At 63.5% G+C, this 186,100-nt stretch carries 161 protein-coding genes and 3 tRNA genes (1 of these 164 cut by a window edge); 102 read left to right on the top strand and 62 right to left on the bottom strand.

Annotation, left to right across the window (positions count from 1 at the left end; all coding sequences use genetic code 11):
- From BMZ70_RS25630 to BMZ70_RS29020, 3 genes are all read right to left on the bottom strand, one after another.
- A protein-coding gene (locus tag BMZ70_RS25630) for a DUF4331 domain-containing protein (RefSeq protein WP_092280866.1) crosses the window boundary here: on the bottom strand, nt 1-643 show its 5' portion. 887 nt of this gene lie to the left of the window's left edge; 643 of the gene's 1,530 nt are visible here — the first part of the coding sequence; its start codon is at nt 641-643; the stop codon falls past the left edge of the window.
- Nucleotides 644-745: 102 nt separating this feature from the next.
- A complete protein-coding gene (locus BMZ70_RS29015) occupies nt 746-1,180 on the bottom strand; it encodes a TonB-dependent receptor domain-containing protein (protein WP_165403573.1) in 435 nt (144 codons plus the stop codon).
- Between the two features lie 83 nt (nt 1,181-1,263).
- Nucleotides 1,264-1,662, bottom strand: coding sequence for a TonB-dependent receptor plug domain-containing protein (locus BMZ70_RS29020; RefSeq protein WP_130301006.1), 399 nt, complete (start codon nt 1,660-1,662; stop codon nt 1,264-1,266).
- A gap of 122 nt (nt 1,663-1,784) precedes the next feature.
- Here BMZ70_RS29020 and BMZ70_RS25640 point away from each other — a divergent pair, with 122 nt between their 5' ends.
- Genes BMZ70_RS25640 through BMZ70_RS25660 form a run of 5 tightly spaced genes read left to right on the top strand, consistent with a single transcriptional unit; the run spans nt 1,785 to nt 4,909 of the window.
- Entirely contained in the window at nt 1,785-2,372 is a 588-nt protein-coding gene (locus tag BMZ70_RS25640; protein WP_092280868.1) for a sigma-70 family RNA polymerase sigma factor, read from the top strand.
- Complete coding sequence (locus tag BMZ70_RS25645) at nt 2,369-3,061, top strand: anti-sigma factor (protein ID WP_092280870.1); 693 nt, start codon at nt 2,369-2,371, stop codon at nt 3,059-3,061. The genes BMZ70_RS25640 and BMZ70_RS25645 overlap by 4 nt, the downstream gene beginning before the upstream one ends.
- Before the next feature lie 12 nt (nt 3,062-3,073).
- Nucleotides 3,074-3,496, top strand: a complete 423-nt coding sequence (locus tag BMZ70_RS25650; protein ID WP_092280872.1) for a PaaI family thioesterase — start codon at nt 3,074-3,076, stop codon at nt 3,494-3,496.
- Nucleotides 3,497-3,539: 43 nt separating this feature from the next.
- Nucleotides 3,540-4,013, top strand: a complete 474-nt coding sequence (locus BMZ70_RS25655; RefSeq protein WP_092280874.1) for a group I truncated hemoglobin — start codon at nt 3,540-3,542, stop codon at nt 4,011-4,013.
- A 17-nt stretch (nt 4,014-4,030) separates the two neighbouring features.
- Nucleotides 4,031-4,909, top strand: a complete 879-nt coding sequence (locus tag BMZ70_RS25660; protein ID WP_092280876.1) for a DUF3034 family protein — start codon at nt 4,031-4,033, stop codon at nt 4,907-4,909.
- On the opposite strand, the gene cynS is transcribed toward BMZ70_RS25660, so the two are convergent.
- Genes cynS through BMZ70_RS25690 form a run of 6 tightly spaced genes read right to left on the bottom strand, consistent with a single transcriptional unit; the run spans nt 4,906 to nt 8,986 of the window.
- Nucleotides 4,906-5,349, bottom strand: coding sequence for a cyanase (cynS, locus tag BMZ70_RS25665; RefSeq protein WP_092280878.1), 444 nt, complete (start codon nt 5,347-5,349; stop codon nt 4,906-4,908). The two genes, BMZ70_RS25660 and cynS, sit on opposite strands and share 4 nt — an antisense overlap.
- Before the next feature lie 54 nt (nt 5,350-5,403).
- Nucleotides 5,404-5,916: a peroxiredoxin family protein gene (locus tag BMZ70_RS25670; protein WP_092280880.1), complete on the bottom strand. Its 513-nt coding sequence runs from the start codon at nt 5,914-5,916 to the stop codon at nt 5,404-5,406.
- Nucleotides 5,913-6,575 (bottom strand): BON domain-containing protein, encoded by a 663-nt coding sequence (locus BMZ70_RS25675; RefSeq protein ID WP_092280882.1) that lies wholly within the window; start codon nt 6,573-6,575, stop codon nt 5,913-5,915. The genes BMZ70_RS25670 and BMZ70_RS25675 overlap by 4 nt, the downstream gene beginning before the upstream one ends.
- Nucleotides 6,568-7,164: a phosphoheptose isomerase gene (locus tag BMZ70_RS25680; protein ID WP_092280884.1), complete on the bottom strand. Its 597-nt coding sequence runs from the start codon at nt 7,162-7,164 to the stop codon at nt 6,568-6,570. Before BMZ70_RS25680 ends, BMZ70_RS25675 begins: the two co-directional genes overlap by 8 nt.
- A gap of 57 nt (nt 7,165-7,221) precedes the next feature.
- A complete protein-coding gene (locus BMZ70_RS25685; RefSeq protein WP_092280886.1) occupies nt 7,222-7,572 on the bottom strand; it encodes a YraN family protein in 351 nt (116 codons plus the stop codon).
- A 7-nt stretch (nt 7,573-7,579) separates the two neighbouring features.
- Nucleotides 7,580-8,986: a penicillin-binding protein activator gene (locus BMZ70_RS25690; protein ID WP_092280888.1), complete on the bottom strand. Its 1,407-nt coding sequence runs from the start codon at nt 8,984-8,986 to the stop codon at nt 7,580-7,582.
- 10 nt (nt 8,987-8,996) lie between these two features.
- Here BMZ70_RS25690 and rsmI point away from each other — a divergent pair, with 10 nt between their 5' ends.
- Entirely contained in the window at nt 8,997-9,905 is a 909-nt protein-coding gene (gene rsmI / locus BMZ70_RS25695) for a 16S rRNA (cytidine(1402)-2'-O)-methyltransferase (RefSeq protein ID WP_092280890.1), read from the top strand.
- On the opposite strand, the gene BMZ70_RS25700 is transcribed toward rsmI, so the two are convergent.
- Entirely contained in the window at nt 9,902-10,513 is a 612-nt protein-coding gene (locus tag BMZ70_RS25700) for a hypothetical protein (RefSeq protein WP_092280892.1), read from the bottom strand. The two genes, rsmI and BMZ70_RS25700, sit on opposite strands and share 4 nt — an antisense overlap.
- A 75-nt stretch (nt 10,514-10,588) precedes the next feature.
- Between BMZ70_RS25700 and BMZ70_RS25705 the strand changes: the two genes are divergently transcribed.
- The 3 genes from BMZ70_RS25705 to BMZ70_RS25715 all read left to right on the top strand — a co-directional run bounded on the left by BMZ70_RS25705 (nt 10,589) and on the right by BMZ70_RS25715 (nt 12,807).
- Nucleotides 10,589-10,665: transfer RNA gene (locus BMZ70_RS25705), tRNA-Pro, on the top strand.
- A 118-nt stretch (nt 10,666-10,783) separates the two neighbouring features.
- Nucleotides 10,784-12,076 (top strand): sensor histidine kinase, encoded by a 1,293-nt coding sequence (locus BMZ70_RS25710; RefSeq protein ID WP_092280894.1) that lies wholly within the window; start codon nt 10,784-10,786, stop codon nt 12,074-12,076.
- A gap of 2 nt (nt 12,077-12,078) precedes the next feature.
- Nucleotides 12,079-12,807 (top strand): LytR/AlgR family response regulator transcription factor, encoded by a 729-nt coding sequence (locus tag BMZ70_RS25715; RefSeq protein WP_092280896.1) that lies wholly within the window; start codon nt 12,079-12,081, stop codon nt 12,805-12,807.
- Here BMZ70_RS25715 and BMZ70_RS25720 read toward each other — a convergent pair whose 3' ends face one another.
- From BMZ70_RS25720 to BMZ70_RS25765, 10 genes are all read right to left on the bottom strand, one after another.
- A complete protein-coding gene (locus tag BMZ70_RS25720) occupies nt 12,808-13,719 on the bottom strand; it encodes a hydroxymethylglutaryl-CoA lyase (protein WP_092280898.1) in 912 nt (303 codons plus the stop codon). It lies immediately after the preceding gene.
- 1 nt (nt 13,720) lies between these two features.
- Nucleotides 13,721-14,653, bottom strand: coding sequence for a 2-hydroxyacid dehydrogenase (locus BMZ70_RS25725; RefSeq protein WP_092280900.1), 933 nt, complete (start codon nt 14,651-14,653; stop codon nt 13,721-13,723).
- A gap of 12 nt (nt 14,654-14,665) precedes the next feature.
- Complete coding sequence (locus BMZ70_RS25730) at nt 14,666-16,693, bottom strand: acetyl-CoA carboxylase biotin carboxylase subunit (protein WP_092280902.1); 2,028 nt, start codon at nt 16,691-16,693, stop codon at nt 14,666-14,668.
- A 65-nt stretch (nt 16,694-16,758) separates the two neighbouring features.
- Nucleotides 16,759-17,808 (bottom strand): biotin synthase BioB, encoded by a 1,050-nt coding sequence (gene bioB / locus BMZ70_RS25735; protein WP_092281175.1) that lies wholly within the window; start codon nt 17,806-17,808, stop codon nt 16,759-16,761.
- A 17-nt stretch (nt 17,809-17,825) separates the two neighbouring features.
- Entirely contained in the window at nt 17,826-18,602 is a 777-nt protein-coding gene (gene bioD, locus BMZ70_RS25740) for a dethiobiotin synthase (protein ID WP_092280904.1), read from the bottom strand.
- The gene (bioF, locus tag BMZ70_RS25745; protein WP_092280906.1) at nt 18,599-19,789 is read right to left on the bottom strand and encodes an 8-amino-7-oxononanoate synthase; all 1,191 of its coding nucleotides are present in this window, start codon (nt 19,787-19,789) and stop codon (nt 18,599-18,601) included. The genes bioD and bioF overlap by 4 nt, the downstream gene beginning before the upstream one ends.
- Nucleotides 19,790-19,791: 2 nt before the next feature.
- On the bottom strand, nt 19,792-21,120 hold the full coding sequence (gene bioA, locus BMZ70_RS25750) for an adenosylmethionine--8-amino-7-oxononanoate transaminase (RefSeq protein ID WP_092280908.1): 1,329 nt from the start codon (nt 21,118-21,120) through the stop codon (nt 19,792-19,794).
- An 8-nt stretch (nt 21,121-21,128) separates the two neighbouring features.
- Nucleotides 21,129-21,914 carry an enoyl-CoA hydratase/isomerase family protein gene (locus BMZ70_RS25755; RefSeq protein ID WP_092280910.1) on the bottom strand — a complete coding sequence of 262 codons (786 nt, stop codon included), beginning with the start codon at nt 21,912-21,914 and terminating at the stop codon, nt 21,129-21,131.
- A gap of 11 nt (nt 21,915-21,925) precedes the next feature.
- Nucleotides 21,926-23,533: a carboxyl transferase domain-containing protein gene (locus BMZ70_RS25760; protein ID WP_092280912.1), complete on the bottom strand. Its 1,608-nt coding sequence runs from the start codon at nt 23,531-23,533 to the stop codon at nt 21,926-21,928.
- A gap of 109 nt (nt 23,534-23,642) precedes the next feature.
- A complete protein-coding gene (locus BMZ70_RS25765) occupies nt 23,643-24,086 on the bottom strand; it encodes a YchJ family protein (RefSeq protein WP_092280914.1) in 444 nt (147 codons plus the stop codon).
- Nucleotides 24,087-24,187: 101 nt separating this feature from the next.
- On the opposite strand from BMZ70_RS25765, the gene BMZ70_RS25770 reads away from it, so the two are divergent.
- The 7 genes from BMZ70_RS25770 to BMZ70_RS25800 are packed head-to-tail and all read left to right on the top strand — an operon-like array spanning nt 24,188 to nt 31,138.
- Nucleotides 24,188-24,928, top strand: coding sequence for a GntR family transcriptional regulator (locus tag BMZ70_RS25770; protein WP_092280916.1), 741 nt, complete (start codon nt 24,188-24,190; stop codon nt 24,926-24,928).
- 7 nt (nt 24,929-24,935) lie between these two features.
- Nucleotides 24,936-25,817 carry an N-acetylmuramic acid 6-phosphate etherase gene (murQ, locus tag BMZ70_RS25775; RefSeq protein WP_092280918.1) on the top strand — a complete coding sequence of 294 codons (882 nt, stop codon included), beginning with the start codon at nt 24,936-24,938 and terminating at the stop codon, nt 25,815-25,817.
- Nucleotides 25,814-27,073 carry an MFS transporter gene (locus BMZ70_RS25780; protein WP_092280920.1) on the top strand — a complete coding sequence of 420 codons (1,260 nt, stop codon included), beginning with the start codon at nt 25,814-25,816 and terminating at the stop codon, nt 27,071-27,073. The genes murQ and BMZ70_RS25780 overlap by 4 nt, the downstream gene beginning before the upstream one ends.
- Before the next feature lie 32 nt (nt 27,074-27,105).
- Nucleotides 27,106-28,776 carry a glycoside hydrolase family 10-like protein gene (locus BMZ70_RS25785; protein ID WP_092280922.1) on the top strand — a complete coding sequence of 557 codons (1,671 nt, stop codon included), beginning with the start codon at nt 27,106-27,108 and terminating at the stop codon, nt 28,774-28,776.
- A 2-nt stretch (nt 28,777-28,778) separates the two neighbouring features.
- The gene (locus BMZ70_RS25790; RefSeq protein ID WP_092280924.1) at nt 28,779-29,678 is read left to right on the top strand and encodes an N-acetylglucosamine kinase; all 900 of its coding nucleotides are present in this window, start codon (nt 28,779-28,781) and stop codon (nt 29,676-29,678) included.
- A gap of 21 nt (nt 29,679-29,699) precedes the next feature.
- Nucleotides 29,700-30,527: a peptidoglycan recognition protein family protein gene (locus BMZ70_RS25795; protein WP_092280926.1), complete on the top strand. Its 828-nt coding sequence runs from the start codon at nt 29,700-29,702 to the stop codon at nt 30,525-30,527.
- Nucleotides 30,524-31,138 carry a M15 family metallopeptidase gene (locus BMZ70_RS25800; RefSeq protein WP_092280928.1) on the top strand — a complete coding sequence of 205 codons (615 nt, stop codon included), beginning with the start codon at nt 30,524-30,526 and terminating at the stop codon, nt 31,136-31,138. Before BMZ70_RS25795 ends, BMZ70_RS25800 begins: the two co-directional genes overlap by 4 nt.
- Here the strand turns inward: BMZ70_RS25800 and ampC are convergent.
- Genes ampC through BMZ70_RS25820 form a run of 4 tightly spaced genes read right to left on the bottom strand, consistent with a single transcriptional unit; the run spans nt 31,135 to nt 35,939 of the window.
- Nucleotides 31,135-32,250, bottom strand: a complete 1,116-nt coding sequence (gene ampC / locus BMZ70_RS25805; protein WP_130301075.1) for a class C beta-lactamase — start codon at nt 32,248-32,250, stop codon at nt 31,135-31,137. The genes BMZ70_RS25800 and ampC overlap by 4 nt on opposite strands.
- Nucleotides 32,247-33,224, bottom strand: a complete 978-nt coding sequence (locus tag BMZ70_RS25810; protein WP_092280930.1) for an aldo/keto reductase — start codon at nt 33,222-33,224, stop codon at nt 32,247-32,249. The genes ampC and BMZ70_RS25810 overlap by 4 nt, the downstream gene beginning before the upstream one ends.
- Nucleotides 33,225-33,235: 11 nt before the next feature.
- Nucleotides 33,236-34,717 (bottom strand): D-alanyl-D-alanine carboxypeptidase/D-alanyl-D-alanine endopeptidase, encoded by a 1,482-nt coding sequence (dacB, locus tag BMZ70_RS25815; RefSeq protein WP_092280932.1) that lies wholly within the window; start codon nt 34,715-34,717, stop codon nt 33,236-33,238.
- Nucleotides 34,701-35,939, bottom strand: a complete 1,239-nt coding sequence (locus tag BMZ70_RS25820; RefSeq protein ID WP_092280934.1) for a nucleoside recognition domain-containing protein — start codon at nt 35,937-35,939, stop codon at nt 34,701-34,703. Before BMZ70_RS25820 ends, dacB begins: the two co-directional genes overlap by 17 nt.
- Nucleotides 35,940-36,037: 98 nt before the next feature.
- Here BMZ70_RS25820 and BMZ70_RS25825 point away from each other — a divergent pair, with 98 nt between their 5' ends.
- The 5 genes from BMZ70_RS25825 to BMZ70_RS25845 all read left to right on the top strand — a co-directional run bounded on the left by BMZ70_RS25825 (nt 36,038) and on the right by BMZ70_RS25845 (nt 41,242).
- Complete coding sequence (locus BMZ70_RS25825; protein ID WP_092280936.1) at nt 36,038-37,699, top strand: ABC transporter substrate-binding protein; 1,662 nt, start codon at nt 36,038-36,040, stop codon at nt 37,697-37,699.
- A gap of 4 nt (nt 37,700-37,703) precedes the next feature.
- Entirely contained in the window at nt 37,704-38,603 is a 900-nt protein-coding gene (locus BMZ70_RS25830) for a YihY/virulence factor BrkB family protein (RefSeq protein WP_092280938.1), read from the top strand.
- 359 nt (nt 38,604-38,962) lie between these two features.
- Entirely contained in the window at nt 38,963-40,240 is a 1,278-nt protein-coding gene (locus BMZ70_RS25835) for an arsenic transporter (RefSeq protein WP_092280940.1), read from the top strand.
- Between the two features lies 1 nt (nt 40,241).
- Complete coding sequence (locus BMZ70_RS25840) at nt 40,242-40,838, top strand: flavin reductase family protein (protein ID WP_092280942.1); 597 nt, start codon at nt 40,242-40,244, stop codon at nt 40,836-40,838.
- 110 nt (nt 40,839-40,948) lie between these two features.
- Nucleotides 40,949-41,242 (top strand): GIY-YIG nuclease family protein, encoded by a 294-nt coding sequence (locus tag BMZ70_RS25845; protein ID WP_092280944.1) that lies wholly within the window; start codon nt 40,949-40,951, stop codon nt 41,240-41,242.
- Nucleotides 41,243-41,281: 39 nt separating this feature from the next.
- Here the strand turns inward: BMZ70_RS25845 and BMZ70_RS25850 are convergent, their stop codons facing one another.
- The 6 genes from BMZ70_RS25850 to BMZ70_RS25875 all read right to left on the bottom strand — a co-directional run bounded on the left by BMZ70_RS25850 (nt 41,282) and on the right by BMZ70_RS25875 (nt 47,849).
- On the bottom strand, nt 41,282-42,409 hold the full coding sequence (locus BMZ70_RS25850) for an acyl-CoA dehydrogenase family protein (protein WP_092280946.1): 1,128 nt from the start codon (nt 42,407-42,409) through the stop codon (nt 41,282-41,284).
- A 14-nt stretch (nt 42,410-42,423) separates the two neighbouring features.
- On the bottom strand, nt 42,424-43,098 hold the full coding sequence (locus tag BMZ70_RS25855) for an SDR family oxidoreductase (RefSeq protein WP_092280948.1): 675 nt from the start codon (nt 43,096-43,098) through the stop codon (nt 42,424-42,426).
- On the bottom strand, nt 43,098-44,297 hold the full coding sequence (locus BMZ70_RS25860; protein ID WP_092280950.1) for an acetyl-CoA C-acyltransferase: 1,200 nt from the start codon (nt 44,295-44,297) through the stop codon (nt 43,098-43,100). Before BMZ70_RS25860 ends, BMZ70_RS25855 begins: the two co-directional genes overlap by 1 nt.
- Nucleotides 44,290-46,110: a bifunctional isocitrate dehydrogenase kinase/phosphatase gene (aceK, locus tag BMZ70_RS25865; RefSeq protein ID WP_092280952.1), complete on the bottom strand. Its 1,821-nt coding sequence runs from the start codon at nt 46,108-46,110 to the stop codon at nt 44,290-44,292. Before aceK ends, BMZ70_RS25860 begins: the two co-directional genes overlap by 8 nt.
- 99 nt (nt 46,111-46,209) lie before the next feature.
- Entirely contained in the window at nt 46,210-47,394 is a 1,185-nt protein-coding gene (locus BMZ70_RS25870) for an isovaleryl-CoA dehydrogenase (RefSeq protein WP_092280954.1), read from the bottom strand.
- Between the two features lie 65 nt (nt 47,395-47,459).
- The gene (locus BMZ70_RS25875; protein ID WP_092280956.1) at nt 47,460-47,849 is read right to left on the bottom strand and encodes a MerR family transcriptional regulator; all 390 of its coding nucleotides are present in this window, start codon (nt 47,847-47,849) and stop codon (nt 47,460-47,462) included.
- Between the two features lie 258 nt (nt 47,850-48,107).
- Here BMZ70_RS25875 and BMZ70_RS25880 point away from each other — a divergent pair, with 258 nt between their 5' ends.
- Complete coding sequence (locus BMZ70_RS25880) at nt 48,108-48,515, top strand: hypothetical protein (RefSeq protein ID WP_092280958.1); 408 nt, start codon at nt 48,108-48,110, stop codon at nt 48,513-48,515.
- 228 nt (nt 48,516-48,743) lie between these two features.
- Nucleotides 48,744-48,914 (top strand): hypothetical protein, encoded by a 171-nt coding sequence (locus BMZ70_RS28495; protein ID WP_165403572.1) that lies wholly within the window; start codon nt 48,744-48,746, stop codon nt 48,912-48,914.
- On the opposite strand, the gene BMZ70_RS25885 is transcribed toward BMZ70_RS28495, so the two are convergent.
- From BMZ70_RS25885 to BMZ70_RS25895, 3 genes are all read right to left on the bottom strand, one after another.
- The gene (locus tag BMZ70_RS25885; protein ID WP_092280960.1) at nt 48,911-49,507 is read right to left on the bottom strand and encodes a UbiX family flavin prenyltransferase; all 597 of its coding nucleotides are present in this window, start codon (nt 49,505-49,507) and stop codon (nt 48,911-48,913) included. The genes BMZ70_RS28495 and BMZ70_RS25885 overlap by 4 nt on opposite strands.
- Nucleotides 49,500-49,811, bottom strand: a complete 312-nt coding sequence (grxD, locus tag BMZ70_RS25890) for a Grx4 family monothiol glutaredoxin (RefSeq protein ID WP_092280961.1) — start codon at nt 49,809-49,811, stop codon at nt 49,500-49,502. Before grxD ends, BMZ70_RS25885 begins: the two co-directional genes overlap by 8 nt.
- Before the next feature lie 67 nt (nt 49,812-49,878).
- Nucleotides 49,879-52,227, bottom strand: coding sequence for a Tex family protein (locus BMZ70_RS25895; RefSeq protein WP_092280962.1), 2,349 nt, complete (start codon nt 52,225-52,227; stop codon nt 49,879-49,881).
- 185 nt (nt 52,228-52,412) lie between these two features.
- On the opposite strand from BMZ70_RS25895, the gene BMZ70_RS25900 reads away from it, so the two are divergent.
- From BMZ70_RS25900 to tatC, 30 genes are all read left to right on the top strand, one after another.
- Nucleotides 52,413-55,541, top strand: coding sequence for a DEAD/DEAH box helicase (locus BMZ70_RS25900; RefSeq protein WP_092280964.1), 3,129 nt, complete (start codon nt 52,413-52,415; stop codon nt 55,539-55,541).
- Between the two features lie 3 nt (nt 55,542-55,544).
- The gene (locus BMZ70_RS25905; RefSeq protein ID WP_229205595.1) at nt 55,545-56,660 is read left to right on the top strand and encodes a PAS domain-containing sensor histidine kinase; all 1,116 of its coding nucleotides are present in this window, start codon (nt 55,545-55,547) and stop codon (nt 56,658-56,660) included.
- A 75-nt stretch (nt 56,661-56,735) separates the two neighbouring features.
- A complete protein-coding gene (locus BMZ70_RS25910) occupies nt 56,736-57,416 on the top strand; it encodes a response regulator transcription factor (protein ID WP_008443102.1) in 681 nt (226 codons plus the stop codon).
- Nucleotides 57,417-57,523: 107 nt separating this feature from the next.
- Complete coding sequence (locus tag BMZ70_RS25915) at nt 57,524-58,225, top strand: transposase (RefSeq protein ID WP_092280966.1); 702 nt, start codon at nt 57,524-57,526, stop codon at nt 58,223-58,225.
- Between the two features lie 138 nt (nt 58,226-58,363).
- The gene (locus BMZ70_RS25920) at nt 58,364-63,088 is read left to right on the top strand and encodes a glutamate synthase-related protein (RefSeq protein WP_092280968.1); all 4,725 of its coding nucleotides are present in this window, start codon (nt 58,364-58,366) and stop codon (nt 63,086-63,088) included.
- Between the two features lie 102 nt (nt 63,089-63,190).
- Nucleotides 63,191-64,654, top strand: coding sequence for a glutamate synthase subunit beta (locus BMZ70_RS25925; protein ID WP_092280970.1), 1,464 nt, complete (start codon nt 63,191-63,193; stop codon nt 64,652-64,654).
- 246 nt (nt 64,655-64,900) lie between these two features.
- Complete coding sequence (locus BMZ70_RS25930; RefSeq protein ID WP_092281178.1) at nt 64,901-65,716, top strand: ABC transporter ATP-binding protein; 816 nt, start codon at nt 64,901-64,903, stop codon at nt 65,714-65,716.
- Nucleotides 65,713-66,498: a lipid asymmetry maintenance ABC transporter permease subunit MlaE gene (gene mlaE / locus BMZ70_RS25935; protein WP_092280972.1), complete on the top strand. Its 786-nt coding sequence runs from the start codon at nt 65,713-65,715 to the stop codon at nt 66,496-66,498. Before BMZ70_RS25930 ends, mlaE begins: the two co-directional genes overlap by 4 nt.
- Nucleotides 66,499-66,549: 51 nt before the next feature.
- Nucleotides 66,550-67,020, top strand: coding sequence for an outer membrane lipid asymmetry maintenance protein MlaD (mlaD, locus tag BMZ70_RS25940; RefSeq protein WP_092280974.1), 471 nt, complete (start codon nt 66,550-66,552; stop codon nt 67,018-67,020).
- Entirely contained in the window at nt 67,017-67,820 is an 804-nt protein-coding gene (locus tag BMZ70_RS25945; RefSeq protein WP_092280976.1) for an MlaA family lipoprotein, read from the top strand. The genes mlaD and BMZ70_RS25945 overlap by 4 nt, the downstream gene beginning before the upstream one ends.
- 31 nt (nt 67,821-67,851) lie before the next feature.
- Nucleotides 67,852-68,496, top strand: coding sequence for an MlaC/ttg2D family ABC transporter substrate-binding protein (locus tag BMZ70_RS25950; protein WP_092280978.1), 645 nt, complete (start codon nt 67,852-67,854; stop codon nt 68,494-68,496).
- Nucleotides 68,497-68,503: 7 nt separating this feature from the next.
- Nucleotides 68,504-68,926 carry an STAS domain-containing protein gene (locus BMZ70_RS25955; protein WP_175500822.1) on the top strand — a complete coding sequence of 141 codons (423 nt, stop codon included), beginning with the start codon at nt 68,504-68,506 and terminating at the stop codon, nt 68,924-68,926.
- A gap of 172 nt (nt 68,927-69,098) precedes the next feature.
- A complete protein-coding gene (locus BMZ70_RS25960) occupies nt 69,099-70,013 on the top strand; it encodes an ABC transporter ATP-binding protein (RefSeq protein WP_092280981.1) in 915 nt (304 codons plus the stop codon).
- Nucleotides 70,010-70,777: an ABC transporter permease gene (locus BMZ70_RS25965; RefSeq protein WP_092280983.1), complete on the top strand. Its 768-nt coding sequence runs from the start codon at nt 70,010-70,012 to the stop codon at nt 70,775-70,777. Before BMZ70_RS25960 ends, BMZ70_RS25965 begins: the two co-directional genes overlap by 4 nt.
- Before the next feature lie 15 nt (nt 70,778-70,792).
- Nucleotides 70,793-71,029: a BolA family protein gene (locus tag BMZ70_RS25970; RefSeq protein ID WP_092280985.1), complete on the top strand. Its 237-nt coding sequence runs from the start codon at nt 70,793-70,795 to the stop codon at nt 71,027-71,029.
- A 2-nt stretch (nt 71,030-71,031) separates the two neighbouring features.
- A complete protein-coding gene (gene murA, locus BMZ70_RS25975) occupies nt 71,032-72,282 on the top strand; it encodes a UDP-N-acetylglucosamine 1-carboxyvinyltransferase (RefSeq protein WP_092280987.1) in 1,251 nt (416 codons plus the stop codon).
- A gap of 3 nt (nt 72,283-72,285) precedes the next feature.
- Nucleotides 72,286-72,951, top strand: coding sequence for an ATP phosphoribosyltransferase (gene hisG / locus BMZ70_RS25980; RefSeq protein WP_092280989.1), 666 nt, complete (start codon nt 72,286-72,288; stop codon nt 72,949-72,951).
- Nucleotides 72,948-74,255: a histidinol dehydrogenase gene (hisD, locus tag BMZ70_RS25985; RefSeq protein ID WP_373922563.1), complete on the top strand. Its 1,308-nt coding sequence runs from the start codon at nt 72,948-72,950 to the stop codon at nt 74,253-74,255. Before hisG ends, hisD begins: the two co-directional genes overlap by 4 nt.
- Nucleotides 74,252-75,061: a DNA-methyltransferase gene (locus tag BMZ70_RS25990; RefSeq protein WP_092280993.1), complete on the top strand. Its 810-nt coding sequence runs from the start codon at nt 74,252-74,254 to the stop codon at nt 75,059-75,061. Before hisD ends, BMZ70_RS25990 begins: the two co-directional genes overlap by 4 nt.
- 13 nt (nt 75,062-75,074) lie before the next feature.
- A complete protein-coding gene (hisC, locus tag BMZ70_RS25995; protein WP_092280995.1) occupies nt 75,075-76,169 on the top strand; it encodes a histidinol-phosphate transaminase in 1,095 nt (364 codons plus the stop codon).
- A gap of 18 nt (nt 76,170-76,187) precedes the next feature.
- Nucleotides 76,188-76,778, top strand: coding sequence for an imidazoleglycerol-phosphate dehydratase HisB (gene hisB, locus BMZ70_RS26000; RefSeq protein WP_092280997.1), 591 nt, complete (start codon nt 76,188-76,190; stop codon nt 76,776-76,778).
- Nucleotides 76,779-76,787: 9 nt separating this feature from the next.
- Nucleotides 76,788-77,426 carry an imidazole glycerol phosphate synthase subunit HisH gene (gene hisH / locus BMZ70_RS26005; RefSeq protein WP_092280999.1) on the top strand — a complete coding sequence of 213 codons (639 nt, stop codon included), beginning with the start codon at nt 76,788-76,790 and terminating at the stop codon, nt 77,424-77,426.
- Between the two features lie 31 nt (nt 77,427-77,457).
- Entirely contained in the window at nt 77,458-78,249 is a 792-nt protein-coding gene (gene hisA / locus BMZ70_RS26010; RefSeq protein ID WP_092281001.1) for a 1-(5-phosphoribosyl)-5-[(5-phosphoribosylamino)methylideneamino]imidazole-4-carboxamide isomerase, read from the top strand.
- Nucleotides 78,249-79,010, top strand: coding sequence for an imidazole glycerol phosphate synthase subunit HisF (gene hisF / locus BMZ70_RS26015; RefSeq protein WP_092281003.1), 762 nt, complete (start codon nt 78,249-78,251; stop codon nt 79,008-79,010). Before hisA ends, hisF begins: the two co-directional genes overlap by 1 nt.
- Nucleotides 79,011-79,020: 10 nt before the next feature.
- Nucleotides 79,021-79,449: a phosphoribosyl-AMP cyclohydrolase gene (gene hisI, locus BMZ70_RS26020; RefSeq protein ID WP_092281005.1), complete on the top strand. Its 429-nt coding sequence runs from the start codon at nt 79,021-79,023 to the stop codon at nt 79,447-79,449.
- On the top strand, nt 79,446-79,784 hold the full coding sequence (locus tag BMZ70_RS26025; protein WP_092281007.1) for a phosphoribosyl-ATP diphosphatase: 339 nt from the start codon (nt 79,446-79,448) through the stop codon (nt 79,782-79,784). Before hisI ends, BMZ70_RS26025 begins: the two co-directional genes overlap by 4 nt.
- Nucleotides 79,785-79,797: 13 nt before the next feature.
- The gene (locus tag BMZ70_RS26030; protein ID WP_092281009.1) at nt 79,798-80,166 is read left to right on the top strand and encodes a histidine triad nucleotide-binding protein; all 369 of its coding nucleotides are present in this window, start codon (nt 79,798-79,800) and stop codon (nt 80,164-80,166) included.
- An 88-nt stretch (nt 80,167-80,254) separates the two neighbouring features.
- Nucleotides 80,255-80,458: a Sec-independent protein translocase subunit TatA gene (tatA, locus tag BMZ70_RS26035; protein WP_072783665.1), complete on the top strand. Its 204-nt coding sequence runs from the start codon at nt 80,255-80,257 to the stop codon at nt 80,456-80,458.
- 13 nt (nt 80,459-80,471) lie between these two features.
- Complete coding sequence (gene tatB, locus BMZ70_RS26040) at nt 80,472-80,969, top strand: Sec-independent protein translocase protein TatB (protein ID WP_092281011.1); 498 nt, start codon at nt 80,472-80,474, stop codon at nt 80,967-80,969.
- Nucleotides 80,970-81,725, top strand: coding sequence for a twin-arginine translocase subunit TatC (tatC, locus tag BMZ70_RS26045; protein WP_092281013.1), 756 nt, complete (start codon nt 80,970-80,972; stop codon nt 81,723-81,725).
- Nucleotide 81,726: 1 nt separating this feature from the next.
- Here tatC and BMZ70_RS26050 read toward each other — a convergent pair whose 3' ends face one another.
- The 4 genes from BMZ70_RS26050 to BMZ70_RS26065 form a co-directional block, all read right to left on the bottom strand.
- On the bottom strand, nt 81,727-82,209 hold the full coding sequence (locus BMZ70_RS26050) for a hypothetical protein (RefSeq protein ID WP_092281015.1): 483 nt from the start codon (nt 82,207-82,209) through the stop codon (nt 81,727-81,729).
- Between the two features lie 97 nt (nt 82,210-82,306).
- Entirely contained in the window at nt 82,307-84,220 is a 1,914-nt protein-coding gene (locus BMZ70_RS26055) for a DUF885 domain-containing protein (RefSeq protein ID WP_092281180.1), read from the bottom strand.
- Between the two features lie 87 nt (nt 84,221-84,307).
- The gene (locus BMZ70_RS26060; RefSeq protein ID WP_092281017.1) at nt 84,308-88,465 is read right to left on the bottom strand and encodes a DEAD/DEAH box helicase; all 4,158 of its coding nucleotides are present in this window, start codon (nt 88,463-88,465) and stop codon (nt 84,308-84,310) included.
- On the bottom strand, nt 88,462-90,369 hold the full coding sequence (locus BMZ70_RS26065; protein ID WP_092281019.1) for a S9 family peptidase: 1,908 nt from the start codon (nt 90,367-90,369) through the stop codon (nt 88,462-88,464). Before BMZ70_RS26065 ends, BMZ70_RS26060 begins: the two co-directional genes overlap by 4 nt.
- Before the next feature lie 197 nt (nt 90,370-90,566).
- On the opposite strand from BMZ70_RS26065, the gene hemE reads away from it, so the two are divergent.
- Both hemE and BMZ70_RS26075 read left to right on the top strand, forming a co-directional pair.
- The gene (hemE, locus tag BMZ70_RS26070; protein WP_092281021.1) at nt 90,567-91,640 is read left to right on the top strand and encodes a uroporphyrinogen decarboxylase; all 1,074 of its coding nucleotides are present in this window, start codon (nt 90,567-90,569) and stop codon (nt 91,638-91,640) included.
- A 736-nt stretch (nt 91,641-92,376) separates the two neighbouring features.
- Complete coding sequence (locus tag BMZ70_RS26075; RefSeq protein ID WP_092281023.1) at nt 92,377-94,392, top strand: primosomal protein N'; 2,016 nt, start codon at nt 92,377-92,379, stop codon at nt 94,390-94,392.
- On the opposite strand, the gene BMZ70_RS26080 is transcribed toward BMZ70_RS26075, so the two are convergent.
- Nucleotides 94,389-95,279: an ArgP/LysG family DNA-binding transcriptional regulator gene (locus BMZ70_RS26080; protein WP_092281025.1), complete on the bottom strand. Its 891-nt coding sequence runs from the start codon at nt 95,277-95,279 to the stop codon at nt 94,389-94,391. The two genes, BMZ70_RS26075 and BMZ70_RS26080, sit on opposite strands and share 4 nt — an antisense overlap.
- Nucleotides 95,280-95,376: 97 nt before the next feature.
- Here BMZ70_RS26080 and BMZ70_RS26085 point away from each other — a divergent pair, with 97 nt between their 5' ends.
- Both BMZ70_RS26085 and BMZ70_RS26090 read left to right on the top strand, forming a co-directional pair.
- Nucleotides 95,377-96,834 (top strand): dihydrolipoyl dehydrogenase, encoded by a 1,458-nt coding sequence (locus BMZ70_RS26085; RefSeq protein WP_092281027.1) that lies wholly within the window; start codon nt 95,377-95,379, stop codon nt 96,832-96,834.
- Between the two features lie 69 nt (nt 96,835-96,903).
- Nucleotides 96,904-98,040: an HD-GYP domain-containing protein gene (locus BMZ70_RS26090; RefSeq protein ID WP_229205597.1), complete on the top strand. Its 1,137-nt coding sequence runs from the start codon at nt 96,904-96,906 to the stop codon at nt 98,038-98,040.
- On the opposite strand, the gene BMZ70_RS26095 is transcribed toward BMZ70_RS26090, so the two are convergent.
- Nucleotides 98,037-98,519 carry an SRPBCC family protein gene (locus BMZ70_RS26095; RefSeq protein ID WP_092281029.1) on the bottom strand — a complete coding sequence of 161 codons (483 nt, stop codon included), beginning with the start codon at nt 98,517-98,519 and terminating at the stop codon, nt 98,037-98,039. The genes BMZ70_RS26090 and BMZ70_RS26095 overlap by 4 nt on opposite strands.
- A gap of 119 nt (nt 98,520-98,638) precedes the next feature.
- Between BMZ70_RS26095 and BMZ70_RS26100 the strand changes: the two genes are divergently transcribed.
- The 3 genes from BMZ70_RS26100 to BMZ70_RS26110 are packed head-to-tail and all read left to right on the top strand — an operon-like array spanning nt 98,639 to nt 101,472.
- Complete coding sequence (locus BMZ70_RS26100) at nt 98,639-100,702, top strand: UvrD-helicase domain-containing protein (RefSeq protein ID WP_092281031.1); 2,064 nt, start codon at nt 98,639-98,641, stop codon at nt 100,700-100,702.
- 60 nt (nt 100,703-100,762) lie between these two features.
- Nucleotides 100,763-101,221: a cache domain-containing protein gene (locus BMZ70_RS26105; protein ID WP_229205598.1), complete on the top strand. Its 459-nt coding sequence runs from the start codon at nt 100,763-100,765 to the stop codon at nt 101,219-101,221.
- 38 nt (nt 101,222-101,259) lie between these two features.
- Nucleotides 101,260-101,472, top strand: coding sequence for a SlyX family protein (locus tag BMZ70_RS26110; protein WP_092281033.1), 213 nt, complete (start codon nt 101,260-101,262; stop codon nt 101,470-101,472).
- 6 nt (nt 101,473-101,478) lie between these two features.
- Here BMZ70_RS26110 and BMZ70_RS26115 read toward each other — a convergent pair whose 3' ends face one another.
- Nucleotides 101,479-101,946: a heme-degrading domain-containing protein gene (locus tag BMZ70_RS26115; RefSeq protein WP_092281035.1), complete on the bottom strand. Its 468-nt coding sequence runs from the start codon at nt 101,944-101,946 to the stop codon at nt 101,479-101,481.
- Nucleotides 101,947-101,984: 38 nt separating this feature from the next.
- Nucleotides 101,985-103,184, bottom strand: a complete 1,200-nt coding sequence (locus BMZ70_RS26120) for a TonB family protein (RefSeq protein ID WP_165403571.1) — start codon at nt 103,182-103,184, stop codon at nt 101,985-101,987.
- A 139-nt stretch (nt 103,185-103,323) separates the two neighbouring features.
- Between BMZ70_RS26120 and BMZ70_RS26125 the strand changes: the two genes are divergently transcribed.
- The 14 genes from BMZ70_RS26125 (at nt 103,324) to BMZ70_RS26190 (ending at nt 121,937) form a co-directional block, all read left to right on the top strand.
- Nucleotides 103,324-103,770, top strand: coding sequence for an SRPBCC family protein (locus BMZ70_RS26125; protein ID WP_092281039.1), 447 nt, complete (start codon nt 103,324-103,326; stop codon nt 103,768-103,770).
- Between the two features lie 90 nt (nt 103,771-103,860).
- On the top strand, nt 103,861-104,427 hold the full coding sequence (locus BMZ70_RS26130; RefSeq protein WP_092281041.1) for a TMEM175 family protein: 567 nt from the start codon (nt 103,861-103,863) through the stop codon (nt 104,425-104,427).
- Nucleotides 104,428-104,540: 113 nt separating this feature from the next.
- Nucleotides 104,541-105,605 carry an NF038122 family metalloprotease gene (locus tag BMZ70_RS29025; protein ID WP_130301004.1) on the top strand — a complete coding sequence of 355 codons (1,065 nt, stop codon included), beginning with the start codon at nt 104,541-104,543 and terminating at the stop codon, nt 105,603-105,605.
- Nucleotides 105,606-105,819: 214 nt separating this feature from the next.
- Complete coding sequence (locus BMZ70_RS26140; RefSeq protein ID WP_229205599.1) at nt 105,820-107,943, top strand: M3 family metallopeptidase; 2,124 nt, start codon at nt 105,820-105,822, stop codon at nt 107,941-107,943.
- Nucleotides 107,944-107,978: 35 nt separating this feature from the next.
- The gene (locus tag BMZ70_RS26145; RefSeq protein WP_092281043.1) at nt 107,979-110,105 is read left to right on the top strand and encodes a M3 family metallopeptidase; all 2,127 of its coding nucleotides are present in this window, start codon (nt 107,979-107,981) and stop codon (nt 110,103-110,105) included.
- A 61-nt stretch (nt 110,106-110,166) separates the two neighbouring features.
- Entirely contained in the window at nt 110,167-110,370 is a 204-nt protein-coding gene (locus BMZ70_RS26150) for a VF530 family protein (RefSeq protein ID WP_092281045.1), read from the top strand.
- Between the two features lie 13 nt (nt 110,371-110,383).
- A complete protein-coding gene (locus tag BMZ70_RS26155) occupies nt 110,384-110,659 on the top strand; it encodes a DUF4404 family protein (protein ID WP_092281190.1) in 276 nt (91 codons plus the stop codon).
- A gap of 294 nt (nt 110,660-110,953) precedes the next feature.
- Nucleotides 110,954-113,314 carry a YgiQ family radical SAM protein gene (locus tag BMZ70_RS26160; protein ID WP_217648275.1) on the top strand — a complete coding sequence of 787 codons (2,361 nt, stop codon included), beginning with the start codon at nt 110,954-110,956 and terminating at the stop codon, nt 113,312-113,314.
- Nucleotides 113,315-113,466: 152 nt separating this feature from the next.
- Nucleotides 113,467-114,918, top strand: a complete 1,452-nt coding sequence (locus BMZ70_RS26165; RefSeq protein ID WP_092281049.1) for an RCC1 domain-containing protein — start codon at nt 113,467-113,469, stop codon at nt 114,916-114,918.
- A gap of 61 nt (nt 114,919-114,979) precedes the next feature.
- Entirely contained in the window at nt 114,980-117,784 is a 2,805-nt protein-coding gene (locus BMZ70_RS26170; protein WP_092281051.1) for an EAL domain-containing protein, read from the top strand.
- 86 nt (nt 117,785-117,870) lie between these two features.
- Nucleotides 117,871-118,434 (top strand): alkyl hydroperoxide reductase subunit C, encoded by a 564-nt coding sequence (gene ahpC, locus BMZ70_RS26175; RefSeq protein ID WP_092281053.1) that lies wholly within the window; start codon nt 117,871-117,873, stop codon nt 118,432-118,434.
- A gap of 105 nt (nt 118,435-118,539) precedes the next feature.
- Nucleotides 118,540-120,138, top strand: coding sequence for an alkyl hydroperoxide reductase subunit F (ahpF, locus tag BMZ70_RS26180; RefSeq protein WP_092281055.1), 1,599 nt, complete (start codon nt 118,540-118,542; stop codon nt 120,136-120,138).
- Between the two features lie 207 nt (nt 120,139-120,345).
- Complete coding sequence (locus BMZ70_RS26185; RefSeq protein ID WP_373922567.1) at nt 120,346-120,591, top strand: helix-turn-helix domain-containing protein; 246 nt, start codon at nt 120,346-120,348, stop codon at nt 120,589-120,591.
- A complete protein-coding gene (locus BMZ70_RS26190; protein ID WP_092281057.1) occupies nt 120,588-121,937 on the top strand; it encodes a HipA domain-containing protein in 1,350 nt (449 codons plus the stop codon). Before BMZ70_RS26185 ends, BMZ70_RS26190 begins: the two co-directional genes overlap by 4 nt.
- 3 nt (nt 121,938-121,940) lie before the next feature.
- Here BMZ70_RS26190 and BMZ70_RS26195 read toward each other — a convergent pair whose 3' ends face one another.
- The 4 genes from BMZ70_RS26195 to BMZ70_RS26210 form a co-directional block, all read right to left on the bottom strand.
- Entirely contained in the window at nt 121,941-123,068 is a 1,128-nt protein-coding gene (locus BMZ70_RS26195; protein WP_092281059.1) for an AI-2E family transporter, read from the bottom strand.
- Entirely contained in the window at nt 123,065-123,547 is a 483-nt protein-coding gene (locus tag BMZ70_RS26200) for a cyclic nucleotide-binding domain-containing protein (RefSeq protein WP_092281061.1), read from the bottom strand. The genes BMZ70_RS26195 and BMZ70_RS26200 overlap by 4 nt, the downstream gene beginning before the upstream one ends.
- Before the next feature lie 135 nt (nt 123,548-123,682).
- A tRNA-Asp gene (locus BMZ70_RS26205) sits at nt 123,683-123,759 on the bottom strand.
- A gap of 22 nt (nt 123,760-123,781) precedes the next feature.
- Nucleotides 123,782-123,857 (bottom strand) — tRNA-Val (locus BMZ70_RS26210).
- A 113-nt stretch (nt 123,858-123,970) separates the two neighbouring features.
- Between BMZ70_RS26210 and BMZ70_RS26215 the strand changes: the two genes are divergently transcribed.
- The 5 genes from BMZ70_RS26215 to BMZ70_RS26235 all read left to right on the top strand — a co-directional run bounded on the left by BMZ70_RS26215 (nt 123,971) and on the right by BMZ70_RS26235 (nt 135,900).
- On the top strand, nt 123,971-125,233 hold the full coding sequence (locus BMZ70_RS26215; RefSeq protein ID WP_092281063.1) for an MFS transporter: 1,263 nt from the start codon (nt 123,971-123,973) through the stop codon (nt 125,231-125,233).
- 93 nt (nt 125,234-125,326) lie between these two features.
- Nucleotides 125,327-126,475, top strand: a complete 1,149-nt coding sequence (dinB, locus tag BMZ70_RS26220; protein ID WP_092281065.1) for a DNA polymerase IV — start codon at nt 125,327-125,329, stop codon at nt 126,473-126,475.
- 46 nt (nt 126,476-126,521) lie between these two features.
- Nucleotides 126,522-128,054 (top strand): sensor histidine kinase, encoded by a 1,533-nt coding sequence (locus BMZ70_RS26225; protein WP_092281067.1) that lies wholly within the window; start codon nt 126,522-126,524, stop codon nt 128,052-128,054.
- 55 nt (nt 128,055-128,109) lie between these two features.
- Nucleotides 128,110-129,006, top strand: coding sequence for a recombination-associated protein RdgC (locus BMZ70_RS26230; RefSeq protein WP_092281069.1), 897 nt, complete (start codon nt 128,110-128,112; stop codon nt 129,004-129,006).
- A 153-nt stretch (nt 129,007-129,159) separates the two neighbouring features.
- A complete protein-coding gene (locus BMZ70_RS26235; protein WP_229205600.1) occupies nt 129,160-135,900 on the top strand; it encodes a hypothetical protein in 6,741 nt (2,246 codons plus the stop codon).
- 5 nt (nt 135,901-135,905) lie between these two features.
- On the opposite strand, the gene BMZ70_RS26240 is transcribed toward BMZ70_RS26235, so the two are convergent.
- The gene (locus BMZ70_RS26240; protein ID WP_092281071.1) at nt 135,906-136,391 is read right to left on the bottom strand and encodes an asparaginase domain-containing protein; all 486 of its coding nucleotides are present in this window, start codon (nt 136,389-136,391) and stop codon (nt 135,906-135,908) included.
- Nucleotides 136,392-136,498: 107 nt separating this feature from the next.
- Between BMZ70_RS26240 and BMZ70_RS26245 the strand changes: the two genes are divergently transcribed.
- Nucleotides 136,499-137,257, top strand: a complete 759-nt coding sequence (locus BMZ70_RS26245; protein WP_092281196.1) for an L-asparaginase — start codon at nt 136,499-136,501, stop codon at nt 137,255-137,257.
- Here the strand turns inward: BMZ70_RS26245 and BMZ70_RS26250 are convergent.
- Entirely contained in the window at nt 137,229-138,221 is a 993-nt protein-coding gene (locus tag BMZ70_RS26250) for a D-2-hydroxyacid dehydrogenase family protein (RefSeq protein WP_092281073.1), read from the bottom strand. The genes BMZ70_RS26245 and BMZ70_RS26250 overlap by 29 nt on opposite strands.
- Before the next feature lie 282 nt (nt 138,222-138,503).
- On the opposite strand from BMZ70_RS26250, the gene BMZ70_RS26255 reads away from it, so the two are divergent.
- On the top strand, nt 138,504-140,378 hold the full coding sequence (locus BMZ70_RS26255; RefSeq protein ID WP_092281075.1) for a phosphoenolpyruvate carboxykinase (GTP): 1,875 nt from the start codon (nt 138,504-138,506) through the stop codon (nt 140,376-140,378).
- 85 nt (nt 140,379-140,463) lie between these two features.
- A complete protein-coding gene (locus tag BMZ70_RS26260; protein ID WP_092281077.1) occupies nt 140,464-141,066 on the top strand; it encodes a TetR/AcrR family transcriptional regulator in 603 nt (200 codons plus the stop codon).
- A gap of 208 nt (nt 141,067-141,274) precedes the next feature.
- Here BMZ70_RS26260 and BMZ70_RS26265 read toward each other — a convergent pair whose 3' ends face one another.
- Nucleotides 141,275-142,711, bottom strand: a complete 1,437-nt coding sequence (locus BMZ70_RS26265; protein ID WP_092281079.1) for an aldehyde dehydrogenase family protein — start codon at nt 142,709-142,711, stop codon at nt 141,275-141,277.
- Between the two features lie 193 nt (nt 142,712-142,904).
- On the opposite strand from BMZ70_RS26265, the gene BMZ70_RS26270 reads away from it, so the two are divergent.
- Complete coding sequence (locus tag BMZ70_RS26270; protein ID WP_092281081.1) at nt 142,905-144,707, top strand: DUF885 domain-containing protein; 1,803 nt, start codon at nt 142,905-142,907, stop codon at nt 144,705-144,707.
- Here BMZ70_RS26270 and BMZ70_RS26275 read toward each other — a convergent pair.
- From BMZ70_RS26275 to uvrA, 3 genes are read right to left on the bottom strand one after another with little or no spacing between them, the layout of a single operon-like run.
- The gene (locus BMZ70_RS26275; protein ID WP_092281083.1) at nt 144,655-145,542 is read right to left on the bottom strand and encodes a hypothetical protein; all 888 of its coding nucleotides are present in this window, start codon (nt 145,540-145,542) and stop codon (nt 144,655-144,657) included. The genes BMZ70_RS26270 and BMZ70_RS26275 overlap by 53 nt on opposite strands.
- A complete protein-coding gene (locus tag BMZ70_RS26280; protein WP_092281085.1) occupies nt 145,539-146,441 on the bottom strand; it encodes an AraC family transcriptional regulator in 903 nt (300 codons plus the stop codon). Before BMZ70_RS26280 ends, BMZ70_RS26275 begins: the two co-directional genes overlap by 4 nt.
- Nucleotide 146,442: 1 nt before the next feature.
- On the bottom strand, nt 146,443-149,289 hold the full coding sequence (gene uvrA / locus BMZ70_RS26285; RefSeq protein ID WP_092281087.1) for an excinuclease ABC subunit UvrA: 2,847 nt from the start codon (nt 149,287-149,289) through the stop codon (nt 146,443-146,445).
- 213 nt (nt 149,290-149,502) lie between these two features.
- On the opposite strand from uvrA, the gene ssb reads away from it, so the two are divergent.
- Entirely contained in the window at nt 149,503-150,021 is a 519-nt protein-coding gene (gene ssb / locus BMZ70_RS26290; protein ID WP_092281089.1) for a single-stranded DNA-binding protein, read from the top strand.
- Nucleotides 150,022-150,153: 132 nt separating this feature from the next.
- On the opposite strand, the gene BMZ70_RS26295 is transcribed toward ssb, so the two are convergent.
- The 4 genes from BMZ70_RS26295 to BMZ70_RS26310 all read right to left on the bottom strand — a co-directional run bounded on the left by BMZ70_RS26295 (nt 150,154) and on the right by BMZ70_RS26310 (nt 152,621).
- Nucleotides 150,154-150,807 carry a hydrolase gene (locus BMZ70_RS26295; RefSeq protein WP_092281091.1) on the bottom strand — a complete coding sequence of 218 codons (654 nt, stop codon included), beginning with the start codon at nt 150,805-150,807 and terminating at the stop codon, nt 150,154-150,156.
- A 290-nt stretch (nt 150,808-151,097) separates the two neighbouring features.
- On the bottom strand, nt 151,098-151,583 hold the full coding sequence (locus BMZ70_RS26300; protein WP_092281093.1) for a DUF3016 domain-containing protein: 486 nt from the start codon (nt 151,581-151,583) through the stop codon (nt 151,098-151,100).
- A gap of 55 nt (nt 151,584-151,638) precedes the next feature.
- Nucleotides 151,639-151,944 carry a putative quinol monooxygenase gene (locus BMZ70_RS26305; RefSeq protein ID WP_092281095.1) on the bottom strand — a complete coding sequence of 102 codons (306 nt, stop codon included), beginning with the start codon at nt 151,942-151,944 and terminating at the stop codon, nt 151,639-151,641.
- The gene (locus tag BMZ70_RS26310) at nt 151,941-152,621 is read right to left on the bottom strand and encodes a type 1 glutamine amidotransferase domain-containing protein (protein WP_092281097.1); all 681 of its coding nucleotides are present in this window, start codon (nt 152,619-152,621) and stop codon (nt 151,941-151,943) included. Before BMZ70_RS26310 ends, BMZ70_RS26305 begins: the two co-directional genes overlap by 4 nt.
- 123 nt (nt 152,622-152,744) lie before the next feature.
- Here BMZ70_RS26310 and BMZ70_RS26315 point away from each other — a divergent pair, with 123 nt between their 5' ends.
- From BMZ70_RS26315 to BMZ70_RS26345, 7 genes are all read left to right on the top strand, one after another.
- A complete protein-coding gene (locus BMZ70_RS26315) occupies nt 152,745-153,650 on the top strand; it encodes a LysR family transcriptional regulator (protein ID WP_092281099.1) in 906 nt (301 codons plus the stop codon).
- Between the two features lie 133 nt (nt 153,651-153,783).
- Nucleotides 153,784-155,943 (top strand): S53 family peptidase, encoded by a 2,160-nt coding sequence (locus BMZ70_RS26320; RefSeq protein WP_130301002.1) that lies wholly within the window; start codon nt 153,784-153,786, stop codon nt 155,941-155,943.
- A gap of 113 nt (nt 155,944-156,056) precedes the next feature.
- Nucleotides 156,057-156,494, top strand: a complete 438-nt coding sequence (locus BMZ70_RS26325) for a rhodanese-like domain-containing protein (protein ID WP_092281101.1) — start codon at nt 156,057-156,059, stop codon at nt 156,492-156,494.
- A gap of 4 nt (nt 156,495-156,498) precedes the next feature.
- Entirely contained in the window at nt 156,499-157,422 is a 924-nt protein-coding gene (epsC, locus tag BMZ70_RS26330; protein ID WP_092281103.1) for a serine O-acetyltransferase EpsC, read from the top strand.
- Entirely contained in the window at nt 157,419-157,664 is a 246-nt protein-coding gene (locus BMZ70_RS26335; RefSeq protein WP_092281105.1) for a helix-turn-helix domain-containing protein, read from the top strand. The genes epsC and BMZ70_RS26335 overlap by 4 nt, the downstream gene beginning before the upstream one ends.
- Nucleotides 157,665-157,751: 87 nt before the next feature.
- A complete protein-coding gene (locus BMZ70_RS26340; RefSeq protein WP_092281107.1) occupies nt 157,752-158,684 on the top strand; it encodes a family 2A encapsulin nanocompartment shell protein in 933 nt (310 codons plus the stop codon).
- A gap of 9 nt (nt 158,685-158,693) precedes the next feature.
- Nucleotides 158,694-160,664 carry a family 2A encapsulin nanocompartment cargo protein cysteine desulfurase gene (locus BMZ70_RS26345; RefSeq protein WP_175500823.1) on the top strand — a complete coding sequence of 657 codons (1,971 nt, stop codon included), beginning with the start codon at nt 158,694-158,696 and terminating at the stop codon, nt 160,662-160,664.
- A gap of 4 nt (nt 160,665-160,668) precedes the next feature.
- On the opposite strand, the gene BMZ70_RS26350 is transcribed toward BMZ70_RS26345, so the two are convergent.
- Both BMZ70_RS26350 and BMZ70_RS26355 read right to left on the bottom strand, forming a co-directional pair.
- Entirely contained in the window at nt 160,669-161,244 is a 576-nt protein-coding gene (locus BMZ70_RS26350) for a hypothetical protein (RefSeq protein ID WP_092281111.1), read from the bottom strand.
- A 65-nt stretch (nt 161,245-161,309) separates the two neighbouring features.
- Complete coding sequence (locus BMZ70_RS26355) at nt 161,310-163,259, bottom strand: phosphatase PAP2 family protein (protein WP_092281113.1); 1,950 nt, start codon at nt 163,257-163,259, stop codon at nt 161,310-161,312.
- A 156-nt stretch (nt 163,260-163,415) separates the two neighbouring features.
- Here BMZ70_RS26355 and BMZ70_RS26360 point away from each other — a divergent pair, with 156 nt between their 5' ends.
- From BMZ70_RS26360 to BMZ70_RS29035, 6 genes are all read left to right on the top strand, one after another.
- Entirely contained in the window at nt 163,416-163,766 is a 351-nt protein-coding gene (locus BMZ70_RS26360) for a DUF2946 family protein (protein ID WP_092281200.1), read from the top strand.
- A 139-nt stretch (nt 163,767-163,905) separates the two neighbouring features.
- The gene (locus BMZ70_RS26365) at nt 163,906-165,075 is read left to right on the top strand and encodes a TolC family protein (protein WP_307184435.1); all 1,170 of its coding nucleotides are present in this window, start codon (nt 163,906-163,908) and stop codon (nt 165,073-165,075) included.
- Entirely contained in the window at nt 165,068-166,267 is a 1,200-nt protein-coding gene (locus BMZ70_RS26370) for an efflux RND transporter periplasmic adaptor subunit (RefSeq protein ID WP_092281117.1), read from the top strand. Before BMZ70_RS26365 ends, BMZ70_RS26370 begins: the two co-directional genes overlap by 8 nt.
- A gap of 15 nt (nt 166,268-166,282) precedes the next feature.
- Nucleotides 166,283-169,390, top strand: coding sequence for an efflux RND transporter permease subunit (locus BMZ70_RS26375; protein ID WP_092281119.1), 3,108 nt, complete (start codon nt 166,283-166,285; stop codon nt 169,388-169,390).
- Nucleotides 169,391-169,554: 164 nt separating this feature from the next.
- The gene (locus BMZ70_RS29030) at nt 169,555-169,908 is read left to right on the top strand and encodes a hypothetical protein (protein ID WP_229205601.1); all 354 of its coding nucleotides are present in this window, start codon (nt 169,555-169,557) and stop codon (nt 169,906-169,908) included.
- Nucleotides 169,909-169,983: 75 nt separating this feature from the next.
- Nucleotides 169,984-170,142 carry a hypothetical protein gene (locus BMZ70_RS29035; protein WP_229205602.1) on the top strand — a complete coding sequence of 53 codons (159 nt, stop codon included), beginning with the start codon at nt 169,984-169,986 and terminating at the stop codon, nt 170,140-170,142.
- Here BMZ70_RS29035 and BMZ70_RS26385 read toward each other — a convergent pair whose 3' ends face one another.
- Genes BMZ70_RS26385 through BMZ70_RS26400 form a run of 4 tightly spaced genes read right to left on the bottom strand, consistent with a single transcriptional unit; the run spans nt 170,143 to nt 177,902 of the window.
- Nucleotides 170,143-172,194, bottom strand: coding sequence for a glycoside hydrolase family 97 protein (locus BMZ70_RS26385; protein WP_229205603.1), 2,052 nt, complete (start codon nt 172,192-172,194; stop codon nt 170,143-170,145).
- Between the two features lie 12 nt (nt 172,195-172,206).
- The gene (locus tag BMZ70_RS26390) at nt 172,207-173,706 is read right to left on the bottom strand and encodes a tryptophan halogenase family protein (RefSeq protein ID WP_092281123.1); all 1,500 of its coding nucleotides are present in this window, start codon (nt 173,704-173,706) and stop codon (nt 172,207-172,209) included.
- The gene (locus BMZ70_RS26395; RefSeq protein ID WP_092281125.1) at nt 173,707-175,068 is read right to left on the bottom strand and encodes an alpha-amylase family glycosyl hydrolase; all 1,362 of its coding nucleotides are present in this window, start codon (nt 175,066-175,068) and stop codon (nt 173,707-173,709) included. It lies immediately after the preceding gene.
- The gene (locus tag BMZ70_RS26400) at nt 175,068-177,902 is read right to left on the bottom strand and encodes a TonB-dependent receptor (protein WP_092281127.1); all 2,835 of its coding nucleotides are present in this window, start codon (nt 177,900-177,902) and stop codon (nt 175,068-175,070) included. The genes BMZ70_RS26395 and BMZ70_RS26400 overlap by 1 nt, the downstream gene beginning before the upstream one ends.
- Before the next feature lie 200 nt (nt 177,903-178,102).
- Between BMZ70_RS26400 and BMZ70_RS26405 the strand changes: the two genes are divergently transcribed.
- Both BMZ70_RS26405 and BMZ70_RS26410 read left to right on the top strand, forming a co-directional pair.
- Complete coding sequence (locus BMZ70_RS26405) at nt 178,103-178,756, top strand: response regulator transcription factor (protein ID WP_092281129.1); 654 nt, start codon at nt 178,103-178,105, stop codon at nt 178,754-178,756.
- Nucleotides 178,749-180,128, top strand: a complete 1,380-nt coding sequence (locus BMZ70_RS26410) for a sensor histidine kinase (RefSeq protein ID WP_092281131.1) — start codon at nt 178,749-178,751, stop codon at nt 180,126-180,128. The genes BMZ70_RS26405 and BMZ70_RS26410 overlap by 8 nt, the downstream gene beginning before the upstream one ends.
- Here the strand turns inward: BMZ70_RS26410 and BMZ70_RS26415 are convergent.
- Nucleotides 180,110-180,703, bottom strand: coding sequence for a DJ-1/PfpI family protein (locus BMZ70_RS26415; protein ID WP_092281133.1), 594 nt, complete (start codon nt 180,701-180,703; stop codon nt 180,110-180,112). The two genes, BMZ70_RS26410 and BMZ70_RS26415, sit on opposite strands and share 19 nt — an antisense overlap.
- A gap of 77 nt (nt 180,704-180,780) precedes the next feature.
- Here BMZ70_RS26415 and BMZ70_RS26420 point away from each other — a divergent pair, with 77 nt between their 5' ends.
- From BMZ70_RS26420 to BMZ70_RS26430, 3 genes are all read left to right on the top strand, one after another.
- Nucleotides 180,781-181,809: a GlxA family transcriptional regulator gene (locus BMZ70_RS26420; RefSeq protein WP_092281135.1), complete on the top strand. Its 1,029-nt coding sequence runs from the start codon at nt 180,781-180,783 to the stop codon at nt 181,807-181,809.
- The gene (locus BMZ70_RS26425) at nt 181,763-182,158 is read left to right on the top strand and encodes a hypothetical protein (protein WP_092281202.1); all 396 of its coding nucleotides are present in this window, start codon (nt 181,763-181,765) and stop codon (nt 182,156-182,158) included. Before BMZ70_RS26420 ends, BMZ70_RS26425 begins: the two co-directional genes overlap by 47 nt.
- A 439-nt stretch (nt 182,159-182,597) precedes the next feature.
- Nucleotides 182,598-186,100 (top strand): beta strand repeat-containing protein (locus BMZ70_RS26430; protein WP_373922565.1); only part of this gene is annotated, 3,503 nt, incomplete at its 3' end.

Raw genomic sequence — 186,100 nt, forward strand, 5'->3', positions numbered from 1 at the left:
CGAACACCCGCGCCGGCGTGCTGCAGCCGGGGATGTTGACGTTGTAGACGTGCGCCGCCGCATACGCCGCGTAGTTCGGAATCGACTTGTTGCCGATGTTGTCGAGCGGCTTGTCGAAGGTGGTGCTGCCGTCGGAGGCGTTGCTCACGCTGGCGCGGGTGCCGGTGCGGCGGTCGCCGCGCACCACGCTGATGGTGTAGATTTCGCGCACATTGGCGCCGGCCGCGTTGGGCGCGGCGATGGCGCCGCCGTTGATCACCAGCGGGATCGAGACCTGCTTGCCGCCCACGGTCAGCTTGGTGTCCTTGTTGGTGTTATTGAAGCGGAACTGGAAGGTCAGGTCTTCCTTGGCGTCGCCATTGTTGTCGATATGGATTTCGTACAGCGCGTTGGGGTCCATTGCAAAGTAGTTGGGACCGCCGCCCGGATCCTGCAGCGGCACATAGTCGGCAATCAGGGTGATGAAGTTGGCGCGCCCCGCTTCGTAGCTGCGGAACATATAGAAGTCGGTGCCGTCGACCTTGGGACTCTGCGTAATGAACGGTGCTTCGCGGTGGCTGGACGCCAGCGCCGCCGGCAGACAGGCGCCGGCCAACGCGCCGGCGACCGCCAGGCGCACCGCCTTGGTGATGATAGTTTGCATCTCGCTTTCTCCTTATGAACGAACCTCCTGTGGGTACTGCAGGCTGATATACGCAAGCCGCCGCGCGCCAGATTCAACTTTTTTAAAAATTGTGCGTCAGGGTCAGGCGCAGCGTGCGCGGCTCGACCGGGTGGAAATGCACATCGCTGACGCCCTCGGCCGGCTCGCCCGCCAGACGCGACGGGTAGGAATAGTCGATGTCGCTGGCGCGGGCCGAAGTAGCGCCGCTCGAAGCCGCCGGACCAGTTCGGCGCCGCGCGTGCCCACCAGTGGCGGCGCCGCCTCGGTTCCGGTAACGCCGCGCGCGTCGTTGTTGTGGAAGCCGGCGCCGTAGTTGATGAAGTATTCGGTCTGCGCCCACGGCCCGAAGATTAGCGAGAGCTTGGGCGAGAACTTGTGGCCGTTGGCGCGCGCGTTGTTGACCTTGAAGCGGTAGGCGTCGTAGCGCAGGCCGGCGATGCTGCGCAGGGTTGGCGTCCAGTAGCTGGTGTTTTCGGCGTACAGGCCGACGCTGGCGTCGATGCGGTCCTCGCGCACGGTGGCCTGGCGCTGGCGCGCCGCCGTGGCTATAGCGCAGCGTGGCGCTGACTTTGCGCACCTGTTCCGGCGCCTGCCACGGGTCATGGTTGCGGCTCGCTTCGAGGCCGTACAGCAGCGTGCCGCCGGCCACAGCCAGCGCATCGGCCAGCGGACGAGAAGTCGCCCTCGTCGGCGAAGTAGCTGCCCTTCTTGCAGTCGATGCGTTGCACCAGTTCCGGAATCAAAAAATTGAGGTCGGAATAGCCCTGGCCGTGGGCGTGGCTGCGCCTATTGACCGGTACGCCGTCGACCCAGGTAGCGAAGTCGGTGCCGTGGTCGAGGTTGAAGCCGCGCAGGAAGTACTGGCTGGCGGCGTCGGCGGTGCCGACCGCATTGTCGTAATGGCCCAGTACGGTCACGCTGACCATGTCCTCGCTCGCCTGCGCTGCGCCATGCCACAGCGCCGTGCAAACCGCTATCGTTCCGCCCCTGATTGCCATTCCGCCTCCCGGTCCGTTTGTCGGGCTTGTACGTTGGCGGACGCGAATTGGATTCAAAATATTTCGTTTTGTGCAGCGTTGAAGATATGGTAATTTCCGTCATCCTCATCTCAAGGCAAGCCGTGTCCGACGTCCCCAACCTCGACCCGCAACAACTGCGCAGCTGGCTGAATCGCGCCGCCCAGCACGATGCCGTTGCGTTCCGTTCCCTGTATGACGCCACATCCGCGAAACTGTTTGGCTTCGCGCTGCGTATATTAGGCAAGCGCGAGCTTGCGGAAGAAGTTCTGCAGGAGAGTTTCGTCGCGATCTGGCACAACGCCGGCACCTATCAAAGCCATCTGGCCGCACCGATGACGTGGATGACCACCATCGTGCGCAACAAGGCTTTTGATCTGCTGCGCCGTAGCGATGTCGCTGCCGAAATCGATGGAGACCCGTTTGACGCCGCAATCATGGATGCACTACACGACCCCGCCGCCACACCGATCGAGGCTCTCGAGCTGAGCCGCGACGCCACCGCGCTGGCCTATTGCATGTCGGTACTGGAAGGTGCGCACCGTCAGGTGCTGGGACTGGCCTTCTTCCACGACTTGTCGCACAGCGAAGTGGCGCAGCAGATGGCGCTGCCAATCGGCACCGTCAAGACCTGGATCCGCCGCAGCCTGGACAAACTGAAGACCTGCCTGGCCAAGGGAGGGCGCACATGAATATCCGCGACAATGCGCCGCTGCGCGAAAAGCTGGCGGCAGAATACGTGCTGGGCACACTCAAGGGCGGCGCCCGCCGCCGCTTCGAAGGCTATCTGCACCATGACGCCGCGTTGCGCCTGCTGACGGCGGAATGGCAAGAGCGGCTGGCCCCGATGGCCGAGTTTGCGCCTGCGGTACAGCCGCCCAAACAGGTGTGGGCCGGCATCGAACGGCGCCTGAATCTGCGGCCGGCGCGCGCCGGCTGGCTGGCATCGCTGAACTTCTGGCGCGGGCTGGGCATCGCTTCGACTGCAGTGGCGGCCTTGCTGGTGGTTGTGATCAGCACCCGTGTGCTCGATAGGCCGCAGCTCGACTACGTCGCCACGCTGACCGACGACAAGGCGCAAACGGCGCTGGTGCTGACCGGCGATACCCAGCACAAGGCGCTGACCGTGCGCCTGGTCGGCAACGCGCCGGTGGCCAGTGACAAGACGCTGCAGCTGTGGGCGGTACCGAAACAGGGTAATCCGCGTTCGCTGGGCCTGCTGGCTGATAAAGGCGAGGTCCGGCTGGCGCTGGGCAGCAACGCCATCGGCGACGATGTCGCGCTGCTGGCGGTGTCGCTCGAGCCGAAGGGCGGCTCGCCCGACCCGAACGGTCCGACTGGTCCTATACTCTACAAAGGCGCGTGGGTACGCGTCATGTAGACAAGGACCGTTATGGATGCTGATAAATTCACTACCGCGTATTTCAACCAGTTCGGCAAAGGGACTTTGCCGGACCATCTGGGCATCGTCATCACCTCGGTGAAGGAAAACCAGATCGTGGCCGAATTCACGGTCACGCAAAACCACCTCGCGCCGAACGGCTTCCTGCACGCGGGCAGCGTGGTCACGCTGGCCGACACCGCCTGCGGCTACGCCTGCTTCTCGCATCTGCCGGATGGCGCGCAGAACTTCACCACCGTCGAACTGAAATCGAACCACCTCGGCACCGCACGCGAAGGCACGGTGGTGGCCACTGCCACGGCGGTGCATCTGGGCCGCACCACGCAGGTGTGGGATGCCACCGTCACCAACAAATCTACTGGCAAAACGATAGCGTTGTTCCGTTGCACGCAAATGGTTTTGTACCCCAAATAGCTGTTAAATTTGCGGCTAGGCAGACTACGCATGAGGACGACCGATGATTAAACGCACCCGAATGGCCGCCATCGGCTTGTTGCTGGCTTCGTCGCTGGCTATGGCGCAAACACCGTACACCGAGGACTCCACCTACCAGGGCCTCGGCGGCAAGGAAGGTATCAAGAAGATCGTCGATACCTTCGTCAAGCTGATCACCACCGATCCGCGCATCAAGGACAGCTTCACCGACTTCGATATCCCGCAGTTGAACGTGCGCCTGCAAGAGCAGTTCTGCGAGTTCGCCGGCGGGCCGTGCAAGTACACCGGCAAGTATCACGACAAGGCGATGGAAGGCGTGGGGCCGGTGCGCGACATGAAGACCGTGCACCAGGACCTGCAGATCACCAACGCCATGTTCAACGCGCTGACTGAAGACTTGCAGATCGCGATGGAACAGCACAACGTGCCAAGCAGCATATCGAACAAGCTGGTCGCCAAGCTGGCGCCCATGCAGCGCGATATCGTGACCAAATAATCCGCCGGGAGCACACCATGAAAAAACTGATTCCAGCCTTGCTGGCTGTATGCGTATGCGCGTGCGCCAGCGTGAATGCGCAAGATATGGGCAAGCTGCTGGCCACCGGCGGCGTGTCGCAGGTGGAAGGTGCGGGCGGCGGCGGCATCACGCCGTGGGCGCTGATTACCAGCTACGGCTCGCGCGACAGCTGGGGCGCCAACGCGCACTACACCAACGTCAGCACGCAGGACTACCAGCTGAAAACCTACGGCGTGGCGGTCGGCATCCAGGACCGGCTGGAGCTGTCGTTTGCCAACCAGGAATTCACCGGCAGCCTGGCGCCGCTCGACAATCTGAACATCAAGCAGGATATCGTCGGCCTCAAGTACAAGGTGCTGGGCGACGCAGTGTACGAGCAGGATAGCTGGGTGCCGCAGGTGGCGGTCGGCGTGATGTACAAGAAGAACAAAGGCATCCACGGGCTGGAAGGGCTGGGCGTCACCAACGTCAAGCAGCTCGGCGCCAAGGACGATAGCGGCTACGATTACTACGTCTCGGCCACCAAAATTTATCTCGAATACAGCCTGCTGCTGAACGCCACGCTGCGCGCCACGCGCGCCAACCAGATGGGGATTTTGGGATTCGGCGGCGACCGCAACGACGACACGCGCCTGAAGCCGGAATTCTCTGCGGCCTATCTGATCAACCGCAAGCTGGCCGTCGGCGCGGAGTACCGCTTCAAGCCGCACAACCTCGGCGTCGATGACGAGAAGGCGTACTACGACGCCTTCATCGCCTGGTTCCCGACCCGGAACCTCTCGGTCACGGCGGCATACGCCAATCTCGGCGACATCACCATCTTCAATCCGAAGAAGCAGAAAGGCTTCTACCTGTCGTTGCAGGCTGGTTTCTAGTAGCTTTTGTAGGGCAGGAATTTGCCGCTCAGGACTACCTGCACGCGGTCGCCTTTGGGGTCGGCTTCGCGCTGGATATCCATCGAGAAGTCGATCGCGCTCATGATGCCGTCGCCGAATTCCTCGTGAATCAGTTCCTTGATGGTGGTGCCGTACACGCTGACGATTTCGTACCAGCGATAGATCAGCGGGTCGGTCGGCACTGCGCTCGGCAGTGAACCTTTGTAGGGCACGATTTGCAGCCAGGCGGCTTCTTCATCGGTGAGGCCGAACAGTTCTTGCGCTTTGTCGGCCTGTTCGCGGTTGAAGGTCATCTGGCCGAGCAGCGCGGCGGTCGTCCATTCCTTGCTCTGGCCGAAGTGCTGGGCGAGGTCGGCCCAGCGCATCTTTTTGGCGACCTTGGTGGCGATGATTTTTTGCGTGACTTGGTTGCGGTCCATGATGGCTTCCCTTGGTGGTTGGAGAAGCCAGACATCATGCAAGTGCCGTGCCAATCAGCCTTTGAGCGATTCGTCCAGCAGCTTGTGCAGGGCCGGGAAATCCGGCTCGCCCAGGTAGCGCTTGAGGATTTTGCCGTCCTTGCCGATCACGAAGGTGGTCGGCGTCATCGAGACATTGCCGTAGGCCTTGGCGGCCGAGCCGTCCGCATCCAGCGCGACCTTGAACGGCAGCTGGCGCGTTTCGGCATAGTTGATGACGTAGTTGGCCGGGTCGTAGTTCATCGCCACGGCGACAAACTCAAAGCCCTGGCCTTTGAACTTGTTGTAGGTGTCGACCATCTTGGGCATCTCGGCCACGCAGGTGGTGCACGAGGTAGCCCAGAAATTCACCATCACCACCTTGCCCTTCAGGCTCTCGGGCGTGATTTTCTCGCCCTTGATGCTGAGGAAGGTCAGTTCAGGCGCAACCTCGCGCTTGGAAACGGTGGCGTAAGCGCCAAAGCCGATGGCGGCAATCGCCACAGCGGCGATCACCGGTTTCACCCAGGCGCGCGAGGCATCGCTCATTGGCTGCTTTGCGAGTTGGTGTTGGCTGGCTTAGGCTGATACGACTTCCACTCTTCCTCGGAAATGTATTCGAACACCTTCACCACCTTGGTCACGCCGCTGACGCCGCGCGCGATGTCGGCGCCGATCTGGCCCTCGCGCTGGGTCACACGGCCCTGCAGGTAGACCACGCCGCGCTCGGTCACCACCTGATACGAGTTGGCCGAGATATCCTTCGCATCCACCAGGCTGGCTTTCACTTTGGTGGTGATGATGGTGTCGCTGGAACGCGAGGTGTAGCTCGCCGGACCGGCGATTTCCAGCTCGTTGATCACATCGACCACGCCTTCGATGCTGCGGATTTCGCGTTCGATCTGCGCCTTCATGGCCTCATCGCGCACTTCGCCGGTCAGCAGGGCGCGGCGGTTGAAACTGTTGATATTGACGTGCGCAGCATCGCCGCCCACGTTGTTGACCTTGACTGCGCCCTTGACTTCAATCGCGCGGTCTTCCGTCTGCGCGCCGAAGGTGCGGCGGTCGGAGGCCGCCAGCGTACCGGAAATCGCACCGCCCGCGACCAGCGCGACGCAGCCCGACAGGGATGCCAGCATGGCGCCGCACAGCACGCTCATGGCCAGCGGACGTTGTACCTTTTTCCAGATAGCGCTGGAATTACTCATTCACATCTCCTCCGAACAGGGCGACGTCGATGCCGTCGCAAATGCAATGGATGGTGACCAGGTGGACTTCCTGGATACGGGCAGTACGGTCGTGCGGCACGCAGATATGGACATCGGCGTCGGTCAGCATCTTGCCGATGGCGCCGCCGCCTTTGCCGGTCAGCGCCACCACGCGCATCTCGCGCTCCAGCGCGGCTTCGATCGCGGCCATCACGTTGCCCGAGTTGCCCGAGGTCGAGAACGCCAGCAGGATGTCGCCGGCCTGGCCGAACGCTTGCACCTGCTTGGAGAAAATCTCGCGGTAGCTGTAGTCGTTGGCCACGGCGGTCAGGATCGAGGTATCGGTGGTCAGGGCAATCGCCGGCAGCGGGAAGCGCTCGCGCTCGAAGCGGCCCACCAGCTCGGCCGCGAAGTGCTGGGCGTCGGCGGCCGAACCGCCATTGCCGCACACCAGAATCTTGTTGCCGTTGGACAGCGCCGAGAACATCATCTCGATCGCCTGCGCGATATGCGGGGCGAGGACGGTGGCGGATTGGATTTTGAGTTCGGCACTTTCGTGGAAGTGCGAGAGAATGCGTTGATTAGTCATAGTGTGCTGATTATAGTGCAGTCGTCCTGCAGACCGGACAAGCGCTGTTAAAAATGCTTACATCTCCAGCACGTTTTGTATCCATGATAACTTTTCGTCATCGATGGCAATGAGGTCGAAGCGGCATGGGGGCGGGATTTTGTGGCGTAACAGATAATATTGTGCAGCCCGCAACAGGCGCTGCTGCTTGGCCGGCGTGACGCTGTAGACCGCGCCGCCGAAGCGGGCGCTGCCGCGCCGGCGCACTTCTACAAACACCAGCGTCGGCCCCTCAATCATGATCAGGTCGATTTCACCGGCCTTGCACAGGAAATTGCGCTCCAGCAGCGTCAGGCCCTGGGCGTGGAGGTGGGCCAGCGCCCGGTCCTCGCCCAGCTTGCCCAGCCGCTGCTGTGGGGTGCGCGGCATGGTTGCCTCATGGGTGCAGCGGCTGGGGCGCGCCGTTCAGGTAGATCGCGGATTGCTCGACGCGCTCGAATTGCGCCGGGCCCCGGCCAAAGTCGATCGTCAGCTTGCCGGTCACGCCGTCCAGCTGGAAGCGGCCGACCGGATGGCGGCCGATCTCGCGCGCCACGCGGAAGGCGTCGATGCCGAGCGCGTACAGCCGCGCCATGTCGGCGCTGCCGACTCCGGTTTGCAGCGGACGTGGATACACCATCACAGCCGGATGGTCGCGCTGCACCTGCCACGGCAAGTCCAGCAGGCGCACGCCTTCCAGGTCCTGGGTCGGGAAATTGTTGACGCGGCCCGGATTGAGCGCCGAGGTGCCGTAGATCGGCAGGTTGCTGAACTGGTCGGTCGGCGTCGGCGGGGCCGGCGGCAGCGCGTCGGCGGTGCTGAAGGTCGGATTGGACGGTTCGCTGGTCAGCACGCTGGCCAATGCCAGGCGCAACTGGCGGGTCTGGTCGGCGCCCATCGCCGAGAACAGCAGCGATGGCAGGTTTTGGCGCAGGCTGGCGCGCAGTTGCACCAGTTCCGGATCGCTCAGGTAGCCGTCCGGCGCGCTGAGTTCGACGGTGCGCACCGGGCGGCCCAGCTTTTGCCACTGGGCGGCGAAGGCGCTGGCAACCCGGCGCTGCCAGGCGGTGCTGGTGGTCAGGACCACGGCGGCGCCGCTCGGTTGCTCGGCAGCTGCCCACTGCGCGGCCTGGCGCGCTTCTTCCTCGATCGACAGGCCCATCGCCAGCATGTGCGGCGGCAGCGGCATGGCGTCCGGCTGGCCATAGCCTTCCGGGAAATTCAGGGCGATGGTGGGTTTGCTGACCAGCGGGCTGGACGCCACGGTGGCCACGGCCGGGCGCGACAGCGGGCCAACCACGATATCCTGGTCTTGCAGCGCGCGGGCATAGGCGGCCAGGATGTCCTGCGGCACATCGCCGGTTTCCAGCACGGTGACGGTGATCTGGTCGCGGTCGCGCTCCCAGGCCGCCATGAAGCCGGCGCGCACCGAGGCCGAGGCGGCGCCCAGCGTTTCCGAGCGCAGCGGCAGCAGCAGGCCGATGCGGATCGGCGTACTGGACGGCACGGCGTTGTCATCGCCGGCGCGGACGACGGCCGGCGGCGCGGCGCGCGGCGCCATCTGGCTGCGGTCCTCGGGCGCGGCGCCGGACAGGTCGACGGCGAACACTTCGGCCGCAGGTGCAGGCGGTTCCGGCGGCGGTTTGGGCAGTGGCAGCGGCTTCGGCGCGACCGGCGGTGGCGGCAGGCTTGTTTTTGCGGGCTGGGGCGAGCACAATCCTCCCGGCGCGTCGCAAAACGGCGTGCTGCATGCACTCAGCACTGCGGCAGCCATGCACAGCAGCGTCAACCTCACACTTTTCATCCTACCCCCAATGAGCGACCACGTATCCAGTTCCATCGCCAGCCTGCCCGTCCTGGGCGAAACGGCGCACCAGACCTATCCTAGCGCAACCTTGTACGTCGTGGCGACTCCCATTGGCAATGTGACCGATATTAGCCTGCGCGCGCTGCACGTTTTGAGCTTGGTCAATGCTGTTGCATGCGAAGACACGCGAAATACCGCCACTTTGATGAATCGCTTCGGCCTGCACAAGCCATTAATTGCGGCGCACCAACACAATGAGCGGGAAGCGGCCCAGACCCTGATCGCCCGTTTGCAGGCCGGCGAGCGGATTGCGCTGGTGTCGGATGCCGGCACGCCGGCGGTGTCCGATCCGGGGGCGCGGATTGTCGATGCGGTGCGGGCGGCCGGCTTGCGCGTACTGCCGCTGCCGGGCGCGTCGGCGGCGGTGACGGCCTTGTCGGCCAGCGGATTGGTGAACGACCAGTTCTACTTTGTCGGTTTCCTGCCGGCCAAGTCCAGGCAGCGCGAGAATTTCCTCGGCACCCTGCGTTCGGTGACCGCCACGATGGTGTTCTACGAAGCGCCGCACCGGATTCTCGACTGCGCCAGCGCGCTGGCCTCGGTATTTGAGCCGACCCGCCAGGTGGTGTTTGCACGGGAGCTGACCAAGATGTTCGAGGAAATCCACCGCTGCCCGCTGTCCGAGGCGGAAGCCTGGATCAAGGCCGACGCGCACCGGGAAAAAGGCGAATTCGTGGTGCTGCTGGAAGGCGCGGCCCCGGTAGATGATGAAAACGACGCGGAAGTGGACCGCTTGCTGACGATTCTGGCGGCAGAGCTGCCCGTTAAACAGGCAGCCGGGCTGGCCGCGCAAATTACCGGCCGCAAGAAAAACGCCCTGTACGACCGCGCCTTGCAGCTCAAGGAGCAAGCTTAAAACTTGCAGTGCTTGTCGAACGCCCAGGCCAGCGGCGCGAGCAGGCCCATCCCCGCGCCGGCTTGCAGGCAATCATATTTCTTGGCGCTGGCCACGCCTTTTTGCAGCTGAGTCTGATTGTCCTCAGGGTATAGCGGATGGGATTCCAGCTGCGCCGTCAGGGTGCCAGGCTTGGCCCTCTCTTTCGCCACGCCGCGCGCGGTTTTCAGCGCATCATCCATATTGAACTTTTTCTGCTGCTGGTCCGCGTACAGCGGATCTTGCTCGCGCGGCAGCACGGTGACGGCCTGCGGTTCGGCAGATGGCTGAGGCGGCGTCTGCTGCGCCACTGCGGCTGGCGTGCGTTCGCGCGGTGTGGTCTGGGCCGGCTCGCGCTTGCGCTGCGGTTCCCGCCTGGCGGGCGGCGGCTCGACCTTGGCCACGATTTTCGGCGGGGGCGGCGGCTGCAGCCATACCGTCATCGTCCGCGCCGGCTGCTGCTGCGCAGGCGGGCTGGACAAACGATAGCTGAACAGCAGCACAGCGTGCAGCACCAGCGAGATGGCAATGCCGGCGATGATGCCCGGACGCCGTAGCGGCGGCTGATCGAATGAAATTGTGGCACTCATGATTTTTAAATAATAGCATCGAAATGTGCGGGGCACTTGACGGCCTTCCCGCCAGACTGTATTATCTTGCTTCTTCGGAGTGTAGCGCAGCCCGGTAGCGCATCTGGTTTGGGACCAGAGGGTCCAAGGTTCGAATCCTTGTACTCCGACCAAAATCTAAAAACCCTGTTTGATGGCAACGTCAAACAGGGTTTTTTCCATTTCGCGCCCGATTTCGGCCCCTTCGTCGCAAGCGCCGTCGCCGCGCCCGGCCAGCGCTAGAATGGCCGTATGAATACGACACCTTTCTACCTCAAGCCCGTCGAAGTCGAACACGACCCCAAGCTCGCGTGGCGTTATCGCTGGCAATCGCTATTGCGCATGTGGGCTGCCACCGCCACAGCCGGCGTGATCATTGCGGTGGTGCTGTTCTCGGTGCTGTATTCCCTGCCGCATCGCCCCACCCTGCAGTCCGGCGGTTGGACGTGGATGAATATGTTCTTCGGCTTTGTGTGGCCGGTGCTGGTGCCGCTGATCATCGGGAATAATCTTGCGCTGGCGCGCCTCAAGGAACTGTCCGAGGCCGGCACGCCGCTGACGGAAGACATGATCAGTGCGCGGCCCAGCCGGGTGCTGGTCTCGCCGCTGGATCCGCTGACCACCTACAACATCTGCACCGAGACCTTGTCCGGCCTGGCGGTGGGCATGGCGCTGGGCTATGGCGGGCCGGCGGTGTTCCGTTATTCGCCGTTCGAGGGGAAAATCCTGATTGGCCCGCGCCGGCCGGTATGGCTGACGCAATGCACCGAGGTGCTGGTGGTCGGCGAGCGCGGCCAGCCGGTGGAAGTGCGCATCCGCCGCCGCTTCGGTTATGACTTCTTCACCGTGCAGCGCGGTGGCGCTTTGCAGGCGGTGGAAACCGTGGTCGCGCATCTGCGAGCGCAGTTCGAACAAAAAGACCGCGTCCTGCGCGCCATCAAGCGTGAAGAGGAGCTGGAACGCGCGGCCCTGAACGCCAGGCTGTCGGCCTTGCAGGCGCAGGTCGAGCCGCACTTTTTATTCAATACGCTGGCCAACCTCAAATACCTGATCCGAACCGACGCCGATACGGCGCAGCAAATGCTCGATCATCTGGTGGGCTATCTGCAAAACTCCCTGCCCGACATGCGCTCGGTATCGTCCACGCTGGAACGCGAGCTGGCGCTGGTGCGCGATTACCTGTCCATCATGCAGATCCGCATGGGGCATCGTCTGCGCTTTCACATTCAGGCCGATGACTTCGTGCTGCCCTTGCCCTTCCCGCCAGCGATGCTGATTTCGTTGGTGGAGAACGCGGTCAAGCATGGGCTGGAGCGCGCCAGCCGTGACGGTGAAATCGTCATCACCGCAGTGCTGCACAGCGACGCTCTGCGGGTGCAGGTATGCGATGATGGCGTCGGCCTGACCGAGCAGATGGGCCAGGGCTTCGGCCTGGCCAACATCCACGAGCGCTTGCAGCTGCTGTATGGCGACCGCGCCTCGCTGTCGGTGACGGCCGGAGAACACGGCGGCGTGGTTGCCACGCTGGCCATCAACAAGGAGTGAGGATGCCGATCGCTTTGATCGTAGAAGACGAGCCGCTGCTGGCGGCGGAATTGCGCGACCAGCTGGACGCGCTGTGGCCCGAGCTGGAAATCGCCGGCCACGCAGAGAACGGCGTAGAGGCGGTATCGATGCTGGAAGCGCTGCGGCCGGACGTGGTCTTCCTCGATATCCAGATTCCGGGACTGAGCGGCATGGAAGTGGCGCAGCACGTGGGCGAGGCCACGCAGATCGTGTTCGTCACCGCGTATGCCGAGCATGCGGTGCAAGCGTTCGAGGCGGGCGCGGTGGACTACATCGTCAAGCCGGTAACGGCGGCGCGGCTGCTGCAAACCGTGAAGCGTCTGAAGACGCGCAGCGCGGCGCCGGTGCCGCCGGGCGTGTGGCAGCAGATCGCGCCGGCGCCGGTGCAGTACCTGAAATGGATCAAGGCATCGGCCGGCAATACCGTGCGGCTGGTGATGGTGCGCGACGTGCTGTACTTCCGGGCGGAGGACAAATACACGCGCGTGGTGGCACACGATGGCGACGCGCTGATACGCCTGCCGCTAAAAAACCTGATCGGGCAGCTGGACCCTACGCAGTTCGCGCAAATCCACCGTGGCGCCATCGTCAACCTGGAAGCGGTGGAACGCATAGACCGCAATGGCACGGCGATGGAAATCCGCTTGAAAGGCCGCGCTGAAAAACTCGCCGTCAGCGACGGCTATACGCGGCAATTCAAGCAGATGTAATCAACCGGCGCGCTTGGCGGCGATGGCGTTGCCGGCGCGGCTGGCGCCTTTGCGGTTGAGGAATTGCGAGATGAACTGGCCGGCATCGACCACGATATCGAGGTCGATGCCGGTCTCGATGCCCAGGCCCTGCATCATGTACAGCACATCCTCGGTGGCGACGTTGCCGGTCGCGCCTTTCGCATACGGGCAGCCGCCCAGGCCCGATACCGACGAGTGGTAGATCGCAATGCCCACTTCCAGGCTGGCGTAAATGTTGGCCAGCGCCTGGCCATAGGTATCGTGGAAGTGGCCGGACAAACCGTCCACGCGGAATTCGCGGATGGCGCGTTCCATCACCGCTTGCGTCTTGCGCGGCGTGGCCACGCCGATGGTGTCGGCGATGTCGATTTCATCGCAGCCCAGGTCGCGCATGCGGCCCACCACGTCGGCCACCGCATCCAGCGGCACCTCGCCCTGGTACGGGCAGCCGAAGGCGCAGCTGATGCTGCCGCGCAGGCGGATGCCCCGCTCTTTCGCCGCCTTCGCTACGCCCTCAAAGCGCGCGATCGATTCGGCGATCGAGCAGTTGATGTTCTTTTGCGAGAAGGCTTCCGAGGCCGAGCCGAAGATCACCACCTCGTCGGCTTTCGCGGCCAGCGCGGCTTCAAAGCCTACCATGTTCGGCGTCAGCGCGGAGTAGATCATGCCCGGCTTGCGGTTGATGGCCGCCATGACGTCGGCGCTGGTGGCCATCTGCGGCACCCATTTCGGCGACACGAAAGCGGCCGCTTCGATGTTCTGGAAGCCAGCCGTTGTCAGGCGGTTCACCAGCTCGATCTTGATCTCGGCCGGGACGTTTTCCTTTTCATTCTGCAGGCCGTCGCGCGGGCCGACTTCAACGATTTTGACTTGTTTCGGTAAGCTGCTCATTTCAGTATCCCAGTGTGCGATTGACCACGCCGGCGACTTGTTCGCCCGCTTCGGTCTTGCGAATGTTGGCGGCAATCTGCTGCACGCTCTCGCGGCGCAAGGTCAGCGCGGAGATGTGCGGCGTGATGGTGATGCGCGGCTCTTGCCAGAACGGATGCTGCGCCGGCAAAGGCTCGTTGCGGAACACGTCCAGCGTGGCGGCGGCGATGTGGCCGGATTTGATCAGCGTGAGCAGATCCGGTTCGGCGATGTGCGCACCGCGCGCCACGTTGATGATGTAAGCGCCGGCCGGCAGCTTGCTCATGTTGGTGCGGTCCATGATGTTGCTGGTGTCCGGCGTCAGCGGCAGCATGCAGACCAGCACGCGCGAGCCGCGCAGGAAGGTGTCCAGGCCATCGGCGCCGGTGAAGGTTTGCACGCCCGGCATGCTCTTTTCGGTGCGGCTCCAGGAGCGCAGCGGGAAGCCGAACGGCGCCAGCGCTGCCAGCACGCGGGTGCCCAGCACACCCATGCCCAACACGCCGACGGCGAAATCTTCCTTGTGATGCTGCGGCAGCGGCGCCCACGTGCCGGCGCGCGCCTGCGCCTCGTATTCGTCGAAACGGCGGAAGTAGCGCAGCACGGAGTGCGTCACGTATTCCGCCATTTGCACTGCCATGCCCGCGTCTTCAAGGCGGATGATGGGGATATGCGGCGGCAGCGCGTCGCTGAACTTCAGCAGCGCGTCGACGCCAGCGCCGGTGACGAAGATGGCTTTGACGGTGCTGAGCTCCGGCAGCATGGCTTCGGGCGGCGCCCACACCACGGCGTAGTCGCAGGCCTGGTTTTTTTCACCGGCGTGCCAGATTTCGATCTCGGCTTCCGGCAGGTATTTGGCGAAGTCCTTGATCCACGGTTCGGTCTTGCCGTCGGCGCGGTGTAGCAGTATGCGCATGGTGTGCTTCCTTTATGCCGTCTTGAAGGCCAGCAGTGGTGCGCCGTCCGCCACCTGGTCGCCAACACCGTAGAGGATGTCGTCAATCACGCCGTCGTGCGGGGCGGCGATGGTGTGTTCCATCTTCATGGCTTCCATGATGACCAGCGGTTCGCCTTTTTTCACTTCCTGGCCTTTGCTGGCGAGGACGGAGACGACCTTGCCCGGCATCGGCGCGGTGAGGCGGCCGCCTTCGGATTCGGTTTCGCCGGCGTGGGCCATCGGGTCGTTCCAGGCCAGTTGGTAGTGCGCGCCGTTGGCGAACACGTGGAATACGTCGCCGTCGCGCAGCACGGTGCCGTGGGTGGCCTGGTCGCCGAGTTTGATGCTGTAGTCGTTGCCGTTGTGCGTGGCCAGTGACAGCGCTTGCGGTGCGGCGCTGCTGGCGCTGAACAGCCAGTCTTCAGCGCGGTAGGTTACGAAGGTGTCGTAAGCCGTGTGCTCGTCGGCAAAGGCGAGTTTGCGCGCGTAGGATTGGTTCATGCGCCAGCCGGTGGTGTGGCTCCACGGATCGGCGGCATGGGCGGCTGCCGGCGCGGCGACGGTGCGCGATTCGCCGGCCAGCAGGGCGGCGGCGGCCAGGGCTAGCGCGGTGGCTGGTGCAGGCTGCGCGGCCGGGAACAGGCTGTCGTGATTGCGTTCGATCAGGCCCGTGTCCAGATCGGCGGCGGAGAAGGCCTGGCCTTCAACCAGGCGTTTCAGGAAGGCGATGTTGGTGGCCAGTCCGACAATCTGGTACTGCGCCAGCGCTTGCGCCATGCGGGCCAGCGCCTGCTTGCGGTCCGCGCCCCAGACGATCAGCTTGGCGATCATCGGATCGTAGAACGGTGAAATGGCGTCGCCTTCACGCACGCCGGAGTCGATGCGCACGGCGGCTGGTGCAACGACGTCGCCGCCCAGCTCAAACGACACGGCGCCGGGCGTGCCGAGATGGCGCAGGGTACCGATCGACGGCAGGAAGCCTTTCTCCGGATTCTCGGCGTAGATGCGCGCCTCGATGGCGTGACCCTTGATAGCCAGTTCGTGCTGCTGCTTCGGCAGCGGCTCGCCAGCGGCAACGCGCAGCTGCCACTCAACGAGGTCGGTCCCGGTAATCATCTCTGTCACCGGATGTTCAACCTGCAGGCGGGTGTTCATCTCCATGAAGTAGAAGCTGCCGTCCTGATTGGCGATGAACTCCACCGTGCCGGCGCCGACATAGCCGACGGCGCGCGCGGCGGCAACGGCGGCTTCGCCCATCGCTGCGCGGCGTTCGGCCGGCATGTCCGGCGCTGGCGCTTCTTCCAGCACCTTCTGGTGGCGGCGCTGCACCGAGCAGTCGCGCTCGAACAGATAGATGCAATTGCCGAGCGTATCGGCAAACACCTGGATTTCAATGTGACGGGGGCGCTGGAGGTATTTCTCCGCCAGCACCTTGTCGTCACCAAAAGAACTGATCGCCTCGCGCTTGCAGGACGCCAGCGCATCCTTGAACTGCGCCGAGTTTTCAATCACGCGCATGCCCTTGCCGCCGCCGCCGGCCGAAGCCTTGAGCAGCACCGGGTAGCCAATTTTGTCGGCTTGCGCGTGCAGGAAATCCGCATCCTGCTGCTCGCCGTGGTAGCCCGGCACCAGCGGTACGTTGGCCTTTTCCATCAGCTGCTTGGCGGCCGACTTGGAGCCCATCGCGCGCATCGCCGATGCCGGCGGGCCAATGAACACCAGGCCCGCTGCCGCGCAGGCATCCGCAAACTCCGCGTTCTCCGACAGGAAGCCGTAACCGGGATGGATGGCTTGCGCACCGGTGGCCTTGGCCACGGCGATGATCTTGTCGCCGCACAGGTAGCTTTCCTTGGCGGCGGCAGGGCCGATCAGCACGGCCTCGTCGCAGACGGCGACGTGTTTGGCGTTGGCGTCCGCTTCGGAATACACGGCCACGGTCTTGATGCCCATGCGGCGCGCGGTAGCGGCCACACGGCAGGCGATTTCACCACGGTTGGCGATCAGAATTTTTGTAAACATCGTCTCTCTCTTTGCGGCTTATGGCCGGAAGTTTTTTTATGGTGATGCTTGAGTGAGGCTTGCGATCAGCAGCCGCAGCTCTCTTTTTGTACCGATTCCAGTACCGCGCCGCGCGTGCGCAAGCCCAGTTTCTCCAGCAGCGCGCGGTCGTCGTTGGCTTCTGGATTATCCGTAGTCAGGAGTTTGTCACCGTAGAAGATCGAGTTGGCGCCGGCCATGAAGCACATGGCTTGCACCGCTTCGCCCAATTCTCGACGACCGGCCGACAGGCGCACACGCGCTTTCGGCATGGTGATGCGCGCCACAGCGATGGTGCGCACGAATTCAAACGGATCCAGCGGCGGCAGGCCGTGCAGCGGCGTGCCTTCCACCTGCACCAGATGGTTGATCGGCACCGATTCAGGGTACGGATTCAGGTTCGCCAGCTGCGCAATCAGGCCGGCACGCTGCTCGCGCGATTCGCCCATGCCGACGATGCCGCCGCAGCAAACCTTCAGGCCTGCTTCGCGCACATGGCCCAGCGTGTCCAGACGGTCCTGGTATTCGCGGGTCGAGATCACGTTGTCGTAGAACTCAGGCGCGGTGTCCAGATTGTGGTTGTAGTAATCGAGGCCGGCATCCTTCAGGCGCTGCGCCTGATGCTCTTCCAGCATGCCCAGCGTGGCGCAGGTTTCGAGGCCAAGCGCTTTTACCGAGCGCACCATCTCTTCAACCTTGTCCATGTCGCGGTCTTTTGGGCTACGCCATGCGGCGCCCATGCAGAAGCGGGTGGCGCCGTTGTCCTTGGCCTGTTGGGCCGCATCCAGTACGGTGTCGATATCGAGGATCTTCTTGGCTTCCACGCCGGTGTCGTAGCGCGCCGCTTGCGGGCAGTAGCCGCAATCTTCTTCGCAGCCGCCGGTTTTGATCGACAGCAGCGTGGCCAGTTCCACGTCGCCGTCCGGGAAGTTGGCGCGGTGGGTTTCCTGAGCTTTGAACATCAGTTCATTGAACGGCAGGTCAAACAATGCCAGCACTTCTTCGCGCGGCCAGGTGGCCGCTGGCGGCAGCGTGATCGCAGCCGTCGGGCGGTGCAGGGAAACGACCTTTGGTTCTTGCAGGGTGTTCTCGGACATCTTGATTCCTTCTTCGTTCAAATTACGTTTGGCAGCGGCCAGTTGGGCAGCTGCGTAAAGTCGATATATTCAGCGGCCGCTTCGGCGGACGGGTCGTCCAGGCGCGGCACGCGGCCCAGGAACGGCGCGGGTATGCGCTGCTCCAGGGCGATCACGTTTTCATCGGCAAAGGCCATGTCGGCCTGCGTTTCATTCGCCACCCAGCCGGCCAGTTTCAGGCCGCGCGACAGGATGGCTTCCACCGTCAGCAGCGCATGGCTGATGCAGCCCAGGCGCAGGCCGACCACCAGCACCACCGGCAGTGCCAGTTGTTCTGCCAGGTCGGCGGTATCGAATTCGTCGTTCAGCGGCACGATGAAGCCGCCCACGCCTTCCACCACCACCGCATCCGATGCGGCGTTGATTTCCACGTAGGCAGCGAGAATCGGCACCGGCGAAATGGTGATGCCTTCCAGCGCGGCGGCAATGTGCGGCGCGGCCGGTTCCTTCAGCAGGAACGGCGTGGTAATCGACTGCAGCAGGTGCACATTGCCGGCGGCGGCCAGGCGATCGCAATCGTCGTTATGCCATTTGCCGTCCGCGCCCAGTTCAGTACCGGCAGCTACGGGCTTCATGCCGCAAGCACGCACGCCGCTTTGTACCAGCGCGTGCAGCATGGCGGAAGACACCAGCGTCTTGCCGATTTCAGTATCGGTTCCGGTAACGAAGCAGTTGAAGCGCGGCGGTATGCCGCTGCCTGCTGCCGTAGCTTGTGTTTGTGGAGCGACTGCTAACACGGGATCGTCCAGACTCATTTCATATCCCTTTCCAAGGCATTGAGCGCGCCTATCAATTTTGCGACATCGATGCTGTTGTGCGCTGCCGACAGCGTGACGCGCAAGCGCGCGGTTCCTGCCGCCACGGTAGGCGGGCGGATGGCGCCGACCCACAGGCCCTGCTCGTACAGGGCCGCGCCGGCGCGCATGGTTTCAGCATTATCGCCGATCAGGACAGGCTGGATCGCAGTCTTCGAGGGCAGGCGCTGCCAGCGCTCAAGGCGCAGGCCATCGTCCAATTGTGCCACCAATGCCTGCAATTGTGCGCGCCGCGTGGCGCCTTCCTCGCCTTCCAGCAGATCGAGGCTGGTCAGCAGGGCGTGCGCCAGCGCCGGCGGCGTGGCGGTGGTGAAGATGTACGGACGGGCTTTCTGGATCAGCGTTTCGATCACGGTTTCGTGCGCGGCGATGAAAGCACCGCCCACGCCAGCCGCCTTGCCGAGGGTGCCCATGTAGACCAGATACGGCGAGCGCAGGTTAAAGTGCTCCAGCGCGCCGTGGCCTTTGTCTCCCAGCGTACCGAAGCCGTGGGCGTCGTCCACCACCAGCCATGCGCTGTGCTGTTCGCACAGGGCCAGCAGTTCGGGCAGCGGCGCGAGGTTGCCGTCCATGCTGAACACGCTGTCGGTCACTACGACCTTGGTAGCGGCCTTGCTGGCTTTGAGCAGGACTTCCAGCGCATGCAGGTCGGCGTGCGGGTAGACGTGGGCCTTCACACGCGACAGGCGCACGCCGTCGATCAGCGAGGCGTGATTCAGCTCTTCCGAGAAGATTTCCGCTTCCTTGTCGCCGGCGGTGAGGCCGGTGATGACGGCGAGGTTGGCCATGTAGCCGGTGCAGAAGCTGATCGCGCGCGGGGATTCCAGATGGGCGCCGACAAATTGCGCCAGGCGCTCTTCCAGCATCGCATGCGCACGCACATGGCCGCTGATGAGGTGCGATGCGCCGCTGCCGACGCCGTAGATCGCCGCGCCTTCTTGCAGCGCGAGCTTGATCTTGCGGTGGTTGGCGAGGCCGAGGTAGTCGTTGCTGCAGAAGGCCAGCAGTTCTCGGCCGTCGACATGCACGCGCGGGCCGCACGGCGAATCGACGGTGCGGCGCTTGCGGATCAGCTGTTTGTCGTCCAGCGCTTGCAGTTGCTGGTTCAGGCGGTTGAGCAGTTCCATCGTCAGCCCGCCATCACTTTATTGAACACGGCCAGCGTGTTGGCGGCCAGGCCGTCGATTTCCTCGTCGCTGAGGATGTAAGGCGGCATCATGTAGACGGTGGAGCCGATGGGACGCATCAGCAGTTCGTGTTCGGTCGCGGTGGCGAAGAAGCGGCGCGAGAAGTCTTGCGGCGCGTCGATGGCATCGAAGGCCCAGATCATGCCGCGCTGGCGGAAGTTGCGCACTTGTTCGTGTTGGGCCAGCGGTTGCAGGGCATGCGTCAGGCGCGCGGCTTTGATCTTGTTGGCGTTGAGGACGTCGTCTTCTTCGAAGATTTGCAGCGTCGCCAAAGCGGCGCGGCAGGCCAGCGGATTGCCGGTGTATGAGTGAGAGTGCAGGAAGCCGCGTGTGACGTCGTTGCTGTAGAAGGCTTGGTAGATTTCGTCGCGTGTCATCACCAGTGACAACGGCAGGTAGCCGCCGCTGATGCCTTTCGACAGGCACAGGAAGTCTGGCCATACGTTCGCCTGTTCGCAGGCGAAGAAGGTGCCGGTGCGGCCGCAGCCGACGGCGATTTCGTCGAGGATCAGGTGGACGTTATGCTGGTCGCACAGGGCGCGCACCAGTTGCAGGTAGAGCGGGTCGTGCATCGCCATGCCGGTGGCGCATTGCACCAGCGGTTCGATGATGATGGCGGCGATTTTGTCGCCACGTTCGATGAACAGGCGCTCCACATCGGCGGCGGTGCGGCGGGCGACGTCTTGCGGCGTTTCGCCATCCACAGCGGCGCGCGCATCGGGCGACATCACGGTTTGTGAGGCGCGCAGCAGCGGGCCGTAAGCGTCCTTGAACAGCGCGACATCGGTCACGGCCAGCGCGCCGATGGTCTCGCCGTGGTAGCTGCCTTTGAGGCAGACGAATTCTTGTTTATCCGCGTGGCCGTTGTTGCGCCATGAGTGGAAGCTCATCTTGAGCGCGATTTCAACGGCGGACGCGCCGTCGCTGGCGTAGAAGCTGTGGCCCAGTACATGGCCGGTCAGCGCCGACAGCTTCTCGGACAATTCAATCACCGGCTCGTGCGTGAAGCCGGCCAGCATGGCGTGTTCCAGCGTATCCAGCTGGTCTTTCAGTGCCGCGTTGATGCGTGGGTTGGCATGGCCGAACAGGTTCACCCACCACGAGCTGATCGCGTCGAGGTAGCGGCGGCCTTCATGGTCGTACAGCCATGCGCCCTTGCCCCGGCTGACCGGGATCAACGGGACGGTTTCGTGATGCTGCATCTGGGTGCACGGATGCCATACGCTACGCAGGCTACGCGCGACCCAGTCGCTTTGTTTGTTCAATTCCAAAACTGCTCCTAACTTAGCCAGGCGGGCTTTCTCTTCTCAAGGAAGGAAGCCACGCCTTCGCGCCCTTGGTCCGAGGCGCGGATATGCGCGATGCGCTCGGCCGTATCGGCCAGCAGCGCATCGTTGACTTCTTGCCCGACCACTTCGCGCACCAGCACTTTGGCGTGCTGCACGGCGTTCGGGCTGTTGTTGACCAGCGCTTTGACGATTTCCGCGACCTTGGCATCCAAAGCCTCGGCGGAAACCACTTCGTGTACAAAGCCGATGCGCAGCGCCTCCTGCGCGCCGAAACGTTCGGCCGTCAGGAAGTAGCGGCGTGCGGCGTTTTCGCCCATCGCTTTGATCACGTATGGCGAAATGGTGGCCGGTATTAAACCCAGCTTCACTTCGCTCAGGCAGAAATTGGCCTCTTCCACCGCGACGATGATGTCGCACGCGGCCGCGAGGCCCATGCCGCCGGCGTAGCAATCGCCCTGCACCTTGGCCACCACGGGCTTGGGACACAGGTAGATGGTACGCAGCATCTCCGCCAGTTGCAGAGCGTCGGCATGGTTTTCGGCGTGCGTGTAGCCCGCCATTTTTTTCATCCAGTTCAAATCGGCGCCGGCGCAGAAGGCCGGGCCGTTCGCCGCCAGCACGATGGCGCGCAGCGCGGCATCATCGCCCAATTCGCTGAAGGCTTGCTTAATTTCGGCGATGGTCGTTTCGTTGAAGGCGTTGCGCACGTCCGGGCGGTTCAGCGTGACGGTGGCGATGTGGCCTGCGCGTTCGATGGTGAGCGTGGTGTAGGTCATGTCATCGCTCCTTACATGCGGAAGACACCGAACTTGGTGTCTTCGATTTCCGCATTCAGCGCGGCGGACAGGCCGAGGCCCAGCACCATGCGTGTATCGGCAGGATCGATCACGCCGTCGTCCCACAGGCGCGCGGTGGCGTAGTACGGGTGGCCCTGCTGCTCGTACTGCTCCTTGATTGGCTGCTTGAACGCCGCTTCTTCTTCGGCCGACCATGCGCCGCCCTTGGCTTCGATGCCATCGCGCTTGACGGTGGCCAGCACGGATGCCGCCTGGTCGCCGCCCATCACCGAGATGCGGGCGTTAGGCCACATCCACATGAAGCGTGGCGAGAAGGCGCGGCCGCACATGCCGTAGTTGCCCGCGCCGAAGCTGCCGCCGATGATGACGGTGAACTTGGGCACTGCGGCGGTGGCGACAGCCGTCACCATCTTGGCGCCGTTACGGGCGATGCCTTCGTTTTCGTATTTGCGGCCGACCATGAAGCCGGTGATATTTTGCAGGAACACCAGCGGGATCTTGCGCTGTGCGCACAGTTCGATGAAGTGCGCGCCTTTCAGTGCAGACTCGGAGAACAGGATGCCGTTGTTGGCGATGATGCCGACCTTCATGCCGAAGATGTGGGCGAAGCCGCACACCAGCGTGGTGCCGTAGCGGGCCTTGAATTCATCGAACTCGCTGCCGTCGACGATGCGGGCGATCACTTCGCGCACATCGAAAGGCTTGCGGGTATCGACCGGGATCACGCCGTACAACTCCTTGGCCGCATAGGAAGGCTCCACGGCCTCGCGCAAAGCGCCCTGCTGCGGCTTGGTGCGGTTCAGATTCGAGACGATGGTGCGCGCCAGCGACAGCGCGTGCAAATCGTTCTGCGCCAGATGGTCGGCCACGCCGGACAGGCGCGTGTGCACATCGCCGCCACCCAGATCTTCCGCCGTCACCACCTCGCCGGTGGCTGCCTTCACCAGCGGCGGACCGCCGAGGAAGATGGTGCCTTGCTCCTTCACGATGATGGATTCGTCGCTCATCGCCGGCACATAAGCGCCGCCGGCGGTGCAAGAACCCATCACCACCGCGATCTGCGGAATGCCCTTGGCCGACAGGTTGGCCTGGTTGTAGAAGATGCGGCCGAAGTGATCGCGGTCCGGGAACACGTCATCCTGATTCGGCAGATTGGCGCCGCCCGAGTCGACGAGGTAAATGCACGGCAAATTGTTTTGATCCGCGATTTCCTGCGCGCGCAGGTGCTTCTTGACCGTCATTGGGTAGTAAGTGCCGCCCTTGACGGTGGCATCGTTACAGACGATCACGCACTCTTGGCCGGCCACGCGGCCAATGCCGGTGATGATGCCGGCGGCCGGCGCCGCATCGTCGTACATGCCGTAGGCGGCCATCTGCGACAGTTCAAGGAAAGGCGTGCCGGAATCGAGCAGCATCTGCACGCGGTCGCGCGGCAGCAACTTGCCGCGGGCGACGTGCTTGGCCGAGGCCGCCTCGCCGCCGCCGAGGGCGATCTTGGCGACCTTGGCGTGCAAATCATCGACGACAGCCTGCATGGCGGCCGCGTTGGCCTTGAAATCCTCGCTACGAGGGTTAAGTTTGCTTTCGATCTGCGGCATTGCTTTTCCTTTTCTAATTCGGGGTCAGAGCCGACATTCGGACACGAGCTCAGCTACGGCGTAGCTGAGCTCGTGTCCGAATGTCGGCTCTGACCCCGAAGTGTCATCATTATTCTGGAAAACTACCGTCAACGTAAAACCAGCGCAGGTCTCCTCCTTCTGCCGGTTCGCGTACAAAGTTGCTGATCTCGTGCAGGCGCTGGGCCCGGCCATTGATCTTGAACCGGGCCACAAACTCCACCGTATCCTTTGTCAGATCGGCATCATCTGCTTTACGTTGACGTAAACGTAAACGTAAAGCAGATTTTACCTCAAGTCCCAGCCATTGCACCTTTTCCTCTTCGCTCATGATGGGCTCGGCCGGCCGGGTGCTGGCGTGCCAGGTGGCCAGCAGGTAGGGTTCGTTGCGCTGGCCGTAGGCGGTATAGCGCGAACGCATCAGCGCTTCGGCGGTCGGTGCGATGGCGGAACCATCGATGTACGGGCCGCAGCAGGTGGCGAGCGAGGGGCCGCCGCAGGGACAGCCGGCAGGCGCGGTGGGCTTCTTGGACATGGTTGGAAACAATCTGAACAGATGATGCAAACCTCGCATTATCCGCCAAATACAGGCATTTCGCCGCCCTTGGATTACACTAGAGGCGTGAGGAGAAATGAATGAGCGATACCAGTTTTGAATTCAAGGCGGATGCCAACGACAGTTCGCCGTTGTACATGCAAATTGCCCGCAAATTAAGCGACGATGTGCTGAATGGCCGTTACCAGGTCGATCAGGCGCTGCCCTCCGAGCGGACCTTGTCGGAGTTGCTGAACGTGTCGCGGGTTACCGCACGCAAGGCGATCGACCAGTTGGTGGACCAGGGATTGGTGGTCCGCCGTCGCGGATCGGGCAACTATATTGCGCCGCGCATCGAGCAGCCGCTGTCCAACCTCACCAGTTTTTCGGAACAATTGCAGCAGCGCGGCCACATCCCCGGCTCGCGCTGGCTCAAGCGCGCGGTGGTGACGCCGACGCCGGAAGAGCAACTGAGCCTCGGCCTGTCGCCGTACTCCAAGGTGGCGCGCCTGGAACGTTTGCGCCTCGCCGACGATGTGGTGATGGCCTATGAAGTATCGGTGCTGCCGCAGACCGTGCTGAACGACCCGAACGCGGTCGGCAATTCGCTGTACCAGTACCTGGAAAGCATCAACAAAGCGCCGGCGCGGGCCTTGCAGCACATCCGCGCCATGAATGCTTCGCCCGAGCTGGCCAAGCAACTGGGCGTGCCCGAGGGGCAGGCGGTGCTGTACATCACCCGTATCGCCTACCTCGAATCGGGCGAGGCGATGGAACTGACCCACTCCTACTGCCACAGCGACCACTACGATTTCGTGGCGGAGATGCGCCGCGCAACTTAAAAAAACTATGCTGAAAACCGAGACGCCGAGTACGCAGCACACCGAACTGGACTTGTACCCGGTGCAGGATCTGGTCGACGCCCTGCTCGACGACCAGGCGCTGGCGGCGCAGGCCGTGAAGGCGGCCTCGGCCAGCGTCAGCGCGGCGGTGGAGGCGATGGCGCCGCGCATCGCCGCAGGAGGGCGCCTGATTTACGTCGGCGCCGGCACCTCGGGGCGGCTGGGCATACTCGATAGCGTGGAGTTGTTCCCCACCTTCTCGTGGCCGCACGAGCGGGCGGTTCCGCTGCTGGCCGGCGGCCTCGGCGCGATGTTCGAGGCGGTCGAAGGCGCGGAGGATGACCGCAACAAGGGCGCGGCCGACCTGCGGCTGCTCTATCCGACTTACAACGATGTGGTCTTGCTGGTGGCCGCGTCCGGCACCACGCCGTATGTGCTGGGCGCGATGCAGTCGGCGCGCACGGTGGGGGCGCTGGCGGTAGGCATCGCCAACAATGCCGGCACGCCCTTGCTGGCCGGGGCCGACATCGGCATCCTGCTGGACACCGGGCCGGAACTGATCTCCGGCAGCACGCGCCTGAAGGCGGGCACGGCGCAGAAAATCGTCCTCAACACCCTGTCGACCGCGTTGATGGTGCGGCTGCACAAAGTCTACGGCAACCTGATGGTGGACCTGCAAGCGACCAACGCCAAGCTGACCGAACGCACCATCCGCCTGACCATGCACGCCACCGGCGTGGACGCCGAAACAGCGCGCACCGCGCTGGAGCAATGCCAGCACCAGGTCAAAACCGCCATCGTCATGCTGCTCAAAAAACAAACCGCCGACCAGGCCCAGTCGCTGCTAGACCAGAACCACGGCAACCTCCGCGCCGCCCTCAACGCATGAAGCAGCGTAGTCCTTGGGCTTGGGTGCCGAGTGTGTCGTTTGGGCAGGGGGTGCCGTATGTGGCCGTGATGATGCTGTCGACGGTGATGTACAAGAATCTCGGCATCTCCAACGCTGATCTGGCGTTTTATACAGCCTGGCTGTATCTGCCGTGGGTGGTAAAGCCGTTGTGGTCGCCCATCGTAGAGATGTTCGGCACCAAGCGGCGCTGGACGGTGTTGATGCAGCTGGTTGGCGGCGCCGGCCTGGCGGCGGTCGCGCTCACTTTGCATGCGCCCGAGTTCTTCCGCTGGACGCTGGTGATTTTCTGGCTGATGGCGTTCAGCTCGGCCACGCACGATATCGCTTCCGATGGGTTTTACATGCTCGGCCTGCCGACCCAGCATCAGCAGGCCGCCTTCGTCGGCGTGCGCAGCGCGTTCTACAAGCTGGCGATGATCGGCGGCCAAGGCGGCTTGGTCTACATCGCCGGGGAGCTGATCAAGGCCTCCGGCGATCCGGCGCGTGCGTGGTCGGTGGTGTTCGCACTGATGGCGGGACTGTATCTGGCGCTGTGCGCGTATCATCAATTTGTGCTGCCGCGCCCGGATGTGGACCGCAGCCACGCCAGCGGCGGCGCGCTGTGGCGGGATTTTGTCCACACTTTCCGCAGCTTTTTCCAGAAGCCGGGCATTATCCCAACCTTGGGATTCTTGCTGCTATACCGCCTCGGCGAGGCGCAGTTGCTGAAGATGGCCGCACCCTTCCTGCTCGATCCGCGCGACAAGGGTGGGCTGGGCCTGAGCACCTCGGATTTCGGGCTGGTCTACGGCACCATCGGCGTATGCGCGCTGGTGATTGGCGGGCTGGCCGGCGGCGTGACGGTGTCGCGTTTCGGCCTCAAGCGCGCGCTGCTGCCGATGGTGTTCATCATGCACGTGCCCGATCTGGTGTTCGTCTACCTCGCCACCGCGCTGCCGGATCACCTGGTGCTGATTTCGGCGTGCCTGGCGGTCGAGCAGTTCGGCTACGGCTTCGGCTTTGCCGCTTTCCTGCTGTATATGGTGCTGGTGGCCGATGGTGAACATAAAACCGCCCACTACGCCATCTGCACTGGCTTCATGGCCCTCGGCATGATGTTGCCGGGCATGGTCAGTGGCTGGATCCAGCAAGCGCTTGGTTATCAACAGTTCTTCATCTGGGCCTGCATCTCGACCTTGCCCGCGTTTGTGATGACGCTGTTGGTGCGTATTCCAGCTGAGTTTGGCCGAAAATAGCCATTACAATACGGTCTCAACTGATTCGGAGAGTGGTTTTGGTTTTTAATGCGAAGAAGCGGCTGACGTTGTCGGCCGGTGTAGCGGCGGGTCTGGCGGCGTTGCTCGAGGGATGTTCCAGTACGCCGACCGCGCCGATGCCGGAGACCGGGACCGTGCCGGGCGGCTCCGCTGCGCCCGCAGGCTCGCCGGTGCCGCCGTCCACGCCAGCGGTCGCCAACGCTAACATGCCGCCGCCGGCGCCGCGCGAATTCCGCGCCGCATGGGTGTCGACCGTCGCTAACATCGACTGGCCGAGCCGCAGCAACCTGACCACGGCCAGGCAGCAAACCGAAGCCCTCGCCATTCTCGACCGCGCCAGGGCGCTGAACCTGAACGCCATCGTGCTGCAGGTGCGCCCGAGTGCCGATGCGATTTATCCGTCCGCGCTGGAGCCGTGGTCGGAATTCCTCACCGGCCAGCAGGGCCGCGCGCCGGCGCAGCCGTGGGATCCGCTGCAGTTCTGGATCGAGCAGGCGCACGCGCGCGGGATGGAGCTGCATGCGTGGTTCAATCCCTACCGCGCGCGCCATGCGACGGCCAAGTCGCCGCTGGCGGCCAGTCACATCGGCCGCACGCAGCCGGATGTGGTCAAGCCGTATGGCCGCTACCTGTGGATGGATCCGGGCGAAGCGGCCGCCTCGCAGCACACGCTGGACGTGGTGCTGGACGTGGTGCGCCGCTACGATATCGACGGCGTGCATATCGACGATTACTTCTACCCGTACCCGATTGATACGCCAAATGCCGCCGGGCCGGAAGGCGTGGCGCTCGATGGCGGCGTTGGCGCCAAGCAGGAGCTGGAGTTCCCGGACCAGGCCTCGTGGCAACGCTACCTGCTCGGCGGCGGCACGCTGGACCGCGCGCACTGGCGCCGCCAGAACGTGAATTCGCTGATCGAAGCCATGTACCTCGGCATTCGCAAGGAAAAGAGCTGGGTGCGATTCGGCATCAGCCCATTCGGCATCGGCCGTCCAGACAGACGCCCGGCCGGCATCATCGGTTTCAGCCAGTACGACAAGCTGTATGCGGATGCGGAACTGTGGCTGGCCAACGGCTGGCTCGATTACCTCGCGCCGCAGCTTTACTGGCCGGTGTCGCAGGCGCCGCAGGCGTTCGATGTGCTGCTCGATTACTGGCTGGCGCAGAACACGCGCGCACGCCATGTCTGGCCCGGCTTGTACACCAGCCGCATCGACAACAGCGCCAAGGCTTTCGCACCGGAGGAAATCGTCAAGCAGATCAGCGTTACGCGCAGCCGCAACGGCGTGCGCGGCCACCTGCACTTCTCGATCGCGGCGCTGATGGAAAACCGCAAGGGCATCGCCGATCAGTTGAAAGCGCAGGCCTATCAAAGCGCGGCGCTGACGCCGGCCACGCCGTGGTTGGGCGCCGACGCGCCGACCGCACCGCAAGCGGCCGCGCGGCGCGAGAGCAACGGCGTGGCCTTGAAGCTGGCCGCTGGCTCGGGCAAGCCGGTGGCGCAGTATGCGATCTGGTCGCGCTACGGCAACGAGTGGCGCTTCGCGGTGGCCCCGGCTTCGCGTCCGGTACTGCTGCTGGCCGACGATGCGGCGGGCGGCGCGGCGCAAGCGGTGGTGGTCAGCGCGGTCGACCGCCTCGGTAATGAAAGTGAACGTATCAACGTCAATCTACGGAGCTGATGATGAGTGAACTCGGTCTGGGCATCGACGCCGGCGGTACGCAAACCCGATGGGCGCTGGCGGATGCAACCGGCGCCATTGTGGCCGAGGGCAGCGTGGCTGGCATGTCGGCCACGCAGATGGGCAGCACGGCCGGCCGCGACGCGGTGCGCGGCATCTTCGCCATGCTGGCGACGCAGGTGCTGGCCGCCGGCCAGCCGGTGCGCGCGTGCGCAGGCCTGACCGGCTTCGATGGCGTCAGCACGCAGGCCGCGCAGATGCTGGCGGAAGCACTGAAGATCGCGCCGTCGGCCATCGGCATGCGCAACGATGTGGAGATCGCGTATCTGGACAGCTTTGCGCCGGGCGAGGGATATCTGGTGTACGCGGGCACCGGCTCCATCGCCGCCTTCATCGACACCAACGGCCAGTTCCACCGCGCCGGTGGACGCGGCGTGACGCTCGATGACGGCGGCGGCGGTTTCTGGATCGCGCGCGAAGCCATGCGCCACATCTGGCGGCTGGAAGACGAGCAGCCCGGCGTGTGGCAGCAATCGGCGATGGCACGCGCGGTGTTTGCGCAGATCGGCGGCAGCGACTGGTCCTTGTCGCGCCAGTTCATCTACGGCCAGGATCGTGGCGCCATCGGGCAGCTGGCGCTGGCCGTCGCCGCCAGCGCCGATGCCGATCCGGTGGCGCGCAATATCCTCGAGCGGGCCGGCAGCGAGTTGGCGCGGATTGCGCTGGCCCTGGTGGGCCGCTATGGTGCGCGGCCGATTGCGCTGGGCGGCCGGGCGGCGCATCTGCATCCGTTGATCGCGCAGAGCATGCGGGCGGCGCTGCCTTCGGAGCTGTCGCTGGCGCAGCGGCATACGCTGGCGCATCACGCGGCGGCGCGGATTGCTCTACACTCCCATCATTGAATCGCTTTTCGAGATCGTCCCATGAAGATTGTTCCCCTCCTTGCTATTGCTGCCGTGCTGGCAGGTTGCGCCACGGTGCCGTCGCCGGAGGGGCCGCGCCTGGACCGTTCGCTGTCGGCGCGCGGGCAGAGCGACCGTATCAAGTATGTGATCCTGCATTACACGGTGAGCGATACGCCGCGCTCGATCAAGACACTGACCACCACGGACGTCAGCGCGCACTATCTGCTGACGGACACGGAGCAGCCGTTCTTCTACACGCTGGTGGATGAATCGCGCCAGTCGAACCATGCGGGCATCAGCAGCTGGAAGATTTACAACCAGCTCAATTCGGCGTCGATCGGGATTGAGATTGTGAATCCGGGCTTCAGGGAGACGCCGGAAGGGCGCGTGTATGCACCGTTTCCGCAGGCGCAGATCGATCAGCTGATTGTGCTGCTGAAGGATATCGTCAAGCGCCACAATATCGCGCCGGGGAATATCCTCGGGCATAACGACATCGCGCCGCAGCGCAAGCAGGATCCGGGGCCGCTGTTCCCGTGGAAGCAGTTGGCTGATGCAGGGCTGATTACGTGGCCGGAGCCGAGCCGCGTGGCGGCGCGTATCGAAGGCTTCCAGCAGCAGCTGCCGGAAGTGGCGTGGTTCCAGCGCAAGCTGGCGGAGGTGGGCTACGCGGTACCGCAGAGCGGCGAACTGGATCAGGCCACGCGCAATGTGGTGTCGGTGTTCCAGACCAAGTACCGGCCATCGCAGTACGATGGCACGCCGGACCCGGAAACCGCAGCGCTGCTGGAAGTGCTGACCAGTCCATTGCCGACACCACCGGCCGCCGCACCCGAAGGACGATGAGCGCCTCGACCGTCCCCTGCGAAGCGATTGCCGGCCATCCTGACTTCCGCCGGCTGGACAGCATTGCAGGCATCGCGGTCGATCTGCGCTATGCCACGGCCGATAACTTCGTCGGCCGCGATCTCTACTCGCCGCTGGACTGCCGCTGGCTGCACAAGGACGCTGCCGCCGCGCTGGAAGGCGCAGTCGCATGGCTGGCCGCCCGCAAGCCCGAATACAAGCTGCTGGTGCTGGATGCCCTGCGCCCCCAGCGCGTGCAGGAACAACTATGGGCCGCCCTGCAAGGCACCAAGCTGCTGACCTACATCGCCGATCCAGCGCGCGGCTCGATCCACTCCTTCGGCATGGCGCTCGACCTCACCCTGCTGGACGCGCAAGGCCGTGAGCTCGACATGGGCACCGGCTTCGATGACCTGAGCGAACGCTCGCATCCCGCGCTGGAAGAGGGTTTGCTGGCGGCTGGCCAGCTCAGCGAACAACACATCGAAAACCGCCTCTGGCTGCGCAACGCCATGCTGCACAACGGCTGGCAAGGCATCAACACCGAATGGTGGCACTTCGATTGCGGCGACCGCCAGCACGTACGCCAGCACTACACCCGCGTGCTTTAATTTTCCAGTTGCGTCAGGATTGCGTGAGCAGCCTTTACACGAGCTGGAATCGGGTAGCTTTTATTCGCCAGAATCACGATGCCGATTTTCTTCTCCGGCACAAACAGCACATACGCACCGAAGCCGCGCGTCGAGCCGGTCTTGTCGTACAAACCGGATTCCGGCTGCGGCGCGATGCGCTTGGTGGCGTTAGCCTTGGAGAGCATATCGACCGAATTCCCCGCCAGCAGATTGTCCAACGAGGCAGGATACGCAAACTGCTCCCAGCCAAGACCCTGCGTCATCACGCCGGTACGGAAGTAGCCGATGTGCGTACTGGCGATGGCCGGCAGTTTGGTCGGCGCGATGTTGGCCTGCACGTAGCGAATCATGTCGGCGCTGGTGGAGCGCACGCCGTAGGTCTCCTCCGAGAACAGGTCGGGACGCATGCGCACCGGCTTGTCCTTGTCGTAGCCCCAGGCGTAGTTCGGCATCGCGCTATCGGGCACCTTGATGTAGGTGTTGGTGAGGCCCAGCGGCGCGAACACGCGCTGCTGCATGGCGTCGGCAAAATCCTCTTTCAACGCCAGCGCGGTGAGATGGCCGAACAGCCCGAGACTAGGATTTGAATACTCACGTATCTTCCCCGGTTTGGCTTTCGGCTTCCAGTTACGGAAGTAGGCCAGCATGCTGGCTTCATCGTTGGTGACAGCATCCGGAAATTGCTGCGGGAAGCCACCGGCGCTGTAAGTAGCGAAGTTGAGCACCGTGGCCTTGTCGACGGCACGGCCCTTCAGCTGCGGCATATAGCGGCTGGGATGATCGTCCAGCGACAGCTTGCCTTCCGCCACCGCAATCGCCGCCAGTGTGGCGGTGAAGGTCTTGCTGATCGAACCCAGTTCGAACAGCGTATTCTCGCTGACCGGCGTGTTGCTCTCCTTCGACGCGAGGCCGTAGTTGTAGAAACTGGTCTTGCCGTTCACCGTGACGGCGACAGCAACACCGGGAACATCGTATTCCGCCATCACCGGCTGGATGGCTTGGTCGACAGCGCCGCGCAAATCGGCGGCGTGTGCGGAAAGGCAGAAGCTAACTGCAAGTGCAAGGGTAAGACGTTTCAATGTAATCCTTATCGGTCGACGGTGGCCATGCGTTCGGCGCTGTAGCGCGGGCCGGCCACCTGTTGTAATGCGGCTTCCAGCGCGGCCATGTCGGCGGCGCTGAGTTGAATGTCGGCGGCCGCCGCATTCTGTTCGAGATTGCTGCGGCGGCGCGTGCCGGGAATCGGCACGATATCGTCGCCCTGCTGCATCACCCACGCCAGCGCGATCTGGCCGGGCGCCACGCCGCGTGCGGCGGCGAGATCGCGCACCGCTTGCGCCGCCTGCATATTGGCGTCGAAGTTCGCGCCCTGCATGCGTGGGTCGAGATGGCGGAAATCGGTCGGCGGATATTCTTCCGCGCGTTTCGCGGTGCCGGCCAAAAAGCCGCGTCCCAATGGGCTGAATGGCACCAGGCCGATGCCCAGCTCACGCAGCACAGGAATGATGTCATCTTCCAGATTGCGCTCCCACAGCGAGTACTCGCTCTGCAAAGCACTGATCGGATGCACCGCATGCGCACGGCGGATATTGGCGACACCGGCCTCGGACAAGCCGAGATAGCGTACCTTCCCCTCGCGCACCAGATCGGCCATCACGCCCACCACGTCCTCGATCGGCACTTGCGGATCGATGCGGTGTTGATACAGCAGATCGATGTAATCGGTATCGAGACGGCGCAGCGAGCCTTCCACCTTGGCGCGGATCTGTGCCGGGTCGCTGGTGACGCCGACATTGGCCCCATCGCGGATATCGAAGCCGAACTTGGTGGCGATGATCGCCTCACTGCGCCGCCCCTTGAACGCGCGGCCCAGCAATTCCTCATTCGTGTACGGCCCGTACACTTCGGCCGTATCGAAGAAATTCACACCCAGCGCCAGCGCCCGATGCAGCGTGGCGATGGACTCCGCTTCATCCGCCTCGCCATACGCGAAGCTCATGCCCATGCAACCCAGGCCTTGAGCGGAGACGGTTAATCCTTGCTTACCTAATGCACGTTGTTTCATGTTGGCTCCTGTTAGTTGCGGGCCACCCAATCGACCAATGCGTCCAGCACGGCGCGGCCAGCGCCGTTGGCGACGTGGGGATCGTTGAGGATGGCGACCACGATGCAGGGCTGGTTGCTGGCGTCCGGGACGTAGCCGGCGATGGCAATCACGCCTGTCAGGCTACCAGTTTTCAGGCGAGCGCGCTGCGCGGCTGGGCTGTCCTTGAGGCGGCGGCGCATGGTGCCGTCGGTGGCGGCGATGGGGAGGCTTGCCAGGAATTCGGGCGCCCACAGGCTTTTCAGGCCGGCTTGCAGCACGCCGGCCAATTGTGCGGGCGTGGCGCGTTCGGTGCGCGAGAGGCCGGAGCCGTTGTCCAGTATCAGGCCGTTGCCGTCGATGTTGTGCTGCTGGAGCCAGGCGCGGATCGCGGTTTCGGCACGCATGGCGGTGCTGGCGGCAGTGGCATCGCCATTGGCAGCGCTGACAGTGTTTGCGGCCAGGGGACGGCTGCCCAGCGCGGCGTCGGCTTCCAGACTTCCAAGGCTCAGGAAGACGGTGCGGGCCAGCGTGTTGTCGGATTGCTTGTTGGTGTCGCGCAGGACTTCGGGCAGCGTGCGCGAGACGTGTTCGGCCAACAGGCGCGTGACTGCGGCGGGTGCGGTGGCTTCGCGCACCTCGCCGGTCAGCGAGCCGCCTTGCTTGCGCCATTCGGCCAGCAGCAGGCGGGCCAGGTAGTCCTGGCTATCCAGCACGTTAATGCTGGTGGACTTGGCGCAATCCTTGGGGAAACTGCCATGCAGGACGACTTCGATGCGGTCGCCTTTGCGCGCGTAGTCCGGCGAACGCCAGCCATTTTCCCATGCGGCGCAGGCGGCGTCGCTCAGCTTCATCTCCGAGCGGATGGTGACCTTGTCCAGCTCCGGCGTCATCACCAGCGACAGTTTGTCGGCGGTGGAGCGCATTTCCACTTTCAGCAGGTTGGTGTTGACCAGCGCCGCATTTGGAATCACGTTGTAGTAGGCCCACGGATATTCATCAAACGGCGGCTGCCCCGCATCCGGCCGCGTGGGCTGGAACAGCAGGCGGTCGACCACGATATCGCCCTTGATCTTGCGGATGCCCTGGTTGCGCAAGGCTTGCAGCATGTGCGACAGCGCGTCCTCGTTGAGGTCCGTGTCGGCGCCGCCGCGCAGGATCAAGTCGCCCTGCAGCACGCCGTTGACCACATCGGCGCTGGTGCGGAATTCGGTGCGGCCGCGGAACACCGGGCCCAGCTGCTCCAGCGCCGTCATGGCGGTGAACAGCTTCATGGTCGATGCCGGCTGCATGACTTGTGTCGCGTTGTGCGATACCAGTGTGGCGTCGCCGCGCATGACGACGATGCCGGCGGCCTCCAGCGGAATGCCGGACGACTGCATCAGCCGCGTCACCGGTTCCGGCAAATCGCCGGCATGGACCAGGCCCGCCGCGCACAGCGCAGCGGCGAGCAAACTTTTAATGGAAGAAGACATAGGCAACCGCAATCGCAGCAAGCACGCCGGCAAAGTCGGCGATGAGGCCGCAGGAGATCGCGTAGCGCGTCTTGCGGATGCCCACCGAGCCGAAATACAGCGCGACGATGTAGAAGGTGGTATCGGCCGAGCCATTGAACACGCAGGCAAGGCGGCCGACAAAGGAATCAACGCCATAGGTTTGCATGGTGTCGATCATCATGGCTTTGGCGGCGCTGCCGCTCAGTGGCTTCATCAAGGCGGTTGGCAAGGCGTTGACGAAATCGGTGTTCACGCCGATGGTGCTGAACAGCCAGTGGAAGCCTTCCAGCACAAAGCCCAGCAAGCCCGCGTTGCGCACCACGCTGATCGCCACCAGCATACCGACCAGATAAGGAATTACCGTGATCGAGGTCTGGATGCCGCCCTTGGCGCCTTCGATAAAGGCCTCGTACACGTTGACCTTCTTGCGCAGCGCGCCGATGATGAAGCCTCCGATCACCGCCATCAGCACGAAGTTGCTGAAGACTTTGGACACCACTTCGATTTCGGATTTGGTCAGGTAGTGGGTGAAGTACCAGACCGTCGCCACGATGAAGGCGGTGATCCCACCGAGCCAGCCCACCACCACACGGTTGAACAGGTTGATGCGCTGGCGGATCGCCACCGCGATGATGCCGGTCATGGTCGCCACATAGGTCGCCACCATGCACGGAATGAAGATATCGGATGGATCGGCTGCGCCGAGGATGGAGCGCTGGGCCATGATGGCCAGCGGGATCAGCGTCAGGCCGGAGGTGTGCAGCACCAGGAACATGATCTGCGCGTCGGTCGGCTCGTCCTTGTTGGGATTCAGCGTTTGCAGGCTTTCCATCGCCTTCAGGCCGAACGGCGTGGCGGCGTTGTCGAGGCCCAGCAGGTTGGCCGAGAAGTTCATCACCATATGGCCGGTGGCCGGGTGGTTCGACGGTACGCCGGGGAAGATGCGCGAGAAGAATGGCGCTATCAGTTTGGCCAGCAGGTCGATGGCGCCGGCTTTTTCGCCGACGTTCATGATGCCGAGCCACAGCGTCATGACACCGGCCAGCGGCAGGGCGATATCCATCACGCCGGTGCGTGCGGAGTCGAAGGTACCGTCGATGATGCGCTTGAAAATTTCGGTGTCGCCCAGGAAGAGGAACTGCGCCAGCGCGGCCAGGAAGCCCACCAGAAAAAAGCCAGACCAGATGTAATTGAGCGACATTTTTAGCGAGTTCAGTAGGTGATCCGTAAAGTATAGCGGGTATGGCGGCCCAAAAAGTTATAAGCTGCCGCTTTAACGTGCGAGGCGCCATGAGAAGGATGCTGAAAATTTGTGCAGAGGTGCTGGCCGCAGCCGTCGTCGCGTGCACCGTCGCTCCCGCGCACGCGGGAGCCCATGCTGAGCAAAAGGTCCTTCACGCCTACCTGAGCACCGGCGAAACCGCCCTCGATCCCGCTGTCGCCTCGGACATCGCCTCTCTCAGTCTGCTGGAAAACCTGTTCGATCCCCTGCTGCGCTACGACTACACCGCGCGCCCGGTCAAGCTGATTCCCAACACGCTGGCCGCCATGCCCGAGATTACGGACAACGGCAAGACCTACACCTTCCGCCTGCGCCAGGACGTCTACTTCACGCCCGACGCCGCATTCAAGGAGGCGAAACGGCAGGTCACCGCCGCCGACTACGTCTACAGCTTCAAGCGCCTGTACGACCCCACGCTGAAATCCCCCTGGCTCTACCTGTTTGACGGCGTGGCCGGAATAGAGGCCGTAGAGCCGTTCACCCTGCGCATCCGCCTGAAAGCGCCCGATCCCAACTTCCTGTTCTACCTCGCCATTCCTGCCACCGGCGTGGTGGCGCGCGAAGTGGTGGAGGCTTACGGTGCGCAAGTCGGCAACCACCCGGTCGGCACCGGCCCGTTCAAGATCGGCACGTGGAAGCACAGCGACCAGATCATCCTGCTGGCTAACCGCGACTTCCGCCCGACGGAATTCAACGGCAAGCGCTTGCCACTGCTGGACCGCATCGACATCAAAATCGTCGAGGAATACCAGTCCCGTGTGCTGGGTTTCCTGAACGGCGAATTCGATTTCCTCGAACAGCTGCCCGAGTCGATGAAGGAAATGGTGCTCACCGACGACGCTAAACTTAAGCCCGAACTGGCCCGCAAAGGCATCGTCCTCGCGCCCTTTCCGGTGCTGCAGACCTACTACATGTGGATGAACATGGACGATCCGGTCATCGGCGGCTACGGCAAGGAGAAGGTGGCGCTGCGCCGCGCCATCGCGCTGGGATACAACCGCGACGAGGATATCCGCACCATGAAGAAGGGCCTCGCGCTGCCCGCCATCACGCCGCTGCCACCGAATGTGCTGGGCTACGACGCCAACTACCGCAGCCCGGTGGCCTACGATCCGGCGCTGGCTAATGCGCTGCTGGACCGCTACAACTATCGCAAAGGCGAAGACGGCTTCCGCACGCAGCCCGACGGCAAGCCGCTCACGCTGGTGATGCACAGCGAATCGTCCACCGTCGGCCGCCTGCGCGATGAGCTGTGGCGCAAGAACCTGAGCGCCATCGGCCTCAAAGTGGTCTTCAAGAGCGACAAGAAAACCGAAATCATCAAAGCCTCGCGCCTCGGCTCAGTGATGATGTTCGAAACGAACTGGGTGGCCGATTTCCCCGATGGCGACAACTTCTACCAGCTGCTGTACGGTCCCAACGCCGGCCGCGCCAACTACGCGCGTTTCAATCTCCCGGCATACAACCAGCGCTACGAGCAAGCCCGCTTGATGGGAGAATCACCAAAACGCACTCTCCTGTATGATGAACTGGCGAACATCATCCACGCCTACACGCCGTGGGTATTGCTGACGCATCCCATCTCCGCCGACCTGCAGCAACCGTGGCTCAAGAATTACCGTCGCCACCCGGTGGAGTTCACCAACTGGCGCTATCTGGATATAGACGCACGACGATAACTGCATGAACCTGTTCAACCGAAGGGCGCTGGCCTACGTGGCGCACCATCCGATGGATTTCACGGTGCAGTGCCTGAAAGGCTTCCGCGCCAATCAAGGCCTGCTGCTGGCGGGCGCGGTGGCGTATTACTCGCTGCTGTCCATCCTGCCGCTGTTGATGCTGGTGGTGGTGGCGCTGTCGCACGTGATCGACCAGCAGGAATTGCTGACCACCGTGGGGCGCTACCTGAAATGGCTGGTGCCGGGACAGTCGCAGCCCATCGTGGCCGAGGTGGCGCAGTTTCTTGAACATCGCGATCTGGTGGGCGGTGTGCTGCTGGTCAGTATGCTGTTCTTCAGCTCACTGGCGTTCACCGTTTTGGAAAACGCCATGTGCGTGATCTTCAAGCATCGCGTGGCGATCCGGCGGCGGCACTTCATGATCTCGGCCATCATGCCCTACTGTTACATCTTGTCGCTGGGCGCGGGCATGCTGCTGGTGACGCTGGTGGCGGGCAGCTTGCAGGTGCTGGGCGAGGAGAGCGTGCAGTTGCTGGGACATAGCTGGTCGTTGCATGGCGTGTCGGGCGTGCTGCTGTATTTACTGGGCCTGGCGGGCGAGGTACTGGTGCTGTCGTCGATTTATCTGGTGATGCCGGTGGGGCGCTTGTCGCTGTCGCATGCGCTGATCGGCGGTGTGACGGCGGCGCTGTTGTGGGAGGTGGCGCGGCGGATATTGGTGTGGTACTTCTCCACCCTGTCGCAAGTGAGCGTGGTGTATGGCTCGATGACCACCGCCATCATCGTCATGTTCAGCCTGGAGATCGGCGCCACCCTGCTGCTGTTCGGCGCGCAGGTGATTTCGGAGTTCGAGCGCGTCGGGCGCGGGCGTCAGCAGCGCGCGCCACAGCCTATGACTACATAAATAAAATAATTTGTGCGTCGCACAAAAATCTGTGATACACTACGTTCAGTGGTTGAGGTTTGCAAGCAAACAGTCCCACGTCCGGCAGATGCGCCGCGCCCAGAGTTGTGTAAGTTCGATGGCGCAGGTGACGCAGAAGCTGGAGTTGTAATTCCGAATACGTTGGTCGATTTACACGTCAAGGGCACCATGCAGATAGCATGGGCGTTTGAGACGCCGCCTCACCTGGCAGATAGCCAGGGAGACCGGTACGATTAAAGCATAGGTAATACATTGGAACGAAGCCCGCTGAGATGCGGGCTTTTTTTTCGTCTGCGATATCATGCCGGACGAATACACTCCACAAGGGACTACGCAGGATGCTGAACGCTCTACTCATTTTCATCGCCACGCTGGTGCTGGTGATCTGGCAGCCGCGCGGCTTGGGTATCGGCTGGAGCGCGTCGCTCGGTGCGGTGGTGGCGCTGCTGGCGGGCGTGATTCAGGTGAGCGATATTCCGGTGGTGTGGCACATCATCTGGAACGCGACGGCGACGCTGGTGTGCATCATCATCACCAGCCTGTTGCTCGACAAGGCCGGCTTCTTCGAATGGGCGGCGCTGCATGTGGCGCGTTGGGGCGGCGGTAGCGGCAGGCGTTTGTTTGTGCTGCTGGTGCTGCTGGGGGCCGTGGTGTCCGGCTTGTTCGCCAACGACAGCGCGGCGCTGATCCTGACGCCGATTGTGATCGCGATGCTGCAGCCGCTCCGCTTTTCGGCCCGCGCGACACTGGCGTTTGTGATGGCGGCGGGCTTTGTCTCCGATACGGCCAGCTTGCCGCTGATCGTCTCCAATCTGGTGAACATTGTGTCGGCCGACTATTTCGGCGTCAGCTTCGCGCGCTATGCTGCGGTGATGGTGCCGGTGAACTTTGTCGCGGTGGCGGCCACGCTGGCGGTGCTGATGTGGTTCTTCCGCCGTGATATCCCCGGTGACTACGATGTGGCGCAACTCAAGGATCCGAAGCTGGCGATTCATGACCGTCCGACCTTCATTGCCGGATGGTGGGTGCTGGCGCTGCTGCTGGTCGGCTTCTTTGTGATCGAGCCTTTGGGCGTGCCGATTTGCGCGGTGGCGGCGTTTGGATCTGCGGTGCTGCTGGCGGTGGCTGCGCGCGGCCATCGCATCTCGACGCGCGAAGTGCTGCTGCATGCGCCGTGGCAGATCGTGATCTTCTCGCTGGGGATGTATCTTGTGGTGTACGGCCTGCGCAACGCCGGCCTGACGGCTTACCTGACCGATGCGCTCACATGGTGCGCGCAGCACGGCGTGTGGGCGGCGGCGATGGGTACGGGCTTCCTCACGGCGATCCTGTCGTCGGTGATGAACAACCTGCCGACGGTGCTGATTGGCGCGCTGTCGATCGACGCTACGCCGACGCAAGGCGTGGTGCGCGAGGTGATGGTGTACGCGAACGTGATCGGCAGCGACCTCGGTCCGAAGATCACGCCGATCGGCAGCCTGGCGACGCTGCTTTGGCTGCACGTGCTGGCCAACAAAGGCACGCGCATCTCGTGGGGCTACTACTTCCGCGTCGGTATTGTGTTGACCTTGCCGGTGCTGTTTATAACGTTGGCGGCGCTCGCCGTGAGGATTTAAAGTGGATCAGCATATCAAGCCAGTGGAGCTGGAGAAGTCGTATCGCTTGTTGAATCATGGGCCGACGGTGCTGGTGTCGGCTGCGCATGGCGGCGTTGAGAATGTGATGTCGGCGGCGTGGTCGTGCGCTTTGGATTTCGCGCCGCCCAAGGTGACGGTGGTGCTGGACAAGGCCACTGCCACGCGGCCGCTGGTAGAACAGAGCGGCTACTTCGCGCTGCAGGTGCCGAATGTGTCGCAAGTTCAGCTGACGTATGACGTTGGCCACACCAGCGCAATCGACACGCCGGGCAAGCTGACCAAAGCCGGCGTGCAGTTGTTCCGTGTGGATGGCTACGATCTGCCGCTGGTGGCCGGCTCCTCTGCGTGGCTGATCTGCAAAGTGATTCCCGAGCCGCGCAATGAACAGGTGTATGACCTGTTCATCGGCGAAGTGGTAGCGGCGTATGCGGACGAGCGCGTGTTCAGCAACGGCCACTGGCACTTCGAAACCGCCGACCCATCCCTGCGCAGCCTGCACTACATCGCCGGCGGCACCTTCTACGCCATCGGCGACATGGTCGTGGCAGACTCCACAAGCACCCCAAAGACCAACTAACCACCGTCATTCCGGCGTAGGCCGGAATCTAAGTAAGGAACAATTGAGTAATATCAGCTCAAGAATTTGAGATAGCGCGAACATTTTTCATATCAAAGGAGATACGAAAAATGGAAAAGCGGAGTTATGTGTATATTCTGGCGAGCGGCATTTACGGTACCCTATACATCGGAGTTACTTCCAATCTGGTCCGGCGTGTGTGGGAACATCGCGAGGGTTTGGTTGATGGATTCACCAAAGAATACGGCGTGAAAAACCTTGTCTGGTATGAACAGCATCTTGATATTTATGCTGCAATCACTAGGGAAAAACAGATCAAGGAGTGGCGGCGGGATTGGAAGGTTAATTTGATACAAAAAACAAATCCCTCTTGGAGGGATTTGTTTTTGGATATCTGTGCTTGATGCGTAAAATTGGGTTCCGGCCTTCGCCGGAACGACGGGTCAGAGGGCGCGGGCGATCAGGATTTTCTGGATGTCGCTGGTGCCTTCGTAGATTTGGCATACGCGCGCGTCGCGGTAGATGCGTTCTACCGGGAAGTCGCTCACGTAGCCGTAGCCGCCGTGGATCTGGATGGCGTCTGAACAAACCTTCTCCGCCATCTCGGAAGCGAACAGCTTGGCCATCGCGGCTTCTTTCAGGCAGGGCAGCCCAGCGTCTTTCATCGATGCGGCGTGCAGGATCAACTGGCGCGCGGCTTCGATTTGCATCGCCATCTCCGCCAGCTTGAATTGCACCGACTGGTGTTCGAAAATCGGCTTGCCGAAGCTTTCGCGTTCGCGCGCGTAGTTCAGGGCTGCTTCGTATGCCGAACGCGCCATGCCTACCGATTGCGAGGCGATGCCGATACGGCCGCCCTCCAGCCCGGACAAGGCGATCTTGTAGCCCTGGCCTTCTTCGCCGATCAAATTCTCGGCCGGGATGCGGCAGTTCTCGAACAGGATTTGCGCGGTGTCGGATGAGTGCTGCCCCATCTTCTGCTCAATGCCGGCCACGATGTAGCCTGGCGTCGACGTCGGCACCCAGAACGCGCTGATGCCTTTCTTGCCGGCCGCCTTGTCGGTCACCGCCATAACGATCGCCACGTCGGCGTGCTTGCCGCTGGTGATGAACTGCTTCACGCCGTTCAGCACATAGTGGTCGCCGTCGCGCGTGGCGGTGGTGCGCAGCGCGGCGGCGTCGCTGCCGGTGTGCGGTTCGGTGAGGCAGAAGGCGCCCAGCATCTCGCCTTGCGCCAGTGGCCGCAGCCATTGTTCTTTCTGCTGCGCGTTCGCATACATCATGCCGATGCTGCATACCGGGCAGTTGTTGACGGAGATGATGGTGGACGTGCCGCCATCACCTGCCGCGATTTCCTCCAGTACCAAGGCCAGGGACACGTAATCCATGCCCGCCCCGCCCAGCTCCTCGGGCACGGCGACGCCGAAGGCGCCCAGCGCCGCCAGCTCCTTCAGCTCTTCCTTCGGGAAGTGGTGTTCCTTGTCCCAGCGGGCTGCGTTGGGGGCCAGACGCTCCTGTGCGAAAGTGCGCAAGGCGTCGCGGATCATTTCGTGTTCCTGACTCAGTATCATGTTGTCTCTTCTATTTACCAGCCAATGGTTGTGCCATCGTAGTTGAGGTAAGCCGCTTTATCCGACGCGGGTAGCGTCGCCAGCGTGTTGCGGATGCCTGCCGCGCTCTCTTCTACCGAGAGATCCGCGCTTTCGCCACCCATGTCGGTGCGCACCCAGCCTGGATGGAAGGCCACGCACGTCACACCTTGCTTGCCATGCACCAGCGCCGTATCGATCAGCACCGAATTCAGCGCCGCCTTGCTGGCGCGGTACAGCGATCCCACCGGCGAGTTACGCTCGCTCAGTGAGCCCATGCGCGACGACAGCACCGCCAGCTTGCCGTTGCCGCGCGAGGCGGCCACCAGCGGCGCCAGGATCGGCAGCAGGCGCATGGCCGCCAGCACGTTGGTGTGCATGACCGAGTTGAAGTCGGTCTCCATCGGGAAACCGTCGTGGCGCGGGCCATACACGCCCGCGTTGAGGATGGCGACGTCCAGCTCTTCGCCATCGAGCTTCCAGCCGATGCCGGCTACCGCCTCGACGTTGTTCACATCCAGCTTGTGCGGCTCGGCGCCCAGCGCCGCCAGCGCGTCGCAGTCTTCCTGCTTGCGCGCGGTGGCGATCACGCGCCAGCCATCGGCCCGGTACTGCTTGACCAGTTCCAGGCCGATGCCGCGCGAAGCGCCGATGACCAGGGCAGTCGCCATTACACCAGCTCCACTGCCATCGCGGTCGCTTCGCCGCCGCCGATGCACAGCGCCGCCACGCCTTTCTTGCCGCCGGTGCGTTTCAGTGCGCCCAGCAGGGTGACGATGATGCGCGCGCCGGATGCGCCGATCGGGTGGCCCAGCGCGCAGGCGCCGCCGTGGATGTTGACTTTGTCGTGCGGGATGTCGAGGTCGCGCATGGCGGCCATCGGCACGGCAGCGAAGGCTTCGTTGATCTCGAACAAGTCAACGTCCTTGGTGCTCCAGCCGATTTTCTTGTACAGCTTTTCGACCGCACCGATAGGCGCGGTGGTGAACAGGTTAGGCTCTTGTGCGAAGGTGGCGTGGCCGTGGATGCGGGCGATCGGCGTCAGGCCCAGTTCCCTGGCTTTCGATTCGCGCATCATCACCAGTGCGGCTGCGCCGTCGTTGATCGAGGACGACGAGGCGGCGGTGATGGTGCCGTCTTTCTTGAACGCGGCGCGCAGCGTAGGGATCTTCTCTACCTTGGCTTTCAGCGGGCCTTCGTCCTTGTCGATGACGGTGTCGCCGGCGCGCGAGGTTACGGTCACTGGCGCGATTTCCCACTTGAAGTAGCCTTCGCTGGTGGCCACTTGCGCACGCTTCACCGATTCGATGGCGAAGTTGTCCTGCGCTTCGCGGGTGAATTCATACTTGGCCGAGCACTCTTCGGCGAAGGTGCCCATCGAACGGCCTTCGCCGGTTTTCTCGTTGCGCGAGTAGGCGTCTTCCAGACCGTCGTACATCATGTGGTCGAACATCATGCCGTGGCCGATGCGGTAGCCGCCGCGCGCTTTTGGAATCAGGTACGGTGCGTTGGTCATGGACTCCATGCCGCCGGCGATCACCACGTCGGCGCTGCCGGCGACCAGCTGGTCGTGCGCGAAGATCGCGGCTTGCATCGCCGAGCCGCACATTTTCGACAGCGTGACGGCGCCGGTGGAGGTTGGCAGGCCGGCTTTCAACAGTGCCTGGCGTGCAGGCGCCTGGCCCTGGCCCGCCATCAGGCAGTTGCCGAAGTAGACGTGTTCGACCAGCTTGCCGTCGATGCCGGAGCGCTCGACGGCGGCTTGAATCGCTACTGCGCCCAGGTCGTGCGCTGCCTTGGCCGAGAAGTCGCCCTGGAAGGCGCCCATAGGGGTGCGGGCTGCGCCCACGATAACGATAGGATCATTCATTTTCAAAGGTCTCCATGAAGGGTGGCGGAGTCACCGCCGGAATGTTGGACAGCTCCTTGTGGAAGAAGCGGATTTGTTGCGGATACGGATAAACATCTTCCACCAGCCCCTGCTCGATGCGCTGCTTGCGCGCTTGCCAGTACTCGGGCGTGAGCAGGTCGGCGTGGTGCTTGAGGAAGTACTTGCGGATCTTCGGGTTCCCCAGCAGGAAGCTGCCAAACTGCTCGGGGAAGACATCGTGTTTGCCGATCGGGTACCACGGCTCCGACGCCATTTCTTCTTCCTCGTTGCGCGGCTCGGGGATGGGGCGGAAGTGGCAGTCGGTGATGTATTCGATTTCGTCGTAGTCGTAGAACACCACGCGCTGGTGGCGCGTGACGCCAAAATTTTTGTACAGCATATCGCCGGGGAAGATGTTGGCGGCGACCAGCTCCTTGATGGCGTTGCCGTATTCGAGCACGCCGTGTTCGAGCTGCGCTTCGTCGTGTTCTTTTTCGGTCAGCCACATATTCAACGGCACCATGCGGCGCTCGATGTACAGGTGCTTGATGATGATCTGGTCGCCCTCTTCCTCCACCAGCGACGGCGCGAACTGCTTGAGTTCCGCCAGCAGTTCTTCCTTGAAGCGGTTGCGCGGGAAGGCGACGTTGGAGTATTCCAGCGTGTCGGCCATGCGGCCCACGCGGTCGTGGTGCTTCACCAGCAGGTACTTCTGCTTGACCAGCGCGCGCGTGGTTTCCTTCGGCGGCGGGTAGAAGTCCTTGATCACCTTGAACACGTAGGGGAAGGACGGCAGCGCGAACACCAGCATCACCAGCCCCTTGATGCCGGGCGCGATGTCGAACAGGTCCGACGAGTGGCGCAGGTGCTGCAGGTAGTCGCGGTAGAACAGCGCCTTGCCCTGCTTCTGCAAGCCGAGGATGGTGTAGATCTCGCTGCGCGGCTTGCGCGGCATCAGCGCGCGCAGGAATTGCACGTAGGCCGATGGCACTTCCATGTCGACCATGAAGTAGGCGCGCGTGAAGGAGAACAGCACGGCGATCTGCTCCGGGTCGCACAGTACGGTGTCGAGTATCAGCTCGCCGTGGCGGTTGTGCAGGATCGGCACCACGAATGGATACACGCGGTTGCCGTTGATGCTCTGGCCGACGATGTAGGCGCCCTTGTTGCGGAAGAACAGGCTGGAGAGCACATGGATCTGGTGATTCGGCTCGATGCGGGCGTCGCCATATAAGGCGTTGAGGCGCGCTTCCACTTGTTCGACGTCGCGCGTCAGGTTGGCGAATTTGGCGTCGAGCTGGAAGTTGGTGACGATGCGCTTGAGCGTGTAATGCATGCCGTCCGCCGCCGGGTAGTAGACGCGGTAGGTCGGGCGCGGTTCGGCGGTTTCGATGTACTCGGTGGAGACCACCGGGCGCACGAAGATGAATTCATTGTGGAAGTAGCGCCGGTGCAGGATCTTGCAGCAGACCGAGTTGAAGAAGGTTTCGGCCAGTTCCGGCTGCTTGTGATCGGACAGCATGCCGATGTAGTGCAGCTTGAGTTCGCGCCACACTTCATCGCTCAGGTCGGCGGGATCGTACTCGTCTTCCAGCAGCTGCACGCATTCTGCGACGCGCTTGTCGTAGAAATCGATGCGCGCGCGCGCGGCGGTTTGCGCCGCCGCCCAGCTGCCGCGTTCGAAATGCTGCTGCGCCTGCTGGCTGGTCGCGCGGAACAGCCGGTAGTGCTTGTCGAAGCCCTCGCGGATGGTGCGCGCGATGTCGAACGCAATTTGCGAGCGCAGCAGTTTGGGGAAGGCGGCGTGAGTCATGTCGGTTCCTGACGTCGTACCGGCGAAGGCCGGTACCCAAGCTGAGCTGGCTTGCCAGCGTTCCATTGGGCACCGGCCTTCGCCGGTGCGACGGTCATTTTACTTGGTCTCGGCAAACAGCTCGCGGCCGATCAGCATGCGGCGGATTTCGCTGGTGCCGGCGCCGATTTCATACAGCTTGGCGTCGCGCCACAGGCGGCCGACCGGGTACTCGTTGATGTAGCCGTTGCCGCCCAGCGTCTGGATCGCCTCGCCAGCCATCCAGGTGGCTTTTTCAGCCGAGTACAGAATGGCGCCAGCCGCGTCCTTGCGCAGGTTGCGCACTTGCTCTGGCGTGGTGGCGCGATCACAGGCCTGGCCGACGGCATACACGTAAGCCTTGCACGCCATCATGGTCGAGTACATGTCGGCGATTTTGCCCTGCATCAGCTGGAACTCGCCGATCGGCTGGCCGAACTGCTTGCGGTCGTGGATGTAAGGCACCACCGCATCCATGCACGCCTGCATGATGCCCAGCGGACCGCCCGACAGCACGGTGCGCTCGAAGTCCAGGCCCGACATCAGCACGTTGACGCCCTTGCCCAGACCGCCCAGCACGTTCTCGGCCGGCACTTCGCAATCTTCAAACACCAGCTCGCCGGTGTGCGAGCCGCGCATGCCCAGCTTGTCCAGCTTTTGCGCGACCGAGAAGCCCTTGAAGCCTTTTTCGATCAGGAAGGCGGTCATGCCTTTCGGGCCGGCTTCCAGGTCATTCTTGGCGTACACCACCAGCACATCGGCGTCCGGGCCGTTGGTGATCCACATCTTGGTGCCGTTCAGCACCCAGCGGTCGCCCTTGAAGTCGGCGCGCAGCTTCATGCTGACCACGTCGGAACCGGCGTTCGGCTCGGACATGGCCAGTGCGCCCACGTGCTCGCCCGAGATCAGCTTCGGCAGGTATTTCTTCTTTTGCTCTTCGGTGCCGTTGCGCTTGATCTGGTTGACGCACAGATTCGAGTGGGCGCCATACGACAGGCCGACCGAGGCCGAGGCGCGCGAGATTTCCTCCATCGCCACGATGTGGGCCAGGTAGCCCATGTTGGCGCCGCCGTACTCTTCCGGCACGGTGATGCCGAGCACGCCCAGCTCGCCCATCTTGCGCCACAGGTCCATTGGGAACTGGTCGCTGCGGTCGATTTCGGCCGCGCGCGGGGCGATTTCGGCGGCGGCGAACTGCTGCACGGCTTCGCGCAGCGCGGCGATGTCCTCGCCGTGGTCAAAAGTCAGGCCTGGGAGATGGAGCATGTCTTCCTCTATTCGTTATTGGTTTGAAGCGGCCATGATACGCCGATGTGACGTTAACGTAAACGTCAAGTCGCGGCGTGGACTTCCAGCATGCGCTTGCACTCGTCTTCGTGGGCCTGGATCTCGGCCAGCGACATTTCAATGTCTTCGCGCTGTTGTTCCAGCGTTTCGCGGTGCTGCGCCAGCACGGCCAGGAAGCGGTGCATCTGGGCGGCCGAATCCTTGGGCGTTTCGTACATGTCGACCAGGCTCTTGATCTCGGCCAGCGACAGGCCGAGGCGCTTGCCGCGCAGGGTCAGCTTGAGGCGGGTGCGGTCGCGCCCGGTGTAGACGCGGTTGCGGCCGCCGGCGCCTTCGCGCGACGGGCTGAGCAAACCCTGGTCTTCGTAAAAGCGGATGGCACGCGCCGTAATATCGAATTCGCGCGCCAGTTCAGTGATAGTGTAGGTGGACATGATGTGATGTGGATTTCCGTTTACGTCAACGTCAATGCATTGTAGCGCGAAATGCTGGGCGGTATCGTGCGACGTCAAACCCGCTGCGCCAGCATGATAGCCGTCCTCTATGTGCCACCGAATAAAATTTGCCGCATAATTTCACTGACGTTTGCAGCGCGAGAGGATAGAATGTTAATTAAAATATCTTATAACGTCACAATTTCGGCCTCCGATGCAGAGACTGACTTTCATGACGCAACGTGAAATAGTTCAATTATGAATTCTTCTAATGAACGCGAAAGCTTTAGCCAGCGCCTGCAACAGGCACTCAAGAATGCCCACTACTCGCCTGACAGCCCGACCCGGCTGGCGCGCGAATTCAATATCCGGTTCGACGGACGGCCGATTACCGTCCATGCGGCCCGGAAATGGCTGGTAGGCGAGGCGATTCCGACCCAGGAGAAGCTGCGCATGATCGCCCAATGGCTCGGCGTACCGGCCGAATGGCTGCGCTTTGGCGGTCCGGAAGAAGGGGCGCCGGCCGGCGAGAACGGCAACGGCGTATCGCGCTTCGAATCGGCCGACGTCAAGCTGATCGCCGATCTGCAGCGCCTGGACGAGCACCATCGTCAGATTGCGCGTGAATTTATCCGCATGCTGGTGCGGGTAAACTACCAAAAGTAGATATTTTTACGTAGTACTACGGAGAGATATTGACCGCTTGAAGCATGATGTGAACATGCTTTCATGAAACTGCGTTCATGCTTTGCCAAGTTTTGTTCGGACCGGGGCGCGCCATAGGCAGCGCCCTTTTTATTTTCGCTATCTTTGCGAAATGTCATAGTTTCGAAGCGGATTTCAGGCACAATAGGGAGAGCTTATTTTTCGGGGAGTGACGCTTTGAGCCGTCTGATGAAAAGCAATTACAGCAATGCCGCGCAGCTGAAAGACCTGATGACCGCCCCTCCCATGAGCGCCGCCCAGCATGCTGAAGTAATGCGCAAACGCATTGCCCAGCGCCGCATGGTGGAAGAAGCCCGTGAGTTGAAGCGCGCCAGCAGTTCCTACGACGACAAGCGTTAAGCTTCGCCGCTAGCACCCTTCAGGCCCGCCCAGCGCGGCGCCAGAGCATGTTCGATCCCAAATAAATCGATGACGCGCGCCACCGTGTGGTCGACCATTTCCGCAATGGTTTGCGGGTTGTGATAAAAGCTCGGCAGCGGCGGGAAGATGATGCCGCCCATTTCCGTGACCGCCGTCATGTTGCGCAGGTGCGCGAGGTTGAACGGCGTTTCCCGCACCATCAGCACCAGCCGGCGGCGCTCCTTGAGCACCACGTCGGCCGCGCGCGCGATCAGGTTATCCGACAAGCCGTGCGCCACCGAAGCCAGGGTTTTCATCGAACAGGGGGCGATAATCATGCCGTCGCTCTGGAACGAGCCGCTGGCGATCGAGGCGCCGATGTCGCGCACCTTGTGCACCACATGGGCGTAGGATTCCACTTCGCGCCGCTGCAAGCCAGTTTCCTGGTGCAGGGTGAGGACGGCGGCGTCGGAGATCATCAAATGTGTCTCGACGCCACCAATATGTTGCAAATGCTGCAGCAGACGCACACCGTACACCGCGCCGGTGGCGCCGGTGATGGCAATGATAATGCGCTGTGGCCGATCAGGCATCCAGCAGGGCTTTCAGTTCGCCCGACTCAAACATCTCGTTCATGATGTCCGAACCGCCGATGAATTCACCCTTGATGTACAGCTGGGGAATGGTAGGCCAGTTCGAGTAGTCCTTGATGCCCTGACGCACTTCCGGATCTTCCAGTACGTTCACGGTGGCAATGTTTTCAACGCCGCACGCTTTCAGGATCTGGATAGCACGGCCGGAGAAGCCGCATTGTGGGAACTGGGCGGTGCCCTTCATGAACAGCACCACTGGGGTGGAGGTCACGGTTTCTTTGATCCAAGTTTGTACGTCGCTCATAGCTGCCTCTAGGGTGTAAAGATGTGGAATACCGGCATTTTATAAGAAAATGCCGGCTGCCGTTATTTTACCCCCGCAGCTTGGCGAAGGCGGCCGCCATGCTGCCACCGATAGCCGGCTCGCGGGTCTGCTGCTTCTGCTGCTGGCCCATCGCGCGGCGGTCGTTGCGGTCGCCGCGCTGCTGCGGCTGCGAACCGGCTTGCGGCGCGCTGTCGGTCAGGCGCATGGTCAGGGCGATGCGCTTGCGCTTTTCGTCCACTTCCAGCACTTTCACCTTCACCACCTGGCCGGCTTTCACCACCGAGTGCGGATCCTTGACGAAGGTGTTGGACAGGGCCGAGATGTGCACCAGGCCGTCCTGATGCACGCCGATGTCGACGAAGGCGCCGAAGGCGGCCACGTTGGTCACCACGCCCTCCAGGATCATGTCCGGACGCAGGTCCTTGATTTCCTCCACCCCTTCCTTGAAGGTGGCGGTGGTGAATTCAGGACGCGGGTCGCGGCCCGGCTTTTCCAGTTCCTTCAGGATGTCGGTGACGGTCGGCACGCCGAACTTGTCGTCGGCGTACTTGGCCGGCTGCAGGCGCTTGATCAGCGCGCTGTCGCCGATCACGCCCTTGATGTCCTTCTGGATATCGCTGAGGATTTTTTCCACCAGCGGGTAGGATTCCGGGTGCACCGCCGACGCATCCAGCGGATTCTCGCCGCCGATCACGCGCAGGAAGCCGGCCGCCTGTTCAAAGGTCTTGTCGCCCAAACGCGGCACGGATTTCAGCGCGGCGCGCGAGGTGAAGGCGCCCTTGGCGTCGCGGTAGCTGACAATCGCCTGCGCCACCGAGGACGACAGGCCGGACACGCGCGCCAGCAGCGGCGCCGAGGCGGTATTCACGTCTACGCCGACGGCGTTCACGCAATCCTCGACCACGGCGTCCAGCGTGCGCGCCAGCTGGGTTTGCGAGACGTCGTGCTGATACTGGCCGACGCCGATCGATTTCGGATCGATCTTCACCAGCTCGGCCAGCGGATCCTGCAGGCGGCGGGCGATGGACACCGCACCGCGCAGCGACACGTCCATGTCCGGCAACTCTTTCGAGGCGAACTCGGATGCCGAGTACACCGAGGCGCCCGCCTCCGACACCACGATCTTGCTCATTTTTTGCTCAGGGAAGCGCTTGAGCAGGTCTTGCGCCAGCTTGTCGGTTTCGCGCGAGGCCGTGCCGTTGCCGATCGAAATCAGCGACACGTTGTGCTTCATGGCCAGCTTGCCCAAGGTGTGCAGCGAGCCTTCCCAGTCGTTTTTCGGCTGGTGTGGATAAATCACGGCGGTATCCACCACCTTGCCGGTGGCGTCCACCACCGCCACCTTGACGCCGGTGCGCAGGCCCGGGTCCAGGCCCATCGTGGCGCGCTGGCCGGCCGGGGCCGCCAGCAGCAAGGCTTTCAGATTGGTAGCGAAGACGTTGATGGCCTCCAGCTCGGATTTCTCGCGCAGGGCGCCCATCAATTCGGTGTCCAGATGCATGAAGCTCTTCACGCGCCAGGTCCAGCGCGCCGTGTCGGACAGCCATTTGTCGGCCGGGCGACCGGCGTTCTTGATGCCGAAACGGGCGGCGATGCGGCTTTCGCACGGATTGTGCGGCGCATCCCACTTTGGTTTTTCCGGCTCGGTATCGAGGCGCAGGGCGACGTCGAGGATGCCTTCGCGGCGGCCGCGCATCAGCGCCAGGGCGCGGTGCGAAGGCACGCTGGCCAGCGGCTCGGAATAATCGAAGTAATCGGCGAACTTTTCGCCTTCTTCTTGCTTACCTTCAATAACCTTCGACTCAACAATGCCATGCTCTTGCACATATTCACGCAGCGATTGCAGCAGGGTCGCGTCTTCGGCAAAGCGTTCCATCAGGATCTGGCGCGCACCGTCGAGGGCGGCTTTGGTGTCGGCCACGCCCGGATTGTTGCCGTCGGCGGTGGTGAAGGCGTCGCGCAGGTACTTGGCGGCCTCGGCTTCCGGGTTCAGGTCCGGGTTGGCCAGCAGGCCGTCGGCCAGCGGCGCCAGGCCGGCTTCGATGGCGATCTGGGCCTTGGTGCGGCGTTTTTGCTTGTAGGGAAGATATAAGTCTTCCAGCCGGGTCTTGTCTTCTGCGTGCATGACAGCATCTAACAACTCTGGTGTCATCTTGTTTTGCTCGGTAATCGATGCCACGATACTGGCGCGGCGATCTTCCAGCTCGCGCAGGTAGCGCAGGCGCTCTTCAAGCAGACGCAGCTGGGTGTCGTCCAGCCCCCCGGTCGCCTCTTTACGATAGCGGGCGATGAAGGGCACGGTGGCGCCTTCGTCCAACAGGGCGATGGCGGCGGCAACCTGGGCCGGTTTGGCGGCCAGTTCGAGGGCAAGACGTTGTTCGATGGAAGGCAGCATGTTGATGATTCCTAGACAGACAAGCCCGGAATAATACGACATTGGCCGCCCAAAAGTACGGCGAACGTGGCGAAGCCCACGCTATCGGACAGGTTTTACAAGAATTACGTGAACACGAACGCTTCAATGGCGGATAATATTGCCTGTTGCTGTTTTTGAACTATCTTTGACCAACAATGCGACCTATGGATCTTACCCGCGACGACGCCCCTGCCGCCCCTGCTGCTCCAGCACCGGCTACCACACGCCCAGCGCCGCCTGCGAATCAATTGTCGTACGCTGTCGCCACGTGGCTGCAGCGTGTGGATGCGGCTGCGCATCCCAAGGCCAAGCTCACTCCGCCGCCGGTCGAGAATGACCCCAAGCAAACCAATTACAAACTGATTTATGTGATGGCGCCGACCAGCGGCGGCCGTCACGTCGCCCTGTGCCTGTACAAAGCCCGCCTGCGCCCGAACGGCGACGTGGCGGCGGCCAGTCCGGTCAGCGAGGTGTTTTCGCTGCTGTCGACGCCACCGACTTTCATGACGCAAGCCGATGAAGACCTGATCCGTTTCTTCGTCGCCATGCGCAGCGGCCAGAATTCCCAGACCGGCTCGGCCACCGAACCGCGCGGCAAAATCGGCGCGGCGCTGCTGAACATGCTGGCCGAGCAGGACAAATTGTTGTGGGCTAACTCGTGGGCCGACGTCGGCAACGGCCTGGTCTATCCGCTCAAGGGCGGCGTACTGCGCGAAGCCAACCTGGCCTGGCGCGAAGAGGGTAAGGGCCTGCGCCTCGGCTGGCAGGTCCAGCCGCCGCCGGGCGCCAAGCACGTCGGCGCCGATCAGGTCGACTACATGCTGCCGACCGATCCGCCGTGGTACATCGATAACCTGTCGTGTGGCGTGCTGCAATTGAACCAGGGCGGCACGCAAATCCCGCTGGCCGACCTGCAAGCGCTGGTGGCGCAGGCGCCGCTGCTGACCAATAACGACAAGATGCGCGTGTCGCAGCTGCTGCTGGCGCACGGCCTGCAGGGCTTGATGCCGCTGCCGCAGCCGCTGCCGCAGCGCATCCGCGACGACGTCAAGCCGCGTCCGGTGCTGACGCTGGACGCCGCCATGCTGGCCGACGGCTCGATGCAGCGCTGGAACGATTTCGCCGTGCTGTCCTTCGACTACGACGGCGAGCGCGTCTCGTTCGACCCGTCGCAGCGGGTGGTGCGCCAGAAGGGCGAAGTCACCGAGATCATCCAGCGCGACAGCGGCGCCGAAGACGACGCGCTGGCCGTGCTGACCGAGCGCCATTTCGTCGCCCCGACCACGCTGCCGCTGAGCAGCGTCAAGGGCGGCTTGTTGCTGCCGACCCAGGCCGAGTGGATCCGTTTCGCGCGCGACGGCATCACCGCGCTGAAGGACGCCGGCTGGAAAATCGAAAAAACCGTCAAGTACCGCTACGACACGCAGGAAGTCGGCGACTGGTATGCGCAAGTGGAAGAAGACGAGGCCGACGGCGGCCGTGCCTGGTTCGAACTGGAGCTGGGCATCATGGTCGAGCAGGAGCGTGTGCCGCTGCTGCCGGTGCTGGTGCAGTTGATCCGCAACGCACCCAATGATTTCAATCCGAAAGTCATCGCCAACCACGGCGACGAAGACCAGATGCTGGCCACCCTGCCGGACGGCAGCCGGGTGGCCCTGCCGTGGGGCCGTGTGCGCCCTATCCTGAACACGCTGGGCGAGTTGTATTTCAGCGACAAGATCAAGAGCTCGCTGCGCATGGCAACGCTGGACGCGGCCCGTCTCGACGAGCTGGCCCGCAATGTGGACATGACATGGACCGGCGGCGAAGAGTTGCGCGACATGGGCGCGCGCCTGAACCAGTTCGGCGCGGTCAAACGGGTTGCCACCCCGGCCGGCCTGCAAGCCACGCTGCGCGACTATCAAACCGATGGCCTGTCGTGGATGCAATTCCTGCGTGAATACGGCTTCGCCGGCATCCTGGCCGACGATATGGGCTTGGGCAAAACCGTGCAGACCTTGGCGCACATCCTGGTCGAGAAGGAAGCCGGCCGCCTGACCGCGCCGGCGCTGGTCATCGCGCCAACCAGCCTGATGGGCAACTGGCAGGAAGAAGCCGCGCGTTTCGCGCCCGGCCTGAAAGTGCTGCTGCTGCAAGGCAAGGACCGCATGGGCCAGTTCGACCAGATCGACGAAGCCGACCTGGTGCTGACCACCTACGCCCTGCTGCCGCGCGACGAGGAAAAACTGCGCGAGCACGATTTCCACCTGGTGATCCTGGACGAATCGCACTACATCAAGAACACCCGCTCCAAGGCGGCCCAGAGCGCCGGCCTGCTGCGCGCGCGCCATCGCCTGTGCCTGTCGGGCACGCCGCTGGAAAACCACCTGGGCGAGCTGTGGTCGCAATTCCACTTCCTGCTGCCGGGCCTGCTCGGCGACGAGAAGGGCTTCAACACCGTGTTCCGCCATCCGATCGAGCGCCAGGACGACCCGCTGCGGCGTGCGCTGCTGAATCGCCGCATCAAGCCGTTCCTGCTGCGCCGGACCAAGGACAGCGTGGCGAAAGAGCTGCCGCCGAAGACCGAGATGGTGCGCAAGGTCGAACTGACCGGTGCCCAGCGCGACCTGTACGAGACCGTGCGTCTCGCAATGGACCAGAAAGTGCGCGAGGAAATCGACCGCAAGGGCGTGGCGCGCAGCCAGATCGTGATCCTGGAAGCGCTGCTCAAGCTGCGCCAGGTGTGCTGCGATCCGCGCCTGGTCAAGTCGACCACCAAGAAGCAGCAAGCCGCCGGCTCTGCCAAGCTTGCCGACCTGATGCAGATGGTCGAGGATTTGCTGGAAGAGAAGCGCAAGATCCTGGTGTTCTCGCAGTTCACCAGCATGCTGGAACTGATCGAGGAAGAACTGGAAGCGCGCGACATTCCGTATGCCCTGCTGACCGGCGACACCAAGGACCGCAGCGCCCAGGTGGCGGCCTTCCAGCAAGGCGCGGTGCCGATCTTCCTGATTTCGCTGAAAGCCGGCGGCGTCGGCCTCAACCTGACGGCGGCCGATACCGTGATCCACTACGACCCGTGGTGGAATCCGGCGGCGGAAAACCAGGCCACCGACCGCGCCTGGCGTATCGGGCAGGACAAGCCGGTGTTCGTCTACAAGCTGATCGCCAAGGGTACGCTGGAAGAAAAGATCCAGGTCTTGCAGCAGAAGAAGTCCGATCTGGCGCAGTCCATCCTGGCGGAAGGCGAGTCGCAGAAAATGGCGCTCACCCAAGAGGACCTGCAGCAAATCTTCGCACCGTTGGTGGAGTAAGCAATGAGCCAGACGATAGCGGAACTCCAGGCAGCATTACAGCAATCCCAAGCCAACGAAGCCCGCTACCAGCTGCTGCTCGAACACAGCACCGAGATCAGCTGGATGGCCGACTGCGCCAGCCTTACACTGACGTGGCTCAGTCCGGCTGCCGAACGCCAGTTCGGCTACACGCTGGAAACCGCGCAAACATTGGCCGCCGGCCTGCTCAAGGACTTGCAGGCGCGGCTGGCGCGCTACGCCGAGGGCGACCTCAGCCGCCGTCGCTTGCTGCGTGAAACCGAGTTGGCCCATAGCGACGGGCGCATGGTGCCGGTGGAAATCGAATCAACCCTGATCCTTGATGACCACGGCGTACCGACCACGGTGGTCGGCGTGGTGCGCGACCTCAGCGCGCAGCGTGAGCTGGCGGCGCAGCAGAAAAAGTTCGCCTCCATGCTGTCGCACGAATTCCGCACGCCGTTGTCGACCATCGACGGCGCCGTGCAGCGGCTGGAAATGACCGGCGCCCACCACGACGAAGGCACGCGCAAGCGCTACCGCAAGATCCAGACCGCCGTCGACCGCATGCTGGTCATGCTGGACGAGTACCTGTCGCCGGAGCGCATGGCCAGCATTGGCCGCGAGCGCCAACCGGACGAAGTCGATCCCGCCGCGCTGTTGCAGGCCGCCGCCGAGCAGGCCCGGCAACGGCGCCAGCAAGTCACGGTGCAGACCTCGGGTTTGCCGCAATGGATGCGCTGCGACCCGGCCGGCATGCGTTTGTGTCTCGACATCTTGCTGGATAATGCAATAAAGTACACAAGCGAGAATATTCCGATAGAATTGGTGGGAAGAATTGCAACAGAAGGTGGCGTCGAATTCCTGGTGCGTGATCATGGCGCCGGCATTCCGGAAGCGGAGTTGCCGCACGTATTCGACAAAGCCTACCGTGGCAGCAACGCCGTCGGCGTGGCGGGATCAGGGCTGGGCCTGTACATGGCGCGGTCGATCGCGGACGTGCACGGCGGCACCGTCAGCGCACGGAATGTTTCTGAAAGCGGCACGGAATTTCGGATTTGGTTGCCGGTGGCAGCCAATGCCGGGAAAAGCCTTGCGCGAGAGGAAGGCAGCAGGTGATAATTCCTTGGACGCAAGCTCATAGCAGGGCGGGCCTGAGCACGCTTGCGTACTAACTGATCGAATGGCGCATCAATGACGCAAATACTTATCGTGGAAGACAATCTGGACTACGCCGAGGAAATGGCGGAGTTCCTGACTGAACTTGAACACGAAGTACACATCACCAACAACGCCAGCGATATGTGGTCTGCCCTCAGCCAGGGCAATGTCGGCGTGGTCGTGCTGGACCTCGGCCTGCCGGACGAAGATGGCTTCAACGTCATCCCGCGCATGCGCCAGCTGTATCCGCAAATCGGCCTGCTGGTGCTGACTGGCCGCGTCGCCTTCGACAACCGCATTCTTGGTCTGCGCCTCGGCGCCGACCACTATTTGACCAAGCCTATCAAATTTCCGGAATTGGCGGCGCACATTGAAGCGCTCGATCGTCGCGTCGGTCCGCAGGAAACGATTCCGGCGCCGAGCAAGTGGACCCTCAAGGTCAGTGCGCGCCAGTTGGAGTTGCAGGGCATGGCGATTACCCTCACTGAGAAAGAGTGCAATTTCCTGCACTTGCTGACGATTAACACCCGTCCCGTGCCGCGCCAGGTGATTGTGGCTGGCATCGGCGGTGACGATCCGGATGCGGGGCGTCGCGTGGATATGCTGGTCTACCGCCTGCGCAAGAAGGCGCGCACCGGCCTGGGTCAGGATCTGCCACTGCGCAGCGCCTACGGCGAGGGCTACAGCCTGTCCGCCAGCTTCAATTTGTCATAAACGGGGACAGAGCAAATCAGATTTTCTGCCCCGTGAAATTAATTGGGGACGGAGTGATGCAGCAAGGGTAGAATCGGGCTTCCGATCTACCCTTTTTTGTTATCCACATGGCACGCCTGCCCCGTTTAATCGTCCCCAATCAGCCACACCACGTCATCCAGACCGGCGCCAACAACCAGGATGTGTTCCTCGGTGCCGAGGACTACCAAACCTTCCTCGGCTGGCTGCGCACCGCCGCCAAAACCTACAAAGTGGCGGTCCATTGCTACGTTTTGATGCCGAATCACCTGCATTTGCTGGTCACGCCGTCCGATGAAACCGGCCTCGGCCAGATGATGCAGTGGATCGGCCGCTATTACGTCCCCTATTTCAACCAAAAGTATTCCCGCAGTGGAACTTTGTGGAACGGACGCTACAAAACCTCGCTGATCGATGCCGACGCCTATTTCATGCTGTGCAGCCGTTATATCGAATTCAACCCGGTACGCAACGGCATGGCGGCGCGGGCCGAGGATTATCCGTGGTCCAGCTACTGCCACCACGCCGGCATCCGCCCGGACGGGCTGGTGACCGACCACGCCAAGGTCTGGGAGCTCGGCAATACGCCATTCCAGCGTGAGGCGGCCTATATCGCCATCTCCGAGCCGCCGTTGACGGCCGAGGAAATCACTTTAATTGGCAAATCCCTGCTTAAAGGCTGGCCTCTGGGCTCGCAGCAGTTCCAGACTGCCCTGCAAGCCAGGGTGAAACGCCAGGTATTGCCGGCAAAACGCGGCCGGCCATTCAAAATAAAGCCTGCCGCCGAATAGGTCGCCACTCTGTCCCCAATTAAAAAAATAAGCTTCTGAGGAAAATTTAATTCGACTCCGACCCTAATTGTTCTTGTTGAGGTTTACGCTGCATTGCACTAATCTTGGTCTTCGAGCCAATTAGTCCGGAGTTTAGCCATGAAAGCCCAAGGTCTTTACGATCCTTCCAATGAACACGATGCCTGCGGCGTCGGTTTCGTCGCCCACATCAAGGGCAACAAGAGTCACTCGATTGTGGAACAGGGTCTGCTGATCTTGAAGAACCTCGATCACCGGGGCGCCGTCGGCGCCGATCCGCTGATGGGCGATGGCGCCGGTATCCTGATCCAGATCCCGGACCAGTACTACCGCGACGAGATGGCCAAGCAAGGCGTGGAACTGCCGCCGCCAGGCGAATACGGCGTGGGCATGGTGTTCCTGCCGAAGGAAAACGCCTCGCGCATCGCCTGCGAACAGGAAATCGAGCGCGCCGTGCGCGCCGAAGGCCAGATCGTGCTGGGCTGGCGCAATGTGCCGGTCGACCTCGACATGCCGATGTCGCCGACCGTGCGCGCCAAAGAACCGGTGATCCGCCAGATCTTCATCGGCCGCGGCGCCGACATCATGGTGACCGACGCGCTGGAACGTAAGCTGTACGTGATCCGCAAATCGTCGGGCCACGCCATCCAGGCGCTGAAACTGATCCACGGCAAAGAATTCTTCGTGGCCTCGCTGTCGGCCCGTACCATCGTCTACAAGGGCCTGTTGCTGGCTGACCAGGTGGGCGTGTACTATAAAGACCTGCAAGATGCGCGTTGCGTGTCGGCGCTGGCGCTGGTGCACCAACGCTTCTCGACCAATACCTTCCCTGAATGGCCGCTGGCCCACCCGTACCGCCTGCTGGCGCACAACGGCGAGATCAACACCGTGCGCGGCAACTTCAACTGGATGCGCGCCCGCGAAGGCGTGATGAAATCGGCCGTGCTGGGTGAAGACCTGCAAAAGCTGTTCCCGCTGATCTACGAAGGCCAGTCGGACACCGCCTGCTTCGACAACGCGCTGGAACTGCTGCTGATGGCAGGCTACCCGATCGCCCAGGCGATGATGATGATGGTGCCGGAAGCGTGGGAAAACCACGGCACGATGGACGACAACCGCCGCGCCTTCTACGAATACCACGCTGCCATGATGGAACCGTGGGACGGCCCGGCCGCCCTGGCCTTCACCGACGGCCGCTACATCGGCGGTACGCTGGACCGTAACGGCCTGCGTCCTGCGCGTTATATCGTCACCGACGACGACCTGGTGGTGATGGCGTCGGAATCGGGCGTGCTGCCGATTCCTGAATCGAAAATCATCCAGAAATGGCGCCTGCAGCCGGGCAAGATGTTCCTGATCGACCTGGAAGCCGGCCGCATCATCGACGACAAAGAGCTGAAAGACACCTACGCCAATGCCAAGCCATACAAGGCATGGATTAACGCGGTGCGCATCAAGCTGAACGAAATCAAGCTGAGCGAAAGCCAGCTGGCGCACAACCGCGCCAAGGACAAGACCGCGCAGGGCGAAAAAGCCGTGCCGTCGCTGCTGGACCGTCAGCAGGTGTTCGGCTACACCCAGGAAGACCTGAAATTCCTGATGGCGCCGATGGCCGCCGCAGGCGAAGAAGCCACCGGCTCGATGGGCAATGACTCGCCGCTGGCCGTCATGTCCAACAAGCTGAAGCCGCTGTATTCCTACTTCAAGCAGCTGTTCGCACAGGTGACCAACCCACCGATCGACCCGATCCGCGAAGCGATGGTGATGTCGCTGGTGTCGTTCATCGGTCCTAAGCCTAACCTGCTGGACACCAACAACGTCAACCCGCCGATGCGTCTCGAAGTGTCGCAGCCTATCCTCGGCTTCGACGACATGGAGCGCCTGCGCAACATCAGCCAGCACACCGGCGGCAAGTTCAAGTCGTACGAACTGGGCATCTGCTACCCGCTGGCATGGGGCAAGGAAGGCGTCGAAGCCTGCCTGGCCTCGCTGTGCGCGGAAGCCGTCGATGCGGTGAAATCCGGCCACAACATCCTGATCGTGTCGGACCGCTCGGTCGGCCCTGACCGCGTGGCGATCCCGGCCCTGCTGGCGACCTCGACCATCCACCAGCACCTGGTCAGCAAAGGCCTGCGCGCCTCGACCGGCCTGGTGGTCGAAACCGGCTCGGCTCGCGAGACCCACCACTTCGCCCTGCTGGCCGGCTACGGCGCGGAAGCGATCCACCCGTACCTGGCGATGGAAACCCTGGCCGAAATGGCGCAAGGCATGCCGGGCGATATGTCGGCAGAAAAAGCCATCTACAACTTCACCAAGGCGATCGGCAAGGGCCTGATGAAGGTCATGTCGAAGATGGGTATCTCGACCTATATGTCCTACTGCGGCGCGCAGATCTTCGAAGCCGTCGGCCTGAACAAGTCGCTGGTCGACAAATACTTCAAGGGCACCGCGTCCAACGTGGAAGGTATCGGCGTGTTTGAAGTGGCGGAAGAAGCGCTGCGCCTGCACAACCTGGCCTTCGGCAACGACCCAGTGCTGGCCAACCACCTGGACGCCGGCGGCGAGTACGCCTTCCGCGTGCGTGGTGAAGATCACCTGTGGACTCCGGACGCGATCGCCAAGCTGCAACACTCGACCCGTGCCAACAACTTCTCCAGCTATAAAGAGTACGCACAGATCATCAACGACCAGAGCAAGCGTCACCTGACCCTGCGCGGCCTGTTCGAGTTCAAGATCGATCCGACCAAGGCGATTCCGCTGGACGAAGTCGAACCAGCCAAGGAAATCGTCAAGCGTTTCGCTACCGGCGCCATGTCGATGGGTTCGATCTCGACCGAAGCCCACGCCACGCTGGCAGTGGCGATGAACCGCATCGGCGGCAAGTCGAACACCGGCGAAGGCGGCGAAGATCCATCGCGCTACACGATGGAACTGAAGGGCATCAAGATCAAGCAGGGCGAGACGATGGCTTCGGTCATGGGCAAAGAGCAGATGGTGGTCGACATTCCGCTGCAGGAAGGCGACTCGCTGCGCTCGCGCATCAAGCAGGTGGCGTCGGGCCGTTTCGGCGTGACCGCTGCTTACCTGAACTCGGCCGACCAGATCCAGATCAAGATGGCGCAAGGTGCAAAACCGGGCGAAGGCGGCCAGCTGCCGGGTCACAAGGTGTCGGAATACATCGCCACCCTGCGTTTCTCGGTGCCGGGCGTGGGCCTGATTTCGCCGCCGCCGCACCACGATATTTACTCGATCGAAGACTTGGCACAGCTGATCCACGACCTGAAGAACGCCAACCCGCGCGCTTCGATCTCGGTCAAGCTGGTGTCGGAAGTCGGTATCGGCACCGTGGCCGCCGGTGTGACCAAGGCCAAGGCCGACCACGTGGTGGTCGCAGGCCATGACGGCGGCACCGGCGCTTCGCCGCTGTCCTCGGTCAAGCACGCCGGCACCCCGTGGGAGCTGGGCCTGGCTGAAACCCAGCAAACGCTGGTGCTGAACGGCCTGCGTAGCCGGATTCGTGTACAAGCAGACGGCCAGATGCGTACCGGCCGCGACGTCGTCATCGCCGCCATGCTGGGCGCCGACGAAATCGGCTTCGCCACCGCACCGCTGGTGGTGGAAGGCTGCATCATGATGCGTAAATGCCACCTGAACACCTGCCCGGTCGGCGTTGCGACCCAGGATCCGGTGCTGCGCGCCAAATTCTCGGGCAAGCCTGAGTACGTCGTGAACTACTTCTTCTTCGTTGCCGAAGAAGCGCGTCAGCTGATGGCGCAACTGGGTATCCGCACCTACGACGAGCTGATCGGCCGTGTCGACCTGCTGGACAAATCCAAGGCGATCTCGCACTGGAAAGCCAAGGGTCTGGACTTCAGCAACATCTTCTACTCGCCGGAAGTACCGAACGGCGATTCCATCTACCACACGATGGAACAGGATCACGGCCTGGACAAGGCACTGGACCACAAGCTGATCGCGCAAGCGAAAGCAGCGCTGGAAAAAGGCGAACGCGTGTCGTTCATCTCGCCGGTGAAGAACTTGAACCGCACCGTCGGCACCATGCTGTCGGGCGAAGTGGCCAAGCGTTACGGTCACGCCGGCCTGCCGGACGACACCATCCACATCCAGCTGCAAGGTACGGCCGGCCAGTCGGCGTGCGCCTTCCTGGCACACGGCATCACCATCGACCTGGTGGGCGAGGGTAACGATTACGTCGGCAAGGGCCTGTCGGGCGGCCGCATCATCGTGCGTCCGAACACCGAGTTCCGTGGCTGGGCGGTGAACAACATCATCATCGGTAACACCGTGCTGTACGGCGCGATTGCTGGTGAAGCCTTCTTCAACGGCGTGGCCGGCGAGCGTTTCGCTGTGCGTAACTCGGGCGCCACCGCCATCGTCGAAGGCACCGGCGACCACGGTTGCGAATACATGACCGGCGGTACCGTGGTGGTGCTGGGCAGCACCGGCCGTAACTTCGCGGCCGGCATGTCGGGCGGTATCGCTTACGTCTACGATCCGGATGGTGATTTCGAAACCCGCTGCAACACCTCGATGGTGTCGCTGGAGCCGGTGCTGACCACCAAAGAGCAGGCGGCGCAGAGCGAAACCTGGCACATCCAGCACAAGGATATCGGCCGCGAGTCGGACGAAGTGATCCTGAAGCGTTTGATCGAGCGTCACTTCAAGCACACCGGCAGCACCCGTGCCCGCCTGTTGCTCGATAACTGGGCCGAGAGCCGTGGCAAGTTCGTGAAAGTATTCCCAAGCGAATACAAACGCGCACTGGCCGAGATGGCCGAAGACGTGGCAAACGAAGCCGCTTCCGCTCAACCGATCGCTGCCTAAAACAACGCCACTACCGTCATTCCGGCGCAGGCCGGAATCTAATGCATTGGATCCCGGCCTGCGCCGGGACGACGGCTCTAAAGATTAAGAAGGAAAAATATCGTGGGTAAAATCACCGGCTTCATGGAATTCCAGCGTCAGGAAGAAGGCTATCTGCCGCCAGCGACGCGCCTGAAAAACTACGCGGAATTCGTCATTCCGCTGACCAACGAGCAAGCCAAGGTACAGGGCGCGCGCTGCATGGATTGCGGCATCCCGTTCTGCAACAACGGCTGCCCGGTCAACAACATCATCCCGGACTGGAACGACCTGGTCTTCCGTGGCAACTACCGCGAGGCGCTGGACACCCTGCACTCGACCAACAACTTCCCGGAATTCACCGGCCGCATCTGCCCGGCGCCGTGCGAGGCCGCCTGTACCCTGGGCATCAGCGAACTGCCGGTCGGCATCAAGTCGATCGAGCACAAGATCATCGACGAAGGCTGGGAACACGGCTGGGTCATTCCCCAGCCTGCAGCCAAGCAAACCGGCAAGAAAGTCGCCGTGGTCGGTTCCGGTCCTGCCGGCCTGGCCGCAGCCCAGCAGCTGGCGCGCGCCGGCCACGCTGTGACCGTGTTTGAAAAATCCGACCGCATCGGCGGCCTGCTGCGCTACGGCATTCCAGACTTCAAGATGGAAAAGTCGCACATCGACCGCCGCGTCAAGCAGATGGAAGCCGAAGGCGTGACCTTCCGCACCTCGGTCCTGATCGGCAAGGACTTCCCGGCCAACGTCAACAACTGGGCCAAGGAAACCATCTTCCCTGAAGACCTGCAGAAGGAATTCGACGCGGTAGTGCTGGCCGGCGGCGCCGAGCAGCCGCGCGACCTGCCTGTGCCGGGCCGCGAGCTGAAGGGCGTGCATTTCGCGATGGACTTCCTGCCGCAGCAAAACAAAGTCAACGCCGGCGACAAGCTGAAAGACCAGATCAAAGCCACCGGCAAGCACGTGGTGGTGATCGGCGGCGGCGACACCGGTTCCGACTGCGTGGGCACCTCGAACCGTCACGGCGCCGCCTCGGTGACCCAGTTTGAACTGATGCCGATGCCACCGGAGCAGGAGAACAAGCCGCTGGTCTGGCCATACTGGCCGACCAAGCTGCGCACCTCGTCCTCGCACGAAGAAGGTTGCGAGCGCGACTGGGCCGTGGCCACCAAGCGCCTGGAAGGCAAGGGCGGCAAGGTTGAAAAGCTGATCGCCTGCCGCGTCGAATGGAAAGACGGCAAGATGAGCGAAGTGCCGAATTCGGAATTCGAAATGAAAGCCGACCTGGTGTTCCTGGCAATGGGCTTCGTTTCGCCGGTGGCCAACATCCTGGACGCTTTCGCAGTTGAAAAAGATGCACGCGGCAACGCCAAGGCCAGCACCGATGGTGAAGGCTGCTACAAAACTTCCGCAGCCAAGGTATTTGCCGCCGGCGACATGCGCCGCGGCCAGTCGCTGGTGGTGTGGGCGATCCGCGAAGGCCGCCAGTGCGCGCGCGCGGTCGACGAGTTCCTGATGGGCAGTTCCGAGTTGCCGCGTTAATCTTTAGACACGGCGCTCAGGCACAGCCTGACTCCCTGCCGGGTACGGATGGGCGATCCCCGACCGTATCCGGTTTTTTTTTGAAAGTACCATCTGCTGCACCGCAAGAATGTAACATTTAGTGCCCGGTGTAAATTACTGACTTGGGGTTCAGTAGTGTTGTATTATCTGCCACTTACCCTACCCCTTTCGGGGCGCTCCAAGCAGAGATTGACCTTTCTGCACTACAATACGGCATTCCAAAAAATGAGTTCAGTCGTGGCTAATCTAGTCGAAATCCGTGATTTACACTTCACCTATGGCAAGCGGGCGATCCTGTCGGGCTTGAACATGGACTTCCCGCGCGGGAAGGTGATTGCAATCATGGGTGGCTCCGGTTCCGGCAAGACCACTGTGCTGCGCCTGATCGGCGGCCAGTTGCGCCCGCAGAAGGGACATGTAAAGGTCCAGGGCCAGGTGGTGCACAAGCTGAATACCGCCGGCCTGTATCTGTTGCGCCGCAAAATGGGCATGCTGTTCCAGCATGGCGCCCTGTTCACCGACCTGACTGTCTTCGAAAACGTCGCCTTCCCGCTGCGCGAGCATACCGACCTGCCGGAAGAGCTGATCCGCAACCTGGTGCTGATGAAGCTGCAAGCCGTGGGCTTGCGCAACGCCGCCAAGCTGAAACCGGGCGAGATCTCGGGCGGCATGGCGCGCCGCGTGGCGCTGGCGCGCTCGATCGCGCTGGACCCGGAACTGATTATGTATGACGAGCCGTTCGCCGGCCTGGATCCGATCTCGATGGGCGTCACCGCCAACCTGATCCGCAACCTGAATACGGCGCTGGGCTCGACCACGGTGCTGGTGTCGCACGACGTCAAGGAAAGCTTCGCCATCGCCGACTATGTTTATTTCCTGTCGCAAGGCAAGATTGTCGCGAGCGGCACGCCGGCCGAGATGCTGGTGTCGACCGACCCGTATGTGAAGCAGTTCGTCAACGCGGAAGCGGACGGCCCGGTGCCGTTCCACTATCCAGGCAAGTCCCTGGCCGATGACCTGGGCCTGGGAGTGCAAGTATGAGTGTGAAGAATTGGTTGTCCAAGCTGGGCGCGCCGCTGCGCGACTATGTTGAAAGTATCGGCTTCGGCGCGCGCACCTTCGGCGCCATGCTGGGCTTGTCGCCGGGCCTGCTCAAGCGTCCGCGCCTGGTGGTCGAGCAGCTGCATTTCATCGGCAATTACTCGATGCTCATCATCACCCTGTCCGGCCTGTTCGTCGGCATGGTGCTGGGCCTGCAGGGCTATTACACGCTGAACAAATACGGCGCCGAGCAATCGCTGGGCCTGCTGGTGGCGCTGGGCCTGACCCGCGAACTGGGCCCGGTCATCACCGCGCTGCTGTTCGCCGGCCGTGCCGGCACCTCGCTGACCGCCGAAATCGGCCTGATGAAGGCGGGCGAGCAGTTGTCGGCAATGGAAATGATGGCCGTGAACCCGATCCAGCGCGTGCTGGCGCCGCGTTTCTGGGCCGGCGCGCTGTCGGTACCGCTGCTGGCGTCGGTGTTCAGCGCTGTGGGCGTGCTGGGCGGCTGGCTGGTCGGCGTGCAGCTGATCGGCGTCGACGACGGCGCCTTCTGGTCGCAGATGCAGGGTGGCGTCGATATCTACAAGGATATTTTCAACGGCTTCGCCAAGAGCGTGGTGTTCGGCATCGCCATCACCTTCATCGCCCTGTACCAGGGCTACGAAGCCCAGCCGACTCCGGAAGACGTGGCGCGCGCCACCACCCGCACGGTCGTGATCTCGTCGCTGATGATCTGGTGGCTGGACTTCATGATGACGGCGCTGATGTTCAGCAAATAAGCAGCAAATAAGCAGCAAACTGCAAAGATTAAGAAACTGAGGAAGAATAATATGCAACGCAAATCTCTGGATGTCTGGGTCGGTCTGTTCATCGTTGTCGGCGTGGCTGCGCTGATGTTCCTGGCGCTCAAGGCCGGCAACATGGGTTCGCTGTCCTTCGGCAAGAGCTACGCCGTCACCGCCAAGTTCGACAACATCGGCAGCCTGCGCCCGCAAGCGGCAGTGAAAGCCTCGGGCGTGGTGGTCGGCCGTGTGGGAGAGATCAAGTTTGATGACAAGAGCTACCAGGCGCTGGTAACCTTGAACATGGAAGAAGGTTACAAATTCCCTAAAGACAGCTCGGCCAAGATCCTGACCGCCGGCCTGCTGGGCGAACAGTACGTCGGCATCGAAGCCGGCGGCGACACCAACAACCTGGCGGCTGGCGACAAGATCGCCCGCACCCAGTCGGCAGCGGTGCTGGAAGACCTGATCAATCAGTTCATCTACAGCAAAGCCGCCGAAGGAAAGGACGATAAATGATCCGTACCACCAAATTCCGCCAGGCCGCGCTGGCGCTGGGCGTCACCGTGATGCTGGCCGGCTGCGCCGGTCCCAACCCGCGCGATCCGTACGAGAGCTACAACCGCGCCATGTTCAATTTCAACGATAAGGTTGACGAATACGCGCTGAAACCGGTGGCCACCGCCTACAAGAACGTGACCCCGAGCTTCGTGCAGACCGGCGTGAACAACTTCTTCGGCAACCTGGGCGACGCCTGGAGCGCGGTCAACAACCTGCTGCAAGGCAAAGGCTCGGACGGCATGTCGGACGTGGCCCGCTTTGCGCTGAACTCGACCCTGGGCATTGTCGGCCTGTTCGACATCGCTTCGGAAGCCGGTCTGCCGAAACACAAGGAAGACTTCGGCCAGACGCTGGGCGTGTGGGGCGTTGAATCCGGCCCGTACCTGGTGCTGCCGCTGCTGGGCCCGTCGACGGTGCGCGACACCGTCGCCCTGCCGGTCGATATCTCGGGCGACATCTGGCGCTACAAGGAGCCGACCAACGTGCGCAATATGGGCACCGCGCTGCGCGTGATCGATACCCGCGCCGGCTTGCTGGACGCTTCCACCCTGCTGGAAGACGCCGCCCTGGACCGGTATGAATTCCTGCGCGACGGCTATATGCAGCGCCGCGAAAGCCAGATCCACCCGGACGGCGACGGCCCATCGAGCAAGCGTAAAAAAGATGACGACGCGGAAACTTCCGCACCCGTGTCATCCGAATCGGCCCCAAAAGAGTTAAACTCCGGCACACCGGCTGCAAAACCTGACAGCCAGTGACCCGAAGAACCACTCATAAGGCATACAAAAGATGAACTTCATTCAAAAATTTATCGCTTTAGCAACTGTCGCCGTGGCGTTCAACGCCAGCGCCGCCGTGCCTGCCAACGAGGCGCCGGATGCGCTGGTCAAGCGCATCAGCCAGGATGTGATCGACACCGCCAAGACCGACAAGGCCATCCAGGCCGGCGACACCAAGAAGGTGATCGACCTGGTGGAAACCAAGATCCTGCCGTACGTCGATTTCCAGCGCATGACCGCACTGGCGGCCGGCCGTTTCTGGCGCGACGCCACCCCGGAGCAGCAAAAAGCCCTGACCGAACAGTTCCGTTCGCTGCTGGTGTTCACCTACTCGGGCGCGCTGTCGCAGATCAAGAACGAAACCGTGGAGTTCAAGCCGCTGCGCGCCGCACCGGATGACACCGAAGTCGAAGTGCGCTCGCAGGTCAACATGACCCGTGGCGAACCGATTCCGCTGAACTACCGCGTCGCCAAGGGCCCGCAAGGCTGGAAGATCTACGACATCAACGTGCTGGGCGCGTGGCTGGTCGAGACCTACAAAGGCACGTTCGCTTCCGAAATCTCGAAAGGCGGCATGGACGGCCTGATCAAGGCGCTGACCGAGAAGAACAAGAAACTCGCCAGCAAGCCGCTGAAAACCAACGCACCGAAGTAACAACATCATGAACGCCGTTACCGAACCTATCGACAACCTGCAGTCGCTTACGTCCCTGACCGTGCTCAACGCCACTGCGGCGCTGGAGCGCGGCTTTGCCGCCCTCAAGGCCGGCCAGACCACGTTCGACCTGCGCCATGTGTTGACGGTGGATTCGGTGGCGGTGTCGGTCATGCTGGCGTGGCAACGCGCCGCGCAGCAGACCGGCGTCCAGCTGCAGCTGAAAAACCTGCCGCCGGCGCTGCAAAGCCTGACCAAGCTGTACGGCGTGTGCTCGCTGCTGTTCCCGACCGACGTCAAGCTTGACTCGGAAGGCGTCGCCTACCGCAACCCGGCAGCCGACGAGTTCTCGCCGGTGGAAGCACCGGAATCGTTCTTCACCAAGAAGACCGCCGTGGAAGGCGACTCCGCCTCCCACCACCACCATTGACCTCCGCCCCACCCCGCCGCCAGGCAGTAATAACTGCCTAAATCCCCGGTCCGGCTCGGACCGATTGAATTTCCAATATAATTGAACGTTGCCGCAGCCGTAGCGCCGTGGCGTTCCGCAGCATCTTCCCGCGCGCCGGCCCTGCCGCCGCAACCTTATAGATAAGTCAAGAATGACAGCGATCCAAATTAGCAATGTCGAGAAGCGCTACAAGTCGCTCCAGGCACTGGGCGGCGTGTCCCTCAGCATTGAAGAGGGCGAGTTTTTCGGCCTGCTGGGGCCTAACGGCGCCGGCAAGACCACCCTGATTTCCATCATCGCCGGCCTGATCCGTCCGGATGCCGGCACGGTCAAGATCCACGGCCACGACGTGGTCAGCGATTTCCGCGCCGCCCGCAAGGCGCTGGGCGTGGTGCCGCAGGAACTGGTGTTCGACCCGTTCTTCACGGTGCGCGAGACCCTGCGCTTGCAATCCGGTTACTTTGGCCTGAAAAACAACGATGCGTGGATCGACGAGGTCATGCACAACCTCGACCTGACCAACAAGGCCGACACCAATATGCGCGCGCTGTCCGGCGGCATGAAGCGCCGCGTGCTGGTGGCGCAGGCGCTGGTGCACAAGCCGCCCGTGATCGTGCTCGATGAGCCGACTGCCGGCGTCGACGTCGAACTGCGCCAGACGCTGTGGAAATTCATTTCGCGCCTGAACCGCGAAGGCCACACCGTGGTGCTGACCACCCACTACCTCGAAGAAGCGCAAGCCATGTGCAAGCGCGTGGCCATGCTCAAACTGGGCAAGGTGGTGGCGCTGGACTCGATGGCGTCGCTGATCCGCCGCATTTCCGGTTCGCAGCTGATCGTCAACCTGACGCACGGCGACATCAGCGATGACCTGCGCCATCTGGTTACGCACCCGGAAGCTTCGGAGCACGGCAAGAAGTACAGCCTGCGCATCAACGAATACGCTGAAGTCGAACAGATTTTGAAACGCCTGCGCGAGTCGGGTGCCGTGATCGACGAAATGCAACTGCAACAAGCGGATCTGGAAGATATCTTCTTGCAGATCATGGACAAGGGTACCGTATGAACTTCCTCTCCGCCGGCTTCCGCACCCTGGTCTTCAAGGAGACCCTGCGCTTCTGGAAAGTAGCGACGCAGACGATTGCTGCGCCTATCCTGACCGCCATGCTGTACCTGCTGATCTTCGGCCACGTGCTGGAAGGCCGCGTCAACGTTTATGATGGTGTCAGCTACACCTCGTTCCTGATTCCGGGCCTGGTGATGATGAGCGTTCTGCAGAACGCCTTCGCCAACTCGTCGTCCTCGCTGATCCAGTCCAAGATCACCGGCAACCTGGTGTTCGTGCTGCTGACGCCTTTGTCGCACTGGGAGATTTTCTCGGCCTACGTGATCGCGGCGATGGTGCGCGGCATCGTGGTTGGCTGCGGCGTGTTCTTCGTGACCGCGTGGTTCGCCCACCTGTCGTTCGCGGCGCCGCTGTGGATCGTGGTGTTCGCGCTGCTGGGCGCCGCCATCCTCGGCACGATGGGGCTGATCGCCGGTATCTGGGCCGAGAAATTCGACCAGCTGGCCGCGTTCCAGAACTTCCTGATCGTGCCGCTGACCTTCCTGGCCGGCGTGTTCTACTCGATCCATTCGCTGCCGCCGGTATGGCAGGCGGTATCGCATTTGAATCCGTTCTTCTACATGATCGACGGCTTCCGTTACGGCTTCTTCGGCCAGTCCGACGTCAATCCGCTGGTGAGCGTGGCCATTGTTGCGGCCTTCCTGGTGGTGCTGGCGTTCCTGGCGATTCGTTTGCTGCGCAGCGGTTATCGTTTGCGCCACTAAATTCAAGGACTCATCATGCCTACTACTCCAGAACTCATCCACGGCTACATCTCGGCCGGTCTCGAATGCACCCACCTCGAAGTGGAGGGCGACGGCCAGCATTTCCAGGCCGTGATCGTGTCGCCGGCGTTTGCCGGCAAGCGCCCTATCCAGCGCCACCAGCTGGTGTATGCCGTACTGGGCGACCGCATGCGTGAAGAAATCCACGCGCTGTCGATGAAAACCCTCACCCCTGACGAATTCCAAGGATAAGCATGGACAAGCTTCTGATTCAAGGCGGTAACCGCCTGCAAGGCGACATCACCATCTCCGGCGCCAAGAACGCGGCACTGCCTATCCTGTGCGCGGGCCTGCTGACCTCCGGCGACGTCGAGCTGTCCAACGTGCCGCACCTGCACGACGTGTCCACCATCCTCAAGCTGTTGAGCGAGACCGGCCTGAAAGTCACGCAGGACGGCGACAAGGTCACCCTGAACGGCAGCGCCATCACCAAGCTGGAAGCGCCATACGACCTGGTGAAAACCATGCGCGCCTCGATCCTGGTACTGGGCCCGCTGCTGGCGCGCTTCGGCGAAGCCAAGGTGTCGCTGCCGGGCGGCTGCGCGATTGGTTCGCGTCCGGTCGACCAGCACATCAAGGGTCTGCAGGCGCTGGGCGCCGACATCACCGTGGAAGGCGGCTACATCTATGCCAAGTGCGCCAAGCTGAAAGGTGCGCGCATCGTCACCGACATGATCACCGTGACCGGCACCGAGAACCTGCTGATGGCCGCCACCCTGGCCGAAGGCGAGACCGTGCTGGAAAACGCCGCCTGCGAACCGGAAGTAACTGACCTCGCCAACCTGCTGGTGGCGATGGGCGCCAAGATCGAAGGCATCGGCACCAACCGCCTGGTGATTCAAGGCGTGAGCGAACTGCATGGCGCCAAGCATGCTGTGATCTCGGACCGCATCGAAGCGGCGACCTTCCTGTGCGCCGTTGCGGCCACCGGCGGCGACATCACCATCCGCAACACCCGTGTCGACATCATGGATGCCGCGCTGGACAAGCTGCGCGAGATCGGCCTGCAGCTGACTATCGGCGACAACTGGATCCGCGCGCAGATGGACAAGCGTCCGCACGCCGTGACCTTCCGCACCACCGAATACCCTGGCTTCCCGACCGACATGCAAGCGCAATTCATGGCGGTGAATACCATCGCCGAAGGCGCCAGCCGCGTGACGGAAACCATTTTTGAAAACCGCTTCATGCACGTCCAGGAGATGAACCGCCTGGGCGCGCAAATTGAAACCGATGGCAACACCGCCTTTATCAAAGGCGTGGAACAGCTGGTTGGCGCGCCTGTGATGGCGACCGACTTGCGTGCATCTGCTTCGCTGGTGATCGCCGGCCTGGCTGCGCGCGGTGAAACGCTGATCGACCGCATCTATCACCTGGACCGCGGCTACGACCAGATGGAAGTCAAACTCTCCGCCGTAGGCGCCAACATCAAGCGAATCAAATAAATCATGAGCTCCTTCCAAGCCGACTCCCAGCAGCTGATTCTTGCGCTGTCGAAGGGCCGCATTTTCGAAGACACCCTGCCGCTGCTGGAAGCAGCGGGCATCACCGTCACCGAGAATCCGGAAACTTCGCGCAAGCTGATCCTGCCGACCAACGATCCTAACGTGCGCGTGCTGATCGTGCGCGCCACCGACGTGCCGACCTATGTGCAGCATGGCGCGGCGGACTTCGGCGTGGCCGGCAAGGATGTGCTGCTGGAGCACGGCGGCGAAGGACTGTACCAGCCTATCGACCTGCATATCGCCGAGTGCCGCATGTCGGTCGCGGTGCGCAACGGCTTCGATTACGAGACCGCCGTGCGCCAGGGCGCGCGCTTGCGCGTGGCCACCAAGTTCGTCGAGACGGCGCGCGCGCACTTCGCCAAGAAGGGCGTGCACGTTGACCTGATCAAGCTGTATGGCTCGATGGAGCTGGCGCCGCTGGTCGGCCTGTCGGATGCGATTGTCGACGTGGTCAGCACCGGTGGCACGCTGCGCGCCAACGACCTGAAAGAGGTCGAGGCCATCATGGATATTTCGTCGCGCCTGATCGTGAATCAAGCAGCACTGAAGATGAAGCGCGAGCGCCTGCAACCGATTATCGAAGCATTTGAACGCGCATCCAAAAAATGATTACCAAGCTCGATTCCAGCCAGGCTGATTTCAAACAGCGCCTGGACACCCTGCTGGCCTTCGAAGCCAGCACCGACGACGCGATTGAAGGCGCGGTCGGCAAAATCCTCGCTGACGTGAAAGCACGCGGCGATGCCGCCGTCCTCGAATACACCAATCGCTTCGACCGCATTCCAAACGGCGGCGCCACCGGCATGGCGGCGCTGGACGTATCGCAGGAAGAACTGCAAGCCGCGCTGGCTGCCATCCCTGAAGCGCAACGCAAGGCGCTGGAAGTGGCAGCACACCGCGTACGCGTGTTCCACGAACGCCAGAAGCAGGAACTGAACGGCTTTACCTACACCGAGGCCGATGGCACGGTGCTGGGCCAGCGCGTTACGCCGCTGGACCGCGTGGGCATTTATGTCCCCGGCGGTAAAGCCGCCTACCCATCGTCGGTGCTGATGAATGCCATTCCAGCGCACGTCGCCGGCGTGGAAGAAATCATCATGGTGGTGCCAACGCCGGACGGCGTGAAGAACCAGATGGTGTTCGCCGCTGCGGCAATCGCCGGCGTCACGCGCGTCATCACCATCGGCGGCGCGCAAGCCGTGGCCGCACTGGCTTACGGCACCGAGACCATCCAAGCCGTCGATAAAATCGTCGGCCCGGGCAACGCCTACGTGGCCTCGGCCAAGCGCCGTGTGTTCGGCACCGTCGGCATCGACATGATTGCCGGCCCGTCGGAAATCCTGATCGTCGCCGACGGCACCACCGATCCTGACTGGGTGGCGATGGACCTGTTCTCGCAAGCTGAGCACGACGAGCTGGCGCAAGCCATCCTGCTGTGCCCAGACGCCGACTACATCGCCAAGGTGGAAGCCAGCATCGCCAAGCTGCTGCCAACCATGCCGCGCCAGGAAGTCATCAAGACCTCGCTGCGCGACCGTGGTGCGCTCATCAAAGTGCGCGACATGGACGAAGCCTGCGCCATCGCCAACAGCATCGCCGCCGAACACCTGGAAATCTCCGCCGTCGAGCCGCAGCAATGGGCCGACAAGATCCGCCACGCGGGCGCCATGTTCCTCGGCCGCTTCTCGTCCGAATCGCTGGGCGACTACTGCTGCGGTCCTAACCACGTGCTGCCGACGTCGCGCACTGCGCGCTTCTCGTCGCCGCTGGGCGTGTACGATTTCCAGAAACGCTCGTCGATCATTCACGTCAGCGAAGCCGGCGCGCAAACGCTGGGCAAGGTCGCGGCCGAACTGGCTTACGGTGAAGGCTTGCAGGCACACGCCCGCAGCGCGGAGCTGCGCCTCAAATGAGTGAATGGCTTAATCAGGTCTTCTGTGAGGATGCGCTGGCCGGTCTGGCGCGCATCCCGGATGGTTCCATCGACCTGATTCTGACTGACCCGCCGTATAACCTCGGCAAGGACTACGGCAATGCCTCGGACCAGCAAACGGTAGATGAATACCTGCGCTGGACCGAGCAGTGGATAGACGCCGCCCTGCCCAAGCTCAAGCCCAACGGCAGCTTGTACATTTTCCTGACCTGGCGTTTTTCGCCGGAGATCTTCGTCATGCTGAAAAAGCGCATGACGATGATGAACGAAATTATCTGGGACCGCCGTGTGCCATCGATGGGCGGCAGCGTGCGCAGCTTCTCGTCGGTACATGACACCGTCGGCTTCTTCGTCGGTCGCAAGGACTACTACTTCGATCTCGACGCAGTGCGTATTCCGTACGATGCCGAGACCAAGAAAGCCCGCACGCGCTCCATCTTCATCGGTGCGAAATGGCTGGAAGTGGGCTACAACCCGAAAGATGTGTGGAGCGTGTCGCGCCTGCACCGTGAGCATCCGGAGCGCGCCGATCATCCCACGCAAAAGCCGCTGGAGATTATCGAGCGCATGGTCAAGGCCTCGTGCCCGCCGGACGGCGTGGTGCTGGACCTGTTCATGGGCAGCGGTACGACGGCGATTGCCGCCAAGCGTACCGGCCGCAATTACGTCGGCTTCGAACTGAATCCGGAATACTGCGCCATCATCGCCGAGCGTCTGGCGATGCCGGAGGTGCCGGCGCCGCCGCCAAAGAAACCCAAGAAACCCCGAAGTTCCATCAACTCATAGGAGCCCAAGTAAGATGTCCCCCATCGCCACGCTGATCAACAGCACCATCCGCCCCGACGTCAGAGCTGTCGCCAGCTACCACGTCGCTGATGCGAGTGGTTTTATCAAATTGGATGCGATGGAGAACCCTTACCACCTGCCGCATCATCTGCGGGAGGACTTGGCTCAGCGACTGGCCGACGTGGCGCTGAATCGCTACCCGGCGGCCGCCTACAGCACCATCAAGCAGCGCATCAAGGACAAGCTGGGCGTACCGACCGGCTATGACGTCATCCTCGGCAATGGCTCGGATGAGCTGATCTCGATCCTGTGCATGGCCTGCGCCATGCAGGACCGCCGCGCCGCCGTGGTGGCGCCGACGCCGTCGTTCGTGATGTACCAGCGCTCGGCGCAATTCGCCGGCATGGATTACGTCGGCGTGCCGCTCAAGGCCGACATGACGCTGGACCTGCCGGCCATGCTGGCGGCGATCAAGGAACACAAGCCGGCGCTGGTATTTTTATCTTTCCCGAATAATCCCACCGGCAACCTGTTCGCGGAAGAGGACATCGTCGCCATCATCAATGCGCTGGACGGTTTCGGTCTTGCCATCGTCGATGAGGCCTACGAGCCGTTCGCGCAGCAGACATTTATGAATCGCTTGCCTGAATTTCCGAATCTGGTGGTGATGCGTACCGTGTCCAAGCTGGGACTGGCCGGCATTCGCCTCGGCTACATGTCGGCGGCGCCGCAACTGCTGGCGGAATTCGACAAAGTGCGGCCTCCTTACAACATCAACGTACTGACCCAGGTTGCGGCCGAATTCGCGCTCGACCACGTGGAGGTGCTGAACCAGCAGGCAGCCGCGTTGCGCGCCGCACGCGCCGATCTGACGGCTGCATTGGCGGCCATGCCGGGCGTGGAGGTGTTTCCGTCGGCGGCGAATTTTATCTTGATTCGCGTGCCCGATTCCGACGCCATCCACGCAAAACTGCTGTCTCACAAGGTATTAATCAAAAATGTGAGTAAAATGCACAGTGTGCTGACCAATTGTTTACGTATTACCGTGAGCACCCCGGAAGAAAATTCCACCTTCCTCGATGCCTTCGCCGCATCGCAGGCAGCCTGACACCATCGCGAGCTTTTCATGAACCGCACCGCAGAAATCATCCGTAACACCAACGAGACGCAAGTCCGCGTATCCATCAACCTGGACGGCACCGGCAAACAGAAACTGAATACCGGCGTGCCTTTCCTCGACCATATGCTGGACCAGATCGCCCGCCACGGCCTGTTCGACCTCGAAGTCGAGGCCACCGGCGACATCCACATCGACAACCACCACACGGTGGAAGACGTCGGCATCACGCTGGGCATGGCGGTGGCCAAGGCTATCGGCGACCGCAAAGGCATCGTGCGCTACGGCCATTCCTACGTCCCGCTGGACGAGGCGCTGTCGCGCGTGGTGCTGGACTTCTCGGGCCGCCCAGGCATCGAATATCACATCCCGTTCACGCGTGCGATGATCGGCACCTTCGACGTTGACCTGACGCTGGAATTCTTCCGCGGCTTCGTCAACCACGCGCTGGTGACCCTGCACATCGACAATCTGCGTGGCACCAACGCCCACCACCAGTGCGAGACCGTGTTCAAGGCCTTCGGCCGCGCGCTGCGCATGGCGTCCGAGCTGGACCCGCGCGCTGCCGGCACCATCCCGTCGACCAAGGGCACCCTGTAAATCATCATTATGAAAAAAATCGTAGTAGTTGATTACGGCATGGGTAATCTGCGCTCGGTTGCGCAGGCCCTGCGCGCCGTGGCGCCGGAAGCCAATGTGCTGATTTCCGGTGAAGTGGCCGATATCGAATCGGCCGACCGCATCGTGCTGCCCGGCCAGGGCGCCATGCCGGACTGCATGCGCAGCTTGCGCGAATCCGGCGTGCAGGAAGCGCTGCTGGCGGCGTCGCGCAGCAAACCTCTTATGGGAGTGTGCATCGGCGAGCAAATGCTGTTTGATGTCAGTGAGGAAGGCAATGCCGCCGGCCTGGGCCTGTTGCCTGGCAAGGTGGTGCGCTTCCAGCTGGACGGCCAGCTGCAGGACGACGGCTCGCGTTTCAAAGTCCCGCAGATGGGATGGAACCAAGTCCAGCAAACGGCGTCTCATCCGATGTGGCAGGATATTCCGGATAACGCCTACTTCTACTTCGTGCACAGCTATTTCGCCCAGCCGGAGCAGTCGGCGCACACTGTCGGCCAAACTGTCTACGGTGCGCCGTTCAGTTGCGCCGTGGCCCGTGATAATATTTTTGCGACCCAGTTCCATCCGGAGAAAAGCGCCGCGACCGGACTGCAGCTGTACAAAAACTTTGTCCACTGGAACCCTTGATTTCTTTTTTTAATTTTTAACTTAAACCATCATGCTGCTCATTCCTGCTATCGACCTCAAAGACGGTCACTGCGTTCGCCTCAAACAGGGCGATATGGAACTCGCCACCGTATTCTCCGAAGATCCGGCCGAGATGGCCCTGCATTGGCTGAAGCAAGGCGCGCGCCGCCTGCACCTGGTTGACTTGAACGGCGCCTTCGCCGGCAAGCCAAAGAACGAGGCTGCCATCAAGTCCATCCTGAAAGCGGTGCAGGACTTCGCGGAAGAGAACGACCTCGATGAGATCCCTGTGCAACTGGGCGGCGGCATCCGCGACCTCGACACCATCGAGCGCTATCTGGACGCCGGCATCACCTACGTCATCATCGGCACCGCCGCCGTGAAAGAGCCGGGCTTCCTGCACGATGCGTGCGGCGCTTTCCCTGGCCACATCATCGTCGGCCTGGACGCCAAGGACGGCAAGGTTGCCACCGATGGCTGGAGCAAAATGTCCGGCCACGAAGTGATCGACCTGGCCAAGAAATTCGAAGCCTACGGCGTGGAATCGATCATCTACACCGACATCGGCCGCGACGGCATGATGGGCGGCGTCAACATCGAAGCCACCGTCAAGCTGGCGCAAGCCGTGAAGATCCCGGTGATCGCCTCGGGCGGCCTGCACAACCTGGCTGACGTGGAAGCGCTGTGTGCGGTGCAGGACGAAGGCATCGAAGGCGTGATCTGCGGCCGTTCGATTTACGAAGGCACCATCGACCTGGCCTCGGCACAGGAACGTGCCGATGAGTTGAGCGGTGACTTGCTCGAAGAAGATACGGAAGAATAATGCTGGCTAAACGCATCATCCCCTGCCTCGACGTGACCGATGGCCGCGTCGTCAAAGGCGTCAACTTCACCGAGCTGCGCGATGCCGGCGACCCGGTGGAAATCGCGCGCCGCTACGACGAGCAGGGCGCCGATGAGCTGACCTTCCTCGACATTACCGCCACCAGCGACAACCGCGGCCTGATCCTCGACATCATCGAGGCGGTGGCGTCGCAGGTCTTCATTCCGCTGACCGTGGGCGGCGGCGTGCGCGAGGTGGCCGATGTGCGCCGCCTGCTGAATGCCGGCGCGGACAAGGTCAGCATGAATTCGTCGGCAGTGTCGAATCCGCAGCTGGTGTACGACGCTTCGCAGAAGCACGGCTCGCAGTGCATCGTGGTGGCGATCGACGCCAAGCAGGTGTCGCCGGGCAAGTGGGAAGTGTTCACCCACGGCGGCCGCAAGGCCACCGGCATCGACGCCATCGAGTGGGCCAGGAAGATGGAACAGCTGGGCGCGGGCGAAATCCTGCTGACCAGCATGGACAAGGACGGCACCAAGTCCGGCTTCGACCTGGGCCTGACGCGCGGCGTGTCGGACGCCATCAGCATCCCGGTGATCGCTTCGGGCGGCGTGGGCGGCTTGCAAGACCTGGCCGACGGCGTCAAGCTGGGCAAGGCCGACGCGGTGCTGGCAGCCAGCATCTTCCACTACGGCCAGCACACGGTGCAGGAAGCCAAGCGTTTCATGGCACAACAGGGCATTCCGATGCGCCTGGTTTAAGAGAATAGAAATGAGTACTCCAAGCATCCAGCCGAAAGCGGCCTGGTTGAAAAAAATTAAGTGGGACGAGCACGGCCTGGTGCCGGTCATCGCCCAGGAAGCGGGCAGCAACGACGTGCTGATGTTCGCCTGGATGAACCGCGAGGCGCTGGCCAAGACGGTCGAGCTGGGCGAGGCCGTCTACTGGAGCCGTTCGCGCAAGAAGCTGTGGCACAAGGGCGAAGAGTCCGGCCACACGCAGAAAGTGCTGGAAATCCGCCTCGACTGCGATGAAGACGTGGTGCTGCTGAAAATCGAGCAGGCCGGTGGCATCGCTTGCCATACCGGCCGCCATTCCTGCTTCTTCCAGAAGTTCGAAGGCGACGAGCATGAAGGCGACTGGCAGAACACCGAGCCGGTACTGAAAGATCCCAACGACATTTACAAGGCAGGCAAATGAGCACCGTTCTTGACCGCCTGGCCGACGTGATCGAATCACGCAAGCCGGCCAATGGCGGCGATCCCGCCACCTCCTACACCTCCAAGCTGTTTTCCAAGGGGGACGACGCCATCCTGAAAAAGATCGGCGAGGAAGCCACCGAGACCGTGATGGCTGCCAAGGATGCGCGCGCCGGCGGCGACAGCGGCAAGGTGCTGTACGAAGTGGCTGACTTGTGGTTCCATACGCTGGTGCTGCTGGCCCAGTTCGACCTGAAGCCGCAGCAAGTGCTCGACGAACTGGCGCGCCGCGAGGGCGTGTCCGGCATCGAGGAAAAAGCATCCCGTAAAGAATAATCGGAGCCTCCGCGTGGAAAACTGCATCTTTTGCAAAATAGCCGAAAAGAAAATCCCTTCGACCACCGTTTACGAAGATGACGACCTGCTGGCCTTCAAGGACATCAATCCGGCCGCGCCGGTACACCTGCTGGTGATTCCGAAGAAACATTTCGCCACCTTGCAGGATGCGGCGGCTGAGCCTGAACTGCTGGGCAAGATGCTGGCGCTGGCCCCTCGCTTGGCAGAGGAAGCTGGCTGCGCTGTGGGCTATGATGCTGGCGGTGCGCCGGTGCGCGGCTACAAGACGCTGATCAACAGTGGGCCGGATGGCGGGCAGGAGGTGTACCATTTGCATCTGCACGTAATCGGCGGCGCCCATCCTTGGCGCGGCCAGCGTTAAGCCGGCGGCTGACTACTTTTACCGTAGGGACTGCGCTTCGCTTATACTGTGGCAGCAGTTCCGGAATCAACGAATTTAGGGGAATATGATGGGTTCTTTTAGTATTTGGCACTGGTTGATCGTTCTGGTGATCGTGATGCTGGTTTTCGGCACCAAAAAGCTGGGCAACATGGGTTCGGACATCGGCAAGGCCGTCAAGGGTTTCAAGGATGGCGTGAAAGGTGCGGACGAAGACAAGCCAGCCGCTCCGGCACCGGGCACCATCGACGTCGACACGAAAGAGAAGAAGTAAGTAGCCTTTTCTTATGATCGATCTCGGTCTTACCAAACTTGCTGTCATCGGCGTGGTTGCGCTGGTCGTCATCGGTCCTGAAAAGCTGCCCAAGGTGGCGCGCATGGCCGGGACCCTGTATGGCCGCGCCCAGCGCTACCTGAACGAAGTCAAAACCGAGGTCTCGCGCGAAATCGAGCTGGAAGAACTGCGCAATCTGCAGAAGGATGTGCAGGACGCGGCCCAGGCCATCAAGTCGGACGTGGAAAACTCGATTTCGAAGAACGTAGCCGAGGTGGAGGAAGCGTTCAACGATAATCCGCCGTCGTACGAGCCGGTGTCGTTCAGCCATGTCAGCACGGAAGATGTGTCGCGCAAGGCGCGCGAGTTCCGCCGCAAGAAGCTGGTGCGCAACTCGGCCATTCCCAACTGGTACAAGCAGCGCCACGGCGGCAAGCTGCATGTGACGTCGGGCGCGGCGCGGGTGGCCCGCTTCCGTCCGCGCAGCCCTACCACTAGCTCCTTCTTTTAAATGACGACTCCTAATCCGGGCGAAGAGACCTTTATCTCTCACCTGATCGAACTGCGCGACCGCCTGGTCAAGGCCTCGATCGGCATTGCGATCATGTGTATCGGCCTGATGATCTGGCCGGGGCCATCGCGCATCTACGACATCATTGCCGAGCCGATGATCCGCTCGCTGCCGGTGGGCTCGAAGATGATCGCCACCGGCGTGATTTCGCCGTTCCTGGTGCCGATGAAGGTGACCCTGGTGATTGCCATCATCCTGGCCTTGCCGTGGGTGCTGTACCAGCTGTGGGCCTTCGTGGCGCCCGGCCTGTACACGCATGAGAAGCGGCTGATCGCGCCGCTGGTGATTTCCTCGTCGGTGCTGTTCATGTCCGGCGTGGCGTTCTGTTATTTCCTGGTGTTTGGGCGGGTGTTCCAGTTCATCGCCGAGTTCTCGCCGCAGTCGATTGCGGTGACGCCGGATATCGAGAACTATCTCGATTTCGTGATGTCGATGTGCCTGGCGTTTGGCGCGACGTTCGAGGTGCCGGTGGTGGTGGTGATCCTGGTGCGCATGGGCTTGGTGACGGTGGCCAAGCTGAAAGAGATTCGTCCTTACGCCATCGTTGGTGCCTTCGTGATTGCGGCGATCGTAACGCCGCCGGATGCCGTCTCGATGTTCTCGCTGGCCATCCCGATGTGCCTGCTGTTCGAACTGGGCCTGCTGGTCGCCCCCCTGTTCGTCCGCATCTCCACCGCCCCCGAAGAAAAAGCCTGATCTAGGGCAAACGGTCCAGTATTCTCCAGAGCATGCCAATAGTGACGGCATGCAAGGCGAACGACACGCCGAGCATGCAAAAAACAATAGTGAATTTTGCGTCAACACGTACCTTGAGCACTTGAAGCTGATGCTTTAGCGCGACTATCTCGGCCATGACTTCTGCTTTTACGGCGTCTATCTGGGCCATGACTTCTGCTTTTACGGCGTCTATCTGGGCCATGACTTCTGCTTTTACGGCGTCTATCCGGCCCATGACTTCTGCTTTTACGGCGTCTATCCGGGCCATGACTTCTGCTTTTAGGGCGTCTATCCGGGCCATGACTTCTGCTTTGAGAACCACGACTTCACCCGGCGTAACAGTGCCTTCGGAGAGTGCGGCAAGTAGTGCTTGCGCGTGTGCATCGGCTTGATCCTGCGGTACGCCTGCCTCCGCCAATGTCTTGGCGTACTCACGTGTATCGAATTTGATGGGCATGGTCATGATACCTCCCGGATTTGATCGTAGCAGAAAACGGCTGTGCCACAGCCGTTCTCCATCGTATCGAATCACATGCCCATCGCTTTGAGCCAGCGCAGGACTACTGCGTCATCAGGCCTTTGATCACGCGTACCGGCGCGCTGCCGTAGCTGAGGAATTGCTCGTGGAATTCCTTCAGGTTGAACTTTGCGCCCAACTGCTGCTTGCGCTGCTCGCGCAGTTCCATGATCTCGCTGTAGCCGCTGAAATAGCTGGTCAGCTGCACCGACGACACCTGCACGCGGTGCCATTTTTCAACCGCCTCGCTGCGCGTCTGGAACGCCTGGCGGGTCAGCAGATCAATCGCCTGCTCTTCCGTCATGCCCAGCACGTGCACGCTGTAATCGAGGATAGTGTTGGTCACGCTGCGCAGGTTCCACTTGGAATACATCAGCCACATCTCCGGCGCATTGTCGCCGTAGCCGGACTCCAGCATCATGCGTTCGCCGTACACCGCCCAGCCTTCCACCATCGCACCATTGCCGAAGATCGACTTCACGATCGACGGCGAACGGTTGGCATACACCAGCTGCGCGTAGTGGCCAGGAATCGCTTCGTGAATATTCAGGATTTGCAGGATCCAGTGGTTGTATTCGCGCAGGCTGCTCTCGGCCGCTTCCGGCGTGGCGCCATCGAGCGGCGTCACGTTGTACCAGGTGCGGTCCTGCGGACGATACGGTCCCGGCGCATCGATGCTGGCGCCGGCCACACCCGCCGCATAGGCCGGCGTCGCGCGCACTTCCAGCGGCTTGTTCGGATCCAGCGTCAGCAGGTTGTGGCTGGTGACCCAATCCTGCAAAGTCGGAATCTGGCGCTTGATCTCGTTGACGAAGTCCTCGCGCGCCACGTGGCGCGCCGACAGCTTGTCGATCACCATGCCGATCTTGGCAAAGCGGTCGGTTGGCTTGGCGGCGCCGCCCATCGTCTTGTCCCACAGCTCGTCAGACAGCTTGTCCATATTAGCCAGCAGGTCTTCGCGCGCCGCCAGCGCTTTCTGGTAAGTCTGCTCGGCAGTGCTGGCCGATTGGATATCGTAGGCAAACTTCTGCTCATACAATTCCTTGCCAAGGCGGAAGCTGCGACGGCCCTTGGTGTCCATCTGCTTGTCCATCTCGGTCAGGAACGCGACATAGCCATCGACCGCGTTCAGCGCCGCATTCACGCGCTGGGTGAACAACTGCTTCTCCACCGGCGTCAGGATGGACGCTTGCGCCACCTTGTCCACCTCGGTCAGCACGGTCTGCACGCCGGGCGCCTGCTTGATCGCCAGGCGGGTGTGTTCGCGGGTCGGATTGACGATGTTGGCGCGCGCCGCCTCGTAGTAAGCCGGAATGCTGGCGATGCGCTTGAGCAGCGTGCGCAGGCGCTGCGGCTGGGCCGCGTATTCGGTATTCAGGATCAGGTCGAGCGGACCGGCGACGTTGTAGCTGGCCGGATTCCATTCCCACTCGCGCAGGGTGGTCAGGCGGAAGCGGTCGCTGTCGAGCTTGTTAATCAGCAGGCCCAGGTCGGTGCGTTGCTTGGCCGACAGCTTGCTGGCGTTGACTGCGGTGAGCTTGCCCTTCCATTCATCGATGAAGGCCAGTTCCTTGTCCTGCTCGGCCTTGTCGAACACGGTCAGGGTGGCGGCAGTATCGTACTTGCCGGCGTAGATGGCGCTTTCCGAATCGATGCGCCACAGCGCGTTCAGGAACTGGTTGCTCAGGTTGTCGAACTGGCGGTCCTGCCAGCGTTCCGATGCGACCTTGAGCGCCGGCACTGCGGCAGCGGCGGCCACCGCCTTGCCCTTGCCGGAGGCTTTGGCCGTGCTCTTGCCTTTGCTGGCCTTGGTCGCTTTGGTCGACTTGGTACTCTTGGCCTTGCTCGACGTGGTGGTCTTGCTGGCGCTGTTCTTCTTGTGGTGCTGGGTGGCGCCGGCTGGTGCGGCGGCCAAAGCCGCCATCAGCGCAGCGAGTGCGAATTTTGTCTTGATCATCATGTGCAGCCTTGTGTCTGAAGCGGAGGAGATTATCACTAATCTGGCCGCTTGAGGCTGTTCGATACAAGCCGAATTATTCTGGTTTTACTTTTTTAATCCTTCTTGCAGCATCGCCAACATTTCACTGGCCGACATGCGGCCGCTGACATCGCTGCCTTCCAGCAGGCTGTCGGCCAGGTCGCGCTTGTGCTGGTGCAGGTCGACGATGCCTTCCTCGATGGTGTGGCGCGCAACGAGGCGGTAGATGGTCACCGGCCGCAGCTGGCCCATGCGGTGGGCACGGTCCGAGGCCTGGTCTTCCACCGCCGGATTCCACCACGGGTCCATGTGGATCACGTAGTCGGCGGCGGTGAGGTTGATACCGACCCCGCCCGCCTTCAGCGAGATCAGGAACACATCGCCCTCGCCGGCCTGGAACGCATCGACGCGCTGCTTGCGGGCGGCCATCGGGGTGGCGCCGTCGAGGTATTGGTAGCTGATGCCTTGCGCGTCCAGATGTTCGCGGATCAGCGACAGGTGATCGACGAACTGGCTGAACACCAGCACCTTGTGCTTGTTGTCCAACAGGTTTTCCAGCAGGTGCGCGAAGGCCGACAGCTTGCTGCTGGCCAGCTTGAGTTCCGGCGCAATCAGGTTTGGATTGCAGCAGGCGCGGCGCAGCTTCATGATCTCGGCCAGGATCTGGATCGATTTCTTCTCTGCCGGGCCTTCGACCTTTTCGAGGTTTTCCAGCGCGGCGCGGCGCAGCGACTCGTACAACGCCGTTTCGTCGGCCGACAAATCTACTTCCAGCGTGATCTCGGTGCGCGACGGCAGCTCGGTCAGCACCTGCGACTTGGTGCGGCGCAGGATGAATGGATGAATCAAGCGGCGCAAGCGTTTGCGCGCACCGAGTTCGGCGCGGTGGTCCTGCGGCTTTTCAATCGGCGCGGCGAAGCGCAGGTTGAATTGCTCGATGCTGCCCAGCAGGCCCGGATTGATGAAGCGGAACAGGTTCCACAACTCGCCGAGGTGGTTTTCCAGCGGCGTGCCGGTGACGGCGATGCGGAACTCGCCTTTCAGCGCCATCACGGCGGCCGAGCGCTTGGTGGCGGCGTTCTTGATCGCCTGCGCTTCATCCAGCACGATGGTATTCCACTGCACCTTGGCGAACAGCTCCGACTCCAGTTGCAGCAGGCCGTAGCTGGTCACCACCACATCGTAGGCGTGCAGGTTGCCCAGCATCGCGGCGCGGTCGCCGCCGCCAAACAACTGCATGTCGAGCGTCGGTGCAAAGCGCGCGGCTTCGCTCATCCAGTTCATGCAGACCGAGGTTGGCGCGATCACCAGCGTCGGGCCTTTCGGTGCGCGCGACAGCATCAGCGCCAGCGCTTGCAGCGTTTTGCCGAGGCCCATGTCGTCGGCCAGGCAAGCGCCCACGCCCCAATGTGCAAGACGCGACAGCCAGTTGTAGCCTTCCACCTGATAATCGCGCAGTTCCGCTTGCAGAGTGCTTGGCAATTCAGGCGTGAAGGCTTCCTGCTCACGCATGCGGGACAGGTGCTCTTTCCACAGCTTGTCCGATTTGAGGCCGCCGATATCGTCGGCCAGTTCTTCCAGCGCGAAGGAGGCCAGCGGATGCAGACGGATGCCGTCGGCGGTGATTTCCCCATAGGCTTGCACCTCTTGCAGGCGGCGGTACAGTTCATCGGTCAGCGCCATGTAGCGGTTCTCGCCCAGCTCCACGAAGCGGCCGTGGCTCTTCTCCATCATTTCGAGCAGGGTGCGCAGGTCGATCACCTTGCCCTCGTCGACTTGCAGTTCGCCGCTGGCGGCAAACCAGTCCTTGTTGCTCTTGATGGCGAGGCGCAGCTGCTTGGTCTCTACCTTGTTGGTGACGCGGAAGCTCTCGCCTTCCGGCCACGCGATGACGATGCTGGCCGGGTCCAGCTCCTGCAACTCCACCAGCAATTGCAGGCACAGGGCCGGTTGGCCCAGCAGCCATTCGCCGTGATCCTGCTCCGCCTGTTCCAGCACCGGGCACTTGGCGATCAGGTCGCGCTCCGCATCGCGTTCGTCGATCAGTTTACGGCGCGCCTGCACCGGCTTGCCGCCGATATCGGCGATCACGCTGTCGGCGCCGTCGCCCGGCTTGTAGTAGGCGCCGTTGACCAGCGGGCGCACCAGGATCTGCATCTTCAGGCCGTGCTGGTAGGGCAGCAGGTGCAGATGCAGGCGCGTGTCGGCTTCCATCTGCTCCATGTCCGGCGCGGCGCCGCCGATATCCGATTGCACCGTCACCATCGACGAGATGGCGCTGATGGCCGACAGCACCTGCTGCTCGGCGTGCGACGGCACGTTGAGCGCATCGCCAACGATGGCGGCGATCTTGCGGTGTTCTTCAAGGATGTTCACCACACGCAGGCGGGTCGGCGTTTCCTTGGTGATGACCACCGAGGAGCTATCGTCCGGAATCGGCGGCTGCAGACGCAGTTCGAGATTGCCGGGGCTGCGCTTGACCAGCAGCTCCGGCTCGCCGGACAGCATCTCCACGCGCATGTCCGGCAGGTCGGCCCAGAACAGCAGCGGGTGGCCGACCAGCGCCGGTGCGGCGCGCTGCGGATCGATTTCGTAAGTCAGGCCGGTGGACTGGTAGCCGCGATGCGCCACCGTGATCGCTTCCGCCGCGCGGATATCCTGCGGCGTGAGGAAGTTGAACTGCTCGGACTCGAAGCGCAGGCGCTTCAGGCCGACGGCGCGGCCCTTGCTCCACAAGCCGCGCGCATCGCGCTTCTGCTCCACCGGCGAGATATCGGTCAGGCCGTTGCGGTTGTCGTAGGTCAGCAGCCACACGAGGCGCGTACTGCCCGCCGTGTCAGCGCTTGCCGGCTGCTGCAGGTTGATCAGGGCCGTGAGCTGGCGCTGCCAGCCTTCCTGCCGCTCGAACCACGTGGTCATATCCGGGAAGCCGAGGCGCGAGCGCAGTGCCTGCGCGTGAATCTGCATTTCGCTGTCGCCCAATTGGCCCAGCAGCGCGGCGGCCTGGCCGGCGATGAACAGATAGCCGGCGCGTTCGGCGTTCTTCACCAGATCCTGCAACTGCTCCTTGCGCTCCTGCAGTTGCGGCAGCGAGAGCCAGAAGTACAGCAGGAACTGGAACATCTGCGTTTGCAGGCCTGGTTCCCACGGCAGCGCGGACACGGTATCGACCTGCATCACGCCAGCGCGGATCTGGCGCAGCAGATCGATCATCTGGTGCACCGAGCTGTCGTGATTCTTCGGCAGCTTGACGGCGATTTCGAGGTAGGCTTCCGCTGCTTTCAGGTGGCGCGGATCGCCGCTGCGCAGCGCCGACAGCAGGTACAGATTGCCGCCCATGCCGGTGAACAGCTGCTTGCGTTTGCCGGTGTCGCGGCGCAGGGTTTTCAGCGCCACATCGAAGCCGACGATGGCGGCGCTGCCGGCGCCGCGCAGCAGCACCACAATGCTGGCCAGGTACTGGCTCTGCGCGCCGGTCGTGCGTTCCAGATAGCGCTTGGCGTCATCGAGACGGCCGCACAGCAGCGCGTCTTCCGCCATCGCCATGCGCAGTTCGCCGTTGATGTCGCCGTGGCGGCGCTGCATGTGCATCTCGCAGTACTCGCGCAGCACCGGCGTGGTGTGCGGCTCCTGCTCGGAGTGGTGCATCAGCACCGCCAGCACGTCGTCTTGCAGCAGAGGGCTGACCAGCGCGATCATGCCCGGTTCGAACGGGCGGCCGAAGATATCGACGATAGGATGCAGCTGCGCCGCCTCGTAGCTGCCGAGGCAGAACGCCAGCACTGACTGGATCTGCTGCGGGCCGTGGCCGCGCAAGAGGCCCATGCGCAGGCGCGCCATGCCAGCGCGGTAGCTGCGCGGCTCCATGCTGTTCCAGGTCTGGCGCATCGGCACCAGTTCGGCGTAGGCGGCGCACAGGTCTTCCATCGCGTGGGTGCCGATGGCAGAGCGGATCGCCGGCCAGCGCAGCTTGGGATTGCAGACAAAGCCGCGTCCCGTCACCACGCTGATGAAGGCGAGGCGCTCCAGCTTGGACATGGCGTCGTCCAGCGTCGCTACCGTGTACTGCTTGCCGTCGTCGTTGTATTCGATGCGCGCGTGGTGCAGGTGATCGAGGATGGCGGTACGGCCCATAGGCTCGCCGACCAGCGCGAGCAGCGCCAGTATCGCTTTTTCGTTGTGGGGCAGCGCGTCGAATTCAGCGAGCAGCTTGGGATCGGTCATGCGTGGTTCAGCTTAAAGATGTTTTGGTAGAAGTCCAGCTCCGCTTCCAGCGTGCGGATGATGTTTTCGGCTTTGCGGAAGCCGTGGCCTTCGCCTTCCAGTTCCACGTATTCGACCGGGATGCCGCGCTTTTTCAACGCGTCGACCATCATTTGCGATTGCTGCGGCGGCACCACCTTGTCGTCCAGGCCCTGGAAGAAAATCATGGGGCGCGACAGCTTGTCGGTATGGTTGATCGGCGAGCGCTGGGCGTAGACCGCGTCGGCCTGCGCTTTCGGCGCGATCAGGTATTCGTTGTAATGCGACTCGAATTTATGCGAATCCTGGTCCAGGCCTTTGAGGTCGGAGACGCCGTAGTAGCTGGCGCCGGCCTTGAACACATCGTGGAAGGTCAGCGCGCACAGGGTGGTAAGGCCGCCGGCGCTGCTGCCGCGAATGATCAGGCGATCGGCGTCGGCCAGGCCGCGCTCGGCCAACGCCTTGGCGCCGTTGACGCAGTCTTCCACATCGACGATGCCCCACTGGCCTTTGAGCAGGTCGCGGTAGGCGCGGCCAAAGCCGGTGCTGCCGCCATAATTCACATCGAGCACGCCGAAGCCACGGCTGGTCCAGTACTGGGTTTTCAGGTTGAGCGTATTGACCGTCATGCCGGTCGGGCCACCGTGGCCGATTACGATCACCGGCGGCTTGCTGCCATCGGGGGCTTGCACGTCCTTGTTGCGCGGCGGGTAGTAGAAGGCGTGCGCGGTGCGGCCGTTGCTGCTTGGGTAGCTGATGCTGGTGGGGACAGACAGGTTGGCTTCGTCCGGCAGGTCTTCGATCGATTGCGCGAGGATTTCGACGCCTTCTTCAGTGAAATCGATGCGTGCCAGTTCCAGCGGGATGGTGGGGCCGCCGGCCAGCATGGCGATGTAGCCGTTGGCCACGCGCAGTTCGCGGATTTCCTCGTACGGATTGGCGATGCATTCCAGCTTGCCGCTGCCCGGCAGCAGGCGCGCCAGGCGGCTCACGCCCTTGTCGATATAGGTGCAGATGATTTCGCTGGCCGAGCGGAAGCCGTACATGCTGTTACCGAAGGTCCAGTGCGGAGTGGCGAATTCGGCCTCCATCGGGCACAGGCCTTCGGTGCGCTGGCGGTCGCGGCACAGGCGGTACAGATTCCACCAGCCGCTGCGGTCGGAGACGAAGTGCAGCAGGTTATCGGGCGACCATTCGGGCTGGCAGATGGATTCCTCGGCGCCGCCGGCGATGCGGACGGGCGTAGTGAGCGTGCCATCGTCGTTAAAGTCGGCCTGCCAGAGCGTGGTGCCCTGCCACGGCATGCGCGGGTGGTCCCAGCTCAGCCAGGCCAGCGAGCGGCCATCCGGCGACAAGCGCGGCGACGAATAAAAGTCCGCGCCTTGCACCAGCACCGTCCCGGCGCCCGAGTCGAGCGAGATCGCGCAAATCGTGTTGGTTGGCTGCGCGTGCTCGTCGTCGCCATGCAGCTCACGGACGGCGATCAGGCGATTGCGTGCGCGATCCACGGCGAAATCGGCAAAGCGCTGCTTGCCTGCCTGCGTCACCTGCACCGGCGCCTCGCCGGCGACCATGCGGTAGACACAGTTATCCTTGAAATGCGTGAAATACACCGTCTCGCCATCGACTGCGTAGGCCCCGCCGCCATACTCGTGCACCCGCGAGCGCACATTGAACGGCGCCAGAGTCAGCTCTTCGGTATTCACGCCGTGATAGCGCAGCAGCGTATTGCGCCCGGCCTCCGCCGCGCGGCCGGCCAGCCAGAAAATATCGCAGCCATCGTCCCCGCCCAGCATCAGCGACGACAACGGCGTCGCCCCGGCCGCCACGCGCGCGGCGCTGATGGTCGAAGGCCAGGCGCCGAAAGGGGCAATAGTGTAGGTCATAGGGCGGCTCCAGAAAGGGTCTTTACGCGGTGCTAGGCATGATAGAGAAAGGCCAGCGAAAAAAAAAGCGGCAATTCAGGGTCAGCTCTGTCATTTGGACAGGCGGCGCGCACTTTTGATAATTCTCAATACCCTTCGGTATTTTCCGACGCGCGGGATGCGATAATAGCTCCTTTGAACGTCTTATATTGCCTTCCATGCCACAATTTGCTCCGCTCAAGAACGACACCTTCCTGCGCGCGTTGTTGCGCCAGCCGACCGACTACACCCCTGTGTGGCTGATGCGCCAGGCTGGAAGGTATCTGCCTGAATACCGCGCCACCCGCGCCAAGGCCGGCTCGTTCATGGGCCTTGCTACCAATCCGGACTACGCCACCGAAGTCACGATCCAGCCGCTGGACCGCTTCCCGCTGGACGCCGCCATTCTGTTCTCCGACATCTTGACGGTGCCGGACGCGATGGGCCTGGGCCTGCACTTTGTCGAAGGTGAGGGCCCGAAATTCGAGCGTCCGCTGAAAACCGAGGCCGATGTGCTGGCCCTGCGTGCGCCGGAAGCTGGCTCGCTCGATTACGTGTTCAACGCCGTCACCCAGATCCGCACCGAGCTGAATGGCCGCGTGCCGCTGATCGGCTTCTCCGGCAGCCCGTGGACCCTGGCTTGCTACATGGTGGAAGGCGAAGGCTCGCGCGAGTTCCACACCATCAAGAAGATGCTGTACAACCGCCCGGACCTGATGCACCGCATCCTGGAGATCAACGCCAAATCGGTGGCCGACTACCTGAACGCCCAGATCGACGCCGGCGCGCAAGCCGTGATGATTTTCGATTCGTGGGGCGGCGCGCTGGCCGACGGCGCTTACCAGCAGTTCTCGCTCAAATACATGCAGCAAGTGGTGTCTCTGCTGAAGCGCGAGAAAGACGGCGTGAAGATCCCTGCCATCGTGTTCACCAAGGGCGGTGGTCACTGGGTGGAAGAAATCGCCGCCATCGGCGCCGACGCGCTGGGGCTGGACTGGACTGCCAATCTGACCAAGGCGCGCGCGCTGGTGGGCGACAAGGTTGCCCTGCAAGGCAACCTCGACCCGGCCATCCTGTTCGCCAGCCCGGAACAAATCACCGCCGAAGTCCACAAGGTGCTGGATGCGTTCGGTAAAGGCAATGGCCATGTGTTCAACCTCGGCCACGGCATCTCGCAGTTCACCCCGCCGGAGAACGTGGCGGCGATGGTGGAAGCCGTTCACAGCTACAGCAAGGCGCAGCGCGCTGCCTGATCTGATCCAGCGTTAATGGGGCACGCTGCGGTACAGGGCGTGCCCTTTTTCATTGGTGCGAACGGACTAGTCATAGCCAGTTATGCACAAAAATTTTTGCTGTAGAAATAATAGGCAGCTGATTTTGGCTAGCCCCGGAGAGTATTGTAAGTAATTGATTATTAACGATTAATTTCATGGTTCATAGTGCAACATTTAGCAAGGCGTAAACCTTAAGGGTAAGCTTTATGTAGTTTATTTCTTCATTTTCCACAAAGTTATCCACAAAAACTGTGGATAAAAAATAAAATGACTTAGTAAACCGTGACTTAGCCATAATATTGCTGTTTTGCCTGAGCTTTATGTTGCGTTGCACGATTTTTAGGCAAAAATAGCAGGCTTGCCAAGCTAGTTATCAAAGCACAAAGCTTGGTCTGCGCATAAGTATAAAATTCGGTGTTCTTGTGCTGCGCAATATGGTGGATAAGGCCCTAAAAAGAGCTTGATTTCGTCAAAAAAAGCATCCTAAATACTTCACTTATGCACAGCTGGAGGCGAGCGAAGGTGTTTTGGGCTCTCCTATGAAGCATTTTCCAAGTTGCTGATTTTAAAGAGAAAAAATTTTGATTTTTTGCCCGGTTTACGATGATATCCACAAGCATGTCGGTGCTTTCCGGGCATTAAGTTTCCATTGTCCACAAAGTTATCCACAGAAACTGTGGATACATACAGCATCGGGATTTTCGCAAGGTGCAGCATGAATAATCCACGCCCTTGCTACCTGCAAATAGCGATCGATACGCCGCTCAACGCAGTCTTTGACTATCGTTGGACGTGCGAACCGGACCAGCGGCCACAAATCGGCCAGCTGGCGCTGGTGTCTTTTGCGCGGCGCGAGGTGGTCGGTTTGATCGTCGGCGTTGCCGACACCACCGAGGTGCCGGCGGATAAGCTGAAAGATGCGCTGGCGGTGCGCAGCCAGCTGTCGCCGCTGTCGGCCAAGTGGCTGGCGCTGGCCGGCTTTGCCGCCGATTACTACCAGCGCCCGCTGGGCGAAGTGGCGCTGCCCGGCCTGCCCAAGAACCTGCGCGTGCTGACCACGGTGGCGCTGGACCGCGCCATCAAGAAGCTGGCCAAGCTGGAAGTGCCGCATGATCCGGCGCCGGTCAATATGCCGGTGCTGAACGCCTCGCAGCAGGAGGCGGCGGATGCGATCGGCGGCGCCCAGGGCTTCAAGCCCTCGCTGTTGTACGGCGTGACCGGCAGCGGCAAGACCGAGGTCTACCTGCAAGCCTGCGCCCAGGTGCTGGCGCGCGAGCCGGACGGCCAGATCCTGATCCTGGTGCCCGAGATTAATCTGACGCCGCAGCTGGAAGGCAATATCCGCGCGCGCTTCCCCGGCGTGATGCTGGCCACCTTGCACAGCAGCCTGTCCGAAGGCGAGCGCATGCTGCACTGGCTGGCGGCGCACGAAGGCAAGGCGCGCATCGTGCTGGGCACGCGGCTGGCGATCTTGTCGTCGTTGCCGCACCTGAAGCTGATCGTCATCGACGAGGAGCACGATCCTTCGTACAAGCAGCAGGAAGGCTTGCGCTACTCGGCGCGCGACCTGGCCGTGTGGCGTGCGTGGCAGTTGCAGATTCCGATTGTGCTGGGATCAGCCACGCCGTCGCTGGAAAGCTGGCACCACGCGCAATCGGGGCGCTACCGCAAGCTGGAACTGCGCGAGCGCGCGGTGAAGAACGCCGTGCTGCCGACCGTGAAGCTGATCGACATGGAGCGCGACAAGCCTTCCGACGGCCTGACCGCGCAGCTGATCGCGGCCATCAAGCAGCGCATGGAACGCGGCGAGCAGTCGCTGTTGTTCCTCAACCGTCGCGGTTATGCGCCGGTGATTTGCTGCGAGTCGTGCGGCTGGATCAGCGAGTGCACGCGCTGCACTTCGTTCATGGTGCTGCATCGCCCCGAGCACCGGCTGCGCTGCCACCATTGCAGCCTTGAGATGCGCATCCCGCGCCATTGCCCGACCTGCGGCAACGTCGACCTGCAACCGCTGGGACGCGGCACGCAGCGCGTGGAGGAAGGCTTGCAGGCCATGTTCCCGGAAGCGCGCGTGTTGCGCATTGACGCCGACTCCACCCGCAGGAAGGGCAGCGCGCAGGAGGCGTTCGACACCGTGCACCGGGGCGAGGTGGATATCCTGATCGGCACGCAGATGGTCGCCAAGGGGCATGACTTCAAGCGTCTGACGCTGGTTGGCATTCTGAATCCTGATACGGCGCTGTTCTCGCAGGACTATCGCGCCAGCGAGCGCCTGTTCGCGCAGCTGATGCAGGTGGCCGGCCGCGCCGGACGGGCGGGCATTCCGAGCGAGGTGCTGATCCAGACGCGCTATCCGCAGCATCCGCTGTACGGCGCGGTGGTGCATCACGACTATGACCACTTTGCCTCGGCGCTGCTGGAAGAGCGCGAGCAGGCTGCCTTGCCGCCCTATTTGTTCCAGGCCCTGCTCCGCGCCGAGGCGCGCGAGCTGGCCACGGCGATTGAATTCCTCAACATGGCGCGCGATTGCGTCGAGCATCCGGGCATCACCATCAACGATCCGATCCCGATGACCATGACGCGCGTGCACAACGTGGACCGCGCGCAGTTGCTGGTGGAGTCGCCGTCACGTCCCGCGCTGCAGGCCTTCCTGAAAGAGTGGATGCACGCGCTGCGTGACATGAAGAGCCGTGTGAAGTGGTCGCTGGAAGTCGACCCGCTCGATATCTAATCCTGCAGCAAATTGCGCCGCGCCGTTGCGATGATTTGCTCGGACAGCGCGCGCGTGAACGGCGTGTCCAGATTCCACGCATGCCAGTTCAGCGCTACATCGACGACATGATCGGGCGCCAGGTCGACCAGCTTCTCCTCGGCCAGCGCCGCCGACACCTGCTGCAGCGGCATCAGTCCATACGCCAGACTGCCGAACACGCACTCGCTGGCGGCTGCCGACAGCGGCAGCGTGTGATGTGGGTAGGCGCCGCGCCAGCCCAGCACCTGCTGCAGGAAGCCGCTCATCATGTCACGATCACTGACCACGGCCGGCGCCAGCTGCACCGCTTCCTCCAAAAAACCATCGCCGAACCAGTGATAGGCAAACGCCTTGGTGGCCACGCACACATAGCGCATGCGGCCCAGCGGCGTCACTTGCGGACCGTTGGCCTGCGCCTCCGTCGGCCCGGCCGCCACGCAACCGAACACGCTGCCTTCGCGCACCAAGTGCAAAGCCATGTCGGTCGAGGCCTGCTGCACATGCAACTGGCAACGCGGCGGCGACAGCAGCGGCTGCAAGCCGAGCGGGAACCAGGTGGCAAGACTGGCCGCATCGACCGCCAGCGCAATCTCCGGCATGCTGATCTTGTTGCCCAGATCAATATCCAGCGACGCTTCCATCAGCTTGACGTTGCGGTGATGGGACACCAGCCGCTGGCCCAGCCCGGTCGGCACGGCCGGCTGGCCGCGCACGATCAGCAGGCGGCCGGCCGCATCCTCCAGCGCCTTGATGCGCTGGGACACGGCCGACTGGCTGATGCCCAGCGACAGGGCGGCCTTCTCGAAGCTACCCTGGCTGACCACGGCATCCAGCACGGCCAAGGCCCGGTAATCCAGATTGTCCATAAGTCAAGCTTATAAAATTTGAAAACGATAAGTGATACTAATACCGTTTTGTTGCAAAGTAAAACGTATTCGGCAGTTCGGAGTAGACTACTTCCCCATGAAAACGCTACGCACTGAAGTCGCCGTGATCGGCGCAGGCACGGCCGGCATGACCGGCTATCGCGCCGCCAAAGCCGGCGGCAAACGGACCTTGCTCATCGAGGGCAATGTCTACGGCACCACCTGCGCGCGGGTCGGCTGCATGCCCAGCAAGCTTCTCATTTCTGCGGCGGATGCGGCGCACATGCTGCAGGCGGCCGCAGGCTTCGGCGTGCACGCGGGCGCGGTGCGCATCGACGGCAAGGCAGTGATGGCGCGTGTGCGCAGCGAGCGCGACCGGTTTGTCGGCTTTGTGGTGGAAAGCGTGGACGGCTATCCGGCCGAGGACAAGTTGCACGGCCACGCCCGCTTCCTGAGCCCGACGCAGCTGCAAATCGATGACCACACGCTGGTCGAGGCCGAACGTTTCGTGATCGCCACCGGTTCCACGCCGATTGTCCCGGACGACTGGCGCGCCGCCGGCCCGCGCGTGATTACCAGCGACGAGGTGTTTTACTGGGATGACTTGCCGGAATCCGTGGCCGTGGCCGGCACCGGCGTGATCGGGCTGGAACTGGGGCAGGCGCTGCATCGCCTCGGCGTGCGCGTGACCATCTTCGGCCGTGGCGGCAGCGTGGCGCAGCTGTCCGACCCGGAGGTGCTGGATGTGGCGCAGCGCGCCATGAGCGATGAGCTGGACGTGCGCTTTAAAACGCGCCTGGTCAAGGTCGAGCCGCAAGGCGAAGGCCTGGCCATCACCAGCGAAGACACCAACGGCGACCAGCACACCGAGCATTTCAGCTACCTGCTGTCGGCCATCGGCCGCCGTCCGAACGTGCACAAGCTGGGGCTGGAAAATACCAGCCTGCAGCGTGACCATCACGGCATTCCTGTTTATGACAAACAGACGATGCAGTGCAAGGATCACGCTGGAACCGGCAGCGCCATCTTCATCGCCGGCGACGCCAACGACGAGCGCCCGCAACTACCGGAGGCCGCCGATCACGGCCGCATCGCCGGCGACAACGCGGCGCGCTACCCGGCGGTGCAACCGGGCTTGCGCCGCACGCCGCTGGCCATCACCTTCACCGAACCGCAGATCGCCACGATGGGCGCCAGCTACAGCGAGCTGTGCGTCACGCACGCGGGCTGCTTCGCCATCGGCAAGGTCTCGTTCGAGAACCAGGGCCGCAGCCGGGTGATGCTGCAAAACAAAGGCATGTTGCGGGTCTACGCCGAGTACCACAGCGGCCGCTTCCTGGGCGCCGAGATGATCGGGCCGCGTGCGGAAAACATCGGCCATTTGTTGTCCTGGGCAGTGCAAGCCGGGCTGACGGTGGACGCCATGCTGGACATGCCGTTCTACCATCCGGTGGTGGAAGAAGGCGTGCGCACCGCGCTGCGCGACCTGGCCCACCAGCTGCAAAAACCGCCGGCGCACGACTGTCCTTGCATCGATTGCACGCCGGGGCCATGAATTCTTATTGTTTAATCAAAGATACAAAAAACTCACACATTTCCACTTGAAAAGCCGTATGCTTGTGGGATGAATATACGCAAAGTGACAGCTGCCGATTTAAAGTTGGGCATGCTGCTGCCGTGGGACGTCTACGGTGAAAATGGCGCTTTGCTGATTCGCAAGGGACATATGATCGCCAGCGCCAACCAGATCGCGTATCTGGTTGAACGCGGCATGTTTGAAGACGGCCAGCCGGCCTCGGTGCTGGCCGATCCGCCGTCGGTACTGCGCAAGCTGAATGCCGCCTACCTTGAATTGCACACGCTGTTGCAGGCGGTGTCGCAAGGCGTGGCGCCGCCCGACTTCCGCCGCAAGCTGGACGACATCGCCCTGCTGGTGCACGCGGCCATCGACCTCAACGTGGACATCGCCACCGCCAGCATCCTGCACAACCAGCAGCAGGCGCCATATGCGGCGCGGCACAGCGTCAACACGGCCATCGTGGCGGTGCTGCTGGCGCGTTCCCGCCAGCGTTCGCGCAACGATGTCATGACCGTCACGCTGGCGGCGTTGACCATGAACACCGGCATGCTGGAACACCACCAGCGCTGGCACGACAGCAACGCCGTGCTGGACGCGGCCGACCATGCGCGCAAGCTGGCGCATCCGGAACGCAGCGTGCAATTGCTGCGCGCCGCCGGCGTCAACGACGAGGCCTGGCTGCATTGCGTGCTGCACCATCACGAAAACGAGGATGGCACCGGCTACCCATGCAACAAGGTCGGGGCGCAGATTCCCTTGCTGTCCAAGCTGGTGGCGCTGGCCGACCGCTACTGCGCCCGCGTTTCCGAGCGCAGCTACCGCCCGACCCTGTCGGCGCACGCCGCGTTGCGCGACATGCTGATGGAAGCGCGCACCACGCTGGACACCAACCTGGTGTCGCTGGTGATCAAGGAGCTGGGCATCTACCCGATCGGCACGTATGTGCGCATGTTGAACGGCGAGGTGGGGGTGGTGTCGCGGCGCGGCCTGCAATCGACCACGCCGCATGTGGAATCGGTGATCGGGCCGCGCGGCGCGCCGCTGGAGGTGTTCCTGCAGCGCGATACCCGCCACAAGCTGCACGCCATCCGCGAGGTGCTGAGCAACGCGCAGGTGGCGGCCCTGAACGCCCCGCCGCTGCGCATGGCGCAGGTGTGGGGGCGGGCGGCCGTCGCCGATTAATTGAGCAGCGCGTCCAGGCGGCCCTGCTGCGCCAGTTCGCGCAGCATGCCGATGGTGTCGATGTCCGACTCCACGTAGGCCGAGCGGCGGAATTCATCGTACATGGCGTTGGCCTCGTCGGTGGCGGCGTCGTGGCTGTCCTCGTACTGGAAGCGCACGAACAGCGTGTCCTCGGTCGGCTGCTCGATGGTCATGGTCAGGCTGGACTCGGCGATATCCTGCTGCGCCGCCACGCGGTAGCGCACGCTGCGCATCGGCTCCAGCTCGACGCGGTCTTCCACCACCAGCTCGCCGTAGCGCAGGCGGCGGCGGAAGCCGTTGTCGCTGCGTTCATCAATGATGCTCTCGTCCAGATGGGGCACGAACAGCTTGGGCGACTCGGCGCGCAGCACCAGGCCACGCCAGACTTGCTGCACGGACAGGGCGTCAATCAGGGGATTGAGCGGGTCGTTGACTTCGATTAAATGTTCAAATTTCATGATTGCAACCAATATAAGTTAGGCAAGGCGCCTGCGATCCCCGCATGGTAACGCAAATGACACGAACGCTTCATGCGGCAGGTCAGTAACAGCGCCTGCGACTGCTACAATGTGGGGCTATGTCCACCAAAGTTCCAGTATTCGGCCTCAATTTGCCGCAAAGCCAGGCCGTCACCTACCTCGATGGTCCATGCCTCGTGCTGGCCGGCGCAGGCTCGGGCAAAACCCGCGTGATCACGCAGAAAATCGCCCACCTGATCGAGGACCGGGGCTACGACCCGCGCACCATCGCGGCGCTGACCTTCACCAACAAGGCAGCGCTGGAAATGCAGGAGCGGATCGCCAAGCTGCTCAAGCAGCCGAAGCAGGCCAAGCAGCTGACCGTGTCCACCTTCCACTCGCTGGGCGTGAAAATCCTGCGCCAGGAGTGCAACGCACTGGGCCTGAAAGACCGCTTTTCCATCATGGATGCCGACGACTGCGGCGCGCTGGTCCAGGACATGGCCATCACCACCGACAAACAGGTGGTGCGGCGCATCCAGACCGACATTTCGCTGTGGAAGAACGGCCTGATCGACCCGGTGCAGGCGCTCAACCAGGCCAAGGACGAGGACGAGGCGCAGTCGGCGCGCGTGTACGCCAGCTACGTGGCCACGCTGTCGGCCTACCAGGCGGTGGACTTCGATGATTTGATCCGCCTGCCGGTGGAATTGTTCCGCGACCACGAGAACGTGCGCGACAAGTGGCAGCGCCGCCTGCGCTACCTGTTGATGGACGAATACCAGGACACCAACACCTGCCAGTACGAGCTGGTCAAGCTGCTGGTGACCGGCATCGGCAAGAAGCCGATGTTCACCGCCGTGGGCGACGACGACCAGGCCATCTACGCCTGGCGCGGCGCCTCGGTGGAAAACCTGAAAACCCTGCAGACCGACTTCCCCGATCTGCAAGTGATCAAGCTGGAGCAGAACTACCGCTCGACCACCCGCATCCTGCAGGCGGCCAACGCGGTGATCGGCAACAATCCCAAGCTGTTCGAGAAATCGCTGTGGTCGGAGCACGGCCTCGGCGAGCCGATCCAGGTCACCTCGATGCCGACCGACGATGCGGAAGCCGACCAGGTGGCGATGCTGATCTCGGTCGACCATTTCACGCGCAAGAACAAGTGGTCGGACTATGCGATCCTGTATCGCGGCAACCATCAGGCGCGCATCATCGAGCAGGCGCTGCGCAAGGAGCGCATTCCGTACACCATCTCCGGCGGCCAGTCCTTCTTCGACAAGGCCGAGATCAAGGACATCATCAGCTACCTGCGCCTGCTGGCCAATACCGACGACGATCCGGCCTTCATCCGCGCCGTGACCACGCCGCGCCGTGGCGTCGGCCAGTCGACGCTGGAAACGCTGGGCACCTTCTCGGCGCAGTGGAACTGCTCGCTGTTCGAGGCGGTGTTCAAGGGCGGCATCGAAGCCTTGCTGCCGGACCGCCAGCTGAATCCGCTGCGCGACTTCTGCAACTTCATCAACAACCTCGAATCGCGCGCCAGCCGTCCGGGCCCCTCGGGCAGCGGCGACAACGCCGCGCAGGTGCTGGATGACATGCTGGAAGCGATCAACTACGAAAACTTTTTATACGATATGTTCGACGAGCGCGCGGCCCAGAGCAAGTGGCAGAACGTGCTGGAGTTCGTCAACTGGCTGAAGGATCGCGGGCGCGGCGGCAAGGACCGCGACGGCGAGGAAAAGAACGTGCTGGAACTGACCCAGATGGTGGCGCTGATGTCCATGCTGGAAGGCCAGGACGAGGATCCGGATGCGGTGCGCATGTCGACCCTGCACGCCTCGAAAGGGCTGGAGTATCCGCACGTGTTCCTGGTCGGCTGCGAAGAAGGCATCCTGCCGCACAAGGGCGATGCCGACGCGCCGGCCGAATCGATCGCGGCGCGGGTGCAGGAAGAGCGGCGCCTGATGTACGTCGGCATCACGCGCGCGCAGCGCACCTTGCACATCACCTGGTGCAAGAAGCGCAAGCGCGCGGGCGAGCAGGTGCATTGCGATCCGTCGCGCTTCATCAAGGAGATGAAGCTGGACGAGGGCACGGCGCCGCCGATGGAATCCGAAGTGCTCACGCCCAAGGAACGGCTGGCACGCATGAAGGAACTGTTGGCAACACCGAAAACCTAGTCATGTGCTAGCATCGACCTGGGCTGATCCGGCTCGATGACGATGGAGGTGATGATGCGCATGCAAACTCTCGCAACTCTCGTGATGGCCTCGATGGCCTGGACGCTGCTGCCGGCAGCGCAGGCGCAAGACCTGGTGACCAAGCCCGAAGCCGAGGCGATGGTGGCCAAGGCGCTCAAATACCTGAAGGGCAATGGCAAGGACAAGCTGTATGCCGAGGTCAGCAAGAAAGACGGCCAGTTTGTCGACCGCGACCTGTACCTGACGGTGTACGGCAACGACGGCGTGGTGCGCGCACACGGCGCCAACGCCAAGATGATCGGCAAGAACCTGATGGAGATCAAGGACGTCGACGGCAAGTACTTCGTCAAGGAGCGGGTCGAGCTGGCGAAGAAGAACAAGCCGTTCTGGCAGGAGTACAAATTCACCAATCCGGTCAGCGGCAAGATCGAGCCCAAGGCCATGTATTGCGTGCCGGAGGACGACATGGTGGTGTGCGGCGGGGTCTACCTCAAGTAGAGGCGGTACAATGCCTGCTTTCTGGCAGGAGCAAGACCGTGAGCAATACTGAAGACCGATTCGTCGACATCGAAATCAAGCTGGCCTACGCCGAGGACATGGTGGACTCGCTGAGCCAGCGCATCCATGAGCAGCAACAGCAGATCGACAAGCTGGAGCAACTGTGCGCCTCGCTGGTACAGCACATGCGCAACGCCGCGCAAAACAACAGCGGCGGCCAACTCCCCCACGAGCGCCCGCCGCACTACTAATCAGTTTCAGCCCAGCAGGGCGCGCAAGGCTTCCACCACCAGCGCGTGGTCTTCGGCCTGGCGCAGGCCGGAGACGGTGACGGTGCCGATGATGCCGGTGTCCTTGAGGGTGACCGGGAAGGCGCCGCCGAAGGGGGCATAGTCTTTCGGATCGAGGTGCTTGATGTCTTCAAACACCACGCCGCGATGCTTGTGGTCGGTGCCGACGTAGAACGAGCAGCGGCCGAAGCGCGCCACCACGTTGTTCTTGCGGCGGATCCACTCGGCCTGGTCGGCCGAAGCGCCCTGCATGGCATGATGGAACAGCACTTTGCCGTTGACGGTGATGTTGGCGGTGATGATCTTGCCACCGGCCTTGGCCAGCTCGACCAGCTTCAGGCCCAGCGCCAGCGCGGTGTCGCTGTTGAAGGCGGTGAACTGCAATTCGTTTTCCTGCTGGGCCAGCGTGTCCAGCAGTTCCGCGTAGTTTTCCATGCGTGCTTCCTGTGTTGATTGCCAGGCCAGAGTGTAGCCTACCAGTCGCCAAAGCGCGGGACGTCTGCCTCGCTGACGACCTTGTCCAGGCGCGCCACCTTGGCCTGCCACAGTGCTGCTTCCTTCGGATCGGCCGCCATGTGACTACCTTGTTCCAGCATTTGCGCTAGTTGGCGCATGGCGGCGATATTGCTGGCAATGGCGGCGCGGCGCAGGTATTTGACGCCCTCGGCGTCGCTTTGCGGCACACCGGTGCCGTTGAGGTAGAGGTTGGCCAGCGTGATTTCAGCCGAGGGCTGGCGCTGCTCTGCGGCCTTGCTCAACAACGCCAGCGCTTGCACCGGGTCGCGCTCCACGCCCTGGCCTTGCAGGTAGAGATTACCCAGATGGGCGCAAGCGGCAATGTAACCGCGATCGGCGGCCTTGCGATACCACGCAATGGCTTCGCCGATGTTCTGCGCTACGCCACGCCCGGTTTCAAGCATCTGAGCCAGCTTGTACTGCGCATCGACGCTGCCTAGCTCGGCGGCTTTGCGATACCAGTCGGCGGCCAGGGCTTGGTCGGCGCTGCTTCCTTTGACCGATTGGTGAAAGTCGCCCATGAGATTCTGCGCGATGACAGAGCCGTGTTCGGCGGCTTTTTGCTGCCATGCTAAAGCCTGCTGTTCATCCTTGGGCGAGCCGTATTTACCGAACCGCAGGTTGAAGGACAGTTGGAATTCGGCCTCCGCATAGCCGGCCTCGGCGGATGAGCGCAGTAGTTTGTCATAGCGCCCGATGTCGTTCTCGATGCCGACACCGTCGCGGAACAGCAGGGCCAGCTTGTAAAGCGCGGCAGCATCGCCGGTCTTGGCCTGGGCCCGGTAAGTTTCAAAGTCGGCCAGCGTATTGTCGGTGGAGCTGCGGCTCCAGTTATAACGCACCGAGGTCCAGCTGCTGACGGGGACGCCACCGGCGGTGGCGGGCATGAACTGGCAACGTTTGATGGCGGCCAGGGAAGCCCGGTCCAGCGCTGGCACGCCGCTCGACGAGCGGATCACCGTGTCAATCACCTTGCCGTCCTCGCCGACCAGGAAGCCGATGATGACGACACCGGGCTGGCCGTCGTAGAGCGTATCGCGCGGCCACGCCGGTTTTTCGCAAGTACGGAAGTTGGCCGACGCCGGCGTTTGGGCGGGAGCGTCGGCGGCATTCGCCGTGACGGCGACAGACAGCAAGAGTGGGGCGAGAATCCGCATCAAGGCTGCTCCGGTGTGGTTTCGGTGCAAAGCATAGTATTGCGAAAAAAATAATCTGTCCATGATTGTCGATTTGCGCTACCTTGCTTCGTCGTAGGCTGTAGAGGGCTGTCCTCGGACTTTTTTAAAGGAATCGATCATGACGACCAATACCGTACAACTGCACCGTGTGTTCAAGTCGACCGCAGACCGGGTCTACCGCGCCTTCCTGCATCCTGATGCGCTGGCCAAGTGGCTGCCGCCGCACGGCTTCTTCGGCACCGTGCACGAGATGGACGCCAGGGTGGGCGGCAAGTACCGCATGTCGTTCACCAACCTGACCACCGGCGGCAGCCATTCCTTCGGCGGCGAATATCTCGAACTGGTCCCGGGCCAGAAACTGCGCTACAGCGCGCAGTTCGACGATCCCAACCTGCCGGGCCAGATGCAAACCACCATCACCCTGCGCGAAGTGTTGTGCGGCGTCGAGATGAAGGTGGTACAGGAAGGCATTCCCGCCGTCATCCCAACCGAAGCCTGCTACCTCGGCTGGCAGGAATCCCTGCTCCTGCTGGCCCAGCTGGTAGAACCGGAAATCCGCGAGTAGCGCGAATCCGGTACTGTTTGCAAAATCCACTGGCCGTGGCTTTGCCAGATCGCTTACAGTGCAGGTCTCAACAAACACTGGGTGGAACACATGGGCAAAGGCCGGTTGGAAGCGTTTAGCGATGGCGTGATCGCGATCATCATCACCATCATGGTGCTGGAATTGAAGGTGCCGCATGGCGATAGTCTGGAAGCGCTGGCGCCGTTGTTGCCGGTGTTTCTTAGCTATGTGCTCAGCTTCGTCTACGTGGGAATCTACTGGAACAACCATCACCATTTGATGCACCCAGTGTCGAAGATTACCGGCGGCGCGCTATGGGGCAATCTGCATCTGCTGTTCTGGCTGTCGCTGATTCCGTTTGTCACCGGCTGGATGGGGGAGAACCATTTTTCGGCGGTGCCGGTGGCGTGCTATGGCTTGGTGCTGTTCATGTGCAGCGCTGCCTATCTGGTGCTGGTGCGCTGCCTGGAATCCCATAACGAGGCGCTCAAGGCCGCCGTCGGCAGCGACCGCAAGGGCAAGATTTCCATGCTGCTGTACCTGATCGGCGTGGCGGTGTCCTGCGGGTGGCCAATGCTGGGCTTTGGCGTCTATGTGCTGGTGGCGGTGATCTGGTTCCTGCCCGACCGCCGGATTGAATCGCGTTACAAGTCGTGAACACATGTTGCTAACAAGCCCCATGTAAATTAACAATTTGACACTGTGTTATAAAAGTTTCACAATTGGGCTGCATTACTGGTAAAAATAATAACTCCAGAGAGGATACAACCATGAAACAGTCCTTCCGGCGCCCACTGCTGGCGGTCGCGCTCACCCTTGGCTTTCTCGCGCCGTCGGCGCAAGCCCTTACTTTCGTGCTCAACGATGTCTCGGCCGGTGGCATGAGCGCCCAGCAACTGGCGGCGTTCCAGACGGCCGCCAATTTCTGGTCGGGCAAGTTCAGCGACCCGGTCACCGTCTATCTCGATATTGGCTTTAACAACCTCGGCCCGAACATCCTGGGCAGCACCGGTTCGAGCTATGTATCGACCACCTACGACAACATCCACGGCGCGCTGGCGGCCGACGCCACCTCGGCGCTGGACGCCACCGCGATGACGCACATGCAGAGCGGCCCGGCCCTGAAATTCTGGGCCACACAAGGCGACGGCTCCTCGCGCTTCGACAACGACGGTTCGCTGAATAACTCCACCCTGGGCCTGACCACCGCCAATGCCAAGGCAATGGGCTTCAATATCGGCACCAGCACCGCGCTGCCGGACGCCAGCATCGTGTTTGCCAATGCCTACGCGAGCGACTTCGTCTACACCCGCGCCGGCGGCGTGCCAGCCGACAAGATCGATTTCATTACGGTGGCCGAGCATGAAATCGGCCACGCGCTCGGCTTCACCTCGGGCGTGGACTTTATCGATTACTGCATGGCGCCCAATCTCGAGTGCGGTGGCGGCGTCAACCGTTTTGAAGACGACTGGTGGTACACGCCGCTGGATATGTTCCGCTACTCGGCCGCCGGTGTGGCCGATGTGCGCATCGGCGGCTCGCCTTACTTCTCGGTCGACGGCGGCGTCACCAACATTGCCGCGTTCTCGACCGGCTCGGAGCACGGCAACGGCTGGCAGGCCAGCCACTTCGGTCCTGGCCAGATCAACCTGATGCGCCCGTTCGTCGGCGATGGCGAATTCTACGACGCCAGCAACCGCGACCTGGCCGCCTTCGACGCCATCGGCTGGAACGTGGCGGCGGTGCCGGAGCCAAGCACCTGGGCCATGCTGGCCGCCGGTCTCGGGCTGGTGGGCTGGAGCTCCCGCCGCCGCCAAACCGCGCAAAGCGCCTGATGTCCGGGCCGCCGCCGGCCTTGGCCGGCGGCTTCATCTTTCCACGGTGAAACTGGTTGCATCTGCCGGTTTCCGTTGTTCAAATCCCGGTTTGGCCAAGCAATGTTTGGAAAAGGCATGCGCTTTCCAATTAATTGCAGTGCAGCATGTTTTGCGGGTGACTGCCGCGTAATTCCCCTGCTATGATCGTTGGCTTCTATTGAGGAAGAAGCCCATGAACCGTCCACACATGCTTGTTGTTGCCGCCGCGCTCGGCGTCGCGTTTTCGCCAACCGTCCTGGCTGCGCCGGCCGCCGCACTGGCCGGCAACCCGCTGGCCACCGCCAGCAGCCTGCCGTTCCAGTACCCGGCCTTCGACAAGATCAAGGACGAGCACTTCATCCCGGCCTTCACGGAAGGCATGCGCATCCAGCTCAAGGAAGTGGACGCCATCGCCAATAACAAGGCCGCCCCGAGCTTCGACAACACCATCGTGGCGATGGAAAAATCGGGCGCGCTGCTGACCCGCGTGCAGACCGTGTTCTACAACCTGCAGGGCGCCAACACCAACGACAAGCTGGACGCCGTCGACAGCGAGATGTCGCCCAAGCTGGCCGCGCACAACGACGCCATCTTCCTGAATCCGAAGCTGTGGGCGCGCGTGAAGTCGCTGTACGAAAAACGCGAGTCGCTCAAGCTGGATGCGGAATCGAAGCACCTGCTGGAGCGCTACCACACCGACTTCGTGCGCGCCGGCGCCAAGCTGTCGGTGGCCGACAAGGACAAGCTGAAAGTCATCAACGGCGACATCGCCAAGCTGCAAACCGCTTTCACCCAGAACGTCCTGAAGGAAACCAACGCCTCGTCGCTGGTGGTCGACAGCCGCGCCGAACTGGCCGGCATGAGCGACGCCGCGATCGACGCCGCCGCTGCCGCCGCCAAGGCCAAGGGCCTGGACGGCAAATTCCTGGTCGCCGTGGTCAACACCAGCGGCCAGCCGCCGCTGGCCGAGCTGACCAACCGCGCTACCCGCGAAAAGCTGATGGCGCTGTCGCTGGCGCGCGGCAGCCACGGTGGTGAATTCGATAGCCGCGAGCTGGTCATCAAGATCGCCAAGGCGCGCGCCGAGAAAGCCACCCTGCTGGGCTACGCCAACTATGCCGCCTACTCGCTGGAAGACCAGACCGCGCACGACACCGCTGCGGTCAACAAGCTGCTGGGCGAACTGGCCAAGCCGGCCGTCAACAACGCGCGCAAGGAAGCGGCCGACCTGCAAGCCGTGGTGGACGCGGAAAAAGGCGGCTTCCAGATCGGCGCCGCCGACTGGGCCTACTACACCGACAAGGTGCGCGCGCAGCGCTTCGCCTTCGACGAGAACCAGCTCAAGCCGTACTTCGAACTCGATAATGTGCTGGTCAACGGCGTGTTCTACGCGGCCGGCAAGCTGTATGGCCTGAGCTTCAAGGAGCGCAAGGATCTGCCGGTGTACAACCCGGACGTGCGCGTGTTCGATGTGTTCGACGCCGACGGCAAGCAACTGGCCATCTTCATCGCCGACATGTACGCCCGCTCCAACAAGCAGGGCGGCGCATGGATGAACGAGTACATCTCGCAGTCGGCGCTGAACGGCACCCACTCGGTGGTGGCCAATCATCTCAACATTCCAAAACCGCCAGCCGGCGAGCCGACGCTGCTGACCTACGATGAAGTGAAGACCGCCTTCCACGAGTTCGGCCACGCGCTGCACGGCATGTTCTCCAACGTGAAGTACCCGCGCTTCTCCGGCACCAGCGTGCCGCGCGACTTCGTCGAGTATCCATCGCAGGTGAACGAGATGTGGGCGGTATGGCCTGAGGTGCTGACCAACTACGCCAAACACTACAAGACCGGCGCGCCAATGCCGAAGGAACTGCTGGACAAGGTGATCGCGTCGAAGAAATTCAACCAGGGCTTCATGACCACCGAATACCTGGCCGCCTCGCTGCTGGACCAGCGCTGGCACCAGCTGACGCCTGCGCAAATCCCGACCGACGTGCTGGGCTTCGAAGCGCAGTCGCTGAAAGAGATGGGCGTGGACTTCGCGCCGGTGCCGCCGCGCTACCGCACCACCTACTTCTCGCATAGCTTCTCGGGCGGCTACTCGGCCGGCTACTATGCTTACCTGTGGTCGGAAAAGCTGGATGCCGACACCGTCGAATGGTTCAAGGAAAACGGCGGCCTGCAACGCAAGAACGGCGACTGGTTCCGCGCCAAGCTGCTGTCGCGCGGCGGTACCGACGACGCCATGAATTTATTCCGCAACTTCCGTGGCCGCGATCCTGTGATCGAACCGCTGCTGGAACGTCGCGGCCTGAAATGATATAAATCATATAAACAGTTTACAAGGATAACTGAATGAACCACGCCAACATCATCATCGCTGCCAGCGTAGCAGCGGTTTTCAGCATCGCGCACGCTGAACCAGCTTCGCTGCTGCCGGCATCGAACCCGTTCGCCAAGCCGAGCACCCTGCCGTTCGGCTATCCGGCCTTCGACAAGATCAAGAACGAAGACTATGCGCCGGCGTTTGAAGAAGGCATGCGCCAGCAGGCCGCCGAAATCGACGCCATCGCCAACAACAAGAAGCCTGCCACTTTCGACAACACCATCGTGGCGATGGAAAAAGGCGGCCAGCTGCTGAACCGCGTTTCGACCGTGTTCTACAGCCTGTCCGGCGCCAACACCAACGACACCTTCAAGGCGCTGGAGCGCGAACTGTCGCCGAAACTGGCGGCGCACAACGACGCCATCCGCCTGAACGGCAAGCTGTATGCCCGCATCAAGTCGCTGTACGACAAGCGCGACAAGCTGCACCTCGACGCTGAATCCAAGTACCTGCTGGAACGCTACCACACCGACTTCGTGCGCGCCGGCGCCCAGCTGTCGGACGCCGACAAGGCCAAGCTGAAAGCCATGAACGGCGAACTGGCCAAGCTGCAAACCACCTTCGCGCAAAACGTGCTGGAAGAAGCCAACGCCTCGGCGCTGGTGGTCGACACCCGCGAAGAACTGGCCGGCATGTCGGACAAGGCGATCGACGCCGCTGCTGCCGCCGCCAAGGCCAAGGGCCAGGACGGCAAGTTCCTGATCCCGGTGGTGAACACCACCGGCCAGGCCAACCTGGCGGTGCTGACCAACCGCGCCGTGCGCGAAAAGCTGATGGCGCTGTCGCTGGCACGCGGCAGCCACGGCGGCAAGTTCGACAACACCCAGGTGGTGCTGTCGCTGGTCAAGCTGCGCGCCGAGAAGGCCGCGCTGATGGGCTATCCTAACTTCGCCGCCTACGCGCTGGCGGACCAGACCGCGCACGACACCGACTCCGTCAACAAGATCCTGGCCGAGCTGACCCGCCCTGCCGTTGCCAACGCCAGGAAGGAGGGCGCCGAGATCCAGCAAGCGATCAACAAGGAAAACGGCGGCTTTGAGCTGGCCGCGCACGACTGGGCCATGTACAGCGACAAGGTCAAGGCCGAGCGCTTCAACTTCGACTCGAACGAGCTGCGTCCGTACTTCGAACTGAATAACGTGCTGACCAACGGCGTGTTCTTCGCCGCCAACAAGGTGTACGGCCTGTCGTTCAAGGAGCGCAAGGACCTGCCGGTGTACAACCCGGACGTGCGCGTGTTCGACGTGTTCGACGCCGACGGCAAGCAGCTGGCCATCTTCATTGCCGACTTCTACGCCCGCTCCAACAAGCGCGGCGGCGCCTGGATGAATGCCTACGTGTCGCAATCGTCGCTGATGGGCACCCGTCCGGTAGTGGCCAATCACCTCAACATTCCGAAGCCGAACGACGGCGAGCCGACCCTGCTGACCTACGACGAACTGCGCACCATGTTCCACGAGTTCGGCCACGCGCTGCACGGGATGTTCTCCAACGTGAAGTACCCGCGCTTCTCCGGCACCCGCGTGCCGCGCGACTACGTCGAGTTCCCGTCGCAGGTCAACGAGATGTGGTCGGTATGGCCCGAGGTTCTTTCCAACTACGCCAAGCATTACCAGACCGGCGCGCCGATGCCGAAGGAGCTGCTGGACAAGGTGATCGCGTCGAAGAAATTCAACGAAGGCTTCCGCACCACCGAGTACCTGGCCGCCTCCATCCTGGACCAGAAATGGCACCAGCTGGGCGTCAACCAGATCCCGACCGATGTGCTGGGCTTTGAAGCTGCCGCGCTGAAGGACGCCGGCATCAACTACGCGCCGGTGCCGCCACGCTACCGCACCACCTACTTCTCGCACACCTTCGCCGGCGGCTACTCGGCCGGCTACTACGGCTATGTATGGGCCGAGAAGCTGGACGCCGACGCGGTCGAATGGTTCATCGAAAACGGCGGCATGCAGCGCAAGAACGGCGACTACTTCCGCAAGATGCTGCTGTCGAAAGGCGGCACGCTGGACGCAATGCAGATGTACCGCAACTTCCGCGGCCGCGACGCCACCATCCAGCCGCTGCTGGAACGCCGTGGTCTGACTGAGAAGTAATAAAGAAGGCCAGTCTTGATTTGTTAGAATCAAGACTGGCCTTTTGATTTTTGAGTAAGATATGAACAACCAATTGCATGGCGTGACGCTGGAAGCGATCGTAACCCGCCTGCAGGAGTACTATGGCTGGGAACAGCTGGCGCAGCGGATCAATATCAATTGTTTCAGCAAGGATCCCAGCATCAAATCCAGTCTGAAGTTCCTGCGCAAGACGCCGTGGGCCAGGGCGCAGGTGGAAGAACTTTATCTGTCGACCAAATTCTAAACAGGTGACGCACATGGACAGCAATCTGAAAACCTCGCTCAAGAGCTTGCACGCCAGCCTGGCCAACGCCGGTCCGGTCGATGAGGAGTTGCTGGAACTGCTGAAACAGCTCGATGGCGATATCAAGACCCTGCTGGAGCGCGGCCCCGATGCCGAGCCGGGCGAAACCACCACTTTCGGCCTGGCCGAGCGCTCGCAGGAATTGTCGGCCAAGTTTGCCGTCAAGCACCCGCAGCTGGAGCCGGCCCTGCGCGAGCTGGGCACGATTTTGTCGAATATGGGGATCTGACGCCCATAAAAAACCCGGGGAAGCCAGGTCCCCGGGCGGCCAGTGTTACTTAAACACCGGCGATTGCTGGCAGAAGTGTCCTGCCGCCTAACCGTTATAGCAAAGTTCCAGCCCGATTCAATGCGAGACTGACATCATTTCTTGCAAGTGATTGAATAGTAAAAGAAAATTTATTTTGCGGTGAGCGTAGCGTATGCATTTCCGGTACAATACCGCCCCATGAATCCCCCTACCAATTTATTTGCGGCCGTCCCGAAGCGGTCTGCGCGCGCTCCCGTTGCGCCTTTCCTCCCCATGTCCCGCGAGGAGATGGAGACGCTCGGCTGGGACCAGTGTGACGTCATCCTGGTGACCGGCGACGCCTATATCGACCACCCAAGCTTCGGCATGGCCCTGGTGGGCCGCCTGCTGGAAGCCAACGGCTACCGCGTCGGCATCATCGCCCAGCCGGACTGGCAGTCGGCCGACGCCTTCCGCGCGCTCGGCAAGCCGCGCCTGTACTACGGCGTCACCGCCGGCAATATGGACTCGATGGTGAACCGCTACACGGCCGACCGCAAGCCGCGCTCGGACGACGCCTACACCCCGAACGGCGAGCCGAACAAGCGCCCCGACCGCGCGGTGTCGGTGTACGCCCAGCGCTGCCGCGAAGCCTTCCCCGGCACGCCGGTGGTGATCGGCTCGATCGAAGCGTCGCTGCGCCGCATCGCCCACTACGACTACTGGTCGGACAAGGTGCGCCGCTCGGTGCTGTTCGAGTCCAAGGCCGACATGCTGATCTTCGGTAACGCCGAACGCGCGCTGGTCGACCTGACCCGCCGCATGGCCGAGGGCGAGAACATCAAGACCATCCGCGACCTGCGCGGCACCGCTTTCCTGGTGCCGGCCGGCTGGATGCCGGGCGAGGAATGGGGCGTGCACAACTCCACCCGCGTCGACACGCCGGGCAAGATCGACAAGCACGTCGATCCGTACCTGATGGTCGAGCCGAACTCGCCGACCTGCGCCACCAGCAGCGACCCGAACGCCAAGCCGGCCGAAGAAGCCAATCCGGCGATGGTCGAGCCGACCAAGGCCGCTGCCGCCGCCGGGCCGGTGTCCGCGCCCGAGCCGGCCCCGGCGCCGTCGGAGTACAAGCCGATCCGCATCATGAGCCGCGAGGAGCGCCGCGCGATGGAACTGGAAAAGCACCACAAGACCGTGGTGCGCCTGCCGTCCTACGAAACCGTGGCCAGCGACCCGGTGATGTACGCGCACGCCTCGCGCGTGTTCCACCTCGAATCGAATCCCGGCAACGCGCGCGCGCTGGTGCAGGGCCACGGCGACCGCGACGTGTGGATGAACCCGCCGCCGCTGCCGCTGGCGATGGACGAGATGGACAACGTCTACGACATGAACTACGCCCGTGGCCCGCACCCGAGCTACGGCGGCGCCAACATCCCGGCGTGGGAAATGATCCGCTTCTCGGTCAACATCATGCGCGGCTGCTTCGGCGGCTGCACCTTCTGCTCGATCACCGAGCACGAAGGCCGCATCATCCAGAGCCGTTCCGAGCCGTCGATCCTGCGCGAGATCGAGCACATCCGCGACAAGACCAAGGGCTTCACCGGCATCATTTCCGACCTCGGCGGCCCGACCGCGAATATGTACCGGCTGTCGTGCAAGGACAAGGAGATCGAGACCACCTGCCGCCGCCTGTCGTGCGTGTACCCGTCGATCTGCGTCAACCTCGGCACCAACCACAACCCGCTGATCAAGCTGTATCGCCGCGCGCGTGAAATCCCGGGCATCAAGAAGATCCTGATCCAGTCCGGCCTGCGCTACGACCTGGCGGTGCGTTCGCCGGAATACGTCAAGGAGCTGGTGACCCACCACGTCGGCGGCCTGCTGAAAATCGCGCCCGAGCACACCGAAACCAATGTGCTGAGCAAGATGATGAAGCCGGGCATCGGCGCCTACGACGAGTTCAAGGCGCTGTTCGAGAAGTATTCGCTGGAAGCGGGCAAGAAGCAGTACCTGATCCCGTACTTCATCGCCGCCCACCCGGGCGCCACCGACGAGGACATGCTGAACCTGGCGCTGTGGCTGAAGAAGAACAACTTCCGCCTCGACCAGGTGCAGACCTTCATGCCGACGCCGATGGCGATGGCCAGCGCCATGTACCACTCGCGCCGCAATCCGCTGCACAAGGTCACCGACGATTCGGAAGAAGTGTTCACGCCGCGTACCCTGAAGCAGCGCCAGGCGCACAAGGCCTTCCTGCGCTACTACGATCCGAAGAACTGGCCTATCCTGCGCGACGCCCTGCGCAATATGGGCCGGGGCGATCTGATCGGCACCGGCGAGCGCCACCTGATCCCGCCGTACACGCCGGGCGAGGAAAACTTCAAGGCCTCGCAGGGCAAGCGCGCGATGCCGATGCTGGCGCCGGGCGCCGACAAGCGTGGCGCGTCCGGCAAGGGCCTGCCGATGGCCGGCGCGCGTGGCAAGCCGAATGCACTGACCGGCTCGCTGACCGCACGGCAGACGGTGGAGACCAAGGCCAAGCCGTCCATCCTCGACACCATCAAGGTGAAGAAGGCGGCGCCGGCGCCGGCCAAGGGTGGCAATCCTGGCCGGACCGCCGCAGCCAGCGGCGGCCGCGGCCGAAAGTAAGAAAGTTTAGATCGACGTTCTCAGGGGAAATGTTGTAAATTTCCCTATCGGCGCAAATGCGTGGATAATTCAGGTCTGCTTGAGCGATGCGCTGCGGCAGCGCGCGGTTACACTAGCCGCTCAGCAGACCTCATTCTGTGAACTGGACGATCATGAAAAACTTCAAATTCTCTTCCCTGTTGCTGGTGCCGTTGTTTGCCGTGCTGGCCGCGTGCGGCGGTGGCGGCGGTGGCAGCAGCACCTCCTCGGGCACGCCGACGCTGAAAAGCATCGCCATCACCATCCCGAGCAGCACCATCCCGATCGGCTCCAGCCAGACCATGACCGCCACCGGCACCTATTCGGACGGCAGCACCAAGGCGCTCGGCTCGACCACCAACCTGGTGTGGGCCACCAAGAGCGGCGGCAGCAGCGTGGCGCAGGTGTTCAGCAGCGGCAAGGTGACCGGCATCGCGGTCGGCACCGAAACCATCAACGCCACCCAGGAAGGCGTCACCGGCTCGATCGCGCTGACCATTACCGCACCGTGGACGATGGTGTCGGCCAACGGCTACCAGACCATCGCCCGCAAGGCCGACGGCAATCTGTATTCGTGGGGCCAGAACAACTGGGGCCAGCTGGGCGACAGCAGCACCACGCCGCGCAATGCGCCGGTGCTGGTCAACGCCGGCGCCGCCACCACGGCCTGGAAAATGGTATCGATGGGCGAACAGTTCGCGGTCGGCATCCGTGCCGGCACCGCCACCACCACCTCTGCCGGCGGCACGCTGTGGGCCTGGGGCTACAACCTGAACGGCCAGCTCGGCGACGGCACCCAGACCAACCGCTCGGTGCCGGTACAGATCGGCAAGGACACCGACTGGGCCTACGTTTCGGCCGGCAAGGGCCACGTGCTGGCGATCAAGACTTCCGGCGTGCTGTATGCGTGGGGCCGTAACTCGGAAGGCCAGCTGGGCGACGGCACCACGGTCGGCAAACTGGTGCCGACCAAGATCGGCACCGCGCTGTGGCTGACCGTCAGCGCCGGCGGCACCCACTCGCTGGGCCTGCTGAAAGACGGTTCGCTGTACACCTGGGGCGGCAACTCGGACGGCCAGCTCGGCAATGCCTCGACCGGCAGCAACGTCACCGCGCCGGTCAAGATCGGCACCGCCACCTACACCGCCGTGGCGGCCGGCGCCCAGCATTCGATGGCGATCGGCGCCAACGGCACGCTGTGGGGCTGGGGCGCCAACAGCTACGGCCAGGTCGGCAACAACGCCGGCACCGGCGCCGGCATCACGGCGCCGACCCAGATCACCTCGGACAACAACTGGGCGGTGATCGCCGCCGGCAGCCTGCACACGATGGGCGTGCGCACCGACGGCACGCTGTGGGGCTGGGGCTCCAACGCCGAAGGCCAGCTGGGCGACGGCAACGGCGATGCGCTGGCGCCGGTGCAGATCGGCACCGCCACCAACTGGGTCACGGTCACGGCCGGCATCGGCCACAGTTTCGCGCTGAAGACCGACAACACCCTGTGGGGTTGGGGCCGCAACCAGGAAGGCCAGCTGGGCAACGGCAAGAATACGCTGTCGACCACCCCGGTCAACGTACCCAATTAAGATCGCCCATTAGTTTTTTTTCCGCCACAACGGACAGGATGGCTTAGGCTACACTAGCGCCATGCCTGTCCGACTCCCCGTCCTCGCCAAGCTGTGCGCCGCCGCTGCCCTGTTGCTGGTTGCGGTGCCCGGCATGGCGCTGGAAAAAGTCACCCTCCAGCTCAAGCACGCCCACCAGTTCCAGTTCGCCGGCTACTATGCCGCGCTGGAGCTCGGCTACTACAAGGACGCCGGGCTGGACGTGCGCATCCTCGAAGGCCAGGACGGCAATGCGCCCGAGCGCGACATCCTGGCCGGGCGCGCCCAGTACGGCACCGGCGCCAGCAACCTGCTGCTGGCGCGGCTGGCTGGCAAGCCGGTGGTGGTGCTGGCGGTGGTCTTCCAGCATTCGCCGTATGCGCTGGCGATGCGCCAGACCGGCGGCGACCCCGACCTGCGGCGCCTGATCGGCAAGCGCGCCATGATCGGCTCGCTCACCGATGAATTGAGCAATGCCGACGAGTTGCTGGCCTACCTGACCAAGGAAGGGGTGCCGCCGGCCAGCTTCACGCGCGTGGCCCACAGCTTCAATCCGGAGGACCTGATCAGCGGCAAGGTGGACGCGATGGCGATCTACACCACCAACGAGCCCGATACCTTCGACCGGCTTGGCTTCCCTTACGATATCTACAGCCCGCGCGCGGTCGGCATCGATTTTTACGGCGACAACCTGTTCACCAGCGAGCAGGAGATCGCCAACCACCCGGCGCGGGTGCGCGCCTTCCGCGCCGCCAGCCTGCGCGGCTGGCAGTGGGCCATGAGCCACCACGAGGAGGCGGCCGACCTCATCCTCAACAAGTACTCGCGCCGCGCCGACCGCCAGCATTTGCTGTACGAGGCGCGCCAGATGGTGCCGCTGGTGCAGCCGGTGCTGGTGGAAATCGGCTACATGAACCCGGATCGCTGGCAGCACATCGCCGACGTCTACAGCAGCCTCGGCATGCTGCCCAAGAATGCCGGCTTCGAGGGCTTTATGTACCGGGTCGACACCGGCCGCGCCAACCTGACCTGGCTGTACCGCGTGCTGGGCGTGGCGGCGCTGCTGCTGGTGTTGGGCGCGGCGATTCACTTCAGCCTGCTGGCGCGCGAGCGCAAGCGGGCGCTGGAAACCATCCGCAAGGGCGAGCAGCGCTTCCGCACCATGTTCGAGGCCTCGCCGCTGGGCATCGCGCTGATCGATTCGATCAGCTACGAGTACCGCGACATCAATGCGCGCTATCAGGAAATCCTCGGCCGCAGCCAGCACGAGTTGCGCGGACTGCGCTGGCTGGACGTCGGCCATCCGGACGACATCGTGCACATCAAGGCGCAGATGGCCTTGCTGAGCACGCAGCAGATCAGCAACTTCAAGGCGCTCAGCCGCCTGTTCCGGCCGGACGGCAGCGTGGCGTGGATCGATGTCTCGGTCAACGCCATCGATACCGAGGCCGGCAGCCACCCGCACCACCTGTGCATGATCGAGGATGTGACCGCCAAGAAGCAGAGCGAGCAGCTGATCTGGCAGCAGGCCAATTTCGACGCCCTGACCCATCTGCCCAACCGGCGCATGTTCATGGACCGGCTCGGCCACGAAATCCTGAAGAGCCAGCGCGACAAAACGCGCATCGCCGTGCTGTTCATCGACCTCGACCACTTCAAGGAAGTCAACGACACGCTGGGCCACCAGCAGGGCGACGTGCTGCTGGTGGACGCGGCGCGCCGCATCAGCGCCTGCGTGCGCAAGTCGGACACGGTGGCGCGGCTGGGCGGCGACGAGTTCACCGTCATCCTGTGCGAGCTGGAGCAGGCCGAGGATGTGGAACGCATCGCCCAGGACATCCTGCGCCGGCTGCTGCAGCCGTTCGAACTGGGGGCGGAGCAGGCGTTTGTCTCGGCCAGCATCGGCATCACCCTGTACCCGGACGATGCGATCGATATCGACAGCCTGCTCAAGCACGCCGACCAGGCCATGTACGCGGCCAAGGGCGCGGGGCGCAACCGCTACAGCTATTTCACGCCGACCCTGCAGGTGGCGGCGCTGAGCCGCATGCGCCTGACCAACGACTTGCGCGGCGCGCTCAAGGGCAACCAGTTCGAGCTGTACTTCCAGCCCATCGTGCACCTTGAGAGCGGCGCCATCCACAAGGCCGAGGCCCTGATCCGCTGGAACCATCCGCAGCGCGGCGTGGTCAGTCCGCTGGAATTCATCCCGCTGGCCGAGTCGAGCGGGCTGATCGTCGAGATCGGCGAATGGGTGTTCCGCGAAGCGGCGCGCTGGGTGCAGCAGTGGCGGCAGTGCTGCCATCCGGATTTCCAGGTCAGCCTGAACCAGTCGCCGCTGGAATTCCAGCGCGAGGGCAGCTCCGACGATAGCTGGCTGCAGCACTTGCAGGCGCTGGAATTGCCGGGCCAGTCGCTGGTGGTGGAAATCACCGAAGGCTTGCTGCTGGACGCCAGCAACGCGGTCAGCAACCGCCTGCTGCAGCTGCGCGACGCCGGCATCCAGGTGGCGCTGGATGATTTTGGCACCGGCTACTCCTCGTTGTCCTACCTGAAAAAGTTCGACATCGATTATTTGAAAATCGACCGCTCCTTCACCCGCAACCTGGCGCCCGATTCCAGCGACATGGCCTTGTCGGAGGCCATCATCGTGATGGCGCACAAGCTGGAGCTGAAGGTCATCGCCGAGGGCGTGGAAACGCCGGAACAGCGCGCGCTGCTGGCCGCCGCCGGCTGCGACTACGGCCAGGGCTACCTGTTCGCCAAACCCATGCCGGCCGCCCAGTTCGACGCCTTCCTGCGGGATAATGCTATGCCGTCTGCAGAGTCGATAGTCAAATCCAATTGAAACTATTGGAACAATCAATTTTGCAAATAGGGTAAAAGCCCTTAAACTGGCGTCTCAATGATTCACAACCCAACGAGGAAACCACAATGTCCCTGATCAATACCCAAATCAAACCATTCAAGGCCACCGCTTATCACGCAGGTAAATTCATCGACGTGAGCAACGAAACCCTGAAAGGCAAGTGGTCCGTTCTGATGTTCTACCCAGCCGACTTCACCTTCGTGTGCCCAACCGAACTGGAAGACCTGGCCGAGCAACAACCTGAATTCGCCAAACTGGGCGTGGAAGTGTACGGCGTGTCGACCGACACCCACTTCGCGCACAAAGCATGGCACGACACCTCGGACGCGATCAAGAAAGTGAACTACCCACTGATCGGCGACCCAACCGGCACCCTGTCGCGTAACTTCGAAGTGATGATCGAAGAAGAAGGCCTGGCGCTGCGCGGCACCTTCGTCATCAATCCAGAAGGCTTCATCAAAGTGCTGGAAGTGCACGACAACGGCATCGGCCGCGACGCTTCGGAACTGCTGCGCAAAGTCAAAGCAGCTAAATACGTTGCCGAGCACCCAGGCCAAGTGTGCCCAGCGAAATGGACCGAGGGTGCAGCTACCCTGACCCCATCGCTGGACCTGGTTGGCAAGATCTAAGTTTCAGGTCTTGAGCAACAAAGCAGCAAACAAGTAGTTACCGCGATGCCGGACCGGGCGTCCGGCCCGGCATACGCCTAAATATTTGTGAAAAGGAAGAAAATCATGTTAGACGCTACCCTCAAAACCCAGCTGAAAGCCTACCTGGAAAAAGTGGTGCACCCACTGGAGCTGGTCGCCTCTCTTGATGACAGCGCCAAAGCCCGCGAGATGAAAGAACTGCTCCTCGAAATTGCCGAGTTGAGCGACAAGATCTCGCTGGTGGAGCGCACCGAAGCTGGCGTGCGTACCCCGTCGTTCAGCATCAACCGTGCAGGCTCCGATATCGGCGTGCGTTTCGCCGCCATCCCGATGGGCCACGAATTCACCTCGCTGGTGCTGGCGCTGCTGCAAGTGGGCGGCCACACCATCAAATTTGACGAAGCCGTCATCGAACAAATCCGCAATCTCGAAGGCGATTTCGAGTTCGAAACCTTCATGTCGCTGACCTGCCACAATTGCCCGGACGTGGTGCAGGCGCTGAACGCCATGTCGGTGATCAACCCACGCATCAAAGTGACCACCATTGATGGCGGCCTGTTCGCCAAGGAAGTCGAAGAGCGCCAGATCATGGCTGTGCCGATGATGTTCCTGAACGGCCAGCACTTCGGCCAGGGCCGCACCTCGGTCGAGGAAATCCTCGCCAAGCTGGACACCAATGCCAGCGTGCGTGCTGCTGCTGAGCTGAGCAAGAAAGACGTGTTCGATGTGCTGGTGGTCGGCGGTGGTCCTGCCGGCGCGGCAGCGGCCATCTACGCCGCCCGCAAAGGCATTCGCACCGGCGTGCTGGCCGACCGCTTCGGCGGCCAGGTGCTGGATACGCTGGCGATCGAGAACTTCATTTCGGTGAAAGAGACCGAAGGCCCGAAATTCGCCATCGCCCTGGAGCAGCACGTCAAGGAATACGACGTCGACATCATGAACACCCAGCGCGCCAACAAGCTGGTGCAGGTTGGCAAGCAGATTGAAGTGCAGACCGCCTCCGGCGCGGTGCTGAAAGCCAAGTCGGTGATCCTGGCGACCGGCGCCCGCTGGCGCGAAATCAACGTGCCGGGCGAGCAGGAATACCGCAACCACGGCGTGGCTTACTGCCCGCACTGCGATGGTCCGCTGTTCAAGGGCAAGCGCGTATCGGTAATTGGCGGCGGCAACTCCGGCGTGGAAGCGGCAATCGACCTGGCCGGCCTGGTGCAGCACGTGACGCTGATTGAATTCGGCGCCGAACTGCGCGCTGACGCGGTCCTGCAGCGCAAGCTGCGCAGCCTGGCCAACGTGACCGTGATTACTTCGGCGCAAACCACCGAGATCCACGGCGACGGCAAGAAAGTAAATGCGCTGAGCTACACCGACCGCAACACCAACGTCTCGCACAAGGTGGAGCTGGAAGGCGTGTTCGTGCAGATCGGCCTGGTGCCGAACACCGAATGGCTGAAAGGCACGGTAGCCCTGTCGCGCCACGGCGAGATTGAAGTTGATGCACGCGGCCAGACCTCATTGCCGGGCGTGTTTGCCGCCGGCGACGTCACCACGGTGCCGTACAAGCAAATCATCATCGCCACCGGCGAAGGCGCGAAAGCGGCGCTGTCCGCCTTCGACCACCTGATCCGTTCGGATGACACCGAAGTGGTGGAGGAAGCCGCCGTTAAGCAAGCGCTGACTGCGTAAGCGACCCAGCCTCCCGCCCAAGCCCAAAAGTTGGCAACAACTTTTGGGCTTTTTTATTTCGGAATTACGGAAATAATTGAGTATCTGTTGCGCTCAATGGAAAATATCGGAAAATCAGAAATTAGTCATATATACTGATTGAAGGATAAAAATTTCCGAAAGTCCGAAATGATTGAGTTGACCAACGCCATGCTCCCTGTGATTCAAATGGTGAGGGATACCGCTGATATTGGGCGGCAGGTACGCGCCCATCGCAAAAAGCAAGGGTTAAGGATCGATGATGCTGCGGCGTTAAATGGCGTCTCTGTCGACCTACTGTCGCGTCTTGAGAATGGTGCTGGCGGTGTGCGCACCGATAAGTTGCTTGCGGTGTTAGATGGATTGGGACTGGCGCTGATCATTGCGCCTAAAGATCATGACTTCCTCAAAAATCTCCCTCGAGACAATGTATGACTCAGTCCGCTTACTTGCTGAGCCTGTGGATGGGCAAGCGTCTGATTGCAGACATTGAATATTTGCCTGCAGAGGAAAAATGGTCGCTGCGCTACACCGATGATTGGCGATCGGACCCGGACGCTTTTCCGCTATCGCCAGCGATGTCTATGGACAAGGACATACCTTCCACTACGGTACGGCGCTTTCTTGAGAATTTACTGCCAGAAGGCCAGGCGCTGGATATCGTCGCATCGAGCCAGGGCGTCGCAAAGAGTAATGTTTTTGGCTTGATCCGCGCTTTGGGAGCGGAAACCACGGGTGCCTGCCGCTTCTTGCCACAAGGGGCAGATGGCACCGCCGAACAGGCAGTGAATGATCGGCGACAGATTTCAATTGAGGAACTGGATCAGCGCATATCCGAGCGCGACAAACGTCCTTTGATTGAATGGGACGGCAAAATGCGCATGTCGGTGGCAGGCTATCAAGACAAGCTGCTGGTGTATTTCGACGGTAAGCCCGAAGACGGTGCGCGGATGTATCTTCCGGATTTCCCGCTCGCCTCAACGCACATACTGAAACCACAGCCTACCGAGGTGCGCTTGCCTTTCATGGTGGCCAACGAACATTTCTGCATGACCCTTGCCAGGGAGATGGGGCTGCCGGCCGCGCAAGTGGCAATTCTTCGCACGCCACGACCTGTGCTGGTGATCACCCGATTTGACAGGGCCATTGTGCCGGGGGCAGAAATCCCGGTGGTGCGCAAACATATCATTGATGCTTGCCAGGCAGCCGATATGCCCGTGAATTTTAAATACGAGCGCAATGTCGGGAATAAGGGAGATGCGGCGCTCTATCGGGAAGGCGTTGGTTTTCCCGTGCTGTTTGGCCTGTTGGAATTCGGCTATCGTAAAGCAGTCGATAAGTTGGCGATGCTGCGCTGGGCCTTGTTCCAGCTGGTGATCGGCAATAGCGATGCACATGGAAAGAACTTTTCGTTTTTCGTGCATCGCGCCGGCTTGCAAGCGGCGCCTTGGTATGACCTGGTGAGCGTGGTGCCATACCCGCAGTTTTCGCATGAGCTGGCAATGGCATTTGGCGACCAGTTCCATTTGGACCAGGTCAGGGCGTTCGACTTGGCGGACTTTGCCCAGTCGTGTGCGATTGATCGCCAATTGCTGCTGCGCGAATGCAGGCGCTTGCGCGATGGTGTACGAAAGCATGCGTTGGCATTGGCGACAGTCGATCTCTACCAGGATGGCGAACGCGAATTGACACGTGCGATTGCGGAATTCGCTCTCGCGCAGTCGGAGCGTTTATGCGACAGCGCGCAGGACGCCATCGGCATTGCTGACGATATGCTGTAAATCTCAGGAGCTCAGGTCGTAGCTGGCTTGTTTGGCGCGCAGGTCCATTGCGTTGCGATGGCGCGCGCGCAGGCGCGGGTCGGTGATCAGGCGACCCAGCGTTTCGCCAATCACCATCACCACGCCCAGCAGCGGCAGCACCAGCATCAGCCCCGCCACCCCGGCCACCGAACCGCCGATGAAGATCATCAGCACGGTGATCAGCGGGTGGATGTGCAGGCTGCGGCCCAGCGTCAGCGGCATGAACACGAAATCGTCCAGCAGGCGCACGCAGATGAACACACCAATCGCCAGGTAGGCCACCGACGGATCGGCCGGCGCGTCGGTCGAGGCCACCATCACCACCAGCACGCAGCCGACGATCGAGCCCACGTACGGCACCCACGCCAGCACCGCCGCGATCAAGCCCAGCACCAGCGGCGATGACACGCCGATCGCCCACAGGCCGAACGCCAGCACCACGGTGTCGAGCATGGTCAGGCGGATCAGGCCCTGGAAGTAGCGGTGCGCGGTCTGGTCGACTTCATGCAGCAGACACAGGGTGCGCTCGAAAAAGGCGTTTGGCACGGCGCGCGCCAAAAACTTTTTAAAACGCAGGCCGTCGCGCAAAAAGAAGAAGGTCAGGAACGGCGCCAGCAGCAGCGACGGCAGCCACGCCGCTGTCGACACCAGGATGTCGGTCAGGTGCGACTGGATGAAGTCGCCCGTGAACGCGCTCATGCGCTGGTTGATGGTCTCGGCCAACTGTACCTGGCGCAGGATGGGGAATTGTTCTTCCAGCGCGGTCAGCGTGTGACGAATGAAGTCCAGCCCGCCTTGCAGGTAGGTGCCCATCATGTCTTGCCACGAAGTCTCGGGCGAGGATTTCCAGAACACCGCCGTCATCACAGCCAGCGCCACGATCAGCAGGAACACCGCGCCGACCAGCAGCGTGGCGGCGTTCTGGCTGAAGCCCATGCGCACCAGGCGCTGCGCCGGTGGTTGCAGGATGTAGTACAGCACGATGCCGAGCAAAAATGGAATCGCCAGGAACAGCATCTGCTGCAACAGGAACAGCAGCACGCAGGTGGCGGCGATGATGCCGCTCCATACCACCGGCCCGCCGCGCTGTTGGGACGGCAGCAGATTCATAGCGCCTCGATTTGTGGTTTGCCGGTCATCCAGTCGCGCAGGCGGCGGCCGATGTGGCGCGCCAGGGCCAGCGAGATTTTGTAGCCGATCACGGGATCGGTTTCCATCAGGCCCATGAAGTCGGCGCGGAAGAACACCGCCAGTTCGCAGTTGTCGAGCGCGCGGGTCTGGGCGTTGCGCGGCGAGTTGTCGAGCAGGGCCAGGTCGCCGAAGAAGGAGCCGGCCGACAGTTCGGCCACCACTTCGCGTCCCGCATCGAGCTGGCGGCTGATGATGACGCGGCCCGACATCACCAGGTACAGGGCCTGGCCTTCCTCGCCTTCGTCGAAGATGATTTCATCGGCCAGGTAGCGGCGTTCGTGCATCAGGCCGTCCACGATTTTCAGCTCGAGCGGCGTCAGCGACGAGAACAGGGCCGATTCTTTCAGGCGCAGCAAACGCGGCGACATCTCGGGCGATTTGAGGAAACCGAAAATCAAGGGGAACTCCGGGACGGGGATGGGCAGGGGGATATTGTCGCCGGTTTTGTGCTGCTGCTGTGCATCTGTTGCTCAGAAAGCACAGTTACCAAATGAAAAAGGCCCGATGCGAACATCGGGCCTTCTTCTGAATATTGGCGGAGCGGACGGGGCTCGAACCCGCGACCCCCGGCGTGACAGGCCGGTATTCTAACCAACTGAACTACCGCTCCAATTCGTTCTGCTAAGTTTTGCTGGTGGGTGCTGAGAGGCTCGAACTCCCGACCTACGCCTTGTAAGGGCGCCGCTCTACCAACTGAGCTAAGCACCCAGAAAACTTGTCAGTGTTGTTTCATTTAACTGCTACAACTGCTGAACGAGGCCGTATTCTATAGGAGGCTAATTCACTTCCGCAAGGGTTTTTGAAAATAATTTAGAAAATTCATGAATAACAATCTTGATCAACTGTACAGCCGCGTCAGCCGGCGCCTCATGCCTTTCCTGTTCCTGTGCTTCGTTGCTGCCTATCTGGACCGCGTCAATGTCGGCTTCGCCAAACTGCAGATGCAGGCCGACCTGCAATTCAGCGACGCCGTGTATGGCGCCGGGGCCGGTATCTTCTTCCTCGGCTATTTCCTGTTCGAGGTGCCGTCCAACCTGCTGATGACGCGCACCGGCGCGCGCATCTGGATCGCCCGCATCATGATCAGCTGGGGCCTGATTTCCTCGGCGCTGATGTTTGCCACCAGCGCGGCCAGCTTTTACGTGCTGCGCTTCCTGCTCGGCGTGGCCGAGGCCGGCTTCTTCCCCGGCATCATCCTGTACCTGACCTACTGGTATCCGGCGCAGCGGCGGGCACGCATGGTGGCGCTGTTCATGAGCGGGGTGGCGGTGGCCGGCGTGGTGGGCGGGCCGCTGTCGGGCTGGATCATGACGGCGTTCGCCGGCCTCAACGGCTGGGCCGGCTGGCAGTGGCTGTTCCTGCTGGAAGGCCTGCCCTCGGTGCTGCTGGGCGTGTGGACCCTGTTCTATCTCGATGACGGCATCCGCGCCGCGCGCTGGCTCGGCGAGGACGACAAGCAGGCGCTGGAACGCGAACTGGCCGCCGAGCGCAGCCAGCAACAGCAGCTGCCGCTGGCCCGCCTGTTCGGCAGCGCCAGGGTGTGGCTGCTGGCGCTGGTGTACTTCCTGTGCGTGATGGGCTTGTACGGCGTCAGCTTCTGGCTGCCGCAGCTGATCAAGAACAGCGGCGTGACCGATGTGTTCGATATCGGCCTGCTGTCGGCCGTTCCCTACGGCGTGGCGGCGCTGACGATGGTGCTGGCGGCGCGCCACTCGGACCGCACGGGCGAGCGGCGCTGGCACACGGCCGCCGCCGCGCTGGCCGGCGCGCTGGGACTGGCGGCCGCCACCGTCTACAGCGACAATACCGTGATCGCGCTGGCGGCGCTGAGCGTGGCCACGGCCGGCATCCTCAGCACCTTCCCGATTTTCTGGAGCTTGCCGACCGCCATGCTGGGCGGCGCGGCGGCGGCCGCCGGGATTGCGATGATCAATTCCATCGGCAACCTGGCCGGCTTTGTCGCGCCCTACCTGGTGGGCGCGATCCGCGACGCCACCGGCAGCACCGCCAGCGGCATCTACCTGATCGCCGCCAGCCTGGCGGCTGGCGCGCTGCTGGTGGTGACGGCGGTGCGGCGCGGCTAGCGGCTGTGGCCGGTGGCCGTGGCTGGCTCCCCGGCTTGCGGGATCGCAGGTTTCGGGCGATACTGTGTTTATTCACAGTATTATTCCTGCATCATGGCCGACGCCGACCGCCGCATTGCCCACATCGACATGGATGCGTTTTTCGCATCGGTCGAGCTGCTGCGCTATCCGCAGCTGCGCGGCCAGCCGGTGGTGATCGGCGGACGCGGCTATGCGCCCGAGCAGCGCGCCGACGGGGCCTATGTCTTCAAGCGCCTGCGCGATTATGTCGGGCGTGGCGTGATCACCACCGCCACCTACGAGGCGCGCGCCTTTGGCGTGGGGTCGGCGATGGGCATGATGAAGGCGGCCAAGCTGGCGCCGGACGCCATCCTGCTGCCCGCCAATTTCGACGCCTACCGTCACTACTCGCGCCTGTTCAAGGAAGCGGTGGCCTGCATCGCGCCCGATATCGAAGACCGTGGCATCGATGAAATCTTTGTCGACCTGACCGCCGTGGAGGGCGAAACGCATGCGCTGGCCGCGCGCATCAAGCAGGCGGTGCAGGACGCCACCGGGCTGACCTGTTCGATCGGCGTCACGCCCAACAAGCTGTTGTCGAAGATCTGCTCGGACCTGGACAAGCCGAACGGCCTGACGGTGCTGGGCATGGATGAAATTCCTGAGCGCATCTGGCCGCTCAATGTGCGCAAGGTGAATGGCATCGGGCCCAAGGCCACCGCCAAGCTGGCGTCGCTCGGTATCGAGACCATCGGCCAACTGGCGCAGGCCGACGCCGGCCTGTTGCAGGATTATTTCGGCGCGCACTACGCCGCCTGGCTGGCGCGCGCCGCGCATGGCATCGATGAGCGTGGCATTTCCACCAGCCGCGAAAGCAAATCCATCTCGCGCGAAACCACCTTCGAGCGCGACCTGCATGCGCGCCAGGACCGCGAGACCTTGTCCGGCATCCTGACCACGCTGTGCGATCGTCTCGCGGACGACCTCAAACGCAAGGGTTATGTCAGCCGCACCATCAGCATCAAGCTGCGCTACGACGACTTTCAGATCGTCAGCCGCAACGTCACCTTGCCGCAGCCGGTGGCCGACGCCGGCGCCATCCTGCAGGCCGCGCGCGAATGCCTGAAGCGGGTGCCGCTGCAACGCAAGCTGCGCCTGCTCGGGGTGCGCGCCAGCACGCTGGAAGCGCCCGGCGCAACAGTCGCGCGGCGTGTGCCGGTGCAGGGCGATTTATTCGCCTGAAACCGTTGTATATTGCTAGCAGCATCGTTCGCCTGGAGTCACAGATATGCTGGAGCACCTCAGTATCCAACAACGCTTCCGCCTGCTGCTGGTGGTCTCGCTTGCCTGCTTTGCCTTGTGCGGGGCCATCGTCTACCGCACGCTGGCGGAAATCCGCGTCAACGGGCCGATCTATGAACGCATCATGCAGGGACAGGATCTGGTGGCCGACATCCTGCCGCCGCCGGCCTACCTGGTGGAGTCCTACCTGATCGCGCTGCAGTTGATGGACGCCGACCCGGTGCATGCGCAGCCGCTGCTGCAACGGCTGCAGGCCGCTGAGCAGACCTACCAGCAGCGCTACCAGTACTGGCGGCGCCAGGGCTTGAGCGGCGAACTGGAAGTCCGCTTCCTGACGCAATCGCATACGCTGGCGCAGTCGTTCTACAAAACCGCCTTCGAACAACTGGTGCCGGCCCTGCGCGACGGCGAGGCGGTGCAGGCCCGGCGCGCGCTGGCGCGGCTGGCAGCGACCTACGAAAAGCAGCGCGCCGTGATCGAGCGGGTGGTGGAGCTGGCGCGCCAGCGCAATGCCGACGACGAACGCGACGCGCGCGAGCAGGTGCAGCGGATGGCGTGGTCGCTGGTGGCCATGTTTGCCCTGATCGTGGTGGTGTTCATCCTGATCTTCAACACCGTGCGCCGCAGCATTGCCGAGCCCATCCTGGACGCGCTGAAGATCACCCAGCGCGTGGCCGGCGGCGACTGGAGCCAGCAGATCCGCGCCGATGCGCGCGGCGAGGCGGGACGGCTGCTGCAAGCGATCCGCGATATCGTGAAAAACACCCAGGCCGAGATCGTCAAGGCGGAAAAGATGGCGGCGCTGGGCTCGCTGGTGGCCGGTGTCTCGCACGAGCTCAACACGCCGGTCGGCAACGGCCTGATGGCGGTCAGCACGCTGAGCGACGATTTACGCACGTTCCGTGGCAAGATGCAGGAGGGCATCAAGCGCTCGGTGCTGGAGGAGTTCCTGCACTCGGTGGAAGTGGGCGCCGACCTGGCGATGCGCAACCTGCAGCGCGCGGCCGAGCTGATGAGCAGTTTCAAGCAGGTGGCGGCCGACCGCGCCAGCTCGCAGCGGCGCCGCTTCCTGCTGCACCAGGTGGTGCATGAAACGCAGATGACCTTGCAGCCGATGCTGAAGCGCGCCAACTGCCAGGTGGTGCAGTATGTGCCGGACGGGCTGGAGCTCGACAGCTTCCCCGGTCCGCTGGGGCAGGTCATCACCAACCTGATCGAGAACGCCGCCAAGCACGGGCTGGACGGCAATGGTGGCGTGATTACCTTGCGCGCCTGGGCCGCCAGCGCCGACAAGGTGACGATTTCCGTGATCGACGGCGGCAAGGGCATCGCGCCGGAATTGCACAGCCACGTGTTCGAACCGTTCTACACCACGCGGCTGGGACAGGGCGGCAGCGGGCTGGGGTTGCATATTGCCCACAACATCGTCTACCAGATTTTGGGCGGCACACTGGAGCTGACCAGTGCGCCGGGGGCGGGGGCGCGGTTTGACGTCACCATCCCGCTGGTTGCGCCTTGATTAGCGTGTAAAATGGCGCTCCTTTGCCAATTCCGAAACAAGGCCTGTCAACTTTATGTGGTTCAAGAATCTACAGATTTACCGTCTGCCGGCCCCTTGGGCCTACACCCCCGAACAACTCGAAGACGCGCTCGCCAGCCAGGCGTTCACCCCGGCCAGCAGCAATGAATTGCTGCGCCAGGGCTGGGACAAGCCGCGCCCGAACGGCGGCCTGGTGCACGTGGTCAACAAGCAAATGCTGATCGTGCTGGGCACCGAGAAAAAACTGCTGCCGAACAGCGTCATCAACCAGGTCGCCAAGGCCCGCGCCGCCGAGATGGAAGAAGCCCAGGGCTTCGCGCCGGGCAAGAAGGCGATGAAGGAACTGAAGGAACGCGTGGCCGACGAACTGCTGCCGCGCGCCTTCTCGATCCGCTCCAACGTCTGGACCTGGATCGACCCGGTCAACGGCTGGCTGGTGGTCGATGCCGCCAGCCCGGCCAAGGCCGACGAAGTCATCAAGCTGCTGCTGAAGGCGGTCGACAAGCTGCCGCTGGAAAGCCTGCGCGTGCAGCGCTCGCCGGTCGGCGTGATGACCGAATGGCTGCAGACCGACGAAGCGCCGGCCGGCTTCACGGTCGACATGGACACCGAACTGCGCGCCACCGGCGAGAGCAAGGCGGCGGTGCGTTACGTCAAGCACTCGCTGGATCCGGAAGAAGTGCGCCGCCACATCGCCGCCGGCAAGCAGTGCACCCGCCTGGCCATGACCTGGGACAGCAAGATTTCCTTCGTGCTGACCGAACAGCTGGCCATCAAGGGCATCAAGCCGCTGGACGTGCTCGATGAAAAAGACGCCGGCGTGCGCAACGACGACGAGCGCTTCGACGGCGATTTCATGCTGATGACCGGCGAACTGGCCAAGCTGATGGCCGACGTGGTGGAAGCGCTGGGCGGCGAAGCCAAGGCGTAATCCCCATCCCTTGCCGTTCAATTAAAAATGCCGCGAAGTCGTTGATTTCGCGGCATTTTCTTTGTGGCGCCCGGCATAAAAATTCACCGTTGCCATGTGGAAATTAAGGCAATCTCTGCTATAGTGAAAAGTCTTAGCAAAAGAGGAATTTCTATGAGCGGGCCGATCGGATTGAGCACCCAGGATATCGCCAACTTGTCCGTTGCGACGATTGCCGCCTGGAGCACCGACGACATCCTCGACTTGCTCCCGGAGCAGGTGGCGGCCCTGCGCACCGATCAGGTGGCAGCATTCAGCAGCAAGCAGCTGGCGGCGCTGGTGCCCACCAACTTCACCGCCATGACCACCCAGGACGTGGCCGCGCTCAAGCCGGCCGTGCTCAATGCGGCCGGCGCCGCCGTGCCGGCGCTGATGGGCGCGCTGAGTTCCGACCAGATCGTGGCGCTGACCACGGCGCAGGTGGCCGCGCTCGGCACCGCCGCCTTCACCAACCTGACCAGCCTGACGCCGGGCATCATCGTGGCGTTTGAAACGGCCGACCTGGCCGCGCTGAGCACCGCCAACATCGCCGCGCTCGATGCGTCCGATTTCGGCGTCATGCTGACCCAGCAGCTGGCCGCGCTGGCCAGCCGCCAGATCGCGGCCCTGTCCAGCGACGATATCCAGGCCATCAGCGTCGACGGCTTTGCCGCGCTGAGCACGCAATCGATCGCGGCGCTGTCCAGCAAACAAATCGCCGCCCTGACCGCCGACCAGGCGGTGGCCCTGACCACGCGCCAGGCCGCCACGCTGAGCTCGGCGCAGCTGGCGGCGCTGGCCTCGGACAACTTCACCCAGCTCGAAGCCGAAGACATCGGCGCCATGAAAACCGCCACCATTGCCGGCCTGTCGACGCGCCAGATCGGGCTGCTGTCGGCCGGCCAGCTGGCTGGTTTCACCACCGCCCAGTTTGCCGCGCTGAGCACCCGCCAGGTGGCGGCCCTGAACAGCGACGCGCTGACCGGCTTGCCGACCGCCGACCTGGCGGCCCTGAGCAGCAGCGCGGTGGCGCAGCTGGCGACGGCGGTGCTGGCGCAGCTCAACACCGACCAGATCCGCGCCTTCACCACCCAGCAGATCAGCGCCCTGAGCAGCGTCCAGTTTGTCGCGCTCAATAGCGACCAGATCGCCAACCTGCGCACCGCGCAACTGAACGTGCTTGGTTCGCGCCAGATCGCCGGGCTAGCCACCGAAGACGTGCTCGCGCTGGACGGCGGCGACCTGCCGTTCCTGAACACGGCCGCGATTGCCGCGCTGAGCTCGAAGCAGTTCAGCGTGCTGGGCGGCGACGACTACAGCGCCATCGCCAGCTTGACCACGGCCCAGGTCGCGGCGCTGCGCAGCGCCACGCTGGCGGCCCTGAACGCCGGCCAGGCCGCGCTGCTGACCAGCCGCCAGGCCGCCGCCCTGAGCAGCGAGCAGATTACCGCCTTGTCCACCGCGGCGGTGCAAGCCTTGCAGGCGGCCGACTTCGGCGCGTTCAAGACCCAGGTGATCGCGGCCTTGTCGACCAGACAGATGGCGGTGTTGAGCAGCGCCCAGCTGGCCGCCTTCAGCCCGGCCCAGGTTGGCGTGCTGAGCAGCCGCCAGCTGGCCGCGCTCAGCAGCGACACCCTGGCTGGCCTGTCCAGCGCCGACCTGGCCGCGCTGACCACCAGCGCGGTGCCGCTGCTGAACCCGCAGCTGTTGTGGGCGCTGAGCACGGCGCAGCTGGCCGGCATCGGCTCGCGCCACCTGGCGGTGATGAGCAGCGCCCAGATCAACGCCTTCACCACCACCCAGATCGCTGCGCTGAGCACGCGGCAACTGATCGGCCTCGGCGCGCTGCAGGCGGCCGCGCTGGGCAGCGACGACATCAGCGTGTTGGGCAGCAGCGCCATGCGCGCGCTTGGCACCGCCGCCATCGGCGTGCTCAATTCCAGCCAGCTGGCGGCGCTTGGCGCGGACGCCGGCGGCAGCCTGTTCGGCGTGCTCAGCACCGCGCAAATCGCCGCCCTGACCACGCGCGCGCTGAGCGGCATCACCACCGACCAGATCGTTGCCCTCAGCACGGCGCAGGCGGCCGCATTGAACAGCAGCCAGATGGCCGTGATGTCGACCAAGCTGATCCCGGTGCTGGAAACGGCCGACCTGGCCGCGCTCAGCACCAGCGTGATCGCCAGCCTCGGCGCTTTGCCAATGGCGCTGCTCAATGCCGATCAGGTGACGGCGCTAAGCACGCTGCAAGCGAGCGTGTTGAGCAGCAAGCAGTTCGCCGCCCTCAACTATCCGGCCCTGATGGGCTTGCAGAGCCAGGACCTCGGCGCACTGTCGACCGCCACCGTGGCCGCCATCGCGACCGACACCCTGATGGTGCTGGCCACCGAACAATTGGCCGGACTGAGCACCCGCCAGATGAGCGTGCTGAGCTCGCGACAGCTGAATGCGCTGACCATCGACCAGATCGCCAGCTTGGGCTCGGCGCAGATCGGCGCGCTGGGCGCGCAGCAACTGGCCAGCCTGAGCCTCGACGCCGTGGCCGCCATCACCAGCGCCGGCATTGCCGCGCTCAGCACCAGCGCGATTGCCGCGCTCAGTTCGGCGCAACTGACGGCGCTGGACATGGACATTCAGGCGCTGAGCACGCGCCAGATCGCGGCGCTGCGCACCAACACCCTGGCTGGCCTGAGCAGTGATGAAGTGATCGCCCTGAGCACCAGCCAGGTGGCGGCGCTGAGCAGCGACCAGGCCCGCGCCTTGCGGGTGGAAGCGCTGGCCGCGATGGAAGCGGTCGACTTTGCCGCCCTGCGCACCGCCGCCATCGCCGCGCTGAGCACGCAGCAAATCGCCGCCCTCAACAGTGACCAGCTGGCGGCGATGACGCCGGCGCAATTCAACGTGCTCAACAGCCGCCAGCTGGCCGCTTTGCCGAGCGAGGCGGTGGCCGGCTTTGGCAGCGACAGCCTGGCCGCGCTGGGCCCGGCATTCCTGGCCAGCCTGTCGCCCGACATGATCGCGGCGCTCAATTCGAACCAGCTCAATAGCCTGAGCTCGCAACAATTCGCAGTGTTCAGCAGCCAGCAGCTGGACGCGCTGGCGCCGGACCAACTGGCCACGCTGGGCACGCGCCAGATCGCCGGCCTGACCACGCGCAACCTGCCCGGCCTGGCGCCGGAGGACGTGGCCGCCATCGGCAGCGACGGCATGCGCGCGCTGAGCACGGCCATGCTGGTGGCGCTGAGCACGGCGCAGCTGGCGGCGCTCGGCGCCGACCCGGCCGGCAGCCTGTTCGGCACGCTGAGCACCACCCAGCTCAGCGTGCTGGGCACGCGCGCCATCGCCGCCCTCACCGTCGACCAGATCATTGCGCTGAGCACCGCGCAGGCGGCCTCGCTGAGCAGCATGCAGCTGGGCGCCTTCAGCACGGCCGATATCGCGGCGCTGGAAACGGCCGACCTGGCCGCGCTGCGTGCCGCCACCCTGGCGACCTTGAGCACGCGCCAGGTGGCGGTGTTCAGCAGCGACCAGGTGGCCAGCCTGGTCAGCGCCCAGCTGGCGGCGCTGACCTCGGCGCAGTTCTCGGCGCTCAACTCGGACGCCGTGCAAGGCTTGCAGTTGAACGATATCCCGGTGCTCAACACCAGCGTGATTGCCGGCCTGTCGGAGCGCGTGCTGGCCGCGCTCAGCACCGACCAGGTGGCGGCGCTCAGCACGCGCCAGATTGCGGCGCTCAGCACCAAGCAGCTCAACGCGCTCAACAGCGACCAGATGTTCAACCTGCAGTCGGCGCAGATCGCCGCGCTCAGTTCGGCGCAACTGGCCGGCCTGTCGCTGCGCGAAATCGCCGCCCTCAACACCGACAACCTGGCGGCGCTGAAGCCGGCCGTGATTGCCGCGCTCAGTGCGGCGCAGTTGAGCGTGCTGGGCAACGATCCTTATGGCAGCGGCGACACCGCCATCTGGGCCCTGAGCACGGCGCAAATCGCCGCGCTGCGCACCAGTGCGCTGGCCGGCCTGCGCACCCAGCAGGCACAGGCGCTGAGCTCGGACCAGGTCGGCGCCTTCAACAGCGCCCAGTTGGCGGCGCTGGAAAATGCCGATCTGCGCGCGCTCGACCTGGAAGACATCGCCGCGCTCAAGGTCACCACCATCAAGGGCTTGACCGCGTCGCAGCTGGCCGCCTTGACGGCGGACCAGTTCGGCATCCTGAGCACGGCCCAGTTTGCCGCGCTGGGCAGCAGCACGCTGGGCGGGCTGACCGCCGCGCAGGCGGTGGCCCTCAGCGCCGACCAGGCGGCCGCCATGAACAGCAGCCAGCTGGGTGCGCTGTCGCTGGCGGCGCTGGCCCAGATCGAAGCGGACGACGTGGCGGTGCTGCAAACGCGCGCCATTGTCGGCCTCGGCTCGGCGCAGATGGCGGTGCTGAGCGCCGCCCAGCTGGCGGCCCTGACCACGGAGCAAGTGTCGGTGCTGTCCAGCCGCCAGGTCAACGCCCTGAGCGACACCAAGATTGCCGCCTTCAGCGGCGACAGCCTGGCCGCGCTCAACACCCAGGCCATCTCGGGACTGGGCACGGGCGCGCTGGCGCGCCTGAACGCGGATCAGCTGCAAAGCCTGACCACGCGCCAGATCATCAATCTGGCGTCGCAGCAGATCGCCGGCCTGCGCCCGGCGCAGGTGGCGGCGCTCAGCGAAGACCAGGTGGCAGTGCTGGGCACGCGCCAGGTGGCCGGCCTGTCGCAGCAGGCGCTGATCGCGCTCGATACCGATATCGCCGTGCTAAGCACGCAAGCGGTGGCGGCACTGAGCGGCGCGCAGATCGCCGCGCTGGGCGTGACCGCCGGCGGCGCGGCTGCCAATTTCGACCTGCTGGGCAGCGCGCAAATCGCCGCCATCAACACCAGCGCGCTGCAATTCCTGAGCATCACGCAAATCAAGGCCTTCGGCAGCGACCAGATCGGCGCGCTGAGCCAGAAACAAGTCAGCGCGCTGTCGCCGACCTTCTTGCACACCCTGAGCGCGGCGCAGCTGGCCGGCCTCGGCACGGCGCAAGTGGCGGCCTTGAGCACCTCGCAGCTGGACGGCCTGAGCATCAGCCAATTCACCGCCTTGAGTGCGGACCAGGTGCATGCGCTGACGGCAGTGCAGTTCGGCAGCTTGTCGGCGGCCGAGATCGGCGCCCTCAGCCTCGACGCGCTGGCGGCGGTCAGCGTGGCGGCCATTGCCGGCCTGACGGCCGAGCAGTTGAACGCGCTGGGCGGCAAGGGCCTGGGCATTGCGGCCCTGAGCACGGCGCAGATGGCGGCCCTGAGCACCAAGGCCTTTGCCGGCCTGACCACGGCCCAGGCCGTGGCGCTGACGGCCGAGCAGGCCGCAGCCCTGAGCGGCGCACAGCTGGCGGCGTTGCCGCTGACCGTGGTCGGCGCGATGGAAGCGGAAGACATCGGGGCGCTGAAACTGTCGGCCGTGGCGGCGCTCAAAACGCAGCAGCTGCTGGCGCTGAAAGGCAGCCAGATCGCCGCGCTCAGCGCGGACCAGGTGGCGGTGCTGGGCAGTGCCCAGCTGGCCAGCCTGTCGGCGGCGCAAGTGGCCTACCTGTCGCTGGACGACGTGGCGGTGATCAGCCCTGCCCTGCTGAATGCGGCGGCCAAGGATGGCAACCTGCTGGCGGCCATGAGCAACGCCCAATTGCAGGCGCTAAGCGAGGCCCAGTGTGCGGCGCTGAACTCGGCGGCGATCGCGCGCCTGCGTCCGGCCCAGCTGGCGGTGCTGGACGCGGTCGATATCGCCGTGCTCGGCACCAGTGTGATCCGTGCGCTGACCGACGAGCAATTGCTGGCGCTGACGGTGCAGCAAGTGTCGGCGCTGACCTTGCCGCAAATGGCGGCGCTCAAGCCGAGCGACAGCGCCAGCCAGTTCACGGCGGCGCAGATGGCGGCCTTCTCCGGCGCCCAGCTGGCGGCCATGAGCACGGCCATGATTGCCGACCTCAGCCCGGCCAATTTAAAAGCGATCGAGGCGGCCGACATCGCCAGCCTTGGCACGCAGCAGATCCGCGCGCTGACGCCGTTCCAGATGTCGTCGCTGAGCAATGCCCAGCTGGCGCAGCTGACCACCACCCAAACCCACGTGATGAGTTCGACGCAATACTATGCGCTGACGCCATCGCAGCAGGCGGTTTTCAGCGACGACCAGAAATTGGCCATGACCTTCAAGACGCCGCTGGTGCTCGATCTCGACGGCAACGGCGTGCGCACGCTGGGGCTGGAGGCGGGCGTGCAGTTCGACCTGGCAGCCAGCGGTGACAAGCGCACCACCGGCTGGGTCGGCTCCGGCGACGGCTTGCTGGCGCTGGACCGCAACGGCGATGGCGCGATCAACGACGGCAGCGAGCTGTTCGGTTCGGCGACACGCCTGGCCAACGGCAGCACAGCCTCCAACGGCTACGAAGCGCTGGCCGCGCTGGATGAAAATGGCGATGGCAAGATCGATGCGAAGGATTCGCTGTACAGCGCCTTGCGGGTGTGGATCGATGCCGATGCGGACGGCGTCAGCCAGCCGGGCGAGTTGAAGCGCTTGTCCGGACTGCGCATCGCCAGCCTGAACCTGGACGTGCAGCACAGCGATGCGGTCGACAATGGCAACCTGATCGGCCTGACCTCGACCTACACCACCGACGACGGCCAATCGCACGCGGCGGCGGACGTCTGGTTTGCGCAAGGACCGGGCAGCAGCGCCGCCCAGCTGGCGTCAGCGCTGCAGCAATACACCGCCGCCGCGCCGCTCAGCGGCGCCACCCACACCGAGCACGACAGCCTGCGCAAGCAAGCCCTGCTGGCTAGCACGTCGCAAGGCATACTGGCGGCGCCGCGCTAAGTTTGTTACAGCGGCTGGAACACGCCGGCGGCTTTGTTTTTCTGGACGTTGTCCCAGGCGAAGATCTTGCCGTTCATGGCGACATACACGCCCGGCGGCAGGGTCTGCGCCACGCCGGCCGCGAAGCCGAGGTTGAACAGGGCGTCGGAGTTGGCGATTTCGTAGGGGATCATGGCGCCGGTCAGCACGATGGTCTTGCCCAGGTTGGCCGGGCCCAGCACTTGTGCGGTCTGCGGCATGGTGTCGGTGCCGTGGATGATGACGATGGCTTTCTCGCCGGCCGCGCGGCACGAGGCCAGGATGCGCTCGCGGTCGGCATCCACCATGTCCAGCGAATCCATCAGCGGCAGCTGTTCCAGCGCCACATCGATGGTCAGGCGGCAGCGCTTGAGCAGGTCCGGCACGTGGCTGTCGGCAAAGCCGAGGGTGCCGTTCAGTTCGTTGTAGTGTTTGTCGAAGGTGCCGCCGGTGGCGAGGATGCGCAAAGTCATGATGAAAGTTCAGGATGAAAGTAGTGATGCGCATCATAACCTAAACACCGGGACTGGAAACTTGGGCGTACTATGTCTACACTGGTTTCTTTGTTCGTTTGCTGACTATGAAAGCGCTCGCTCCCGGCACTGTTATTTTCCACCGCCACCGTGGCTACGGCGTCATCACGACGGTCAATTTGCTGACCGGCTGGATCTCCGCCCGCTTCGGCAGCGAGGCGCGCACGCTCGATTTGAATCTGTCCACCGACGAGGTGCAGTTTGCCGATGGCGAAGCCATCCTGTTCCGCCGCGCCCCGCCCGACCGCATGCCGCACGCGCGCCTGATGGCCGTGGTGCGCGAGCTGCACAAGGCCGGTTATCAAAAACTCTACCTGTACTCGTGGCCCAAGCCGTCCGGGCTGCACTGGCGCTGGCATTTGTTCACCGGCCCGCGCGACTGGATGCAGCGTTCGTGGCGCGAGGGCTGGTACGGCTCGGGCGCCGACTACAACAGCAATCCGGTGATGGGCTGGGGCGATTCGCCCGGCGCCACCACCGAGGAGTTGATCCACGCGCTGGCCAGGTTCGATCCGCAGGGGCTGGCGCAGGCGCTGGGCCGCGACGAAGACCACACGGCGTGGTTTGCCAGCGTGTGCGATGCCTTGCTGCCCGGTTATATGTACAGCCTGGACATGCAACGTCCCGACGGCGGCCCGCTGACCGACATGCCACCGGTGCCGGTGATTCCGGTACGCGCCTCGCTGCCGCCCTACAGCGGGCCGGAAATCACCTGGCCGCCGGGCTGGGCCGGCTTGTGGAGCAAGGTGCATGCGATGCCCACGCCGCGCATCAACCTTACCGGCGTGCCAGAGCAGACGGATTAGCGATATTGGCTGGCGCGCCGTTGGCAAAATCCACCACGTTCTGGAACGCATGCTGGAAATACAACTCATAGCTGTCCTGCTCGACGTAGCCCAGGTGTGGCGTCGCCAGCACGGTCGGTATCTTTAAAATCGGCGAATCTGCCGGCAACGGCTCGGAAGTGTAGACATCCAGCGCCGCATAGCCCGGCCGGCCCTTGGCCAGCGCAGCTTCTAATGCATCCGCCTGCACCAGTTCCGCGCGGCTGGTATTCACAAACAGCGCGCTCGGCTGCATGCGCGCCAGGTCGTCGGCGGTGACGATGCCGCGTGTGGCGTCGTTCAGGCGTAAATGCAGGCTCAGCACATCGGCCTGCTCAAAGAAGGCCTCGCGCGAGGCCGCTGCTGTGCAGCCATCCGCCACCGCCCTGGCGCGGCTGGCTTCGCTGCCCCAGACCATCACTTGCATGCCGAACGCATGCCCAAAGCCGGCCACGGTCTGGCCGATCTTGCCATAGCCCCAAATCCCCAGCGTACGGCCCTTGAGCACAAAGCCCAACCCGTTCAACTGCGGGTTGATGGATGCCGTCTGCCACAGCCCATCCTTCAAATTGTTCGCATATGGCACGATCTTGCGCGCCGCAGCCATGATCAGCGCCCAAGTCAGCTCGGCCGGCGCGGTTGGCGAACCCACGCCTTCGGCAATCGCTATCCCGAGTTCCGTTGCTGCCGCGACATCGACATGACCAGCCAGCTTGCCGGTCTGGGAAATTAATTTCAAATTAGGCAATTTCGAAAGCAATGCACGGTTGAAATGCGTGCGTTCGCGGATCAACACCAGCGCATCGAACGGCGCCAGCCGGATGGCCAGCTGGCCCAGCCCCCGAGTAGTGCTGTTGAACACTTTTACTTCGTGGTCTGCCAACAACTCAAAGCACTTCAAACTTTGAGTTGCATTCTGGTAATCATCAAGAATTGCGATTTTCATGAAAGATAAACGATGTTTTGGTTAATTTCGTAGGGAAATAACGGGTTACGAAGCAAGTCGAATAGCTTACTACTTTACTCAACCAATTCTCCTACATTTTTGTATGGAACGCCTGTTGAGGGGTGTACAATCGGCCAAAACCTACGGGCCCGACGACCAGATCCGGGCCGCGCACGACCGCCGTACACCCGCCGACCCATTTCGAATGGAGTTCTGAGCGCTAGCCATAAGCTGACGACGATCCTGCCGCCACAGAATTTTAATTAGCATTGGAGAAGTACCATGAACCAACCTGTGATGGGTGGCGTCGCACCTTTGAACGCCCCAGCTTACATCAAACAGCAAAAGCTCATCAATTGGGTCGCGGAGATCGCCGCCCTGACCAAACCGGACCGCATTTACTGGTGCGACGGCTCGCAGGAAGAGTATGACCGCCTGTGTGCTGAAATGGTTGCCGCCGGCACCATGAAAAAGCTGAACCAGGAAAAACGCCCGAACTCCTACCTGGCCTGCTCGGATCCAACCGACGTGGCGCGCGTGGAAGACCGCACCTTCATCTGCTCGGCCACCAAGGAACAAGCCGGCCCGACCAACAACTGGATGGACCCGGCCGAAATGCGCGCCACCCTGCATCCACTGTTCGACGGCTGCATGGTCGGCCGCACCATGTATGTGGTGCCGTTCTCGATGGGCCCGCTGGGTTCGCCGATCGCCCACATCGGTGTGGAACTGTCGGACTCGCCATATGTGGCGGTCAATATGCGCACCATGACCCGCATGGGCAAAGCCGTCTACGACGTGCTGGGCACCGACGGCGAATTCGTGCCATGCGTACACACTGTGGGCGCGCCGCTGAAAGCCGGCCAGAAAGACGTGGCATGGCCATGCAATTCCACCAAGTACATCGTGCACTACCCTGAGACCCGCGAAATCTGGTCCTTCGGTTCCGGCTACGGCGGCAACGCGCTGCTGGGCAAGAAGTGCTTCGCGCTGCGTATCGCCTCGAACATGGGCTTCCAGGACGCCCAGAGCGGCGAAGGTGTTGGCGCAGGTTGGCTGGCTGAACACATGCTGATCCTGGGCGTGGAATCGCCGGAAGGCAAAAAACACTACGTCGCAGCGGCCTTCCCATCGGCCTGCGGCAAGACCAACTTCGCCATGCTGATTCCGCCAACGTCGTTCAAAGGCTGGAAAATCACCACTATCGGCGACGATATTGCATGGATCAAGCCGGGCGCCGATGGCCGCCTGTACGCCATCAACCCGGAAGCCGGCTACTTCGGCGTGGCGCCTGGCACCAACGAAAAAACCAACTACAACTGCATGGCCTCGCTGCGCGAGAACACCATCTTCACCAACGTGGCGCTGACCGATGACGGCGACGTGTGGTGGGAAGGCCTGAGCAAGCCGGCCCCGCAGCACCTGATCGACTGGCAAGGTAACGACTGGACGCCGGACTCGACCACCAAGGCCGCGCACCCGAACGCCCGCTTCACCGTGCCTGCGACCCAGAATCCAGTGATCGACCCGGCCTGGGACGATCCAGCCGGCGTGCCGATCTCGGCCTTCATCTTCGGCGGCCGCCGTTCGACCACCGTGCCGCTGGTGACCGAAGCCCGCAACTGGGTGGAAGGCGTCTACATGGCCGCGACGATGGGTTCGGAAACCACCGCCGCCGCTGCCGGCCAGATGGGCATCGTGCGCCGCGACCCGTTCGCCATGCTGCCATTCATCGGCTACAACATGGCCGACTACTTCCAGCACTGGCTGAACCTGGGTGAAAAAGTGGGCAAGATCAACGGCGCCACCCTGCCGAAGATCTACTGCGTCAACTGGTTCCGTACCGACGAGCAAGGCCACTTCGTCTGGCCTGGCTTCGGCGACAATATGCGCGTCCTGAAATGGATGCTGGAACGCATCGAAGGCACGGCTGGCGGTATCGAAAACATCTTCGGCACCACCCCGCGCTTCGGCGACCTGAACTGGGACGGCATTCCATTCTCGCCGGAAGAATTCGAAACCATCACCTCGATCGACAAGGATGCATGGCGCGAAGAACTGAAGCTGCACGAAGAACTGTTCACCAAGCTGGCCTACCACCTGCCTGAAGAACTGAAGGCAGTGAAAGCCGACCTCGAGAAGCGCCTGGCAAAATAAGCCGGCCGGAGGAGACAGAAACCGGGGCTGTGTGCCCCGGTTTTTTTTGCTTGTGATTTCGCACAGGTGTGCTAAAGTTCAGCGCATGGATACGTTGACTGCAAAAAGCGAGGCCACTTACGCCACCATTCTGGAAGCGGCGATGGCGATGGCGGCCGAGGAAGGCATCGGCCGGCTGTCGCTGGGCGAATTGGCCAAGCGCACCGGGATTAGTAAAAGCGGGGTATTTTCCCGCGTCGGTTCGCTGGAAGCTTTGCAATCGGCGGTATTGGATGAATATGATAGGCGCTTCTCGGCGGAGATATTCCTGCCATCGCTGCAACTGGAAAAAGGCCTGCCGCGATTAATTGCGCAGATTAATGCCTGGTCGCGCCGTGCCGCAGGCGAGGGTTTGAATAATTCCTGTTTATACAGCGCCGGTGCATTTGAATATGACGATTTGGACGGTGCGGTGCGCGACCGTTTGCAGCAAGGTGTGCAAGCATGGCGCGCTTCATTACGCCGGACTATTCTGCAGGCCATTGAATTAGGCCAATTAAAACCGGATACCGATCCGGGACAATTGGTGTACGAGATTTACAGTTTAATCGTGGGATTAATCCACGATACCCGTTTCCTGCGCGAAGAGCCATCCAGCCGCTACATGCTGAAGGCATTTGAGCGTTTGATCGCGTCTTACCGTCCTTGATTTTTTTAATCTAATTTCGCACACCTGTGCGAAAAGGAGAATAGAATGCTTGCCTTAATATTGATCGTGCCAGTGGCAGCTTATCTGGTTACGCGCAGCAAGCTCTGGTGCCTGCTGCGCTCACTCCCGGCCTCGAACGACGACCTGACCTTCTACTGAGCCGAGTCATGCCGGATTTTGGCCTTTACGTGCCAATTCCTGGCATGAATTAGCGGGAATACTGGGCTTCCACACCCAGAATGGCCTTGGTTTCGAGGTAGCTGTCCAGTCCATACGGTCCGAACTCTCGGCCGATGCCGGACTGTTTGAAACCGCCAAACGGTGCAATCAGGTCGTCATGGATGCCGTTAATATGCACCCGGCCGGCGATTAATTGGGGGGCAACCCGGTTGGCGCGATCCAGGTTGGTGGAGCTGACATAAGCCTGCAAACCATATTGCGTGTCATTGGCAATCTGTATCGCTTCTTCCTCGGTTTTATAAGTGAGAATAGAGAGCACCGGGCCGAATATTTCATCGCGCGCAATCGTCATATTATTGGTGACGTTAATAAATGCGGTCGGCTTGACGAAATAACCGGATTCCAGGCCTTCCGGTTTTCCAATGCCACCAGTAATTAATTCTGCACCTTCTTCAATGCCGATTTGAATATAACGCTGCACGCGTTCGAATTGTTTTTGATTGACCAACGGGCCGATAGAAACTTCGGCGCGGTGAGGATCGCCCACCACCACCGATTCCACGGCCGCTTTGGCCAGTTGTTTTACCAGATCCAGTTTATGCTCCGGCACCAGCAAGCGGCTGCCGGCAATACAAGCCTGACCGTTATTCATGAAGCAGGCTTGTATCGCTGCGGGAATGGCTTTTTCAAAATCCGCGTCGTCGAGAATTAAGTTGGCGCTTTTGCCGCCCAGTTCGAGCGTTACCCGTTTCATGGTATCGACGCCGAGTTTGGCGATGGCTTTGCCGACGGCCGTCGAACCGGTAAATGAAATTTTGTTAATGTCCGGATGCACGCTCAGCGCGGCCCCCACCACCTCGCCACGGCCGTTGACGATGTTCACCACCCCCGGCGGCAGCTGTGCCGCGTGGAAACATTCGGCCAGGATCTGGTTTTGGCGGGCGCTCAGTTCGCTCGGCTTGACCACCACGGTGCAACCGGCCGCGATCGCCGTGGCGACCTTGTTGGCGATAAACCAGGCGCTGGAATTCCACGGCGTGATGATGCCGACCACGCCCACCGGTTCCAGCACCACCCGCGCCGTGTTCACGGTTTTGACGAAGGCGTGCTCCTCCATTACCTTTTTGACATCGAGGAACATCTTGGCCGTGTAGCGCGAACGGCCGATGCTGGTCGGCAACGGGCCGCCATATTCCTCGACCAGCGCGGTGGCGGCGTCGTCGGCGCGGGCCAGCACCGCATCATGCAATCGTTGCAAGATGGCGCCGCGCTCGGCCAGGCTGCTGCGCGAAAACGTCGGGAAGGCGGCCTTGGCGGCAGCGACCGCGCGCTCGACGTCTTCGGCGTCGCCGAGGCGCACCCGGCCGTCGCGCTGGCCGGTGGTTGGATTGATCAGGTCGAACATCTCCTCGCCGTGCGGGGTGACAAACTGGCCGTTGATGTAGATGTGCTCGATGGTGTGCATGATTGCTCCTCGGTAAGTTGATGGAGCCATTCTAGAAATTGCCGCGCCGCCGCATCAGTGCGATTCCTGCCGCAGAGTTGCCTGATTCTGCAATCCATGCCGACGGTTTAGCATTTCGTCACAATGACGCATCGCGTTGCGATGCTTGGCGCTACAGTGCAGGCTCACCATTTTTTTATAACGATAGGCCTCCATGACAACGACTACCCGTCTCGGCGCTGCCAGCGCCTTGTTGTTCACCCTGATCCTGGGCGTGGCCCATGCCGACACCGCCGCTCCCGACCTGGAAGCGCGCCGTGCGACCCTCAACAAACTCATCAAGGAGCAGTGGGAACACACCATGCGCAACAGCCCGGAATGGGCATCGCTGCTGGGCGACAAGCGCTTCAACGATCGCTGGACCGACTTCTCGCAAGCCGGCATCGACGCTGACATCAAGGCCAGCGCCGATTTCCTCAAGCGTTTCGAGGCGGTCGACACTACCGGCTTCCCGCTGCAGGAACAGCTGAACCGTGGACTGATGGTCCGCCAGCTGCGCCAGCAGGTGGACGGCGCCCGCTTCAAGGATTGGGAAATGCCGCTGGCGCAGAACTCCGGCGTCCACCTCGACACACCGCAAATCGTGCCGCTGCTGCCGTTTGAAACGGTGAAGGATTACGAGGACTACATCAAGCGCCTGCACACGCTGCCGAAACTGTTCGAGCAGACCCGCGTGCAGATGGCGAACGGCGTCAAGGACAAGCTGATGCCGCCGCAGTTCCTGATTCCGAAAATCGCCAAGCAGTGCGAAGACGTGGCGGCCATGAAGCCGGCCGATTCGCCGTACGCCGAACCGCTGAAGCGCATGCCGAAAACCTTCTCGGCGGCCGACAAGGCGCGCCTGACCAAGGCCATCCTGGCTGCGGTCAAGAGCGACGTGGCGCCGGCCTACAAGAAGCTGGCCGTCTACACCAAGACCCAGTACCTGCCGCACGGCCGCAAGGACGTGGGCATGTGGTCGCTGCCTGACGGCGACGCGCGCTACACCTTCAAGGCGCGCAACTCGACCACCACCGAGATGACGCCGGAGCAGATCCACCAACTGGGCCTGTCGGAAGTGGCGCGCATCGAAGGCCAGATGCTGGAGACCGCGAAAAAGCTCGGCTACAGCGACCTGAAAGCCTTCAACAAGGCGGTGGCCGGGAATCCTGCGCTGCATCCGAAATCGCGCCAGGAGATCGTCGATCTCTATCAGAAGTACACCGACCAGATGTACCCGCAGCTGCCTAACCAGTTCGGCGTGCTGCCGAAAAATAAGGTGGAGATCAAGCCGCTGGAGCAATTCGCCGAGAAAGGCGGGCCAGGTGCTTCCTACATGCCTGGTTCGCCGGATGGCAAGCGTCCGGGCCGCGTGCAGGTCAACACCGGCGATTTCGAACACCGTTCCACCATCGGCATCGAAACCACGGCGCTGCACGAAGGCGTGCCGGGCCACCACATGCAGCTGACCATCGCACAGGAGATCCAGGGCCTGCCGGACTTCCGCCAGCAAGGCGGCTACACGGCTTATGTTGAAGGCTGGGCGCTGTACTCGGAACGCCTGGGCGAGGAGCTGGGCTTCTTCACGGATCCTTACAGCTACTACGGCCATTTGCAGGACGAGATGCTGCGCGCGATCCGTCTGGTGGTGGACACCGGCCTGCATTACAAGAAGTGGGACCGCCAGCAGGTGGTGGACTTCTTCCACGATCACTCAGGCATCGAAGAGGTGGAAGTGCAGAGCGAGACCGATCGCTACATCGTCTGGCCGGGCCAGGCGCTGGGTTACAAGATCGGCCAGCTGAAGATTCTTGAACTGCGCGACTACGCCCGCAAGGAGCTCGGTGCCGGCTTCGACATCCGCAAGTTCCACGACCAGGTGCTGGGCGCAGGCGCGTTGCCGATGGACGTGCTGGAATCGCACATCAAGGATTGGGTCGCGTCGGAGAAGAAGCTCGTCGCAAATCAATCTTCGTAACCCACCAGGCCTTGTTCTGGAAGGTGAAGTCAAGGGCGTGCACTGACACCATCTTGCCTTCACTGGCAGCCACCTCGCCCGGCTTGGGCAAGGTGGCGGTATCGGCGCCGCTGTCTGCCAGCGCATCGAGTGCTTGCAGCAGGCGCATATCGTCGCGCTTCATGGCGACGCACACGCCGTACTGGTCGCATACCTGCACCGGGAAGGCGATGAAGCGCATCGCTCGGTCCAGCATGTCCTCGTTCCCCAGATAGTTGAACACCCAGCCAGCCGCATCGGCCAGCTCGCGCGCACGCGCCAGCACGGCGTCGTTCTCGCGCTGCAGCTCCTGCCGCATCGAGCGGCCCTGCCCGTACAGCATATCGTTCACGCGCCAGCCGTTGACTTCATCCACCAGCGCGAAACGGACGTGGCGTTCGTCGGCCGATCCCATGTCGGGATAGATGTTAAAGCTGGCTTCGACCACATCATCGCCGACGCGCTCCACCTTGAATTGCGCCCGCTCGAAGTCCAGCGTAGGCGGCACTTCCTGCGCATCGAGGAACACATCGCCACCGGCGCCGTAGCCGCAGATATCGTCGCCGCGCGAGAGGCTGTCGCACAGCTGCAGGTTGGCGTCCACCAGCGCTTCCAGCTCTTTGGAAAAGAAGGAGCCCGTGGGCAGCTGGCTCGCTTGCCGCATTTCCGGCCGCGCCAGATGGTCTTTGTAGAAGTTGGTGATCAGTTCCAGCTGCTGCTGGCGAACCGACCATGCGATGTCGGCCAGCAGCGCCACAACGGCGAAGGCGAACAATCCAACGCCCAGCGGTACCAGGCGTTTCTTATTGATTTTCATGGCGTCGTCCGGAGTTTTTTGATGTCCTGCATGGGCGGCGCGCCGAACAGGCGACGGTACTCGCGGCTGAATTGCGAGGCGCTCTCATAGCCCACTTGATAGGCCACGGTAGTGGCGTCCATTTCGCCTCCCAGCAGCAGCGCGCGCGCCTGCTGCAAGCGCAGCTGCTTTTGATACTGCATCGGCCCCATCGTGGTCACCGCCTTGAAGCGGTGGTGCAGGCTGGAGACGCTCATGTGAGTGGCTTGCGCCAGCTCTTCCACTTTCACCGGCTGGTCGTAGCGGTCCTTAAGCCAGGCGATGGCTTTGCTGATGCCGCGATCCTGCTGATCGAGCACGATGTTCTGGTATAGCTGGCGGCCATAGGCGCCGGTCAGCATGCGGTAGATGATCTCGCGTTTGAGGCCAACCGCGAGGAAGGCCGCTTCCGCCGGCGGCGCTTGCAGCAAGCGCACCAGCTGGTATAAGGATTCCAGCAAAGTATCGTCGGTCTTGCCGACGTAGGCGCCGCGCACCGGCTCCTGCGTGTCGATGGCGACATGCGCTTCCTGCACGATGGCCGCAATCTCTTGTGGATCGAGTTCGATGTTGAGGAGCAGGTAGGGCTCATCGGCCGTGGCGCGCACGATGTGGCCGGAGGCCGGCATGTCGACCGACACCACCAGATATTCACCGGGGCCGTAGTCGAGCACTTCGTCGGCCAGGTGCACGCGCTTGTGGCCTTGCAGGATCACACAGCACGAAGGTTTGAGCACGCCCTTCGTAACAGGCGTGGGATGCGAGGAGCGCAGCAGCGATAAAAACGGAATGCTGGTCGCCACCCGCTGCTCGTCCAGCGCATGCTGCTGGACGATGTCGATCATATGATCGAGCCGCGTGGTGGCAAGGTCGCGTTTCATCTTACTTCAACAGCGGCACCAGGTATTTGCCGGTGACGCTGGCCGGATTGGCCGCCACTTCTTCCGGCGAACCGCTGGCGATGATCTTGCCGCCGCCAGCGCCGCCTTCCGGACCCAGGTCGACGATCCAGTCGGCAGTCTTGATCACATCGAGATTGTGCTCGATGATGACCAGCGTGTTGCCCTGGTCGCGCAGGCGGTGGATCACTTTCAGCAGCAGGTCGATATCGTGGAAGTGCAGGCCGGTGGTCGGCTCGTCCAGGATATACAGCGTGCGGCCGGTGTCGCGCTTGGACAGTTCCAGCGACAGCTTGACGCGCTGCGCCTCGCCGCCCGACAGCGTGGTCGCGCTCTGACCGAGCTTGATATAGCCGAGGCCCACATCGAGCAGCGTATGCAGCTTGCGCGCGATCAGCGGCACCGGCTTGAAGAACTCGTGCGCGTCTTCGACCGTCATGTCGAGGATCTCGGTGATGTTCTTGCCCTTGTACTGCACTTCCAGCGTTTCGCGGTTATAGCGCTTGCCGTGGCAAACGTCGCACGGCACGTACACGTCCGGCAGGAAGTGCATCTCGACCTTGATCACGCCATCGCCCTGGCAAGCCTCGCAGCGGCCGCCCTTGACGTTGAACGAGAATCGGCCGGCGCTGTAGCCGCGCTCTTTCGCGGTCGGCACGGTGGCGAACAAATCGCGGATCGGCGTGAACAGGCCGGTGTAGGTCGCAGGATTCGAACGCGGCGTGCGGCCGATCGGCGCCTGGTCGACCGAGATCACCTTGTCGAAGTGTTCCAGTCCGCTGATGGTGTCGTGCGGCGCAGGCTCGGTCTGCGAACCATACAGGTGGCGCGACAGGGCCGGATACAGCGTGTCGTTGATCAGCGTCGATTTGCCGGAACCGGACACGCCGGTCACGCAAGTCATCAGGCCGACCGGTAGCTTCAGGTTGACCTTCTTCAGGTTATTGCCGGTGGCGCCGGTGATCACCAGCTGCTTGTCCGGATCGGCCACGTGACGCTTCTTCGGCACTTCGATTTTCAGCGAGCCGTTGAGGTACTGCGCGGTCAGCGATTTCTTATTCTTCAGGATGTCCTTGAGCGAGCCGGCCGCGATCACGTCGCCGCCATGCACGCCCGCGCCCTGGCCCATATCGACAATGTAGTCTGCGGTGCGGATCGCGTCTTCGTCGTGCTCCACCACCAGCACGCTGTTGCCGATATCGCGCAGGTGCTTCAGCGTTTCGATCAGGCGGTCGTTGTCGCGCTGGTGCAGGCCGATCGACGGCTCATCCAGCACGTACATCACGCCGGTCAGGCCGGAGCCGATCTGCGACGCCAGGCGGATACGCTGCGCTTCGCCGCCGGACAAGGTGTCCGCACTGCGGTCCAGCGACAGGTAATCGAGGCCGACGTTATTCAGGAACTGCAGGCGCGAGATGATCTCTTTCACCACGCGGTCGGCGATTTCCTTCTTCGCGCCTTTCAGCTTGAGCTGCTCGAAGAAGGACAGCGTTTCGCGCAGCGGCTTCTCGGCGATCTCGTAGATCGCGCGTTCCTGCTTGCCGCTGCCGACCTTCACGTAACGCGCTTCCACGCGCAGGCGCGCGCCTTCGCACGACGGGCACTTCTTCTCGTTGATGAACTTCGCCAGTTCCTCCTTCACCGCCATCGAATCGGTTTCGCGGTAGCGGCGCGCGAGGTTGGTGACCACGCCTTCAAACGCGTGCTCCTTGACTACGGTGCGGCCGCGCTCATTGATGTAGGTGAACGGGATCTGCTGCTTGCCCGAACCGTGCAGGATCACTTCCTGCGACGCCTTCGGCAGCTGCTCGAACGGCAGGTCCAGGTCGAACTCGTAGAAGGCCGCGAGGTTGGACAGCATCGAGAAGTAGAACTGGTTGCGGCGGTCCCACCCCTTCACCGCGCCGGAGGCCAGCGACAGATTCGGGAAGGCGACGATGCGCTTCGGATCGAAGAACTCGATGTGACCGAGGCCGTCGCATTCCGGGCAGGCGCCCATCGGGTTATTGAACGAGAACAGGCGCGGCTCCAGCTCCTGCAGCGAGTAGCCGCAGGTGTTGCAGGCGAACTTGTTGGAGTACACGTGCTCCACGCCGCTATCCATTTCCAGCGCCACGGCGCGGCCGTCGGCCAGGCGCAGCGCGGTTTCAAAGCTTTCGGCCAGGCGCTGCTTGATGTCGGCGTTGACCTTGACGCGGTCGATCACCACGTCGATGGTGTGCTTCTCGGTTTTCTTCAGCTTGGGCAGGTCGTCCACTTCGTAGATTTTTGCGTCATGCGTACCGCTCTGCACGCGGAAGCGCACGAAGCCCTGCGCCTGCATCGATTCGAACAGATCGGAGTGCTCGCCCTTGCGATTGGCCACCACCGGCGCCAGGATCATCAGCTTGGTGTCCTGCGGCAGGGCCAGCACGGCGTCCACCATCTGCGACACGGTTTGCGCGGCCAGCGCCTGGTCCGGGTGATTGATGCAGTACGGCGTGCCGACGCGGGCGTACAGCAGGCGCAGGTAATCGTGGATCTCGGTCACGGTGCCGACCGTCGAACGCGGATTGTGTGAAGTGGCTTTCTGCTCGATCGAAATGGCTGGCGACAGGCCTTCGATCAGGTCCACATCCGGCTTCTCCATCAATTGCAGGAACTGGCGCGCGTAGGCCGACAGCGATTCCACATAGCGGCGCTGGCCCTCGGCGTACAGCGTGTCAAACGCCAGCGAGGACTTGCCGGAACCGGACAAGCCGGTAATCACGATCAGCTTGTTGCGTGGCAGATCGAGATTGATGTTTTTCAGGTTGTGCGTGCGTGCGCCGCGAATGCGGATCTGTTCCATTGAATTTGGCCTCTAGAGTCAACCCGTTACTATAGCCGGGTTTGGATATATGCGCCGACCTTGCGCCAGATCGAAGTGTGGCGGTGCGGCACTGTATATAATACCAGTATTTTCTTGCGCCGTTTCAACTTGGCGTGGACTATAATTCCTTGTTTCGCATTTCGCAGCCCGCCGTACAGACGGCGGAGGTCGTTACTCAGGAGTCTTATTCATATGGCATCAGTCAACAAAGTCATCATCGTCGGCAATCTGGGTCGCGATCCGGAAATTCGCTACATGCCTAGCGGTGACGCGATCGCCAACATTGCTGTGGCGACATCGTACAAATCGAAGGACCGCAACACCGGCGAGCAGAAAGAGCTGACCGAGTGGCACCGTATTTCCTTCTTCGGCCGCCTGGCGGAAATCGTCGGCCAGTACCTGAAAAAAGGTTCGTCGGTCTACGTCGAAGGCCGTCTGCAGACCCGCAAGTACACCGACAAGGACGGCGTAGAGAAATACGCAACCGACATCATCGCTGAAAACATGCAAATGCTGGGCGGTCGCGCCGGCATGGGCGGCGACAACATGGACGACGGCGGCGGTTACGGCGGCGGTGGTGGCTACGAAGCCCCACCACAGCGCCAGGCCCCAGCCCCGCGCCCACAAATGGCGCCACCGGCACCAGCCCCGCGCCCGGCACCACGCCCAGCGCCGAACTTCTCGGACATGGATGACGACATTCCGTTCTGATCGGAATGCGCCAATAGAAAAAGCGCAGCTATTCAACCAGCTCCGCTTTTTTCTGTTTGGCGTGCACTTGCTGCAAGCATACAGCGAAGCCCCGCAACCCTAGTAAGTTGCGGGGCTTTTTAACGAAATAACTTAGTGCGCTTCGGAGGCGTTGAACATGGTTTTGGCGTAGATCAGGCCGAGACCGTAGCCGCCGCCGTGGGCGATCGAGGTGGCGACGGTTTCGTTGTAGGTCTCGCCACGGGCCCAGTCGCGCTGCAGTTCGAGCAGGTATTGCAGCGAGGTCATCGGACGGGCGCCGGCTTGCACCATGCGCTGCACGGCGCGTTCATGGGCTTCGTCGGAGACGTCGCCGCTGGCGTCGGTGATCACGTAGACTTCAAAGCCCTGGTCCAGGGCCGACAGGGCTGGACCCACGATGCATACCGAGGTCCACAGACCGGCCAGCACGATTTTCTCTTTGCCGATGGCGTTCACGCGCTCGGCGATGCGTGGGTCTTCCCAGGTGTTCATGGTGGTGCGGTCGATCGCCACTTCGTTCGGGAACACTTCCTTGATTTCGTTGAAGATCGGGCCGGAGAACGATTTTTCCGCTACCGTGGTCAGGATGGTCGGCACCTTGAATTCCTTGGCCGCTTTCGACACCAGCGCCACGTTGTTGCGCAGCTGGACCGGGTCGATCGACTTGGTGGCGAACGACATTTGCGACTGGTGATCGATCAGGATCAGGGCGTGGTTGTTTGGGCTCAGCAGAGTTTGACCTGGTTTGGCGATGGCGGTAGGCATGGTGTTTCTCCTTAATATTCAATAATTTCGATTTGGTGTTTGACGCTGCTTTCGTTGTTGCTGCGTCGATGGAATGCAGTATGCGCGGTCCAGTCCAAAACAAAAAGCGGAAAAATTTCCGCTTTATTATCGAAATTTTCGAATATCAAATAGCTGCCGGCCCAGACTCAGGCATGGCCTGCTCCACCGTCACCCGCGCCTAACAGGCTGACCGACAGATAGCGAGGCGGGCATTCTGCCGCAGCCGTTTGCCGCCGTGCGCGGCGTGGTCAGTACCACCAGCGTGAGCTTCATTGTTTTTTCGGCGGCAAGATCTCCTTGCGGAACCAGGTGTCGAGCATGTTTATCTCATAACCGTACAGCTCTTGCTGGTACCGGTTGGCGCCAAGCTGGTAGCTTGGGTCGGCCAGTTGCTGCTCGCCGCTGCGGATCACCTGGCCATCCTGCTCGATGCGGTAGCGCAGGTGCATGCGTGGCCAGTCGGCCTGGCCTTTGGTCACGCGGATGTCGCGCACCGGCACGCGCGGGAAGACGTCGCCGGCCAGGTCGATATCGAGGAATTCCACCGTCAGCACCTGTCCTGCGGGCAGCCGCTCGGACAGCTGCTTGAGGTGCTCGGTGAAGATGTATTCCATCGACTCCAGGTCCTTGTAGTGACGCGGCACGTCGGTCATGGCGTCGGTATTCAGGTAGCTGACGTTCGCCGTCGCGGCGGCGCTGGCTGCTGCGATCGTCAGCACGACCGCAGCAGCGATTTTCAACGCAGGCGTTTGCATGGCAGGCCTCTCTGGCAAAGATAGATAGCGCCTGACTATACGCCGTTTCGGCGGCTCAGGCACGGGCCTGCAGCACTTCCACTTGCCGCTCGGCCAGCAGCGGCAGGGCGCAGCCGACCACCAGCGTCCGGTAGTGCTCGGACTGGCGATGCGCTTCCAGCGCGGCCTCGCCGGCGTAGTGCTCCAGCAGCAGCAACTGGTGCGGCTGGTCGACACCGCGATACACCTCGTAGCCGAGGCAGCCCGGCTCGGCCAGCGTCTGCGGCCGCATCTCGGCCAGTATCGCCAGCACGTCGCCCAGCTTGCCTTCGGCCGGCCGCCAGCGCGCCACCACGGTGATCACTTCGGCAGCAGCGCTCATGCTGCTTCCCCTTGCAGCGCCTTGACGATTTCGCGTGCCAGCGGGCCGCCCGAGGCGGGATTCTGGCCGGTCATCAGGCGGCCGTCCACCACTACTTTTTCCTGCCACACGTCGGCCGCAGCGTACTCGGCGCCTTCAGCGCGCAGCGCGGTTTCCAGGTTGAACGGCACGTCGGCCTGGGCGTAGCCGGCTTCTTCGTCATTCGAGAACGAGGTCAGCTTGCGGCCGTGCACCAGCGGCGTGCCGTCTTCCAGCTTGACGCCGAGGAAGGCGGCCGGGCCGTGGCAGACGGCGGCCACGATCTTGCCCGCTTCCCACGCGGCCAGCACGGCGCGCTTCACATCAGGATCGACCGCGATATCGACCATCGGGCCGAGGCCGCCGGGGAAGAAGATGGCGTCGTAGTCGCGCACATCTACTTCGGACAGCTTGCGGCTGTGGTTCAGGCGGCGGATCGCGGCGCTGTTGCGGAAGGCCAGCTGGGCCGGGTCGTTGGCGTCGTAGCCGTCTTCGGGAATGGCGCCGCCCAGCGGCGAGGCGTATTCCACGGCGATGCCGGCGTGGTCGAACACTTCAACCGGGTGCGCGACTTCGGGGAAGAAATAGCCGGTGGCGCGTTTGTTCGGGCCGATCTCGGCAGCGTTTGTCAAAATAAACAGTACGTGTTTGGTATTCATGGCAAGCTCCTGATTTTCAAGTTTGGCCCGGTGTGTGTTGGGCATGTGCTCAATATAGGCTGCTATGCCGCGCAGCAGTAGATGCTGCTAAGATGACGCAATGTCAAACAAAATAATACAATCATGAGCGATCCGGCGCCCATCCTCGACGAATTGCGCGCGATGGCGGTGTTTGCCACCGTGGTGCGCTGTGGCAGCTTTGCCGCCGGGGCCCGCGCGCTGGGGCTGACGCGCGCCGTGGTCAGCCACCACATCCGCACGCTGGAAGCCAAGCTGGGCGTGCCGCTGGCCCAGCGCAGCACCCGCAGCTTCAGCCTGACGCCGGCCGGCGAAGCGTTCCGCGTGCATTGCGAGCGCTTGCTGGACGAGGCCCACGACGGCATCCGTGGCATGGAATTGCTGCGCGCCGAACCGCGCGGCGAGGTGCGCATCACCTGCTCGCACCACTTCGGCAGCAAGCGCATCCTGCCGGCGCTGGTGGAGTTCCGCCACCGCTATCCGGCCATCCGCGTGCACGTGGCGATGAACGACGCCAATGTCGACCTGGTGCAGCAGGGCATCGAGCTGGCCGTGCGCGCCGGACCGCTGGCCGATTCCTCGCTGGTGGCGCGCCGTCTCGTGCGCGAGCCGACCATGCTGTGCGCGGCGCCATCCTATCTGCGGCGCTACCGCGCGCCGGCCACGGCCGACGAGCTGGCGCAGCACCGCTGGGTGCTGTATCCGCCGACCCAGCGCGCGGCCACGCTGCGCATCGACGGCAAGGAGTTGCAGGTGGCGGTCAAGGGCGATGTGGCGACCGACAGCGCGGCCGCGCGGCTGGCGTTCGTGCTGGCCGGCGAAGGCATCGCGCGCCTGCCGGCCTACGATGCGGCCTCGCTGCTGGCGCAAGGCGAACTGGTGCGCGTGCTGCCGCAGGCCGAGACCGCGCCGCTCGAGATCTACCTGGTGCACTCGCAACGCATCGGCCCGAGCGCGCGACTGTTGCGTGACTTCCTCCTGGCGAGCGCAGAAAGCATTCCAGGAAGCTAACGCTTGAAACGCTTCCATCGCGGATTTACCTGTTTTTACGCGGATTCCACAGTTTCATGACCAAGCCGTAACACATTTCCTGCAGGAATTTGCTAGGATTTAGTTGCCCTACGCCAAATCCTGAGAGATTCCCATGCCAGACCTGTCCCCGCGCCTGCTGTCCCTGACCTGTATCGCCGCCCTGCTGAGCGCTTGCGGCGGCAGCAGTACTGACGCCAGCACCACGACCACGCAGGCCGCGCCGTTGGCCACGGCCAGCACCATTTTGCAGCTGGACGACGGCACCCTGCCGGCCGCCGATGCGCAGCAGTACGCCCTGCCGCAGTACCACATGGCGCCGGTGCTGCTCGATGCGCCGGCCGACGCCACCGCCGCCAGCGCGGAGGCACCGCTGCATACGCAAGAAGTGCCGGCGCAATTCCGCCGCCTCAGCACGCGCCGCCTGACCGTCGATGCGCTGCGCGCGGTGCAGGCCAACCGCAGCGTGAGTGGCAGCACCAGCGGCACCAGCACCAGCACCGGCAGCGCCGCCGCCGATGGCGACAGCTCGTCCACCGCCACGCCGCTGGCCAGCAGCAGCACCGTGGTCACCTACACCCCGGCGCAAATCCGCGCCGCCTACGGCTTGCCGGCGCTGCCGTCGAGCTACACCGGCCTGAGCGCGACGCAAGCGGCCCAGCTCGGCGCCGGCCAGACCATCTACATCGTCGACGCCCAGCACAACCCGAACGTGGCGGCCGAGCTGGCCGCCTTCAACAGCAAGTTCAGCCTGCCAACCTGCACCACCAAGACCATCGCCACCAGCGCCAGCCTGCCGCTGGCCACGGCCTCGTCGAGCGGCTGCGAACTGTCCATCGTCTACAGCACCAGCAGCGGCGGCATGACCGCCACCGCGCCGGCCTACGACTCCGGCTGGGCCACCGAGATTGCGCTTGACGTGCAATGGGCCCACGCCACCGCGCCGCTGGCGCGCATCGTGCTGATCGAGGCCAACAGCGCCAGTTACGACAACCTGCTGGGCGGCGTGCGCCTGGCCAACAACATGGGCCCCGGCGTGGTGTCGATGAGCTTTGGCGGCAGCGAGACCAGCGGCCTGTCCAGCGCCGACAGCGTGTTCTCGGTCGCCAAGATGAGCTACCTGGCCGCCACCGGCGACTCCGGCGCCGCAGTGTCGTGGCCGTCGGTCTCGGCCAAGGTGCTGGCGGTGGGCGGCACCACCCTGACCTACAGCGGGTCCGGCGCGCGCTCGGAAGTGGTGTGGTCCGGCACCGGCGGCGGCGTCAGCGGCTACGTGGCGACGCCGAGCTACCAGAGCACGGCGGTGCCGGGCATGGGCACGGCGCTGCGCCGCACCGTGGCCGACGTCGCCTTCAACGCCGACCCGAACAGCGGCCAGTACGTGGCGGTGATTGCTTCCGGCAGCAGCACCGTCAAGTGGAGCAGCGTGGGCGGCACCAGCCTGGCGACGCCGCAGTGGGCCGGCCTGATCGCCATCGCCAACGCGCTGCGCGCCGTCAACGGCAAGGCCGCGCTGGCCGCGCCGCACGCCGCGCTGTACACCAACATCTCGACCGTGGCCGGCACCTACGCCAGCGCGTTTGCCGACATCACCAAAGGCAGCCACGGCACCTGCAGCGGATGCAGCGGCGAGACCGGCTACGACCAGGCCACCGGCCTTGGCACGCCGAACAGCGCGTCGCTGCTGTCGGCCCTGTCCGGCCTGACGGTGCAGACCGCGCCGGTGGTGAGCGGTGCGGCCATCAGCGGCAAGACCGGCACCGCGCTCAGCTTCACGGTGGCGGTCACCGCCAGCAACGCGGTCACCTACAGCCTGAGCGGCGCGCCATCGGGCATGAGCATCAGCAGCGCCGGCGTGGTTAGCTGGGCGGCACCGGTGGTGGGTAGCTACAGCATCACGGTCACCGCCAAGGACAGCGTCAACGGCCTGAGCGGATCCGGCGTGTACAGCGTGGCGATCACGGCCGCCAGCACCACCACCACGACGACCACCACCACCAAGAGCACGCCGCCGGTGATCACCGCCAGCGCGCTGACCGGCGTGGTGGGCAAGGCGCTGACCGGCACCATCGGCGTCAAAGTCAGCACCAGCGGTTCGGTCACGCTCAACATCAGCGGTGCGCCGCAGGGCATGAGTTTCAGCGCCAGCGGCATGAACGTCGTGGTCGGTTGGCCGTCGCCGGTAGCCGGCAGCTACACGCTGAAACTGACCGCCACCGACAGTGCCGGCGCCAGCACCACCGCCAGCATTCCGGTCACCATCAGCAAGCGTTGATCCAGAAAGGGCTTATACGATTTTCACCTTTGTGAAGTTGGTTTTATTCGTTTTGTTTGATTCAGACCAAACGTATGCTGGCGTCTATCGCCATCAACTCACAAAGGTGCACCATGTCGGAAGAAGTCCTCGAGCTGCCGGAACTGCTGGCAGATCCTGATGCCAGGGGCGGCGTGCCGCCGGCCGTGGCCTGGCAGCTGTTCACTAGCGGCCAGGCGCTGCTGGTCGATGTACGCACCGCCGAGGAGCGCAAGTTCGTCGGCCACGTGCCCGACAGTCTGCATGTGCCCTGGGCCACCGGCACCTCCCTGACCCGCAATCCCCGTTTCGCCCGCGAACTCGAAGCCAAGATCGGCGGCAAGGAGGCGATCGCCCTGCTGCTGTGCCGCAGCGGCAAGCGCTCGGCGCTGGCAGCCGAAGCCGCCGCCAAGGCCGGCCTGGTCCATGTCTTCAATGTGCTGGAAGGCTTTGAAGGCGAACTCGACGCGCAACAGCAGCGCGGCAAGTTCGATGGCTGGCGTTTCCACGGCCTGCCGTGGGTGCAGGACTGAACGCATGGCGACCTTCGATATCACCGGCGTGGTGCAGGCGCTGCACGATGCCCGCCATAACTGGCGCCAGACCCAGAGCCGCAACAGCGAAGCGGGCAACCGCGAATTCCCGTCGCGCGATGCGCTGTCCTCCATCATCGACTGCCTCAAGGGCGTGCTGTTCCCGATGCGCCTCGGCCCGCCCGACCTGCGCCAGGAAAGCGAGGACTTCCACGTCGCCCACGCGCTCGACGCCGCGCTGCACGCCCTGCTGCATCAGGTGAAACGCGAGCTGGCCTACAACGCCAATCTGCGCGGCGAAGCCGGCCGCCCGGTGCAGGAAGAGGCGCTGATCGCGGTGCGCAGCTTTGCCGCCGCCCTGCCCGCGATCCGCACCCTGCTCGACAGCGATGTGCTGGCCGCCTATCAGGGCGATCCGGCCGCGCGCAGCGTCGACGAGGTGCTGCTGTGCTATCCCGGCGTGCTGGCCATGATCCACTACCGCATCGCCCACCATTTGTACGGGCTGGGCCTGCCGCTGCTGGCGCGCATTATTTCCGAGCTGGCGCACAGCGCCACCGGCATCGACATCCATCCCGGCGCCACCATCGGCGCCGGCTTCTTCATCGACCACGGCACCGGCGTGGTGATCGGCGAGACCGCCGTCATCGGCGAACGCGTGCGCGTGTACCAGGCGGTCACGCTGGGCGCCAAGCGCTTCCCCACCGACGCCGAGGGCCATCTGCAAAAAGGCTTGCCGCGCCATCCGGTGGTGGAGGACGACGTGGTGATCTACGCCGGCGCCACCATCCTCGGCCGCATCACGCTGGGCAAGGGCGCCGTCATCGGCGGCAATGTCTGGCTCACGCACGACGTGCCGGCCGGCGGCCGCGTGGCCCAGGCCGAATCGCGCGAGGGCGCGTTCGCCAACGGCATAGGTGCGGCGTGAACGCGCCGGCCGGCGCAGCGAGCACGCTGGTGCAGGGCTTCGGCCTCGGCGTGCGGCGCCTGCGCGAGGCGCAGGGCTGGTCGCAGGAACGGCTGGCCGAACACGCCAACCTGAACCGCTCCTACATCGGCGAGATCGAGCGCGGCGTGGTGATCGCCTCGCTGCTGACGGTGGAAAAGCTGGCGCTGGCGCTGCAGGTCACGCCGTCCGAGCTGCTGCGCCACGGCGGCGGCCGCGTTTGATGGCGATAGCCTGTTGAACAAACCTTATGCATTCCGCAAACTTAGTTATGCAATTTTCTTCTTAACCAATCTTGGATCGGAGTCACGATGTCGGCAACTGTAGGTGGTACCACGGCGCTGGGCGATAACGCCGCACGGCAATTAGCAAACGCAACCAAGACCGCTCCCCAGCTGTCGACCATCAGCCCGCGCTGGCTGACGCACCTGCTGCAATGGGTGCCGGTGGAAGCCGGTATCTACCGCCTCAATCAGGTGAAAAATCCGGAATCGATCAAGGTCACCTGCACCGCGCGCGAAGAGGAAAACCAGCTGCCGCGCACCTTTGTCGATTACGAAGAAAATCCGCGCGAGTATTTTCTCAACGCCGTCTCGACCATCCTCGACGTCCACACCCGCGTCTCCGACCTGTACAGCAGCCCGCACGACCAGATCAAGGAACAGCTGCGCCTGACCATCGAGACCATCAAGGAAAACCAGGAATCGGAGCTGATCAACAACCCCGATTACGGCCTGCTGTCGCAAGTGACCGATGAGCAGCGCATCTTCCCGCTGACCGGCGCGCCGACCCCGGACGACCTCGACGAGCTGCTGACCAAGGTGTGGAAGGAGCCGGCCTTCTTCCTGACCCACCCGCTGGCGATCGCCGCCTTCGGTCGCGAAGCCACCCGCCGCGGCACGCCGCCGCCGACCATCAGCCTGTTCGGCTCGCAGTTCATCACCTGGCGCGGCATTCCGCTGATCCCGTCCGACAAGGTGCCGGTGGCCGATGGCAAATCGAAGATCCTGCTGCTGCGCGTGGGCGACAAGCGCCAGGGCGTGGTCGGGCTGTTCCAGCCGGGCCTGCCGGGCGAGCAAAGTCCGGGCCTGTCGGTGCGCTTCATGGGCATCAACAACCATGCGATTTCGTCCTACCTGATTTCGCTGTACTGCTCGCTGGCGGTGCTGACCCCGGACGCGCTGGCGGTGCTGGACGATGTCGAAATCGGCAAATACCACGACTATCCTGACACCTACAAATAAGGACGCGCCGTGAGCCTTCCTTCTCCAACTTTGCCCGACGGCGCGCCGTTCGACACGGCGGCGCTGGCGCGGCTGGCCAACGAGTTGTTCAGCGCAGCGCCGTTCAGTACGCCTTTGGGCGTGCACGGCGTGCAAGCGCCGGGCAATATCGCGCCGGCCGGTTCGCCGCTGGCCAGCCCGGCCGGTGTCGGCCCCGGCGTGCCGGGCACGCCGATCCCGCAAGGGCAGGTGCCGGGCACCAACCTGATCCCGGCCTCGCCGACCCAGGTGCTGTCGCTGGGCAACCGCGCGCCTGCGCTGGCGCCGGCCGCGCAAGCGGGCAATGGCCTGCCCGATAAACTGGTCAGCAGCGCCCCGGCCTACGAGCCGCGCAGTGGCAGCGCCGTGCTGGGCGTGCCGGAAGCCGTGGGCGCCTCGACGCCGTCGGCCGATGCCGGTCCGTACTACTTTTTGAGCGAGCGCTACGGCCAGCCGGGCCAGTCCGGCGCCGGCGCCGGCCTGCCGACCCCGGAACTGCGCGTGCCGGAAGCCAGTCTGTTCCCGGCTGCCGTGCCGTCTGCGGCGGCGCCGGGCCTGAGCGCGCCAGTCGCCACCGGCATTCCTGGCGCGGCACCGGCATCCCCAGCGCCCGCCGCGCCGTCGAGCAATCCACAGTACTACTTTGTCGACGCCGTGGTCCTGCCCAGCGGCTACGTCACGCCCGCCAAACCGCAGCCACACGCCACCGTGCCGCTGGCCGGCGGCGACCGCCATCCGCCATTCGACGTGCATGCCGTGCGGCGCGATTTCCCGATCTTGCAGGAGCGCGTCAACGGCCGCCAGCTGGTGTGGTTCGACAACGCCGCCACCACCCACAAGCCGCAGTCGGTGATTGACCGCATCGCCTACTTCTACGAGCACGAGAACTCCAACATCCACCGCGCCGCGCACGAACTGGCGGCGCGCGCCACCGATGCCTACGAAGGCGCGCGCGAGCGCGTCAAGCGCTTCATCAATGCGCCGGATGTGAACGAAGTGATCTTCGTGCGCGGCACCACCGAGGCCATCAACCTGGTGGCCAAGAGCTGGGGCGGGCAGCACGTGGGCGAGGGCGACGAGATCATCGTCTCCAACCTCGAGCACCACGCCAACATCGTGCCGTGGCAGCAACTGGCGGCCGCCAAGGGCGCCAGGCTGCGCGTGATCCCGGTCGACGACAGCGGCCAGGTGCTGCTCGACGAATACCGCAAGCTGCTCAACGACCGCACCAAGATCGTCGCTGTGACGCAGGTGTCGAACGCGCTGGGCACGGTCACGCCGATCAAGGAAATCGTCGAGCTGGCCCACCGCGCCGGCGCCAAAACGCTGGTCGACGGCGCGCAATCGGTCTCGCACATGCGCACCGACGTGCAGGATCTGGGGGCCGACTTCTTCGTGTTCTCCGGCCACAAAGTGTTCGGTCCGACCGGCATCGGCGTGGTGTGGGGCAAACGCGAGGTGCTGGAAGACATGCCGCCGTGGCAGGGCGGCGGCAATATGATCGCCGACGTCACGTTTGAAAAAACCGTGTTCCAGCCGATTCCCAACAAGTTCGAAGCGGGCACCGGCAATATCGCCGATGCGGTCGGCCTGGGCGCGGCGATCGACTACGTCAACCGCATCGGCATCGAAAACATCGCGCGCTACGAGCATGACTTGCTGGTGTATGGCACCGCCCAGCTCAAGCAGATCAAGGGCGTGCGCCTGATCGGCACGGCGGCCGACAAGGCCAGCGTGATGTCCTTCGTATTGGCCGGCTACAGCACCGAGGAAGTGGGCAAGGCGCTCAACGAAGAAGGCATCGCGGTGCGCACCGGCCACCATTGCGCGCAGCCCATCCTGCGCCGCTTCGGGGTCGAGACCACGGTGCGGCCGTCGCTGGCGTTCTACAACACCTACGACGAAATCGACCGCATGATCGCCGTGGTGCGCAAGCTGGCCGCCCAGCGCAGCGCTGTCTGACGCCTTATTTCGCGCCGCCCGTCTTCACTGGCGGGCGGTTGCGGATGGCGGTGATTTGTTTGAGTTCTTTATCGCTGGCGTTGGCCAGCAGGGCTTCGTGTGCTTTGCCCAGCTCGATGTACTGGGCTTGCTCCGGCGTCAGCGCGTTGCCGCGCAGCGCCCACGCGGTCAGGTAGCCGGTCGCCAGGCAGCACAGCAACACCAGCACGGTGTAGATGGCGATCCAGCTGCCGGTTTTCAGTTGCAGCAGGTTCAGCGACAGGCTGGTCTGGCGCGCCGCCGCCGTGGCTTCCTTCACGCTGCCCACCATTTCACTGACCGCCGCCTGGGTCGCCACGGTGGCCGCTTGCGCCGCCTGCGCGCCGGCGCTGTCGGCTTGCAGCTGGGCTTCGGCGCCGAGCCGCACGGCTTCGGCGATCTTGCTGTCGATCTGGCTCAGGCCGGCGTTGGCCAGCCGCACCAGCTTGTCGCAGTTGGCGATCTGGCGCGTGACGTTGGCCACTTCGCCGTGAAAACGCTCGACCTCGCGCGCGTGCGCTTCGAGCTTGTCGTTGAAGAGATCGAGTTCAGGTTGGTTCATGGCGCGGTCGGCAAGGGAACGATGTTGCCATCATACCGCGTGCCGCCGCGCTTGCATCATCCGGCTTAGCCCAGGGTCAGCGTCAGTGTGGTGGCGCCGTAGTTCGGCGTCACGCTGCTGAAGCCGTCCACCGTGATGGTGGTGAACTTGCCCTTCAGGCTGCCCGCCGTGATGACGGTCAGCACGTCGCCGGCTTTCGGCTTGTAGCCGTTGGCGAACTTGATGCGCAGCGTGCCGCCGGCGATGGTGGCGGTGCCCGTCACTGTCAGGCTGCCGGCGCTGCCGGCCGCCGCGCCGCCCAGGTCCAGTTCCAGCGTGGTGCCGCCGCTCAGTTGGGTGTACTTGCCGCCCAGCTTGAGCGCGGCCGGGGCGTTGGCCACCAGCGTGCCGCCGCTGTTGTAGACGTCGCCCGCGCCAAACGCCGCCACCGAATCACCCTGCAGCGTGCCGGCCGTCAGCTCGGTGCCGCCGGTCCAGCTGTTGGCGCCGGCCAGCTTGAGCGTGCCCGTGCCTTGCTTGACCAGCTTGCCCGCGCCGCCGATGTCGTTGCGCCAGCGGTCGGCCGCGTTGAAGCCGCCTTTGGCCGCATCCATCACGATGGTGACGTTGCCGCTGAAGGCGCCGTAGCCGTCGGCCGCCGCGAACAGGTTCAGCCGGCCCCAGCCCTCGGCGTCGTCCATCACCGGATAGCCCGAGGCCAGCGCGGTGGTCTTCAGCACCACGCGGCGCTGGGCCTCGCTCAGGTAGGGCAGGCGCGTTTCCAGCAGCACTTCGGCGCCCTTCGGCACGCTGGCGGTGGTGGTGGTGGCGGCGATCTGCGCGAAGCCGAAGGTGCTGCGGCGCGCGTAGTTGGCCTTGTTGGCGGCGTAGTCGGCAAAGCGGTCGTTGGCGGCCGTGCCCGATTGCGCGTAGGCGGCAAAGGTGGCGGCGGTGGTGCCGGTGGCGGCCATCAGCGCGCTGTGCGCCTGCGTCACGGCGGCGCTCTTCTTGGCCGCGTTGGCGGCGTCGGCCAGGTTGGCGGCGGCGCTGGCGGTGCCGAGGATGCGGCCGCTGATCACGTCCAGCGGCGAGTGCATGCCGGCCAGGATGCGCGATTCACCGAGTTCCAGCCCACGGCTGACCATTTCCTGGAAACGCTCCGGCACCGCGTAGGCCATCGCCAGCGAGTCGCGCACGGCTTCGGCGGTGTGGCCGCTGGTGAAACCGCCGTCGGTGGCGGGCGTGCTGCTCTTGGCTGGCACCAGCGCCGGCAGCAGCACCACGCTGCTGCTCCAGCGGTACGGCCGCGCGTATTTGTAGAAGCGCTTGGCCGGTTCGGTGGAGGCGTTGTTGCCGACCAGGTTGACCAGGTCGACCACGCTGCCGAAGCTGGCGTTGGCGCTGCCGGCCACGCCGGTGTTGTTGCCGCTGTCGTTGTACAGCTTGGTGGTGGCGTCGGCCGCCACGTCGGTGATGCTGGTGGTTTGCTGGGCGGCCGCGCGCCAGGCGGCGGTCAGCGGGCCCATGCCGTCGGTCACGCTGTAGCCCTTGCCACGGCGGTCGTCCAGATACGCCTGCACCGCTTGTTCGGCCGTGCGCTTGCTGGTGGCGTTCACCACGTAGTCGATATTGGCCTGGTGCACGGCGGCGTTGAGCACGGTGCCGTCCGGCGTGCCGTCGCCCGGCACGCCGCTCCAGGTGGAGGCCACCACGGCCGGGAAGCCGTCCACCGCCGGCGCGCTCTGGCCAGCGTCGACCAGCTCGGTCAGCGGTTTCCAGATGCTGAGGAAGCCGCCCAGTAAGCGCACGCCGGCGTTGGTGGCCAGGGTGGCGTAGCGGGCGTCGCCGCGCTGGTTGGTGGCGATGGTGTCGACAAACGCGGTGGCGCCCGGCACGGCGACGGTCTCGGCCGCACCCTGGTCGGCCGGCGCGGCTGGGATCACCAGCGGCTGGTCTTCGGTGTTGGAGCCGCAGGCGCTCAGCGCGAGCGCGACGCTCAGGGCCATCAGGTGGGGACGCAGGGAGTGCAGTTGCATGATTGGTTACCGTGGGTAGTTGAAAAAACGCCCAAGGGTAATCAGCGCGTGTGACAAGCCGGTGACGCCATCGCGCTGGCAGCGCTTCCAGACGAAAATAGTATGGCGCTATGCCGTATCGGTATGGCTGCTACGGATGGCTGCTACAATAGACGCGTGAAAAAACTCCTGCTCATCCTGCTGTTGACGATCTTGCCGATCCAGTCCACCTGGGCGATGGCGGCCGTCTATTGCCAGCACGAGGCGAGCAAGGCCAGCCACTACGGTCATCACGGCCATGAGCACCAGGCGCAGTCGGACGATGATGGCGCCGGCGCCGGCAAGAGCAAGCTGTCCAAGCATGGCGATTGCGAGGTCTGCCACCACGCGGTGCAGGCCTCGGCGCCGGCCGGCGAGGCCTTGCTGACGGCCGTGCCGGTGGCTGCGTTCGCGCCGCCGGGCGCGCTGCACTATCACTCCTTCATCGCCGACGGGCCGCCCCGGCCCAACTGGTTGCGCCGCGCCTGAGCGCGGCGAGGCCTGATCCTTCTTCCCTGTCACGTCTCGTCGAATATCCCTTTAACCGGAGCATTCGATGTACAAATATATTTTGCCGCTATGCTTAGCGGCATGGCCTGCGTGCGCGCAGGCCGGTGTTGAGCCGCCCGTGCCCCTGACGCTGTCCGCCGCGCTGGCGCTGGCGGACGAGGGCAATGCCGCGCTCGCGGCGGCCCGGCATGAGGTGCTGGCGCTGGACGGCACTGTGCAGCAGGCCGGCCTGTTGCCCAATCCTTCCTTGTCGGTCGAGCGCATTGATACCCAGCGCGCCAACCGCGAGACCACTGTGTTATTGAGCCAGCCGCTGGAGCTGGGCGGCCAGCGCGCGGCGCGCGTGCAGGCGGCCCGGCGCGGCCGCGATGGCGCCGCGGCGGTGTGGCAGCAGCGCCGCGCCGAGTTGCGCGCCGAGACGGCGGCGGCGTGGTTTGCCGTGCTGGCGGCGCAGGAACAGTGGCAGCTGGCGCAGCAGGCCAGCGCGCTGGCGCAGCGGGCGGCCACGGCCACCGGACGCCGGGTGGCGGCCGGCAAGGTGTCGCCGGTGGAGGCCACGCGTGCGCAGGTGGCGGCGTCCACCGTCAAACTGGACTTGATCCGCGCACAAGGCGCGTTGGCGACGGCGCGTGCGCGGCTGGCGGCCTTGTGGGGCAATCCGGCGCCGCGTTTCGAGCGCGTGGCCGGCGCGTTGGATGGGGTCGATGGCTTGCTGGCGACCTTGCCCGAGCTGCCGCCCTTGGCGACGCAGCGCGCGGCACTGGCGCAGGCGCCGGCGCTGCAGGTGGCGCAGCTGGAGCTGGCGCGGCGCCAGGCTTGGGCGCAGGTCGAGCGCAGCCGGCGCGTGCCGGACGTCGCGCTCACGCTGGGCAGCAAGCGCTCGGAGGAACTGGGGCGCTCGCAATTGGTGGTCGGCCTGTCGCTGCCGCTGCCGCTGTTCGACCGCAATCAGGGCGCGGTGCTGGAAACCGCGCGGCGCGTTGATCAGGCGCGCGATGAGGTGGCGGCGGCGCTGACGCGGCTGGAACTGGAACTGGTGCAGGCGCGCGAAGACTATGCGTCGGCGCGCGCGCAGGCGCAGGCGGTGCGCGACGAGATCCTGCCGGGCGCGCGCAGTGCCTACGAGGCGGCCAGCACCGGTTTCGACTACGGCAAATTCGGCTTCCTCGACGTGCTCGATGCGCAGCGCACGCTGTTGCAGGCGCAGTCCCACTACCTGACCACGCTGGCCGACGCGCACCGCGCGCAAGCGGCCATCACCCGCATCCTCGGAGTCGAACATGACTAAGCAGCACACCATCACCATCGCCGTCATGGCGGCCATCGCGCTGCTGCTGGCGGCGCTCATCCTCAAGCCGCGCGCGGACGACGGCCGCACCGACGCCGACGCCGGCCACGCGGGCCACGGCGCTGGTGCCGCCACCGCCGCGTCGTCCGCCGCCAGCGCATTGGAAACCATCACGCTGAGCGAGGCCCAGATCAAGGCCGCCGGCGTGGTGGTGGCGGCGGCCGCGCCGGCGCCGATCAGCACCATCCTCACCTTGCCCGGCGAGATCCGCTTCAACGACGACCGCACCGCCCACGTGGTGCCCAAGCTGGCCGGCGTGGTGGTGGCCGTGCACGCGCAGCTGGGGCAGAGCGTACAGCGCGGCCAATTGCTGGCAGTACTGGCCAGCAGCGCCCTGTCCGAGCAGCGCAGCGAATTGCTGACCGCGCAAAAGCGGCTGGCGCTGGCCAGCACCACGCTGGAACGCGAACGCCAGCTGTGGCAGGACAAGATCTCGGCCGAACAAGACTACCTGCACGCCAGGCAGGCGGCCGCCGAAGCCGAACTGGCGCTGCAAAACGCGCGCCAGAAACTCAGCGTGCTGGGCGCCGGCGCGGTGCCGGGCTCGCAGCTGAACCAACTGGAACTGCGCGCACCGTTCGCCGGCGTGGTGATGGAAAAGCACCTGGCGCTGGGCGAGGCGATCAAGGAAGACGCCAACGTCTTCACGATTTCCGACCTGGCCACCGTGTGGGCCGATTTCGCCGTGCCGCCGCAGGACCTGAACCGGGTGCGCGTGGGCGACGCCGTCACCGTGCGCGCCACCGCCTTTGCCGCCCAGGCCGAGGGCACCATCGGCTACGTCGGCGCCCTGCTCGGCGAGCAGACCCGCAGCGCCAACGCCCGCGTGGCGCTGGCCAATCCCGCACGCGCCTGGCGTCCCGGCCTGTTCGTCAACGTCGAAGTGCAGGCCGGCCGCAGCGAAGCGGCCGTCACCGTGGCGGCCGACGCCGTGCAGACGGTCGACGGCCAGCCAGCCGTGTTCGTGCGCAACGCCGGCGGCTTTCAGGTGCAGCCGGTGGTGCTGGGCCGCAGCGACGGCCAGCGCACCGAGATCCTGCAAGGCCTGCCGGCCGGCGCGCGCTACGCCGCCGCCAACAGCTACGTGCTGAAGGCGGAGCTGGGCAAGGACGGCGCCGAGCACGCGCACTGAGACGGGAGAGCGACCATGTTTGAACGACTCATCCGCTACGCCATCGCGCAGCGCTGGCTGGTCCTGCTGCTGGTGGCCGCCTTGGCCGCGCTCGGCGTCTACAGTTATCAGAAGCTGCCGATCGACGCCGTGCCCGACATCACCAACGTGCAGGTGCAGATCAACACCGCCGCGCCGGGCTATGCGCCGCTCGAGACCGAGCAGCGCGTCACCTACCCGCTGGAGAACGTGCTGGCCGGCCTGCCGCGCCTAGAGCAAACGCGCTCGCTGTCGCGCTACGGCCTGTCGCAGATCACCGTGGTGTTCAAGGACGGCACCGACCTGTATTTCGCCCGTCAGCTGGTCAGCGAACGGCTGCAGCAGGCGCGCGGCCAGTTGCCGGCCGGGATCACGCCGGCGCTGGGGCCGATCTCCAGCGGGCTTGGAGAAATCTACCTGTGGACGGTGGAGGCCAGGCCCGACGCCAGAAAAGCCGACGGCACGCCCTACACGCCCACCGACCTGCGCGAGATCCAGGACTGGATCGTCAAGCCGCAGCTGCGCAATGTCGCCGGCGTGACCGAGATCAACGCCATCGGCGGCTACGCGCGCGAGTACCACGTGGCGCCGCAGCCGCAGCGTCTGGCCGCCTATGGCCTGACCTTGCAGGAACTGGTGACGGCGCTCGAGCGCAACAACGGCAACGCCGGCGCCGGCTACATCGAAAAGCGCGGCGAACAGCTGCTGGTGCGCGCGCCGGGGCAGGTGCGCTCGCTCGACGATATCCGCGACATCGTGCTGCGCAGCGCCGACGGCGTGCCGGTGCGGGTGCGCGACGTGGCCGAAGTGGCGCTCGGGCGCGAGCTGCGCACCGGCGCCGCCACCGAGAACGGCCGCGAGGTGGTGCTGGGCACCGTGTTCATGCTGATCGGGCAAAACAGCCGCGCGGTGGCGCAGGCGGTCGATAAGCAGATGGCCGCCATCAACCGCAGCCTGCCGCCGGGCGTGCTGGCGATCACTGTGTACGACCGCACCGCGCTGGTCGACAAGGCCATTGGCACGGTGAAGAAAAACCTGCTGGAAGGCGCGGTGCTGGTGATCGCCGTGCTGTTCCTGTTCCTCGGCAACCTGCGCGCAGCCCTGATCACGGCGATGGTGATTCCGCTGTCGATGCTGTTTACCTTCAGCGGCATGGTGGCCTACAAGGTCAGCGCCAACCTGCTGTCGCTGGGCGCGCTGGACTTCGGCATCATCGTCGACGGCGCGGTGGTGATCGTGGAAAACTGCGTGCGCCGGCTGGCGCTGGCACAGGCCACGCTGGGACGGCCGCTGACGCGTGCGGAGAAGTTTGAAGAGGTATTCGGTGCGGCGCAGGAGGCACGCCGGCCACTGTTGTTCGGCCAGTTGATCATCATGGTGGTCTACCTGCCGATCTTCGCGCTGACCGGCGTGGAAGGGCGCATGTTCCATCCGATGGCGCTGACGGTGGTGATGGCGCTGGCCGGCGCCATGCTGCTGTCGGTCACCTTCATCCCGGCGGCGGTGGCCTTGTTCATCGGCGACCATGTGGTGGAGAAGCACACGCCGCGCATCAGCGCCTGGTACGGCGCGCTGCTGGAACGGGCGCTGGCCAACGCGCCGGTGGTGCTGAGCTTTGCCGGCATCGCGGTGGCGCTGTCGCTGCTGCTGGCCACGCGCATGGGCAGCGAGTTCGTGCCGTCCCTGAACGAGGGCGACATCGCCATGCAAGCCTTGCGCATCCCCGGCACCAGCCTGACCCAATCGGTGGCGATGCAACAGCAGATCGAGCTGACCCTGATGCGCAAGTTCCCCGAGATCGAGCGCGTGTTCGCGCGCACCGGCACGGCGGAAATCGCCTCCGATCCGATGCCGCCGAATATCTCGGACGGCTACATCATGCTCAAGCCGGAGGCGCAATGGCCCAAGCCGAAAAAATCGCGCGATGAATTGCTGGCGGCGATACAGGCGACGGTGGCGCAACTGCCGGGCAATGCCTACGAGTTTTCGCAGCCGATCCAGCTGCGCTTCAATGAGCTGATCTCGGGCGTGCGCAGCGACGTGGCGGTCAAGCTGTTTGGCGACGATGCACAAGTGCTGGAGGCGGTGTCGGCGCGCGTCGCCGCCGCGCTGGCCAAGGTCGATGGCGCGCAGGAGGTGAAGGTCGAGCAGACCAGCGGCCTGCCGGTGCTGACCATCGATATCGATCGCAGCAAGACTGCGCGCTATGGCCTCAACGTCAGCGATGTGCAGGATGTGATTGCGACGGCGGTCGGCGGACGCGAGGCCGGCACCATGTTTGAAGGCGACCGCCGCTTCGCTATCGTGGTGCGCCTGCCGGAAGCCTTGCGCGGCGATGTCGACGCCATGCGGCGCTTGCCGTTGCCGCTGCCGGGCAGCAGCGCCAACTTCATTCCGCTGGGCGAGGTGGCCAGCTTCAGTGTGGCGCCGGGGCCGAATCAGATCAGCCGCGAGAACGGCAAGCGGCGGGTGGTCATCAGCGCCAATGTGCGCGGGCGCGATATCGGTTCGTTTGTGGCCGAGGCGGAAAAGCGTCTGCAGGAAGTAAAGATACCGGCCGGGTATTGGACCATGTGGGGCGGGCAGTTCGAGCAGTTGCAGTCGGCGTCGCAGCGTTTGCGGATAGTGGTGCCGGCCGCGCTGGCGCTGGTGATGCTGCTGCTGTTTGCCATGTTCGGCAATCTGCGCGATGGCTTGCTGGTGTTTAGCGGGATTCCGTTTGCGCTGACCGGCGGACTGGCGGCTCTGGCTCTGCGCGGCATTCCGTTGTCGATATCGGCGGCGGTGGGCTTTATCGCGTTATCGGGCGTGGCGGTGTTGAATGGGCTGGTGTTGATTTCGGCGATACGCAAATTGCGCGAGGATGGCCGCAGTGTGGAGCAGGCCATCAGGGAGGGCGCGTTGTCGCGTTTGCGGCCGGTGTTGATGACGGCGCTGGTGGCCTCGCTGGGCTTCATCCCGATGGCGATTGCCACCGGCACCGGCGCCGAAGTCCAGCGCCCGCTGGCCACCGTCGTCATCGGCGGCATCCTGTCGTCCACGGCGCTGACCTTGCTGGTGCTGCCGCTGCTGTATAGATGGGTGGTATTTAAGAAGGCGCTCTAAAAGCTCTAAAACGTCTATTTCACTAGATATTGAACTATTTGGTTAGATTTCGCTCTAAAACTTAGGAGCTTTTAGAGCGAATAGACGAATTAGAAAATTTTTAGAACGTTCTCTAACGATTTAGAACGTTCTAGAGCTTTTAGACGTTTTAGAGGGGTAGAGAAATGGACCACCATGTACCTATCGGCCTGCCGAGCAAAGCCTTCCACGCACTCATCGCCCACAGCGGCGAGGCCTACTACAGCGACAAGTGCGCGGACATACTATGCGAACTCATCCACCACTGGATAGCCACCACTCCCGTCCCGCCCGATCGCTGGGGGGCGAGCGCCACCGGCGACGATGAAGACGAGTACTCCGCCTTCACCGACGCCGATCTCTACGGGCCGGAGCCCGTTGCCCCGCGCACGCCACCGGCATCGCCAGCCCCACGGGCTCCGCTGGCCGCCGCCGTCAGCGCTGCCACCGCCACCGGCGCGACCATCCCCGGTGAGCCCGGCGCCACTATCAAAGGCTAGCAATGGAAGCAGCTGTTCCTGCCCAACGGCACCGAGCTGCGCAGTATCTACTGCGGCCGCTCGGTCTACGCCACCGTGGAAAACGAACAAATCATCCACGACGGCGCACCGACCACGCCATCGCGCTTGGCCAACGCCCAAGGCTGCGGCACGCGCAATGCCTGGAAAACCCTCTGGCTATGCTTCCCCGGCAGCACGCGCTGGCTGCGCGCCGATCGCTGCCGGGACCAGTAATCAGCCAGCCACCGGCGAGAAGCGAATCGCCTGGCCGCCGCCGGGCGCCAGCTTGAGCTGCAAGACCGTCTTGGAAGTCACGGTCTTGTTCTCAATCACGATATCAAAGCGGCGGATGGTGCGGTAGTCGGCGTGGTCGCCGTCGCGGTAAATCTCGGCCACATAGCGCTGGCCCGGCTCGAGGAAGGTCAGCGGCAGCGCCAGCGTGCGCGCGTTGCCGTCGGTGACCGAACCGACATACCAATCATCGGAGCGCCGGTCCTTGCGCGCGATGGTCGCATACTCGCCCAACTCGCCGTGCAGCACCCGCGTGTCGCTCCAGTCGGTCGGCACATCCTGGATGAACTTGAACGGCCCCGGATACTTCTGATAATTCTCAATCAAATCCGCCGCCATCACGATCGGCGAATAGATCACCACAAAACTGGCCAGCTGCTTGGCCTGCGTCGAATTGATCGGCCGCCCCTTCACGCCTTCCAGACTGAGGATGCCCGGCGTGTAATCCATCGGCCCGCTGAGCATGCGCGTGAACACCAGATTCACCTCATGATCGACGCTGTTGATCGGCGTGCCCCAGGCGTTGAACTCCATCCCCCGCGCCCCTTCGCGCGAGACCCAGTTCGGATAGGTACGGCGCAAGCCGGTGTCCTTGATCGGTTCATGCGTGTCGATGGCCAGCTTGTAGCGCGCCGCCTCGGTCACCGCCTTCAGATAGTGGCGCGAGCCTTCCTGCGAATCGGTGTAGCCGAAATGCGTGCCGCCATCCGGCCCCGCAAACACCGCCGCACCAGCATCCGTCACATAGCCCGACTTGATGCTGTCCACCCCCAGCCTGGCATACAGCTGGTAGCCCGCATCCATCTGCTGCTCGTAGCGCGCGATATTGCCGCCGGTCTCGTGATGGCCGATCAGGCGCACGCCCTTCTGCTGCGCGTATGCGCTAACGCCAGCCAGATCGAAATCCGGATAGGCCTCGGTAAAACTGAACGCCGAACCGCTGCCCGACCAGTTGCCATCCCATCCCAGATTCCAGCCCTCCACCAGCACGCCACGGAAGCCGTTGGCCGCCGCGAAGTCGATATAGCGCCTGGTGTTGGCGGTGGTCGCGCCATGCCGCGCGCCCGCGCCCCAGGTGCTTTTCTCCAGATGCATCTCCCACCACACGCCGACAAACTTGGACGGGTGCACCCACGACACATCACCCAATTTATTCGGCTCGTTCAAATTCAACACCAGATCCGACATGTACAAGCCGGCCGCATTGTCGGCGATCTGCATGGTGCGCCACGGCGTGGTGAAGGCGCCGCGCCGCTGCACCGCCGGCCCGAACGCCGACGGCGTCAAATGCGCACGCAGCTTCTGGCCCTCCACCTTGCGCAGCCACATCGACGCATAATCGACCAGCGCCGCCTCATGAAACGCGATATGCGTGCCGTCGCGCGTGCGAATGGTCAGCGGCGTATTGGCCATGCCCACTTCGCTCAGCGGCGACTTGCGGATCGCATATTCGAGCGCCGCCTGCTCGCCGGCCTGCTGCCACCACGCATAGGCCGGCGGCGCCACCACGAACTCGGTCAGCTCGTCGCTGATGCGCGTCTCCGGCAACTGCGGCTGCTCCGGGAATTCATAGCGGAAGCCGACGCCATCGTCGAACACGCGGAACACCAGCGCCATGCGGCGGTTGTCGAGCGCCTTCTGCACCAGTTCCAGCCGCAACTCCTTGTAATGATTGCGCACGTAGCGGCGCTCGCCCCACGGCTGCTCCCAGGTGTCGTCATGCTCGGACACCGCTTGCGAGGCCAGCGAAAAACCGTTGTCCATCTGCGGCGCATTGGCCAGCAAAAATCCGAGGCGCGAGGCGGCGATCAGCGGCTTGCCGTTGCGCTGCACCTCATACGCGAGGCGGCCGCCGTCGGCCAGTTGCACCGCCACGCTGATGGCGCGATTCGGCGACGACACGGTGGCCAGCACTTCGGCCGCCGCGCTGGCGTACACGCCCAGCATCATGCAGGCGGCGGATATCCAGCGGACTTGCAGGGAATGGGTCTGCACTACAAAACTCCTTTAGTTCGCCGCACAACGCGCCTTGATGAAGGCGGCGTGGCTCGGCATCTGGTCTACACATTTGCCGATCACCGAGGCGATGTCGCCCAGGTAGTCGGCGATTTCCTGTTCCGGCAGCAGCTGCGCCAGCGGATGATGGCCGGCCGCCGGCACGCGCTGGCCTTCCAGCACCTGCAGCCAGCCGACTTCCGCAAACAGTTCGTTGTCGACGCGGACGATGCGCCCGCGCGTGCGCCACAATTCCATCTTCTCGCGCAGCGTGTCGGGGATGTCCATCGTCCGCACATAGTTCCAGAACGGCGTGTCGTCACGTTCGGTGGCGTGGTAGTGCAGGATGATGAAGTCGCGGATGCGCTCGATCTCGAACGCGCACTGGCGGTTGAACTCCGCGATGTCCGGCGCGCTGAAGCCGCGATCCGGGAAGAACGAAATCAGGCGCGCAATGGTCGACTGCACCAGATGGATGCTGGTCGATTCGAGCGGCTCGAGGAAGCCCGACGACAGTCCGACCGCCACCACGTTCTTGTTCCACACCTGCTTGCGCTTGCCCGCCGTGAAGCGCAGCAGCTTCGGCTCGGCCAGCGGCCGCCCATCGAGGCTGTCGAGCAGCAGCTGGCGCGCCCCGGCGTCGCCCATGAACTTCGACGAGTACACATGGCCGTTGCCGGTGCGGTGCTGCAGGCCGATGCGCCACTGCCAGCCGGCCGGCCGCGCCGAGGCGCGCGTGTACGGCAGCAGGTCCGCTCCGAGCTCGCACGGCACCGCCCACGCGCGGTCGCACGGCAGCCAGTGCGACCAGTCCTCGAAGCCGGTATGCAGCGCCTCCTCGATCAACAGGCCACGGAAGCCCGAGCAATCGATGAACAACTCGCCGCCGATCAGATCGCCGTTGGCCATGCGCAGTGCGTCGACGTGGCCGTCGGAAGCGCGGGTCAGCACATCGGCCACCTTGCCCTCGATGCGGCGCACGCCGCGCGCCTCGCTGTACTGGCGCAGGTAGCGCGCATACAGGCCGGCGTCGAAGTGGAAGGCGTGCACGATGTCGGCCAGCGGCGAATTGCCGTGCGAACGGTCGGCGCGCATGAATTTTCCGGCCCTGGCGGCCATGCGGTTGATCGAATAATTTTCCAGCGGCGGCGCCTTGCCGGCTTGCTGCAGGCGTAGCCAGTACTGGTAGAACGGCAGCGTGGCCAGATCCTGGCCGAAGATGCCGAAGCCGTGCATGTACTGGTCGCCGACGCGGCCCCAGTCGCGGAACTCGATGCCGAGCTTGAAGGTGGCCTGCGTGGCGCGCATGAACTCATCCTCGTCGATGCCGAGCACCTGGTTGAACAGCTTGATCATCGGGATGGTCGACTCGCCCACGCCGACGGTGCCGATATCGTCCGACTCCACCAGCGTCAGCTGCACCTTGTCGCCCAGCACGCGCGCCAGCGCGGCCGCCGTCATCCAGCCGGCGGTGCCGCCGCCGACGATTACTACCTGCTTGATGGTCTCCATCTACTCTGCCTTGGTCAGTATTTTGTAGCTCCACGGCGCCAGATCGAAGCGGGTGCCGCCGTCGACCTGCAGCACCGCGCCGGTGGCAAAGTCGCGATAGCGGCCGAGATGCAGATCGTCGCGGAAGCCGGCGTGCACCGGCTGCGCGCTCAGGTTGAACACCGCGAACACCTTGTCGCTGGCGTTCTGGCGCACAAAGCTGAACACCTGCTTCGGCGCGTCGTTCGGGACCTGCTCCATCGTGGCGCCCCACTCGCCGTTCCACAAGGCGCTGTGCTGCTTCTTCATGGCGAGCAGCTTGGTGTACAGCGCGGTGTACGGCGACGCCTGCCACTGTAACGCATCGCGCTCGAAGAAGGCCAGCCGTTTGCGGTTGCCCACTTCCTGGCCGTTGTAGATCAGCGCGATGCCCTCGCTGACAAAGGAAAACGCGATCGCCGCATCGACCGCCGGGCCGAAGATCTCGAACTCGGTGCCGTCCCACGCGTTCTTGTCATGGTTGGTGGTGTACAGCATGCGGTAGGCCTGCTTGGGATAGAACTTCTGGTTCCAGGCATAGTAGGTGTAGAGCGAGGTGGCGTCGGCCTTGCCTTCGGCCACCGCGCGCAGGCCTTCCCACCAGGTCCAGGCGTAGCTGGCGTCAAACGCGCGTGCATGCATGTCGCGGCTTTCCCACTCGGCCAGCAGGAACACCGGCTTGATGGCGCGCAGTTCGGCCGCCGCCTGCTCCCAGAAATCGAGTGGCGTCAGGCCCGCCGCATCGACGCGGTAGCCGTCGACGCCGGCCTCGCGCACCCAGAAGCGCATGGCGTCGGTCATGTAGCGGCGCAGGCCGGGTTGCTGGTAATCGAGGTCGATGATGTCGTCCCAGTCGTACCACGGGGTCGGATGCGGCTGGCCCTTGCGGTCCTTCTCGTACCACTCGGGATGGCTGGTGCGCAGCACGTGGTCCCACGCCGTGTGGTTGCCGACCCAGTCGAGGATCACATGCTGGCCTTGCGCGTGCGCGGCCGCGACGAAGTGCTTGAACTGCGCCAGCGTGCCGAACTCCGGGTTGACCGCCAGATGGTCGCGCACCGCGTACGGGCTGCCCAGCGTGCCCTTGCGCTTGACCGCGCCGATCGGGTGGATCGGCATCAGCCACAGGATGTCGACGCCGAGCGCCTTCAGGCGCGGCAGCTCGCGTTCGGCGGCCGCGAACGTACCTTCCGGCGTGAACTGGCGGGTGTTGATCTGGTAGATGCTGGCGTTCTTGCTCCACTCGGCGTGCTGGAACTGAACATAAGGTTTGGGCTGATAGGCGTCGGGAGCGGCAGCATGCACCGCTCCCGACAGCGCAAGCGCCATCAGGAGCGTCTTCATCAGAACTTGTAGCTCAGGCCAGCCGTGTAGGTGCGGCCATACTTGACCGTGTTGGTGATCAACTTGGGATCCACGGTGTATTCCTGGAACGGCTGGTTGCTCCAGTTATGCCCCTGCAGGAACAGCGACACGCCCTTCAGCCAGCCACTTTGCACCTCGTACGACGCTTGCAGGTCGACGATGGTCTCGCCCTTGATGAAGGTGAACTGCGAATCGCTGCGGTAGTCGAGGATCTGGCCGACGAAGTTGGAACGGCGGTGCGCGGCCCACGCCAGCTGCAGGCCGCGGTTCTCGTAGTACAGCCGCACGCTGCTGACATTCTTCGACAAGCCCGGCAAGCCGATCGAAGACACCGAATCACGGAACACCGGGCCGTTCTGCGGCGACACGAAGCCGCTGGTCGGCAGCCGCACCGAGCTGTCGGTGTACGAATAGTTGGCCGCCACGCCGAAGCCGTCCAGCCACTTGGCCGCCAGCGCGAACGGCACGTTGATGGCCAGTTCGTAGCCGTGCATATTGCCGCCCTGGCCGTTCTGCGGCATGGTCAGGAAGCCGATGGTGGAGTTCTTGTACGGACCGCTGGTCGGCAGCGGCGTCGAGGCGCTGGTGTAGTCCTTGAAGTCGAACTCCATCGGCGCGTTGATGATGTAGTTGTCGAGCTTCTTGTAGAACGCCGCCACGCTGACATAGCCCTTCTTGCCGAAGTACTTTTCATACGACAGGTCGAGCGAGCGGGCCTGGTAGGGCTTCAACTGCGGGTTGCCGGCAAAGCCGGTCAGCGCCGGCGCCACCGAGGTGGCGTTCTGCACCGCGAAGTCCATGCTGGCCTTCATGTTGTCCAGATTGGCCCGCGAGATTTGCTTGCCGGCGCCAAGGCGCAGCTTTTGCTCGTGGCCGAGGTCAAACGCCACGTTCAGACTCGGCAGCACATTGGTGTAGCTGGTGCCATCGGTGCGCACCTTGTACGGGCAAGTCTCGACCGTGATGCCGGTGCAATTAGCCAGGTCGACCTGGTTGCCGGCTGCTTCCTGGCGGGTGTGCACCACCTGCAGGCCGACATTGCCACTGTAGGGCAGCGCGCCGAGCGTGCCGTCCAGATCGGCCATCGCATAGGCGGTGGCGACCTTCTCGCGCACCGACCAGTCGCGCGACAGCACGGTGGAATCGACCCAGCGGTTCAAATCGTAGATGGTGCCCAGCGTGCCGCTTGGATCGAACGAGGCCACCATCAGGCCCGAGGCGCCGGCCTGCGCCACGTCGGTGCCCGGCATGGCCACGCTGGCGTAGCCGTCGCCGCCCCTGACCGACAGCCGGCCTTCCTGGCCGGTGCGCGACTTGTCGCGCTTGGTGAAGTTGGCGCCGAAGTGGGCGTTGGCCAGCGGCCCCCAGTCGAGTTCGCGGTGGGCGCTCAGGCGCACCGCGTTGACGGTGTCGTCGATGTTGGGCAGCGCCACGTAGCCGGCCTGCGGCGAGTTCGGCCCGCCGCCCCAGCCGTCGACGTCGGTCAGCACGGCGATCTTGCGGTCGGCGTAATTGAGGCTGGTGGTGTACTTGACGTCGGCGAAGTTGCTGCCGTTGAAACCGCTGTACGAGATGCTGCCCAGCTGGCTGGCCGGGGTGTTGCCGGGCTGGCCGGCGGTGGTCTCGTAGTTGGAGATGTTTTTCACGCCGTGCGAGTGCGACAGGTCGGCTTCCACGCGCCACTGCTCGCCCAGTTTCAGCTCGCTGTTCCAGCCGAACGAGGCCAGCCGGTCCTGGTTCGAATACAGGTGGTTGCGCACGTCGGCCTTGTAATTGCTGATGGTGCCGCTGGTGGCGACGCCGTTGGCGATCACCGCGTTCGACAGCACGCCGTTCGGATCGTACGGCCCGGTGCCGAACGCCACCGCGCCTTCGATGCCGGTCTTCTTGGTGGCCTCGTCGCCGCGCGAGTAAAACGCATCGAGCGTGGTGCGGAAGTTCTGGTTCGGTTTGTATTGCAGGGTCAGCGAAGCGCCGTCGCGGTCGGCCTTGCGGCGCGAGGTCTCGGCCAGGAAGCCGCCCGGCACCGCCACTTGCGCGCCGTTGTAGTCCAGCGTCGGCGCCCAGCCGCCCCAGCTGTCGAATTTCAGTTCGCCGCCATTGTCCTGGCGCAGCGTGGTCACGCCCAGCGACAGGCCGATGGTGCGGTTGGCAAACTGGTCGACATAGCTGAAGGTCTTGCGGTGGCCGGCGCCCACTTCCGCGCCGGAGCCGAAGCCGATGCGTTCCTTGCGGTACGAGGCCGCCAGCACGCGCTGGCCGAAGTCGAGCGGGCGCAGGGTGCGCAGGTCGATGGTGGAGGCCAGGCCCTGGCCCATCAAGCCGGCGTCCGGCGTCTTGTACACCAGCACCGAGCCGGTCAGCTCGGACGGGAACAGGTCGAACTCGGGGCTGCGGGCGTCGCTGGTGGAGGCTTGCTCGCGGCCGTTGAGCAGGGCGCCGTTGAAGCTGGGCGACAGACCGCGCACCGACACGTCGGTGGCCTTGCCGTTGGTCTTGTTGCGCTGGGTGGTGACGCCGGACAGGCGCGAGATCGACTCGGCCACGGTGGTGTCGGGCAGCTTGCCGATGTCCTCGGCCGAAATCGCCTCGACGATGGAGCTGGCGTTCTTCTTGATCGAAATGGCTTCCTCGATGCCGCGGCGGATGCCGGCCACGGTCACGGTGGCCAGTTCGCCGTCGGCCGGCTTGGTGGCAGCGGTGGCTGCTGCGTCGCCGGCTTGTTGCGCGTGGCTGGCGCCGGCGGCGCCGAGCAGCATCATGGCGCAGGCGGCGGCCAGCGGCGTGAGGCGGAATGCGGTACTGGTGGTCATACGTCTCCCTTTTGATTTATTGTGGACTGCGGGATGCATGGTGTCGCAGCCAGCCGGGCAGGGTCAACGGCGGTGTCGCGCCGGGAATAAAGGAAGCCTGAAGGTTGGCGGCCAAGTGCCTGATTTCATGGCGAAAGTGGGCTTGTGGCGTTTTCCCGACTGCGCCGTTTCGGGCGGCCAAAGCGCGCTACACTGCCGGCATGAAAATCCTGATGATAGAAGACGACCTGGCCATCGGCCGCGCCTTGCTGGCGGTGTTGCAGGACGAGGGCCACACGGTGCTGTGGCTGCGGCTGGCCGAGGGCGCGCTGGCGCGCCTGCAAGGCGACAGCTACGACGCGGTGCTGCTCGACCTCGGCCTGCCGGACGGCGACGGCGCCCACTTGCTGCGCGCACTGCGGGCGGCCGGCCTGCATTTGCCGGTGCTGATCATGACCGCGCGCGACAGCCTGGAAGACCGCCTCAACGGCTTCAACACCGGCGCCGACGATTACCTGATCAAGCCGTTCGACATCCCGGAACTGCTGGTGCGCCTGCGCGCGGTGGTGCGGCGCGCCAACGGCAACGCCGACGGCGGCTGGAGCTTCGGCGAGCTGGTGCTCGACGAGCGGCGCCTGCTGGTGACGCGCGCCGGCGCGCCGCTGGCGCTGTCGCGCACCGAGTTCGCGCTGCTGCTGGCGCTGGTCAAGGAACCGGGCCGGGTGCTCACGCGCGCCGAGCTCGAGCAGGGCGTGCTGCCGCACAGCGAAGGCACGCTGGACGTGCACATCTCCAACCTGCGCAAAAAGGTCGGCGAGCGGTTGATCCGCACCGTGCGCGGCGTGGGCTACATGGCGCAGCGTCCGCATGAATAAACCATCGTCCCTGTTCCGGCGCCTGATGCTGGGCTTTTCGGCGGTGATCGCGCTGGTGGCGCTGGCCGGTTTTACCTACGTGGCGGTAGAAGCCAAGATTACCCAGCGCACCCGCACCGCCAGCGAGAACGCCGCCCACACGCGCGAGGTGCTGCTGCACCTGAGCGAAATCGCCGCCGACCGCGCCCGTCTGCAGCGGGCGGCCGCCGCGCTGGAAGCGGTGCGGCGCGACATGTTCCGCGAGCTTGATTACCATTCGCGGGTGCGGCTGCGGGTATGGCAGCACGGCGCGCTGGTGTACAACTCGCTGCCCGCGTTGCCGGACCTGCTGCCGGCGCCGGGCAGCGCGGCGGCGCGTCAGGCCAATGCCTGGGTCAGCGCGCTCGAGCGCGATGCCGCCAGCGGGCTGGTGGTGGAGCGCAGCCATGAAGTGGACGACGAGTGGATGCTGAGTTTTTCCGGCGTCAGCTTCCTGCTGTCGTCGACGATTTTCAGCTTGCCGTTGCTGTTGCTGCCGGCCTGGCTGATTGTCGGTATCGGCTTGCGGCCCTTGCGTTCGATCGCCGAGCAGATCGAGGCGCGGGCGGGCTCGGATTTGACGGCGTTGCCGGAGTCGCCGTACCGCGAGCTGTCGCCGCTGGTCGATGCGATCAACCGCCTGATGATGCGCCTGAGCCAGCGCATCGAGCGCGAGCATGAGTTCCTGACCGATGCGGCGCATGAGCTCAAGACGCCGCTGGCGGCGATCCAGATCAACGCCCATTTGCTGCTGAGCCGCAGCGTGGCCGAGCAGCCGGCGCGCAGCGCGGAAGCGGGGCAGGGCTTGCGCGAGGGCGTGGCGCGGGCCACCCACATGGTGCACCAGTTGCTGGCGTTCGAGCGGGCGCGGGCCGAGCCGAGCACCGAGCCGTTGCCGTCGACCGAGTTGGGCGGGCTGGTGCGCAGCCGGCTGGCGGCGGCGGCGCCGCTGGCCATGCAGCGCGGGATCGAGATTGAGTTTCAGGCCGAGGGCGAGTGGGTGATGGCGCTGCATGTGGAAAGCATGGCGGCCTTGCTGGATAACCTGGTCAGCAATGCGATCAAATATTCGCCGGAGAACGGGCGGGTGATGGTGGGGCTGGCGGAAGAGGCGGGCGGGGTGCGGCTGACGGTGCGCGACCAGGGGCCGGGCGTGGCGCAGGGCTTGCGGCAGAAAGTGTTTGAGCGGTTCTATCGGGTGCCGGGGCAGGAGCAGTCGGGCAGTGGGCTGGGCCTGGCGATTGCCGAGCGGGCGGCGGAGCGGAATGGGGGGGCGATAACCCTGTCCCCCGGTGACGACGGCGTTGGCCTGTGCGTTTGCGTGCTGTTACCCCATCAGGCAGTGCGGGTGTAGTCCATCTGGCGGGCAGTGCGCTCGGCCAGTGCGCGGCTGGCCAAGCGTTCGACCAGATGCAGCGACATGTCGATGCCGGCCGAAATGCCGGCCGAGGTCACCACATCGCCGGTGTCGACCCAGCGTTGGCCGGCGCGCACCATGACCTGCGGCCAGCCGGCCTGCAGCTCGGCCACGTCCTCCCAGTGGGTGGTCGCCTCGCGCCCATCGAGCAGGCCGGCGGCGGCCAGCAGCAGGGCGCCGGTGCAGACCGAGGCGGTCAGCTCGGCCTCGCGCGCCATGCCGCCGATCCACGCGATCACTTCCGGCCGCGCCAGCTCGGCGCCCACCACCCCGCCCGGCACGATCAGCACCTCGACCGGCCCGCAATCGGCAAACGTCGCCTCCGGGTGCAGCACCAGCCCGGCCCGCGCCCGCACCGGCGCGCTGCTGGCGCCGATGGTGCGGACCCGGAACGGCGCGTCTCCCCCGGCGCCGCCCGCCATCCGGCTGGCACAGGTGAACACTTCATACGGCCCCGCAAAATCCAGAACCTCAACATCGTCAAAGATATAAATACCGACAGTGCGCGTCATCTTGCCTCCCATGTGAGCCTGCATGGTGCCACCGGCGCGATTGACACAAATGACATTCATGGTTGAATATCTGCCACATGACACCGATTCCCATCTGGCTGCTGGTCTACCCCGGCTTCCTGCTGCTGGACGCCAGCGGCCCGGCCCAGGTCTTCTCCAGCGCCAATGACGAAGCGCGCGACGCCGGCTTGCCCGAACCCTACGCCATCCACCTGACCGCCCCCGGCGGCGGCATGGTCGCCTCCACCGCCGGCCTGGCCCTGCAGGCCGAAGCGCTGCCCGAGCCGGCGGCGCTGGCCGGCGCCACGCTGCTGGTGGCTGGCGGGCGCGGGCTGGAATCGGGCGCCAGCGCCGCGCTGGCCCCGGCCGTGGTCGACTGGGTGGCGCAGGCGGCCCGTCACACCGCCCGCTGCGGCTCGGTCTGCACCGGCGCCTTCGTGCTGGCGCGCGCCGGGCTGCTGGACGGCCGCCGCGCCGTCACCCACTGGCAGGACGCCGCCGCCCTGCAAGCCCAGCATCCGGCCATCACGGTGCAGGACGACGCCATCTATATCCGCGACGGCGCGCTGTACACCTCGGCCGGCATCGCGGCCGGCATCGACCTGGCGCTGGCCCTGGTGGAGGAAGACTGCGGCCGCGTCGCCGGGCTGGCGGTGGCCAAGCGGCTGGTGGTGTTTTTCAGGCGTCCGGGCGGCCAGCGCCAGTTCAGTTCGGAGCTGCTGGCGCAGGCCGATCCGCAGGGCTTGCACGGCCAGTTGACGGCCTGGCTGCGCCCCCGTTTGCAGCAGCAGCCCGATGTGGAGCAGATGGCGGCCGCGCTGGCGGTCTCGGTACGGACCCTGCATCGCCGCTTGCGGCAGGAGGCCGGCATCTCGCCGGCCCAGCTGCTGCTGCGGTTGCGCATGGAGGCGGCGTGCGCGCTGCTGGAACAGCCCGGCATGACGGTCAAGCGCGCCGCCCGCCAAAGCGGCTTTGGCAGCGAGTACAATCTGCGGCGCGCGTTTGCCGCCCAGTTGGGCGTGGCGCCGTCCGACTATCAAGCCCGTTTTGGAGTGACCCATGCAGGAATTCGACAAATGGCTGGCCCGGGTACTGCTGCTGAATAGTGCGCTAGCGCTGGGTGTCTGCCTCGGCCTGCTTGGCGAGCCGCTGGCCGGCAGCGCTTTATACTGGGTGTTCGGTGCCGCCTTGCTCGGTTTCCTGTCGGCGGTGCTGTCGCTCAAGCGCTGGCGCGCCGGCCTGTGGGGCGGCGGCCTGTATTACGCCTTGCAGCTCGCCAGCTACTACCCGGCCGACGGCAGCTGGCAATTCAGCGTCAAGGCCGGGGTCAGCATCGGCCTGGTGCTGCAATTCCCAAGCGGCGTGCTGGTGCTCAATATGGTGGCGCTGGCCCTGCTCGCAGCGACTTGCGTAGTGCTAGCTAGGCAACGCCGGCGGGTCATCAGGACGTCATAGTCGGCGTGCACAATAAAAATACCTCAAAGCAACGTAACATATTGTTATGACAGGTTGCGCGCTCGCGACAAGAGCCAATAAAAATTCCACGAGGCAATTAGTCAATATATAATGCAGAGTCGAAATTGTCTTTTCAGTGCGCGCCGCTGTAGGCGGATTCCCTGTTCCGGGACTCTTCATTACTGAAAAAAAGTTTACTTAATGAAATGTCGAAATCCGTCGTTATGTACAGAACGGAGTGGAGGTTTGTCCTCTCGCCGGCAGAAGTTGCTTTTAAGAAAATCCCGTCCTGCGTCACGCCGGCTATGCCGGCCGCGCCAGTCAGGGCAGGGACGAAGTTTAGATCGTTGTTAAACCAAAAACAGGGCTTGAGTCGCAGGCTGCAGACTGCGGGTTGAGTGCGCTCTGAGTACGGCCGTACCCTCCAGGAGAATTTAGAATGAGCAGCATTTTTGTTACCTTCAGCACTGCGCAAATCGCCGGCGCCACGACTTCGCAAATCCAGACCCTGGGTACGGAAGACATCGCCGGGCTCAATTCTGATCAAATCCAGGCGTTTACGACCGATCAAATTCAGGCCCTGACCACCGCCACGCTGGCCGGCGGCCTGACCACCGGCCAAGCCCCGTACCTGACCGCCAATCAGGCCGGCGTCCTGTTGTCGAGCCAACTGGCGGTGTTATCGACCGCCAGCGTGGCGGCACTGTCGACCGCCGGCATCAACGCGCTGTCGACCAACGGCATTGGCGGCCTGACCGTCAACCAGGCCAAGGCCCTGACCACCAACCAGATCGTCGCCCTGTCGGCCAACGGCGCCGGCGCGCTGGGCACCGGCCAGGTGGTGGCGCTGAATTCGGATCAGATCGCCGTGCTGGAGACGGCTGACCTGAACGCCATCAAGACCGCCGCCATCGCCGCGCTCAGCAGCGCGCAAGTGCAAGCCCTGACCACGCTGCAAGTATCGACCCTGGGCACCTCCTCGCTGACCGCCCTCAGCACCAGCGGCTTTGCCGCCCTGGAAACCGAGCAAGTGGTGGCCCTGACCGGCGCCCAGCTGGGCAGCCTGAGCGCCAGCCAGTTCGCCGCGCTCAGCAGCAACGCCATCGGCGCCATCGAGACGGCCGACCTGGCCAGCATCACCACCAATGAAATCGCCGCCCTGCGCACCGCGCAGCTGGCCGGCCTGAGCGCCGCCCAGGTGGCGTTGCTGTCGACCAACCAGATCACCGCGCTGGGCACCGCTGCCGCCGCCGCCCTGAGCACCGCGCAAACCGTGGCCCTGACCGCCGCGCAAGCTGGCGTGCTGAGCGCTGCGCAAGTGGCCGCCCTGTCGACCAATGCCACCGCCGCGCTGGAAACCGCCGACTTTGCCGCCCTGAGCAGCAGCGCCATCGCCGCCCTGAGCGCCGCCCAGGTGAAAGCCCTGGGCACCAACCAGATCGTGGCCCTGACCGCCACCCAGGCCGGTGTGCTGAGCACCGCGCAAGTGGCCAGCCTGTCGACCGACGACATCGCCGCGCTGGAAACGGCCGACCTGAACGCCATCAAAACGGCCGCCATCGCCGCCCTGAGCACGGCCCAGGTGACCGCGCTGAGCACCTTGCAAGTATCGACCCTGGCGACCGCCTCGCTGGCCGCGCTGACCACCGGCGCCATCGCCGTGCTGGAAACCGAACAAGTGGTGGCGCTGACCGGCGCCCAGCTGGGCAGCCTGAGCACCGCCCAGTTCGCCGCGCTGAGCAGCAACGCCATCGGCGCGATTGAAACCGCCGACCTGGCCAGCATCACTACCAGTGAAATCGCCGCCTTGCGCACCGCGCAACTGGCCGGCCTCAGCGCCGCCCAGGTGGCACTGCTGTCGACCAACCAGGTCACGGCCCTGAGCACCGCCGCCACCGCCGCCCTGAGCACCGCGCAAGTGGTGGCCCTGACCGCCGCCCAGGCTGGCGTGCTGAGCGCCGCGCAAGTGGCCAGCCTGTCGACCAACGCAGTGGCCGCGCTGGAGACCGCCGACTTCGCCGCCCTGAGCACCAACGCCATCGCCGCCCTGAGCGCCGCCCAGGTGAAAGCCCTGAGCACCAACCAGGTCGTGGCCCTGACCGCCGGCCAGGCCGGCGTGCTGAGCACCGCGCAAGTGGCCAGCCTGTCGACCGACGACATCGCCGCGCTGGAAACGGCCGACCTGAACGCCCTCAAGACCGCCGCCATCGCCACCCTGAGCACGGCCCAGGTGACCGCGCTGAGCACGCTGCAAGTGTCGACCCTGGCGACCGCCTCGCTGGCGGCGCTGACCACCGGCGCCATCGCCGCGCTGGAAACTGAGCAAGTAGTGGCCCTGACCGGCGCCCAGCTGGGCAGCCTGACCACCGCGCAATTTGCTGCGCTGGGCAGCAACGCCATTGGCGCCATCGAGACCGCCGACCTGGCCAGCATCACCACCAATGAAATCGCCGCCCTGCGCACCGCGCAACTGGCCGGCCTGACTGCCGCCCAACTGGCGCTGTTGTCGACCAACCAGATCGTTGCCCTGAGCACCGGCGTGGCCGCCGCGCTGAGCACCGCGCAAGTGGTGGCGCTGACCGCCGCCCAAGCCGGCGTGCTGAGCGCCGCCCAGGTGGCCAGCCTGTCGACCAACGCGATTGCCGCGCTGGAGACCGCCGACTTTGCGGCCCTGAGCACCAACGCCATTGCTGCGCTGACCGCGGCCCAGGTCAAAGCACTGACTACCCAGCAGATCGTCGCCCTGACCGTGGGCGAAGCTGGCGCGCTGAGCACCGCGCAAGTGGTGGGCCTGTCGACCGCCAACATCGAAGCGCTGGAAACGGCCGACCTGAACGCCATCAAGACCGCCGCCATCGCCGCCCTGAGCACCGCCCAGGTGGCCGCGCTGAGCACCCTGCAAGTATCGACCTTGGGCACCGCCTCGCTGGCCGCGCTGACCACCGGCGGCATCGCCGCGTTGGAAACCGATCAGATCGTGGCCCTGACCGGCGCGCAACTGGGCAGCCTGACCACCGCGCAATTCGCCGCGCTGGGCAGCAACGCCATCGGCGCCATCGAGACCGCCGACCTGGCCAGCCTGACCACCAATGAAATCGCCGCCCTGCGTACCGCGCAACTGGCCGGCCTGACTGCCGCCCAACTGGCGCTGCTGTCGACCAACCAGATCGTCGCCCTGAGCACCGGCTCGACCGCCGCGCTGAGCACCGCGCAAGTGGTGGCCCTGACCGCTGCGCAAGCCGGCGTGCTGAGCGCCGCCCAGGTGGCCAGCCTGTCGACCAATGCGATTGCCGCGCTGGAGACCGCCGACTTTGCGGCCCTGAGCACCAACGCGATTGCCGCGCTGACCGCCGCCCAGGTCAAAGCACTGACTACCCAGCAGATCGTCGCCCTGACCGCCGGCGAAGCTGGCGCCCTGACCACCGCGCAAGTGGTGGGCCTGTCGACCGCCAACATCGAGGCGCTGGAAACGGCCGACCTGAACGCCATCAAGACCGCCGCCGTCGCCGCCCTGGGCACCGCCCAGGTGGCCGCGCTGACCACGCTGCAAGTGTCGACCCTGGCCACGGCCTCGCTGGCCGCGCTGACCACCGGCGGCATCGCCGCGCTGGAAACCGACCAGGTGGTGGCGCTGACCGGCGCCCAGCTGGGCAGCCTGAGCACCGCGCAGTTCGCAGCGCTGAGCAGCAACGCCATCGGCGCGATTGAAACCGCCGACCTGGCCAGCCTGACCACCAATGAAATCGCCGCCCTGCGCACCACCCAGGTGGCGGGCCTGACTGCCGCCCAGGTGGCGCTGCTGTCGACCAACCAGATCGTCGCCCTGAGCACGGCCGCCACCGCCGCCCTGAGCACCGCGCAAGTGGTGGCCCTGACCGCCGCCCAGGCTGGCGTGCTGAGCACCGCGCAAGTGGCCAGCCTGTCGACCAACGCGATTGCCGC

The sequence above is a fragment of the Duganella sp. CF402 genome (assembly GCF_900109645.1).
GTDB lineage: Bacteria > Pseudomonadota > Gammaproteobacteria > Burkholderiales > Burkholderiaceae_D > Rugamonas.

Excerpts from the sequence above, each read along its gene's own strand:
- aceK (WP_092280952.1), bottom strand. The coding sequence starts at position 46,110 with ATGACTCACGCCGCCTTCCCCAAACTGCTGCGCTCGCAAATTGCGTTC.
- hisC (WP_092280995.1), top strand. The coding sequence starts at position 75,075 with ATGTCCCCCATCGCCACGCTGATCAACAGCACCATCCGCCCCGACGTC.
- BMZ70_RS26395 (WP_092281125.1), bottom strand. The coding sequence starts at position 175,068 with ATGAAGACGCTCCTGATGGCGCTTGCGCTGTCGGGAGCGGTGCATGCT.
- dacB (WP_092280932.1), bottom strand. The coding sequence starts at position 34,717 with ATGTCTTCTTCCATTAAAAGTTTGCTCGCCGCTGCGCTGTGCGCGGCG.
- BMZ70_RS26065 (WP_092281019.1), bottom strand. The coding sequence starts at position 90,369 with ATGACCTACACTATTGCCCCTTTCGGCGCCTGGCCTTCGACCATCAGC.
- BMZ70_RS25910 (WP_008443102.1), top strand. The coding sequence starts at position 56,736 with ATGACGCAAATACTTATCGTGGAAGACAATCTGGACTACGCCGAGGAA.
- BMZ70_RS25795 (WP_092280926.1), top strand. The coding sequence starts at position 29,700 with ATGAAGATTGTTCCCCTCCTTGCTATTGCTGCCGTGCTGGCAGGTTGC.
- BMZ70_RS25835 (WP_092280940.1), top strand. The coding sequence starts at position 38,963 with ATGCTGAACGCTCTACTCATTTTCATCGCCACGCTGGTGCTGGTGATC.
- BMZ70_RS26245 (WP_092281196.1), top strand. The coding sequence starts at position 136,499 with ATGAAAGCGCTCGCTCCCGGCACTGTTATTTTCCACCGCCACCGTGGC.
- BMZ70_RS25780 (WP_092280920.1), top strand. The coding sequence starts at position 25,814 with ATGAAGCAGCGTAGTCCTTGGGCTTGGGTGCCGAGTGTGTCGTTTGGG.
- hisH (WP_092280999.1), top strand. The coding sequence starts at position 76,788 with ATGAAAAAAATCGTAGTAGTTGATTACGGCATGGGTAATCTGCGCTCG.
- BMZ70_RS26340 (WP_092281107.1), top strand. The coding sequence starts at position 157,752 with ATGTCGGCAACTGTAGGTGGTACCACGGCGCTGGGCGATAACGCCGCA.
- BMZ70_RS25730 (WP_092280902.1), bottom strand. The coding sequence starts at position 16,693 with ATGTTTACAAAAATTCTGATCGCCAACCGTGGTGAAATCGCCTGCCGT.
- BMZ70_RS26300 (WP_092281093.1), bottom strand. The coding sequence starts at position 151,583 with ATGCAAACGCCTGCGTTGAAAATCGCTGCTGCGGTCGTGCTGACGATC.
- BMZ70_RS26375 (WP_092281119.1), top strand. The coding sequence starts at position 166,283 with ATGTTTGAACGACTCATCCGCTACGCCATCGCGCAGCGCTGGCTGGTC.
- BMZ70_RS26125 (WP_092281039.1), top strand. The coding sequence starts at position 103,324 with ATGACGACCAATACCGTACAACTGCACCGTGTGTTCAAGTCGACCGCA.
- rsmI (WP_092280890.1), top strand. The coding sequence starts at position 8,997 with ATGAGCGACCACGTATCCAGTTCCATCGCCAGCCTGCCCGTCCTGGGC.
- BMZ70_RS26415 (WP_092281133.1), bottom strand. The coding sequence starts at position 180,703 with ATGACGCGCACTGTCGGTATTTATATCTTTGACGATGTTGAGGTTCTG.
- BMZ70_RS29030 (WP_229205601.1), top strand. The coding sequence starts at position 169,555 with ATGGACCACCATGTACCTATCGGCCTGCCGAGCAAAGCCTTCCACGCA.
- hisG (WP_092280989.1), top strand. The coding sequence starts at position 72,286 with ATGAGCTCCTTCCAAGCCGACTCCCAGCAGCTGATTCTTGCGCTGTCG.
- BMZ70_RS25850 (WP_092280946.1), bottom strand. The coding sequence starts at position 42,409 with ATGATACTGAGTCAGGAACACGAAATGATCCGCGACGCCTTGCGCACT.
- hisA (WP_092281001.1), top strand. The coding sequence starts at position 77,458 with ATGCTGCTCATTCCTGCTATCGACCTCAAAGACGGTCACTGCGTTCGC.
- BMZ70_RS26195 (WP_092281059.1), bottom strand. The coding sequence starts at position 123,068 with ATGAATCTGCTGCCGTCCCAACAGCGCGGCGGGCCGGTGGTATGGAGC.
- BMZ70_RS26230 (WP_092281069.1), top strand. The coding sequence starts at position 128,110 with ATGTGGTTCAAGAATCTACAGATTTACCGTCTGCCGGCCCCTTGGGCC.
- BMZ70_RS25905 (WP_229205595.1), top strand. The coding sequence starts at position 55,545 with ATGAGCCAGACGATAGCGGAACTCCAGGCAGCATTACAGCAATCCCAA.
- BMZ70_RS25965 (WP_092280983.1), top strand. The coding sequence starts at position 70,010 with ATGAACTTCCTCTCCGCCGGCTTCCGCACCCTGGTCTTCAAGGAGACC.
- BMZ70_RS26390 (WP_092281123.1), bottom strand. The coding sequence starts at position 173,706 with ATGGAGACCATCAAGCAGGTAGTAATCGTCGGCGGCGGCACCGCCGGC.
- BMZ70_RS25810 (WP_092280930.1), bottom strand. The coding sequence starts at position 33,224 with ATGAAACAACGTGCATTAGGTAAGCAAGGATTAACCGTCTCCGCTCAA.
- BMZ70_RS25770 (WP_092280916.1), top strand. The coding sequence starts at position 24,188 with ATGAGCGATACCAGTTTTGAATTCAAGGCGGATGCCAACGACAGTTCG.
- bioD (WP_092280904.1), bottom strand. The coding sequence starts at position 18,602 with ATGAGTCTGGACGATCCCGTGTTAGCAGTCGCTCCACAAACACAAGCT.
- BMZ70_RS26105 (WP_229205598.1), top strand. The coding sequence starts at position 100,763 with ATGCAAACTCTCGCAACTCTCGTGATGGCCTCGATGGCCTGGACGCTG.
- BMZ70_RS25855 (WP_092280948.1), bottom strand. The coding sequence starts at position 43,098 with ATGGCGACTGCCCTGGTCATCGGCGCTTCGCGCGGCATCGGCCTGGAA.
- BMZ70_RS26120 (WP_165403571.1), bottom strand. The coding sequence starts at position 103,184 with ATGCGGATTCTCGCCCCACTCTTGCTGTCTGTCGCCGTCACGGCGAAT.
- BMZ70_RS25950 (WP_092280978.1), top strand. The coding sequence starts at position 67,852 with ATGAACTTCATTCAAAAATTTATCGCTTTAGCAACTGTCGCCGTGGCG.
- BMZ70_RS26255 (WP_092281075.1), top strand. The coding sequence starts at position 138,504 with ATGAACCAACCTGTGATGGGTGGCGTCGCACCTTTGAACGCCCCAGCT.
- BMZ70_RS26265 (WP_092281079.1), bottom strand. The coding sequence starts at position 142,711 with ATGCACACCATCGAGCACATCTACATCAACGGCCAGTTTGTCACCCCG.
- tatA (WP_072783665.1), top strand. The coding sequence starts at position 80,255 with ATGGGTTCTTTTAGTATTTGGCACTGGTTGATCGTTCTGGTGATCGTG.
- BMZ70_RS25885 (WP_092280960.1), bottom strand. The coding sequence starts at position 49,507 with ATGCCTGATCGGCCACAGCGCATTATCATTGCCATCACCGGCGCCACC.
- BMZ70_RS26095 (WP_092281029.1), bottom strand. The coding sequence starts at position 98,519 with ATGAAATTTGAACATTTAATCGAAGTCAACGACCCGCTCAATCCCCTG.
- BMZ70_RS26170 (WP_092281051.1), top strand. The coding sequence starts at position 114,980 with ATGCCTGTCCGACTCCCCGTCCTCGCCAAGCTGTGCGCCGCCGCTGCC.
- BMZ70_RS25800 (WP_092280928.1), top strand. The coding sequence starts at position 30,524 with ATGAGCGCCTCGACCGTCCCCTGCGAAGCGATTGCCGGCCATCCTGAC.
- BMZ70_RS26165 (WP_092281049.1), top strand. The coding sequence starts at position 113,467 with ATGAAAAACTTCAAATTCTCTTCCCTGTTGCTGGTGCCGTTGTTTGCC.
- BMZ70_RS25930 (WP_092281178.1), top strand. The coding sequence starts at position 64,901 with ATGAGTTCAGTCGTGGCTAATCTAGTCGAAATCCGTGATTTACACTTC.
- BMZ70_RS25875 (WP_092280956.1), bottom strand. The coding sequence starts at position 47,849 with ATGTCCACCTACACTATCACTGAACTGGCGCGCGAATTCGATATTACG.
- BMZ70_RS25765 (WP_092280914.1), bottom strand. The coding sequence starts at position 24,086 with ATGTCCAAGAAGCCCACCGCGCCTGCCGGCTGTCCCTGCGGCGGCCCC.
- hisF (WP_092281003.1), top strand. The coding sequence starts at position 78,249 with ATGCTGGCTAAACGCATCATCCCCTGCCTCGACGTGACCGATGGCCGC.
- BMZ70_RS26185 (WP_373922567.1), top strand. The coding sequence starts at position 120,346 with ATGGTGAGGGATACCGCTGATATTGGGCGGCAGGTACGCGCCCATCGC.
- bioF (WP_092280906.1), bottom strand. The coding sequence starts at position 19,789 with ATGGAACTGCTCAACCGCCTGAACCAGCAACTGCAAGCGCTGGACGAC.
- BMZ70_RS25725 (WP_092280900.1), bottom strand. The coding sequence starts at position 14,653 with ATGCGCATACTGCTACACCGCGCCGACGGCAAGACCGAACCGTGGATC.
- BMZ70_RS25680 (WP_092280884.1), bottom strand. The coding sequence starts at position 7,164 with ATGACTAATCAACGCATTCTCTCGCACTTCCACGAAAGTGCCGAACTC.
- BMZ70_RS25720 (WP_092280898.1), bottom strand. The coding sequence starts at position 13,719 with ATGAGCAGCTTACCGAAACAAGTCAAAATCGTTGAAGTCGGCCCGCGC.
- BMZ70_RS25825 (WP_092280936.1), top strand. The coding sequence starts at position 36,038 with ATGCTGAAAATTTGTGCAGAGGTGCTGGCCGCAGCCGTCGTCGCGTGC.
- hisD (WP_373922563.1), top strand. The coding sequence starts at position 72,948 with ATGATTACCAAGCTCGATTCCAGCCAGGCTGATTTCAAACAGCGCCTG.
- BMZ70_RS25655 (WP_092280874.1), top strand. The coding sequence starts at position 3,540 with ATGATTAAACGCACCCGAATGGCCGCCATCGGCTTGTTGCTGGCTTCG.
- BMZ70_RS25710 (WP_092280894.1), top strand. The coding sequence starts at position 10,784 with ATGAATACGACACCTTTCTACCTCAAGCCCGTCGAAGTCGAACACGAC.
- BMZ70_RS25955 (WP_175500822.1), top strand. The coding sequence starts at position 68,504 with ATGAACGCCGTTACCGAACCTATCGACAACCTGCAGTCGCTTACGTCC.
- ssb (WP_092281089.1), top strand. The coding sequence starts at position 149,503 with ATGGCATCAGTCAACAAAGTCATCATCGTCGGCAATCTGGGTCGCGAT.
- BMZ70_RS26405 (WP_092281129.1), top strand. The coding sequence starts at position 178,103 with ATGAAAATCCTGATGATAGAAGACGACCTGGCCATCGGCCGCGCCTTG.
- BMZ70_RS26215 (WP_092281063.1), top strand. The coding sequence starts at position 123,971 with ATGAATAACAATCTTGATCAACTGTACAGCCGCGTCAGCCGGCGCCTC.
- BMZ70_RS25860 (WP_092280950.1), bottom strand. The coding sequence starts at position 44,297 with ATGAATGATCCTATCGTTATCGTGGGCGCAGCCCGCACCCCTATGGGC.
- cynS (WP_092280878.1), bottom strand. The coding sequence starts at position 5,349 with ATGGACCGCAACCAAGTCACGCAAAAAATCATCGCCACCAAGGTCGCC.
- hisI (WP_092281005.1), top strand. The coding sequence starts at position 79,021 with ATGAGTACTCCAAGCATCCAGCCGAAAGCGGCCTGGTTGAAAAAAATT.
- BMZ70_RS26075 (WP_092281023.1), top strand. The coding sequence starts at position 92,377 with ATGAATAATCCACGCCCTTGCTACCTGCAAATAGCGATCGATACGCCG.
- BMZ70_RS26160 (WP_217648275.1), top strand. The coding sequence starts at position 110,954 with ATGTCCCGCGAGGAGATGGAGACGCTCGGCTGGGACCAGTGTGACGTC.
- hisB (WP_092280997.1), top strand. The coding sequence starts at position 76,188 with ATGAACCGCACCGCAGAAATCATCCGTAACACCAACGAGACGCAAGTC.
- BMZ70_RS26295 (WP_092281091.1), bottom strand. The coding sequence starts at position 150,807 with ATGCCTACCGCCATCGCCAAACCAGGTCAAACTCTGCTGAGCCCAAAC.
- hemE (WP_092281021.1), top strand. The coding sequence starts at position 90,567 with ATGCCACAATTTGCTCCGCTCAAGAACGACACCTTCCTGCGCGCGTTG.
- uvrA (WP_092281087.1), bottom strand. The coding sequence starts at position 149,289 with ATGGAACAGATCCGCATTCGCGGCGCACGCACGCACAACCTGAAAAAC.
- epsC (WP_092281103.1), top strand. The coding sequence starts at position 156,499 with ATGGCGACCTTCGATATCACCGGCGTGGTGCAGGCGCTGCACGATGCC.
- BMZ70_RS26355 (WP_092281113.1), bottom strand. The coding sequence starts at position 163,259 with ATGCAACTGCACTCCCTGCGTCCCCACCTGATGGCCCTGAGCGTCGCG.
- tatB (WP_092281011.1), top strand. The coding sequence starts at position 80,472 with ATGATCGATCTCGGTCTTACCAAACTTGCTGTCATCGGCGTGGTTGCG.
- BMZ70_RS26100 (WP_092281031.1), top strand. The coding sequence starts at position 98,639 with ATGTCCACCAAAGTTCCAGTATTCGGCCTCAATTTGCCGCAAAGCCAG.
- BMZ70_RS25660 (WP_092280876.1), top strand. The coding sequence starts at position 4,031 with ATGAAAAAACTGATTCCAGCCTTGCTGGCTGTATGCGTATGCGCGTGC.
- BMZ70_RS25670 (WP_092280880.1), bottom strand. The coding sequence starts at position 5,916 with ATGAGCGATGCCTCGCGCGCCTGGGTGAAACCGGTGATCGCCGCTGTG.
- BMZ70_RS26080 (WP_092281025.1), bottom strand. The coding sequence starts at position 95,279 with ATGGACAATCTGGATTACCGGGCCTTGGCCGTGCTGGATGCCGTGGTC.
- BMZ70_RS25960 (WP_092280981.1), top strand. The coding sequence starts at position 69,099 with ATGACAGCGATCCAAATTAGCAATGTCGAGAAGCGCTACAAGTCGCTC.
- BMZ70_RS26270 (WP_092281081.1), top strand. The coding sequence starts at position 142,905 with ATGACAACGACTACCCGTCTCGGCGCTGCCAGCGCCTTGTTGTTCACC.
- BMZ70_RS26190 (WP_092281057.1), top strand. The coding sequence starts at position 120,588 with ATGACTCAGTCCGCTTACTTGCTGAGCCTGTGGATGGGCAAGCGTCTG.
- BMZ70_RS25945 (WP_092280976.1), top strand. The coding sequence starts at position 67,017 with ATGATCCGTACCACCAAATTCCGCCAGGCCGCGCTGGCGCTGGGCGTC.
- BMZ70_RS26060 (WP_092281017.1), bottom strand. The coding sequence starts at position 88,465 with ATGACCGATCCCAAGCTGCTCGCTGAATTCGACGCGCTGCCCCACAAC.
- BMZ70_RS26320 (WP_130301002.1), top strand. The coding sequence starts at position 153,784 with ATGCCAGACCTGTCCCCGCGCCTGCTGTCCCTGACCTGTATCGCCGCC.
- BMZ70_RS26225 (WP_092281067.1), top strand. The coding sequence starts at position 126,522 with ATGCTGGAGCACCTCAGTATCCAACAACGCTTCCGCCTGCTGCTGGTG.
- BMZ70_RS26410 (WP_092281131.1), top strand. The coding sequence starts at position 178,749 with ATGAATAAACCATCGTCCCTGTTCCGGCGCCTGATGCTGGGCTTTTCG.
- BMZ70_RS25895 (WP_092280962.1), bottom strand. The coding sequence starts at position 52,227 with ATGCTGCCTTCCATCGAACAACGTCTTGCCCTCGAACTGGCCGCCAAA.
- bioB (WP_092281175.1), bottom strand. The coding sequence starts at position 17,808 with ATGTCCGAGAACACCCTGCAAGAACCAAAGGTCGTTTCCCTGCACCGC.
- BMZ70_RS26315 (WP_092281099.1), top strand. The coding sequence starts at position 152,745 with ATGAGCGATCCGGCGCCCATCCTCGACGAATTGCGCGCGATGGCGGTG.
- BMZ70_RS25880 (WP_092280958.1), top strand. The coding sequence starts at position 48,108 with ATGAATTCTTCTAATGAACGCGAAAGCTTTAGCCAGCGCCTGCAACAG.
- grxD (WP_092280961.1), bottom strand. The coding sequence starts at position 49,811 with ATGAGCGACGTACAAACTTGGATCAAAGAAACCGTGACCTCCACCCCA.
- BMZ70_RS25845 (WP_092280944.1), top strand. The coding sequence starts at position 40,949 with ATGGAAAAGCGGAGTTATGTGTATATTCTGGCGAGCGGCATTTACGGT.
- tatC (WP_092281013.1), top strand. The coding sequence starts at position 80,970 with ATGACGACTCCTAATCCGGGCGAAGAGACCTTTATCTCTCACCTGATC.
- BMZ70_RS25870 (WP_092280954.1), bottom strand. The coding sequence starts at position 47,394 with ATGCTCCATCTCCCAGGCCTGACTTTTGACCACGGCGAGGACATCGCC.
- BMZ70_RS26260 (WP_092281077.1), top strand. The coding sequence starts at position 140,464 with ATGGATACGTTGACTGCAAAAAGCGAGGCCACTTACGCCACCATTCTG.
- murA (WP_092280987.1), top strand. The coding sequence starts at position 71,032 with ATGGACAAGCTTCTGATTCAAGGCGGTAACCGCCTGCAAGGCGACATC.
- BMZ70_RS25650 (WP_092280872.1), top strand. The coding sequence starts at position 3,074 with ATGGATGCTGATAAATTCACTACCGCGTATTTCAACCAGTTCGGCAAA.
- BMZ70_RS26090 (WP_229205597.1), top strand. The coding sequence starts at position 96,904 with ATGAATATACGCAAAGTGACAGCTGCCGATTTAAAGTTGGGCATGCTG.
- BMZ70_RS26310 (WP_092281097.1), bottom strand. The coding sequence starts at position 152,621 with ATGAATACCAAACACGTACTGTTTATTTTGACAAACGCTGCCGAGATC.
- BMZ70_RS25700 (WP_092280892.1), bottom strand. The coding sequence starts at position 10,513 with ATGAGTGCCACAATTTCATTCGATCAGCCGCCGCTACGGCGTCCGGGC.
- BMZ70_RS26280 (WP_092281085.1), bottom strand. The coding sequence starts at position 146,441 with ATGAAACGCGACCTTGCCACCACGCGGCTCGATCATATGATCGACATC.
- mlaD (WP_092280974.1), top strand. The coding sequence starts at position 66,550 with ATGCAACGCAAATCTCTGGATGTCTGGGTCGGTCTGTTCATCGTTGTC.
- BMZ70_RS26305 (WP_092281095.1), bottom strand. The coding sequence starts at position 151,944 with ATGAGCGCTGCTGCCGAAGTGATCACCGTGGTGGCGCGCTGGCGGCCG.
- BMZ70_RS26130 (WP_092281041.1), top strand. The coding sequence starts at position 103,861 with ATGGGCAAAGGCCGGTTGGAAGCGTTTAGCGATGGCGTGATCGCGATC.
- BMZ70_RS25900 (WP_092280964.1), top strand. The coding sequence starts at position 52,413 with ATGGATCTTACCCGCGACGACGCCCCTGCCGCCCCTGCTGCTCCAGCA.
- BMZ70_RS26370 (WP_092281117.1), top strand. The coding sequence starts at position 165,068 with ATGACTAAGCAGCACACCATCACCATCGCCGTCATGGCGGCCATCGCG.
- BMZ70_RS26240 (WP_092281071.1), bottom strand. The coding sequence starts at position 136,391 with ATGACTTTGCGCATCCTCGCCACCGGCGGCACCTTCGACAAACACTAC.
- BMZ70_RS25755 (WP_092280910.1), bottom strand. The coding sequence starts at position 21,914 with ATGACCTACACCACGCTCACCATCGAACGCGCAGGCCACATCGCCACC.
- BMZ70_RS29025 (WP_130301004.1), top strand. The coding sequence starts at position 104,541 with ATGAAACAGTCCTTCCGGCGCCCACTGCTGGCGGTCGCGCTCACCCTT.
- mlaE (WP_092280972.1), top strand. The coding sequence starts at position 65,713 with ATGAGTGTGAAGAATTGGTTGTCCAAGCTGGGCGCGCCGCTGCGCGAC.
- BMZ70_RS26250 (WP_092281073.1), bottom strand. The coding sequence starts at position 138,221 with ATGAAAATCGCAATTCTTGATGATTACCAGAATGCAACTCAAAGTTTG.
- BMZ70_RS26325 (WP_092281101.1), top strand. The coding sequence starts at position 156,057 with ATGTCGGAAGAAGTCCTCGAGCTGCCGGAACTGCTGGCAGATCCTGAT.
- BMZ70_RS25920 (WP_092280968.1), top strand. The coding sequence starts at position 58,364 with ATGAAAGCCCAAGGTCTTTACGATCCTTCCAATGAACACGATGCCTGC.
- BMZ70_RS26145 (WP_092281043.1), top strand. The coding sequence starts at position 107,979 with ATGAACCACGCCAACATCATCATCGCTGCCAGCGTAGCAGCGGTTTTC.
- BMZ70_RS26425 (WP_092281202.1), top strand. The coding sequence starts at position 181,763 with ATGCAGGAATTCGACAAATGGCTGGCCCGGGTACTGCTGCTGAATAGT.
- BMZ70_RS26275 (WP_092281083.1), bottom strand. The coding sequence starts at position 145,542 with ATGAAAATCAATAAGAAACGCCTGGTACCGCTGGGCGTTGGATTGTTC.
- BMZ70_RS26055 (WP_092281180.1), bottom strand. The coding sequence starts at position 84,220 with ATGATCAAGACAAAATTCGCACTCGCTGCGCTGATGGCGGCTTTGGCC.
- BMZ70_RS26025 (WP_092281007.1), top strand. The coding sequence starts at position 79,446 with ATGAGCACCGTTCTTGACCGCCTGGCCGACGTGATCGAATCACGCAAG.
- dinB (WP_092281065.1), top strand. The coding sequence starts at position 125,327 with ATGGCCGACGCCGACCGCCGCATTGCCCACATCGACATGGATGCGTTT.
- BMZ70_RS26155 (WP_092281190.1), top strand. The coding sequence starts at position 110,384 with ATGGACAGCAATCTGAAAACCTCGCTCAAGAGCTTGCACGCCAGCCTG.
- ahpC (WP_092281053.1), top strand. The coding sequence starts at position 117,871 with ATGTCCCTGATCAATACCCAAATCAAACCATTCAAGGCCACCGCTTAT.
- BMZ70_RS25970 (WP_092280985.1), top strand. The coding sequence starts at position 70,793 with ATGCCTACTACTCCAGAACTCATCCACGGCTACATCTCGGCCGGTCTC.
- BMZ70_RS26150 (WP_092281045.1), top strand. The coding sequence starts at position 110,167 with ATGAACAACCAATTGCATGGCGTGACGCTGGAAGCGATCGTAACCCGC.
- BMZ70_RS26350 (WP_092281111.1), bottom strand. The coding sequence starts at position 161,244 with ATGAACCAACCTGAACTCGATCTCTTCAACGACAAGCTCGAAGCGCAC.
- BMZ70_RS26085 (WP_092281027.1), top strand. The coding sequence starts at position 95,377 with ATGAAAACGCTACGCACTGAAGTCGCCGTGATCGGCGCAGGCACGGCC.
- BMZ70_RS25830 (WP_092280938.1), top strand. The coding sequence starts at position 37,704 with ATGAACCTGTTCAACCGAAGGGCGCTGGCCTACGTGGCGCACCATCCG.
- BMZ70_RS26140 (WP_229205599.1), top strand. The coding sequence starts at position 105,820 with ATGAACCGTCCACACATGCTTGTTGTTGCCGCCGCGCTCGGCGTCGCG.
- BMZ70_RS26400 (WP_092281127.1), bottom strand. The coding sequence starts at position 177,902 with ATGACCACCAGTACCGCATTCCGCCTCACGCCGCTGGCCGCCGCCTGC.
- BMZ70_RS29020 (WP_130301006.1), bottom strand. The coding sequence starts at position 1,662 with ATGGCAATCAGGGGCGGAACGATAGCGGTTTGCACGGCGCTGTGGCAT.
- BMZ70_RS25790 (WP_092280924.1), top strand. The coding sequence starts at position 28,779 with ATGAGTGAACTCGGTCTGGGCATCGACGCCGGCGGTACGCAAACCCGA.
- BMZ70_RS28495 (WP_165403572.1), top strand. The coding sequence starts at position 48,744 with ATGAAAAGCAATTACAGCAATGCCGCGCAGCTGAAAGACCTGATGACC.
- BMZ70_RS25675 (WP_092280882.1), bottom strand. The coding sequence starts at position 6,575 with ATGAGTAATTCCAGCGCTATCTGGAAAAAGGTACAACGTCCGCTGGCC.
- BMZ70_RS26115 (WP_092281035.1), bottom strand. The coding sequence starts at position 101,946 with ATGGAAAACTACGCGGAACTGCTGGACACGCTGGCCCAGCAGGAAAAC.
- BMZ70_RS25760 (WP_092280912.1), bottom strand. The coding sequence starts at position 23,533 with ATGCCGCAGATCGAAAGCAAACTTAACCCTCGTAGCGAGGATTTCAAG.
- BMZ70_RS25685 (WP_092280886.1), bottom strand. The coding sequence starts at position 7,572 with ATGCCGCGCACCCCACAGCAGCGGCTGGGCAAGCTGGGCGAGGACCGG.
- BMZ70_RS25915 (WP_092280966.1), top strand. The coding sequence starts at position 57,524 with ATGGCACGCCTGCCCCGTTTAATCGTCCCCAATCAGCCACACCACGTC.
- BMZ70_RS26050 (WP_092281015.1), bottom strand. The coding sequence starts at position 82,209 with ATGACCATGCCCATCAAATTCGATACACGTGAGTACGCCAAGACATTG.
- BMZ70_RS25820 (WP_092280934.1), bottom strand. The coding sequence starts at position 35,939 with ATGTCGCTCAATTACATCTGGTCTGGCTTTTTTCTGGTGGGCTTCCTG.
- BMZ70_RS25990 (WP_092280993.1), top strand. The coding sequence starts at position 74,252 with ATGAGTGAATGGCTTAATCAGGTCTTCTGTGAGGATGCGCTGGCCGGT.
- ahpF (WP_092281055.1), top strand. The coding sequence starts at position 118,540 with ATGTTAGACGCTACCCTCAAAACCCAGCTGAAAGCCTACCTGGAAAAA.
- BMZ70_RS26235 (WP_229205600.1), top strand. The coding sequence starts at position 129,160 with ATGAGCGGGCCGATCGGATTGAGCACCCAGGATATCGCCAACTTGTCC.
- BMZ70_RS25715 (WP_092280896.1), top strand. The coding sequence starts at position 12,079 with ATGCCGATCGCTTTGATCGTAGAAGACGAGCCGCTGCTGGCGGCGGAA.
- murQ (WP_092280918.1), top strand. The coding sequence starts at position 24,936 with ATGCTGAAAACCGAGACGCCGAGTACGCAGCACACCGAACTGGACTTG.
- BMZ70_RS25645 (WP_092280870.1), top strand. The coding sequence starts at position 2,369 with ATGAATATCCGCGACAATGCGCCGCTGCGCGAAAAGCTGGCGGCAGAA.
- BMZ70_RS25690 (WP_092280888.1), bottom strand. The coding sequence starts at position 8,986 with ATGAAAAGTGTGAGGTTGACGCTGCTGTGCATGGCTGCCGCAGTGCTG.
- BMZ70_RS26420 (WP_092281135.1), top strand. The coding sequence starts at position 180,781 with ATGACACCGATTCCCATCTGGCTGCTGGTCTACCCCGGCTTCCTGCTG.